Source organism: Lysinibacillus sp. CD3-6 (genome assembly GCF_006351725.2).
In the GTDB taxonomy this organism is placed as follows: domain Bacteria; phylum Bacillota; class Bacilli; order Bacillales_A; family Planococcaceae; genus Lysinibacillus.
The window spans coordinates 2767738-2998423 of the sequence record NZ_CP085880.1 but is presented as its reverse complement, the minus strand read 5'-3'; the positions used below and the strand labels follow the sequence as shown (position 1 = coordinate 2998423).

At 37.6% G+C, this 230686-nt stretch carries 232 protein-coding genes, 2 pseudogenes and 3 riboswitches (1 of these 237 cut by a window edge); of the genes and pseudogenes, 176 read left to right on the top strand and 58 right to left on the bottom strand.

Annotated features, from left to right (window positions below; genetic code table 11):
* From FH508_RS14885 to FH508_RS14840, 10 genes are all read left to right on the top strand, one after another.
* Positions 1-468: the final stretch of an SU10 major capsid protein gene (locus tag FH508_RS14885; RefSeq protein ID WP_173479049.1), read on the top strand. Its footprint begins 627 nt before the window's first position; the window shows 468 of its 1095 coding nt (coding positions 628-1095); its start codon lies off the left edge, out of view; it ends in the stop codon at positions 466-468.
* Between the two features lie 347 nt (positions 469-815).
* Positions 816-1079, top strand: coding sequence for a hypothetical protein (locus tag FH508_RS14880; RefSeq protein WP_173479048.1), 264 nt, complete (start codon positions 816-818; stop codon positions 1077-1079).
* Between the two features lie 64 nt (positions 1080-1143).
* Positions 1144-1458 (top strand): hypothetical protein, encoded by a 315-nt coding sequence (locus FH508_RS14875; protein ID WP_173479047.1) that lies wholly within the window; start codon positions 1144-1146, stop codon positions 1456-1458.
* A 75-nt stretch (positions 1459-1533) separates the two neighbouring features.
* Complete coding sequence (locus FH508_RS14870; protein ID WP_228134083.1) at positions 1534-3687, top strand: phage tail protein; 2154 nt, start codon at positions 1534-1536, stop codon at positions 3685-3687.
* On the top strand, positions 3684-4025 hold the full coding sequence (locus tag FH508_RS14865; RefSeq protein WP_139860714.1) for a hypothetical protein: 342 nt from the start codon (positions 3684-3686) through the stop codon (positions 4023-4025). Before FH508_RS14870 ends, FH508_RS14865 begins: the two co-directional genes overlap by 4 nt.
* Positions 4026-4091: 66 nt before the next feature.
* Positions 4092-4445: a phBC6A51 family helix-turn-helix protein gene (locus FH508_RS14860; protein WP_139860711.1), complete on the top strand. Its 354-nt coding sequence runs from the start codon at positions 4092-4094 to the stop codon at positions 4443-4445.
* 360 nt (positions 4446-4805) lie between these two features.
* Complete coding sequence (locus FH508_RS14855) at positions 4806-5381, top strand: recombinase family protein (protein WP_173479045.1); 576 nt, start codon at positions 4806-4808, stop codon at positions 5379-5381.
* 266 nt (positions 5382-5647) lie between these two features.
* Positions 5648-6241 carry a hypothetical protein gene (locus FH508_RS14850; RefSeq protein WP_173479044.1) on the top strand — a complete coding sequence of 198 codons (594 nt, stop codon included), beginning with the start codon at positions 5648-5650 and terminating at the stop codon, positions 6239-6241.
* A gap of 459 nt (positions 6242-6700) precedes the next feature.
* On the top strand, positions 6701-7015 hold the full coding sequence (locus FH508_RS14845; protein WP_173479043.1) for a hypothetical protein: 315 nt from the start codon (positions 6701-6703) through the stop codon (positions 7013-7015).
* Between the two features lie 391 nt (positions 7016-7406).
* Complete coding sequence (locus tag FH508_RS14840; protein ID WP_173479042.1) at positions 7407-8180, top strand: class I SAM-dependent methyltransferase; 774 nt, start codon at positions 7407-7409, stop codon at positions 8178-8180.
* A 120-nt stretch (positions 8181-8300) separates the two neighbouring features.
* Here the strand turns inward: FH508_RS14840 and FH508_RS14835 are convergent, their stop codons facing one another.
* A complete protein-coding gene (locus FH508_RS14835) occupies positions 8301-8519 on the bottom strand; it encodes a hypothetical protein (RefSeq protein ID WP_173479041.1) in 219 nt (72 codons plus the stop codon).
* 325 nt (positions 8520-8844) lie between these two features.
* Here FH508_RS14835 and FH508_RS14830 point away from each other — a divergent pair, with 325 nt between their 5' ends.
* The 6 genes from FH508_RS14830 (at position 8845) to FH508_RS14805 (ending at position 15080) form a co-directional block, all read left to right on the top strand.
* Complete coding sequence (locus FH508_RS14830; protein WP_173479040.1) at positions 8845-9114, top strand: HPr family phosphocarrier protein; 270 nt, start codon at positions 8845-8847, stop codon at positions 9112-9114.
* Positions 9108-10829: a phosphoenolpyruvate--protein phosphotransferase gene (gene ptsP, locus FH508_RS14825; protein WP_173479039.1), complete on the top strand. Its 1722-nt coding sequence runs from the start codon at positions 9108-9110 to the stop codon at positions 10827-10829. Before FH508_RS14830 ends, ptsP begins: the two co-directional genes overlap by 7 nt.
* 89 nt (positions 10830-10918) lie before the next feature.
* Positions 10919-11671: a DeoR/GlpR family DNA-binding transcription regulator gene (locus FH508_RS14820; RefSeq protein WP_173479119.1), complete on the top strand. Its 753-nt coding sequence runs from the start codon at positions 10919-10921 to the stop codon at positions 11669-11671.
* Complete coding sequence (gene pfkB / locus FH508_RS14815) at positions 11668-12579, top strand: 1-phosphofructokinase (RefSeq protein WP_173479038.1); 912 nt, start codon at positions 11668-11670, stop codon at positions 12577-12579. The genes FH508_RS14820 and pfkB overlap by 4 nt, the downstream gene beginning before the upstream one ends.
* 20 nt (positions 12580-12599) lie before the next feature.
* Positions 12600-14471: a PTS fructose transporter subunit IIABC gene (locus tag FH508_RS14810; RefSeq protein WP_173479037.1), complete on the top strand. Its 1872-nt coding sequence runs from the start codon at positions 12600-12602 to the stop codon at positions 14469-14471.
* Between the two features lie 201 nt (positions 14472-14672).
* Positions 14673-15080 carry an Asp23/Gls24 family envelope stress response protein gene (locus FH508_RS14805; protein WP_173479036.1) on the top strand — a complete coding sequence of 136 codons (408 nt, stop codon included), beginning with the start codon at positions 14673-14675 and terminating at the stop codon, positions 15078-15080.
* An 88-nt stretch (positions 15081-15168) separates the two neighbouring features.
* Here FH508_RS14805 and FH508_RS14800 read toward each other — a convergent pair whose 3' ends face one another.
* The gene (locus tag FH508_RS14800; protein ID WP_173479035.1) at positions 15169-16338 is read right to left on the bottom strand and encodes an MFS transporter; all 1170 of its coding nucleotides are present in this window, start codon (positions 16336-16338) and stop codon (positions 15169-15171) included.
* Positions 16339-16557: 219 nt separating this feature from the next.
* A complete protein-coding gene (locus tag FH508_RS14795) occupies positions 16558-17397 on the bottom strand; it encodes a MerR family transcriptional regulator (protein WP_173479034.1) in 840 nt (279 codons plus the stop codon).
* A gap of 515 nt (positions 17398-17912) precedes the next feature.
* On the opposite strand from FH508_RS14795, the gene nusB reads away from it, so the two are divergent.
* From nusB to FH508_RS14720, 15 genes are all read left to right on the top strand, one after another.
* Entirely contained in the window at positions 17913-18293 is a 381-nt protein-coding gene (gene nusB / locus FH508_RS14790; RefSeq protein ID WP_173479033.1) for a transcription antitermination factor NusB, read from the top strand.
* Positions 18294-18327: 34 nt separating this feature from the next.
* The gene (folD, locus tag FH508_RS14785) at positions 18328-19188 is read left to right on the top strand and encodes a bifunctional methylenetetrahydrofolate dehydrogenase/methenyltetrahydrofolate cyclohydrolase FolD (RefSeq protein WP_173479032.1); all 861 of its coding nucleotides are present in this window, start codon (positions 18328-18330) and stop codon (positions 19186-19188) included.
* Between the two features lie 404 nt (positions 19189-19592).
* Positions 19593-20948, top strand: a complete 1356-nt coding sequence (gene xseA / locus FH508_RS14780; RefSeq protein WP_173479031.1) for an exodeoxyribonuclease VII large subunit — start codon at positions 19593-19595, stop codon at positions 20946-20948.
* A 2-nt stretch (positions 20949-20950) separates the two neighbouring features.
* Positions 20951-21184 carry an exodeoxyribonuclease VII small subunit gene (xseB, locus tag FH508_RS14775; RefSeq protein ID WP_173479030.1) on the top strand — a complete coding sequence of 78 codons (234 nt, stop codon included), beginning with the start codon at positions 20951-20953 and terminating at the stop codon, positions 21182-21184.
* A 5-nt stretch (positions 21185-21189) separates the two neighbouring features.
* A complete protein-coding gene (locus FH508_RS14770; RefSeq protein WP_173479029.1) occupies positions 21190-22071 on the top strand; it encodes a polyprenyl synthetase family protein in 882 nt (293 codons plus the stop codon).
* Positions 22072-22235: 164 nt separating this feature from the next.
* Positions 22236-24137 (top strand): 1-deoxy-D-xylulose-5-phosphate synthase, encoded by a 1902-nt coding sequence (gene dxs, locus FH508_RS14765; protein WP_173479028.1) that lies wholly within the window; start codon positions 22236-22238, stop codon positions 24135-24137.
* Complete coding sequence (locus FH508_RS14760) at positions 24137-24955, top strand: TlyA family RNA methyltransferase (RefSeq protein WP_173479027.1); 819 nt, start codon at positions 24137-24139, stop codon at positions 24953-24955. Before dxs ends, FH508_RS14760 begins: the two co-directional genes overlap by 1 nt.
* Before the next feature lie 101 nt (positions 24956-25056).
* The gene (gene ahrC, locus FH508_RS14755; protein WP_173479026.1) at positions 25057-25506 is read left to right on the top strand and encodes a transcriptional regulator AhrC/ArgR; all 450 of its coding nucleotides are present in this window, start codon (positions 25057-25059) and stop codon (positions 25504-25506) included.
* A gap of 147 nt (positions 25507-25653) precedes the next feature.
* Complete coding sequence (gene recN, locus FH508_RS14750; protein WP_173479025.1) at positions 25654-27345, top strand: DNA repair protein RecN; 1692 nt, start codon at positions 25654-25656, stop codon at positions 27343-27345.
* A 127-nt stretch (positions 27346-27472) separates the two neighbouring features.
* Positions 27473-28420 carry a SpoIVB peptidase S55 domain-containing protein gene (locus FH508_RS14745; RefSeq protein ID WP_173479024.1) on the top strand — a complete coding sequence of 316 codons (948 nt, stop codon included), beginning with the start codon at positions 27473-27475 and terminating at the stop codon, positions 28418-28420.
* A 361-nt stretch (positions 28421-28781) separates the two neighbouring features.
* Positions 28782-29573: a sporulation transcription factor Spo0A gene (spo0A, locus tag FH508_RS14740; RefSeq protein WP_173479023.1), complete on the top strand. Its 792-nt coding sequence runs from the start codon at positions 28782-28784 to the stop codon at positions 29571-29573.
* 342 nt (positions 29574-29915) lie between these two features.
* Positions 29916-30293 carry a PH domain-containing protein gene (locus FH508_RS14735; protein WP_173479022.1) on the top strand — a complete coding sequence of 126 codons (378 nt, stop codon included), beginning with the start codon at positions 29916-29918 and terminating at the stop codon, positions 30291-30293.
* Positions 30294-30491: 198 nt separating this feature from the next.
* Entirely contained in the window at positions 30492-30692 is a 201-nt protein-coding gene (locus tag FH508_RS14730; RefSeq protein ID WP_173479021.1) for a hypothetical protein, read from the top strand.
* Between the two features lie 364 nt (positions 30693-31056).
* Positions 31057-32628, top strand: a complete 1572-nt coding sequence (locus FH508_RS14725) for a flagellar assembly protein A (protein ID WP_173479020.1) — start codon at positions 31057-31059, stop codon at positions 32626-32628.
* Entirely contained in the window at positions 32621-33349 is a 729-nt protein-coding gene (locus FH508_RS14720; RefSeq protein ID WP_139860619.1) for a glycerophosphodiester phosphodiesterase, read from the top strand. Before FH508_RS14725 ends, FH508_RS14720 begins: the two co-directional genes overlap by 8 nt.
* Positions 33350-33399: 50 nt before the next feature.
* Here the strand turns inward: FH508_RS14720 and FH508_RS14715 are convergent, their stop codons facing one another.
* Positions 33400-33636: a DUF2627 domain-containing protein gene (locus FH508_RS14715; RefSeq protein ID WP_139860622.1), complete on the bottom strand. Its 237-nt coding sequence runs from the start codon at positions 33634-33636 to the stop codon at positions 33400-33402.
* 310 nt (positions 33637-33946) lie between these two features.
* Here FH508_RS14715 and FH508_RS14710 point away from each other — a divergent pair, with 310 nt between their 5' ends.
* The 10 genes from FH508_RS14710 (at position 33947) to FH508_RS14665 (ending at position 47353) form a co-directional block, all read left to right on the top strand.
* A complete protein-coding gene (locus FH508_RS14710) occupies positions 33947-35041 on the top strand; it encodes a Leu/Phe/Val dehydrogenase (RefSeq protein WP_173479019.1) in 1095 nt (364 codons plus the stop codon).
* 262 nt (positions 35042-35303) lie between these two features.
* A complete protein-coding gene (lpdA, locus tag FH508_RS14705) occupies positions 35304-36731 on the top strand; it encodes a dihydrolipoyl dehydrogenase (protein WP_173479018.1) in 1428 nt (475 codons plus the stop codon).
* A 259-nt stretch (positions 36732-36990) separates the two neighbouring features.
* Positions 36991-38007 (top strand): thiamine pyrophosphate-dependent dehydrogenase E1 component subunit alpha, encoded by a 1017-nt coding sequence (locus FH508_RS14700; protein WP_173479017.1) that lies wholly within the window; start codon positions 36991-36993, stop codon positions 38005-38007.
* The gene (locus FH508_RS14695) at positions 38007-38990 is read left to right on the top strand and encodes an alpha-ketoacid dehydrogenase subunit beta (RefSeq protein ID WP_173479016.1); all 984 of its coding nucleotides are present in this window, start codon (positions 38007-38009) and stop codon (positions 38988-38990) included. The genes FH508_RS14700 and FH508_RS14695 overlap by 1 nt, the downstream gene beginning before the upstream one ends.
* Before the next feature lie 197 nt (positions 38991-39187).
* Positions 39188-40522, top strand: a complete 1335-nt coding sequence (locus FH508_RS14690) for a dihydrolipoamide acetyltransferase family protein (protein ID WP_173479015.1) — start codon at positions 39188-39190, stop codon at positions 40520-40522.
* A 132-nt stretch (positions 40523-40654) separates the two neighbouring features.
* Complete coding sequence (locus FH508_RS14685) at positions 40655-42346, top strand: methylmalonyl-CoA mutase family protein (RefSeq protein ID WP_370635642.1); 1692 nt, start codon at positions 40655-40657, stop codon at positions 42344-42346.
* Positions 42343-44496, top strand: a complete 2154-nt coding sequence (scpA, locus tag FH508_RS14680; protein ID WP_173479013.1) for a methylmalonyl-CoA mutase — start codon at positions 42343-42345, stop codon at positions 44494-44496. Before FH508_RS14685 ends, scpA begins: the two co-directional genes overlap by 4 nt.
* Complete coding sequence (gene meaB, locus FH508_RS14675; RefSeq protein WP_173479012.1) at positions 44496-45593, top strand: methylmalonyl Co-A mutase-associated GTPase MeaB; 1098 nt, start codon at positions 44496-44498, stop codon at positions 45591-45593. The genes scpA and meaB overlap by 1 nt, the downstream gene beginning before the upstream one ends.
* Before the next feature lie 129 nt (positions 45594-45722).
* Complete coding sequence (locus tag FH508_RS14670; RefSeq protein WP_173479011.1) at positions 45723-46163, top strand: BrxA/BrxB family bacilliredoxin; 441 nt, start codon at positions 45723-45725, stop codon at positions 46161-46163.
* 182 nt (positions 46164-46345) lie between these two features.
* The gene (locus FH508_RS14665; protein WP_173479010.1) at positions 46346-47353 is read left to right on the top strand and encodes an aromatic acid exporter family protein; all 1008 of its coding nucleotides are present in this window, start codon (positions 46346-46348) and stop codon (positions 47351-47353) included.
* A gap of 20 nt (positions 47354-47373) precedes the next feature.
* Here FH508_RS14665 and prli42 read toward each other — a convergent pair whose 3' ends face one another.
* Positions 47374-47469: a stressosome-associated protein Prli42 gene (prli42, locus tag FH508_RS14660; protein ID WP_173479009.1), complete on the bottom strand. Its 96-nt coding sequence runs from the start codon at positions 47467-47469 to the stop codon at positions 47374-47376.
* 125 nt (positions 47470-47594) lie between these two features.
* Here prli42 and mce point away from each other — a divergent pair, with 125 nt between their 5' ends.
* The 5 genes from mce (at position 47595) to FH508_RS14635 (ending at position 52462) form a co-directional block, all read left to right on the top strand.
* Complete coding sequence (gene mce / locus FH508_RS14655; RefSeq protein WP_173479008.1) at positions 47595-48008, top strand: methylmalonyl-CoA epimerase; 414 nt, start codon at positions 47595-47597, stop codon at positions 48006-48008.
* Positions 48009-48013: 5 nt separating this feature from the next.
* On the top strand, positions 48014-49561 hold the full coding sequence (locus FH508_RS14650) for an acyl-CoA carboxylase subunit beta (protein ID WP_173479007.1): 1548 nt from the start codon (positions 48014-48016) through the stop codon (positions 49559-49561).
* 147 nt (positions 49562-49708) lie between these two features.
* Complete coding sequence (locus FH508_RS14645) at positions 49709-50662, top strand: hypothetical protein (RefSeq protein WP_173479006.1); 954 nt, start codon at positions 49709-49711, stop codon at positions 50660-50662.
* Positions 50663-50832: 170 nt separating this feature from the next.
* Positions 50833-51954: a M20/M25/M40 family metallo-hydrolase gene (locus FH508_RS14640; protein ID WP_173479005.1), complete on the top strand. Its 1122-nt coding sequence runs from the start codon at positions 50833-50835 to the stop codon at positions 51952-51954.
* A gap of 19 nt (positions 51955-51973) precedes the next feature.
* Positions 51974-52462 (top strand): chemotaxis protein CheW, encoded by a 489-nt coding sequence (locus tag FH508_RS14635; protein WP_139860559.1) that lies wholly within the window; start codon positions 51974-51976, stop codon positions 52460-52462.
* Between the two features lie 86 nt (positions 52463-52548).
* Here the strand turns inward: FH508_RS14635 and nspC are convergent, their stop codons facing one another.
* From nspC to FH508_RS14620, 3 genes are all read right to left on the bottom strand, one after another.
* Positions 52549-53688, bottom strand: coding sequence for a carboxynorspermidine decarboxylase (gene nspC / locus FH508_RS14630; RefSeq protein WP_139860561.1), 1140 nt, complete (start codon positions 53686-53688; stop codon positions 52549-52551).
* Positions 53685-54914, bottom strand: a complete 1230-nt coding sequence (locus tag FH508_RS14625; protein WP_139860563.1) for a saccharopine dehydrogenase family protein — start codon at positions 54912-54914, stop codon at positions 53685-53687. The genes nspC and FH508_RS14625 overlap by 4 nt, the downstream gene beginning before the upstream one ends.
* A 179-nt stretch (positions 54915-55093) precedes the next feature.
* Entirely contained in the window at positions 55094-55282 is a 189-nt protein-coding gene (locus FH508_RS14620) for a hypothetical protein (RefSeq protein ID WP_173479004.1), read from the bottom strand.
* A gap of 354 nt (positions 55283-55636) precedes the next feature.
* Here FH508_RS14620 and FH508_RS14615 point away from each other — a divergent pair, with 354 nt between their 5' ends.
* Positions 55637-56377 (top strand): tetratricopeptide repeat protein, encoded by a 741-nt coding sequence (locus FH508_RS14615; RefSeq protein WP_228134082.1) that lies wholly within the window; start codon positions 55637-55639, stop codon positions 56375-56377.
* 256 nt (positions 56378-56633) lie between these two features.
* Entirely contained in the window at positions 56634-57266 is a 633-nt protein-coding gene (locus FH508_RS14610) for a LysE family transporter (RefSeq protein ID WP_173479003.1), read from the top strand.
* A 140-nt stretch (positions 57267-57406) separates the two neighbouring features.
* On the opposite strand, the gene FH508_RS14605 is transcribed toward FH508_RS14610, so the two are convergent.
* Positions 57407-58453, bottom strand: coding sequence for a Cj0069 family protein (locus FH508_RS14605; RefSeq protein WP_173479002.1), 1047 nt, complete (start codon positions 58451-58453; stop codon positions 57407-57409).
* A 180-nt stretch (positions 58454-58633) separates the two neighbouring features.
* On the bottom strand, positions 58634-59560 hold the full coding sequence (locus tag FH508_RS14600; protein ID WP_173479117.1) for a DMT family transporter: 927 nt from the start codon (positions 59558-59560) through the stop codon (positions 58634-58636).
* A gap of 108 nt (positions 59561-59668) precedes the next feature.
* Between FH508_RS14600 and FH508_RS14595 the strand changes: the two genes are divergently transcribed.
* Both FH508_RS14595 and FH508_RS14590 read left to right on the top strand, forming a co-directional pair.
* Complete coding sequence (locus FH508_RS14595; RefSeq protein ID WP_173479001.1) at positions 59669-60553, top strand: AraC family transcriptional regulator; 885 nt, start codon at positions 59669-59671, stop codon at positions 60551-60553.
* 170 nt (positions 60554-60723) lie between these two features.
* On the top strand, positions 60724-61764 hold the full coding sequence (locus tag FH508_RS14590; protein ID WP_173479000.1) for a beta-carotene 15,15'-monooxygenase: 1041 nt from the start codon (positions 60724-60726) through the stop codon (positions 61762-61764).
* Between the two features lie 103 nt (positions 61765-61867).
* On the opposite strand, the gene FH508_RS14585 is transcribed toward FH508_RS14590, so the two are convergent.
* Both FH508_RS14585 and FH508_RS14580 read right to left on the bottom strand, forming a co-directional pair.
* Complete coding sequence (locus FH508_RS14585; protein WP_173478999.1) at positions 61868-62392, bottom strand: hypothetical protein; 525 nt, start codon at positions 62390-62392, stop codon at positions 61868-61870.
* Between the two features lie 89 nt (positions 62393-62481).
* Positions 62482-62946 carry a hypothetical protein gene (locus tag FH508_RS14580; RefSeq protein ID WP_173478998.1) on the bottom strand — a complete coding sequence of 155 codons (465 nt, stop codon included), beginning with the start codon at positions 62944-62946 and terminating at the stop codon, positions 62482-62484.
* 231 nt (positions 62947-63177) lie between these two features.
* Here FH508_RS14580 and bioD point away from each other — a divergent pair, with 231 nt between their 5' ends.
* The 5 genes from bioD (at position 63178) to FH508_RS23950 (ending at position 67297) form a co-directional block, all read left to right on the top strand.
* Entirely contained in the window at positions 63178-63882 is a 705-nt protein-coding gene (gene bioD, locus FH508_RS14575; RefSeq protein WP_173478997.1) for a dethiobiotin synthase, read from the top strand.
* Entirely contained in the window at positions 63863-65266 is a 1404-nt protein-coding gene (gene bioA / locus FH508_RS14570; protein WP_173478996.1) for an adenosylmethionine--8-amino-7-oxononanoate transaminase, read from the top strand. Before bioD ends, bioA begins: the two co-directional genes overlap by 20 nt.
* Positions 65233-65826, top strand: a complete 594-nt coding sequence (locus FH508_RS14565; protein WP_173478995.1) for a biotin transporter BioY — start codon at positions 65233-65235, stop codon at positions 65824-65826. The genes bioA and FH508_RS14565 overlap by 34 nt, the downstream gene beginning before the upstream one ends.
* Complete coding sequence (gene bioB / locus FH508_RS14560; RefSeq protein WP_173478994.1) at positions 65823-66818, top strand: biotin synthase BioB; 996 nt, start codon at positions 65823-65825, stop codon at positions 66816-66818. The genes FH508_RS14565 and bioB overlap by 4 nt, the downstream gene beginning before the upstream one ends.
* A 356-nt stretch (positions 66819-67174) precedes the next feature.
* Positions 67175-67297, top strand: a complete 123-nt coding sequence (locus tag FH508_RS23950; RefSeq protein ID WP_255639584.1) for a hypothetical protein — start codon at positions 67175-67177, stop codon at positions 67295-67297.
* A gap of 64 nt (positions 67298-67361) precedes the next feature.
* Here FH508_RS23950 and FH508_RS14555 read toward each other — a convergent pair whose 3' ends face one another.
* Entirely contained in the window at positions 67362-67958 is a 597-nt protein-coding gene (locus FH508_RS14555) for a LysE family translocator (RefSeq protein WP_173478993.1), read from the bottom strand.
* 113 nt (positions 67959-68071) lie between these two features.
* Between FH508_RS14555 and FH508_RS14550 the strand changes: the two genes are divergently transcribed.
* Positions 68072-68632, top strand: a complete 561-nt coding sequence (locus FH508_RS14550) for a helix-turn-helix domain-containing protein (RefSeq protein WP_173478992.1) — start codon at positions 68072-68074, stop codon at positions 68630-68632.
* Positions 68633-68682: 50 nt separating this feature from the next.
* Here the strand turns inward: FH508_RS14550 and FH508_RS14545 are convergent, their stop codons facing one another.
* A complete protein-coding gene (locus tag FH508_RS14545) occupies positions 68683-69846 on the bottom strand; it encodes an aminotransferase-like domain-containing protein (protein WP_173478991.1) in 1164 nt (387 codons plus the stop codon).
* A gap of 128 nt (positions 69847-69974) precedes the next feature.
* Here FH508_RS14545 and FH508_RS14540 point away from each other — a divergent pair, with 128 nt between their 5' ends.
* Both FH508_RS14540 and FH508_RS14535 read left to right on the top strand, forming a co-directional pair.
* A complete protein-coding gene (locus FH508_RS14540; RefSeq protein ID WP_173478990.1) occupies positions 69975-71378 on the top strand; it encodes an aminotransferase-like domain-containing protein in 1404 nt (467 codons plus the stop codon).
* 39 nt (positions 71379-71417) lie between these two features.
* On the top strand, positions 71418-72656 hold the full coding sequence (locus tag FH508_RS14535; RefSeq protein ID WP_173479116.1) for a DNA polymerase IV: 1239 nt from the start codon (positions 71418-71420) through the stop codon (positions 72654-72656).
* Positions 72657-72717: 61 nt separating this feature from the next.
* Here FH508_RS14535 and FH508_RS14530 read toward each other — a convergent pair whose 3' ends face one another.
* The gene (locus FH508_RS14530; protein WP_173478989.1) at positions 72718-73266 is read right to left on the bottom strand and encodes a GNAT family N-acetyltransferase; all 549 of its coding nucleotides are present in this window, start codon (positions 73264-73266) and stop codon (positions 72718-72720) included.
* A gap of 221 nt (positions 73267-73487) precedes the next feature.
* Here FH508_RS14530 and FH508_RS14525 point away from each other — a divergent pair, with 221 nt between their 5' ends.
* The 4 genes from FH508_RS14525 (at position 73488) to FH508_RS14510 (ending at position 75876) form a co-directional block, all read left to right on the top strand.
* On the top strand, positions 73488-73733 hold the full coding sequence (locus FH508_RS14525; RefSeq protein ID WP_173478988.1) for a YkuS family protein: 246 nt from the start codon (positions 73488-73490) through the stop codon (positions 73731-73733).
* A 189-nt stretch (positions 73734-73922) separates the two neighbouring features.
* Positions 73923-74363: a GNAT family N-acetyltransferase gene (locus FH508_RS14520; RefSeq protein WP_173478987.1), complete on the top strand. Its 441-nt coding sequence runs from the start codon at positions 73923-73925 to the stop codon at positions 74361-74363.
* A 251-nt stretch (positions 74364-74614) separates the two neighbouring features.
* Positions 74615-75262: an HAD family hydrolase gene (locus tag FH508_RS14515; RefSeq protein WP_173479115.1), complete on the top strand. Its 648-nt coding sequence runs from the start codon at positions 74615-74617 to the stop codon at positions 75260-75262.
* A complete protein-coding gene (locus FH508_RS14510) occupies positions 75259-75876 on the top strand; it encodes an NUDIX hydrolase (RefSeq protein WP_173478986.1) in 618 nt (205 codons plus the stop codon). Before FH508_RS14515 ends, FH508_RS14510 begins: the two co-directional genes overlap by 4 nt.
* Before the next feature lie 94 nt (positions 75877-75970).
* On the opposite strand, the gene FH508_RS14505 is transcribed toward FH508_RS14510, so the two are convergent.
* From FH508_RS14505 to FH508_RS14485, 5 genes are all read right to left on the bottom strand, one after another.
* Positions 75971-79489: a S8 family peptidase gene (locus FH508_RS14505; protein ID WP_173478985.1), complete on the bottom strand. Its 3519-nt coding sequence runs from the start codon at positions 79487-79489 to the stop codon at positions 75971-75973.
* Between the two features lie 87 nt (positions 79490-79576).
* On the bottom strand, positions 79577-80449 hold the full coding sequence (locus tag FH508_RS14500) for an energy-coupling factor ABC transporter ATP-binding protein (RefSeq protein WP_173478984.1): 873 nt from the start codon (positions 80447-80449) through the stop codon (positions 79577-79579).
* The gene (gene cbiQ, locus FH508_RS14495; RefSeq protein ID WP_173478983.1) at positions 80446-81219 is read right to left on the bottom strand and encodes a cobalt ECF transporter T component CbiQ; all 774 of its coding nucleotides are present in this window, start codon (positions 81217-81219) and stop codon (positions 80446-80448) included. Before cbiQ ends, FH508_RS14500 begins: the two co-directional genes overlap by 4 nt.
* 3 nt (positions 81220-81222) lie before the next feature.
* On the bottom strand, positions 81223-81495 hold the full coding sequence (locus FH508_RS14490) for an energy-coupling factor ABC transporter substrate-binding protein (RefSeq protein WP_173478982.1): 273 nt from the start codon (positions 81493-81495) through the stop codon (positions 81223-81225).
* A gap of 1 nt (position 81496) precedes the next feature.
* Positions 81497-82243 (bottom strand): energy-coupling factor ABC transporter permease, encoded by a 747-nt coding sequence (locus tag FH508_RS14485; protein WP_173478981.1) that lies wholly within the window; start codon positions 82241-82243, stop codon positions 81497-81499.
* Between the two features lie 140 nt (positions 82244-82383).
* Positions 82384-82568: riboswitch (cobalamin riboswitch) on the bottom strand.
* Positions 82569-82824: 256 nt separating this feature from the next.
* A riboswitch (cobalamin riboswitch) is annotated at positions 82825-83005 on the top strand.
* Positions 83006-83141: 136 nt separating this feature from the next.
* Between FH508_RS14485 and FH508_RS14480 the strand changes: the two genes are divergently transcribed.
* From FH508_RS14480 to FH508_RS14360, 25 genes are all read left to right on the top strand, one after another.
* The gene (locus FH508_RS14480; RefSeq protein ID WP_173478980.1) at positions 83142-83513 is read left to right on the top strand and encodes a (2Fe-2S) ferredoxin domain-containing protein; all 372 of its coding nucleotides are present in this window, start codon (positions 83142-83144) and stop codon (positions 83511-83513) included.
* A gap of 3 nt (positions 83514-83516) precedes the next feature.
* Positions 83517-85193: a precorrin-3B C(17)-methyltransferase gene (gene cobJ, locus FH508_RS14475; RefSeq protein ID WP_173478979.1), complete on the top strand. Its 1677-nt coding sequence runs from the start codon at positions 83517-83519 to the stop codon at positions 85191-85193.
* A gap of 15 nt (positions 85194-85208) precedes the next feature.
* Positions 85209-86123 (top strand): sirohydrochlorin chelatase, encoded by a 915-nt coding sequence (locus FH508_RS14470; RefSeq protein WP_173478978.1) that lies wholly within the window; start codon positions 85209-85211, stop codon positions 86121-86123.
* Positions 86120-86881 carry a precorrin-6A reductase gene (gene cobK / locus FH508_RS14465; protein ID WP_173478977.1) on the top strand — a complete coding sequence of 254 codons (762 nt, stop codon included), beginning with the start codon at positions 86120-86122 and terminating at the stop codon, positions 86879-86881. The genes FH508_RS14470 and cobK overlap by 4 nt, the downstream gene beginning before the upstream one ends.
* A gap of 12 nt (positions 86882-86893) precedes the next feature.
* On the top strand, positions 86894-87553 hold the full coding sequence (locus FH508_RS14460; protein WP_173478976.1) for a precorrin-8X methylmutase: 660 nt from the start codon (positions 86894-86896) through the stop codon (positions 87551-87553).
* The gene (locus FH508_RS14455) at positions 87553-88686 is read left to right on the top strand and encodes a cobalt-precorrin-5B (C(1))-methyltransferase (RefSeq protein ID WP_173478975.1); all 1134 of its coding nucleotides are present in this window, start codon (positions 87553-87555) and stop codon (positions 88684-88686) included. The genes FH508_RS14460 and FH508_RS14455 overlap by 1 nt, the downstream gene beginning before the upstream one ends.
* Positions 88643-89863 carry a precorrin-6y C5,15-methyltransferase (decarboxylating) subunit CbiE gene (gene cbiE, locus FH508_RS14450; protein WP_173478974.1) on the top strand — a complete coding sequence of 407 codons (1221 nt, stop codon included), beginning with the start codon at positions 88643-88645 and terminating at the stop codon, positions 89861-89863. Before FH508_RS14455 ends, cbiE begins: the two co-directional genes overlap by 44 nt.
* Positions 89856-90563, top strand: a complete 708-nt coding sequence (cobI, locus tag FH508_RS14445; RefSeq protein WP_173478973.1) for a precorrin-2 C(20)-methyltransferase — start codon at positions 89856-89858, stop codon at positions 90561-90563. Before cbiE ends, cobI begins: the two co-directional genes overlap by 8 nt.
* The gene (gene cobM / locus FH508_RS14440) at positions 90563-91348 is read left to right on the top strand and encodes a precorrin-4 C(11)-methyltransferase (RefSeq protein WP_173478972.1); all 786 of its coding nucleotides are present in this window, start codon (positions 90563-90565) and stop codon (positions 91346-91348) included. Before cobI ends, cobM begins: the two co-directional genes overlap by 1 nt.
* Complete coding sequence (locus FH508_RS14435; RefSeq protein ID WP_173478971.1) at positions 91341-92462, top strand: cobalt-precorrin 5A hydrolase; 1122 nt, start codon at positions 91341-91343, stop codon at positions 92460-92462. The genes cobM and FH508_RS14435 overlap by 8 nt, the downstream gene beginning before the upstream one ends.
* Positions 92463-92473: 11 nt before the next feature.
* Positions 92474-93841 carry a cobyrinic acid a,c-diamide synthase CobB gene (locus FH508_RS14430; protein ID WP_173478970.1) on the top strand — a complete coding sequence of 456 codons (1368 nt, stop codon included), beginning with the start codon at positions 92474-92476 and terminating at the stop codon, positions 93839-93841.
* Positions 93834-94472, top strand: a complete 639-nt coding sequence (locus tag FH508_RS14425; protein WP_173478969.1) for a precorrin-2 dehydrogenase/sirohydrochlorin ferrochelatase family protein — start codon at positions 93834-93836, stop codon at positions 94470-94472. Before FH508_RS14430 ends, FH508_RS14425 begins: the two co-directional genes overlap by 8 nt.
* The gene (gene cobA / locus FH508_RS14420; RefSeq protein WP_173478968.1) at positions 94469-95236 is read left to right on the top strand and encodes a uroporphyrinogen-III C-methyltransferase; all 768 of its coding nucleotides are present in this window, start codon (positions 94469-94471) and stop codon (positions 95234-95236) included. Before FH508_RS14425 ends, cobA begins: the two co-directional genes overlap by 4 nt.
* A 70-nt stretch (positions 95237-95306) precedes the next feature.
* Positions 95307-95867, top strand: a complete 561-nt coding sequence (locus FH508_RS14415) for a nitroreductase family protein (protein WP_173478967.1) — start codon at positions 95307-95309, stop codon at positions 95865-95867.
* A 14-nt stretch (positions 95868-95881) separates the two neighbouring features.
* Positions 95882-96418, top strand: coding sequence for a cob(I)yrinic acid a,c-diamide adenosyltransferase (locus FH508_RS14410; protein ID WP_173478966.1), 537 nt, complete (start codon positions 95882-95884; stop codon positions 96416-96418).
* A 107-nt stretch (positions 96419-96525) separates the two neighbouring features.
* Positions 96526-98025: a cobyric acid synthase gene (locus tag FH508_RS14405; RefSeq protein WP_173478965.1), complete on the top strand. Its 1500-nt coding sequence runs from the start codon at positions 96526-96528 to the stop codon at positions 98023-98025.
* A complete protein-coding gene (locus tag FH508_RS14400) occupies positions 98022-98858 on the top strand; it encodes a class I SAM-dependent methyltransferase (RefSeq protein ID WP_173478964.1) in 837 nt (278 codons plus the stop codon). Before FH508_RS14405 ends, FH508_RS14400 begins: the two co-directional genes overlap by 4 nt.
* A 96-nt stretch (positions 98859-98954) precedes the next feature.
* Positions 98955-99887, top strand: coding sequence for a ribonuclease Z (rnz, locus tag FH508_RS14395; RefSeq protein WP_173478963.1), 933 nt, complete (start codon positions 98955-98957; stop codon positions 99885-99887).
* 204 nt (positions 99888-100091) lie between these two features.
* Positions 100092-100322 (top strand): acyl-phosphate glycerol 3-phosphate acyltransferase, encoded by a 231-nt coding sequence (locus FH508_RS14390; protein WP_173478962.1) that lies wholly within the window; start codon positions 100092-100094, stop codon positions 100320-100322.
* A 155-nt stretch (positions 100323-100477) separates the two neighbouring features.
* Positions 100478-101098 (top strand): sporulation-specific diadenylate cyclase CdaS, encoded by a 621-nt coding sequence (gene cdaS / locus FH508_RS14385; protein ID WP_173478961.1) that lies wholly within the window; start codon positions 100478-100480, stop codon positions 101096-101098.
* A gap of 108 nt (positions 101099-101206) precedes the next feature.
* Positions 101207-101644, top strand: a complete 438-nt coding sequence (locus tag FH508_RS14380; protein ID WP_173478960.1) for a MarR family winged helix-turn-helix transcriptional regulator — start codon at positions 101207-101209, stop codon at positions 101642-101644.
* 59 nt (positions 101645-101703) lie between these two features.
* On the top strand, positions 101704-102645 hold the full coding sequence (locus tag FH508_RS14375) for a ring-cleaving dioxygenase (RefSeq protein WP_173478959.1): 942 nt from the start codon (positions 101704-101706) through the stop codon (positions 102643-102645).
* A 14-nt stretch (positions 102646-102659) separates the two neighbouring features.
* Positions 102660-103715 (top strand): LLM class flavin-dependent oxidoreductase, encoded by a 1056-nt coding sequence (locus FH508_RS14370; RefSeq protein ID WP_173478958.1) that lies wholly within the window; start codon positions 102660-102662, stop codon positions 103713-103715.
* A gap of 11 nt (positions 103716-103726) precedes the next feature.
* A complete protein-coding gene (locus FH508_RS14365; protein ID WP_173478957.1) occupies positions 103727-104293 on the top strand; it encodes an NADPH-dependent FMN reductase in 567 nt (188 codons plus the stop codon).
* 700 nt (positions 104294-104993) lie between these two features.
* A complete protein-coding gene (locus FH508_RS14360) occupies positions 104994-105272 on the top strand; it encodes a YuzB family protein (RefSeq protein WP_173478956.1) in 279 nt (92 codons plus the stop codon).
* Between the two features lie 237 nt (positions 105273-105509).
* Here FH508_RS14360 and namA read toward each other — a convergent pair whose 3' ends face one another.
* The gene (gene namA, locus FH508_RS14355) at positions 105510-106520 is read right to left on the bottom strand and encodes an NADPH dehydrogenase NamA (protein ID WP_173478955.1); all 1011 of its coding nucleotides are present in this window, start codon (positions 106518-106520) and stop codon (positions 105510-105512) included.
* 46 nt (positions 106521-106566) lie between these two features.
* Positions 106567-107373 (bottom strand): pyrroline-5-carboxylate reductase, encoded by an 807-nt coding sequence (proC, locus tag FH508_RS14350; protein ID WP_173478954.1) that lies wholly within the window; start codon positions 107371-107373, stop codon positions 106567-106569.
* A gap of 388 nt (positions 107374-107761) precedes the next feature.
* Between proC and FH508_RS14345 the strand changes: the two genes are divergently transcribed.
* From FH508_RS14345 to FH508_RS14315, 7 genes are all read left to right on the top strand, one after another.
* Positions 107762-108709: an MBL fold metallo-hydrolase gene (locus tag FH508_RS14345; RefSeq protein ID WP_173478953.1), complete on the top strand. Its 948-nt coding sequence runs from the start codon at positions 107762-107764 to the stop codon at positions 108707-108709.
* 8 nt (positions 108710-108717) lie between these two features.
* Positions 108718-109473, top strand: coding sequence for an SDR family NAD(P)-dependent oxidoreductase (locus FH508_RS14340; RefSeq protein WP_173478952.1), 756 nt, complete (start codon positions 108718-108720; stop codon positions 109471-109473).
* A gap of 415 nt (positions 109474-109888) precedes the next feature.
* Entirely contained in the window at positions 109889-111082 is a 1194-nt protein-coding gene (locus tag FH508_RS14335) for an argininosuccinate synthase (protein ID WP_173478951.1), read from the top strand.
* A gap of 79 nt (positions 111083-111161) precedes the next feature.
* Complete coding sequence (gene argH, locus FH508_RS14330; RefSeq protein ID WP_173478950.1) at positions 111162-112535, top strand: argininosuccinate lyase; 1374 nt, start codon at positions 111162-111164, stop codon at positions 112533-112535.
* 207 nt (positions 112536-112742) lie between these two features.
* The gene (locus FH508_RS14325; RefSeq protein ID WP_173478949.1) at positions 112743-113141 is read left to right on the top strand and encodes a carboxymuconolactone decarboxylase family protein; all 399 of its coding nucleotides are present in this window, start codon (positions 112743-112745) and stop codon (positions 113139-113141) included.
* 522 nt (positions 113142-113663) lie between these two features.
* The gene (locus FH508_RS14320; RefSeq protein ID WP_173478948.1) at positions 113664-114953 is read left to right on the top strand and encodes an alpha/beta hydrolase; all 1290 of its coding nucleotides are present in this window, start codon (positions 113664-113666) and stop codon (positions 114951-114953) included.
* A 107-nt stretch (positions 114954-115060) separates the two neighbouring features.
* Positions 115061-115366, top strand: a complete 306-nt coding sequence (locus FH508_RS14315) for a DUF3784 domain-containing protein (protein WP_217270316.1) — start codon at positions 115061-115063, stop codon at positions 115364-115366.
* An 82-nt stretch (positions 115367-115448) separates the two neighbouring features.
* On the opposite strand, the pseudogene FH508_RS14310 reads toward FH508_RS14315, so the two are convergent.
* Positions 115449-115802 (bottom strand): annotated as a pseudogene (locus FH508_RS14310) (GNAT family N-acetyltransferase).
* Positions 115803-116010: 208 nt separating this feature from the next.
* Between FH508_RS14310 and FH508_RS14305 the strand changes: the two are divergent.
* The 4 genes from FH508_RS14305 to FH508_RS14290 all read left to right on the top strand — a co-directional run bounded on the left by FH508_RS14305 (position 116011) and on the right by FH508_RS14290 (position 119660).
* On the top strand, positions 116011-117678 hold the full coding sequence (locus tag FH508_RS14305; RefSeq protein ID WP_173478946.1) for a sensor domain-containing diguanylate cyclase: 1668 nt from the start codon (positions 116011-116013) through the stop codon (positions 117676-117678).
* Positions 117679-117791: 113 nt separating this feature from the next.
* Positions 117792-117944, top strand: a complete 153-nt coding sequence (locus tag FH508_RS14300) for a YpzG family protein (RefSeq protein ID WP_069513162.1) — start codon at positions 117792-117794, stop codon at positions 117942-117944.
* A gap of 811 nt (positions 117945-118755) precedes the next feature.
* On the top strand, positions 118756-119271 hold the full coding sequence (locus FH508_RS14295; protein ID WP_173478945.1) for a GNAT family N-acetyltransferase: 516 nt from the start codon (positions 118756-118758) through the stop codon (positions 119269-119271).
* Positions 119272-119318: 47 nt separating this feature from the next.
* Positions 119319-119660: a cupin domain-containing protein gene (locus FH508_RS14290; RefSeq protein ID WP_173478944.1), complete on the top strand. Its 342-nt coding sequence runs from the start codon at positions 119319-119321 to the stop codon at positions 119658-119660.
* A 34-nt stretch (positions 119661-119694) separates the two neighbouring features.
* Here the strand turns inward: FH508_RS14290 and FH508_RS14285 are convergent, their stop codons facing one another.
* Positions 119695-120192: a GNAT family N-acetyltransferase gene (locus FH508_RS14285; RefSeq protein WP_370635640.1), complete on the bottom strand. Its 498-nt coding sequence runs from the start codon at positions 120190-120192 to the stop codon at positions 119695-119697.
* 67 nt (positions 120193-120259) lie between these two features.
* On the opposite strand from FH508_RS14285, the gene FH508_RS14280 reads away from it, so the two are divergent.
* Positions 120260-120688: an NUDIX hydrolase gene (locus FH508_RS14280; RefSeq protein WP_173478942.1), complete on the top strand. Its 429-nt coding sequence runs from the start codon at positions 120260-120262 to the stop codon at positions 120686-120688.
* A 62-nt stretch (positions 120689-120750) separates the two neighbouring features.
* Complete coding sequence (locus tag FH508_RS14275) at positions 120751-121536, top strand: alpha/beta fold hydrolase (RefSeq protein ID WP_173478941.1); 786 nt, start codon at positions 120751-120753, stop codon at positions 121534-121536.
* Between the two features lie 109 nt (positions 121537-121645).
* On the opposite strand, the gene FH508_RS14270 is transcribed toward FH508_RS14275, so the two are convergent.
* The 3 genes from FH508_RS14270 to mscL form a co-directional block, all read right to left on the bottom strand.
* The gene (locus FH508_RS14270; protein WP_173478940.1) at positions 121646-122806 is read right to left on the bottom strand and encodes an aminotransferase class I/II-fold pyridoxal phosphate-dependent enzyme; all 1161 of its coding nucleotides are present in this window, start codon (positions 122804-122806) and stop codon (positions 121646-121648) included.
* Between the two features lie 3 nt (positions 122807-122809).
* Positions 122810-123925: a methionine biosynthesis PLP-dependent protein gene (locus FH508_RS14265; protein WP_173478939.1), complete on the bottom strand. Its 1116-nt coding sequence runs from the start codon at positions 123923-123925 to the stop codon at positions 122810-122812.
* A 280-nt stretch (positions 123926-124205) separates the two neighbouring features.
* Positions 124206-124595 carry a large conductance mechanosensitive channel protein MscL gene (gene mscL / locus FH508_RS14260; protein ID WP_173478938.1) on the bottom strand — a complete coding sequence of 130 codons (390 nt, stop codon included), beginning with the start codon at positions 124593-124595 and terminating at the stop codon, positions 124206-124208.
* 160 nt (positions 124596-124755) lie between these two features.
* Between mscL and FH508_RS14255 the strand changes: the two genes are divergently transcribed.
* The 6 genes from FH508_RS14255 (at position 124756) to FH508_RS14230 (ending at position 130689) form a co-directional block, all read left to right on the top strand.
* Entirely contained in the window at positions 124756-125454 is a 699-nt protein-coding gene (locus FH508_RS14255) for a lytic transglycosylase domain-containing protein (RefSeq protein WP_173478937.1), read from the top strand.
* Between the two features lie 430 nt (positions 125455-125884).
* Positions 125885-126661: an ABC transporter ATP-binding protein gene (locus FH508_RS14250; protein ID WP_173478936.1), complete on the top strand. Its 777-nt coding sequence runs from the start codon at positions 125885-125887 to the stop codon at positions 126659-126661.
* Positions 126662-126677: 16 nt separating this feature from the next.
* Positions 126678-127670, top strand: coding sequence for an aliphatic sulfonate ABC transporter substrate-binding protein (locus tag FH508_RS14245; RefSeq protein ID WP_173478935.1), 993 nt, complete (start codon positions 126678-126680; stop codon positions 127668-127670).
* Between the two features lie 18 nt (positions 127671-127688).
* Complete coding sequence (locus FH508_RS14240; protein WP_173478934.1) at positions 127689-128516, top strand: ABC transporter permease; 828 nt, start codon at positions 127689-127691, stop codon at positions 128514-128516.
* Positions 128517-128520: 4 nt separating this feature from the next.
* Entirely contained in the window at positions 128521-129333 is an 813-nt protein-coding gene (locus tag FH508_RS14235; protein WP_173478933.1) for an ABC transporter permease, read from the top strand.
* 12 nt (positions 129334-129345) lie between these two features.
* Positions 129346-130689 (top strand): LLM class flavin-dependent oxidoreductase, encoded by a 1344-nt coding sequence (locus FH508_RS14230; protein WP_173478932.1) that lies wholly within the window; start codon positions 129346-129348, stop codon positions 130687-130689.
* Positions 130690-130774: 85 nt separating this feature from the next.
* Here the strand turns inward: FH508_RS14230 and FH508_RS14225 are convergent, their stop codons facing one another.
* Both FH508_RS14225 and FH508_RS14220 read right to left on the bottom strand, forming a co-directional pair.
* Positions 130775-131032, bottom strand: coding sequence for a GlsB/YeaQ/YmgE family stress response membrane protein (locus FH508_RS14225; RefSeq protein ID WP_173478931.1), 258 nt, complete (start codon positions 131030-131032; stop codon positions 130775-130777).
* Between the two features lie 104 nt (positions 131033-131136).
* Entirely contained in the window at positions 131137-131682 is a 546-nt protein-coding gene (locus tag FH508_RS14220; protein ID WP_173478930.1) for a cysteine hydrolase family protein, read from the bottom strand.
* A 494-nt stretch (positions 131683-132176) separates the two neighbouring features.
* Here FH508_RS14220 and FH508_RS14215 point away from each other — a divergent pair, with 494 nt between their 5' ends.
* The 16 genes from FH508_RS14215 to FH508_RS14140 all read left to right on the top strand — a co-directional run bounded on the left by FH508_RS14215 (position 132177) and on the right by FH508_RS14140 (position 153426).
* Positions 132177-133352, top strand: a complete 1176-nt coding sequence (locus FH508_RS14215) for an amino acid deaminase/aldolase (protein ID WP_173478929.1) — start codon at positions 132177-132179, stop codon at positions 133350-133352.
* Complete coding sequence (locus tag FH508_RS14210; protein ID WP_173478928.1) at positions 133340-134662, top strand: D-arabinono-1,4-lactone oxidase; 1323 nt, start codon at positions 133340-133342, stop codon at positions 134660-134662. Before FH508_RS14215 ends, FH508_RS14210 begins: the two co-directional genes overlap by 13 nt.
* A gap of 376 nt (positions 134663-135038) precedes the next feature.
* Complete coding sequence (ilvD, locus tag FH508_RS14205; protein WP_173478927.1) at positions 135039-136709, top strand: dihydroxy-acid dehydratase; 1671 nt, start codon at positions 135039-135041, stop codon at positions 136707-136709.
* A 501-nt stretch (positions 136710-137210) separates the two neighbouring features.
* Positions 137211-138974: a biosynthetic-type acetolactate synthase large subunit gene (gene ilvB, locus FH508_RS14200; RefSeq protein WP_173478926.1), complete on the top strand. Its 1764-nt coding sequence runs from the start codon at positions 137211-137213 to the stop codon at positions 138972-138974.
* Positions 138971-139486 (top strand): acetolactate synthase small subunit, encoded by a 516-nt coding sequence (gene ilvN, locus FH508_RS14195; RefSeq protein WP_173478925.1) that lies wholly within the window; start codon positions 138971-138973, stop codon positions 139484-139486. Before ilvB ends, ilvN begins: the two co-directional genes overlap by 4 nt.
* Before the next feature lie 96 nt (positions 139487-139582).
* Positions 139583-140617: a ketol-acid reductoisomerase gene (gene ilvC / locus FH508_RS14190; RefSeq protein WP_173478924.1), complete on the top strand. Its 1035-nt coding sequence runs from the start codon at positions 139583-139585 to the stop codon at positions 140615-140617.
* Complete coding sequence (locus FH508_RS14185; protein WP_173478923.1) at positions 140604-142145, top strand: 2-isopropylmalate synthase; 1542 nt, start codon at positions 140604-140606, stop codon at positions 142143-142145. Before ilvC ends, FH508_RS14185 begins: the two co-directional genes overlap by 14 nt.
* A gap of 88 nt (positions 142146-142233) precedes the next feature.
* Complete coding sequence (gene leuB / locus FH508_RS14180; protein ID WP_173478922.1) at positions 142234-143334, top strand: 3-isopropylmalate dehydrogenase; 1101 nt, start codon at positions 142234-142236, stop codon at positions 143332-143334.
* A gap of 16 nt (positions 143335-143350) precedes the next feature.
* On the top strand, positions 143351-144760 hold the full coding sequence (leuC, locus tag FH508_RS14175; protein WP_173478921.1) for a 3-isopropylmalate dehydratase large subunit: 1410 nt from the start codon (positions 143351-143353) through the stop codon (positions 144758-144760).
* A 31-nt stretch (positions 144761-144791) separates the two neighbouring features.
* Positions 144792-145382, top strand: a complete 591-nt coding sequence (gene leuD / locus FH508_RS14170; RefSeq protein ID WP_173478920.1) for a 3-isopropylmalate dehydratase small subunit — start codon at positions 144792-144794, stop codon at positions 145380-145382.
* Positions 145383-145678: 296 nt separating this feature from the next.
* Entirely contained in the window at positions 145679-146560 is an 882-nt protein-coding gene (gene rbsK / locus FH508_RS14165; RefSeq protein ID WP_173479114.1) for a ribokinase, read from the top strand.
* A gap of 246 nt (positions 146561-146806) precedes the next feature.
* Positions 146807-148657, top strand: coding sequence for a dynamin family protein (locus FH508_RS14160; protein ID WP_173478918.1), 1851 nt, complete (start codon positions 146807-146809; stop codon positions 148655-148657).
* Between the two features lie 185 nt (positions 148658-148842).
* On the top strand, positions 148843-149832 hold the full coding sequence (locus FH508_RS14155; RefSeq protein ID WP_173478917.1) for a LacI family DNA-binding transcriptional regulator: 990 nt from the start codon (positions 148843-148845) through the stop codon (positions 149830-149832).
* Between the two features lie 103 nt (positions 149833-149935).
* On the top strand, positions 149936-151357 hold the full coding sequence (locus FH508_RS14150; protein WP_173478916.1) for an aldehyde dehydrogenase family protein: 1422 nt from the start codon (positions 149936-149938) through the stop codon (positions 151355-151357).
* A 23-nt stretch (positions 151358-151380) separates the two neighbouring features.
* Positions 151381-152226, top strand: a complete 846-nt coding sequence (locus FH508_RS14145; RefSeq protein WP_173478915.1) for an AhlS family quorum-quenching N-acyl homoserine lactonase — start codon at positions 151381-151383, stop codon at positions 152224-152226.
* Positions 152227-152241: 15 nt separating this feature from the next.
* Positions 152242-153426, top strand: a complete 1185-nt coding sequence (locus FH508_RS14140; protein WP_173478914.1) for an iron-containing alcohol dehydrogenase — start codon at positions 152242-152244, stop codon at positions 153424-153426.
* A 60-nt stretch (positions 153427-153486) separates the two neighbouring features.
* Here FH508_RS14140 and FH508_RS14135 read toward each other — a convergent pair whose 3' ends face one another.
* The 3 genes from FH508_RS14135 to FH508_RS14125 form a co-directional block, all read right to left on the bottom strand.
* Positions 153487-153999: a ferritin gene (locus tag FH508_RS14135; protein WP_173478913.1), complete on the bottom strand. Its 513-nt coding sequence runs from the start codon at positions 153997-153999 to the stop codon at positions 153487-153489.
* 135 nt (positions 154000-154134) lie between these two features.
* Positions 154135-154770: a Bax inhibitor-1/YccA family protein gene (locus FH508_RS14130; protein WP_173478912.1), complete on the bottom strand. Its 636-nt coding sequence runs from the start codon at positions 154768-154770 to the stop codon at positions 154135-154137.
* Positions 154771-154955: 185 nt separating this feature from the next.
* Positions 154956-155714, bottom strand: coding sequence for a TerC family protein (locus FH508_RS14125; protein WP_173478911.1), 759 nt, complete (start codon positions 155712-155714; stop codon positions 154956-154958).
* Positions 155715-156157: 443 nt separating this feature from the next.
* Here FH508_RS14125 and FH508_RS14120 point away from each other — a divergent pair, with 443 nt between their 5' ends.
* On the top strand, positions 156158-157912 hold the full coding sequence (locus FH508_RS14120; protein WP_173478910.1) for an ABC transporter ATP-binding protein: 1755 nt from the start codon (positions 156158-156160) through the stop codon (positions 157910-157912).
* A 52-nt stretch (positions 157913-157964) separates the two neighbouring features.
* Here FH508_RS14120 and FH508_RS14115 read toward each other — a convergent pair whose 3' ends face one another.
* From FH508_RS14115 to FH508_RS14090, 6 genes are all read right to left on the bottom strand, one after another.
* Positions 157965-159119, bottom strand: a complete 1155-nt coding sequence (locus tag FH508_RS14115; RefSeq protein ID WP_173478909.1) for a Ger(x)C family spore germination protein — start codon at positions 159117-159119, stop codon at positions 157965-157967.
* Positions 159112-160569: a spore germination protein gene (locus FH508_RS14110; RefSeq protein ID WP_173478908.1), complete on the bottom strand. Its 1458-nt coding sequence runs from the start codon at positions 160567-160569 to the stop codon at positions 159112-159114. Before FH508_RS14110 ends, FH508_RS14115 begins: the two co-directional genes overlap by 8 nt.
* Positions 160569-161702 carry an endospore germination permease gene (locus FH508_RS14105; protein WP_173478907.1) on the bottom strand — a complete coding sequence of 378 codons (1134 nt, stop codon included), beginning with the start codon at positions 161700-161702 and terminating at the stop codon, positions 160569-160571. Before FH508_RS14105 ends, FH508_RS14110 begins: the two co-directional genes overlap by 1 nt.
* Before the next feature lie 107 nt (positions 161703-161809).
* Entirely contained in the window at positions 161810-162700 is an 891-nt protein-coding gene (locus tag FH508_RS14100) for an anti-sigma-V factor RsiV (RefSeq protein WP_173478906.1), read from the bottom strand.
* A complete protein-coding gene (locus FH508_RS14095) occupies positions 162693-163211 on the bottom strand; it encodes an RNA polymerase sigma factor SigV (protein WP_173478905.1) in 519 nt (172 codons plus the stop codon). Before FH508_RS14095 ends, FH508_RS14100 begins: the two co-directional genes overlap by 8 nt.
* A 119-nt stretch (positions 163212-163330) precedes the next feature.
* Positions 163331-164098, bottom strand: coding sequence for a TSUP family transporter (locus FH508_RS14090; protein WP_173478904.1), 768 nt, complete (start codon positions 164096-164098; stop codon positions 163331-163333).
* A 214-nt stretch (positions 164099-164312) separates the two neighbouring features.
* Between FH508_RS14090 and FH508_RS14085 the strand changes: the two genes are divergently transcribed.
* Both FH508_RS14085 and FH508_RS14080 read left to right on the top strand, forming a co-directional pair.
* On the top strand, positions 164313-164738 hold the full coding sequence (locus FH508_RS14085) for a hypothetical protein (protein ID WP_228134081.1): 426 nt from the start codon (positions 164313-164315) through the stop codon (positions 164736-164738).
* Between the two features lie 75 nt (positions 164739-164813).
* Positions 164814-165806 (top strand): LLM class flavin-dependent oxidoreductase, encoded by a 993-nt coding sequence (locus FH508_RS14080; RefSeq protein ID WP_173478903.1) that lies wholly within the window; start codon positions 164814-164816, stop codon positions 165804-165806.
* Between the two features lie 219 nt (positions 165807-166025).
* On the opposite strand, the gene yfkAB is transcribed toward FH508_RS14080, so the two are convergent.
* Positions 166026-167138 carry a radical SAM/CxCxxxxC motif protein YfkAB gene (gene yfkAB, locus FH508_RS14075; RefSeq protein ID WP_173478902.1) on the bottom strand — a complete coding sequence of 371 codons (1113 nt, stop codon included), beginning with the start codon at positions 167136-167138 and terminating at the stop codon, positions 166026-166028.
* 322 nt (positions 167139-167460) lie between these two features.
* Between yfkAB and FH508_RS14070 the strand changes: the two genes are divergently transcribed.
* The 3 genes from FH508_RS14070 to FH508_RS14060 all read left to right on the top strand — a co-directional run bounded on the left by FH508_RS14070 (position 167461) and on the right by FH508_RS14060 (position 170078).
* Entirely contained in the window at positions 167461-168150 is a 690-nt protein-coding gene (locus FH508_RS14070) for a YjjG family noncanonical pyrimidine nucleotidase (RefSeq protein WP_173478901.1), read from the top strand.
* Positions 168151-168306: 156 nt separating this feature from the next.
* On the top strand, positions 168307-169227 hold the full coding sequence (locus tag FH508_RS14065; RefSeq protein WP_173478900.1) for an S-layer homology domain-containing protein: 921 nt from the start codon (positions 168307-168309) through the stop codon (positions 169225-169227).
* 215 nt (positions 169228-169442) lie between these two features.
* Positions 169443-170078, top strand: a complete 636-nt coding sequence (locus FH508_RS14060; protein ID WP_173478899.1) for a 50S ribosomal protein L25/general stress protein Ctc — start codon at positions 169443-169445, stop codon at positions 170076-170078.
* Positions 170079-170161: 83 nt separating this feature from the next.
* Here the strand turns inward: FH508_RS14060 and FH508_RS14055 are convergent, their stop codons facing one another.
* Positions 170162-170788, bottom strand: coding sequence for a YczE/YyaS/YitT family protein (locus tag FH508_RS14055; RefSeq protein ID WP_173478898.1), 627 nt, complete (start codon positions 170786-170788; stop codon positions 170162-170164).
* Positions 170789-170950: 162 nt separating this feature from the next.
* Here FH508_RS14055 and FH508_RS14050 point away from each other — a divergent pair, with 162 nt between their 5' ends.
* The 5 genes and pseudogenes from FH508_RS14050 to FH508_RS14030 all read left to right on the top strand — a co-directional run.
* Positions 170951-171376 (top strand): pyridoxamine 5'-phosphate oxidase family protein, encoded by a 426-nt coding sequence (locus FH508_RS14050; RefSeq protein ID WP_173479112.1) that lies wholly within the window; start codon positions 170951-170953, stop codon positions 171374-171376.
* A 123-nt stretch (positions 171377-171499) separates the two neighbouring features.
* Positions 171500-173245, top strand: a complete 1746-nt coding sequence (gene ade / locus FH508_RS14045; protein WP_173478897.1) for an adenine deaminase — start codon at positions 171500-171502, stop codon at positions 173243-173245.
* Positions 173246-173486: 241 nt separating this feature from the next.
* Positions 173487-174125 carry a GntR family transcriptional regulator gene (locus FH508_RS14040; protein ID WP_173478896.1) on the top strand — a complete coding sequence of 213 codons (639 nt, stop codon included), beginning with the start codon at positions 173487-173489 and terminating at the stop codon, positions 174123-174125.
* 21 nt (positions 174126-174146) lie between these two features.
* Positions 174147-175196, top strand: coding sequence for a 2,3-butanediol dehydrogenase (locus FH508_RS14035; RefSeq protein WP_173478895.1), 1050 nt, complete (start codon positions 174147-174149; stop codon positions 175194-175196).
* A gap of 355 nt (positions 175197-175551) precedes the next feature.
* Positions 175552-175692, top strand: a pseudogene (locus FH508_RS14030) (IS5/IS1182 family transposase); the annotation flags it as partial.
* 123 nt (positions 175693-175815) lie between these two features.
* Here FH508_RS14030 and FH508_RS14025 read toward each other — a convergent pair.
* On the bottom strand, positions 175816-176841 hold the full coding sequence (locus FH508_RS14025) for an S-layer homology domain-containing protein (RefSeq protein ID WP_172771907.1): 1026 nt from the start codon (positions 176839-176841) through the stop codon (positions 175816-175818).
* 353 nt (positions 176842-177194) lie between these two features.
* Here FH508_RS14025 and FH508_RS14020 point away from each other — a divergent pair, with 353 nt between their 5' ends.
* The 8 genes from FH508_RS14020 (at position 177195) to FH508_RS13985 (ending at position 184427) form a co-directional block, all read left to right on the top strand.
* Positions 177195-177359, top strand: coding sequence for a hypothetical protein (locus FH508_RS14020; protein ID WP_172771906.1), 165 nt, complete (start codon positions 177195-177197; stop codon positions 177357-177359).
* A 620-nt stretch (positions 177360-177979) separates the two neighbouring features.
* Positions 177980-178894, top strand: coding sequence for a metal ABC transporter solute-binding protein, Zn/Mn family (locus FH508_RS14015; RefSeq protein ID WP_172771905.1), 915 nt, complete (start codon positions 177980-177982; stop codon positions 178892-178894).
* Between the two features lie 8 nt (positions 178895-178902).
* Positions 178903-179652, top strand: coding sequence for a metal ABC transporter ATP-binding protein (locus FH508_RS14010; RefSeq protein ID WP_172771904.1), 750 nt, complete (start codon positions 178903-178905; stop codon positions 179650-179652).
* Positions 179646-180518, top strand: coding sequence for a metal ABC transporter permease (locus FH508_RS14005; protein ID WP_172771903.1), 873 nt, complete (start codon positions 179646-179648; stop codon positions 180516-180518). Before FH508_RS14010 ends, FH508_RS14005 begins: the two co-directional genes overlap by 7 nt.
* On the top strand, positions 180515-181384 hold the full coding sequence (locus FH508_RS14000; RefSeq protein WP_172771902.1) for a metal ABC transporter permease: 870 nt from the start codon (positions 180515-180517) through the stop codon (positions 181382-181384). The genes FH508_RS14005 and FH508_RS14000 overlap by 4 nt, the downstream gene beginning before the upstream one ends.
* A gap of 222 nt (positions 181385-181606) precedes the next feature.
* Entirely contained in the window at positions 181607-182080 is a 474-nt protein-coding gene (locus tag FH508_RS13995) for a VOC family protein (protein ID WP_172771901.1), read from the top strand.
* A 124-nt stretch (positions 182081-182204) separates the two neighbouring features.
* On the top strand, positions 182205-183392 hold the full coding sequence (locus tag FH508_RS13990; protein ID WP_172771900.1) for an MFS transporter: 1188 nt from the start codon (positions 182205-182207) through the stop codon (positions 183390-183392).
* A 159-nt stretch (positions 183393-183551) separates the two neighbouring features.
* Complete coding sequence (locus tag FH508_RS13985; RefSeq protein WP_172771899.1) at positions 183552-184427, top strand: DMT family transporter; 876 nt, start codon at positions 183552-183554, stop codon at positions 184425-184427.
* Positions 184428-184568: 141 nt separating this feature from the next.
* Here FH508_RS13985 and FH508_RS13980 read toward each other — a convergent pair whose 3' ends face one another.
* Positions 184569-185255 carry an ArsR/SmtB family transcription factor gene (locus FH508_RS13980; protein WP_172771898.1) on the bottom strand — a complete coding sequence of 229 codons (687 nt, stop codon included), beginning with the start codon at positions 185253-185255 and terminating at the stop codon, positions 184569-184571.
* Between the two features lie 88 nt (positions 185256-185343).
* On the opposite strand from FH508_RS13980, the gene FH508_RS13975 reads away from it, so the two are divergent.
* On the top strand, positions 185344-185655 hold the full coding sequence (locus tag FH508_RS13975; RefSeq protein ID WP_172771897.1) for an antibiotic biosynthesis monooxygenase family protein: 312 nt from the start codon (positions 185344-185346) through the stop codon (positions 185653-185655).
* A gap of 105 nt (positions 185656-185760) precedes the next feature.
* Here FH508_RS13975 and thiD read toward each other — a convergent pair whose 3' ends face one another.
* The 5 genes from thiD to crcB all read right to left on the bottom strand — a co-directional run bounded on the left by thiD (position 185761) and on the right by crcB (position 189203).
* Positions 185761-186579 carry a bifunctional hydroxymethylpyrimidine kinase/phosphomethylpyrimidine kinase gene (gene thiD / locus FH508_RS13970; RefSeq protein WP_228134080.1) on the bottom strand — a complete coding sequence of 273 codons (819 nt, stop codon included), beginning with the start codon at positions 186577-186579 and terminating at the stop codon, positions 185761-185763.
* 156 nt (positions 186580-186735) lie between these two features.
* A complete protein-coding gene (locus tag FH508_RS13965; RefSeq protein WP_172771895.1) occupies positions 186736-187947 on the bottom strand; it encodes a DUF418 domain-containing protein in 1212 nt (403 codons plus the stop codon).
* A gap of 186 nt (positions 187948-188133) precedes the next feature.
* A complete protein-coding gene (locus tag FH508_RS13960) occupies positions 188134-188484 on the bottom strand; it encodes a hypothetical protein (RefSeq protein ID WP_172771894.1) in 351 nt (116 codons plus the stop codon).
* 27 nt (positions 188485-188511) lie between these two features.
* Complete coding sequence (locus tag FH508_RS13955; RefSeq protein WP_172771893.1) at positions 188512-188844, bottom strand: fluoride efflux transporter FluC; 333 nt, start codon at positions 188842-188844, stop codon at positions 188512-188514.
* Positions 188841-189203 carry a fluoride efflux transporter CrcB gene (gene crcB / locus FH508_RS13950; RefSeq protein WP_172771892.1) on the bottom strand — a complete coding sequence of 121 codons (363 nt, stop codon included), beginning with the start codon at positions 189201-189203 and terminating at the stop codon, positions 188841-188843. The genes FH508_RS13955 and crcB overlap by 4 nt, the downstream gene beginning before the upstream one ends.
* 584 nt (positions 189204-189787) lie before the next feature.
* Here crcB and FH508_RS13945 point away from each other — a divergent pair.
* Both FH508_RS13945 and FH508_RS13940 read left to right on the top strand, forming a co-directional pair.
* Positions 189788-191530, top strand: coding sequence for an ABC transporter ATP-binding protein (locus tag FH508_RS13945; protein WP_172771891.1), 1743 nt, complete (start codon positions 189788-189790; stop codon positions 191528-191530).
* On the top strand, positions 191527-193260 hold the full coding sequence (locus FH508_RS13940) for an ABC transporter ATP-binding protein (protein WP_172771890.1): 1734 nt from the start codon (positions 191527-191529) through the stop codon (positions 193258-193260). The genes FH508_RS13945 and FH508_RS13940 overlap by 4 nt, the downstream gene beginning before the upstream one ends.
* A 223-nt stretch (positions 193261-193483) precedes the next feature.
* Here the strand turns inward: FH508_RS13940 and FH508_RS13935 are convergent, their stop codons facing one another.
* On the bottom strand, positions 193484-193861 hold the full coding sequence (locus tag FH508_RS13935; protein WP_172771889.1) for a hypothetical protein: 378 nt from the start codon (positions 193859-193861) through the stop codon (positions 193484-193486).
* A 178-nt stretch (positions 193862-194039) separates the two neighbouring features.
* Here FH508_RS13935 and dacB point away from each other — a divergent pair, with 178 nt between their 5' ends.
* The 7 genes from dacB to lepB all read left to right on the top strand — a co-directional run bounded on the left by dacB (position 194040) and on the right by lepB (position 201072).
* Positions 194040-195476, top strand: a complete 1437-nt coding sequence (dacB, locus tag FH508_RS13930; RefSeq protein WP_172771888.1) for a D-alanyl-D-alanine carboxypeptidase/D-alanyl-D-alanine endopeptidase — start codon at positions 194040-194042, stop codon at positions 195474-195476.
* Positions 195477-195566: 90 nt separating this feature from the next.
* Positions 195567-196322: an SDR family NAD(P)-dependent oxidoreductase gene (locus FH508_RS13925; protein ID WP_172771887.1), complete on the top strand. Its 756-nt coding sequence runs from the start codon at positions 195567-195569 to the stop codon at positions 196320-196322.
* Positions 196323-196351: 29 nt separating this feature from the next.
* Positions 196352-196783: a MarR family winged helix-turn-helix transcriptional regulator gene (locus FH508_RS13920; protein WP_228134079.1), complete on the top strand. Its 432-nt coding sequence runs from the start codon at positions 196352-196354 to the stop codon at positions 196781-196783.
* A gap of 373 nt (positions 196784-197156) precedes the next feature.
* Complete coding sequence (locus tag FH508_RS13915; RefSeq protein ID WP_172771886.1) at positions 197157-198842, top strand: methyl-accepting chemotaxis protein; 1686 nt, start codon at positions 197157-197159, stop codon at positions 198840-198842.
* A 146-nt stretch (positions 198843-198988) separates the two neighbouring features.
* Positions 198989-199921, top strand: a complete 933-nt coding sequence (locus FH508_RS13910) for an LCP family glycopolymer transferase (protein WP_172771885.1) — start codon at positions 198989-198991, stop codon at positions 199919-199921.
* 344 nt (positions 199922-200265) lie between these two features.
* Entirely contained in the window at positions 200266-200361 is a 96-nt protein-coding gene (locus FH508_RS13905) for a transcriptional regulator (RefSeq protein ID WP_172771884.1), read from the top strand.
* 153 nt (positions 200362-200514) lie between these two features.
* Complete coding sequence (gene lepB, locus FH508_RS13900) at positions 200515-201072, top strand: signal peptidase I (protein WP_172771972.1); 558 nt, start codon at positions 200515-200517, stop codon at positions 201070-201072.
* Between the two features lie 62 nt (positions 201073-201134).
* On the opposite strand, the gene FH508_RS13895 is transcribed toward lepB, so the two are convergent.
* Positions 201135-201335: a hypothetical protein gene (locus FH508_RS13895; RefSeq protein ID WP_172771883.1), complete on the bottom strand. Its 201-nt coding sequence runs from the start codon at positions 201333-201335 to the stop codon at positions 201135-201137.
* A 183-nt stretch (positions 201336-201518) separates the two neighbouring features.
* A riboswitch (purine riboswitch) is annotated at positions 201519-201618 on the top strand.
* A 62-nt stretch (positions 201619-201680) separates the two neighbouring features.
* Between FH508_RS13895 and FH508_RS13890 the strand changes: the two genes are divergently transcribed.
* Together FH508_RS13890 and FH508_RS13885 are read left to right on the top strand one after the other, a co-directional pair.
* Positions 201681-202868 (top strand): MFS transporter, encoded by a 1188-nt coding sequence (locus FH508_RS13890; protein WP_172771882.1) that lies wholly within the window; start codon positions 201681-201683, stop codon positions 202866-202868.
* Positions 202869-202951: 83 nt separating this feature from the next.
* Positions 202952-203236: a hypothetical protein gene (locus tag FH508_RS13885; RefSeq protein WP_172771881.1), complete on the top strand. Its 285-nt coding sequence runs from the start codon at positions 202952-202954 to the stop codon at positions 203234-203236.
* Positions 203237-203303: 67 nt separating this feature from the next.
* Here the strand turns inward: FH508_RS13885 and FH508_RS13880 are convergent, their stop codons facing one another.
* The 5 genes from FH508_RS13880 to FH508_RS13860 all read right to left on the bottom strand — a co-directional run bounded on the left by FH508_RS13880 (position 203304) and on the right by FH508_RS13860 (position 207339).
* Positions 203304-203789: a DUF3231 family protein gene (locus FH508_RS13880; protein WP_228134078.1), complete on the bottom strand. Its 486-nt coding sequence runs from the start codon at positions 203787-203789 to the stop codon at positions 203304-203306.
* A gap of 189 nt (positions 203790-203978) precedes the next feature.
* Complete coding sequence (locus FH508_RS13875) at positions 203979-204269, bottom strand: hypothetical protein (protein ID WP_172771880.1); 291 nt, start codon at positions 204267-204269, stop codon at positions 203979-203981.
* A gap of 155 nt (positions 204270-204424) precedes the next feature.
* On the bottom strand, positions 204425-205051 hold the full coding sequence (locus tag FH508_RS13870) for a cupin domain-containing protein (protein WP_172771879.1): 627 nt from the start codon (positions 205049-205051) through the stop codon (positions 204425-204427).
* Positions 205052-205279: 228 nt separating this feature from the next.
* The gene (locus FH508_RS13865) at positions 205280-206308 is read right to left on the bottom strand and encodes a FecCD family ABC transporter permease (RefSeq protein ID WP_172771878.1); all 1029 of its coding nucleotides are present in this window, start codon (positions 206306-206308) and stop codon (positions 205280-205282) included.
* The gene (locus tag FH508_RS13860) at positions 206308-207339 is read right to left on the bottom strand and encodes a FecCD family ABC transporter permease (protein ID WP_172771877.1); all 1032 of its coding nucleotides are present in this window, start codon (positions 207337-207339) and stop codon (positions 206308-206310) included. Before FH508_RS13860 ends, FH508_RS13865 begins: the two co-directional genes overlap by 1 nt.
* A 114-nt stretch (positions 207340-207453) precedes the next feature.
* Between FH508_RS13860 and FH508_RS13855 the strand changes: the two genes are divergently transcribed.
* From FH508_RS13855 to FH508_RS13820, 8 genes are all read left to right on the top strand, one after another.
* The gene (locus tag FH508_RS13855) at positions 207454-208434 is read left to right on the top strand and encodes an ABC transporter substrate-binding protein (protein WP_172771876.1); all 981 of its coding nucleotides are present in this window, start codon (positions 207454-207456) and stop codon (positions 208432-208434) included.
* Positions 208435-209261: 827 nt separating this feature from the next.
* The gene (locus tag FH508_RS13850; protein WP_172771875.1) at positions 209262-209810 is read left to right on the top strand and encodes a hypothetical protein; all 549 of its coding nucleotides are present in this window, start codon (positions 209262-209264) and stop codon (positions 209808-209810) included.
* Between the two features lie 72 nt (positions 209811-209882).
* Positions 209883-210317: a GNAT family N-acetyltransferase gene (locus FH508_RS13845; RefSeq protein ID WP_228134077.1), complete on the top strand. Its 435-nt coding sequence runs from the start codon at positions 209883-209885 to the stop codon at positions 210315-210317.
* 10 nt (positions 210318-210327) lie between these two features.
* Positions 210328-210807 (top strand): nucleoside 2-deoxyribosyltransferase, encoded by a 480-nt coding sequence (locus tag FH508_RS13840; RefSeq protein WP_172771874.1) that lies wholly within the window; start codon positions 210328-210330, stop codon positions 210805-210807.
* 12 nt (positions 210808-210819) lie between these two features.
* Positions 210820-211143 carry a YbjQ family protein gene (locus FH508_RS13835; RefSeq protein WP_172771873.1) on the top strand — a complete coding sequence of 108 codons (324 nt, stop codon included), beginning with the start codon at positions 210820-210822 and terminating at the stop codon, positions 211141-211143.
* Between the two features lie 218 nt (positions 211144-211361).
* A complete protein-coding gene (locus tag FH508_RS13830) occupies positions 211362-212339 on the top strand; it encodes a helix-turn-helix transcriptional regulator (protein WP_172771872.1) in 978 nt (325 codons plus the stop codon).
* 60 nt (positions 212340-212399) lie between these two features.
* Entirely contained in the window at positions 212400-212915 is a 516-nt protein-coding gene (locus FH508_RS13825; RefSeq protein WP_172771871.1) for a hypothetical protein, read from the top strand.
* Between the two features lie 179 nt (positions 212916-213094).
* Positions 213095-213619 (top strand): GNAT family N-acetyltransferase, encoded by a 525-nt coding sequence (locus FH508_RS13820; RefSeq protein ID WP_172771870.1) that lies wholly within the window; start codon positions 213095-213097, stop codon positions 213617-213619.
* Positions 213620-213692: 73 nt separating this feature from the next.
* Here the strand turns inward: FH508_RS13820 and FH508_RS13815 are convergent, their stop codons facing one another.
* On the bottom strand, positions 213693-214091 hold the full coding sequence (locus FH508_RS13815; protein ID WP_172771869.1) for a glucosamine 6-phosphate synthetase: 399 nt from the start codon (positions 214089-214091) through the stop codon (positions 213693-213695).
* 197 nt (positions 214092-214288) lie between these two features.
* On the opposite strand from FH508_RS13815, the gene FH508_RS13810 reads away from it, so the two are divergent.
* Positions 214289-215056 (top strand): DUF2935 domain-containing protein, encoded by a 768-nt coding sequence (locus FH508_RS13810; RefSeq protein WP_172771868.1) that lies wholly within the window; start codon positions 214289-214291, stop codon positions 215054-215056.
* Between the two features lie 79 nt (positions 215057-215135).
* Here FH508_RS13810 and FH508_RS13805 read toward each other — a convergent pair whose 3' ends face one another.
* On the bottom strand, positions 215136-215402 hold the full coding sequence (locus FH508_RS13805) for a hypothetical protein (protein WP_172771867.1): 267 nt from the start codon (positions 215400-215402) through the stop codon (positions 215136-215138).
* A 225-nt stretch (positions 215403-215627) separates the two neighbouring features.
* On the opposite strand from FH508_RS13805, the gene topB reads away from it, so the two are divergent.
* The 14 genes from topB to FH508_RS13735 all read left to right on the top strand — a co-directional run bounded on the left by topB (position 215628) and on the right by FH508_RS13735 (position 228458).
* A complete protein-coding gene (gene topB, locus FH508_RS13800; protein ID WP_172771866.1) occupies positions 215628-217769 on the top strand; it encodes a type IA DNA topoisomerase in 2142 nt (713 codons plus the stop codon).
* A 145-nt stretch (positions 217770-217914) separates the two neighbouring features.
* Positions 217915-218829, top strand: coding sequence for a class I SAM-dependent methyltransferase (locus FH508_RS13795; RefSeq protein ID WP_172771865.1), 915 nt, complete (start codon positions 217915-217917; stop codon positions 218827-218829).
* A gap of 661 nt (positions 218830-219490) precedes the next feature.
* The gene (locus FH508_RS13790; RefSeq protein WP_172771864.1) at positions 219491-220849 is read left to right on the top strand and encodes an aspartate kinase; all 1359 of its coding nucleotides are present in this window, start codon (positions 219491-219493) and stop codon (positions 220847-220849) included.
* A gap of 228 nt (positions 220850-221077) precedes the next feature.
* A complete protein-coding gene (locus tag FH508_RS13785) occupies positions 221078-221260 on the top strand; it encodes a hypothetical protein (protein WP_172771863.1) in 183 nt (60 codons plus the stop codon).
* A 270-nt stretch (positions 221261-221530) separates the two neighbouring features.
* Entirely contained in the window at positions 221531-222214 is a 684-nt protein-coding gene (locus tag FH508_RS13780; RefSeq protein ID WP_172771862.1) for an adenosylcobinamide amidohydrolase, read from the top strand.
* Positions 222211-223167, top strand: a complete 957-nt coding sequence (gene cbiB, locus FH508_RS13775) for an adenosylcobinamide-phosphate synthase CbiB (RefSeq protein ID WP_172771861.1) — start codon at positions 222211-222213, stop codon at positions 223165-223167. The genes FH508_RS13780 and cbiB overlap by 4 nt, the downstream gene beginning before the upstream one ends.
* Complete coding sequence (locus FH508_RS13770; protein ID WP_172771860.1) at positions 223154-224239, top strand: pyridoxal phosphate-dependent aminotransferase; 1086 nt, start codon at positions 223154-223156, stop codon at positions 224237-224239. The genes cbiB and FH508_RS13770 overlap by 14 nt, the downstream gene beginning before the upstream one ends.
* A 5-nt stretch (positions 224240-224244) precedes the next feature.
* Positions 224245-224853 (top strand): histidine phosphatase family protein, encoded by a 609-nt coding sequence (locus FH508_RS13765; protein ID WP_172771859.1) that lies wholly within the window; start codon positions 224245-224247, stop codon positions 224851-224853.
* A gap of 13 nt (positions 224854-224866) precedes the next feature.
* On the top strand, positions 224867-225442 hold the full coding sequence (locus FH508_RS13760; RefSeq protein ID WP_172771969.1) for a bifunctional adenosylcobinamide kinase/adenosylcobinamide-phosphate guanylyltransferase: 576 nt from the start codon (positions 224867-224869) through the stop codon (positions 225440-225442).
* Positions 225443-225528: 86 nt separating this feature from the next.
* Positions 225529-226305 (top strand): adenosylcobinamide-GDP ribazoletransferase, encoded by a 777-nt coding sequence (gene cobS, locus FH508_RS13755; RefSeq protein WP_172771858.1) that lies wholly within the window; start codon positions 225529-225531, stop codon positions 226303-226305.
* Positions 226278-226874 carry a histidine phosphatase family protein gene (locus FH508_RS13750; RefSeq protein WP_172771857.1) on the top strand — a complete coding sequence of 199 codons (597 nt, stop codon included), beginning with the start codon at positions 226278-226280 and terminating at the stop codon, positions 226872-226874. Before cobS ends, FH508_RS13750 begins: the two co-directional genes overlap by 28 nt.
* Positions 226826-227218, top strand: coding sequence for a bifunctional adenosylcobinamide kinase/adenosylcobinamide-phosphate guanylyltransferase (locus FH508_RS13745; RefSeq protein ID WP_172771856.1), 393 nt, complete (start codon positions 226826-226828; stop codon positions 227216-227218). Before FH508_RS13750 ends, FH508_RS13745 begins: the two co-directional genes overlap by 49 nt.
* Before the next feature lie 62 nt (positions 227219-227280).
* Positions 227281-227775, top strand: coding sequence for an ECF transporter S component (locus FH508_RS13740; protein ID WP_172771855.1), 495 nt, complete (start codon positions 227281-227283; stop codon positions 227773-227775).
* The gene (locus tag FH508_RS13735) at positions 227772-228458 is read left to right on the top strand and encodes a hypothetical protein (RefSeq protein ID WP_172771854.1); all 687 of its coding nucleotides are present in this window, start codon (positions 227772-227774) and stop codon (positions 228456-228458) included. The genes FH508_RS13740 and FH508_RS13735 overlap by 4 nt, the downstream gene beginning before the upstream one ends.
* 127 nt (positions 228459-228585) lie before the next feature.
* Here FH508_RS13735 and FH508_RS13730 read toward each other — a convergent pair whose 3' ends face one another.
* Positions 228586-229401, bottom strand: coding sequence for an ABC transporter permease (locus tag FH508_RS13730; protein ID WP_172771853.1), 816 nt, complete (start codon positions 229399-229401; stop codon positions 228586-228588).
* Positions 229398-230411 (bottom strand): ATP-binding cassette domain-containing protein, encoded by a 1014-nt coding sequence (locus tag FH508_RS13725; protein WP_172771968.1) that lies wholly within the window; start codon positions 230409-230411, stop codon positions 229398-229400. The genes FH508_RS13730 and FH508_RS13725 overlap by 4 nt, the downstream gene beginning before the upstream one ends.
* Positions 230412-230686: the final 275 nt, after the last annotated feature.

The following is a 230686-nucleotide window of genomic DNA, read 5'->3' as shown; positions in this document are numbered from 1 at the left end:
ATGGCCGGCTTACGTCAGTTAATTAAGGCGAATGTCATTGACGCTGCTGGAACAAAAGTTACCGATAAAATGCTAACTGATTTAGCGCAGACAGTATTTGAAAGTGGCGGTTTAGCTGGTGGTGGTAACCATGCGTTTATTGTATCAGCGCATCAAAAGCGTGCAATCAGTGAATTACAAAACGATAAAATCCGTATCACACAATCTGAAAATATTCGAGGACAAGTAGTTGATCATCTAATTACCGACTTTGGGAAATTCCCGATTGTAATGAACGCTAACGTCAAGACGAATGAGATTTTCTTAATTGACATTAGCCGCACGAAAATCAAACCGTTAGGTGGACGTGGATTCTTCCATAAAGAGTTGCCGGAACAAGGCGACCGAAAAGCCGGAATGATAATCGGGGAATACACACTCGAGTTCAAACAAGAGGCGGCACATGGTCGTATTAAAAATTTAGCGTAACAATTTCCGGGAGGCTTGCGATTAATTTCGCAGTCTCTCTTTCTATTACGCCGGAGTCGTTACCGGCATCATAAGTGGGGCTTGCGTTTAGCTGTTTTAGGCGCGGGCTTTACCTCCGTGTTTTAGCATGGCGCACTTTAATTAGTGCGTTGTGCCTTTTTTATTATGTGAGATATTCCCCGCACCTACGAATTGTTTTGTTGTCATAAATAAATCCTTTTTGGCGGTTACGGCTTAACTGCGTTATATTTTTCTGTTTACAATACATGGAAAAAGTTTTATTTTTAAATTTAAGGAGGCGATTAAGTCTGATTAATAAAGAACTCATAGTAGGAATTGTAAGGATAATGAAAGAACTGCATATAAATGATCCTGCTATTTCCGAATGTTGGGATCGACTGGTTATAGAATTCACCAACGAATTTGATACAATCGAATTTTTAAATTCTTGTTCAGAAGAAGAAGTTTATTGGATATCATCAGTTTTTGATGATCTAGCGTACAAATTCCCCAGTAGAAAATATTTAGATTGTATTAAACAGTTGGCGAAAAAGTACCCGGAGATAGACATGGCACATGATATTGAACTCGCAGAATCATATATTTTGTAAAACCGCGCTCAGTTTTAAAGAGTTGCGGTTTTTTATTTTTAAGAAACGGAAGGGGATACGAGAAATGAATAGCGCAGATAAAGAAGCAGAAATTTTAACAAATGCAACGTTATTGGCAGGAGTTTTATTAAAGACAGATGCAAGTGAGCGTGAGGCGATGTTACCGAAGTTAAAAGCATTCGAAACAGAAGTAAAAGCAACTCAACTAGAGGTTCATAAAAATTTAAAGAGATTAGTAATTCTGACTGTAAATGCTGCGATTAGATACGTTACTAGTGGAAAGCAATCAGACGCAAAACTAACGCGCAGGCACGGGAACGAAGTCGCTAAAGAGTTTAGTCGATTAAAAAGACTTGCACAGCGTAGGGGACGTGATTAATCTATGGCAGTAAATTTAACCGCAATATTTCGTGTTCGAGATCAAGGCACTTCAAGACTTCGGCAGATAACGCAAATGATGGACCGTATGAATCGAACAAGCCGCACTACAAGCGACAGTATGGCGCGATCACAAGTGGCCGTAAATAGATTGGGTGGCGCTGTATCTAACACGTCAAATCGTATGAACGGCTTTTCTACAAGTATTAGCCGATTGCACGTAGGTTCAAATGGATTGAGTGCTTCGTTCGGAGGGCTTCAAAGCACACTCGTTGGGTTGGCCAGCGCATATATAGGTGCGAATGGTGCTGCGAAATTACTGAATGCTACAATCGGACAAGCTGCTCAATTCGAGCAAAGTAAAGCGATTATTCAAGCAGCATTCCAGGACAATGGTGCAACTAAGCAGTATATGAAGATGGTCGATAAAATTGCGATTGATAGCCCGTTACTCAACTCTGGAGAGATGTTTGCTGGATCTAAAGGTCTACTAACTTTAACTAAAGATATGGGACAACTTGAAAAATCTTGGAAACTTGTTGAGCGTCTTATTGCCAGTGATCCGACGAAATCAATCGATGATGCTGTGAGGGGGCTTCGCGAACTTGCATCTGGAGATACGATTTCCTTACGTGATGTATTTAACCTCGATAAAAACATTTTAAACGATGTTAAAGGTGGTTCATTCGAGGAGCAACTGGCGGGAATAGATAAAGCGTTAAATAAGATGAACATAACACAAAAAACCGTTGAGGCAATGGGATCGACTACACTTGGTAGATGGAATAGCCTTAAGGAACGAGTCGGTACGTTATTCCGTGACGCGGGCGATAAATCAAATACAAAACTAGGTGACTTTTTAAAACGTATAAATGATTCAATTGATAAATTAGATGTAAAAAGCATCAGCGATAAATTGGGTGATTATTTAGGAAAAGCAACAGATAAAGCGATCACACTGTACGACGCATTCATGAAATGGCGCAAACCAATAGCGTATGCAGCCGGAGCAATCGGAATGTTTGTAGCTGCGTTAGCTGTAGTAGGTGTTATCGCAGCACTCGCGAATCCAGTCGGATTAATCGCTGCAGGAATTGCCGCCGCAGCAGTCGGAGTAAAGGCGCTCTACGACAATAGCGAAACGTTCCGAGGCATTATCGGCAGCATTGTCGGAAAGGTCAAGTCGTTAGTGGGCGCGTTTAAAACTGGCGGCACTGGTGGATTAATTGACGCTATCTTCCCCCCAGACATTGCTAAAAAAGTGAACGCAGTAGTAGGCGGCATTAAGGCGAAAATATCCGAATTGATGGCAGCATTTAAATCTGGTGGAGTTAAAGGAGTATTCGACGAGATATTCGGAGCTGGATCGTTCGCCAAGGTTAAGGCGAAATTCGAGGAAGTAAAAGCGTATGTTACCGAAAAAGTAACGCAATTATCCTCAGTATTCGGACGGTTGAAGGGAGCTTTTACGCAAGTATGGACGACAATTTCTAGCATAATTTCGAACCTTTGGACGGTCATTCAACCGTATTTAAGCGGACTTTGGAACCTACTGCAAATTCTCGGTGATGTTGCGGTACTAGTTTTCAATAACGTTATTGCTCCAGCTCTTTCGTTTGTTGCGCAGCTATTTTCGACTTTATGGACGATTGCCCAGCCGATTATTAACGCTATTGCACAAGGATTCGAGTTGCTGTCTAAAGTAATTAAATGGCTGTGGGATAACGTACTAGCGCCACTTGTCGAATTTATCTTAACTGGCGTTAAAAATGCGTTCGACATATTCTCTGATGCGTTATCTGGCGTACAGGGATGGTTCGAGTCATTAAGCGGATGGATTTCGACTGTGTCCGGACATATAAAGGATTTTGTCGGGTTTGTAAGTTCCGTTAAGATGCCTGACTGGTTGTCCGAGGGAATTAATTCTACCGTATCATTTGTCGGAAATATGATTGGCGGAGACAAAGGCGGTAAACCGGATGGCTCGCATTATCACGGCCTGGACAACGTAAGGTATGACGGGTATCGAGCAGTTTTGCATAAGGGCGAACGTGTGCTTACTGCGAGCGAAAATAGACAATACTCACAAAACGGCGGAGGATCGTCTCCCGGAACTATTTCTATCGCTAAACTTGCAGATAGTATTATAGTACGTGAAGAAGCTGATATTCGTAAAATTGCAGATGCGCTTGTAAGTGGAATACTAGAGAAACGTGGGGTGACGGCATGAGTGCATTTAAACCGGAAATAATAAAGGAAGGCGATGGAGTTACTCGTTTATTAAATGTTATAGAATATGTCGGCTATAATCCTGATGGTCGTATTCGCACGGCAACGGTGACTAGTGAGTATCCGAATTTTAGAATACGAGTAACTGGAGATACCGTTGATACTCCTTCACAGGGTATTACTAGCAATCCTGACCTGTTCAATCGAACGGAGACCGTAAAAATTGATGGTGTTACCCGAACAATTGAGTATCCTAACCGATTAGTTGTGGGTGCTAGGGTGTTGGTTTTTGAGCCTGCGCATCAACAGCTGCTTTACCTATTAACGATGGGAGTATAACTATAAAAAGGGCAGGCATCGGCTACTACAGCGGTGCTTGCCTATTTTTTTATGAGGAGTGATTAGATGGTACGAATCAACATTAAACCTTTCGAGATAAAAGATACGGAAATGGCACGCTTGGAACGTGAAATGAAAGGAAATTTGACGAAAGTATTGGCGATAAAAATTGACGTAGAGTATTACGGAAAACTGACTCAACAACAGATCGCGGATATGCTTGGAATTGCTCGTATGACGCTTTATAGATGGAAGCGATATGACTATATTTTTGAGTACGAGTTAGAGCGACAGCACGAATTAAGGTCGGAGCATTACCGTAAAGAATCTCGCAAACTTTCGGATAGACGACGTATTAGTGCATCCGCAATTTTAGGAGATGAAGCCTATTTACGAATGGCGTTAGGACTTAGCAATTAGCGTGAGGTGTAATATTAAAATCGGCATAAACGTTCATATTAACGCATTTTAATGTTACATTTCTCCCCTTTCTGCAACGTTTTGGACGATAGATTTATCGGGGAGACGTCGTTTTTGGACGCGCAGGTCAAACATTTTGAAGGCGAGAAAGTGACGATTTAGCGCGGTTTACATAGGTTAGATAACGTAATGTTAACGCAGATTACAGCGGGCAGGCAGTTGCGATGGACGGGGCGGTCTGAAACTCACGGGGTAGTTATTGGTATCACAACTTAAAAGAATTGACACCGTTATGCCGATGTAGTAGTATCAAGGTATCGAACGGTATCATAATAAGGTATCATTTAAGGGGCGGAAATAATGGCTAAATACGGATATGCACGTGTATCAACCGCGGGCCAAGAGTTAGAGGCGCAAATTCAAGCGTTAAAAGAGGCTGGCTGCGATACTATTTACGAGGAGCATTTTACAGGTACTAAGACGGACAGACCGGCATTGAATGAAGTATTGGGCGTCTTGCGAGAGGGAGATACGCTTATGGTGACGAAGCTAGACCGACTTGCACGTAGTGCTACGCAAGGGAGCGAGTTAGTGAAGCGTCTCATTGACGATGGTATAACGGTTCACATACTGAATATGGGTGCGATGGATAACAAGCCAACGTCTAAGTTAGTGAGAAATATATTCTTCGCCTTTGCCGAGTTTGAGCGCGATATGATTGTTGAACGAACACAAGAAGGCAAAGCAATCGCACGTCAACGTGAGGGCTATCGAGAAGGACGTAAGCCAACGTACACAAAAGCGCAGCTTGACCATGCTATGAAGCTAAAAGAAACGAATAGTTTTACGCAAGTTGCGAATTTAACTGGAATTTCAATTGCGACATTGAAAAGAGAAAGTGCAAAACGGAAAGCAAATGCGATCAATAACGACTAAACATCGTTGTTGGTCGCTTCTTTTTTTGCGTTGAAATTGCGTTACCCCAAGCACTCGATTCTGACTGGCGCTTTCTGCTGTTCGGACCTCACATACAACTTTTTTTATTTTGGAAAAATAATGGATAATTTTCTGAAAGATTGTTACTATTCAACTAACGGGGCAGGTTAGTTGAAGAAAAGAATTGGGCTTTTTCCATGGTAAAATGTAAATAATTAATAGATGATTTCAAGTATAAGGATTTTCAATCACAGGGGGGCAGAATAATGAAGCTAATAAAATTAGCATTTACAGGATTATTGGTAAGTGGATTATTAACAGGGTGTACGAATGAAGGAACGAAGGTTGCACAAGATAAAACAGAAGAAACGAAAGTTGAACAAGTAAAAAAAGAAGCCGAAGTAAACGACCCGAAGACCTGGAAAGACGTTTCAACGCCTGAAGGCTTCAACAGCTATGGAATTGAACCAACATTGGAAGCTTGGATTGCCTATCACGCTGAAGATATAACCAAAACAACCGACGTGAAAGAATATTACCCGAGGGCATATCGTCTCAGAAACGAAATGAAATATTTTCGGATTCAAGGTGACGACCTTCAAAAAGACTTTGATAATTTGGAGGTTCTTCAAACTTTGATGGGTAATCTTGTTTATTCTATTTCGGTAGCAGAAAAGCAAGGAATTGAAACGGCAGAATCCTATGACGAATTAAAAAAATCTTTTAAGTATTTCACCGAACTAGTTCACGATATCGATATTGTAATAAATCACGACGGAAAGGGTGAAACATTCGGGTTCACGCACCAATTAGACGGGAAAAAAGTTGAGGAAATTGAAACGTTTATCTATATAGACTAACTAGTTTTGAGGTCACTTCAAGAAGGATTACAGCTTTTTTTGAACCTATTACTAACGGATGCTTTAGTTTAGTATTCCGTCTATTATTTTGACCCCGGAAATTTTTGCTATAATTTTTTAAACTCGGGCGGTTAATAGAAAACTGTAATATTCGGCGCTGTCAGACGCATCGAGAAACGAATAGTCGAATAGTTGGTCGGGTGGATCCGTCTGAATGGCGCTTATATTTATATTAAATATGTTAATTATGTAAAATTATGTAATTAAATAAATGCGATTTGACTTGCGTCAGTTTTGCGTCATAGCAAATTCTCCGTAATATAACAATATCGCAAAGTACTGCTAATTTATATCCGTCAAGATTCCTTTGTTTTGCCGTGACAATTTCGAATAATTTAGCGGATATTTAGAACAATCTATTTACGCTAGAATATCGGAATGAGAGTGAGGTAATTAAAAATGTGGGAAAAAGATTCGTTTACTATCGGAGAAATTATGGAGGAGTTGAATCTAACCGATGCTCAAATTCGCATAATTCTTAGTAAAATGCAGGACCGAGTAGATAACTTTAGCGAGAAATTAAGAAATGGAGAACGCCGATTAAATAATCTAGAGGTAACAGTAATTGAATTTGTGCACGCACGTACTAATAAAGAGAGAATCCAAGATGACGCGTGTGATCTAGCAGTATCTATTTTTTACCGAGATAATAAACCCCGAATAATAAAAGAGTATTTAGAAACGGAACTGCAACGTATAGGGGAGACGGAATGAAATACGACTTGCTATTCGCATAGAATATCGGTAATATTGTCGTTAAGAGGGTGTAATAGTACGTTAAACCCGTTTTTGTTTTATTCTACCGATTCATTGAACGTTGAAGGTTACGCAATCATAAGCGTTTATATAAATCGATAGGACGACAATTCCATTCCACCAAGCACTAATGAACAATGACGTTTTCAAATCTGCGCAATTCAACACGAAATTCTTGGAAGAGAACGACGTATTAGGAACAAACAAATAATTGATTTGTTAATACCCTTCTGACTTTTACTAGTCAGGAGGTTTTTTTGCGTCTAAAGAGAAATGGGGGGGATTATTTGTTTCTATTTTATGTTAAAATTATTAATTAATAGAAATAGCGAATTGATAGGGGGCTAACATGGTTTTTTATAATTTTGAAGAATACGATGACCCGACTTTATATGATAAAGAAAATGAACAATACATGCCCGAATTGCCATTTTTGCAAAAATGGGCATCAAATACGCAAGGTACTATTATTGATTTAGCTTGTGGCACGGGGAGAATAACTATTCCATTGGCTACAAACGGTTGCAAATTGATAGGAGTAGACATACATGAAGGCATGTTAAATGAGGCAAAGAAAAAGGCAGCTAATCTTGATTTGCCAATCAAATGGGTGGAACAAGATTGTACGAAATTGAATTTAACAACTAAAAGTAATTTCATCTATTCAGTAGGTAATACATTTCAACATTTCCTTACAAACCAATTGCAAGATGAATTCCTTTCCTCTGTGCACAAGCATTTAGAAATTAGTGGCATTTTCATTTTTGGTACAAGGTTCCCGAGTGTTGAGGAATTGCTGCAACCGAGCACAGAAGAATATTGGAGAACTTATACTGATAGTGAAACGCTTCAAATTGTAGACCTTTATACGATTAGTCATTATGATTCATTAAATCAAATTCAACACTATACGACGAATAGAAAGTATAAAAACAATGATGGTCAAATTGTAGATGAAAAGAGCACTAAAATTAGCTTAAGATATGTCTTTCCAAAAGAAATGGAAAGATTGTTGTTTTACAATGGCTTTGAAATCGTTGCAGTTTATCAGGATTGGAACGAAACGCCAGCCACAAATGATAGTTATGAGTTAGTATATGTTTGTAAAAAAATAAGCAAATGAAAAATTGAAATGATTTTCTTTTCCTTCAACTTTAAGTAGATTGAAGGTTTTTTTATGTAAGCATCCTAAAGAACTTACGTATAAGCATATATCTTATCCCAGAAGTTCATGATGTAAAAATTAATATAGTTTATTCATTAAGAAAAAATTTAGCCCCCAACCAATAATTGAAACAACAATAATACTCCAAGCATGTTTCTTGCGCTGTTTTACACCGACAATTCCCATAATCAATCCTAATAATGGAAATATAATTAAACCGATAATATATGCAAAAATATTGTAGGTTTGATAACTGTATATTTCGCTTTCTTCATTTTCAATTGTTTCAGTTTCCATCTTCATTCCCCTATCTACTGCTGTCTGAATAATCTTTATGTATTATAGCATTTAGGAAAAGAGAATGGTAGATAAATGGAAAAGGGGGCGTGAAGACCAAATAAGCAAATTCCTTTAGCTAGAAAAATGCTGCTTGTTTTTGGGCGTTTTTGGATGGAAATGATTGAATGTAGTTTTTTGATGTTCTATAATAAAACCGTAAAACGAATGGCTGGTGGATGGATTGATTGAACTTAAAACTGTAACATAAACATCCAAAAACAATCACGAAAACCACTTAAACTTCTTGATAAATCATAGGAAAAATTTCTAGGGGGATATCAAAATGAAAAAAACATTCAAAATTACAGTACTAGAAGGTTTACATGCAAGACCATCGACATTATTAGTAACAACTGTGTCCTCATTTAAATCGGACGTTACCATTACATACAAAGATAGATCTGCAAATTTAAAATCAATTATGGGCGTTATGTCACTGGCGATTTCACTGGGTTCAGTTATAGAAATTTCAGCTGAAGGTGCAGACGCACAACAATTAATGGATAAAGTAACAAAAGTAATCATCTCTCAAGGGATTGGTGAAGAATGCTAGAAATAAAAGGGATTGCTGTTTCCGATGGTATCGCTGTAGCGAAAGCTTATTGTTTAGTTGAACCCGACTTGTCGTTTAAAAAAGAAAGGATTGAGGATATCGATGCAGAAAAGGATAGATTGCAAGAGGCGATTATCAAAGCAAAATTGGAATTAGAAGATATCCGCGCTATTGCCAATCGAAAATTCGGCGCTGAAAAGGCAGCTATTTTTTCCGCGCATTTATTGCTGTTAGCTGATCCAGAAATTATGGTAGCAATTGAAACAATAATTAATGATGGCTGGAATGCAGAATTTGCTGTCCAAAAAACCGCCAATACATATATTGAAATGTTTGAAGCAATGGAAAATGGATATATGCAAGAACGTGCGGCAGATATTCGCGATATTTCAACTCGCTTACTAGCTCATTTGATAGGTATAGAAATAGCGGATTATAGCCGTATATCTACAGATGTCATTATTGTTGCGGAAGATTTAACTCCATCTATAACGGCCCAATTAGATACATCCTATGTAAAAGGCTTTATTACTAATATAGGGGGCGAAACTTCACATTCTGCTATTTTAGCGAGAATGATGGAGATTCCCGCTATTGTGGGCACTAAAACAGCCACGCAAGATATTGTGCAAGGGGCTCCAGTTATTATTGATAGTGCGAGTGGCAAAGTAATTATAAATGCTACGGAGGAAATACTCGATAATTACTTGGAGAAACAGAAAGCTTACAATGAGAAGAAACAATTACTGAAGCAATACTGTTTTAGTGATAGCGTGAGCGCTGATGGTTATCGTGTAGAAATTGCAGGGAACATCGGGAAGCCAGAAGATGTGGAATCGATTATTGCAAATGGTGGGGATGGAATCGGACTATTTCGTACCGAATTTTTATATATGGATCGCCATGAATTGCCAACTGAAGAAGAGCAATTTATAGCGTACAAAACGGTTCTTGAAAAAATGCAAGGCAAACCTACTGTCGTTCGCACATTGGATATTGGTGGCGATAAAAACCTTCCTTATTTAAAACTAGAGCATGAGATGAATCCTTTTTTAGGTTATCGTGCAGTACGTCTCTGTTTAGACATGCGGGGCATTTTCCGTACGCAATTACGTGCCCTTTTAAGAGCAAGCATTTACGGTAATTTGAAAATAATGTTCCCAATGATTGCAACACTTGAAGAATTTAGAGAGGCAAAATCATTATTATTTGAGGAAAAACAAAAGCTTCTAAATGAAGGAATTGCAGTATCTAAAACGATTGAAGTAGGGATGATGGTTGAAATCCCATCTGCAGCAATTATTGCTGATGTATTCGCGCAAGAGGCTGATTTTCTATCAATTGGAACGAATGATTTAATACAATATACTTTAGCAGCAGACCGTATGAATGAAAAAGTTTCGTATTTGTATCAGCCTTATCATCCTGCCATTTTAAGGCTTGTGAAAACAGTCATTGAGGCTGCACATAAAAATGGTAAATGGGTAGGAATGTGTGGTGAAATGGCTAGAGACGAAATAGCTATTCCAATTTTGTTGGCGCTTGGATTAGATGAATTTTCAATGAGTGCTCCGTCTATATTAAAGGCACGTGCACAAATTGCGAAATTAGCTAAAACGGAACTAACTGAGCATCTTGAGCAAATATTTAAACTAACGACAGCGCTTGAAGTAGAAGGTTACGTTAAAAAGTATTTATTAAAATCGTGTCAATAAAATTTATAGTTAAATTAGGCTGTAGCTAAATTCGAAGTTTTCGAGTTTAACTGCAATTTTTTTATAACATAACAAGAGGGTGTAGGCTTATTATTACAGCGGAACGACATCATATTATTTTAGATTTATTAACTTCTAATGGTGTAGTGGAGTTGCAGAATTTAGTGCTAAGAACGAAAACATCCGAGTCAACGATTAGGAGAGATTTAGCACTTTTAGAAGAGCAAGGACTACTGAAGCGGATTCATGGAGGAGCAACGCATCCTTCTTCCAAAATTGATGAGCCAACAATCCATGATAAATCATCCATCAACCTTTATGATAAGCAAATCATTGCTAAAGCTGCCGCGAGCATGATTCGTGACGGAGATTGTGTTTATTTTGATGCAGGATCGACTGTTTCTGAAATGATTCCTTTTGTCAAAAATAAAAAAATCATCGTTGTAACGAATGGCTTGATGCATGTTGATGCATTAACGTCAGCCAATATCCCGACCTATATATTAGGCGGAAGAATAAAAATGAATACGAAAGCAATAGTTGGCACTGTAGCGCAAGAAAATTTAAAACAGTATCGATTTGATAAGTGCTTTTTAGGTATGAACGGCGTTGATGTAAAGTATGGATTTACAACGCCTGATCCTGAAGAAGCTGCGCTTAAGAAAACTGCAATGCAATTAGCTGAAGAAACGTTTGTTTTGGCTGATAAGAGTAAGTTCTCAGAAATATTTTTTGCAAAAGTAGCGGAGATAGAAAAGGCAAGCATTATGACAACGAATGTGGATAATGACACTATTAAAGAATACTTAGAAAAAACAAGCTTGAAGGTTGTGACATCATGATTTATACAGTAACACTTAATCCCTCTATTGACTTAGTTGTTGAGGTGGCAAATTTTCAAATCAATCAAATCAATCGTATTGAGCGTGAGCGTAAATTTCCAGGTGGAAAAGGAATCAATGTATCTCGTGTTTTAAACACGATTGGCGTCCCTTCTGTCGCATTAGGTTTTATTGGAGGCTTTACAGGAGCATTCATTCAAGGCGCGTTAGAAAGTGAAGGGATTCAAACAGATTTTGTAAAAATACAGGAAGATACTCGAATAAACATCAAGCTGAAAACAGGGAAAGAGACTGAAATGAATGCTCAAGGACCTGCTCTAACCGAACAAAATATACGGGAGTTATATAAAAAGTTAGAGAGCTTACAACAAGGCGATTTTTTAGTTTTAGCAGGCAGCATCCCTCCTTCACTGCCTAAAACCTTTTATTCAGATTTAACAAGGATGTATCGTACACGTGGAGTGAAAGTTGTAGTGGATGCGGGTGGAAATGTTTTGGCTGAAGTATTACAAAATAAGCCCTTTTTAGTAAAACCGAATCATCATGAGTTAAGCGATTTGTTCGGCGTTGCAATTAAGACGTTTGATGAAATCATTTCATACGGTAAAAAAGTTGTAGAAATGGGAGCTGAAAATGTGATTGTTTCAATGGCTGGCGATGGCGCACTGCTATTTACAAATGGTGAAGTTTACAAGGCTTCTATACCGAAAGGTGAAGTGGTGAATTCTGTAGGAGCAGGTGACTCGTTAGTAGCAGGCTTTATTGGCACTTATGCGAAAGAGCAAAACTTTAGTAAAGCATTCCAAATGGCTGTTGCAAGCGGAAGTGCTACTACTTTTAGCGAAGATTTAGCTTCAAAAGAAAAAATTGATTTTTTATTTGATCAAGTAACTATCAAAAAAATTTAATATAGGTGGTGTAGTCGACTATGAAAATTACGGATTTATTAAAAAAAGATACCGTTATTATCGATTTGGCTGCTACTAGCAAAGATGCAGCTATAGATGAAATGGCTAAAAAATTACATATAGCTGGATGTTTAAACAATTTTGATGGATTTAAAGAAGCGATCTTAAAGAGAGAATATCAGAGTACTACTGGTATCGGGGAAGGGATTGCGATTCCTCATGCAAAAACAGATGCAGTAAAAACACCATCCATTTTATTTGCAAAATCTGCGAAAGGTGTAGATTATGAATCGTTAGATGGACAACCAGCCCATCTATTATTTATGATTGCAGCAAGTGATGGTACTAATAATGAGCATCTTGAAACATTATCTCGTCTTTCTTCCTTATTGATGGATACAACGTTGCGCGAGAATTTATTAGCGGCGCAATCTCCAGAAGATGTGATTCGTATAATTGAAGCGAAAGAAAATGAAGAAGCCGACAATGAAGAAGAAACTGCAAAAAAGAAAGACAGAGAGCGACTAATTCTAGCTGTAACTGCATGTCCTACAGGTATTGCTCATACATATATGGCTGCTGATGCATTACAGGCAAAAGCAAAAGAAAGAGGAATTGCAATAAAAGTTGAAACAAATGGTTCAACTGGAATTAAGAACGCTTTAACTGCAAAGGAAATTGACAAAGCAACAGCGATTATCGTTGCAGCCGATAAGCAAGTTGAAATGAGCCGTTTTGACGGTAAACATGTCATTAAAGTACCTGTTGCAGCGGGTATTCGTAAACCAGATGAGTTGCTTGACCGTGCTTTAAATCAAGATGCACCAATTTTTAATGTAACACGTGAATCTAGTGGCAATACTGAAGAAGGCAAAACTGAAAATAGGTTCAAAGAATACTTCTATAAACCATTGATGAACGGTATCTCTAATATGTTACCGTTTGTTGTTGGTGGCGGTTTATTAATTGCTTTATCTTTCTTAATCGGAGGAATTAATGCTGAAGGACCTTTTGCTGAAGCTCTAAATTTAATAGGTGGTGGAAATGCCTTTGCATTACTTATACCCGTATTAGCTGGATTTATTGCAAAGGGGATTGCTGATCGTCCTGGTTTAGCGCCTGGTATGGTTGGTGGTTTCTTAGCTGCTTCAGGTGGTGCGGGATTTTTAGGGGGATTAGTGGCAGGGTTTTTAGCAGGTAATGTTGTTTTAGGCTTAATAAAACTATTTTCTCAATTACCTCAGTCATTCGAGGGAATCAAGCCTGTACTGCTATATCCATTTTTTAGCATGGTGATTGTCGGCTTCATTATGATATTTGTTGTGAATACCCCTGTGAAATGGATAATGGATGGATTAACTGCATGGTTAAATAGTTTAAGCGGAACAAATATCATATTTTTAGGTATTATCCTTGCGGGTATGATGGCAGTTGATATGGGGGGCCCAATTAATAAGGCGGCCTTCACATTCGGTATAGCGATGATCGATGCAGGTCATTATGCTCCTCAGGCAGCAGTCATGATTGGTGGTATGATTCCACCGCTTGGTTTAGCCCTCGCTACAACATTCTTTAAAAAGAAATTTACGCTAGCTCAACGTGATGCTGGTAAAACAAACTTTGTTATGGGTCTTTCCTTCATTACAGAAGGAGCAATTCCATTTGCAGCAGCAGATCCGATACGTGTTATCGTTAGTTCTGTTATCGGTGCAGCAATTGCTGGTGGTTTAGCTTTATATTTTGGCTGTACACTTCAAGCTCCACACGGTGGTATCTTTGTCATTTGGGCCGTGAAAAACCCACTTATGTACCTAGTGTCGTTAGTAGTTGGTGCAGTGGTTACGGCTGCTGTCGTTGGATTGTGGAAAAAGCCACTTGTAGAAAAAATGTAATGTATATAAAAACAAATCAAAACTGAAAAAATAAACTTAACAATTTGCTCGCTTCGTTTTGAAAAGAGGGATTATAATCAATGACCGAGCTGTATTCAAAAAATGAAAAGCGTCTTTCCTAAGCTAAACCTTCCTTTTTATAGTATAATAAGCATAACAACAGCATTTGCTTGCGATGCGTAGTGGAAAGGATGATATTGTATGGCAGAGAAAGTAGGACAATCTTTCGTACAACCAACTCCTTCTGGTAAAGAAGAGCTTGGGAAAATTGAAGTAGCTGCAGAAGTGATTGAAATTGTAGCTGGAATCGCGGTTAACGAGGTAGAGGGTATCGCAGCAACTCGTGGCAATATTGCAACTGGCGTCGTTGAACGTTTCGGTAAAAAAGTACACAATAAAGGCATTAAATCAGGTGTTACAGAAAATGGAGAAATCGCTATTGATGTATTTTGCTCTGTAAAATATGGCTATGCGATTCCGAAAGTGGCAAAGGATGTACAAACGCAAATTCGCCAAGCAATTTTAAATATGACTGCACTTGAAACAGCCGAGGTGAATGTACATATTACAGGTATTCACTTCGAAAAAGAGGAAGTAATGATACAATAATTAAAAAAAGAGGGGCTGCCAGCGTGGTGAATATTTCACCATAGCAGGCAACTCCTCTTTTTTATTTTGTGATTAACGACTTTAACAGTTATAAAGCAATATCTTTTGGTTTCCTCCAGAAAAATGCGAGGATAATACCGAAAACTAAGACGATTGTAGCGAAGTAATATGGATAGTTTAAATCAATGTCGAATAACATGCCTCCAATGATTGGTCCAAAAATATTTCCGAGACTTGTGAACATTGAGTTCATTCCTCCGACAAAGCCTTGCTCATTCCCCGCAATTTTAGATAAATAAGAAGTAACGGCAGGTCTGATTAAATCGAAGCCAACAAAAATAAAGAATGTAACAAATAATATGGCGAAATAATGATTAACCATTGTCATCGCAAATGTCAGTACAGCAGAAAGGATGAGTGAGTATCGAATTACGTTGATTTCGCCCATTTTCTTTGTAAGCCAATCAAATAATAACAACTGTGCAAGTGCGCCAATAATTCCACTTCCGGTAATAATAATGGCAATATCCGATGGTGTAAATGCAAATTTATGATCGACGAATAAACTAAAGAGTGATTCGAATGCTGCTAGACCAAAGGAAAGGACAAAAATAAGCACAAACGCGATAAAGTATAAAGGACTAAAAACACGCTTTGCACTGCTTAAAATAGATGGAGCAGCTTCTGTGTCATCCATTGCACGTGTAGGTTCTTTTAATAGTGTAAACGATAATATTGCCGCTATAAAACCGAGTACACCTGCAGCGTAAAAAGGTATACGTGTGCCGAATTCTGCTAAAAATCCTCCAAGTCCTGGTCCGATAATAAAACCAGTGCTAATCGCTGCACTCATATAGCCGAGTGCTTTTGGACGCTGTGCCATTGTTGTGATATCGGCGATAAATGCAGTTACTGCGGGCATGATAAAAGCAGCACTTACACCACCAAGCATGCGTGATATAAATAAAATTTCAATTGAGCGGCCCATCCCGAATAAAAGTTCTGAAAGTCCAAAAATAATTAGACCAACAACAATCATAACTTTTCGACCAACGCGATCGACTAGTCTCCCTGCGATAGGCGATACAATAAGTTGGGTAATGGCAAATGCTGCAACCATATAGCCAACGACAGAGCCTGTTATATTCAGTTCATTCATGATAGTTGGCAATACGGGAATAACCAATCCTATCCCTAAAAAGGCAATGAATAAATTGGATAACAAAATAGTTAAGGTTAAAGCTTGTTTCTTGTTCATTTTTCTCTCCTTCAACATTTCACAATACATGAGATTGATAATCTACTAGAAGATTTCCATCTAATACAATAAACCCTATAGTAACTATAGGGTCAAAAGATTTGTTTTAATTTTTGTTATTACTTTCTAGGCAGTATTAGTGTGCAAGTAAAACGCAATAGTTATACAGTATACATCCATTAAACTGTTAAAAGAGGGGTTAAAGCGCAAAAGAGAAGGCTAAATAGCATTTTGTCTAATTTTTAATTCAACAATAAATTTCTTTTCACGCTCAGATGAAATTGTTGTAGGCATATAAAATTCGTAAACGGTTGATTCAAATGATGCTTTCTGAGAATCTACATGTTTTTTAAGCTTTTCATAAAAAGAAAAATACGTATCGGGATGGTAAATAAAAGCGATGCAAGCATACTTACCTCCTGGTACAATCGTTTGCTTTACGTTAGCTGACAGTTTAGAAAAAGTCCGTTCCGTTAATAGTGGTGTGAATATTGCATCATAAATAATATCATCCACATCTTGATAATGCGCGAGCGGAAAAATACATCCATATCGACTATTTAAGACACTTCCTTCGTTTTCAATGATTTTTGTTAATGTTCCATAATACGTATTGGTGCTAGATGTAGGCGTAAGTTCAGTCGTAGTAACTTGTAATATAGGCATTTCTTCTTCAAAACGTGTATATACCTCTCCGAAGATTGGAATTTCAATTTGCTCTTGCATCTGTTTTTTCGTTTTTAATAAGGTATATTTCACTTCGTTGAGTCGTGAAATTTTCTCCTCCAAACGTTGCTCTTGGTGTTCTAAAAAGCCAAGTAGCTCCTCAGATGTCAGCATAAGTGCCTTTTTTATATCCTCTAGCGATGTGCCAATGTATTTGAGCGATTTAATGATATCTAAATAAAAAATCTGACTATCTTTATAATAGCGATAATTGCTAGCGGAATCTGTATAAGCAGGTTTAAACAAATCAATTTGGTCATAATATCGCAGTGTTTGCACAGATAGATTTGCTAATTTTGCGACCTCACCAATAGTATAATAATGTTCTTTCATAGTTGGCCTCCACTAGTGTTAATGTAGCATTTGCTTTTAGTTTATTTTTAGACATAAAGGTTTATTGAAAGTATTATAGAACATTTTAGACTTCTATCCATTACAAAATATAATGTAGCTCATAATAATAAGGAAGTTAATAATTATGTCAATAAAATGAAGACGGAGTTTTAAATAATTTCGGCTGAAAAAGAAAATGCTTTAGTCATGTTGTACAAGGTTTCTTAAGTTAAGCATTTTGCTTTCAATTACAGAAAAAATTTGAATCAGCTAGGATTGTCTACGATTTGGGGAACCTTAAATGGTGTTTTTCCGTATTAATAAATGAAAGATTTATTAAAGAAAAAACAAAGGTAGCATTTCTTTTTATTCATATCAACAAAGTTGAAGAGAAAAATAAGTAGAAAGTTGCTTGAAAAAGGTTTCAGATTATTGAAAACTTGCTTGAATTCGTGTTTCTCGTATGAATTTATGCTATTATAAACCTTAATGCCACTTAAGAAGGAGAGCTTTACATGAAACGACATGAAGCACGTGAAAAAGCGTTGCAAGTTTTGTTTCAGCTAGACAATACTGATCTTACAGTCGAAGAAGCAAAAGAACATATTAAAGGTCAACCTACAAATGCTTTCTACGAAAAGATTATTAATGGAACAGCTGAACATTTAGAGGAAATTGATGCGGCATTATCGCAGCATCTAGAAAAGTGGTCACTTGCCCGTCTACCGAAAATTGAGAGAACAGTTTTAAGACTAGCTGTATATGAACTTTTATACATGCAAGAAACACCAAAAAGAGTAGTACTTAATGAAGCAATCGAGTTATGCAAAACATTTGGAGACGATGGTTCGTCGAAATTTGTCAATGGCGTACTTTCTAAATTTACAGAACAATAAAAACGTGTTGAATTGGAAGGAGTAACTAAGGTTTATGTCAAGTGCAATTATTAATGGTAAAGAGATTGGTCAAGAAATTCGTAATTCAGTAGCAGAGCGCGTTGCTCGATTAAAAGAGCAAGGATTAACACCAGGCTTAGCAGTTGTTCTAGTAGGGGACAACCAAGCTTCGGCTACATATGTGAGAAATAAGCAAAAATCTTGTGAAGCGATTGGGATGTTTTCGGAGTTAATTAAACTACCTGAGGAAACGACACAAGACGAGCTTTTAGTGCAAATTGAATTATTAAATACTCGTGAAGATATTCATGGGATTTTAGTACAATTACCACTGCCAAAACATATTGATGAGAATATTGTTATAGCTACAATCGCTGTTGAAAAAGACGTTGATGGCTTCTCGCCTGTCAGCGTTGGGAAGATGATGCTTGGCCAAGAAACATTTTTACCATGTACACCGTTTGGCGTGATGAAACTTCTTGAATATTCAGGGATTGAAATCGCAGGTAAGCATGCAGTAATTGTTGGTAGAAGTCATATCGTAGGGAAACCGATGGGCCAACTATTATTACAAAAAGATGCAACAGTGACATATACACATTCAAAAACACCAGATTTACCTTCATTCACAAAACAAGCGGATATTTTAATTGCAGCGGTTGGTCGTGCGAATTTTATTACAAAAGAGCATGTCAAAGAAGGGGCTGTTGTTATTGATGTCGGTATTAACCGTGATGAAAACAACAAACTTTGCGGAGATGTAAACTTTACAGAGGTTGACGGTATTGCATCTCACATTACACCAGTACCAGGCGGTGTAGGACCGATGACAATCACAATGTTACTCTTCAACACAGTGCAGGCAGCAGAAATAAAACTTGCAAAAATAAAGTAATAATTTAAAATAGAATCTTTCGTTTGCTTAGAGAGCCATCTCAGTACTTTTGAGGTGGCTCTCTTTTTGCAAATTACAACGAGTAGACTTGGGACGAAAAATTTTGGTTAGAGTATAGTGAACGCCGATAGAATAGAGGAAATCACCACTAAAATAAAGCTAATCGCCGATAGAGCGAATCCAATCGCTGATTAACATAAGCAAAACTCGAAAAGACAGACAAAAAGAAGCGACTTTTACGAGCCAAGATGGGAATAAATATGTTACAGTATTGTTTTCAAGTAGTCTGAAAGACAGACGTTTTTTCTATTGAAACTGTATTTTCTCACGTCAGGCGCATTAAAAAATGTTATGATAAGTGTAGTTTTGTGAAAAACTTGATTTTAGTAAAGGAGCCGAAAATAATGTCATCAGCTTCTTCATATTTAACTGTAAAAGCGTTAACGAAATATATTAAACGAAAATTCGATGCTGATCCACATCTGCGTGAAGTGTATGTCAAAGGTGAACTATCAAATGTGAAAGTACACCAATCTGGACATATTTACTTTACTTTAAAAGATGATGGGGCACGTATTGCTGCAACGATGTTTAAAACCGCAGCAACAAAATTAGCTTTTGAGCCAAAAGATGGCATGCAAGTATTTATCCGAGGCGATGTAAACGTTTACGAGGGCTATGGTACATATCAATTATATGTGCAGGAAATGCAACCAGATGGTATCGGTAGCTTATTTGTTGCCTTTAACCAACTGAAAGAACAGCTTCAAAAAGAAGGTCTTTTTAAACCTGAATGGAAGCAGCCAATTCCGAAGTTTCCTGAAAAAATCGGTGTTTTAACGTCCACTACTGGTGCAGCAATTCGTGATATTTGTACAACATTAAAACGACGCTATCCACTTGCTGAAATAATCATTTATCCAACACTTGTACAAGGAGCACAAGCTGCGCCTAGTATCGTTCAAAATATCGAACGAGCTAATCAAGATGCAATATGTGATGTATTGTTAGTTGGACGTGGTGGGGGATCTATTGAAGATCTATGGGCGTTTAATGAAGAAGTAGTTGCACGCGCCATATTTGACAGTCGGATTCCAATTATTAGCGCAGTAGGGCATGAAACCGATACGACGATTGCCGATTTTGTGGCAGATTTGCGTGCGCCGACTCCTACTGCAGCAGCTGAAATGGCTGTTCCTGATCAGCAGGAGCTATATCAACGAGTATTGACGCAAAAATCACAGCTCCACCAAATTGTGAGGGCGCAACTTATAACAGAACGACAACGTCTAAATAAGCTACAGCAGTCTTATCCTTTAGCGATGCCAGATAGATTGTATCGACCATTTACAGAACGCTTAGCACAGCTTGAGACGACTTTACAAAAAGCAATGCAAGTTGATTTGATGAAAAAAGAAGCTAAGCTACAAAAATTGCATAGCGCTGTGGAGCAGCAATCACCGAAAAAGGCACTTGTTTTTCATCAAAGAGAGTTGGAACACCGTATTCAGCAGCTAACACGTTCAGCTTCACAATATGTGACAAAGCAGAAGCAACAATTTGAGGCATCTGTGCGAACACTTGAAGCTTTAAATCCACTTGCTATTTTAACGAGGGGATTTACTGTAGCCTACAAAGATGACAAAGTGTTGAAATCGTCTACTGACTTAAAGCGGCAGGACCAACTAACACTGTCCTTCCACGATGGGAAAGTAATTGCCGAAGTGACAAATGTCTTGCCAAATAATAAGGAGGAATAGAAATGGCGAAAAAGCAACAAACATTCGCAGAAGCAATGACGGCACTTGAAGAAATAGTCCGCCAATTAGAACAAGGTGATGTACCATTAGAGAATGCGATTGATTTATATAAACAGGGCATGGAGCTTTCTCAATTTTGCCATAGCAAACTACAGCATGCCGAAGAACAACTAATTTCAATTGTCCAAGAGACAGGTGAAACAACAGCATTTGATCCGCTAAAGGGAGAGAACTAGTTAAAATGAACGAACAATTAAAACATTTTATTCAAAGCAACACACCACAAGTAGAAGCTGAAATGTTTGCACTTGTTGAAAAAATTGACGCACCGACCAATTTAAAAGAGTCGATGCTATATTCATTAAAAGCAGGAGGCAAGCGTATTCGCCCACTGTTTGTATTAGCAGTTTTAGAACAATACGGGAAAGACAGTAAAGCAGGGCTGACAGTCGGTGCCGTTATTGAAATGATTCATACGTATTCTTTAATACACGATGATCTACCAAGCATGGACAACGATGATTTCCGTCGTGGTAAGCCAACTAACCATAAAGTATTTGGTGAGGCGCTAGCAACACTTGCAGGTGACGCATTAAATACATTAGCATTTGGCATTTTAGCGCGCATGGATATTGCGGCAGAGCAACGAATAGAACTAGTAAATCTTCTAAGCGTAGCAGCTGGTGCAGAAGGAATGGTTGGCGGTCAAGTATTGGATATGGAAGGTGAGCAACGCCAGCTTAACTTAACTGAACTAGAGCATGTCCATGTTAATAAAACTGGAGCTCTATTAAGATTTAGTATTGAATCAGGTGCAGTTCTAGCTAATGTTTCGCAAGAAGATCGAGCTACTTTAAAGGAATATGCACATCACATCGGCTTAGCCTTCCAAATTCAAGACGATATTTTAGATATTGAAGGAACAACAGAAGAATTAGGCAAAACTGCAGGAAAGGATGTTGCTAGTGATAAAAGCACATATCCTGCATTATTAACTTTAGCGGGTGCTAAAGAAAAACTTGCTGACCATTATCAGCTCGCAATAGCAGCGCTTGATAAGCTACAAGTAGATGTAAGCTTACTGCGTGAGTTTGCAGCCTATATTGTTCATCGTAAAAACTAAGAGAAAAAAAGGGCTTTACAGGTCAAGAATATGCTAGAATAGGTGGGGACGTTTGCCAATAGGCAAACAATAAAGTGTTCGTACTTTTAGCATATGGATAACACTGTTATAATGGTGGAAACACGATTGCGGTGAATAATTTATTGAAAAGGTGTGTGAGAAAGGTGGATTTAAACAACATTTCTAGTCCATCCTTTTTAAAAAACTTAGATAAGAAAGGCCTTGAACAGCTTGCAAAAGAGATTCGAACTTTCTTAATCGAAAAATGTTCTGTCACAGGTGGTCATATTGGACCAAACCTAGGTGTTGTGGAGCTTACAATTATGCTTCATAAAATGTTTGACAGTCCAAAAGATAAGTTTTTATGGGATGTTGGCCACCAAGCTTACGTGCATAAAATTTTGACAGGTCGTGCGAGTCAATTTGACACATTACGTCAGTTCAAAGGGCTTTGTGGTTTTCCGAAGCTTGTGGAGAGTGAACATGATGAATGGGAAACAGGTCATAGCTCGACATCGTTGTCAGCAGCCATGGGTATGGCAGCAGCACGTGATATAAAAAATGAGAAAAACTTCGTCGTACCGATTATTGGGGACGGTGCTTTAACAGGCGGTATGGCGCTTGAAGCTTTAAATCATATTGGGCATGCAAAAACAAACATGATTGTCATTTTAAATGATAATGAAATGTCCATCGCTCCGAACGTTGGAGCATTACACAATGTATTAGGACGTTTACGTACAGCTAAAGAATATTCAAAAGCAAAAGAAGAGCTAGAATCGTTAATCAATAAAATTCCTGTTCTAGGTGGTAAGCTTGCTTCCACTGCTGAACGTTTGAAAGACAGTTTGAAATATTTAGTAGTTTCTGGTGTCTTTTTTGAGGAATTAGGATTTAAATATTTAGGTCCTATTGATGGTCACGACTTCGAAGCGCTTGAAACAACATTATCTTATGCTAAAAAAGTAAAAGGCCCAGTTCTTGTTCATGTTATTACGAAAAAAGGGAAAGGCTATAAACCAGCGGAAGATGATACAATCGGTAACTGGCACGGAACAGGCCCATATAAAATGGAGACTGGTGCATTTGTAAAATCCGAGACAAAAGGTCCTGCTTGGAGTAGTTTAATCGCTGAAACTGTTCGTAAAATTGCCCATGAGGATGAACGTGTTGTTACAATCACACCTGCAATGCCTGTCGGCTCAAAATTACAGGGCATTCAAAAAGATTTTCCGAAACGCTTTTTTGACGTGGGGATCGCTGAGCAGCATGCTGCCACAATGGCGGCAGGTCTTGCTACTCAAAAGATGAAACCGTTTTTAGCTATTTACTCAACATTTTTACAACGTGCTTATGACCAAGTCCTTCATGACATTGCGCGTCCCAATTTAAATGTTTTTATCGGGATTGACCGTGCTGGTTTAGTTGGTGCAGATGGCGAAACACATCAAGGCGTCTTTGATATTGCATTCCTTCGTCATATTCCAAACATGGCGATTATGATGCCAAAGGATGAAAATGAAGGTCAGCATATGGTGAAAACAGCCATTGATTATAATGGCGGTCCGATTGCCCTTCGTTATCCACGCGGAAATGGGATAGGTGTCCCGCTTGATGATGAGCTGATGGCTTTACCAATTGGTAGCTGGGAAGTATTACGTGAGGGGAAAGATGCTACCATATTAACATTTGGTACAACTATTCCTATGGCCATGGAAGCGGCACTTATGCTAGCTCAACAGGGCATAGAAATCGAAGTAGTAAATGCACGTTTTATTAAGCCGATGGATGAGGATATGCTGCATCGCATATTTACTAGCAATAAGCCAGTGTTAACGATTGAAGAGGCAGTATTACGAGGTGGCTTTGGTAGTGGCGTATTAGAATTTGCCCATGACCATAGTTATTTAAATGCAATAATCGATCGTATGGGCATACCTGATCAATTTATTGAGCATGGAAATGTCGATCAACTGCTTGAAGAAATTCATATGACAGCAGAAGATACAGTGGCACGCATGCAAGTGTTACTACAACAAAAACAGCAAGTAGGTTTAAATAAATAATGACAAAACAACCGAAAGAACGTGTAGACATTTTACTTGTTGAGCGTGGACTATGTGAAACACGGGAGAAGGCAAAACGATCCATTATGGCAGGTCTTGTCTTTTCCAACGAGATACGCATCGACAAAGCAGGAGAAAAAATCACCATAGATGCTCCGCTACAAGTAAAAGGTTCGGATTTAAAATATGTGAGCCGTGGAGGCTTAAAGTTAGAAAAAGCTTTACAAATTTTTGATATGTCTGTAGAAGGAAAGCTGATGCTTGACATCGGCTCTTCTACAGGTGGATTTACCGACTGTGCCTTACAGAATGGTGCTAGACATTGTTATGCTCTAGACGTTGGTTCCAATCAGTTAGCGTGGAAAATTCGCTCGGATGAACGTGTAACCGTTATGGAAAAAACAAATTTCCGTTACACAACAGCTGCTGATTTAACTGAGGGCTTACCAGAGTTTGCCACTATAGATGTCAGCTTCATCTCTTTATCATTGATTTTACCAGTACTAAAAACGGTATTAATGCCTGGCGGCGATGTCATGGCTTTAGTAAAACCGCAATTTGAAGCAGGTAAAGAAAATGTAGGTAAAAAAGGCATTGTCCGTGATAAAAAGGTACATCTCGATGTTTTAGAGAAAACAGCTGCTATGGCAACAGAAGTTGGCTTTGTGGTAAAAGATGCTTCTTATTCTCCAATTACAGGTGGGGAAGGAAACATTGAATTTTTATTCCATCTAGTGAATCCAATTGCTGATGAGGTTATCCAGCCATATACAGCTTTTAATGCACTCGTCGAAGAAGCGCATAGTGCACTAAAATAACACGTGCTCAGTAAGTAGAGCCGTGTTTTTTCTTGTGCTTTTATGCTGGAGATGGTAGTGTAATTATACAAATATTTAACTATTTATAAGAGGTGAACGATATGAATAAAGGACAAAGACATATACGAATTCGAGATATTATTGCGAATCATGAAATCGAAACACAAGATGATTTAGTCGATTTTTTAAAGGATGCAGGCTATAATGTGACACAAGCAACCGTATCAAGAGATATTAAAGAATTGCATTTAGTGAAAGTGCCATTGCAGGATGGACGTTATAAATATAGCTTACCCGCAGACCAACGATTCAATCCTGTACAAAAATTACATCGTGCGCTAGCTGATGCTTTTGTGAGTATTGACGGTGCATCACATTTTCTAGTCATGAAAGCACTTCCTGGTAACGCGAATGCAATTGCTTCATTACTTGATCATTTAGATTGGCCAGAAATTTTAGGTACTATTTCTGGAGACGATACAATTTTGATTATTTGTCGTGATGAAGGTGAACGTGAAAATACAAAAAATCGCTTATTGGACATGCTATAAAATGTAACTTTAATCGGTGTTAATCTACCTTTTAATAGTAAAGAGAATTTCAATACTACAGATGCTTAATTTTTTCCATTAAAGGGTATATGCATCTGTTAGTACGAATTTCAATAGCAGTTGAATTTAATTCAGAGGTGACCTTTTGTGTTAAGAGAGCTTAGTATTCGAAATTTTGCCATTATTGAGGATTTAACAGTTAGTTTTTCAGATGGGCTAACTGTGTTAACAGGAGAAACCGGTGCTGGTAAGTCAATAATTATTGATGCGGTACATTTACTTGCTGGTGGTAGAGGTAATTCGGAATTTATACGTCATGGTGCAAAAAAAGCCGAATTAGGTGGGCTATTTCAAATTTCAAGTGCTGCACATCCTGTATATAAAAAACTGGAGGAGGCAGGCATTGAAATAGAAGAGGATTCCATTATTTTGCGTCGGGACTTAAATGACTCGGGCAAAAGTGTCTGTCGGGTTAATGGTAAATTAGTGCCATTATCGGTTTTGCGTGACATTGGTGCAAGTCTTATTGATATTCATGGTCAACATGAAAACCAAGAACTTATGGATGAAAAGCAACATATTTATTTACTCGATCACTTCGCGGAAGAGCAACTAGCACCAATTCTTGAAAAATACAGTAAACAATATAACGAATATCGTGCATTGAAAAAAGAATTAGCGACAATTTCTATAGATGAGCAGTTAATGGCTCAGCGTATTGATTTGTATCAGTTCCAAATGAAAGAACTTGAAGATGCAAATTTAAAGCTAGGTGAAGAAGATGAGCTTCTTGATGAACGTCGACGTCTGATGAATTTTAATAAAATATTTGAGCGCTCAAGTGCTGCTTATGAAGCGATTCAAGGTGAAACAAAAGGTCTTGACTGGATCGGCACAGCAATGGGAGCATTAGATGATGCAGCGACGATTGATGAACAGTTTAAAGAGGCATCTGAGTCAGTAACAACTGCCTTTTACGCACTGCAAGATGCAGCATATCAAGTGAAAAACGTTTTAGATGAGCTAGAATTTGATCCAGCGCGCTTAAATGAAGTTGAGCAACGCCTTGCGCTGTTCCAAAACTTAAAGCGTAAATATGGCTCAACAGTCGAAGAAATGATTGCCTATTATGAAAAAATTAAAACTGAGCTAGGTGAGCTTTTAAATCGCGATGAAATTTTACAAGTAAAAGAACGGAAAGTACTTGAGATGGAAGTCATATTAGGCGAACTTGCAGAAGAACTATCACATGTTCGAAAAGAAGCGGCAAATGACTTAAGTGAAGCCATTATGGCAGAGCTACGTGAATTACATATGGAAAAAGCAAAATTTATTGTAAATTTTGATGCTTTACCTTATTTTGATGTAAATGGTAAAGATCAAGTTGTATTTTATATTTCAACGAATGTCGGTGAACCACCTAAATCTTTACCGAAAATTGCTTCTGGTGGAGAACTATCACGTATGATGTTAGCACTAAAGACAATTTTCTCATCTTCAAACGGTGTGACGTCCATCATTTTCGATGAAGTAGATACTGGTGTAAGTGGTCGAGTGGCGCAAGCAATTGCTGAAAAAATTGCAGCCATTTCGGTTAATTCTCAAGTGCTGTGTATTTCACATCTTCCACAAGTGGCAGCGATGGCCGATCATCATTACTTTATTAAAAAAGAGGTTGAACATGATCGTACATTTACATCATTAGCTGAAATTGATACCCATGCACGTATTGAGGAAGTAAGCAGAATGATGTCAGGTGCAGAAATTACCGAATTAACTTTACAGCATGCGACAGAATTGTTAAAGATGGCTAACGAACGAAAAAAACATATGCGCTAACTTTTTGAAAAATCCAGAGGCAGGTCAACTGTTTCTGGGTTTTTTTCATTTTGCGCAAATATTTACCGCTTATAAGAACGGTACAACAACACATAGTATAAAGACAAAATTCAAAAGGAGGTGTCGTATGAATCGTCGTTGGCGTCAATTTGTCATTTTGCCTATGCTCATCGTTTTGTTATTTATGCCCATACAGGCTTTTGCGGCCAAAAAATTAATACCGATGGGCGAAGCAATTGGAATTCAACTTCAGTTATCACATGTCTTTGTTGCTCATGATGTGTTGTTAGCTTCCAATCAATGGATGAAAGGGGGCGCTGTTATTGAAAAAATAAATGATACAACAGTCAAAACACTTGCTGAGGCCAAGCAAGCAATTGCTCGTCAAGGGCAACAAAAATGGACGATAAAAAGTGAAGGTAAAGAAGTTACAGTTGACTTACAAAAACAAGAAGCAGAACATGTCATCTCTTTTTTAAAGGATGAAACAGATGGAGTAGGAACATTGACATACATTGATCCAGAGACATCAAATTACGGAGCGTTAGGCCATCAAATTGTCGATTCAACTCTTCAAGAAGCACCTGTCTTCAGAGCAGGCTCCATTTTTTTAGCATCCATTCAGCAAATCCGTAAAAGCCTACCTGGTCAACCCGGCTACAAAATATCCTCTATTGAAAAACATCAGGAAAGATTAGGTAGTATCGATAAAAATACGGTTTATGGAATATTTGGCCGTTGGGAAGATAGTTATCAACAAAGATTGCCAAAAGCCATCGAAATTATGCATGCAAAAGATATAAAAATGGGTCATGCTGAAATCTATACAGCCATTGAAGGCAGTAAAGTCGAAACATTTTCTATTGAAATTACCAAAGTGGAAAATGAAAGGCTTGAATTTATTGTCTCTGATGAGAAGCTCATTGAAAAAACAGGTGGAATTTTACAAGGTATGAGTGGTAGCCCAATCATACAGGACGGGCGTTTTGTTGGCGCTGTCACACATATGTTTGTAGAAGAACCGAAAAAAGGGGCAGCTATTACAGTGGCTGAAATGTTAAAAAAATCATCATGAATGGGATGGGGCTGCCTTTGGTAGCTCCGTTCGTTCTTTCTTGAAAAAATTAGGTTAAACTAGCTCTTTCCCTAAGTATTTCATGTTGTTTGCTGACCAGTTTCGCGATACTTAAAAAAAAGTGTAGTTTTATCTCAGTTTTTTCACTAAAATAAGGGGTAAGAGCATTCGACAATTTGCAGTTAAGTATCGTAACTTGTCGAGAAAAAAAGAAAGTATCGGACTACATACTCATTTTTGGAAATAGAAAAGGTTTTTAAAGCAAAAATGTCGAAAATTCCACAGTGTGTCAAAATAGACATTAGGGGTAAAAGGTTTGTGCTTTGAATAGTCAAAGCAAAGTCCAGAAGGAGGAATTGAAATGACAAAGGTAAAAGTGGCGATAGCAGATGATAATCGTGAATTATTAAAAACAATGGAGCAGTATTTTCAAGGTCATCCCGAAATTGAAATCATAGCAACTGCTTCAAACGGGAAAGTGTGTCTTCAAATGCTTGAAGAGTTTTCTCCTGATATTTTATTACTGGATATTATTATGCCTCATCTAGATGGATTAGCTGTTTTAGAGGCGATGTACCAAAATGATCGCATGTCTTCCATACAAGTCATCATGCTAACTGCATTTGGTCAAGAAGATGTCATGAAACAAGCAGTGGATTTAGGTGCATCATACTTTATGTTAAAACCGTTTGAATTTGATCAACTCGTTCAAAAAATATTGCATTGCGCTGGCCAAAAGGCAGCAATACCGAAAAAATCAAGTGTATTACAGCCGACAACTCCTCAAAAATTAAATCAGCATCAGCTTGATAGCACTATTACAGCGATTATTAAAGAAATCGGGGTTCCTGCACATATTAAAGGTTACTCTTATTTACGTGAAGCTATACAAATGGTGTTTGAAGATATCGAGTTATTAGGATCTGTGACGAAAATCCTTTATCCTGAAATTGCAAAAAAATTCAACACAACACCATCACGCGTAGAACGTGCCATTCGTCATGCCATTGAAGTCGCATGGAATCGTGGCAATTACGAGTCTATTTCGTCGATGTTTGGCTATACAGTGCACCATTTAAAGTCTAAACCAACAAATAGCGAATTCATCGCCATGATTGCGGACAAGATTCGTATAGATATGATGGCGAGCTAAGAGCCATCTCTATGTTTATGGACGGCAGGCTAGCGGGGAATAGCCAGTAAACTTATTTTATGTATTGATTATATAATGGTAATTTTAACGCCTTATTAAGCAGTTTACGCCGACTGTTTAGGGGGCGTATTTTTTTGTCTAAATGTATATTTATAGATAAAACGCTCGTAAATGGATGAACAGAAGGGCGAGAAATAGAAATTAGACGCGAAGTGCATTGAAATTCACAATATGGCAATTAGTGCGTTAGAAGTAATTGATTCTATGAATACTATAGTCTGTAATATTGTAGTGAAATGTAAGATATACTATATAAAGGTTGAACAATTGGAGGGAGCATAAATGGGGCTTTTTGATGGTTTGATGGGAAATGCAAGCGAAGTGAATTTAGATAAATTACAGGAAGAAATGAAAGAAATATTAATACCAAATGAGACAATTCAAAATGCATATAAAATTATTAGAGATACATTTATCTTTACGAATAAGCGACTAATCTTAATCGATAAACAAGGGGTAACAGGTAAGAAAACGGAATATCATTCGATTCCATATAAGAATATTCTTCATTTTTCTGTTGAGACGGCGGGGACATTTGATTTAGATGCTGAGTTGAAAATTTGGGTATCAGGTAGTCAGGTTCCCATTCAGAAAAATTTCAATAAATCCACTAATATCTACAAAGTTCAAAGTGTATTAGCAGAATACGTGTTAGTGTAGCAATTTTGACGGTTAACAGTTAGCTGTTAATCGTTTTTATATGCATTCTCCTATCAATTAGAGTTGAAATACCTGAAATAAAGGAAGCAGTCGCTGACATAGATATTTTAGCGAAACTTTTTGAGCAGTCTTGAAAAAATGAAGAAGCGCTTATGCCGTGGTATTATTGGTGCTATAGAATTAAACAGGGGGATACAAATGAAAAGTGTAAACTTTCAGCTTGACCATCACAATTCATTAGAATTAACACAAATAGATGAGCAATTATTTGAGGTCCGACTCGAAATGAATGGCCGTATTAGTCTTTTCTATATGACGCGAGAACAATTGGGTGCTGATGGTCGAATTGAAGCGCTTCAGAAGCGATTAGTTAGTGATTTTTTTCCAGATAGCAACTAAAGCGAAACATATTCGCCTTAATATGGTTAAACGCTCCTTTCTGAAAGGGCGTTTTTTAGTAGACAAGACCTAAATCAAAATTATCGTTAAGTGGATAGCGCTTTTTCTTTTTTCTTTCCTTTATTGCGGATTACCTAAAATATGACTGTATTTTTATACATTCCACACATTTGCACTTTTGCAATGAAGGAAAACTTGCTTTTTTATAGGATATATCGTCTATTTTTTAGAGGAAAATTGTATGAGCTATATGAAGTACTTACTGATAAAGTAGGGGTATTTTCTTTATGAGTAGTGACAATTGTCTCTAAACAAATGTAAATAGATTGTATATACTTACATATAGAGGGAAGGAGGAGGTAGCGTGATTCTAGTTCGAAATGATAACTTCGAAATATCGGAAGAAAACGGAAAGGTATTTATGCTTACATATAGTGCGGGATTTCCATTAAAAGAATTTGATGGTATCTTACGTAGTCATCCACGACTAAAGTTATCTAATTTTTCTATTTTAAAAACTGTACTAGCGACAGAAAGCACTAGTCCTGTTGAAATTGGACGCTGGCTTCCAAATGTTGAAGCTGAAATTGCACGAGATAAAATGTCTGCCTCTATATTTATATATGAAACACATGATTATATTCAAAAGAATAAAGAAAAGTTAACAGCACAAATTACTGATACACTAGCAAGCGAAGGCATAACCTATGGCATTTTAGATTTTGATATTTTAAAAATTGAGCCAGGAAAAGCGTTTTTAATTGCACAAGGCACACCACCTGTCGCAGGCATGGATGCGCAAATTACATACTTACCAAAACCAGAGAGAAAACCCGTTATTCGAGATGATGGAAAAGCTGATTACTATGACATGAATTTTATTTCAGAAATTTCTGAAGGATCTTGGCTTGGGGAAAAAATTCCTGCAACGTTGGGCGAGCCTGGTCAAAATGTACTCGGTGAAATGATTGCGGCAACACCAGGTCGTGATTTTCCCATCCGATATGATAAAAAGTCAGCCTATGAAGTAGAAGAGGATGATAAAATTGTCATTCGCTCAAAAATTGCTGGTGTGTTAGACGACGTTAAAGGAATGATTGGGGTTAACCGTCATTTACCTATACATGGAGATGTGGGCGTTGAGACAGGCAATTTAGAGTTCAATGGCTCTTTAAGTATTAAAGGCACCGTTACAACGGGCTATACAGTTATTGCGACTGGAGATATATCAATCGAAGGGGCAGAAGGTGTAAGTGGAGCTAAACTGATTAAATCGATCGAAGGTGATGTATACATTCGGGGAGGTATTTTTGGTTTGGGCTCAACGCTTGTAGAAGCGGGAGGGAATATTTTCGTTAAGCACGTAAATGAAGCTAATTTAGTAGCAGACGATAGTATTCATATCGGCTTTTATTCACTAGGGTCTCAGCTTACTGCTCATTCCATTTATGTTGATGAGCGAAAAGGTAAAATTATTGGCGGACGTGCTGTTGCCAAAAATACAATCGTCACAGCAATCTCTGGCAATCGACTAGAGAGAAGAACGGATTTAATTATCGAAAGTGTTAATAAACAGGAAAGTTATGCTTTGATGCAAAATAAAGCAACTCAGCTAAAGCAACAGCAAACTGAAATTTCAGAACTTGAAGCGAAGATTACGAGCTTATTACCACTTCTTAAGCAAATGTCAACACAACAAATTGCCTCATTTGAAGAAACAAAACAGCAATTATCAAAATTGAAGGCAGAAGCGGTGACAATGGACCGTGAAATAAAGTTAATGATGGACGAAATGCGTCATGCTGGGAAGGAAGAAATTATCGTAACAAAAGAAGCCTACCCAGGTACGTATATTCAAATTGGGAAGAAATCCTCGTTATTAAATAAAATGACAAATGGTAAATTTTTACTTGAGTTCGGTGAGTTAAATGTATAATGCATTGTTCATCCCTGTGTTTGCACATCGTGGGGCGTCTGCTTATGCTCTCGAAAACAGTTTCAAAGCTTTTGAAAAAGCATTAGAACTAGGCGCAGATGGGATTGAATTAGATATTCAGCTATCAAAAGAAGGAATTCCAGTTGTCTACCACGATCCGCAATTATCAAGATTAGTAGGCTCCAATAAATTGGTAAATGAATGTACGATAGCGGAACTACAAAACTTTAAATTAGGAAAACCATTGAGAAGATTGTTTTCAGCGTATCGGATTCCAACATTTGATGCAGTTTTAGCATGGGCAAATAAACAGCAGCTACCTCTTAATATCGAATTAAAATCGACCATTCTTGACAATAAGGATGCGCTCGTTCAATTGCTTCAAGGACTTATTTTACCTAAAGGTAGTCATTTTTCTTCATTCCATTATGAGCTTTTAGAGGTTGTGAAACACCATGCGCCACATTTTGAAACTGCACTTATCGCTACTAAAAAATTGAAATGGGATTTGCTATGTGATTATAAGGCAATTGATTGTGTCCATATGCATAAAAGATATTATAAGCCGCAATATTTAGAGGCTTGTGTAACCAGTTCAAAGACTTGTCGTGTTTATGCGATTGACGGTAGTGAAAAATACTTGACGAATCCGCATTCATCTGTAGTTGGTTGGATTACAGATTTTCCTGATAGGGTAATTACCGTTCAGCAACGTCAATAAAAATAGCTATCCAGTAAGTCACGTTGAGTGACTTATTTGGATAGCTATTTTTATTTTTTTTGGAAGCGCGGAGCCACTTTTCCGTTTTTTCGGTCGCGGTGTAGTAAAAAGCCTGCGAAAAAGCCAAAGCCTACAACAAAGAAAATGATGCCAATAACAAATTGCAGCCATAAAAATGGGAAAGGTGAGATGAGCTTACCGAATAATGTATCACGCATAAATTTAATGCCACCTGCAGCCATTAGACCTGGAATAAGCATTACAATAAACGCAGCAAATCGAGCCATGCATGTCCCTCCTCATACCTAAATATAATTGTACCTGTCGATATGGGAATGTCAAGAAAGCCTATGAATGTTAGCAGTCTAGGAAACGTGAAGGAAGAAGTTATAAAACTATTAATCGTAACTGAATTTTTAGAAAATTCTTACTTAGTAGGAAAAGTGTAATAATAGTTGCGAAATTGTGAATTTGTCAGTATTGTAAAATTAAATGGAGCGATATTATCCATTGCAAAACAGTTTTTAATATTATTTTTAAATTTGATTGGGATGGGCATTAGGGGTTGCGCTTTCCAAAGCAAAGGGGCGAGTTTTCATGGAAATCTTCAAGTATATGGAAAAGTATGATTATGAACAATTGGTATTTTGCCAAGACGAAGCATCTGGGTTAAAAGCGATTATCGCTATCCATGACACGACACTTGGACCAGCATTAGGTGGTGCTCGTATGTGGACCTACGCGACAGAAGAGAATGCGATAGAGGATGCATTGAGACTAGCACGTGGGATGACATATAAAAACGCGGCTGCTGGTTTAAACCTTGGCGGTGGAAAAACGGTCATTATTGGGGACCCATTTAAAGATAAAAATGAAGAAATGTTCAGAGCTTTAGGGCGTTTCATCCAAGGACTTAACGGTCGCTATATTACAGCTGAGGATGTTGGTACAACAGTAACAGATATGGATTTAATTCATGAAGAAACAAACTATGTTACTGGAATCTCACCAGCGTTCGGTTCATCAGGTAATCCGTCACCAGTAACTGCTTACGGTGTTTATCGTGGTATGAAAGCAGCTGCAAAAGAAGCATTTGGTACGGATTCGTTAGAAGGTCGTACAATTTCTGTTCAAGGACTAGGGAATGTTGCTTACAAGCTTTGCGAGTATTTACATAACGAAGGTGCAAAACTTGTTGTAACTGATATTAACCAAGCGGCAATTGATCGTGTAGTGAATGATTTTGGTGCTAGAGCAGTTGCGCCAGAAGAAATCTATTCACAGGAAGTTGATATTTTCTCACCTTGTGCATTAGGAGCTATTCTGAATGACGAAACAATCCCACAATTAAAAGCAAAAGTGATCGCTGGTTCTGCTAATAACCAATTGCAGGATTCTCGACATGGGGATTATTTACATGAGCTAGGTATTGTCTACGCTCCTGACTATGTGATTAATGCTGGTGGCGTAATTAACGTCGCTGATGAATTATACGGCTATAATCGTGAACGTGCGATGAAACGTGTAGATGGTATATACGATAGCATTGAAAAAATCTTTGATATTTCAAAACGAGATGGCATTCCTACTTATGTAGCGGCTAATCGTTTAGCAGAGGAACGCATTGCTCGTGTATCAAAATCGCGCAGTCAGTTTTTAAAAAATGAAAAAAATATTTTGAACGGTCGTTAACAGCTGTTCGTGAAAAGAAGTCGCATAGTCGACTTCTTCTCTTTAGATAATGGTAAATAAAGGATTCACAAATTATAAATAGTCACAAGAAAAGATTACGCAATAACTTCAAGTGAACGTAATAAGGTGCACCTTTCATTTCAATGTCTTGATGTATAGAGATAGTTGCTTGTGGCGATACAGCTATTTCCTCTATGGATTTCACTGTCACACATGTTTGGAAGAGGGGGTTTAGCACTTTTCTCATAAGGAGGAATAAAAAATGGCTCAAAATTATGATGTAGTTATTTTAGGGGGAGGGACAGGAGGCTACGTAGCAGCAATTCGGGCAGCACAATTAGGCTTGAAAACAGCTATAGTGGAACGTGAACAACTTGGTGGTACCTGTCTACATAAAGGCTGTATTCCTAGTAAGGCGTTACTTCGCAGTGCAGAAGTGTATCGTATGGCGAATAAAACGGCAAGTGAATTTGGTGTAGATATCTCTGGGGTTACATTGCAATTCAATAAAGTGCAAGCTCGCAAACAAGCAATTGTAGAGCAATTAAGCCAAGGTGTGAATACACTGATGAAAAAAGGCAAGATTGATGTATATGAAGGAACAGGGCGAATTTTAGGACCTTCTATTTTCTCACCGATGCCAGGTACGATTTCTGTTGAGATGCTAAATGGTGAAGAAAATGAAATGCTAGTTCCAACGAATGTTGTCATTGCAACAGGATCGAAACCGAGAGGAATGGCAGGGTTAACAGTGGATGGCAAATACATCATGAATTCTGACCATGCTTTGCAAATGGAGGAATTGCCATCGTCATTACTGATTGTCGGTGGTGGTGTAATTGGTATTGAATGGGCATCGATGCTATGTGATTTTGGAGTATCGGTAACGGTCGTGGAATATGGCCCATCAATTTTACCAGCAGAAGATGCAGATGTCGTAAAGGAAGTGACAAAGCAGCTTGAAAGTCGTGGCGTACGTATTGTAACAAATGCACGCTTAGATTTAGATAGCTACAAAACTGAAAATGATAACGTTTTCATTTCAGCGAAGCTTCAAGATAAAGAAGAACATTTCACGGCAGAGAAATTGTTGCTATGTGTTGGACGTGAAGCAAATATACATGGTATCGGATTAGAAAACACAGACATTGAAATAGACAACGGCTTTATTAAAGTAAGCGATTCTTATCAAACGAAAGAATCACATATGTATGCCATTGGGGATGTTATAGGTGGGTTACAGTTAGCACATGTTGCCTCCCATGAAGGATTGTCTGCGATTGAACATATTGCAAATGGAAAAAAAGCGCCGTTAGATGTATTGAAGGTACCAAAATGTGTATATTCCTTCCCAGAAGTAGCTAGTATTGGTTTAACGGAAAGTGCTGCCCGTGAACAGGGATATGCATTAAAGGTGGGCAAATTCCCATTTAAAGCAATAGGAAAAGCGCTTGTCAATGGAGATTCAGATGGCTTTGTTAAAATAATAGCAGATGAAGAAACGGATGACATTTTGGGTATTCATATGGTGGGGCCACATGTAACGGATTTAATAGGAGAGGCGTCATTAGCAAAATTATTGGACGCGACTCCTTGGGAAATTAGTCAAGCAATCCACCCACATCCATCACTAAATGAAGTGTTAGTAGAATCTGCCTTAGCTGTTGATAAGCGGGCTATCCATTTTTAACTTGGATTGAGCCTAAGTCGTCTACATCTAGGAAGCGGAATGGGAACGATAGCTCGTTAGGGGCTCTCACCCAAGTTAATCTAAGTTAACAGCCTTAGTAGATGACACAGATTTTATAAAGGGCTTTCTAGAAAACGCCAAAAATCTGAAGGCAATTACGCCAAGGTGTAAAAATACTGTCATAATTTAAATACTAGAGTAGCTTGTACATGGATTACAGGCACTTTAGCATTTTCTCTAATGCGAAAGGGGTGTTCATATGCAAGACGTTCAAATAAAACATGAAGATTTAGGTTTATCGACTGAAGATGTCGTTGCTATGTTCGAAACGATGTTAATGGCAAGAAGACTAGATGAGCGTATGTGGTTATTAAACCGCTCAGGTAAAATTCCATTTGTTATTTCTTGTCAAGGGCAGGAGGCAGCACAAGTAGGAGCAGCCTTTGCACTAAATAAGGATATAGACTATATTGCACCATATTACCGAGATATGGGTGTTGTATTGCATTTTGGAATGACGCCAAAAGAGTTAATGTTATCAGCTTTTGCAAAGGCTGAAGACCCGAATTCGGGCGGCCGCCAAATGCCAGGGCACTTTGGACAAAAGAAAAATCGCATTTTGACTGGTTCTTCGCCAGTGACAACACAAGTTCCACATGCAGTTGGTGTGGCGCTTGCAGGACGTTTGCAAAAAGAGGATTTTATTACCTTTGTCACATTAGGAGAAGGCTCTTCCAACCAAGGTGATTTTCATGAAGGTGCGAATTTTGCAGGAGTGCATAAGTTACCCGTCATCATAATGGTAGAAAATAATCAATATGCAATTTCAGTACCAGTAGAACGTCAATTAGGTTGTGCAAAGGTATCCGATCGTGGTATTGGCTATGGGATGCCTGGCGTTACAGTGGATGGTAAATGTCCATTACAGGTTTATAAGGTCGTTAAAGAGGCAGCAGAACGTGCACGTAGCGGTGCTGGTCCAAGTCTAATCGAAACGGTAACTTTCCGTTTAACTGCACACTCTTCAGATGACGATGATCGTCAATATCGAACAGCTGAAGATATTGCAGAAGGTAAAGCGAAGGATCCGATTGTATTATTCGAGAAGTATTTACAAGATGCTGGCATTATGACTGAATCTCTTCGAAAAGAAATAGAAGAGCGTATCATGGCTGAGGTGAATGAAGCAACGGATTATGCAGAAGCAGCACCGTATGCCCAACCAGAAGATGCCTTGAAATACGTATATGCACCAGTGGACGGAGGTGACGTGTAATGGCAGTTATGTCTTATATTGATGCGATTACATTAGCGATGAAGGAAGAAATGGAACGGGACGACCGCGTTTTCATCTTAGGGGAAGATGTTGGTCGCAAAGGTGGCGTTTTTAAAGCAACTACGGGTCTTTACGAGCAGTTTGGTGAGTATCGCGTATTAGATACACCACTTGCTGAAAGTGCCATTGCAGGGGTCGGGATTGGTGCGGCAATGTATGGGATGCGCCCAATTGCTGAAATGCAGTTTGCAGACTTTATTATGCCAGCTGTGAACCAAATAGTTTCCGAGGCTGCGAAAATTCGTTATCGTTCAAATAATGACTGGACTTGTCCGATTGTCGTACGTGCTCCTTTCGGTGGAGGAATTCATGGCGCGCTTTATCATTCACAATCGGTTGAGGCTCTTTTTGCTGGAACGCCTGGTTTGAAAATTGTCATTCCTTCTACACCATATGATGCAAAAGGTTTGTTAAAAGCAGCGATTCGCGATGAAGATCCTGTGTTATTTTTTGAGCATAAGCGAGCATATCGACTAATTAAAGGAGAAGTCCCATTAGATGATTATACAATACCAATTGGTAAAGCCGACGTTAAGCGTGAAGGTGAAGACGTGACAGTAATAACATATGGTTTAGCTGTTCATTTCGCTTTACAAGCAGCAGAGCGATTAGCAGCAGATGGTATTTCAACGCATATTTTAGATTTACGTACTGTGTATCCTCTAGATAAAGAAGCAATCATTGAAGCGGCAAGTAAAACAGGCAAAGTTTTACTAATTACTGAAGATAACAAAGAAGGTAGCATTATAAGTGAGGTCGCAGCTATTATTGCTGAGAATTGCTTGTTTGATCTTGATGCACCTATCCAACGATTAGCTGGTCCAGATGTCCCTGCGATGCCATATGCACCGACAATGGAAAAGTTTTTCATGATTAATCCAGAAAAAGTAGAACGTGCTTTGCGAGATTTAGCTGCATTTTAATTACTCAGATGATACTCCTGTATATTAGGAGAAAAATACTTAGTTGTAGTCTCTTTTTGAAGTAAGTGTTAGGGGCGCATACTCAAAATAGCAAAAGCCTCGGGCGGTCGTCATAGATTTTAAACTTGCTTGCTTTGTCAACGCAATATCTTGGCTAAGGTTACTACCGAGGCGTAATTGATGGGGGGAATAGGATAATGGCGATTCAAAACATTACGATGCCACAGCTCGGTGAAAGCGTAACAGAAGGTACAATCGAAAAATGGCTCGTGCAACCAGGTGATACAGTAAAAAAATATGATCCATTAGCAGAAGTTGTGACAGATAAAGTAAATGCAGAAATCCCATCCTCTTTTGAAGGGGTTATTACAGAGTTACTTGCTGAGGAAGGGCAAACGTTACCTGTGGGAGCCGTTGTTTGTTCAATCGAAATTGCAGGTGACGGTGAGTTACCTGAATCTCAACCTGCGAAAAAATCAACAGTAAGTTCAGCGATTAGGAACGCTGGTATTCAGAAAAAACAAGAGGCGCCAAAGGAAACGACGGTTGCCGTTTCGGCAGAAAAACCAGTAAGACAGCAAAAAGCGCGTTACTCACCAGCCGTACTTAGACTAGCGCAAGAACATGATATTGCACTTGAGCAAGTAGTTGGGACTGGAGAGGGTGGTCGTATTACACGAAAAGACCTTCAACAATTAATTGAAGCTGGCAATGTGCCAACGGCTAAAGATGCACCAACTTCTGAGCCAGTTGCCGCTGTTAGTAACCAACAAGTCACGCCATCCGAACAAGCTGCAAAACCAGTACCATCTGGCCAAGAAACACAAGCTGGTGATATTGAAATACCAGTTACAAACGTGCGTCGTGCCATTGCTAATAATATGGTGCGTAGTGCTCAAGAAGTACCACATGCTTGGATGATGATGGAAGTGGATGTAACGGATTTAGTTGCGTATCGAGATAGCATTAAGACAGAATTCAAACAAAAAGAGGGCTTTAATATTACTTACTTTGCATTCTTTGTTAAGGCTGTTGCACAAGCATTAAAAGAGTTCCCAATGATGAATTCAATGTGGGCAGGAGATAAAATTATTCAAAAACATGATATAAATATTTCCATTGCCGTAGCAACGGATGATGCACTCTTTGTCCCTGTTATAAAACACGCGGATGAAAAGTCCATTAAAGGGATTGCTAAAGAGATTCATGAGCTTGCTCAAAAAGTTCGCGCAGGCAAACTGACAATGGATAATATTAAAGGCGGTACGTTTACGGTTAATAATACAGGTGCTTTCGGCTCTATGCAGTCAATGGGCATCATTAATTACCCGCAGGCAGCTATTCTTCAAGTGGAAAGTATTGTAAAAAAACCTGTTGTTTTACCTGGCGGAATGTTTGCTGCACGCGATATCGTAAATTTATGTTTATCTTTAGATCATCGTATACTAGATGGATTAGTTTGTGGTAAATTCCTAAATAGAGTAAAAGAAATACTCGAAAATACAAATAAATCTTCGACGTCAGTCTACTGATGATTTGTCGGAAACCTGTTGTATAACGGTTTCCGATTTTTTTTTGCTTTTCGAGTAGCAGATTGTCATGTAGAATAACAAATAGAAACTACTAAGGGGGGAAGCTGATTAAGCGTCCGCATGTCAAACAACATGAAAAATATTGAATTTGAAAAGCCGTCCTATTCAGAATGGCAAGATGCAGCAATCAAAGCTTTAAAAGGGAAACCATTCGAGTCTCTTTTAACGAAAACAAGTGAGGGTGTTACGTTAGAACCGCTTTACACGCAAGAAAGTTTAGTAGCCAAACTAGGTGATGAGCTAGATCAACAAGTTGCCACAATCCGTTCCCTACAAAATGGCGAAGTATTTCGTGTGGCACAGCAAGTGTATGCTGAAACAAGTGAAGCATTCTTCGCGCAGCTTGATGATAGCTTAGCTCGTGGCAATGAGGTAGTGACAGTTGATAGTCGTGTAAGCTTTGAATGGACTGAAGAAATATTGGCACAACTAGCTACATATTTCTCTGAATATTCGTTTAAAATGACGGTAAAAAATGAAAATGACCCTTTACTGGCAGTATTCAACAACATACCAACTGAACAACGACAAGATGTAAACGGCTTCATTATTTCTAACAATCCAATTAAGCTTGTAGGATTGCCAAATGTACGTACGTTAAGTGCTGATACAGTGTCTTTCCATAATGAGGGTGCTAATGCTGTGCAAGAATTAGCATATGCACTTGCAATTGCGGCTAAATATGCAGAGCAAGAAGAAAGCTTTGAAGCTTTTGCACAAAAATTTTATGTTTCATTTGCCCTTGATACGCAATTCTTTACAGAAATCGCTAAACTACGTGCTTTTAAAGTACTTTGGAAAGCGTTCTCATCAGCTTATGGTGTGACAGAAAATGTAAAAGTTCCAACACTTGCTGAAACTTCGCTTCGAAGCTTCTCTAAATTGGATGTTTACGTAAATTTACTTCGCGCTGCAAATGAAGCGCTTTCTGGATTAATTGGCGGTGCGGATGTCTTTACAGTTCACCCACATGATGCATTAACGAAACCGACAGAGCAATCTGTACGTATAGCGCGCAATGTATCTCTAGTATTAAAAGAAGAAACAAATGTGTTAAAAATAACAGATCCTGCGGGTGGTTCATACTTCATTGAATCATTAACAGCTGACTTCGTAAAAGAAGCATGGGCATTATTTTTAGAAATTGAGGCTGCTGGTGGTATAGATGCTTATACAGCTTCGGGGAAATTAGCTGAAGCGTTAGAAGCATCATATCAAGCACGCATTAAAGCTGCACAAACACGCAAACAATCGGTTATCGGTACAAATATTTATGCAAATCCTGCAGATGTCCTTGATAGCGAAACAAACCCACTATTTGCAAATATTAAGCGAATTACGATACCGTTCGAGCAATTGCGTTTACAAATGACTGCTGCCAATGTGAAAACTGGCATCTTAGCATTAGGCTCACTAAAAAGTTCTAAACCTCGTGCTGATTTTGTGTCTGGTTTCTTAAACACTGTTGGTCTTGTACCAGAAAAAAGCGAACCAGCTGTAACAGCTGAGGAAGCGCTTGCTTGGTTAAAAGCAACAGACGCAAATTATGTTGTAATCGCAGGTAATGATGATGCTACAAAAGAAATGGTTCCCGCAATTTTAGCTGAAAAACCAGCACACGTGATTGTAGATATTGCAGGTAAATTTAAAGACGAAGAAGAAGCTTGGTTAGCAAATGGCTTAAACGGCTTTATTTTCGCAGGACAGAACATCATTGAAAAATTAAATTCGGTGTTCGCTAGCATGAAGGAGGTCCAACGATGAGCAAGCCAAATTTTAGTGCAATTGAAATCGAAAAAGTATTAACAGCAGAAGCTCCTGCGGCTTCAGACGACAAATTCATGACAAATGAAGGTATTGAAATTAAAGATATTTATACAAAAGATGATATTAAAGATGTAAAACACTTAGATGATGTTGCAGGGATTGCGCCAAATACACGCGGACCATACCCTACTATGTATGTCGCACGTCCTTGGACAGTCCGTCAATATGCAGGTTTCTCCACTGCAGAAGAATCCAATGCGTTTTACAAACGTAACCTTGCAATGGGGCAAAAAGGTCTTTCAGTAGCCTTTGACTTAGCAACACACCGTGGATATGATTCGGATCACCCACGTGTAACAGGTGATGTTGGTAAAGCAGGGGTAGCAATTGATTCAGTAGAAGATATGAAAATTTTATTCGATCAAATTCCTTTAGATCAAATGTCTGTGTCAATGACGATGAATGGTGCCGTACTTCCGATACTCGCATTCTATATCGTTGCTGCTGAAGAACAAGGTGTTACTCCAGAACAGCTTGCTGGGACAATCCAAAATGATATTTTAAAAGAATATATGGTACGTAACACGTATATTTACCCACCAGCAATGTCGATGAAAATTATTGCAGATATTTTTGAATTTACAGCTAAGTTTATGCCGAAATTTAACTCTATTTCGATCTCAGGCTATCATATTCAAGAAGCGGGTGCTACAAATGACATCGAGCTTGCGTATACATTAGCTGACGGTCTTGAATATGTTCGGACTGGTTTAAAAGCTGGTATTGATATTGATGCCTTTGCACCACGTTTATCATTCTTCTGGGCTATCGGGATGAACTATTATATGGAAGTTGCGAAAATGCGAGCTGCTCGTCGTATTTGGGCACAAATGATGTCTACGTTCAATCCAAAAAATCCAAAGACATTGGCATTACGTACACACTCACAAACATCTGGATGGTCTTTAACAGAGCAAGATCCATTCAATAATGTAACGCGTACATTAATTGAGGCGAATGCTTCTTCTATGGGCCATACACAATCTCTTCATACGAATGCACTAGACGAAGCAATTGCATTACCAACAGATTTCTCTGCACGTATTGCACGTAATACGCAACTATTCCTACAAGAAGAAACGGCTATGACAAAAGTGATTGACCCTTGGGGTGGCTCATATTATGTTGAGAAATTAACAGATGAAATCACAAAGTCTGCATGGGCGTTAATCGAAGAAATCGAAGAACTTGGTGGTATGGCAAAAGCAATTGAAACGGGCCTTCCAAAAATGAAGGTTGAAGAAGCTGCGGCTAAACGTCAGGCGAAAATCGATTCTAAATCTGAAACGATTGTAGGCGTGAACAAATATCGTCTAGAAAAAGAAGAACCAATCGATATTCTTGATATCGACAACACACTTGTGCGTCAAAAACAAATTGAGCGTTTAGATGCCATGAAAGCTTCTCGTGATGAGGCAGAGGTTCAAAAACATCTTGCTCGCTTAACGAAAGCAGCACAAGATGGAGAAGAAAACTTACTTGCAATAGCGGTAGATGCAGCACGTGCTCGTGCATCGCTTGGAGAAATCTCTGATGCAATCGAGATAGTTTCTGGTCGTCATAAAGCAATCATTCGCTCAATCTCAGGCGTTTATTCTGCAAACTTCTCGGATGAAGAGCAAATTACAGAAGTAAAAAATATGACAGATGAGTTCCTTGAAAATGAAGGTCGTCGCCCACGTATTTTAGTAGCTAAAATGGGACAAGACGGGCATGATCGCGGTGCTAAAGTAATTGCAACAGGCTACGCTGACTTAGGCTTCGATGTCGATATTTCACCACTATTCATGACACCAGAAGAAACGGCGCAAATGGCTGTTGAAAATGACGTACATTGTATTGGTGTATCATCACTCGCAGCAGGACACAAAACTCTTGTGCCAGCGTTAGTTTCTGAACTGACAAAGTTGGGCCGTGAAGATATTATCATTATCGTTGGCGGCGTTATTCCAGCACAAGATTATGAATTCCTTTATGAAGCAGGGGCAGTGGCAATCTTTGGACCTGGTACAGTTATACCAGTTTCTGCAATTAAAATTATTGAGGAAATTTATAAACGTTTAGGTTACGAGGAAGTGTCTAAATAATGGACAAAAACAAAGAGATGCAGGAAAGTGCTCTATTTGTCATGGATGGCGTGGAGGCATCTCACGATGGTATGCAATATGGTGTACCAAAAAAATTCCGAAAGAAAAAAGCTGACAAACTTGATATCCAAGAGCTTGCACGAAATGTCCGTGCAGGCTCACGTGTACAATTGTCTAAAGCTATTACACTCATTGAAAGCTCAAATATGACTCATAAAGTACAGGCGCAAGAGCTATTACAGGAGCTTTTACCGCATACAGGCAACAGCGTCCGTATTGGTATTACGGGAGTACCAGGCGCAGGGAAAAGCTCTTTCATTGAAGCTTTCGGAACGATGTTATGTGAGATGGGTAAAAAAGTAGCAGTCCTTGCAATAGACCCAAGTTCTTCGTTATCGGGGGGCAGTATTTTAGGCGATAAAACACGCATGGAAGAACTAGTGAAAAAGCCGAATGCGTTCGTTCGCCCGTCACCGTCTGCTGGTACCCTAGGGGGTGTTCATAAGAAGACGCGTGAAACGATGCTTGTCTGTGAAGCAGCTGGGTATGATGTGATTTTGATTGAGACGGTTGGTGTTGGTCAAAGTGAAACATATGTCCGAGGAATGGTTGATTTCTTCTTATTGTTAGTATTGACGGGTGCAGGAGATGAACTGCAGGGCATGAAAAAGGGCATTATGGAATTAGCAGATGCCATTGTTGTGCATAAGGCTGATGGTGATAATGTGCGACTAGCGAAAAAAACCGTTTCCGAATATAAGCAAATATTGCATTTCCTTCAACCCGCAACGCCAGGATGGATGTCTACTGCTATGCCAGTTAGTTCGTGGGAAAAAAAAGGACTCGATAAAGTATGGAATACGATCGGTGACTTTAGACAAACGGTGGAAGCGAATAATTACTGGTCCATTCGCCGTCAAAATCAAACAAAAGATTGGTTCCAATCCATGATTACAGATCATCTAATTGATGCATTTTATGGGGATCCAAACCGTAAAGAACAAGTACAGTTACTAGAGCGCCAAATTCTTAATGGACAATTGACAGTAACGCAAGGTGTAGATCGTTTATTTAGCGATGAGCAAACACAGAAATAATGTACGCTTTTATATGAGCATGTAGGTGCACAAAATCGTCACTTACTGCTATGATAGGAGATGTATGAGTGCTATCTAAAGCATCTAAAGCTTAAAGACAAGCGCGAAATTGAAAGGAGCTATCGCTTTATGAATATGGATTACGATTTATTTATGCAAGAAATTTTAAAAACAGCACGTGCTGAAATTGAAACTGCAGGTTATGAGCAATTACGCACACCTGAAGCTGTTGAAGAGGCGTTTGCTCGTCCTGGTACAACATTAGTCATGGTAAATTCAGTATGCGGCTGTGCGGGAGGTATTGCTCGACCAGCAGCAGCACAATGCGTGCATTACGATAAACGACCAGATCATTTAGTTACTGTATTTGCAGGTCAAGATAAAGAAGCAACAGCAGCTGCTCGTTATCACTTCGGTGAAGACCACCTACCATCTTCTCCATCATTTGTACTTTTAAAAGATGGACAAGTTGTAGCAGAAGTTGGCCGCTATGAAATTGAAGGGCATGATCCGATGTCGGTCGTGACAAACTTACAAGCAAATTTTGAAGAATATTGTGAAGAGCTTTAATATTTTTCAATATCTATGTAAGGCAAGATTAAATAGGGCTTAGCTATTATTCATTTGACTAGAGTGACATGTGCACTTTAGTCAAATCCTTTTGGAATTTTTGTAATATTGGCTAAATAAAAGTCTTGCTGATTAAAAAGTTTTACTAGATAAGAAAAGCTTCTAATGAATAATTATTCGTTATGAAAGTTGAAGGATGGGAGGCAGTCGACTTGAAGAAATTTTCAATCGGCTATCGTACATTAAAAACAGCAATCGGTGCAGCTATTGCCATAGCGATTGCGCAGTATTTTGAATTGGCTTCTTATGCTTCAGCTGGTATTCTAACGATCCTATGTGTGCAGCCAACAAAGAAAAAATCACTTCATGCTGCTTATACCCGCTTTGTCGCAAGCATAGTTGGTATGCTGTATGCATTTTTAAGCTTTGAGCTATTTTCTTATCACCCGCTAACATTGGCAGGTATGCTTGTATTGTTTATCCCGACAATTGTGTCGTTAAAGGTAGCAGATGGTTTCGTCTCTAGTGCGGTTATAATTATGCATATATACGCTGCAAAGGGCTTTACGTTAGCTCTTGTTTATAATGAATTTGCTTTAATGGCTATCGGGTATGGTACGGGAATAGCGATAAATATGTATATGCCAGATATTCAAAAGGAATTAAATTACTATAGAGTTAAAATAGAGGAGCTGTACAAAAAGATTTTTTTAGAAATTGCCAGCTATTTAAGACAAGGCGATACATTATGGGATGGGCAGGAAATTATTCAAGCTATTAAAACGTTGAATGATGCAAAATCATTAGCTTTTAAAGATGTTGAAAATCATTTTACACGAAGACAAAATGATTATTATCTTTACTTCGATATGCGTGAACAGCAGCTTGAAATAATTGAACGAGTACTCCCTAAAATAACTGCCCTACCTGTTATAGTACAAGAGGCGGAAATCGTTGCGGACTTCCTACAAGACCTTGGTGAGCATGTCCATTCAGGAAATACTGCGGGTCATTTTAGGGAGAAATTAGAGCTAGCAAAGAGAGATTTTGCCGAATTACCTTTACCGACAAATCATCAAGAGTTTATTGCTCAGGCTGCGCTTTATCAATTCATTGAAGAAATGGATCGTTATTTAGAGATAAAGCAATCATATAAGGGCTTAAAGGTCAAAGGAAAGCGCCCACAGTAATGTGGACGCTTCGCACTTTCTTAAACTAGCATCGATAAACCAAATGCAAGAGATGAGATTACCATAATGGCAATCATAGCATAAACTACGATTTTCTGAAATTTTTTATTACTCATATGCTCGTTCGCTCCTTCTTTTCTTATAAATAGTTTAGCAAATCTGAAAAATTTCTCAAGTAGTAGAGTTTTGACAAAAAAATCTGTAAAATAGGGTATGTACCATAACAGAAGGAGATGTCACCATGGAGAAAGTAGACCATATTGGGATTGCAGTGCGCGATCTTGATGAACGCATTACATATTATACAGAAACTTTAGGTTTAAAGTTACTGAAAGTAGAAGAGGTTGAATCTCAGCAAGTCCGTGTTGCATTTATCGACGCTGGCAACGTGAAACTAGAATTACTAGAACCGATGAGCGAAAAAAGTACGATTCACGGATTTATCGAGAAACGTGGCGAAGGCATTCACCATGTAGCATTCGGTGTAACAGGTATTCGTGAGCGTATGGCGGAACTTCGTGATAAAGGCGTGCGCCTCTTATCAGAAGAGCCAGGGCCAGGTGCTGGTGGTGCAGAGGTTGCTTTCTTGCATCCTAAATCATCTTTCGGTGTGCTATATGAATTATGTGATAAAAGCGGAAAAGGGGAAAAGTGATTAGTATGGATATGTTCGATAAAATTAATGACTTATATGATCGTAAGACGGTAATTGAACTTGGCGGTGGCTATGAACGCATCGAAAAGCAACATGAAAAAGGTAAGCTAACTGCGCGTGAGCGTATTGAATTATTACTCGATGAAGGTACGTTTTTCGAAATTAACCCATTCATTACACACCGTACAGTCGATTTCGGTATGGACAAACTAGAAGGACCTGGCGACGGCGTAGTAACAGGATTTGGTAAAATTAACGGACGTCCAGTTTACTTATTCTCTCAAGATTTCACTGTATTCGGTGGAGCACTTGGTGAAATGCACGCTAAAAAAATGGCGACAGTAATGGATCTTGCTGCTAAAAATGGCACACCATTCATCGGCATTAACGATTCAGGCGGCGCACGTATTCAAGAGGGTGTACTTTCTTTAGACGGTTACGGACATATTTTCTACCGTAATGCAATCTACTCTGGTGTTATTCCACAAATCTCAGTCATTATGGGACCTTGTGCAGGTGGAGCAGTGTATTCTCCAGCTATCACAGACTTTATCCTAATGGTCGATAAAACATCTCAAATGTTCATTACTGGACCAAAAGTTATTGAAACAGTAACAGGTGAAAAAATTTCTGCTGAAGACCTTGGTGGCTCTAAAGTAAATAATGCAGTAAGTGGTAACGCTCACTTCCGTGCACCGTCGGAAGAAGCTGCCATCGATCAAATTAAACAATTATTAAGTTATTTACCACAAAACAATAAAGAAAAAGCACCACGCCAGGCACGTCCTGAAGGGGACGATTACCGTCCTGAAATCGTAGACACTGTTCCAATCGAAACAACTCGCCCATACGATGTGCGTAAAGTAGTGGAACAAGTAGTAGACGAAGGTTCATTCATGGAAGTTCACTCTGAATTTGCGAAAAACGTAGTAGTAGGCTTTGCGCGTATTGCAGGTGAATCAGTAGGACTTGTATGTAACCAACCTAAAGTATTAGCTGGCGGTCTTGATATCGACTCTTCCGATAAGGCAGCCCGTTTCATTCGAACTTGTGATGCGTACAATGTCCCAATCATCACATTTGAAGACGTTTCTGGATTCTTCCCAGGCGTAAAACAAGAGCATGGTGGAATTATCCGTCATGGTGCGAAAATCCTTTATGCCTATTCAGAAGCAACTGTACCAAAAATTACAGTAATTTTACGTAAAGCATATGGTGGTGCATACGTTGCACTTAACTCTAAATCAATTGGCGCTGACCTAGTATTCTCTTGGCCAAATGCTGAAATCGCGGTTATGGGTGCAGCGGGTGCTGCAAATATCATCTTTGCGCGTGAAATTGCGAAGTCAGAAGATCCTGAAGCAACGCGTGCAGCGAAAATTGAAGAATACAAAGAGAAGTTTGCCAATCCTTACGTGGCGGCATCTCGTGGTATGGTAGATGATGTTATCGATCCACGTGATACACGTATTAAACTTATCCAAGCTTTAGACATGCTGTCAAATAAACACGAAACACGTCCTGAGAAAAAACACGGAAATATTCCGCTATAATAATATACAAACCCAGTAGCCATTTGGTTGCTGGGTTTTTGTATGAGAGATAACAGATTCGGAACAAAAAAGAATTTTATAAAATGGCAGATAATTGAAACATTTCTTTCGCTCATCCGTACAAATACAAAAGGGGAGTTGAGATGAATGGAATGGCAACAATTACAGACTGAGCAGGAAACACTTCAAGGACAACTAAGAAATGCTAATAGATTAAGAGAGCAGAGGTTTTTAATTGAAGGGCAAATCGAGCATGCACAGCAGGAAATTACTAAGCATTCTACTGAACACAATCAAATTCGTATGAAACTTGATAAACTAGAGGGCTTTTCGTTTATGAATATGATTCGTACATGGACTGGGCAACAAGACGATTTGCGCGCTGAGAAAATCGATAAGGCAGCCATTCTAGAATTAAAAATCAAGGAAGCGGAAAAAATGCTGAAAGACTTAACATTTGATTTTGAACAGGTTAATCAAAAGCTCAAGCAAATTAATGAAAAACAACTTCAAGAAGCATTAAACATTCTACATATAAAAAAGAAAAACTATCTCCAATTACATGAACCCGAAGTTGCTCAGAAAATAGAACAGCTTGCAAATGAAGAATTTATAACGAAACAGTTAATCTCAGAAATACAAGAAGCGGAAGATGCAGGTGACATTGCGCTTACTAAACTGGGGCAGGCGGCTGCATCACTACACTCAGCGAGCGGCTATTCGACATGGGATACATTTTTTGGCGGCGGCCTTATTGCCACACATTTAAAGCATGATGCGCTTGATAAAACGGAAAACTATCTCCATAGTGCACAAATTGCCTTGCAACGCTTTCATAACGAATTGCTGGATGTACAGGACATGTCGACAAAATCTTTGCAAATTGAAACAGATGGCTTTGTGAAATTTGCAGACTACTTCTTTGATGATATATTTTCGGCTTGGTCAGTCCATTCCAAAATATCTACAGCAAGAGAGCAAGTATCCAGAGTACAAGATGATGTACATAATACAGTTAGACGTTTGCAGGAAAAGCATAATAGAGCACTGGAATATTTGGAAACATTAAAAATGGAAAAGAAAGAGATTTTACAACTATAAAAAAGTCTGTGGAAAGAGCTTCTCATACTCTTTTCACAGGCTTTTATGCATTTTTGAATATAAAATAAAGAAGTTACTACTAGCGTATTATTCCAACTCTTCAGTCAATGTGCTAAACTAATACATATATTATGACGTGGAAAACACGTAAATCAAGGGAGTTTTACAACATGACAAGTCGTTTAGTAGAAGAGTTTTTTGAGCTCGTACAAATCGATTCAGAAACAAAACACGAACAGCTTATTGCACCAGTTCTAATTGAAAAATTAACAGCACTTGGTTTTTCAGTAGTGCAAGATGATGCACATACACGCAACGGTCACGGTGCTGGAAATATTATCGCGACATTAAAAGGTACATTAGATATTGAGCCAATCTATTTTACTTCACATATGGATACGGTTGTACCAGGAAAAGGTATTAAACCATCGCTTCGTGAAGATGGCTATATCGTTTCAGATGGCACAACAATTTTAGGTGCAGACGATAAAGCAGGTCTAGCAGCGATGTTTGAAATGGCAAAGCGATTAAAAGAACAACAAATTGAACATGGTGACATCCAGTTTATCATCACAGCAGGGGAAGAGAGTGGTTTAGTAGGAGCGAAAGAATTGGACCCTACTGCTATTATCGCAAAATACGGCTTTGCAGTTGACAGTGATGGCAAAGTTGGTGGAATCGTGACAGCAGCGCCATTCCAAGCGAAAATATTTACGAAAATCATCGGTAAAACTGCGCATGCAGGTGTTGCTCCTGAGAAAGGGATATCTGCCATTACGGTTGCTTCAAAATGTATTGCACAAATGAAGCTTGGAAGATTAGATGAAGAAACAACTGCGAATATTGGCCGCTTTGAAGGTGGACAAGCTACAAACATTGTGTGCGATGAAGTGAACATTTTAGCAGAAGCACGTTCAATTGATAAAACAAAGCTAGATGCCCAAACAAAACATATGCAAGATACGTTTGAGCAAGTTGCAGCTTCAATGGGCGCACGTGCTGAAGTAGAAGTAAAACTAATGTACCCTGGCTTCCGTGTAACAGAGTCAGATAAAGTCGTACAGGTAGCTATGGCGGCAGCACGTAATATTGACAGAACACCTCTATTAGGTATTTCTGGAGGTGGCTCTGACGCTAATATTATTGCAGGCTTTGGTATCCCTACGGTTAACCTATCAGTAGGGTATGAAGATATTCATACAACAAATGAAAAGATTCCTGTAGAAGAATTAGAGAAATTAGCCGATTTGCTTGTTGAAATCGTGAAAGAAACAGCAAAACACGAGCGCTAAAATAAAAGGAAGTGACCTGATGGAAAGTGTAAAGGCAGTAGTTTTTGCATGTGGTACAGAGGAATATGCAGTACCAGTGGAGCAAGCAATATCCATTGAAAAACTAGAGCAAGTAACCCCAATTCCGCATTTACCGAATTATTTACTAGGTTTTACAAGAAATCGAGGAGAGCTAATTCCAGTATTAGATTTTGAACGTATTCTCTATAATCGTTCGTCAAATGCACCGACAGCACGTGTGATTGTATTAAATACAGATGTAGTAAACTATGGGCTGCTCGTGACAGAAGCTAGGGAAATTCTCGATTTAGATGAATCTGTTTTAAAGCAAATGGGTCTTGTCAATTATGCTAAAACACGCTATTTTACGGCTGTGGCGAATTTAGAAAATCGTATGATTACGTATGTTGACCCAAAAATACTCGTAGATTCCTTAGAGGGCATTCGAGAAATTATAAACTATTTACACAAAATGCTTGAAAACGAAAAAGAAAACGTAGAGATTTAAGCTTTACATATTGATGTCAAAAGTCATTACACCAATAAAAAGAACCCCCTCCAACCGTAATAGATTGGAGGGGGTTCTCGTTTTCATTAAGAAAGTCGACCACTATAGTCTTCGAACTTAAATTCACGAATCACTTTAATGCCTTCTGAATCGTTATACGAAACGATAGATGGCAGGTTAACACCGTTAAACATATGATTTTTTACCATGGAGTAGTGCGCCATATCTGTGAAAACAAGGCGATCTCCAGGTTTCAACGGTTCTTCAAATGAGTAATCTCCAATCACATCACCAGCAAGACATGTAAGCCCACCTAAGCGATATGTGTGTGCTAGCTCATTTGCTTGTCCTGAACCGATGATCATTGGGCGGTAAGGCATTTCAAGCACATCAGGCATATGACAAGTTGCAGAAGTGTCCAAAATAGCTAAGTCCATCCCATTTTTCTGAACATCTAGAACAGTTGCTACAAGGTAACCTGTATTTAGCGCCACAGCTTCACCAGGCTCTAAATAAACAAGGAGATTGTATTTATCTTGAATATAATTGATGATATTCACTAGTTTTTCAACATCATAATCTTCACGAGTGATATGGTGACCACCGCCGAAGTTTAGCCATTTCATTTGATGTAAAACATCACCAAATTTTTCTTCGACAACTTCAATAATGCGCTCTAATGTATCAGAGTTTTGCTCACACATTGCATGGAAGTGTAAGCCATCTATACCATCAAGTTGAGATTTGTCAAAGTTAGCTAATGTTGTACCAAGACGAGAGTTCGTATAGCAAGGATCATAAAGTGCTGTTTCAATCTCAGAGTATTCAGGATTTACACGAATTCCACATTCAATTGATTTACCAGTAGCTTTGACTTTGTCTTTGTATTGAGCCCATTGGTTGAAAGAGTTAAAGACGATGTGATCCACATAGCCAAGAAGCTCGTCCATTTCATGCTCTACGTAAGCAGGTGCATAAACATGAACTTCTTTACCCATCTTTTCATAACCAAGACGGGCTTCAAATAGAGAGCTTGATGTAATGCCAGCTAAGTATTCACCAACTAAAGGGAATGTTGAATGCATTGAAAACCCTTTAAGTGCAAGTAAAATACGGCAGCCAGTACGATCTTGTATCGACTTTAAAAGCTCAAGGTTTTTTGTTAATAGACGTTCATCCACTACGTATGAAGGTGATGGAACTTTGGTGAAATCAATTGGTTTCATCGGCTATGTTCCTTCGCTTCAGTCTCTAGGTCTAGTAATTCTGGGTTATGGCTTTCTTGCCATGGAAGACCCCATTTGTTTAGCGCATCCATAAATGGATCTGGATCGAATTCTTCTACGTTCCAAACGCCAGGCTTTTGCCATTGACCGTTCATGACAAGCATTGCACCAATCATTGCTGGTACACCTGTTGTGTATGAAATCGCTTGTGAACCTACCTCGTTATAGCACTCTTCGTGGTCACATACGTTATATACGTAGTAAGTTTTTTCTTTGCCATCTTTTAAACCACGGATAATACAGCCGATATTTGTTTTCCCTTTTGTACGTGGTCCTAGTGATGCAGGATCTGGTAATACTGCTTTAAGGAAGTGGATTGGCTGAATCATTTGACCTTCGAATTCGATTGGTTCAATTGAAGTCATGCCTACATTTTCTAATACTTTTAAGTGTGTTAAGTATTTTTCAGAGAATGTCATCCAGAATCGAATTTGCTTTAGACCTTTAATGTTTTTAGCAATTGATTCTAATTCTTCATGATACAGTAGGTAAATATCTTTAGGACCGATTTCGGGTAAGTTGTAAACTTCTTTTTTCTCAAGTGGTGCTGTTTCAATCCACTTGCCATCTTTCCAGTAACGACCATTCGCTGTAATTTCACGAATGTTGATTTCTGGATTAAAGTTTGTTGCGAAATGATAACCGTGGTCACCAGCGTTGGCATCTACGATATCAATATAGTGGATTTCGTCGAATTCATGTTTTTGAGCATGCGCAGTGAAAACGCCTGTTACGCCTGGATCAAATCCACTACCAAGTAACGCAGTTAAGCCAGCTTTTTCGAACTTTTCTTTATAAGCCCATTGCCATTTATATTCAAATTTTGCCGTTTCAGGTGGCTCGTAGTTTGCAGTATCCACATAGTGCACACCTGTCGCTAAGCAAGCATCCATAATCGTTAAGTCTTGATAAGGTAACGCTACGTTAATGACAACATCTGGTCCGAAGCTTTTAATAAGCTCGATTAATTCTTCAGTATTGTCAGCGTCTACCTGTGCAGTATGAATCTTTGTTTTTCCGCCGTCTAGTTTTTCTTTTAGAGCGTCACATTTTGAAACAGTTCTGCTTGCGATACAAATTTCCTCAAATACGTCCGAATTCTGAACACACTTGTGTACCACAACACTGGCTACTCCGCCAGCTCCTATAATCAATGCTTTACCCAATTGTCTACCCCCAAGTTCATATAAAGTATTGTCAAACAAGCTGATTATACAGAAAATTGATATACTACTCAATCATTGTTTTTAAATTTCTACAAAAAAAATTTTTTTTCAACATTTATTAGGCGAACTTAAGAGGGAATAGCTAAATTGTGTGAGTGACTGGCACGTTAAGTGGGCACCTAAAGTTGATGCTCGACGTCCCCCCATAAATAAAAAATAAAGATTAGTAGCATACTTAATAATCCCATCACGAGGCCATAGGTGCTGAAGGCCACTTGCACTTGACTTTGCAAAGCATAAATGAAAATGGCTCCTAGTATAAGTAAATTGCCCATTAGTAGTATTAACAGATGAAAGTGTCGATTCATAGCAAGCCCTCCTAAATTGAAATTTACTAGCCCCAAAACAAGAAAGAAATTTTACTTCAATTATCTCATAATTCAGAAAATAATCCAAATAATAACTATTATGATGATGAAAAACTAGAATTAAGCATTATGGTTTTCGTCTTTACTTTCAAACGAGCATAATTCGTATTTTTTGCTCCAATTATTTGCAAATTGAGATTTGAATGGTTTTCGACAAGAACAATAGGGTGACCATATGTATATTAAAAAAATGGGCTTTTCATGCATTGCTTTTCATGATAATTGCTGTTTTTCTCTCTAAAGATGGTAAACTACCAATAAGACTTTTCTTTAGGTGAAGGTGAGGATTATATAGTGATAAATCAATTTAATGAACAAGTGCAACAAGTAAATGAATTTTTTGTAAATGGTCAAGTAAAAGAAAGCTATAATTTGGCAAAAGCATTATTAGTGGATGAATCATTTGGAGCTGACGCTTCATTTCCAACTATCCAACAGCATGTGGCACTTTTAGAGGCAAATGGATATGCCAATATGCCGATGCCAAGTGCGGAAAATATGCAACAAAGTGTTGAACGTGTAGATGGATCTTATCCTGAGCGTGATGTCCTCGCCGCATATATTGGAACTCAGGATGATGAGCAGTTTGGCAAAGTAGTTGATGAATTATTAGCAGGGTCAATAGAAGCACAGGCGAATGCTTACTATACAATGGCTGAATATTTTGTCCTTGCCAAAGAGCCAGATAAAGCAATGGTACAATATGCGGAGGCAATAAAACTCCAGCCTAATAAAGCTTTATACTGGGGAGCCTTTGCCCAATTTATTAATCGTTTGGAAGCGAGCCCATATTTGGCACTGCGCCTTATTGAAGAAGCGATTGAGTTAGATAGAATGAACCCTCGTTGGTACTATATTCAAGGGAATATTTTTTTCCAGCTAGTAGCTTCTACGAAAAATTTAAGTTACATACCTGCATTGGAGGAAGCTTGGCAAAAGGCGAAAAAACGTTGCTCTGCCAAGCAAGTTGAGTTAAAGGTTGAAATTGCGAAGTCTGAGGATTTACTAGCTCAATGGAAGAAACAAATGTTGTAAAACGAAAAAACACGTCGATTTCATACGTAGCATTCTTTGAATAATTATAAATTGTTTGGGTGACTGGCACGCAACATATTTGCGCTCCTGTAGCAGTTTATGTGGCTTTTTACATGAATAAATATAAATTGTATGAGTGTCAGGCACTTATAAATGAATAAATATAAAAAAATAAACAATTTCTGTATTTTTATGCTAGAATATTTATATAAACGGACGTAAGAAGCTTATTTTATAGCATGAAAGAAGTGTTTGTTTGAGTTTATATGTTGCGTATGTATTAGTTGGACTTGCTATCGCAATGCCTGTAGGCGCCATTACTGTTGAAATGACAAAGCAAGGGTTAAAAAATGGCTTTATGCATGGCTGGGCAGTAGGTCTTGGTGGTATGACGGTTGATGTAGTATTAGTTTTTGCCCTGTATATGGGACTTGCTACTATATTAGCCATGCCGATAATTCAACTGCCAATGTGGATTATTGGAGCTGGTTTTTTATTTTTACTAGGACTCGATTCGATTAAAAACGCCGATAAGGATATTACGCTAGCGGGTGAAAAGGTGACTAAATCATTTTTCACATCGTATCGAAATGGGCTGCTAGTGGCTATTTCGCCAGGCAACCTCGTTTTTTGGGTAAATGTATTCGGTGTCGTTCTAGCAAAATCGTATAATCAAGGGGAATCGGCTAGCTTCCTAGTAATAGCTGCTGGAATACTTAGCGGTATTTTACTGCACGACATTGGTTTAATGACCATTGTTTCGGTTACACGTAAGGCGATGAGTCGCAAGATGATTAAAACACTTACAATGATCTCAGGCGTCTTATTAATTTGTTTCGCAGGATATTTCATTTATGAGTTTATTCAAGGCATTAAAATGTATAGATAAAGATAAGCATCGACAAGGCATTGAGGAGATTCTCAATGCCTTTTTATATTGCAACAAAGAACTAACCATCAAATAAACAAAGACTATAAACAATTTGTTTATAGTCTAAAGTTGATGTGAAAATTTTTCGTCGTGAATAGTTATGCAGGAATTTCACGATGTTCATGAAGACAAGCTAAAATCTCTTCTGCAACTTGATGTGCCAAAGTTAGTTCCGAAGTAAAGCCTACACATGAACAATTCATTTCACCTAAAATGTAACAATCTTCTCCTGCTTCATTTGTATCCAACATGAAATCAGCTGTCCAAATAAGTGGTAGGTCGTAATTGCCTAATAAGTTCGTGACAAGAGGTAGCTGTGTTAAAAAGTTTTGTACAAGTTCTTCCCATTCCTCTGGTTTATCGTAGCGATATTGAGCACCAGAGAAAAGTGTTGCACTAAAGGCATCTTCAGTATCGGCTGGTTTTTTATGTACCACGTGAACTGGTTTGTCACGCAACATAAATAAGCGGATTTCGCCTTCAGTAATACGTGGAAGGAAGCGCATATCAATGAGCATCCCATTTGTGCCAGTGATATACTGCTCGCAAAATGTCATGAACTCGCCAAGCTTCCAATACTCTACATGATTGTCTTTTGCCTCAGTACATTTAATCTCGGCATCTAGCGGTACATCTGTAATGCCAGCAGCAAGCGGTTCGACTAATTTTACACGCCAAATACCCTCTCCAGTTGAGCCTCTATTTTGCTTTAATACGCGCTCAGTAATTGCAAGGGAGGTAGGGAATTGTGCCTTAAATGCTTCAATTGTGTAATAAGCAAACGTATCATCGGGTACTAAATTTGTAGAGACTAATTTCGATAATACATCTTTAGAACCGTAGCCAGTCATTGCATCGGGATGTGGCATGCCAATGACCCCCGCTGCACATAAATCACGCAGCATTTCGAAATATTCTTCCTCGTGTTCTAAATTACCAGGGTTAATGCGGGATACATAGGCAATGCCGTGTTCTTTAACGTACTCAAAGATGGCGTCTTTTTTTGCGATATCAAAGAACACTACTTCCGCATCTTGTCCGCGTTGTTTAAGTGCATTTACCATTGGCATCGTATCTTGTCTGAAGCCATCGGGTCCCTTATCAGTGCCTCCACGTACTTCGAAGAAAATTACTTTTCTATTCATATATATACCTCCTTATTGTCATGATATTTTTTAGTATACTGGACAAACAAGGAGAAAAGATATATGAAATATGTAAATTTTATATACAAAATCATAGTTGGAATTTTCAATCTAGTAGTTTGTGACTATTAATTTTTGGAATTATCTAATTTTGTCGCAATCTACTAATTATTTGGTTTTTTAGCCCAATTCAAGTTGTTTTTTCTGAAATACCGTAAGATATAAAATCATGCATAGGATAAGGAATGTTCCAAGCATTTGGAAGCCCCCAAACGGAATTTGTAGCCATAGCACACTTGTCAATACAGCTGTTAATGGCTCTAGGCTGCCTAGTAAACTTGTTTCTTTTGGTGATAAGTAATGCAAACTTGCAATGTAGAACCAAAAGGCAAGCATTGTCCCAAAAATAATGATAAACAAAAAGTAAGCGCTCGTAGCCATGGTCCATGTCGATAAGTCGATGTGCCATGGCTGATAAAAAATGCTCATAACAGAACCGCCAATTAGCATTGCCCAACCGACTACAAGTAATGAATGAAATTGCTGTAAAAGCGGTACTGCATATAATGTATAAAAAGCGACAGAAAGCCCCGATAGCACACCCCAAACTACGCTCATCGCTGGTACAGAAAGCGTAGAAAGAGATCCATTTGTCAGCAATAATGTCGTACCTGTAAGTGTGAGTGTAACTGCAATTCCATCCTGCTTCGTAAGTTTGCTTTGCCTTTTAATAATATAAAAAGCGATGATGAAGAGAGGAGCCAAATATTGCAGTAAAGTCGCTACAGCAGAATTGCCGATTGCAATGGACATCATGTAGGTGTATTGTACAGCAAGCATGCCGAGTATACTAAAAAGAATTTGTCTAAAAGCATCTTGCTTTGTTCGCCACATAACAAAAATGGATTGTTGACGGTGTGTAATCTTGTAGACGGCAATTAATAGCATACCAGCTAACAGAAGCCTGCTCGAAACAAGCCACCCAACTTCAATTTGTTCTTGTTGGAAAAGTTTTTGGGCGACTGTTCCACCAATTCCCCAAAAACTTGCGCCGAGAATGACAAGTATAAAACCAAAAATAGGATTTTTTTTATTTTGTTGATTCATCACTATAACATCTCCTAAACTATCAATATAGAGATATTATAAACACTTATTACTTGAAGAAATATCGAATTATACGGTTAGATATATCAATATATTGAGGTGGTTACAATGGCGCTAACACATATTAAAGTAGCGAAAGATTTACAGGAATTAACGTTACATGGCTCGAATGCTTTTCCTGTTGCGTTATATGAAACGTATTTGCGAATTGATCGGCGTGATTTTTTACCATTACATTGGCATAAGGAAATTCAATTTGTCTATGTCAAAAGTGGACGCATCAAATATCGTGTAGGTGCTGATGTGTTAATACTTGAGGAGGGGGAGGGCTTATTTGTCAATGCGGCTTGTTTACATGAAGCAAGACCTTACAATGTTGAGCAATCGCAGCTTTTTTGTATAAATGTAGATCCAAAATTTTTAGGAGGACATGAAGGGAGTATTGTCACAGCTAAATATGTCAGTCCATATGTAGAAAATAATAGACTCCCATATGTAAAGCTTTCAGGAGAGCTTGCGCAAGAAGTTGAAAGAACTGCTCACCTAATAAAAGAACGAACTGCGTATTTTGAAATTCAAGTGTTGAGGGCATTGCTATCGATTTGGGAATCGATATTAATGCAATCAAAGCTAACAGAGGAAACGATGCAGTCATCGATGATTGTCCAACATGAGCGTGCAAAAGAAATGCTCGATTATATCCATTGTCATTATCAAGAAAAAATAACACTTGAAATGTTAGCTGCACATGTTTTTATAAGTAGAGCTGAATGTAGTCGCTTCTTTAAAAAAATAGTGGGTATAACACCTTTTACGTATTTATTACAATATCGTTTACGAAAAAGTATCGAACTGTTGCGAGATAGTGAGCATTCCATCACTTTTATTGCCTCCATCACTGGCTTTAGTACGGTGAGCTACTATATTGAACGCTTTAAGGAGTATACGGGCTATTCCCCCCATGTGTATCGTAAAAAATTTCTAGCAAAATAACCTACTGCGGAATGACTGGACAAATCAGTGAACATTCGATGACAATTCTAGCATAATAAAAGTCGTTTGTTATGGAAAAGACTTTGAAAATTATACCAAATATTTTAAAGTTAACTATATAGATAACAATAGGAATGGAAGTAATGGCAATTTTAAAGGAGGGATACGTCATGATAGCCTTAAAAGAGAAGCGAAATATTTGGCTTGTATTTTTATTCGTTGTATTAATTAGTAACTACTCGCTATATAACACAGGAATTGGTGTGTCGATATTACCAGCCGAAACAGCAGGCGTTGTACTCGGTTCATTACTCGATTTTATAATCGTTATGCCAGTGTTAATGATGCTTTATAAACGAAAATTTTCTATTAAGCAAGCGATTATTTTAGCCGCTTCAGGCTGTATTGCTGCACGTTTTATTATTCCAATCGATCATTTACAGCCGTTCGTCGCGGTAACTTGGGCTGGATTTGCGATTGAGGGTGCACTAATTGTTATTGAAGTATTATTCGTCACAACGCTTGTCTACTATATGCCTAAAATATTTGCGGATGTAAGAGCAAGTGCACTGCCAGATATATTCTCTTTTCCGCAAGCTGTTGAAAAACATGCGCCGAAGTATCCGATCATTCAATTGCTCTGTACAGATTTACTCGTTCTTTATTACGGATTTGCAAGTTGGAAGAGGAAAGAACGAGCGGGAATTACTTTGCATAAAAACTCCAGCTACATTGCCTTTCAAATGATGATGATTCATGCGATCGTCATAGAAACAATCGGCATACATTGGTGGTTGCATGAGAAATCAATGTTATTATCTATCCTTTTATTAATACTTAATGTATATTCAGTGTTATTTTTCATAGCAGATATGCAGGCAGTTCGCCTAAATCCTATTTATGCAACAAATGATGCACTTTATTTATCTTTAGGTTTAATGAAACGAACGACTATTCGCTTTGCTAATATCGAAAAAATAGAAAAAGACCCAGAATTGTTAAAAGAGAAATTATCGAAAGATACCATTGATTTTATCGCACGTGATTTTGGAGAAGCCTATCCCCAAATTATATTGAAGATGAGAGAACCGCTGGAAGTAACGTTTATGTTAGGCATTAAAAAGCGCTATAATCATGTAGCAATTAAAGTCGATCAAATACAGGAATTAAAAGAAATACTTCAGCAAGGTATGGGAAATAATGAAGCGTGATTGTAATAAAGTTAGCGCCTCGCACATATTTGTGCGAGGCTTTTTTTATTAAACTATTTGAATAAGATAGCCAACTTTTTGTAGGGCAATATGAGGCGGGGGATTATTTTTTACTAGGGAAAATGATATACGAAAGACTAATAACAGCATCTACTAGTAAAACGATGCCCCAAATTTTCATGACTTGGAAGAGGGAAGATGTATCAGTCAGTTGACCGATAAAAATAATCATCGCATACAATAAGCTAGCACTAATTATGTAGGCAATGACATGAAGACCAAGCATTTTAATTTCATGAATACCTTTCGCTAGTCCTGTTAGTCGTTTCTTTTCTATCGGCAGTTTTAAAAACCATTGTTGAAACTTTTCATCTGCCCAAGCAATCATCGTTTTTCCATAGGCAATTGAAACACCAATATATACTGCGGCGATACCATGAGATATGGATGCTGGGGTACCAGCTCGTAAATCCATAACAGTTAGCCATACAAGTAATAAATCAATAATAGGTGTAAGTGCAAAAAAAATGATGCTTAGTTTTTGCTTTTTAAAATGGTATCTACTTATGAGACCTAGTAGGATGACAATCCAAAAGGCAATTTCAGCAGTAATAATCCAAGCAATCATAAAAATATTCTCCTTACTAAATACGGATGTATTTCATTAAATTTACCATATGTTTCAATGTATTACATGAGTAAATTGCCCATCTAGAGTTAATCTAGATGGGCAATTGCTTTTAGTATGTCTTCGCTAACAGCCTCCCAAAATTGTTGCTGTACTGAATCATTATATGTATATAGCTCTTTATTTTGCACGTGCTCGTAAATCTCTGCAATTGTTTCCTTATGAAAATGTAGGCGATGATTTAATGCTTGTCGGTCTTCTTCAATACAAAAATTCTTATAAATATCCGCTAGTCGTTCGAGCTTCGTACACTTTTGTTTTGTCGCCTCATACTGGATTTGATGAAAACGTCCTACTGCTGTATGCATTGAAATTTTTGCTCGATGCTCTGCTTGTAATGTTCGATATTCTTCCTGACGAATGGCCAAGCGGTACCAAAATTCATAACGCAGTGGTAAATCCCTAATCTCGTAAGTAAGTAATGAATTTAAAATTTTGCTCACTTGCTCATATGGTTCAATGATTTTCTCAGTTTCTTTAAACAATCCAAACATTTTGCCACCCCCTATCTTCTTAATACTACATAGTAGGACTAAAATCCTTTTTAAATTTTGAAACAACAAATTACTAATAAACCCAAATAAATCGCTAGTGGAACACGCTTTAATTAATATAAAAAAGCAGGATTTTTCGTAAAAAAACTAAAAAGAGCATTTACAAAATGAAAATATATGTGTTAACTTAAATTCTATAGTTAGTTAACTCAAAATGAAAGGGAGGTTAAGATGCAACATTTTTGGGTTGTTGGCACAGATACGGATGTTGGTAAAACCATTGTTACAACATTATTAGTGCGAAATTTGCAAAAACAGGGCTTCCATGTGACGCCTTACAAGCCAGTACAAACTGGTGAAGTCCATGATGGAGAGCAAACCTACTACTACGATACGTCCATGTATGAAAAATATTCTTTACAATTGCTCGACCGAGAAAATTTAAATGGCTATTCATTTAAAGAAGCAGCCTCGCCACATTTTGCTGCTCAACTGGAGGGGCAGCAAATAAATATACAGCGATTATTAAGTCAGATGCAGCAATTACAGCAAAAATGGGATGTTGTCATTTGTGAAGGCGCAGGAGGGATTTTTGTCCCACTGGACTCAGATGGCGAAACAACACTTATCGATGTCATTGTTCAAAGTAAACTACCAGTTGTCGTTGTCACTCGAACAACGCTTGGTACGATAAATCATACGCTTTTAACATTAGAGGCTTTAAACTCTCGGCAAATTGAAGTTCTTGGCATTGTTTTCAACGGTGACATGGGTAGTGAGATAGAGCAAGATAATATTAAAACGATTTTAAAACATTACCCATTACCGTTTGCGACGATTCCAATGCTGAAAGATATATCGCAGATGATTGAGTTTGCGATAACGGATACAACATTGTTTGAAAGGCTATTAAAACATGAAACAAGTAATAACTGAATTACAAAAAATGGATTTGCAACATGTATGGCATCCATGCTCTCAAATGAAGGATTATGAGGACTTCCCGCCAATTGTTATTAAAAAAGGACAAGGCGTATGGTTGTACGATGAAAAGAATAATCGTTATTTAGATGCTGTTTCTTCCTGGTGGGTGAACTTATTTGGACATGCTAACCCGCGAATAAGTCAGGCTTTAAGTGAGCAAGCATTTACGTTGGAGCATGTAATTTTTGCAAATTTCTCACATGTGCCAGCTATTAAGCTCGCGCAAAAATTAGTAGCTTTAACACCACGAAGCTTGCAAAAAGTATTTTTTGCCGATAATGGCTCATCCGCGATCGAAATTGCATTAAAAATGAGTTTTCAGTATCACATGCAAATAGGGAAAACGACGAAAAAACGATTTCTTGCATTAACAGATGCTTATCACGGAGAAACACTTGGTGCTTTATCAGTCGGTGGTGTCGATCTTTATAATGAAGTGTATCAGCCACTTTTACTGGATACAGTGCGAGCTCAGGGACCTGATTGTTTTCGTTGTCCCTTCAATAAAAATCCACAAAGTTGTGATGCCCAATGCATATCTTTTGTTGAAAAAGAGCTGAGTCAGCATCATATGGAAATTACAGCGGTCATTATTGAGCCACTGATTCAAGCGGCGGCAGGCATGAAAATGTATCCTTCTATTTATTTACGACGTTTACGGGAGCTATGTACAAACTATGATGTCCATCTAATAGCTGATGAAATTGCAGTTGGCTTTGGTCGAACAGGTACACTCTTTGCCTGCGAGCAAGCAGCTATTTCACCAGATTTTATGTGCTTATCAAAAGGCTTAACAGGTGGTTATTTACCGCTTTCTGTTGTGTTAACAACAAATGAAGTATACCAAGCATTTTATGATGATTATGCGACGATGAAAGCATTTTTACATTCGCATAGTTATACGGGCAATACACTTGCTTGCCGTGTTGCTCTAGAAGTATTGTCGATGTTTGAAGAAGAGCATTATATAAACATTGTGCAAGAAAAAGGTGAACGCATGCGTAAGCTAGCAGTTGAGGCTTTTAGTGATTTGCCTTTTGTTGGCGAATATCGACAAGTAGGCTTTGTCGGGGCAATCGAGTTAGTGGCGAATCGTGAAATGAAAGAGCCATTCTCGAGTGAGGAGCGTATTGGCTATCAAATATATAAAAGAGCATTAACAAAAGGATTACTTATTCGTCCATTAGGGAATGTTTTGTACTTTATGCCGCCTTATATAATAACGGACGAAGAGATGCAATTTATGATACAGACAACAAAAGAAACAATTGTTCAATTTTTTGAAGAACGGGGGAATAATGCATGTTTCAAAGACAATCAACGCTATCACTTGTGATGATCGCAATGTTTGCTGCTTTAACAGCCATTGGTGCTTTTATTAAAATACCACTTCCTGTAGTGCCGTTTACATTACAAATTGTCTTTGTTTTTTTGGCAGGTTGCTTACTTGGTGGACGCAATGGATTTCTAAGTCAACTCGTTTACATAGGAATTGGTTTAGCTGGCATGCCAGTTTTTACACAAGGTGGGGGCATTACATATGTATTGCAACCGACTTTTGGTTACTTAATAGGCTTCGCACTTGCTGCATTAGTGATCGGTTTTCTAATTAATCGAGTAGAAGCTCCAACAAAAAAACATTTCATTGGTGCCAATATTGTAGGGCTTATCATTATTTATGCAGTGGCGGTTCCATATTTATATTTGGCATTGAATGTATGGTTAAACATGCAATCAAGCTGGTCTCATGTTTTCTTAGTAGGGTTTCTAAATAGTATTGTTGCAGACTTTTGCTTAGCGATTGCCTCTGCCTTATTAGCAGAACGATTATATAAAGTATTTCGTTCGGCTAGAGCTATAAAACTTGTGCGAGTTGAAAAGGAGAATGTACAGTGAATTGGTTACAATTAGCAAATGAAGTGATTGAGGGTAAAATAATTAGTCATGACGAGGCACTTGCTATTTTAAATAGTCATGACGATGACATTTTAAAGCTAATGGACGGTGCCTTTGCTATCCGAAAGCATTATTACGGCAAAAAGGTAAAGTTGAATATGATCATGAATGCAAAGAGTGGCTATTGTCCAGAAGATTGTGGGTATTGCTCTCAGTCATCCAAGTCAACAGCTCCTATAGAGAAATACCCTTTCATAACAAAAGAGGAAATATTAGCTGGGGCAAAACGTGCGTTTGAAAATAAAATAGGTACCTACTGCATTGTAGCAAGCGGACGGGGACCAACTCGAAAAGACGTCAATATAGTGAGTGAAGCAGTTGAAGAAATTAAAGCACAATACGGTTTAAAAGTTTGTGCTTGTCTTGGATTACTAAAGGAAGAGCAAGCGCAGCAATTAAAAAAAGCTGGTGTTGATCGCTACAATCATAATTTAAATACATCTGCGCGACATCATTCTTTTATTACGACTACCCACACGTATGAAGATCGTGTCAATACGGTTGAAGTTGTGAAAAAACATGGTCTTTCGCCGTGCTCTGGGGCCATTATTGGCATGAAGGAAACGAAAGAAGATGTAGTGGAAATAGCACGTGCTCTGCACCAATTGGATGCAGATTCGATTCCTGTTAACTTTCTACATGCAATCGATGGGACGAAGCTAGAAGGAACTCAGGAGTTAAATCCTCGCTATTGTTTAAAAGTTTTAGCATTGTTCCGTTATATAAATCCAACGAAGGAAATTCGTATTTCTGGTGGCCGCGAAGTTAATTTAGGTTCTCTCCAACCATTCGGAATGTATGCAGCAAATAGTATCTTTGTCGGGGATTACTTAACGACGGAAGGGCAGGAAGTGAATAGCGATTTTCGTATGCTCGAAGATTTAGGCTTTGAAATAGAGCTTACACAAAAGCAAGAAGAAGTGTTTTGTTAAAATCATCATCCTTATAAAATAAAATCTACTACTACTTACTGATGATTGAAATTGGAAGACCGTTTATACGTCGTGGAAAAGGCGTACAGACGGTTTTTCTTATGTTCATGTAAAGTTATCGTAGGCAAGTATATGGTTCATCATTTATACCTAAAATATGAAGATTTTCACAAATTGTTCAATGTAAGCGTTTTGAAATTGAACAGTTTGTGAAGGGCTTCACATAAAGCTTTATTTTTTAAAAAAAGAGCGTAAAATAAGAATCAGCAAGAAGTTGTTATAAGACAGTTTGATTTTTACATCACATTTTCGATGATTGTTATATTACAAAAATAAAATAGAAAGGAGAGGTTAAGATGTGGGTTGTAACAGTATTTGAGAATAAAAATGTTCGTATTTTTGAATATACAAACAAAGATGAGGCAACAGCAGCGTTAGCGAAATATAAGAAAAATGCCGTTTTAACATATACAAAATAATGCTTATTCGTTTAAAGAAACCACATTGTACGCAATAACGTACAATGTGGTTTCTTTGTTTTCATTAGTGTATGAGTATTGAAAAGGCACTATAAACTAATAACAGTGCCATTACAATATTAAATGGTTGACGATATTTAATGAGTACTTTGCGAAAAGCTGAACCAAATAGCGCCCAACTAAATGTACTTATAATGCCCACAAACCCTAAAAATAGGGCGAAAAAAATGTAGCTCGTAAACGATGAATAATAAGGGAGAATATAGGTAGCAACTACTGTAATGCCAAATAATATCCCTTTTGGATTTATAAATTGCAAGAAAGCACCCAGCAACAAAAGGCTGCGTTTTTTTTCATTAGAATAGTGGCCATTATTATTATCATTCTCTTTTGAAGTTAATATTTTATAAGCTAAATATAACATATAGACTACCCCTAAAATGGTTAATGGGAGGTTAATAATAGGCATGACGCTGATGAGTGCAATATTAAAAAAACAACTTAGTGCAGTTATTGTACAAAAACCAATTCCAACACCTAGACAAAACTGAATGGTTTTGGTCAAACCGAATTGATTGGCAAATGCCATGGCCATAATGTTGTTCGGACCTGGCGTAAAGCTAGTAATAACCACGAATACTAAAAAAGATAGGTAGGGCATTTTCATCCTCCTTTTAACTTGTATGTTATAATGTCTGAAATAAACAATATAACGTCGTTCTTTTTATTATACAAAACGTACGTTATATTGTACATATGTAAAGAGGTGATCGTATGGAAGAAATTCATCTTATTTTTGCAAGAAATTTAAAAGCCATTCGAGAAAAAGAAAAATTAAGCTTAGAAAAAGTGTCTCAACTATGTGGTGTAAGTAAAACAATGATTGGACAAATTGAAAGAGGGGAGTCCAGTCCGACGCTTACAACAATATGGAAAATCGCAAATGGGCTAAAGGTTTCTTTTACTTCCCTTATCCATCAACCACAAACGGATACTGAAGTAATTTATAAAAAGGATATTCAAGTATTGTCAGAGGATAATGGAAAATATAGAGTATATCCGAATTTTCCATTTCAAGAGGACGGTCGCTTTGAAATATATACCATTGAGATTGATAAAGAGGGAAAATTAAGCGCTGAAGCGCATAAGGAAGGAACGGAAGAGTTTATTACCGTTTTTGAAGGCGAATTAATGATACGGGTTAATGACAACGAGTATAAATTAAAAAATGGTGACTCTATTCGATTTAAAGCTGACCGACCGCATTTCTATAGCAATACATGTAATACATTAACGAAGTTAGCGATGACAATCTATTATCCTAATGAAAAATAAAAAGCCGTATGGGCGCGTATTCATAGCGCCTTATACGGTTCTTTTTGTCTTTATAAAATACTGCCTAAACGTTTAATCCCTTCACGGATAATTTCAGGTGTGGCATTTGTATAGTTTAGACGCATTGTATTTACGCCTGTTTTAGATGTGTAGAATGGGTCACCAGGAACGAATGCGACTTTTTGTTCCATTGCCTTGTTGAAAACGTCCAATGCAGTTGCTCCGTTATGCATTGTAGCCCAGATAAACATTCCCCCATCTGGTCTTGTGTACGTAACGTGTGCAGGGAAGAATTCTTGCATCGCATCTAGCATTGCATCGGATTGATTTTTATATAATGAAACAATTTTTTTCACGTGTTCTGTATAGTCATTATTTGCTAAATAATCATAAATGACATATTGAGAGAAAATGTTTGTGTGTAGGTCAGTTGCTTGCTTTGCTGTTTCAATATGTTTCATTAACTCTTTGTTTTTTGTAATGACAAAGCCTAAGCGCATACCTGGTGTAACTGTTTTAGAGAAAGAACCTAATAAAATACTATTTTCGAGTTTTCCAGCACCGATATAAGGTAGTGGCTCACCATGGAAGCGTAATTCTCCATACGGATCATCTTCAATTAATGCTACGTCATATTTAGCAATGATGTCATAAATTTGTTGACGCTTTTCCTTTGAATACGTTAGTCCCGTTGGATTTTGAAAGTTTGGTACAGTATAGATGAATTTTACGTTAGGTTGCTGTAAAGCATTCTCTAACTCTTCTAAATTAAGACCATCATTTTCAAGTGTTACACCATAAAAAGTAGGCTCACTTAATGTGAAGGCTTGAATCGCTCCTAAATAGCCTGGCTCCTCAATGATGATGCCATCTCCTTTATTGATAAGTACCTTCCCAATCAGTTCAAGTGCTTGCTGTGAACCAGTTGTAATCAATATATCATCCGCATGGATATCTAACCCATGAACACGTCGATATTTTGCAGCGATGTATTCACGTAGAGGTGCATAACCTTGCGTTGATGAATATTGGAATAGTCGACTACCATTTTCACTAATGGCGTGATCAACAGATGCTTTTAATGCATCAATGGGGAAAGAGATTGGGTTTGGAAGCCCGCCAGCAAAGGAAATAACATCCTCGGCATCCGTTACTTTTAAAATATTACGGATAAATGAGGATGGTGTGTTTAAGATTCTTTCAGAATATTGCATAATTTTATCGGTCCTTTTTCTGATTTTTTAAAAATTATATCATTGTAATCATATGCATACAATATTATCATTGTATGCAAGACAATTTAAATATTGTATGCAAATTTGAGGAGAAAGGGGCATAAAATATGCCATTCAATTCATTTGATGAATACCCAATGAGCTGGAAGCCAAATATCCGTAATATTTCAGGACCAATATATATTGCAATTGCTGAACAGCTTGAACAGGATATTAAAGAAGGTATTTTATTGCCAGGAACAAAGTTACCTCCACAACGTGAGATTGCTGATTATTTAGATGTAAATTTAAGCACGATTACGCGTGCGTTTAAGCTTTGCGGACAAAAAGGGCTCATTTATGCTTCAATAGGGAGCGGTACGTTTGTTTCTTCTGATGCCGCAACGAATAAAATTTTATTACCTACAAGTCATTCTGCTCATATGATTGAGTTGGGTTCCGTGTTGCCTACGACATATGCCAATGAGGAAATAACACGCTATATGAAAAAAATGCTGAATGATTCGCATTTCAGCAATTTGTTTCAATATGGACGACCTGAGGCGAACGCCTGGCAAACAGAAGCAGCAGCAAAACTTTTGGAAAAAGTCGGCTTTCAAACAGATCAGCCTATCGTGTTGGGGGCAGGAGGACAAAATGCAATTGTCGCTACACTAGCAGCATTGTTCCATCCAGGAGATCGCATTGGAACAGATCCAATTACATATGCGGGGATAAAAACGGCGGCGAATATGCTCGGAATACAACTTGTGGCTATTCACCAAAAAGATGGAGAAATGACAAAAGAAGGGCTCTTATATGCTTGTAAAAATGAACATATTAAAGGTCTTTACGTCATTCCTGATTTTCATAATCCTACAACCCATACAATGTCAATCGATACGAGGAAAATGATTGCAGAAGTGGCAAGGCAAAAAGATTTAATTGTTATTGAGGATGCAATATATAGCTTTTTACAAGAACAGCCTCTTGCACCAATTGCACTTTATGCACCAGAAAAGGTAGTTTATATTGCTAGCGTGTCCAAAACGATTTCACCTGGGTTAAGACTTTCTTTTGTTGTGACACCTAGTGCTTTAAGAAAGAAAATTATTGAAACATTATATAATATGAATATATCTGTTTCACCAGTCATGGTGGAGCTTACAGCAAGATTAATCCAAGATGGAGTTGCTCAAACGATTTTAGAGAAACAACGATTATATGCTAAACAACAAAATGCCCTTGTTAATCAATATTTAGGTGAGTACAATATTTTAGGCAATGATGAATGCATTTTTAGATGGCTTCTATTGCCTGAAAAATTTACTGGTGTGCAGTTTGAATTGCTTGCATCGAAAGCGGGCGTACAAGTATATGCTGCAGAGCGTTTTGCAGTAGGAAATGCTAAACCTGTAAATGCAGTTCGATTGGCAATAACTGCACCCGAAAATAGCATGCAACTGGAGCAAGCCTTAACCGTATTAAAGGAATTGCTCGAAAGTGATGGTGACTATACTTTTATAGATTAAAAATAGATAGTACATAATAATGGTATGTGTGGTGAAATGATGGAACATAAAGGACGGATTATTTTTCATGTTGATATGAATAGTTTTTATGCATCTGTTGAGCAGGCGCATGATCCTAGCTTAAAAGGGAAACCAATCGCAATTGCAGGGAACCCAAAGGAAAGACGGGGCATATTAGTGACATGTTCATATGAGGCGAGGGCGCTTGGCGTTTATACGACAATGACGGTACATGAAGCAAAACGTAAATGTCCAGATTTATTGTTGCTACCACCAGATTTTCAAAAATACCGTGAGGCTTCCAAAGCGATGTTTGCTATTTTACGTAGCTATACGGCACTGGTGGAACCAGTATCAATTGATGAAGGCTATATGGATGTAACATTATTAAGTAAGGAGCGCCATGCGCTTCAAATTGCCCAGGAAATACAAAGTCGATTATTAGCTGAATTGGATTTGCCTTGCTCTATTGGTGTAGCCCCCAATAAGTTTTTAGCAAAAACTGCATCGGATATGAAAAAACCGATGGGTATTACAGTATTAAGACTACGAGATATTGAACAAGTACTTTGGCCACTTGAAGTAGTCGAAATGCATGGCATTGGTGAAAGTACAGCCAAAAAGTTAAATGACCAAGGCATTTTTACAATCGGTCATTTGGCTAAGGTGGATGAACATAAAATCAAACATATATTAGGGAAAAATGGGGTTAGACTCCGCGCAAGAGCCAATGGAATTGATACTAGAGAAGTTGATCCAGAAGCAATTTATGATACGAAAAGTGTCGGTAATTCTACGACATTACCACATGATGTAATCGATTTACGTGCCTTGCATAAAACGATTGAAGGATTGTGTAAAAAAGTAGCAGAACGGCTTGATGCAAAACGTTTAGCAGGTTCCACAGTCAGTATACAAATTCGTGATGCAGATTGGCACAATCATACACGCTCAAAATCGATGACGAATGTCATTTATCGCTTTGAGGATATTTATGAAATTGCCTGTGGACTATTTGATAAACATTGGGATGAATCGCCTGTTCGTTTGCTCGGGGTGACTGTTTCCAATGTGGTTGATCGGAAAGATTATAGCCAACAGTTGTCTATTTTCAATTTTGAAGAGCATGTAAAAGACGAGCCGATTTTAAAGGTAGTGGATGAGATTGAAGGGCGCTTTGGGAAAGGGATCATTAAACGAGGTGTGGATATCGGCAAACGATCATCTTACCAATCACAAACGAGCTTTAGCAAAGACTTTTTGGACGACCACGAGTAGGAGTTAACCTAAACATAAGTACAAAGGGGCATTACGTTCACGTAAGCCCCAACCTGCATCTTTATTTCATCGGATTAATAATTCCGTAAAAAACTATATCTTCAAACACGTCATTTTTGTAAATATGGTCTTTTAAAGTACCTTCATAATGCATACCACACTTTTCCATAATCTTACCAGAAGCGGGATTTGATTTAAAATAGCGAGCGTAAACACGATGATAGTTTTTCTCTGTAAACACAAAGTCGATAAGAGCCTTAGCTGCTTCTGTTGCATAGCCATTGCCCCAATGTTCTTCACCAATCCAATAGGCAATTTCGCCATTTTTGTATTGTTGATGATTGGAAATACCGATAGCCCCATATAACTGACCACTTTGTTTGTCTGTAATAGCAAATTCATATATTTGATCTAAGTCATAGTTTTTTTCATGATTTGCAATCCATGTCAGTGCACAATCAATCGAGTATGGATAAGGTAAATTCAACGTGCTTTTGTATAGATTGTAATTGTTGCAAAACTTACTGACTTCCTGTGCATCCGTTTCTTTAAAAAGGCGTAGCAGTAGCCGAGCTGTTTCGAGTGTTTTATCAGTTTTACTATAAATCATGTTCTTCCTCCTTCTTCTAGTTATTTCATGCCATGAAAACTTATTTTCATAGTATATCACATATAAATGGTTATTTTGTATAATTTTGGGTAATTCAAATGTTGAATACAGCTGGAAACATAATAACGATTTTAATAACATTTTGTTCTTAACAAAAAATGAAATAAGTGAATAATTAGCAATCCTATATGGCACATTAACATATAGGAGGTGGAAGAAAAATGTCTAAAATTATTGGTGTCGAACAATCATTATCAAATGTTGAAGATGCATTAAAAGCTAAAGGTTATGAAGTGATTCAGCTTCGCAATGAAGAAGATGCAAAAAAATGCGATGCTTGCGTAATTACAGGGCAGGATAGAGATGTTATGGGAATTAGTGATCCTATAATGGCAGGACCTGTTATTGATGCGGCTGGGCTTTCTGCTGATGAAGTAATACAGCGTGTAGATCATTATTTCCACTAAAAATGGCTTAGGTGCTGTTTTTGAAGTCTAAAGTGGCTTCGAAAGCGGCATCTTTTAATTTCCACCTGAAGCAAGCTAAGTTTATCTCTTAAGTACTATTCCTAATATCTTTATACCAGCATTTCCTTTATAATTAACACTAGCTACATATTTTAACAATCACGGGTAGACATAAGGGGAGAGACTGAAATGGAAATACTTCACGCGACTCTGGATGAATTAGAAGAAGTAACAGTGCTATTTGATGAATATCGCCAGTTTTATGGATTAGAATCAGATAGAAGTAGTGCTAAAGCATTTATCCAATTACGAATGGCTTTAAAAGAATCTATTATTTTTATTGCTAAAGTAAATGGGAAAACGATTGGCTTTGCGCAACTATATCCAACTTTTTCATCTATCGCATTACAGCGGGCATATATATTAAATGATATATATGTAACAGACGATGCTAGAGGCCAAGGGGTGGGCAAAGCATTGATGGAGAAAGTGTTTCAATATTGTGAGCAACAATATGCAAGATATGTTACACTTCAAACGGCTACAGATAATGTGCATGCACGAAAGCTCTATGAAAATCTCAATATGAAGCAAGATCAATATTGTAATTATGTTAAGTATTTTAATTAGGAAAAAGCATCTCATCCATTTTGGATGAAGATGCTTTTTTTATGTCTATCTACAATAGCGTGATAGGTTTCATTGTGAAAGAAGCATATCATAACAAATTAAAAGGATTTTAGAAACATTTGTAAAATATATATATTAATAACTTTAGGGAGGTCAAAAAGAGCCATTATTTATTGTAGAACTAGTCGAATTATAAAAATTTATTCAATGAGTGTTGGTGTTACTAGCTAATATAAACTAAAAGGAGCTAAATTATGAAAGCAATAGTATTTGATTTTGATGGAACCTTGGCGAATACTTTACCAATTTGTTATTATGCTTTTCAAAAAGTATTTAATAAATATGATAATAAAAATCTTACAACAAATGAGATTAAGGAAATGTTTGGTCCTTCTGAAACAGGTATTATTAGAAAGAATCTCTCAAATCCTAATAAGGAAGAAGCTATCGAATATTACTATGCTCAGTATTCCAAATTACATAATAGTTTGGTAGAAGTTAATTCAGAAATTCGTGGATTATTAACTTCTTTGAGAGAGGAAAATATAAAAATAGGGATTTTCACGGGAAAGGCAAAAAGAAGCTTGGATATCTCTCTAAAAGCATTAGATATGGAAGGATTGTTTGATGTCATGATAACTGGTGATGATGTATTAAAACCTAAACCTGATCCTGAGGGCTTATTAAAAGCATTGTCACTTTTAGCAGTAGAAAATTTTGAGGCGATTTATATTGGAGATAGTGATGCGGATATCGTTGCAGGTTTACAAGCGAATGTCTATACAATTGGCGTACAATGGTTATCTGATTACCAAACAGAGGAATTTAAAGAACAACCTAATTCAATCATAAAAAGTGTCATAGAATTTAAGCAGTCCTTAAAAGTAGGCATTTTATGAGTCACCAATGGTTGGAATGGGCAAAAAAAATACAAGCATTATCTCAGGCAGGCTTAACTTTTTCTAAGGATATTTATGATATAGAGCGTTATGAGGAATTACGTAACATTAGTGCAGAGATGATGTCACAGCAAACTGAACTAGAAATGACTAAAATTAAAGATTTATTTACAAATGAAACAGGTTATCAAACTCCAAAAGTTGATGTTCGTGGTGTAGTTTTTAAAAATAATGAAATATTAATGGTAAAAGAAAATATTGATCATAAATGGGCAATACCAGGAGGCTTTTGTGATATTGGCTTATCGCCTTCAGAGAATATAATAAAAGAAATTAAAGAGGAGTCTGGTTATGATGTAATGCCAGTTAGGTTACTTGCATTATTGGACAAAAATAAACACCCGCACCCTCCTGAACCTTATCATTACTATAAGATATTTATTTTGTGTGAGATTATTGGAGGAGAAGCTACAGTAGGTGTTGAGACGAATAACGTTCAATTTTTTTCGCAACATAATTTACCACCGCTTTCTACTAATAGAAATACGATGTCACAACTTAATCTTCTTTTTGAATTTTTGCATACACCAGAAAAGAAAACAATATTTGATTGAGATAAAAGTTAATTTTCGAATGAAGTCGTTGAGAATAAAGACAAAAGGCATCGAGGAACCTAACTCGATGCCTTGCTTTGTTTATAGTTGCTAGTTATTGTACTTCGAGCGTATATGGTTTTGTACTCGCTTTGCCGTTTACTTCACTAACTTCTATATAATATGTTCCTTTATCTAGTTCGACAGAACCTATTTCCGTATCTTTAGAACCGTAAAGATCTAATGTTTCAACCGTTTTTCCAAATGCATCAATAATTCGAATTACACCATCTAAACCTTTTTCAGTTTGTAAAGAGAAGAACACATCGCGTTTGCGGTCATTGTAAAATTCAAAATAGTCTTTATCGCCAAATGGCACACTGGCATTTAAATATTGATTAGCAACATATTTATCGCCACTTCTCGTTAGCTTTGTTGGTTCTGTTGGCAAACCATTCACTAATGTGGAATTTGCATCTTCATCAACATTTTTATGATTAAATACAGATAATGTGTATGGTTGCAGTGATACGAGCCCAAAGTCCGTACCGTTTATAGTAATAAAATAACCGTGATTTCTTTTTGCTAGGAAAGAGGTGTTGACCTCTGAAGTTCCCGAGAGACCAAGGAATATTTCAAATAAGCTTTCACCTTGTCCAAACGGAATTTCTGTTGCTAGTTCTTCGTCATCGATTTGCATATTGCCATTTGTATCCTCGATAATTGAACCAGAAAACTTCAAGTCAAATTGAAGTTCTTTTGGTAACTGATTGAGTTGTTTATTTGTATAAGGTACGGAAGATATCAGAAGACTTAAAACTGTATCCTCCCCTCGCTGTTTATAGTAGTAGTAATCTTTATCATCATTATAGAGAAGATGATTTTGATAGTCCTTACCTGGTACAATTGTTTGGGCATCGATGTCTGCATTTATATCATTGTTTTTGTCATCAGGTATAGCTACCATCTTACTTGTTGATAGTGTATATGGTTCGATGGAATGGCCACCAGTATTGATAATTTTCACAACGTATGTTTTATCTTTTTTCAGTGCTATTGCTTTTGCATCGTTTTCATCAATTGTTATGCCGTAAAGTAGACCAATTAGCCCTGGATCATTAGTTAATGAAGAAAATGGTAGCAACTCATTCGTTTCCTCATCATATTCCAATAATGTAGCGGCTGGCTTATGATTATATCCTTTTTTAATTTGGAAACCATAAATCGCATCTTCTGGAGCGGTAAATACGAAATAATCTTCATCATATTCCGTTTGGAAGTATGCTTTTTGACTTTCACCGATATTATAAGGAATCGCATTCTCCATAATAAGGTCAGCATCTATAGCATTTTCATCAAAATCTGAATCTAAACTTATATTTAAAAAATTATTTACTCGTTCCCGTTTCTTTCCTTTTAATGGAGCTGGCTCATTTTCACTGTATGGTAAATCGTCTTCAACAATTGGCTCATTCAAAGGAAGTCCGTCTTCATCTTCAGGAAGATGAACAATTTCTCCTTTTAACGTGTAAGGAATAATAGATTCATTAATGGACGATTTTTCCTCATTATCAATACCGCCGCTAAGGAGAATATCGATTGAGATTACGCCACTGTTGTCATTGGAAACGCTTAATACATACTCTTCCTCAGGGATTGCATCAAATACGATACTTGCATTTTCACCTTTTTCGGAGCTGAAATATGCTTGTATTGGGTAGGGGGCAATTTCATTTTCTTCAACATCTACTTGTTCTGTTGGGATGCTATCCAACTCACTTTTTAGATAGATTTCCATTGATGCTGTAACACCTGGTATACCTGATAAATCAAATTTTAATGTAGATGGTTCAGTTACTGAAAAAGTAAAGTAATCTTTGTCGATTTGTTGATTCTCTGAAAGTAACGTATAATTTTCCCCCGCTGTACTAAATGGGAACTGTTGAATATTATATGGACTGTCTATTGCTAATGAATCGATAGGTAATTCCTTCGTCGTTTCAGCTGTGAAAATGAAGTTAGATGCACCTTTTAGGCTATAGCTTCCATTATAATCTTTGACGCCAATAAGAAGCGTTCCTGCTTGTTCTGCTTTATAAAGGTAGCCTTCTTGTTTTCCTGCGCGAACATCATTTACATTAATCGTTTCTGACTCATCTTTTTGACCTGCAGGGTAGAAGTATAGGTCAAATGCATAGTCATAGTAGCTAGCTCCTTTTAATGACAGTTGTGCATATTCACCTGCATCTAATTCAATTTTATACCATTTCTTTTCATCAGGTAGCTTGAACTCGCCTTTTTCGGTATTTTTACTATTTTTATTTAGCACTTTGGCATTGTTTAGGCGCTCTTCATTTGTTTCAGAATAGCGCTTCGGTAGGTTGTTTAAATCGAAGTGTAATGCTTTAAAAGGGTCAACGAGGCCATGTCCATAGGTGAGATCGTAGCCTCTTTCACCTAAATCCTTTGCGGTCATTTCGAGTATTGCCTCTATTTCATGAGGCTTTAAAGTAGGATATTTTGATTTTAGTAGAGCAGCTACACCCGCCACAACAGGAGATGCCATTGAAGTCCCGCTAAATGTTGTGAATGAGGATCCCTTTTTTCCATCATAAACGGTACTATAAATTTCTTCTCCTGGCGCAACGATGTCCACTGATGGTCCATAGTTTGAATAGCTTGATAATTTATTGTGTTTATTTGTAGAACCAACGCTAATGACTCCTTCGAAAGAAGCGGGGAAGGAGTAATAATCTGTTGAATCATTCCCTGCAGCAGCTACAATTGTAATGCCTTTATCGATTGCTTTTTGTACGGCTTCCTGCATAAGAGGGGACTCGCCGTAGCCACCGAGACTCATATTAATAACGTCGGCATTTTGTTCAATGGCGTGCAGTATCCCTTGTGCTATAACGAAATCATTTGCACTTTGTTTGCCGTTAAAGACATCGATTGGAAGAATCTTTGCTGCTGGGAAAACACCGTATCCACCAAACCCGTTATCTTTAGTAGCTGCAATAATGCCTGCTACATGCGTCCCATGGGGGTCAGAAAAGGTAGTATTGGCAGGTGTTGCAGCATTATATGGTGGAAGTATTTGAGACTTCAAATCTGGATGTTTATAATCTACACCAGAATCGATAACTGCCACTTTAACCTCATGATTTCCTGCTAATGATAAAGCTCTATCAATTTGCAGTAAGTCTAAATGATACATATCTTTTTTCTTTGGATCTACAATCGTATTAAAGGAATAATACTTGTAGCTTGGAGATACACTTTTAACTCCGTTTTGCTTGCCATAATACGAAAAAGCCTCTTCTAATGTTACACCTTTTTGAAGTTGGACTACTTCGTAGCCTAATGCAGGAATCGATCGAATTACTTTTGAACCAATTTTACTATGTACGGTCTTAGCAAGGCCCGAATGTTTAACGATAATCGTATCGGGACTAATCCATTCGTTTCCTCCATTTTGATAGTTGAACTGCTTTAATGCTTGCTTTTTTTTGCTAGCGAGCATACTTGTCACCAATTCTGGGTTCTGTGGTGCTTCAGCAAAGGCAGAAGCAGCAGGAACCATTAGTGCAGAACATGCTACGACAGCGATTGATTTCATCACCCAGTTTTTCAATTGTTTTCCCTCCTTGAGTAAAATATGACATTTCACTATTTATAACGGATGGATAAAAGAAAAGTTTCATCATTCCTCAACAAATTTTTATAAAATTGTTTGTAAATTGTTTGAGTGCCTGTCACCCAAATGCTCGATTAGATTTTGTAAGTCTTCTTTTGAACGAGGCATCTGTATATTCTTATCAAAAAGATTTTTATTTTGCAGGGCGAGAGTTATGTCAAAAACCCAGGGTCGTTCAAGATGCGCTAGTTCAAGCAACTTCTCCTGATAGAACAATTCAACAGGATCCCCATTATAAATAACTTTACCTTCCTCCATCACAATTATTTGATCTGCCCATTCATAAGCCAAAGCAATATCATGGGTCGCCAATAAAAATGTTCGTTGCCCATTTTCTAATTTAGCTAAATAATGTAAAAGCTGTGCAGCATAATAATTGTCTAGTCCAGCAGTTGGTTCATCTAATAATAAAACAGACGGTTCCATTGCGAGCACACCTGCCATCGCCACACGTTTTTTCTGTCCGACACTTAAAAAATGAATCGGTTTCTCTAGTAATGATTCGACCTCTGTTTGTGCGACAGCCCAGGCGATTTTTTCCTCGATTTTTTCTTGTGACCAGCCAAGATTTAATGGACCGAAAGCGATGTCTTGCTTTACGGTACCTGAAAAAAGTTGATTGTCAGCATCTTGAAATACGATGCCTACTTGTTGGCGTAATGCTGATAATGCTTTTCTTGAATAGCTAAGTGCTTCGTTGCAAAAGGTAATATTGCCAGCGGTCGGTTTTAAAATCCCATTTAGATGCTGAAATAATGTTGATTTACCAGCACCATTATGACCGAGTATGGCGATTTTTTTCCCCTTTGGAATTTGTAATGTAATATCTGTTAGTGCTTCAGTACCGTCTGCATAGGCATACGATAACTGTTGAAGCTCAAAATAAAGTTCAGTCATGAGAAAAAACCTCCATATAAGATGAGGAATAAAAAAATAATAACCATTCCAAACCAATTTTTCTTGCTGTATCGTACACTATCTTGCCAATAGACCGATTCGCCACCACGTGCCTGCATCGCATTATTAAGTTCGCGACTACGTTGAAACATTTCGGCAAACAATGCTGCAATGAGCATGGAAATCGACCTAAGCCATTGCATTGGTGATTGATAGCCAAGGCGTGATTGTTGCGCAAGATGGATTTTTTGCATGCTATTTAAAAAAATAAAAATAAATCGATACGTAAGCTCTACTAACTCTACAAATAAAACAGGTAGATGCCATTGTCGTAACACGTGGCAAATAGATTGGACAGATGTTGTTAATATTAAAAAGTACAAACAACTAATGCTACCTAGTACACTGAACAATAACTGCTGTGCTGTAATCAAACTTGCATTACCGATGAAAATGGTCCAATGACTAAGCGAAAATGCAAAGCGATGTGCTGGTAGTATACTTGAATTTGGTGCAATTGAAATCAAAATAGATACTAAACTAGATAGTAGAAAAAAACCTGGTAACAATAGTAATTTTACATAATATGAAAAGGGAATTTTTGCGTATAAAATGATAAAAGCACTCATTACAATAAATGTAATGAGTGAAATAAGTTCATCTTTCACGATAAGCGATAATAGCAGTAACCCTAAGGAAAACGTCATTTTTTCTAACGGATGAACAGTCGCTAGTTTATTCATATAAGCATATTTATCAATGAGTAACATTGTTTAACCTTCCTTATGCTTGCCGCGCATATAGCCTACAAAATAGCCGATAAAGCCAGCACCAATCGCAGCCTGTAATACGAATAATAAGCTTTCAATTTCACCGCTTGGTGGCTCCCATAAGCTTTCAAACCATGGTTCATACTCTGCATTAATTTCACCGATTGCAGCTTCTGCTTCTCCGTCAGCACCACCAAATTCTGCACCCTTTTGTACGAAAAGGGGGATGATTGCTAAAAGTACAACGACAGCTAGTAGCAGTAAATTTTTCTTCATCCTAATGTGCCTCCTTTGCTGAGAAAACACGAAGAGCCTTTAATTCGCTCACATTGTATTTTTTTAAGAAATTCATGACGATAACAGTTAAAATCCCTTCACTAATTGCGAGAGGAATTTGTGTTAAAGCAAAAATCCCTGCAAATTTTGTGAATGAAGCCATAAAGCCCCCTACTTCAGAAGGGAAAGCTAGTGCTAATTGAACTGAAGTGACAACGTAAGTACCTAAGTCCCCAAGCATCGCGGCAAAAAAGACAGCGATAGAAAATGAAAGACCAATTTTTTGAGAACCTTTAAAGACATAATACGCAATAATTGGACCTACAATCGCCATTGAGAAAGCATTCGCACCTAAAGTAGTAATACCACCATGCGCTAAAAGTAAAGATTGAAATAATAAAACGATTGTTCCGATTACGCTCATTGCTAATGGCCCGAAAAGAACCGTACCAAGACCAACACCAGTAGGATGTGAGCAGCTTCCTGTTACTGATGGGATTTTCAGTGCTGATAAAACGAATGCAAACGCACCTGATAAGCCTAATATCATTTTTGTTTCAGGATTTTCATCAATTGTTTTACGAATAGAACGTAATCCTAAAATAATAAATGGAATCGAAACGACCCACCAAAAAATCGCCCATTCAATCGGCAAAAACCCTTCCATGATATGCATGGCAAACGCTCGATTTGGTACTAGTAAAAAAGCTAGTAAGAAATAACTAAGTTTCCAAAAAGAAAATTTCAAAACCATTCCTCCTTCACAGTCATTTTCGAATGTAGGATGCGCAATAAAAAAAGCACTTCTCCGTCTAGGAAAAGTGCATAGCTGAAAAAGCAAATACTAATGGTCATTTGCTAAGCCGCACACCTATCCTCGTAGGTTGAAACGATCACGATTTTTTCGGCAGGTCTCCTGGCTTAAGATCAACATTTTATAGGCCTTCCCGTCCTTTGGACAGTGACATTTTCTATAAAATTCCCTCATACAGTGGCGGGACCGCGCCGGACTTAAACCGGCTTCCCTTTTAAGCGAAATGTATACACTTCGCACCGAAAAAAGATGAAATTGTGAGTTTTCACGAAGAAGTGTAACATGTTTTTCCAATCATAAGCTATTCTTTTTTTGTAAAAAGATTTTTTAATAGAATTACATTCTAGAAAATTCAGATAAATACAAGAGAGAATCAATCAATTTTAACGGAATATTTGTTGAAATTTTATTAAAAATCTAATAAATAAAAAAGAAATGTTGAAAAGAGTAAAAATAATAGGCTATGATAGAAACAGTTTTATATTCGTTTTATTAACATTTCATTTCAAAATTTAAATATAAATCCATCATTAAGTGCTCGATATACTTCGAGATAATAGGGAAATCGGTGTAAATCCGATACAGCCCCCGCTACTGTAATAGCTGATGAAATCGCAATGCCACTGGAAACTTGGGAAGGCGCGAAAGTAAGAGGAAGCTTAAGTCAGGAAACCTGCTTAGTTGATGATATGCAAACTTTTCGGAGGGAGAAGTGAAGCGAGAGCGGATACGTGTATATTCGTTTTTATTTTGGCTTCTATAAAACCTTTACTCTTCGATGTTGAGTAAAGGTTTTTTCTTTTTCCTAAAAGTCAATGAGGGGAGAACAGCAATGACAACTTGGAACTTAGAGGGCATGAAAACACATCTTTTTATTTGTAATGGTAGTAGTTGCATGAAAAAAGAGGCTGAGGAAATTACGTTGGCCATACGAGATGAAATAGAGAAATTAGCACTCGATAAGGAAATACATACAACAAGAACGCGTTGTAATGGCAGATGCAAAGATGCATGTGTTGTAATCGCGTATCCACAGGGAAATTGGTATCGTGTGCCAACAGTAGAGCATGGTAGAACGCTTGTAAAAGATTTAAACGATGATTCTTTACATAGTGAGCATGTGTTTACTTTGACAGAAGGTACGTTGCAGCGTACCCCGCAAACAACAGCCATCAAAGGCATCGACAAGGTGAAAGAGGGGTAAAAAATGGCGCAAAAAGGAAAGATTTTTGTTGTAGGCTTTGGACCTGGGGATTTCAAGCATATTACAACCCGTGCTGTAGAGGCATTACAACAAAGTGAATTTATTATCGGTTATAAAACATATGTTGAGCTCATTCAAGATTTAGTAAGTGCAAAGTCGATTGTTAGTACTGGCATGACAGAAGAAGTGTCACGTGCACAAGAAGCAGTTCGTCAAGCCGAGGCTGGAAATATTGTTGCGGTTATTTCGAGTGGTGACTCGGGCGTATATGGAATGGCTGGACTTGTATATGAAGTCCTCATTGAGCTTGGTTGGACGGAAGCAACAGGGATTGAAGTTGAGATTGTGCCAGGAATTTCTGCTATTAATTCTTGTGCAAGTTTGCTAGGCGCACCAATTATGCATGATTCTTGCACGATTAGTTTAAGTGATCATTTAACGCCTTGGAATTTAATTGCAAAGCGTGTGGAAGCTGCGGCGATGGCGGATTTTGTCATTGCTCTATATAACCCTAAAAGTGGGCGCCGTACACGTCAAATTGTAGAAGCGCAACGGATTTTACTAGAATATCGATCACCTGATACGCCTGTAGGACTTGTGAAAAGTGCCTACCGAGATCGTCAGGAAATAACAATGACAACGTTAGCAGAGATGCTCGAGCATGATATCGGCATGTTAACTACAGTAATTATTGGCAATTCATCGACATTTTTCTATGACAATAAAATGATTACACCGCGTGGCTATCAGCGCAAATATACACTTGGAGAAGAAAAACAGCCTTTACGTCCACACCAGCGTTTAAGAGAAGAAAATGAACCGTGGGCAATGAACCAAGAAACAGGTACTGCACGCCAAGACTTTGCGGCAGATCCCAATGCAGGACGGATGAAAAGTAGTATTGCAATAGCACCTGCGCCTGTAACAGTACCAGAAAAATCATCATTGGAAATGGCAGCAACAGCACTTGCCATGGTGAAAGGAACAACTGTCACAAAGACAACAACAAAGTTAGTCCAGCAAAAAATGGAGTCGATTTTTGAACTTGCTGTTAGTCCAGGGGTAGCAAATAAATTTTTCACGCCACAGCAAATGATGACGTTAGCTGAAGTTGTGGGAGATGAAGGCACGATGGAATATACACCAGACCATCAGATTCATTTGAAAATTCCGACGACAGAGCCTGAAATGATTACTGAAAAGTTAAGAGCAGTAGGCTTTTTACTTGCACCAATAGGGGATGTGCTGTCACTAAAAGCCTGTGATTTCTGTTATGGAGAGAAGGCAGATTCAATTCCATATGCAGAGGAAATTCAAGATAAGCTTGGTGGATTATCCCTGCCTAAAACTTTAAATATTGGCTTTAATGGCTGTGGCATGGCGTGCTATCGAGCAGTGTTTGACGATATCGGTATCGTCTATCGAAAAAGTAAATTTGATGTTTTTATCGGCGCTAAGCCAGTAGGGCGTACAGCCCATGCGGCCCAGCCCGTTGTAGAGGGGCTAGAGCCAGAACAGCTTATTCCGCTTATTACAGACATTATTGAGGAATACAAGGCAAATGCACATCCAAATGAACGCTTGTTCAAATATTTCAAACGGGTGAAAAAAATATTGCATTTTACGTATCAAGATATGTCGTCAAAAATAAAAGTAGAGCCAGCTCCGTGCGGCGACTAGTGAGGAGATAAAAAAATGAAAGCAATTTTATTTGTTGGCCATGGTAGCCGTTTAGCAGCAGGAAACGACGAGGTGCGCACGTTTATTGAGCAAATGACACCTCGAGTTGATAAAAGTTTTTTAGTTGAAACATGTTTTTTGGAGTTTGCCTCTCCTAACATAGAAGAAGGTATTACAAATTGTATAAACAAGGGTGCTACAGAGGTCCATGTAATTCCGATTATTCTACTTCATGCAGGCCATTCAAAAATGCATATACCTGCAGAAATCGAACATGCACGTGAACATTATCCAAACATTACATTTACCTATGGGCAAACAATCGGTATTCATGATGAAATATTTGCTATTTTAGAAGACCGCTTAGCAGAAATCGGCTTTAATACTGAAGAAGAACATAAGGATACTGCCATTTTATTAATTGCACGAGGTGGTAGTGACCCAGCTGCAAATGGTGATTTTTATAAAATTACTCGTTTGTTATGGGAAAAACTGAACGTTCCTTATGTGGAAAGTGCTTTTATGGGCGTGACAGATCCTCGTGTTGAAGAAGGCATTGAACGCTGCGTTAAACTAGGGGCGAAAAAAATTATTATGCTACCGTACTTTTTATTCACAGGTATTTTAATGGAACGTATGAATGGTATGTGCGAGCAATTTAATAAGCAATATCCTGACTGTGATATTCAAATTGCTAACTATTTTGGCTACCATGAACGTTTGCAAAATGTCCTTTTAAACCGTATTGAGCAAGCAGTAAATGGTACATCAACAGGTATGCAAGATTTAGAAAATTATCGTGCTTATGCGGCGGTACATGGACATGCGCATCATCATCACAATCATGACCACGATCACGACCATCATGACCATAACCACCATCATGACCACCATCATGACCATCATCATAACGAGGAGCTAGTAAAATGATTTTCATGTTAGCAGGTACGAGTGACGCAAGGAATCTTGCACTTGAATTGCAGTCAGTGGGCTATGCTGTGACGGCGACAGTTGTGACAGATTCAGCCGCTTCAAGCCTTGCAGAGGTAGGTCTACCACATCTAGTTGGTAGACTAACGGCTGAGGAAATGGCAGCAATACTTACAGAACGCGGATATCGTCTAGTTGTCGATGCTTCACATCCATTTGCAGAGGAAGCATCTAAAAATGCGATGGCAGCAGCAAAGAGTGCTGGTGTTCCATATATTCGATATGAACGTGCGAATGAGCATTATGACCACCCGTTGATTACAGTTGTCAAAGACTATGAGGAAGCAGCACAATTAGCCGCAACAAAACGTGGTGTCATTATGCTGACAACTGGTAGTAAAACGCTTGCAACGTTTACAAAAGTATTACAGGGCCTAGAAAATACACGTGTTATCGCACGTATGCTTCCGCGCCTTGATAATATGGAAAAATGTGAGGCACTTGGTGTGGCACAAAGAGACATTGTTGCTATTCAAGGTCCTTTTTCAAAAGAATTAAACGAAGCGTTATTTCGTCAATATGACGTGACATTGATGATTACGAAAGAAAGTGGCAAGGTCGGCTCAGTCGATGAAAAGCTTGACGCAGCGCTGGCTTGTGGTATTGAAACAATATTAATCGCACGACCAAATATAAAATACGGCCAGCAATATTCCTCATTTGAGGAAGTAGTACAGGCGGTACAACACATACTTTAGGAGGCATTTCATATGGATTTCAAAACAGATTTCAAACCATTAACAGTAGACCCAGACAAAATTTATGACTATAGTTTCTCGATAATTGCAGAGGAAATGGGCGAACATGATTTTACAGAAGATGAGTGGAAAATTGTACGTCGTATTATCCATGCTTCTGCTGACTTTGAATTAGGACGTAGCGTTATTATTACACCAGGAGCGATTGAAGCGGGCATTAAGTCAATCCTTGCAGGTCGTCATGTCATTGCTGATGTACAAATGATTGAAAGTGGTTCAGGAAAAAAACGTTTCCAAAAGCATGGTGGGGATTTACACTGCTATATCGCAGATGAAGACGTTTCTATTGAAGCAAAAAAACAAAATACAACGCGTGCGATTATCTCTATGCAAAAGGCTTCAAAATTACATGAAGGTGGCATTTATGCAATCGGAAATGCACCGACAGCCTTACTAGAGTTAATTCGCTTAATTAAAGAAGGGTTAGCCAAACCAGACTTAATTATTGGTATGCCAGTAGGCTTTGTATCAGCAGCAGAGTCAAAAGAAGAGCTGTTAAAGCTAGAGGGAATTCCTTATATTACAAATGTTGGGCGTAAAGGCGGTAGTACAGTGACGGTTGCTGCTTTAAATGCCGTTTCATTATTAGCGGACGAACAGGCGAAAAAATAATGGAGCGGAAGCCAAAAAAGGATCCTAAAGACATGCGTCACGGTTATACAACAGGAGCCTGTGCAACTGCAGTTACAAAAGCAGCATTACTAGCACTCATTACAAATGAAGAGCAAGAAACGAGTACTATTCATTTGCCTATTGGACGAGACGCAACATTTACGATTGAAAAATGTACGATTAGCAGCAATGAAGTAAGCTGTGAAACGATTAAGGATGCTGGTGATGATCCAGATGCGACACACAAAGCCCTTATTATTGGCACAGTAAGCTGGGCTAATACACCTGGGATACATTTAGATGGAGGTATTGGCGTCGGGCGCGTAACAAAGCCCGGCTTGCCTGTTGCTGTTGGGGAAGCAGCAATTAACCCTGTACCACGTAAAATGATACATAGTACCGTACAAGACGTGCTAGACGAGTTTCAAATTAATCGCGGCGTAAATGTTGTTATTTCTGTACCAGAAGGTGAGGAAATTGCAAAAAAAACATTAAATGGTCGTCTTGGCATTATTGGGGGCATTTCCATTTTAGGCACAAGGGGAACCGTCGTGCCTTTTTCGAGTTCTGCATATATGGCAAGTATTGTTCAAGCTATTAGTGTCGCAAGGGCAGCTGGTTGTGAACATGTTGTTGTCACAACAGGTGGGCGAAGTGAAAAGTTTGGGATGGCCCAATATCCTACATTACCTGAGGAAGCATTTATTGAAATGGGTGATTTTGTCGGCTTTACATTAAAGCATTGTAAACGACTTGGCATTAAGCAAGTATCGCTCGTTGGAATGATGGGGAAATTTTCGAAAGTAGCACAAGGTGTAATGATGGTGCACTCCAAAAGCGCAGCCATTGATTTTAATTTTTTAGCGCAGCTAGCCATTGATATTGGGGCAGATGAAGAAACAGTAGCGCAAGTAAGAGAGGCAAATACCGCATCACAGGTTGGTGAAATCATGGCTGAAAAAGGCTACGATGCTTTCTTTCATCACCTATGCGAGGCGTGCTGTTATTCATCTTTACATCATATTAGAGGGGGCATGACGCTCTCCACATCGATTTATTCGATGCAGGGACAATTATTAGGAAGGGCTGATGACATTGCATCAATCGATGAAATTGATTGGGATCGGGGATAACGGACAGGAAAGTTTGCTACCACAGTATAGACAGTGGATTGAAGACTGCGAGGTGCTCGTAGGTGGTGAGCGTATCCTTGATTTTTTCCCAAGCTTTACAGGAGAAAAAATAGTCATTAAAGGCGGACTTTCAACGCTTGTTGAAAAACTATCCGAAGAAACGAGACATACAGTTATTTTAGCTTCGGGTGATCCTTTGTTTTATGGCATAGGGGGCTATTTAGCCAAAAAGCTGAATATCGAAGTATATCCGTATATGAGCTCCGTGCAGCTTGCATTTTCAAAAATGGGCGAAAGCTGGCAGGATGCCTATATAACGAGTATTCACGGGCGACCAATGAAAGGCTTAGCGCAACGTATTGATGGCAAAAAGAAAGTAGCATTACTAACAGATGCAGACAATAATCCAAATGCACTGGCACGTTATTTAAAGCATTTTGGTATAACCGAATACCGAGCTTTTGTGGCAGAAAATTTACAAGGCATTGATGAAAAATATGGCTGGTATACTCTTGATGAATTAGAAAAAGCGGAATTTTCACCTTTAAATGTTGTTATTCTACAGCAAACATCAGCTCCTAAGCATTATACACTTGGTATTGAAGATGAAGAGTTTTCGCAACGTAAACCAGATAAAGGACTGATTACGAAAAAAGAAATTCGTGTATTAAGTTTACAAGCTATGCAAATTCAAAAGGATAGTACGATTTGGGATGTTGGTACATGCACAGGATCGATGGCAATTGAAGCTGGTAAACTGGCACCTGAAGGTCAAGTGTATGCAGTGGAAAAAAATGCACCTGATTTAGAAAACTGTCTACAAAATCAACAGAAATTCCGCGTGGATATTACCGCTATTCATAGTAAAGCGCCAGCTGGACTGGAACATTTTCCAGACCCAGATGCGATTTTTATCGGCGGAACAGGGGGGGAAATGGTGGAATTATTACAGCTGTGCTGTGCACGCCTAAAGCCCAATGGTCGCATTGTCTTAAATGCGGCTACAATTGAAAATTTATATAAGGCAGTTGAGGCGTTTAAAGCTTGTGGCTTTGCAGTAGAAATTTTACAGGCGCAACTTGCACGTAGTAAACCGATTTTAGATATGACTCGCTTTGTCCCATTAAACCCGATCTATATTATTTCGGCATATCGAAAGGAAGAAAATCATGAGTAATCTTGGTATTTTATATGGCTTAGGCGTAGGCCCTGGCGACCCAGAGTTAATTACAGTAAAGGCATTCCGAGTTATCCAAGAGTCACCCGTTATTGCCTACCCGAAAAAATTAAAGGGTAGTAAAAGCTATGCACATCGTATTGTGGATGTTTACATTAATCCTGAGGAAAAAGATATGCTTGGTCTTGTTTTCCCGATGACGAAGGATGAAGCAGTTTTAGAACGTGAATGGACGAAATCTGTTGAACTTGTTTATGGTAAATTGAAAGAAGGTAAGGATGTTGCCTTTGTGACAGAAGGTGATCCTCTTTTATATAGTACTTTTATTCATATGATGAAGTTAATGCAGGACACGCATCCAGATGTAGAAATTCGTACTGTACCTGGTATTTCATCATTCAATGGTTCTGCATCACGACTAGGCATAGCCCTTGCGGATGGAGATGATCGTGTCGCAATTATTCCAGCTCATGATAATTATGAGGCAATGCGTGAGGCCATTGAAAGTCATGATGCAGTCGTATTTATAAAAGTAGCAAAGGTTATTGATTTAATGTTAGAAGTGCTACGTGATTTAGACTTGCTTGATAAGGCTTCCGTTGTGACAAAGGTTACGTCCGATGAGGAAATTATTTGGGATGTGCGTGAACTAGACGGTGTAGATTTAGAATATTTAACGTTAATGGTGGTGCGTAAATAATGAAGAAAATTTATATTGTTGGTGCAGGCCCAGGAGACCCAGATTTAATTACAGTTAAAGGTTTACATATGCTACAAACAGCGGATGTTGTCATGTATACGGATTCACTAGTCAATGAAGATCTTATTGCAAAGGCAAAGCCAGGTGCGGAAGTTATTCGTACAGCTGGTATGCATTTAGAAGAAATGGTGGCGGTCATGGTTGAACGTGTCAATGCAGGGAAAGTAGTAGCACGTATGCATACGGGCGACCCTGCGATGTATGGAGCTATCATGGAACAGATTGCATTGTTGAAGAAGGAAGGGATTGGCTACGAAGTTATTCCTGGAGTAAGCTCGGTATTTGCTTCAGCGGCGGCAATTGGTGCGGAATTAACCATTCCTGATTTAACACAAACGCTTATTTTAACACGTGCAGAAGGTCGTACACCTGTACCTGAGTTTGAAAAGCTACGTGATCTTGCTAGCCATCATTGTACGATTGCGCTGTTTTTAAGTGCAACACTAACAAAGAAAATTGTCAAAGAATTGCAAAGTGCGGGATGGTCTGATGATACACCAGTTGCGGTCATTCAGCGTGCTACTTGGCCCGATCAAAAAATTGTTCGTACGACTTTAGTTGAGCTTGATGAAGCGATGCGTGTCAATGGTATTCGTAAGCATGCGATGATTTTAGCTGGTTGGGCATTAGACCCAAATATCCATGATAAAGACGAGTACCGCTCAAAACTATATGATGCGACCTTTACACATGGCTTCCGAAAAGGTGTGAAGACAAGTGATTGAATTACAAGAGGGGGTATTGCCTGCAGTTGATCAGCGCAATCCGTATGCTGTTGTGGCCATTACAAAGCATGGTGTTCAAATCGGTCGCAAGCTACAGCAAACATTTGCTGCAAGTGACCTATATTATATGAGTAAATTTGAACAGGGCGACGAAGATGAAAAGCATATTCAGCTTTTTTCTGGTACTGTTCGTTTATTACTACCGACGCTTTTTAAGCAGTATAAAGGCTTAATCTTAATTATTTCACTTGGTGCAGTGGTGCGCATGATTGCACCAATTTTACAGGATAAGAAGACTGATCCTGGTGTTGTTGTTATTGATGATCGGGGAGAGAATGTAATTAGTGTACTCTCGGGGCATTTAGGTGGAGCGAATGAGCTAACGCATGAAGTTGCAGCGGCACTTGGAGCAAACCCTATTATTACAACAGCTTCTGACGTTCAAAAAACAATTCCTGTTGACTTATTTGGTGCTCGCTTTGGCTGGGTTTGGGACAGTGCAGATAAGCTAACACCTGTTAGCGCCTCTGTTGTTAATGAAGAACACGTTGCAATTGTGCAGGAAGCTGGGGAACGTGATTGGTGGATGCGTGATACACCAATGCCTGAGCAAATAAAAATTTACCCATCAGCACACGAAGCGATTGAAGCAAATCCACACGCTACGCTGTTCATTACCGACCGTCTCATTGAACCTGAGGAAGAAGTGCTTCTTGAAAATGGCGTCATTTATCGACCAAAAACGATTGTACTTGGTATGGGCTGTAATCGTGGGACGGCAGTTGAAGAGATTGAACAAGTGATTGATGAAACGCTAGCAGAGCTGAAGCTTTCGAAAAAAAGTGTCAAAGCACTTTGTACAATTGATTTGAAAAAAGATGAATCATGCTTTATTGAAATAACAAAAAAATATGATTGGGCGTTTGTAACATATACTCCCGAACAATTAAATGAAATCAATTTCCCATCGCCATCTGAAACAGTATTTAAATATACAGGGGCATATGGGGTAAGTGAACCAGCTGCTATGCGCTATGCACAGGTTGATTCCCTGCTATTACCAAAGAAAAAATCAGGCAATGCTACGATTTCTGTAGCAAGATTAGTATATTAAGGAGGAATCCTATGCAAACAAATCGCTTTGTACTTGCAGGGACAGGCAGTGGTGTTGGCAAGACAACATTTACAATTGGCCTTATGAAAGCTTTGCAAGAAAAAGGTAAAGTCGTACAAGGCTTTAAATGTGGTCCTGATTATATAGACCCTAGTTACCATACAGCCGTAACTGGACGTGCATCACGTAATATTGATAGCTGGATGTTCTCGCATGATGCGGTACGTGATATTGTTGCACGTGCAAGCATGGATGCGGACGTTTCCATTATAGAAGGTGTTATGGGTTTTTATGATGGCAAAAGTCCGTTATCTGATGAAGGCTCTGCGGCGGACATAAGTGTTGTGACCGAAAGTCCAGTTATTTTAATCGTCAATTGTGCTAGTATGGCGCGCAGCGTAGCAGCTGTAGTTAAAGGCTTTCAGCTACTTTCTGATAAACCAAACATTGTCGGCGTTATTGCGAACCAAGTAGGCAGTGTTGGTCATTATGAAATTGCCAAAGCTGCGATTGAGCAGGAATGTGGTATTCCAGTTATCGGCTATTTAAAACGTGAAACAGGCATTGATATTCCAAGTCGCCATTTAGGGCTTATTCCTGCGATTGAACGTGGTGAGCTCGATTCATTTTTTGACAAGCTAGGAGCTTTAATGGCAGAGACGATTGATTTGGATTTACTATTGTCATTAACAAAGGCACCCGTTCTACAAGAGACGGGACAACTATTTGCCAAACAACCTACAAAAGATATTTGTATTGCTGTTGCAAAAGATGCTGCATTCAATTTCTATTACGAGGAAAATCTAGCACTTTTACGAGCTAAAGGTGCAACAGTGCAATTTTTCTCACCACTTGCAAATGAACCCGTACCAGCGGAAGCAGATGGTTTATATATCGGTGGGGGCTTCCCAGAGGAGTTTGCCGATACGCTAGCAAAAAATGCAATCGTAAAATCATCCATTCGTGAAGCCATCACGAAAGGTTTACCGACATTAGCGGAATGCGGTGGCTTTATGTATTTGACTGAAGCAATTACAAATAGTCAAGGGGAACGTCATGAAATGCTAGGAGTTATTCCTGGGGAAGTAGCGATGCAAACAAAGCTTGCGGCACTTGGCTATCGTGAAATTTTTGGAACAACGTCTAACTTTTTAATCGGTCAGGACGAACAAGCAAAGGGCCATGAATTCCATTATTCTTCATACAGTGGTACCCATGAAACGCCTGCCTACGAAACAAAAGGGCGTTTTGGCAATAAACAAGAAGGTTACCAAAACGGAAATTTAGTAGCAGGCTATACGCATTTTCATTTTGTTTCCAATCCAAAGCTAGTTGATAACTGGTTAACTGCATGTAAGAAGGTGAAAACACATGACTAATTACTTTCCTATCCATTTAAATATTGAATATAAAACAGTTGTTATTGTTGGTGGTGGTCATGTTGCAACGCAAAAGGTTACTTCATTGCTACCTGCTAAAGCAAATATTGTAGTAGTTAGTCCAACTTTACACAACTCATTAGTGCCACTTGCAGAATCAGGGCAAATAACTTGGCGCGAAAAAGAATTTGAGCCACGTGATTTAGATGATGCAATATTAATAATTGCCGCAACGAATCAAACGAACGTCAACAATGCGGTCCAAGAAGCGGCGCAACATTGGCAACTCTTAAATCGCGCAGATGTACAAGGAGAGAGCGACTTTATAACTCCTGCAACCATTCGTCGTGGCCCTTTAGTGTTGACAGTTTCCACGTCTGGTGCAAGCCCAGCACTCGCACGCAAGATTAAAGAAGATTTAGCGGAGCAGTTTGATAACGTCTATGAGGATTACGTATGCTTTTTACAACAAGCGCGTCTAATGGTTACTGCTACATTTTATAAGGGTGACCAAAGACGTGCCGCGTTACAAGCATTACTTGAGCCAAAGTTATTAGAATGGACACGAAGTGGAGAGATTGACCGACGAGAGGCCTATTTACAACAACTATTGACAGGAGAAACGCGATGAAAGAAGGAATTGTATATTTAGTAGGGGCTGGTCCAGGCGATCCGAAGCTCATTACGGTGTATGGGTTAGAATGTATTCAAAAGGCTGATGTCATTGCTTATGATCGTCTAGTGAATCCGAAATTATTGGATTTTGCGAAAAAAGATGCAGAGCTTGTGTACTGTGGTAAATTGCCTGGTAAACATCATCTTATTCAAGATGAAATTAATGCATTGCTTGTTGAGCGGGCACAAGAAGGTAAAGTTGTAACTCGTTTAAAGGGTGGAGATCCCTTTGTGTTTGGACGTGGCGCTGAAGAGGCTGAAATATTGAAAAATCACGATATACGTTATGAAGTGGTACCAGGTATTACTGCGGGAATTGCAGCTCCTGCCTATGCAGGCATTCCTGTTACACATAGAGATTTTGCTACAAGTTTTGCACTAGTTACAGGTCATGGTCGTGAGGAAAAAGGACAAGATTTTTTAAATTGGCCAGCACTTGCAACTGGTATTGATACTGTCGCATTTTATATGAGTGTAGGGAATATTGCATATATTGCGAAAAAACTCATTGACAATGGTCGCCCAGCGACTACGCCCGTTGCGGTCATTGAATGGGGGACAACTGAGCAACAACGTACAATAACAGGACCACTAAATGACATTGCTAGTATTATTGATCGAGAGGGTTATCATAATCCTTCTATGATTGTTGTAGGGGACGTAGTTAAGGTTCGTGAAAAAATTCAATGGTTTGAAGAGCAAGGGCTCGCTTTTAGCTAATTGCTATTTTCTTATTTAAATAAAAAGACGAGCAAATGACAAAAGAGATAGATCAAAGGAGGACCACTACATGAAAGTAATGGAAGCATTAAAAAATCGCCGAGCAATTCGTAACTATACAAACCAGCCTATTGAAAAAGAAAAAATAGAGCAAATTTTACAAGCCGCGACGTATGCACCTAATGACCGAATGCGAGAACCTTGGCATTTTTATGTTATAGAAGGTGACGCAATGAACCGTTATGAAGCAATGGCTAGTACATATTTGCAAGAACGATTTCCAACGAAGCCTCATTTAGTGGAAAGTTCATTAAAGGTTGTCCAAACAACACCTGTGGCAATAGTGGTGACAGCCGATATTGTGGAAGATGATAAAGACGCAACAGAAGATAATATTTTTGCTGTATGCAGTGCGATTATGTCTATGTGGCTAGCTGCCGAGGAGCTAGGGTTAGGATTTGTTTGGCGTACGAGAGGTGTTGGACTTGTGCATGATTCTCGCATGCATACATTCATCGGTGCAGGTGACAATCAAAAGGTCGTAGGTACTATTTTCATAGGTTATCCCGAAGAGCAAGAGCTTAAAGACAAAAAACGTACATCATTTGAAGAAAAAACAACTTGGCTCTAAAGGAGGTAGGAGAAATGGCTAGAAAAGGTTTATTTTTAGTATACACAGGTGATGGCAAAGGAAAAACGACAGCTTCCCTTGGTGTAACATTACGCGCAGTAGGGCGTGGTTTAAATGTGCGTTATATGCAGTTTATAAAATCGCCAGAGCGTACGTACGGTGAAAAAATTGCCCTGTCAAAACTTGGAGTAGAAATGGAGCAAATGGGAATAGGGTTTACTTGGACAAAAACACCCGAGGAACATCGTGCCGCATTAGCAAAAGCTTGGCAAAAAACAAAGCAAGCTTTACAAGATGACAGCATTGATTTACTCGTTCTAGATGAGCTTAACAATGCGCTCGCAATTACAAAATTTCCAATCGATGACGTACTGCCATTAGCTGAAGTGCTCGAAGCCATTGCCCAGCGTCCTTCCACAATGCACCTTGTCGTAACAGGACGCAGTGCGAACCCCGCCCTTGTTGCTATGGCAGACTTAGTATCAACAATAGATGCAACGAAACATTATTATGAAGAAGGAATTCCAGCAGTCAAAGGACTAGAATTCTAAATCTATCTGTTCAAATTACGATATTACATTCTATGGGGGGATATTCAGTAGTGATTTAAGTCACTGAATATAAGCGACCCTCCTAATTATCAAGGAGGGAAATCAAAATGCCAGCAAAATCAATTATGATTCAAGGAACAGCCTCTGACGTTGGGAAAAGTATGATATGTACGGCATTATGTCGTATTTTTTCAGATGATGGGCTAAAAGTGGTACCTTTTAAGTCGCAAAATATGGCGCTAAATTCATTTGTAACCGAGGATGGCGGGGAAATTGGCCGCGCACAAGGGGTACAGGCTGAAGCAGCTCGTGTTGTAGCGACAACACATATGAATCCGATTTTATTAAAGCCAAAACAGGATATGGTATCTGAGGTAATTGTTCATGGCAAGCATTTCTTAAATATGGATGCCAAGAGCTATCGCAATCAATTTGTACAGCAAGCTATGCCGATTGTTGAGGAGTCAGTACGTACGTTACAAAATACATATGATGTCATTGTGCTTGAAGGTGCGGGAAGCCCAGCTGAAATTAATTTAAAAGATCGTGATATCGCGAATATGCGCATGGCACATTTAGCAGATGCAGCAGTTGTGTTAGTGGCAGATATTGACCGCGGTGGTGTGTTTGCTTCTATTATTGGGACACTCGCTTTACTTGATGATGCAGAGCGTGCACGTGTAAAGGGGCTTATCATTAATAAATTTCGAGGTATGCGCGAGCTATTAGACGATGGCATTGAATGGGTTGAACGTGAAACAGGCATCCCTGTTCTAGGCGTTGTGCCTTATGTAGATGTCAATATCGAAGCGGAGGATTCATTAGCGTTGTCTGCACTGCGATTTAAAAAACCAAAGCCTGGAGAGTTTTCAGTTGATGTGGCGATGATTCGTTTACCTCGCATATCGAATTTTACAGATGTAGATCCATTTTTTGATGAGCCAGAGGTCGGTGTGCGATTAATCGGCAACGTTGCAGAGCTAGGGACACCAGATTTACTTATAGTACCAGGCACCAAAAGTACAATGGATGATTTAGCATGGCTTAAAGCACAAGGCTTTGCACAGGCGATTGCAAGCTTACGTGCACGTGGCACTAAAATTATTGGCATATGTGGTGGCTTTCAAATGCTAGGTGAAGTATTACTCGATCCTGAGGCAGTTGAAGGAAATGGTGATTCAGCACATGGACTTGGTCTATTACCAATAGAAACAGTATTTGTAGGAGATAAAAAAACTGTGCAAATGTCGGGAGTGCGAGGAAATGACACACTGACAGGCTATGAAATCCATCTTGGTCGCACAAACATTTTACGAGATGAAGTATCACCATTTTTACAGTTAGCAGATGGACGTGTTGATGGAGCTGTAAGTGCAGATGAACAAGTTATCGGTACATATTTCCATGGTTTATTCCATAATCGTACCTTTACACGACAGCTTGTTAACGAGATTCGCATATCAAAAGGGATAACACCATTGCCGACAGATGTCAAAAGTGATGCTGAGCGTAGGGAAGATGCCTATAATATGCTAGCATCGCATGTGCGTGCTAATTTAAATATGGAAAAAATATACGAGATGTTAAAAATTGAGGTACATGGATGACAAGAAAAGGACCGTTAGCTATTAACTATGAAGCATTATGGCAAGAAGGAATGAAGGATTGGCAAGGACAAATGCCAGAGCGAATGGTCAACGATCAATTAGAAGAACAGTTTTGGTCTCAGTCGATTGCGCGCAAAAAAATGGGTCAAACTGATCCTTATGCAGCTCAAATTTTTGAAGAAATGAAGAAACATATTCAGCCACAACATTCGGTAGTTGAGATTGGTCCAGGATGGGGCAATTATACGTTCCCTCTTGCTAATTATGTTAGCAACCTTACGTGTGTCGATAGCTCAGACAGCATACTTGCCTACTTGCAACATTGTTTGCAACATAAGAACCATGTATCCTATGTGCATGCGAAATGGGAAAGGCTTGCTGAAACTGAGTTAGCAGCACATGATATTGTAATTGGCGTGAATTGTTTTTACCGCATGTATGAAATTAAAGCAGCACTATATCACATGAACCGACTTGCTAAAAAACGTGCGATTATCGGCATGACAACAGGACCAATTCAACCGCATTACGAAATATTACATGACAAATACGGTTACGATATTAAATTTCCACGAAGAGATTATATTGAGTTTTTGAATTTACTTTATGAAATGGATATATATGCAGATTGCGACATTATTCCATTAAAGCGAACGTATGAATATGAATCATATGAACAGCTTGTGACTACACAAAGCAAAAAAATATTAAGTGCGGACTTTAATCGATCACATGTTGAAGAGTCGCTTGCCCCGTATATTGAGGAAAAAAACGGTCGTTTTTACTATCGTCATGACTTCCACGCTGCACTCGTATCGTGGCAACCGAAATAATAGAAAAACCTTTGGTGATAGCTTTCACCAAAGGTTTTTCTTCTGTTTAGCAATAGGGTACAATAGAACGACAGAAAAAGAATTGAGGTGGCAGTTGTGCAACTGCATTTTTTAGGAACAGGCGCAGGCATGCCTTCAAAGGAACGCAATACGAGCGCATTAATGGTAAAGCTACTAGATGAAAACGGTGAAATGTGGCTATTTGATTGTGGAGAGGCGACACAACACCAAATTTTGCATACATCATTAAAGCCACGTAAAGTGTCAAAAATATTTATCACGCATTTACATGGGGACCATATTTTTGGTTTACCAGGATTTTTGAGCTCGCGGTCTTTTCAAGGTGGAGATGAGCCGCTGACTATTTTTGGACCAGCAGGCTTACAGCAATGGGTAGAGCAAACATTTGCATTATCAAAAACACATTTAACGTACCCATTACAATTTGTAGAAGTACACGATGGTATTATTTACGAGGATGAAAAGTTTACAGTGCATGCTAGTGAATTACGTCATGTTGTTCCATGCTTTGGCTACCGAATAGAGCAAAAGGACTTACCTGGTGAATTACTGATGGAGAAAGTACAAACTTTCGGTGTACCAAAAGGACCTTTACTTGGCAAGTTGAAAAGAGGACAAGACATTGAACTAGAAAATGGAACAATCATTAGAGCAAAGGATGTTGTTGCACCTCCCAAAAAAGGCTTTATACTTACAGTTTTAGGGGATACGAAATACTGCGAAGAAGCAATTTCATTGGCGGATCATGCAGATATCCTTGTACATGAGGCAACATTTGATGGGAGCACAACCGATTTAGCAGCTAGCTATGGGCATTCAACAAATGTGGAGGCAGCTATGGTAGCTAGTAGAGCAGGTGCAAAATACTTACTTCTTAATCATTTAAGTGCACGTTTTTTGCCACATGATTTGCCAGTATTTTTAGCAGAAGCTCAAGCAATCTTTCCACAAACTTTCCTCACATCAGACCAATCGGTATTTAATTGGAGTCAGGAGAAATTATTATAGTTTCCGATGAGTGTTTAATACTATGGAAGTCGATAAATATTAGTAAAGCACATAACAACTAGAATAGACGTTTTCCCAAAAGGCTAAAGCTAGAGCAAACGGCTGGTAAGTATAAAGTAAAGTTGTTAAAAGCTAGGTAAATTGTAGAAATATAGTGCGTTTAATAGATGATTTCCGTATAATTAAGTAAAGGGGAGTGGTTGTATGGATCAACAAAAGATGCCACCAGCTGTTTTACGTTTACTCGTTATCTTTCCAAACGTGTTAAGCTATTTACTATTAGGCGGACTCATTATTTATGTTACTTCAAATTATGATTTATTAAAATCAACAGAGAGCTTGAAGGTATGGCTCATTTTTATCGCAGTACTTGCACCAGCAGCAGCTTTTACAACCTTTCGCATCGTCAAAAAAATCCGCGCTGGTCATATGTAATAAACTATAACGTTCAAAGCAACACGTTGTATCTTGTAAAAGATGCAACGTGTTTTTTAATAGAAAGTGAATGATAAAGCGAATAAAAAATTATCATATAGGAAAACTAAAAATACAAAGTATGAATCGTTATTATAAAGAACTGAGGTGTACTCATGAATCAACCAAATTGTGATTCTGCTCCATTAAAACAAACCATTAAAGAAGAACTTAGTGAACTGATATTGTCTTTACAGCAAAGTTTAAGCGCAATGGATACAATAGAAGAATGCCTACTAGCAGATTTAAATAACATTAAGGAACAATTTATAACGATAGAAATGCAGGCAGCTACGTTTTATTTAAATTGCTATTTGTCTCCATTTACAGAAAAATATCCCGAGCTATCGATTTGCGTGCAAAATATGTCCAAAAGACGCCATGGCGGATTAATAGTATTTGAAAGAGAGAATCCTATTGAGCATATTATAAAGCCAGGAATTCATATTGGGGCAGAATTAACACATTCTTTATTAGAGTCCATTTTTTACCCAGGCAATCCTCTGCATGATGGCGCTGTCTTAGTTAAGAGTAATCGAATTATTTCAGCAGCAAATGTACTACCACTTTCAGACATTAATACAGGCGATAAAAAACTTGGAACGAGACATCGTGCTGCGATAGGTTTAAGTGAGCGCAGTGATGCTTTAATCATGGTAATTTCAGAAGAAACGGGAAGAATTTCTTTTGCTTTTAATGGTAGCTTACATCCCATTACATCAGAAGGAATTTTATAGTGAAAATAGGCTCTTTAAATAATATCTCAAATTCGAGATATTTTCCTTGCAACTGGCTCACTTGCGTGGTAAAGTGATGATACAGTTCGAAGAAGGGAGGGCAAAGTGATGGAAAAACATACACTAGGCTCACTAACATGGTTGCGAATGATGCGCTTTACCAATCAAAGTAATCAACTATCGAATGAATTTTTAAAGCGTTTTAATTTAACAACAGCTCAGTTTGATGTACTAATTCAAATTAAGACGTATGCACCTTTAACACAGTCGCAGCTCGCGGAAAAAGTTACAGTTACGCAAGGTGGTATATCACGAATGCTTGCCCGTCTTGAAAAAGAGGGACTAATTGAGCGTAAACAAAATTGGAAAACAAAAACAATATCATTAACAAAAAAAGGTGAGCATTTAATTGATGCGGCTACACCAAGTCAGCTTCACTTTCAATCCTCGTTTTTTGAGGACGTTCTATCAGAGGAAGAAATGAAATCTTTATATACACTTATGTCGAAATTAGAAAAGCATAGCCGTGAAAAAAAATTACCTTAGGTGTAGTTTTTTTTACAACATCACTTGCTTAGTCAAGTGAAAATTAGGAGGACTCTACTTTGAATAAATTAAGCGGACATCATCATATTTCAATGTTAACAAAAAATGGAAAAAGTAATAATGCGTTTTATACAAAAATCCTTGGTTTACGTCGTGTGAAAAAAACAGTCAATCAAGATTCGCCTTCGATGTACCATTTATTTTATGGTGATCGTACAGGATCAGCTGGAACAGAATTAACATTTTTTGAAATGCCTGTAGCAGGACGAACAGTACGTGGAACAAATGCTATTACGCGTATAGGGTTATTAGTGCAAAGTTATGATAGTTTAATATACTGGAAAAATCGATTTGAGCTTTTACAAGTGGAACATAGTGACATTGTGACATATGCGGGTAAAGATGCATTGTTTTTTGAAGATCATGAAGGGCTACGTCTGGTGCTTATTAATCATAATGGACAGCCGATTCCAGCCGAATGGCAAGTATGGGATGGGACTGATATTGTACCAGAACATCGGATTTTAGGGATGGGCACTGTTGAAATTACGGTTCGTTATTTACAGCGTACAGTGAATTTATTACAAGAACTTTTTGACTATACAGTTGTCACTGAAGATGACAAAGAAGTACGACTTCAATCGATTGCGGGAGAAACATTTGGTGAAATCCTTGTTAAGGAATTGGAGGGACCAAGTGAAAAACCAGGGCGAGGCAGTATCCATCACCTTGCAATACGAGTAGCAACGCTAGAAGAACTGAATAAATGGGATGAATTAATTAAAGCACGTGGTTTAGACAGCTCGGGCGTTGTGGACCGTTATTACTTCCAAAGTCTCTATTTTAGAGATCGTAACGGCATTCTCTTTGAAATGGCGACAGATGGACCTGGTTTTACTGTAGATTCCGCTATAGAAGATTTAGGGAATAAACTTGATCTGCCACCATTTTTAGAAGGAAAACGTGCAGAAATTGAAGCGATTTTAGAACCACTTGATTAAAAGGAGAGAGCACAATGGAAAACTATCGTATCGATCAATCAGCAGGCTTAGAATTTGGACTTTATTCATTGGGAGATCATATTCCAAACCCTTTAACAGGTGAGCGGTTATCTGCTCAGCAACGTATACAGGAGCTAATTGAAATGAGCCAATTAGCAGAGCAAGCAGGGATAGATGTATTTGGCGTAGGTGAAAGTCATCAATCGTATTTTACAACACAAGCACATACAGTCGTTTTAGGCGCGATTGCACAAGCAACGAAAAAAATTAAAATTTCAAGCTCTGCAACTGTATTGAGTGTCTCAGATCCTGTAAGAGTCTATGAGGATTTTGCGACAATTGATTTAATATCTGATGGACGTGCAGAAATAGTAGCAGGGCGAGGTTCACGGGTTGGGGCATATCATTTACTTGGCGTCAATTTACAGGACTACGAAGAAATTTTTGAGGAAAAATTAGAGCTATTAAAAAAAATTAATGATGAACAGCTCGTGACATGGGAAGGGAAGTATAGAGCTCCTCTTCACAATGCACAAATTTTGCCACAGCCTAAAAATGGTTCACTACCAATTTGGCGCGCTGTTGGCGGTCCGCCCGCAAGTGCGATAAAAGCTGGTTACATGGGTATTCCGATGATGTTAACAACATTAGGCGGACCTGCAATAAACTTTAAACCATCTGTCGATGCATATCGTGAGGCAGCCGAAAGAAGCGGTTTTGATGCAGAGCAGCTACCCATTGCCACAACAAGTTTATTTTATGTTGCGGATACATCGAAAGAAGCGTTGCAAAATATGTACCCACACCTAAATGGGGGCTTTCAAGCCATTCGTGGCGGTGGCTATCCAAAACAACAATTTGCTCAAGCAGTCGATCCACGTGATGCATTAATGGTCGGTAGTAAAGAACAGATTATTGAAAAGTTGCTTTATCAATATGAACTTTATGGCATGCAACGTTTTATGGCACAAATTGATTTTGGTGGAGTACCTTTCGATAAATTGATGAAAAATATTGAAATTATCGGTAATGATATCATACCAGCAATAAAAAAATATACAGCGAAATAGGGGCGAACAACATGAAAATCGTAGCACTAGCAGGTTCAATCGTAGGCTCAAAAACAAAAATAGCCATTCATAAAATCGTTGATATACTACATGAAAAATACCCAGAGCATGAAGTGACAATTCTAGACCTAGCTCAGTATAATATTGCATTCAGTGATGGTCGAAATTATGTAGATTACGAGGGTGATACGAAGTATGTAGCAGAAACTATTATGGCTGCGGATGCATTGGTAATTGGTACACCGACATTTCAAGCATCCATACCAGCAACTTTAAAAAATATTTTCGATTTGCTCCCCGTCAATGCCTTTCGAGACAAAACAGTGAGCGCAATAGTGACAGCAGGGACATCGAAACATTATTTAATGGTTGAGCAACAGCTAAAGCCAATACTTGCTTATATGAAAGCACATATTGTACCGACCTACGTTTTTATAGAAGAAAAGGATTTTTTACGTCAAGAAATTGTCAATGACGATGTCCTCTTCCGCTTAGAGCGTTTAGCCGAAGATACGATTATGGTAGCAGATGCTTTCGCTGAAATCCGTGCTAAAAAAGATGCGGAATATGATTTTTAACGCAACTTTAAGGGGAAGACTACTAATTTAAAAGAATAATAAACACCACTGTATGGTAGTCATGCAGTGGTGTTTTACATTGCGGGCGGACGCTTTTTGCGGGCACTCACGTAAGCCGCAACTCTCGAACGTACGGGTAGTTGCGTCTTACGTTCTGTGCTGTTCTCACAGGAGTCACCGCCCGTCACTCCAATTAACTAGTGTAAATACTTTAGCACCAGGCACTTCGCATAGGACCTAGCATAATATCGGCTCCTAAATCGTAAAAATCCACTTCGCTTTCCGCGGGCACTCACGTAAGCCGCAACCCTCGCTACGCGCGGATTGTTGCGTCTTACATTGCGTGCGTTCCCGCAGGAGTCTACGTGGATTTTTACTTGGTTATTCAAAATTGTTTGGGTGCCTGACACTTCGCATAACACTTTCGCATTACCTAGTGTCCCCGTTTACCTTTTTTACAAAGATTCCGTTCAAGTTCCACAAGATTTATTGCAATTATTTTTAACTAGGGACTACTTATGAAAGGGAGCATATTTAATGAAATTTGCCGTTGTGGCGTATATTCACGAAAAGGTTTGCTCAATACACATTCGTTACTAAATTGTCACGAAGACATCAACACTAGTAAAAGAAATGGACATTTAGATTGGACCTGTGCATTAGAAACTGGGAGAATGTAGTTAAAAGGAGTGGAGATTTTATGGTATTTTCATTGTTTAAGAAAAATAAAAAGCCTCAGCAAATGACGAATAGAGTCGAGTTTTGTATAACAAACTTATCCCTTGGTGCAGCTGATGCCTACGACGTATTAGCTGAACGCTCAGATATAGAGATAGAAGAATCTGGTTGTACTTCACACTGTGAAATTTGTGAGCAAGGTCTCTTTGCCATTGTTAATGGAGAGATTATTACGGCACCTGACGCACCGTCACTTGTACAAGCAATTGATGAAGAAATCAAGCAGAACCCACTTTTTTAAAATGATAGGTTTTTGTAGTAGGAAAATCGCCTGTAAACATGGAGAAATCGCCGATAAAATTAGTTGAATCGCCGATAAGCACAATGGAATCGCCGATAAATCTAGTTGAATCGCCGCTAGACTGCGGGAAATCGCCGCTAAAGTTTTATGATCAACGAAATCGCGAATAAACAAAACGCTGATAGCATCAACGTTAACATGCTATCAGCGTGACTAGGTATGAATTAAGAGGTCAAGTTACCAACCTCGAACATATTGCACAGGTGGTTCAATATTTGCGCCAAGTTCTTTTGCAGCATGGAGCGGCCAATAAGGATCTCGTAATAAAACACGACCTAAGAAAATTAAATCAGCGCGATTATTTTGCAAAATTTCTTCCGCATGCTGCGCGTGTGTGATGAGACCAACCGCACCAGTAGGAATATTTGCCCCAAGCTTTATCGCTTCGGCATGTGGAACTTGGTAGCCAGGGAACGCATGAATATGTGCTTGAACGACTCCACCAGTGGAGACATCGACTAAATCTACGCCCTGTGATTGCATCCATCGACTAAAGACGATAAAGTCTTCCATTGTTGTGCCATCTTGTGCATAGTCTTCCGCAGAAACACGAACGAGAAGAGGGCCTTCCCAAACGCTTCGAATTGCATCAATTACTTGACGTAGCAAACGATAGCGATTTTCTTGTGAACCACCGTATTGATCACTTCGTTTATTCGTTGCTGGTGATAAAAATTCACTAATTAAATAGCCATGTGCACCATGAATCTCAAGCACATCAAATCCTGCTTGACGGGCGCGAATGGCAGCTTTTTTAAAGGCTTCAACGACATAGTCAATATCGTCAAGTGTCATTTCAGATGGTGTTTTATACTCATCGCTAAAAGCAATGGCTGAGGGAGCGAAAATTTCACCATCTACTGTTGCTTTACGTCCTGCATGGGCAAGCTGAATACCTGTTTTAGCACCGTAAGCTTGCATATTTGTTACTACTTGCTGTAACCCTTCGATATGCGCATCATCCCAAATACCGAGGTCATTACTAGAGATTCGACCTTCAGGTACTACAGCAGTAGCCTCTAATACTATTAATCCAATTTGTCCAGCGGCACGCGTTGCATAATGCACAAGGTGGAAAGGTGTAACAAAACCATCCTCTTTAGCAGAATACATACACATTGGGGCCATGACAATGCGGTTTTTTAACTTAATCGATTGTAATTGGTATGGTTCAAATAATTTAATCAAAGCAGAGCCCTCCTAATTCCTAGTTAATACCTCTATTTTGCATGGGTTACTTACTTTTTGCAAGTAAGCGAGATCGAGCTTCTGCTTCTTTTATACATGCTTCAATCGCTTCATTAAACTGATATTGTTCGAGCGCTTTAATTCCAGCTTCTGTTGTACCCCCTGGACTAGTAACTTTTTTCCGCAGTACATTAGGCTCATCAACGGATTGTTTTAGCATTTCAGCTGTTCCAGCAAGTGTTTGCGTCATCAGCAATCTTACAGTGTCTTTTGACAGTCCAACTTCAATTCCTACACGTTCGAATGCTTCCATTAAATAATAAATATAAGCAGGGCCGCTGCCAGATAGCGCTGTAACGGCATGGAGCTGATCTTCCTCCACCTCAATTACCGATCCAACAGCTTCTAATAATTGTAAAAACATTGTACGCTGTGTAGCTGTTACCTGATCATTAAATGCAATACCACTTGCTGACATACCAATTGTTGCAGAAGTATTCGGCATCACTCGAGCTACAGGGCGTAATCCTAACTGCTCAGTTATTGTGCTAATGGCAATACCTGCTAATATGGAAAGAATTGCAGTATGCGCTGTTATTTTTGATTGCAAATCAAGCATAGCCTTTATGGCATCCTTTGGTTTCATAGCTAAAATAATAAGATCTGCTTGCTGATAAATCGATTCTTCAAAGTTACAATGAATGCCGTACGTGTCATGTAAAAATTGTAAACGATCCTTATCTGAGCGATTGGTGACATAAATTTCTTGTGCTTTAAATACATTTTGTTTAATCCAGCCTTGCATTAATGCTTCAGCCATCGAACCTGCACCAATAAAAAGTATTTTTTTCATAGGAAAAACCTCCGATTCAAAATAAAAAAGCGCTCTCGTCCTTATATTGAAGGACGAAAACGCTCTCGTTTCCGCGGTACCACCTTTGTTTGCCAATTGGCACAACTCTTAGCCCTTTTATCGCAAGGGGACGGTTATGTTGTCATAACTGCTCAGAAGTAGGTTCTGTAATGGGAGTGGGTGATGTTACTTGCAGCAAACGTAACACTCTCTTGACACCTTCACCAACTACATACTTGGCTTCCTCAACGCACATAAATAATTTGATTATTCAAAATTATATTGATAATATGTCAAGCTGTCAACTGGAGGGGTGACTTAAGAAAGAAAAACTTGTAGAATAGATGAATCGGTATTCATTAGTAGCGTAAAAAAGGGGGAGACAGCTTTGTCGATACATAAAATAGAAATTCCAACACCCTATGCAGTAGGAGACGTCAATGCATTTGTAGTCAAAGGAGATGCATTAACCATATTTGATGTTGGTCCAAAAACAATGGAAGCTTATGATGCCCTAAAATGGGGAATTCGAGCAGCTGGCTTTGATTTACGAGATATAGAACAGGTTGTATTAACCCATCACCATCCCGATCATGCAGGTTGGGTGGATGCTTTTCCTTATGCGGAAATTTTAGGCCATGCCTATAACGATAAATGGCTGCGCCATGACGAAGAGTTTTTACGTTATCATGAGATGTTTTACAGTGAGCGTTTGTTCGAACATGGCGTCCCACGAGAATATATTCAACAGAGCGTCCATGTTCGTCGAGAATTAGAGCTTGTGGGGGAACGCCCATTGACACAAATTTTACATGATGGAGATGAAGTACCAGGGCATCCTGGTTTAAAGGCAATCGAAACATTAGGACATGCACAAAGTCATTTTATTTTTTGGGATGAAAACACGCATAATGTTATCGGTGGTGATTTATTATTAGAAAAAATTACACCTAATCCATTAATCGAGCCACCTTTAGATCGCACATTAGGCCGTCCGAAATCATTATTGCAATATAATGAATCGCTTGAAATATTGCGTCAATTGCCTGTCAACATTATGTATACAGGGCATGGAGCAAATTTAGAAGATATCCCATATTTAATTGAGAAGCGTCTCGAACGTCAACATCATCAATCAATGAAGGTGTATGATTTATTTGGAAGCGATGAACTAACAGTCGTACAAATGACAAAACGTTTATATCCATCGATTTTTCAGCATCAGCTTGGCTTAACATTATCAAAAACGCTTGGACATTTAGACTATTTAGAGGCAAATAACCTAGTGGTTTCTGAGAAGAATAATGAAGGTGTCTATTTGTTTAAACGAAAGTAGGTTTATACATGGAAATGAATAAAAAGACAATCTTTGTAACAGGTGCAACGAGTGGAGTTGGCTTGAAAATTACTGAATTATTAGTTGCACAAGGGCATATCGTATATGCAACAGGGCGTAATGAAGTAGCTTTAAAAACATTACAACGTTTAGGCGCTAATGTAATACAAGCGGACTTAACTTCTCTAACTGCCATTGATAAAGTATGTGCGCAACTACCTATGCTCGATGTAGCCATTTTTTCAGCTGGTGTAGGGAAGTTTGCTATTGCACCGATGTTATCTGATGAAGATATTACTCAAATGGTAGAGCTCAATATTCGTGTTCCAATCTATTTAGCAAATCGTATAGCGACTAAAATGATTGCGCGTGAGCAAGGTCAATTAATATTTATTGGTTCACAGGCTGGTAAGGTAGCGACACCTAAAGCAAGTGTTTATGCGGCGACAAAACACGCCATTGTAGGCTTTACTAATGGCTTGCGTATGGAGCTAGCTCCGTACAATATTAAAGTAACAGCCATTCATCCTGGACCAATTGACACACCTTTTTTAGATAAAGTCAATGATGAAAGTGGTTATCGAGAGTCGTTAGGTAGATTATTATTAACGCCAGAAGAGGTGGCACAAGCGACAGTAAAAACAATTGAACGGCCAGTACGAGAAGTGAACTTGCCTCGAATGATGGGGTGGACAAGTAAACTTTATGCATTAGCGCCCGCTACCATCGAATTTTTAGCAAAACCGTTATTCAACAAGAAATAAAGTGCCTGTCACTCAAACAATTTATAAATATTCAAGCTAATAACCCTACGAAGACCTTGCAGTAATGCACATTTATTTAGTGTCAGGCACCCAAACAATTATAAATATTCAAGTGAAAACCCACGTTGTTTCCTGAGGGAAGCGATGTGGGTTTTTGCGCATTACATGCTTACCTTTTTAATATTGTATACACTTCTATATAGGAATAAGTCGTATTTTCGAGTGAAAATAATCACTGTTCGAATACTAGCGATAGTTATTGGTATTGTAGACTTTTAACATTCTTCGCAAAAGTGCATTTTTTTATAAAAATGCACTTGTATTTATTTTTATAACATGATACTATTCGTGTATAAACTTTTAAGTGATTGTATAAACATACATATCATATAGAGCAATTGGAGGCGCATTTCGTATGGCAAATAAAAAAGTAGTATTAGCATACTCAGGCGGTCTTGATACATCTGTAGCAATTCCGTGGTTAAAAGAACAAGGTTGGGACGTAATTGCAGTTTGTCTAGACGTTGGTGAAGGTAAAGATCTTGAATTTGTAAAAAATAAAGCACTTCAAGTAGGTGCAATTGAATCGTATATGGTTGATGCAAAGGATGAATTCGCTGAACAATATGCACTTATTTCGTTACAGGCGCATACTTGGTACGAACAAAAATACCCATTAGTATCAGCACTATCACGTCCTTTAATTTCTAAAAAATTAGTGGAGATTGCTAACCAAGTGGGTGCGGACGCAGTAGCTCACGGTTGCACAGGTAAAGGTAATGACCAAGTTCGTTTCGAAGTTTCTATTAAAGCATTAAATCCAGATTTAGAGGTTTTAGCACCTGTACGTGAGTGGGGCTGGAGCCGAGATGAAGAAATCGAATATGCAATGCAACATAATGTACCGATTCCTGCAACATTAGATTCACCATTCTCAATTGACCAAAATTTATGGGGCCGTGCAAACGAAGCGGGTGTAATGGAAGATCCTTGGGTATCACCACCCGAAGAAGCTTATGGCTTAACAGTTTCTGTTGAAAATGCACCAAATGAAGCAGAATATGTGGAAATCGAATTCATTGCGGGTAAACCAGTTTCATTAAATGGCAAAGAAATGAAGCTTGCTGATTTAATTCAAGAACTGAACGCAATAGCTGGTGCTCACGGTGTTGGCCGTATCGACCATGTTGAAAACCGTTTAGTTGGTATTAAATCTCGTGAAGTATATGAAATTCCAGGTGCAAAAGTACTTTTAACTGCGCATAAGGAGCTAGAAGACTTAACACTAGTGAAAGAATTAGCACACTTCAAACCAGTTATTGAGAAAAAATTATCTGAACTAATTTACGATGGTTTATGGTTCTCTCCTTTACGTGATGCATTACAAGCATTCCTTGCAGAATCACAACAATACGTAAATGGTACTGTTCGTGTGAAACTTTATAAAGGTCATGCGATTGTCGAAGGACGTAAATCACCAAATTCACTATACAATGAAAAATTAGCAACTTACTCTAAAGAAGACCAATTTAACCACGCATCAGCTGTAGGCTTCATCGAACTATGGGGTCTGCCAACAGTGGTTAACTCTTCAGTTAATAAAAAATAATTATTACATTAGGGTGTAGTGTAGCATGAACGCTGTACTGCACCTTTTCGATAAGAAATGTAGAAAAAGGTGAGCTGTTATGACAAAACTTTGGGGCGGACGTTTCCAAAAATCAGCAGAAGCTTGGGTTGATGAGTTTGGTGCATCAATCGGCTTTGACCAACAACTTGTATTGGAAGACCTAGAAGGTAGTGTCGCACATGTGACGATGCTTGGTGCTACAGGAATTTTACCAGCAGCCGATGTAGAAGCGATTCTTAGCGGTCTTGCACAACTTCAGGAAAAAGCAATCGCTGGTGAACTAGAATTTACTGTTGCGAATGAAGATATACATCTAAACCTTGAAAAAATGCTTATTGATTGCATCGGGCCAGTTGGTGGTAAACTTCATACAGGACGTAGCCGTAATGACCAAGTAGCAACAGATATGCATATTTTCTTAAAGAAACGTGTAAAGGAAGCAATCGATTTAATCGAGACATTCCAAAAAACGTTATTAGAAAAAGCAGAGGAGCATGTTGAAACCATTGCGCCAGGCTATACGCATTTACAACGTGCGCAACCGATTTCTTTTGCCCATCATTTAATGGCCTATTTTTGGATGCTTGAACGCGATAAACAACGTTTGACAGAATCCATGAAACGTATTGATATTTTACCACTAGGTGCTGGAGCAATGGCTGGGACAACTTTCCCAATTGATCGTTTAAAATCAGCAGAGCTACTTGGCTTTAGTGAAGTATACGCAAATTCCATGGATGCGGTAAGTGACCGTGATTTTATCGTCGAATTTTTAAGTAATTCATCGTTATTAATGGCGCATTTATCTCGTTTTGCTGAAGAAATTATTTTATGGTCAACAGATGAATTTAAATTTATTGAATTGGATGATGCCTTCTCTACAGGCTCTTCCATCATGCCACAGAAGAAAAATCCCGATATGGCAGAGCTAATTCGAGGAAAAACTGGTCGTGTCTACGGTAACCTTATGGGCTTACTAACTGTATTAAAAGGGACACCGTTAACTTACAACAAAGATATGCAAGAAGACAAAGAAGGTATGTTCGATACCGTGCATACGATTCTAGGATCTTTAAAAATCTTTGAAGGTATGGTGCGCACGATGACAGTAAATACAGAGCGTCTGCACAAGGCAGTACACTCTGACTTCTCCAATGCAACGGAATTGGCGGATTATCTTGCAACAAAAGGGATGCCGTTCCGTGAAGCACATGAAGTAACAGGTAAATTAGTCTTTACATGTATTCAAAAGGGCATTTATTTATTAGATTTACCAATTGAAGACATGCAAAAAGAAAGTGAGCTTATCGAAGCAGATATTTATGAAGTATTAGCACCAGAAGCTGCTGTCCGCCGTCGACATTCATTAGGCGGTACAGGTTTCGACCAAGTTACTATTCAAATCGAGAAAGCAAAAGCCTGTCTTTCTTAACTATTTTGCGTGCAAGTCCTAAGCGACATTTGCATAGATATTCATTAAAGCTGTCCAGTGAGGCACTATGAAAACCTTATTATTCCTTTTTCTGTGGAGCCAGAGGGTGAAACAAAAAAGAGCACCTGACATAAGTGAAGGACAATCCCCAATTTTCGGAGAAGCGAAATTGGGGTTTTTGTATAAGATCAATGGGAGGAGTAGTATGTGATGGATCGTTTTACAAAGGGGTTAGAAACGATAAAACAATATGTCAATGAAGAAGAAGTAGCTCGTATGGTCGATTCAGATGCACTAGCTGATATAGCGCCCGATTTACGTAAAATGATTATTGAGTTCGCCTATGGAGATGTTTATTCACGGCAGGGTCTTGACGCAAAAAGTCGAGCACTTGTCGTAATCACAGCAGTTGTTACACAAGGTGCCATCCAACAAACAAAAACGCATATTACCCGCGGTTTGTATGTAGGGTTAACACCTACAGAAATTGTAGAAGCTCTTTTGCAATTAGTGCCTTATATAGGGTTTCCACGCGTGCAAAACGCATTAACGGTTGCTCAGCAAGTTTTTCAGGAAAAACAGCTAAGTGTAAAATTAGATGTGTAATTTGGTGGTGACATAGTATGACTATCCCTTTAAACATGTAGTCCAACAAAAAAATAAAAAAATTTAAAACTACATGTATAGATTTTTGGAATGTGTCCCATACTGTTAAAGGATACACTTAATCATCGAAATTGATGAGGAGGATGCAGAATGAGTAGTTCAAGTTCAACACCAGTAGACAATGAATCTCAGGAAAGTCCGCCACAGCTGAATAAGGTGAATACTTCACATATCTTATGAAGTAGGTAATGAGAGAATACTCTGTGTTACTGAATCTTAGGATGAAGTAGAAACCGCAACTGTACAATCAAATAGAAGGTATAAGTGTCCAAAAGACCCGGAATTTTTCTGGGTCTTTTTCTATTTTTAGTTGATTTTGTAAATGCAACTGTTATACTCTGAGTATGACAGTTTCACGCTATGGTTTTTTAAGGAATGCGAATTTAGCAAATATATAGTGCAAAGACCTCATCTAACATATAAGCCGTTTGTAACACTTTTTATTGCTAAGGAGGGACTTTTATGAAAAAGCTATTTGTTTTATGCTGTATCGCACTATTATTAGTTGCCTGTTCACAAAAAGAAGAGGAAACAAAGGCGGACAAGAAGAAGGAGGGGCAAGTGATGAATGAACAACTAATCGGGAAATGGGCAGGCGACATTGAAATTCCAAATGCATCGCTACCAGTTATTGTAGATTTACAAAAAGAGGGTGGAACTTTATCTGTTCCAGCACAAGGTTTAAGCAACTACCCATTTAAAAGTGTAACGTATGATGGGAATGAAGTACAAATTATCATTAACTTAAATGGTTCGTTTATTGAAGTGAAGGGATTATTAAAAGACGACCAAATTGAAGCAACATTTAATCAAAATGGTGGGAAATTCCGCCTGCTATTAAAACCTTACGAAGAACAGCCTTCTGAGCCAGTTTCCTATGAAACATTTTCAGTTCCTGTAAAGGATGGCGATTTAACTGTCGCACTGCAAAAAAGTAATAAGGAGCCATCACCTGTCGTTCTCATTATTGCAGGCTCTGGACCGACCGATAAAGATGGAAATTCTGCAATTGCTGGGAAAAATAATAGCTTGAAAATGCTTGCTGAAGGATTGGCGCAAGAGGGCATTGCAAGTGTGCGATATGATAAAAGAGGCATAGGAGATAATACGAATTTGTTAACAAAAGAAGATGATATCTCCGTCGATTTATATGTTGATGATGCTGTTCAAGTCCTCAATGCACTGACTGCAAATAAAGCTTTCTCAAGCGTCCATATTATTGGTCACAGTGAAGGCTCGTTAATAGGCATGCTTGCTGCACAAAAAGCGAGCGTGGAATCATTTGTGTCAATAGCAGGTGCAGGCAGAGCTGCAGATGAATTGTTGCTAGAGCAAATAACTGGTCAATTAACACCTACTCTAACTGCTGAAGCAACAACTATTCTTGCAGCACTCAAAAAAGGTGAGCAAGTAAAAAATATCTCTCCTGAGCTACAACCATTATTTAGGGCTTCAGTGCAGCCATATATGATTTCCTGGCTAAAATATAATCCAGCTATGGAGCTACAAAAATTAACAAGTCGCGCATTAATTGTTCAAGGTACGAATGATATTCAAGTAAAGGCTACTGATGCAGAAGCGTTAAAGCATGGAAATAAAAAAGCAGAGCTAATTTATATGGATGGCATGAATCATATTTTAAAAAACGCACCAGAAAATCGACAAGGGAATCTAGCTACATATGCAGACCCAACATTACCGTTACATCCAAACTTACTACCGACGATTCAAAAATTTATCGCAAATAACTAGTAGAAAATGCAAATTTGCAGAAGCTTAAATATGTTATTAGTCGTTACCGTTCACGCAAAAACGTCGTCGATCGCAACCATATTGGGGGAATTTTTATAGTGGATACCATGATCTGTTTGATTATTATGATTCCATTTTTAATCTTTGCAATTGTTTTATCGCGAGGCAAAGGTGCATTTTTAATAGCAGGTTATAACACGATGAAAGAAAGTAAAAAAGAGATCTATAATGAAAAAGCGCTGGCTAAATTTATGGGAAAGATTATGTATGGTTACTCTTTCTGTATACTATTATGGGCACTCGATGGGGTATTCAAAACGGAATGGCTCTTTATTGTTAGTGTCGTTCTATTTATAGGGCTCACTGTTTTTACGCTTCTATATGCGAACTCGGCGAATCGCTTTAAAAAGTAAAGCATGGGAAACGGTACAACGTAAGTCGGAACTTTTATTACCTAATAGTTCGACTTACGTTGAGTATTGTTTTAGTATTTATTTACAACAACTGTTTCTCAAAACAAATGCATTCATGTACTCTTGCATAGCGAACTCTTATCATCTCTTTTTCCTCCCTACATAGTGCGCAAAGGCTTGAACAGGATAGAGCTCAGGTGTTTCGGATATAAATGTCTGCTCAATTTCATTTTCACCTTCTTGTAATAATTGATGGCCAACACCCATTTTTTGATAGTCAGGATGAACAGCAATATGCCCAATCATTCCTCCTAATCCTTCACCTCTCGAACAAACAGTTTGCGGTTGCAACTCGTATTCAATATCTAATAGTCCTGTGCTGAAGAACATAGTCAAAATAAGCAGTATTTAAAAAGGATAATACCCTACATCGAATCTACCCTATTTTGTCTTCTATTTGAAAATGTCTTATTTCCATAAGGTATGATCCTAAATATTTTTTGGGAATTTGTAACAAAAACATAATTATTTCTTTTAATTTACCTTTCAACTATTAAATTTCTCACTGCTACAATCATTTTCTTATGGTATTTTGGATAAGAAAAATAAAAATTTTCCATTTAATTTTTGTGGAGGGAAAGGTTTTGGACATAATTAAAAAGGTTTTATGGCAAAATACGATAAGGAACCAGCTTCGAAGAGGGCATATCGTGATTATTTTTATCATGAGTTTATGTATTTTTATTCCGACAATCTTTAATGAATATCAGCAAACGATTAACCATCAAAAAGAAGAAATGACCAATTACTTAGATGCTCAAACGTACTTTGTTGAAAGCTGGTTAATGGAGCGTTCTGAAGATATACATACAATAACAAATTTAACTTTTGTCAAAGACTATCAATATGAACAAACGCAGGCATTTTTTCAAGAATATAAAAAACAAACAGTTTTTACTGATTTAGTCTTTGTAAACAAAGAAGGAATAGTACAATTCGATACAGTGAACGAAAATCAACAGAATGGGATTGGCATCGATGTGAAAAATCGTGCATATTTTCAAATAGCTAAAAGAACGAAACAGCAATATATTACAGATGTATTAATTAGTAAAGTAACAAAAGAGCCAATCATTGCTTTCGCATCTCCAATATTAGATGAGCAGCAACAATTTAATGGTGTAGTTTTTGGTACTGTAAATTTTAAAACAGTTGATTTGCTCTTAAATGAATCAAGAGTGGGCTTTCAGGGTCATGCTTATATAGTCAATCAGGATGGGACATTATTGACTGAATTAGGTCCCAATAAGAAAGAAGCTGCTGCAATTATTCCAAATATATTGTCACAAAACAATAACATTGAAGAACGAATATTAACGATAGCTCAAGCCAATCAAGCTCAATCACCTATCAATTTCTATAAGGATGCAAAAGGAGAATGGGTGTTGGCAAAAAGTAAGCCAATTAATCAAGGGAAATGGTACTTTATTTCTGAAGTCAATCTGTTGGAAGCATATACACCTTTAATCAAACGCTTTGGCTTATTAGCAATTTGTATTTTATTTGGTACATTTTTAACTATTAAAGTTATGTTAATGATAACGAAAAAAATAGAAGAGCCGATTCAACAATTACTTAAAGGTGTTGATAAGGTTGAACAAGGATACTATGATTATCAAATTAATGAAAAACAGTTAGCACCGTATGCCAAAGAGTTTCAAGAGCTTTGTACATCCTTTAATGAGATGAGCGCGAAAGTGAAAGAAGATACAATATTACTTAGAGAGTTATCGGTTACTTGCCAACTAACGAAACTATATAATCGGCGTTATTTAATTGAGCAAGGTGAGCTTGTTTTTCAAGAATGTAAAAGCCATAAGCATCATTGTTCCTGTATAGCGATTGATATCGATTTCTTCAAAAATGTTAATGATACATATGGGCATCTAGTTGGGGATGAGGTATTAAAGCATGTAGCAAAGATTATTAAAGAATCCGTACGAATAAAAGATATTACAACGAGATATGGTGGAGAGGAATTTGTAATATTATCTCCAGCAACGACATTGGATAGTGCTGTAAAAATAGCTGAACGAATAAGAAAGAATGTTGAAGAATGTCCTTTTACTATAGGTGAGCAGTTTATTCCGATGACAGTGAGTGTGGGCATTGCAGAATTTGCAAATGATAAGGACATTTCGACTTTTTACGATTTAATTGATAAGGCAGACCAGGCGCTTTACATTGCTAAGGAAAGTGGTCGGAATATGTTAAGAGCGTATGATGGTATAAATAACTTTGTGATACGGTAACATTTTAAATCTTATTTTTTCACAATAGTGAATATGAACGTGTAGTAATTGTAAAAATGGTCATACTAACATGGATTCACTTATGAAGTCTATATTGATGAGGAGGATGTAAAATGAGTAGGCCTGAACAACTAGACCCGAAATCTCAAAAAATCCACCGTAACTGGACAAGGATTAAGCGTTCAAAATCTCAAGTAAATGGTGAAACGGAGATAACTCTTCATAACCGTATCTTGAGAAGTGAAGCGAAAGCCCGACAGTTCTAATCATGCTAGAAGCAATAAGTGTTATCAAGCTCAGATAGTATATCTGAGCTTTTAGCTTGTCGACAAAAGGGATTAAGAATAGAAATCTTAATCCCTTTTGTAATTTTTTTTGTAAAAAGGGGTTCTTACTTTCCTCTTGCCATACTCTTCGGCATCCCTTCCCAATGAAGCTGTTCGCCTTAATTATAGTAGACGGCTAGTAATACATATAAAGTTGCTTGGAGTGGAGGGCGGGCGACTCCTGCTCAGAACGCACAGAACGTAAGACGCAACAAGCCGCACGTTAGCGAGGGTTGCTGCTTACGGTGTGCCCGCGGAAAGCGCCCGCCTGGAGTGGAAATCAACGATCTAAAACGCAAAACCTTGTTAAAAAAGGTTTTGCGTTTTTAGTGTCAGCTATGAGCTTTCCCACTGTCGATACATTTTAGCTTTTTCCCCTTTTGAAGGTTGTAACATAAAATTTCTCTGTCAGTATGCTTGCTCAGTTGATTGGAGCGAAAGGCGGGCGACTCCTGCTCAGAACGCACAATACGTAAGACGCAACAAGCCGCGCGCTAGCGAGGGTTGCGGCTTACGATGTGCCCGCGGAAAGCGCCCGCCTGTAGCGAATTATCCGCAGTAGTCCTCACCTAGATTAGTTTTAAATAAAAAAAGACTATAGACAAATTCGAAAAACTTCGAGTTTGTCTACAGTCTGCAAGCTCAGATAGTATATCTGGGCTTATTTGCATGTTATTAATTAAAACAAATAATATCCAAGTAACAATTTATAGTAAAATATAATAAATAAGGGAATAGGAGGGAGAAGGAAATGAACAATCCAATTACCATTCGTGTGGCACATTTTGCTGATGCACAAAAAATGCTTGAAATACAACGTGAAGTTTTAGCAGAAGATTTATTTTTAATAACAACAACTGAGGAATTTCAACAAACTATTGAAGGACAGCAATCGTGGATCCAGACGAAATTAGCAAATGACCATGAAATAATTTTCGTAGCAGAACATCATAATGAGGTCATAGGGTGGCTTGCATTTCAATCACCGAATCGAAAATGTCTAGCTCATACTGGCAGTTTTGGCATGATGATACAAAAAAATCACAGAGGGCAGGGAATTGGTAAACGGCTAATAGAGGCATTACTGACATGGGCAGTTGCCAATCCAGCAATTGAAAAAGTATGCTTAGGCGTGTTTTCAACAAATGTAGGCGCCATTGCGCTTTATCAAAAAATGGGTTTTATTGAAGAAGGTAGGAAGATTAACGAAATTAAAGTAAGGGACGGTGAGTATGTTGATGATGTGTTAATGTATAAAATGGTTTAAGTTGTAGGCGCAATTCTATAAAAAGATTAAGTAAAGAGAGGGAGTTTATGAAAATATATCATTTCTCAAAGGATTGTGGCAATGCAATTGTCAATTACGACTCTTTTCATTCATCTTATACTAAAATATTGAAAACTGTAGAGCCAACGAATATTGGTTTTATATACATAGAAGCGGGTGGTGAAGTTGGATTACATGAAGCACCAGTTCCACAGCTATTCATTGTTACTCAGGGAGAAGGATGGGTTTATGGTAAAGAGAGGAAAAAATTACTTGTAAAACAAGGAGATGGGGTTTATTGGAAAGAGGGGCAGGAGCATGCATCGGGAAGTGACACAGGGTTAACAGCCCTCGTTATTCAATCTATACAAATTGATTTGCCTGTATAAAGGAAGGGCAAATAACGGGGTGCAAGTGACTCCGTTATTTTTTTGCTAACGCAAGCTCTAATCTTATTGTTCTTAAAATATGCCCATCAAACAAATCATCGAATTCTTCTACTTGCTGAAAGCCTTTTGCCTTGTAGAAGTGTCCTCCAATTGTATTGTCCTTCTCCACGCATACAGTCAATGAAGTGATATCCTGTATTTTTTCAATTCCACATTCTAATAGAGCTGAGCCAATACCATTGTTTTGGGCTTCAGGAAGTAAATAAATAGCGAAAAGCTCTGCTTGTCCATTGTTATTAACAGCTGAAAAGTTCGCAAAGCCAACAAGTGATTCACCGAATTCAGCAACTAAAAATAGGCTATTTTGAAGACGTGTGAATAAACGTTTTCCGCTATAGGCAACTTCGAGAAAGCGCTCCTGAATTTGCATCGGTATGATTCCATCATATGTTGCAAACCAACTTGTCTTGGCAATTTCCTGCACAAAAGAGATGTCATCTTCCGTCATTTGTCGTATAATGAGTGTCAACACTTATCACCTACAATTTCAATAATTTCTAATTATTGTAACATTTTAATTGATAAAAGGGGATGGATGAATGGAAGTTTTGGAAAAAGCATTTGGTTATATTACGAGGGAATGGGAGGGGCGAATCCAAGTGCTTGTATTTGAACAAAATACCCTCGGAGCTGGTATCCAAATTCCAAAAGGGACAGTTGAAGACGGAGAAACGCCTTTAGAAGCAGTACTACGAGAAATGGTAGAGGAAACGGGTTTAACAAATTTGAAAGTAAAAGGCTTAATTGCTCAAGATTATGCCGAACATTATTCTGGAGCCATACATAAACGTTATTTTTACCATTTACTATCAAATGAGTCACGTCCTACATGGCAACACAACCCGACAGGATTAAATGAAGGTAACTTACGATTTACATTTTACTGGATTGAAGAAAACGATAATGTTGTATTAGCAAAAGGACATGGCGATTATTTATATCGGGTATTAAAAAATCCTTTATGTTAAATAAAGGGTGATTATCATAAAGACAAGGAAGCTACTCATTTGAGATGGAAGGAGTAAAAACTTTGACGATTTATTATGAAGAGTTTGGAAACAAAAATGCGCCACTTATCGTGTTTTTACATGGGGGAGGTGTCAGTGGATGGATGTGGGAAAAACAAATAGAATACTTTGCACAACACTATCATTGTTTAGTCCCTGATTTACCTGGACATGGGAAAAATAGCGAAAATACATATTTTTCAATGAAACAAGCTGCAGAGCAAGTAATTGACCTAATAGAAAAGGTATCTAATAATCGAAACATAACAATTATCGGTTTTTCCTTAGGGGCGCAAATAATTGTGCAATTGCTAAGTATGAGACCAAATTTAGTTGATCGTGCAATTATATATAGTGCTTTAGTAAGGCCTATGCCTAGTTTAAAAAAATGGATTGCTCCAGCGATAAAACTCACTTCTCCTCTTATTTCAAATCGAACATTTTCAAAAATTCAAGCTAAGTCACTTTATATTCCTCAAGAAAACTTTACGCAATATTATGAAGATAGTTGCCGTATGTCTCAACAGACGTTGATATCTGTCCTAACAGAAAATATGTCATTCTTAATACCAGAAAATTTTAAATACGTAAAAACGTCCATGCTTGTGTTGGTTGGGGATAAAGAAAAATCAATGATGAAAAAATCCGCGAACGACTTAGTGAAAAGCAACGCTAACTGTAAAGGAATGGTCGTAGCCGATATTGGACATGGTATTTCCTTTGCGAATCCAGCACTGTTTAATGAAATTATTGATAATTGGCTTAGTGCCAGTCACTCAAACAATTCTGAATTTTTTTCAGGCTGTTAAATTTTGAATAACAAATTAAAAACCCACTTCATTCCTACGGCATATACTGTGGCCGCAGAAGCGAAGTGGGTTTGTTTGAAGTGCCAGTCACCCGAACAATTCTGAATATTTATGCTTTAGCAGCAAATTCTAATGCTTGGGCAAAGTCGGCAATTAGATCATCAACATGCTCTAATCCTACTGAAAATCGTAATAGGCCATCTGTAATTCCACGTTTTGAACGTTCTTCAGGCTCCATCGCTGCATGGCTCATTTTAGCTGGGTAGGAGAGAATGGATTCTACACCACCGAGAGATACTGCAAAAACAGGGATTTTCATAGCTTCCACTAATGCTTTTGCTGCGGCATAGTTTGGTAGGCGGAAAGACAATACTGCACCTGGACTTGTACATTGGCTATGATGGATATCGTAACCAGGATGTGAAGCAAGACCTGGATAATACACTTGTTCCACAACTGGGTTCGATTCTAAAAACTGTGCAATCTTTTGTGCGGATGCCGTAGAACGACTAAAGCGCACATCCGTAGTTTTCATGTTTTGCAGTAATGTGAAGCAATCTTGCACACCTAATATATTGCCAAAAGAATTTTGGATAAAGTAAAGGTCGTTTCCTAATTGCTCATCGGCTGTAACTGTTAGACCAGCAATAATATCAGAGTGACCAGATAAAAATTTCGTAGCACTATGAATGACTACGTCTACCCCTAAATCAAGAGGACGTTGGTGTAAAGGCGTCATAAACGTATTATCTAAAAATGTTAAACATTGATATTGTTTAGCTAACGCAACTACCCCACGAATGTCAGTAATCCCGAGTGTTGGATTTGATGGTGTTTCCATATAAAGAAGCTTAGTTGCAGGTGTAATCGCTGCTTCAATCGCCGCTAAATCAGAGAAATCAACGAATGTATGAGAAATCCCAAAACGAGGTAATACTTTCGAAACAAAGCGATATGTGCCACCATAGACATCTTCAGTAATAACGATGTGGTCACCTTGAGATAATAACATTAATGCTGCGGAAACAGCCGCAATTCCTGAAGAGAAGGCGTGTGCTCGAACGCCACCTTCAAGCTCTGCAACAGCTTTTTCTAATGCATCGCGCGTCGGGTTACCAGAACGTGCATAGTCATACTCCCCGAACTCATCGATGCTCTCTTGATGAAACGTAGAGGATACATACATTGGCACATTTACTGCACCTTTTTTATTTTCATAGCCATCACGCACACCAGCGTGGATCAGCGCTGTTTCAATATGTTGCTTCATGTTTTATGCCTCTTTTCTCAGCGTATCAAAAACTTGTTTTAAATCTGCAATTAAATCTTCAACTTCTTCAATACCAACAGAGAAGCGTAATAAACGATCGCAAACGCCGCGTTCTACACGCTCTTCGTAAGGCATATCTGCATGTGTTTGTGTCGCAGGATATGTGATAAAGCTCTCAACGCCACCAAGGCTTTCTGCAAAAATTATTAACTTTAAGTTACGAAGGAATGGATCAACCCATTCAGGCTTTTGCAGTCGGAATGACAGCATACCACCTTTGCCCGTATAAAGTACGTCTGTTACAAGTTCTTCTTCTTCTAAATAAGCAGCGATTGCTTTCGCATTTGCATCATGCTGTTTTAAGCGAAGATGCAATGTTTTTAAACCACGAATTAATAACCACGAATCCATCGCACCTAATACCATTCCGCTACCATTATGAATATAGCCGATACGTTCTGATAGCTCAGCGCCTTTAGCGACAACTAAACCAGCTAAAACGTCATTATGGCCCCCAATATACTTAGTAGCAGAATGGAACACAATATCTGCACCTAGTTCGATTGGTCGCTGGAAATATGGCGTGTAAAAAGTATTATCAACGATTAACAAAGCACCGTGTTTATGTGCAAGTTCAGCGTATACTTTGAGATCGAATTCCTGCATAAGTGGATTTGTTGGTGTTTCGATAAAGAGGGCACGAGTATTTTCGTTGATTAAGGCCTCTACTTGCTCAACAGTCTCAAATTTCGAATAGATTGGTTTAATATTGTATGTTTCTTTAAAAAAGTTAAAAAGTCGATATGTACCACCATACAAATCATCTGGTACGATTAATTCATCTCCTGGCTTGAACAGAGACATAATGAGTTGAATCGCAGCCATACCTGAACTACAGGCAAAGCCAGCGTCGCCACCTTCTAAATCCGCAATGCCTTCCTCTAAAATGGCACGTGTTGGATTTTTTGTACGTGCATAGTCAAAGCCAGTAGATTCACCGATGCCTGCATGTTTATATGCGGTCGATAAATGAATGGGAGGGCTGACAGCGCCAGTTGTTGGATCACTTAAATTTCCTAGCTGTACAAGTTTTGTTTCAATCGTTCTATTGTTTGTCATGTCGTCACTCTTTTCTTCATCATTGATATAGAAAGAGCCCCCTAAGGCCTCAATTTCTTCATAGAATAATTTGATTAGTATCTTCAAGATTCTCTATAATTGTTACCAATTTAACATGTATAGTACAGAAGGACAAGATGATTTCAGAAAATTACATAGATTATTGAAATTAAAGCATGTAGGAATAGTAGGGGATTAATTTCCGAGCGTGGAACGGTAAGCACATTCAAAAAGGCTATAGAGTATTCGTATTGAACGAATTGCTCTATAGCCTTGTCCATTATGCTTGTTGTTTTTTTAATAAATCTCGAATTTCTTTAAGAAGTTCCTCTTTTGGATCAAGCTCTGGAGTCGGCTCCTCCACAGCAGCTTCCTCTTTTTTTCTTGTGAATTTGGTCATCAGACGCAATGCTAAGAAAATAGCGAAAGCAATAATTAAAAAGTCAATGATAGACTGTAAAAATACACCTAGCTTGACTTGGGCTGTACCTGAGCCAAACATAAAGCTTTTTGTTAAATCAATGCCACCCGTTAAAACACCGACTAATGGCATAATAATATTTTCTACTAAAGAGGTAACAATTTTACCGAAAGCACCACCAATTACGACTGCAATCGCTAAATCAATTATGTTACCTTTCATCGCAAATTCCTTAAAGTCTTTCCACATAAAATAAATCCTCCTACTATTATCCAATAAAACAATCGCTTTGTATTTTACTATATTGGCCTCATTATAACAAAGTAAAAATATAAAAAGAAAAAATCCACAACATAAAACGGTAAATTTGGTAATATGGAAGTAGACAAAGAATGATTAGGTGTGACATATGGCGAAAAAAAAACAAAAGAAACCACTGCTATCACCAACTGTAAAGATGGGGATGATAGCATTATTAATTCCCGTAGCGATTACTGTCTATGTACTCGCCTTTTTTGCGTGGAAGGAACTTCAAACATTACCTATCTTTGAAAAACTCGCACAACAACAAGAAATTGAAGAAATACAGCAAAATTTTGATATGAATATTCCCGAACAATATATCCCCGTATACGTTGCTGCTGAAGAAAAATATGGGGTGCCTTGGACATTGTTAGCTGCCCATCATCGCATTGAAACGCGATTTTCCACTATGAAATCGCTTGTATCGCCAGCTGGCGCTATAGGTCATATGCAATTTATGCCTTGCACGTTTGTTGGCTGGAAGCACCCAACTTGCTCTGGACTGGGCAAGGGCAATATTTCAAAGACAGAGTTAATGGATCCAGCTATTATAAAAAAATACGGTGGCTATGGAGTAGACGGAAACGGTGATGGAGTTGCCGATCCATATGATATAGAAGATGCAGTGTTTAGTGCAGCCAATTATTTATCAAAATATGGCGCGGCTAAAGGCGATGTAAAACGGGCAGTTTTTAATTATAATCATAGTGAAGAATACGTCAGCAATGTGTTATATTACTATAATTTATATAATGATTACCATGATGAATTAAAAACAGCAGTTCTTTTGAACGCAAAAAAATAGCGGAGTAAATTTACATACTAAAGAAAACATCTGCCATAGCGGATGTCTGAAAACGAAAGTGTTAGATTGAACGTAGTCAATCTAACACTTTTTTCTTTATTATTGCATTAAAGTTTCGATAGGATAAAGCGTAAACAGCTCAAGCAAGGAACAATGCAGCGTACGAAAAGGCATCGCATGATTTCACATGAGAATAGAACAAAACAAAAAATAAAAAACTATTGACATTTTTCTGAATAATTAATATCATCTTTATAAGTTTACTTGGTATTAAAGTAAAGATGTACTTAGTTAGTAAATCCACGTAAATTAATAAACCAATAACAATAGAACTTTTCGTTACGAAAAGCTGACTAGTAAAAACTAGAGGCCCTTAAGTATTTATTTACTTAAGGGTTTTATTTTGTTCAAAAGTAAAGGAGGCAAGCAAGTGAGTGAACGAGCACTCGTAATTGAACATTTGAATAAAATTTTTACAACGCAGAGTGAGCAGATTGCGGCATTACAAGACGTCGATTTGCATGTGAAGCAAGGAGAATTTATGACTGTCATTGGGCCAAGTGGCTGTGGAAAAAGCACGCTGCTGAAAATTATAGCTGGGCTTGATGTAGACTACGTCGGGAAAGTTGAACTAAATGGTCAGCCTATAAAAGGACCAACTTTAGAAAAAGGCTTTATTTTTCAAGAGCCGCGATTATTTCCTTGGTTAACGGTAGAAAAAAATATTGCGGGCGACCAATCTTTAAAAGACCCTCAAGTGCGTGAACGTGTAAATAGGCTTATTCAGTTAGTAAAGCTTGAAGGATTTGAAAAAGCTTACCCTAAAGAGCTTTCAGGTGGCATGGCACAGCGTGTATCAATTGCGCGAGCATTACTACGAAATCCTGCCATTTTATTACTAGATGAACCTTTTGGCGCTTTGGATGCATTTACACGTTCACATATGCAAGAAGTATTGTTAAATATTTGGGAAACAAATAAAACGACAATGATTTTTGTGACACATGATTTAGATGAAGCTGTGTTTTTAGGACAACGAGTAGTAGTAATGAATCCAAGACCAGGTCACATTAAATCTGTATTACCGATTGAGTTAGCTTTTCCAAGAAAGCGTTCATCACACGGATTCCAGGAGATGCGGCGAGCAGTGTTAAATGAATTTGAAAAGGTCGAAGAAGAATCTTACACGGTAGGTGCTGGAATTTAAAAGGGGATGAATGAAGATGAGAAAACAAGTGACAATATTGGCGTTATTTTTAGCGCTCATTGTTTTTATTATAGGTTGTGCACAGGATGAAACAACTTCAAAAGATTCGCAAGCTTCAGAAGATGTAGTAGTCAAAATTGGTGTTCAAGGAAGTGGTGGCCTATTCGGTAAGGCACAAGAAGAGAAGTTATTTGAAAAGGCATTTGCAAAATACGGAGCAACAGTTGAATGGGTCGAGTTTCAAAGTGGTCCTCCTATGACTGAGGCAATTGCGTCGAATAAATTAGACTTTGCTGGGCTTGGCAATATGCCAATTATTGCTGCCCAGGCTGCTGGTATTCCATTTACTGTGATTTCACAAGTGCTAGAAGGTAAGAAAAATGTTGGTGTTGTGGTGAACTCAGCAAGTGGCATTACAAGCTTGCATGATTTAGTTGGCAAAAAGGTTGCAGTTGGCAAAGGGACGAACGCATATGACTTTTTATTACGCGGGCTCTTTAAAGAGGGGATTGATCCAGAAAAACTTGAAATAATTAATCTAAATCCAGACGAGGCACAGGCTGCGTTTGATGCAAAAAGTGTGGATGCGTGGGCAGTTTGGGAACCGTATTTAACGATCAATACTTTATCTGGGAAAGGCACAATTATCGCAGATGGGGAAAAGCTTAATCTTTTGTCACCATCCTATCAAATTGTTCGTACTTCATTTGCCGAGAAACACCCAGATTTAGTAGTTGCTTTTTTACAGACATATGATGAGCTGTTGCAATGGGAGTTAGAGCATGAAGAAGAAGCAGTGAATCGTTATGCTAAAGAACGGAATTTGCCAGTTGCATTAATGGAAGAGACGCGAAAACGTGCACGTGGCATCAGTATTCCAGTTAGTGAGGAAGTTATTGCAGAGCACCAAAGAACGGCAGATTTCCAATTTAAAATAGGAACCATTCGAAAAGAAATTAATGTCAGTGATGTATTCGATAATCAATATATTGAAAAAGCATTAAAGTAATGATTAGGGGTTGACGGGATGGAATCGATAATTGAAAAAAATATGCAAGTACGACGTAAAAAACAACGATTGAAATCGCACGTACAGCTTCGAACACTACTATTGGGATCGATTTTACCCATTGGACTTCTCATTATATGGGAAGTTGCTGGTCGCAACGCGTATTTAAATCCGTTGTTACTATCGATGCCATCTGACATTTTACTTGAATTCATCTATTTAGTGCAGCATGGGCACTTGTTAGGGCATTTACAAATTTCAACTTGGCGTGCATTAAGTGGATTTGTTTTAGGAGGAGGGCTAGGGTTGCTAGCTGGAATTGTAGTAGGCTTTTCATATTTGTCCGAAAAGCTACTTAATCCATCCATTCAAATGCTACGAATGTTACCACATTTAGCGATTGCCCCATTATTTATATTGTGGTTTGGTTTTGGGGAAACATCGAAGCTGTTGTTAATAGCGAAAGGATCTTTTTTCCCGCTTTACGTAAATACGTTTCTAGGTCTTCGTTCGATGGATCGGAAGTTATTTGAAGTGGCACATGTACTGCAATTTAATAAATGGCATTTATTGACGAAGGTTATTATTCCATCAGCCCTTCCGAACATCTTTTTAGGACTTCGATTATCGCTAGGTATTGCATGGCTTGGATTGGTTGTAGCTGAGATGATGGGCTCGACGTCGGGGATTGGGTTTCTCATTAATGATGCACGTGCAATGGCGATGATTTCAACAGTGTTCGTAGGAATTATTATTTTTGCTGCACTTGGGAAAATATCAGATTCACTTATTCTATGGATTGAACGTAAATGTTTACGTTGGCAGCAAAATTTTAAAGGAGGTTGAATGGATGGCAGTTGTAAACAACGAACAAATCTATGTAAAGAAACAGAAGCGTCCATTGAATTGGATGGATTTAATTTATCCATGGATTGTCCCTTTACTCGTCATCCTTCTATGGCAAGCCATTGGAAGTTTCGGTTTTGTCGAAGAACAAATCCTCCCAACGCCCATAAAAATTATAGCAACTTTTGTAACATTACTTGGAAATGGAGAACTTTTCTATCACTTCATTATCAGTGGGCAGCGTGTGTTAGGAGGATTTATTGTTGGGGCTGGAACAGGTATTTTACTTGGTATTTTGACGGGCTTTAGTCGTTTCGCGCAAGAGGTGATTGATCCAAGTTTGCAAATGCTTCGGACAGTACCGTTACTTGCATTAATTCCATTATTTATATTGTGGTTTGGTTTGGGTGAATTTGGGAAAGTGCTAATGATTGCACTCGGGGCATTTTTTCCCGTTTATGTAAATTTCTTTTTAGGGATTCGGTCAGTCGATCAAAAGTTGATTGAGGTTTCAAAAATATTGCAGTTTTCGTTTTGGAAAACTATAACGAAGGTTGTTATGCCATCAGCACTTCCAAATATTTTACTAGGTTTACGATTAGCACTAGGCACTTCATGGTTAGTACTTGTTGTTAGCGAAATGATGGGAACAAGTGCAGGGCTTGGCTATATGATTCAAGATGCACGCGCATACGCGCAAACAGACATCGTATTTGTTGGACTTTTGATGTTTGCAATGTTAGGGAAATGTTCAGATTCACTCGTCTATGCGATAGAACGCAAATGTTTAAGATGGCGAGATACTTTTAAAGGATAAGAGGGATAAATTATGGTGAAAAGAAATGGACAATTGCGATTAGGGGCTTTTATTTATTATAGTGGCCATCATAGTGCAAGCTGGAGACACCCTGAAGCACGCAGTAGCGAAATATTTTCAGTAGATTTATATAAGGATTTAGCACAGACAGCAGAGCGTGGGAAATTTGATATGATGTTTTTAGCAGACTTATTATATGCAATCAATGTTGAGAAGGCAGCCTCTGGTATGCTTGATCCTGTTACACTTCTGTCAGCCATTTCAACTTCTACAACAAAATTGGGACTAACAGCGACTGTTTCTACGACGTATAATCAGCCTTATAATGTAGCGCGACGCTATGCAACTTTAGACCATATAAGTAAAGGTCGAGCTGCTTGGAACATTGTAACTTCTCAACTGGATATGGAAGCACATAATTACGGCAAAGAGAAGCATCCTGAACATGCGCTCCGTTATGAGATGGCTGAAGAATTTGTAGATCTAGTTACAGCGTTATGGGATAGCTGGGATGATGATGCCATTGCATTAGATAAAGAGAATGGAATATTTGCACATGCGCAGAAAGTAAAAGAAATTAATTACCAAGGTCGGTGGTATAGCTCGAAAGGACCGTTAAATGTACCCCGTCCCCCTCAAGGTTATCCAGTACTGGTAGTAGCAGGTTCATCTGAAGCGGGCAAAGAGTTTGCTGCGAAAACAGGTGAAGTAGTGTTTACTGCACAGCAGTCTCTTGAAGCAGCTAAACAATTTTATCGTAGTATTCATGAAAAATTAGCTGCACATGGACGACATGAAAATAGTATAAAAATTATGCCAGGGATTTCGCCAATTGTTGCACTAACAGAAGAAGAGGCTTGGGCAAAACATGAGAGCTTGCAAAAACTAATTACAGTAGAAGATGCGGTTACAGCGGTTGCTGGCTTTATTGGCTTTGACCTATCCAGCTACGATCCACATGGACCTTTACCAGAAAACTTACCCGATGTAGCGGCAGCTTCGAATGGAATGAAAAGTCGTGTCCAATTATTTATCGATACTGCAAGGGCAGGGAACTTATCAATTGTAGAATTAGGTCGTAAAATGCTTGGAGCACGTGGACATTTGCAATTTGTCGGCACACCTGAGCAGTTGGCAGATTTATTGGAGCTTTGGTTTAATGAGTATGCCTGTGATGGTTTTAATATTATGCCGCCTGTATTGCCAGTTGGGTTGGATGATTTTGTAAATTTAGTCATTCCAGTGCTGCAGCAGAGGGGGCTATTTCGTAAAGAATATGAAGGGAACACGTTGCGTGAGCATTTAGGTTTAGAGCGACCATCTTATCATCATTTTAAAAAGCTCCAATCAATTTAACCATTGCTAACTTTTTCAATGGGCATAAAAAGTTGCTTATAAGTACAAAAAGAGCTATCTAAAAAGATAGCTCTTTTGTACATATTTAGGCGGCTTTACGCATACCCTTTAAAATAAGACTGACAATGAAGATAAGTACGATTGCACCTATTAATGCTGGGAATACATAAAAATCACTGACTCTCCAACCCCAATTTCCTAAAACCATACTACCTATCCAAGAACCGACAATCCCGGCAATAATATTACCAATAATGCCTCCAGGAACATCTTTTCCTAATATGACGCCAGCTAACCAGCCTAAAATTCCTCCGATGATTAAATACCAAATGAAACTGATCATAATTATTCATCTCCTCAAAGTTAAGATATAATGGCATTACTTAGTTATATCCTTTTTGAGTTTAATTAAACCTAAATCAGCTCCATTTTTTATTAATTCACAAGTTATTTCACAACGGTTGCACCTAGCGTATTTTCAAAATGACGTAAAGCCCATTGATGACCAGCTGCGTCAAAGCTAGCGACAGCATTTGCATAAATAACTGTAGAAATGCCCAAATTATAAGCATCTACAGCAGTATGCAAAATGCAAATATCCGTGCAAACACCAACTAAATGAATTTCCTCTATGCCACGTTCTTTTAGTAAGATGGCTAAATTTGTTCCTGCAAATGCACTATAGCGTGTTTTATCGAGCCAAATTACTTCTTCTTTGTGCAAGTCATAAACTTTACCAACATGACCATATAGATTGCGCCCAAGCGTGCCCCTTATATTATGAGGAGGAAAAAGCTTCGTTTCGGGATGGAACGGATCATTTTCTTCATGTAAGTCATTAGCAAAGACCACTAAATTTTTGTCAGCAAGAAATTGCTCAATTAATGTCGCAATAGGCGTATCTAGTAATTGTCCTGGTTCTCCACATGTTAGTTTGCCTTCTGTCGCTACAAAATCATTTGTATAATCAATGACGAGTAATGCTTTTTTCAAAATTTTTCTCCACTCCTTTAGGCATGATTTCACTCTTTATCATGCCATATTTGGTTTTGGTTGTCAGAAAAATAGTTATATTTTAATATTAAGAATAATTTGAAAATTGATGAATGAGCGCGTATAATGTGAAAAAAGGAGAGGTGATAGATTATGAATATGACTGCTATGAAACGTTTAGATCGCCAAGGATTCTTAATCGCTGCGTTACATTTAGTGGTGGTGTTAAACTTAGCTGCGGAGTTTTTATTTGCCTCGTAATTAAAAATACAATAGAAAGGTGAGAACAATGCTTGACCTATACTAAAACAACCGTGAAGGCAATTTCGTCGTAGTCCACGGTTGTTTTTTGTTGTCTATATTTTGTAATGCTAGAATGCAAGAACATTTAAAAGCCCCTAGTAAATTTAAATATGAAAGAGAAAAGGGATTTATCTTAAAAAGGTGAATTTTTCTTTCTACTGTCAAATATATAAAGCATATGGAGGGATTTAATGACGACAAGATTTCAACAAGCTTTCAATGGACTAGAGCGACCATTTGCCTGGCTTGACTTTGATGCACTAGATGAAAATATTAAATATGTTCAACAAGCATGTGGGCAAAAAAAAATACGCATTGCCACAAAATCAATTCGTTCGGTGGAGGTACTGCAATATGTACAGCAAAACCTTTCGAATGTAGTAGGCCTCATGACTTTTACTGCAGCAGAAACATTATTTTTACTTGAACAGCATTTTGATGATGTGCTACTTGGCTATCCCGTTATGGAAGAAATAGCAGTTCGACAGCTTTTACAGTTTGTAAAAGAAGGAAGAACGGTCACATTTATGGTTGATAGACACGAACATATAGCGTTTCTACAGAAAATTGGGTCGGAGCTAGATATTAAAGTATCCATATGTATCGATATCAATTTGTCGACCGATTTTAAAGTGCTCTATTTTGGAACAAAACGTTCTTCTCTTCATTCACTTGAGTTAATAACACCTTTCTTATTATATATAAAAGAGCAATCGCATATAGAAGTGGTAGGTGTCATGGGCTATGAAGCGCAAATTGCTGGTGTAGGCAATCGACCTGAAAATGCTATAAAAGGTAGATTAATAGATTTAATGCAATCACAAGCAAAAAAGCAAGTCACACAGTTTCGTAGATTAGCTATTGCGCATATTAAGGCATATTTTCCGAAATTACGTTTTGTTAATGGTGGTGGGACAGGCAGTATGACGTATACGGCTAAGCAAAAGGAAGTTACGGAAATCACAGTTGGTTCAGCATTTTATGCACCTGCACTGTTTGATCAGTTTTCTCATTTACAGCTTGGCAAAGCAGCAGGCTTTGCACTTCGTGTTACGCGAAAACCAGCACAGCATATTGTGGTTTGCCATGGTGGGGGCTATCCAGCATCGGGAGCGATAGCTACAGATCGATATCCAGCATTTTATGAGCCTGCTTATTATTCGTTTCTCGGTTTAGAAGGAGCAGGAGAGGTGCAAACCCCTATTAAGGTGGAGGGCAAAACAATCTCAATTGGTGACACGATTTATTTTCGTCATGCAAAAGCAGGTGAGCTGTGTGAAAGATTTCAAGCACTCCATGTAATAAGGGGAGATAAATACGTAGGTAGCTTTGCAACATATAGGGGGGACGGTCAATGTTTTCTATAGAGAAGTGGAAAAGTGGAGAAAAATGGACGAATTGGGCGGGTAATATTATTTCGTATCCAAGTGAGAAGTATTTGCCTCGTTCTATAGAAGAAGTAGTCAACGTAGTGAAGCATGCACGAGATGCTAAGAAAACGATTCGAGTAACTGGTGCGGCTCATTCTTTTAGTGCTGTTGCCATGCCTGAGCATATTGCACTTTCATTACATAATATGCGGGGGCTTATTTCAATTGATGCGGACAAACAAGAGGCAACATTATGGGCAGGAACATATTTATATGAAATCGGTCCACAGCTTGCCTCACATGGTTTTGGTCTAATCAATATGGGTGATATTCAAGAGCAAACAATCGCAGGTGCAGTATCAACAGGTACACATGGGACAGGTGTTACGTTAGGCTCGCTCTCATCGGCAGTGACACGCTGGTGCTTTGTCGATGGCAATGGAACATATCACGAACATAATAGAGGTGCTGATGATTTATCGGAAACGCTCCATGTCTCACTCGGCATGCTTGGTGTTCTTGTAAAAGTAACAATAAAAGTGGTACCGCTATATAGCTTACATTATATTGGGGCTAGGGACACATTAACAAATGGGCTTGAGACATTCGCAAAAGATATTCGACAGCATCGTCATGTGGAATGGTTTTACTTTCCTGGCAGTGAGACGATTCAAATTAAACGAATGAATGCACTGGCTCCTGTGTATCAGAGTCAATGGAGTAAATACGTAGAAAATATAAAACTACAAATAGTAGAAAATGGTGCGTTTTTTGCTATTTCTGAACTATGTAAATGGAAGCCATCCTTAAGCAGTACGATGAGCAAATTAGCAGCTGCAAATGTAGTGGAGGCTGAGAAGATTGGTATAAGCTATGAAATTTTTCCTTCTCCTCGAAGTGTAAAATTTCAAGAGAGTGAGTACGCAATAGCATTACCACAATTTGAAGCATGTATGGAAGAGATTCATGCAACGTTTAAAAAAGGACATTTGAATGTGCACTTTCCATTGGAATGTCGAACAACAGCTGGTGAATCTGGTTATTTAAGCCCTACTCAGGGACAGGAATCAGCTTTTATTGCATTTCATATGTATAAAGGCATGTCGGAAGAGCCTTATTTTAAATGGGTGCATATGCTTATGCAAAAATATCAAGGACGGCCACATTGGGGAAAACAAAGTCATTTGACTGCCTCACATGTTCATGCATTGTATCCAAATGTAGATAAATTTTTAGCAATCCGTGCACAATACGATCCTGAAAAAGTATTTTTCACACATTACCTAGAGCAATTATTCGTATTGTAAAATTCTGAATTTCGGAAATTTAGGTGCCAAACATAATGGAAAACAATAAGTACTTTTACAAATAATTCATTCTGAATGTTGTTTATAATAAAAAAATTAAAATTTGAACGAAATGTCAAAATATTTATCAATTCGAGATAAAAGTGATGCTTAATCAGCATGTAAACGATTTCATATTTCGCAGAGTATTTGAATTTTTTAAACAATTCAAAAAACACTGTTGACTTAGCCTAGTTATTCGTACTATGATAACAACAATTTAATACGTTCGTTACAACAATTAGCTGCCGAAAAGGCGTGATGCTAGGTAAAAACAAAATAGACAGAACATTTTGTATATAACAACGAACATAGCAATAAATGAGGGGCGTTTAATATGAGAAGTGACATGATTAAAGTAGGCGTAGATCGTGCGCCACATCGAAGTCTTTTATATGCAACAGGCAAAGTAAAAGCAAAAGATTTAGGAAAACCATTTATTGGGGTTTGTAACTCTTATATTGACATTATTCCAGGTCATGTTCATTTACGTACATTTGCTGATGTAGTGAAAGAAGCAATAATTGAAGCGGGTGGTATTCCATTCGAATTTAATACAATCGGTGTTGATGATGGTATTGCAATGGGGCATATTGGTATGCGCTACTCCTTACCTAGCCGTGAAATTATTGCAGATTCAGCAGAAACAGTTATTAATGCACACTGGTTTGATGGAGTATTTTACATTCCAAACTGTGACAAAATCACACCAGGGATGTTAATGGCAGCGGTCCGTACAAACGTACCATCGATTTTTGTATCTGGTGGTCCAATGGAGGCGGGAACATCTGCTACAGGAAAACAGCTTTCTTTAACTTCAGTATTTGAAGGTGTAGGGGCTCATAAATCAGGTAACATGTCAGCTGAAGAGCTGTTAGATATTGAAAATAATGCATGTCCAACATGTGGCTCATGTTCAGGGATGTTCACAGCGAACTCTATGAACTGTTTAATGGAAATGCTAGGTGTAGCACTTCCAGGCAACGGTACGATTGTAGCCACTTCTGAGGAGCGTCATAAACTTATTAAGGAAGCGGCTAAACAGTTAGTGCGAATGGTTAAAGAAGACATTAAGCCGCGTGACATTATTACGAAAGAAGCAATTGACGATGCATTTGCACTAGATATGGCTATGGGTGGTTCTACAAATACGGTGCTTCATACATTAGCAATTGCAAATGAAGCAGAAATTGACTATAACATCGAAGATATTAATAAAGTTGCAGAGCGTGTACCTTATTTAGCGAAAATTATGCCAGCTTCAGATGTTTCAATGGATGATATTAATAAAGCTGGTGGCGTAAGTGCCATTATTAATGAATTAACATCTATTCCAGGTGCAATTCATCCGAATCGTCCTACTGTTGCAGGTGTAACAATGGGTGAACTAGTAAAAGATTATCAGATTACGAATGATCAAGTTATTCGTACAAAAGACAATCCATATAGTCCTGTCGGTGGTTTATCAGTATTATTTGGCAATATCGCACCCGATGGCTCTGTTATTAAAGTTGGTGCTGTAGATCCTTCTATTAAAGTATTTACAGGAGAAGCCATTGTCTTTGAATCACAAGAAGCAGCGCAAGAAAATATTGATAACGGTACTGTTAAGGAAGGCCATGTAGTCGTCATTCGTTATGAAGGACCAAAAGGTGGCCCAGGGATGCCAGAAATGTTAGCACCAACATCAGCGATTCAAGGTCGTGGTCTTGGTACCAAGGTGGCGTTAATTACTGATGGTCGTTTCTCAGGTGCATCTCGCGGTATTTCAATAGGCCATATTTCACCAGAAGCAGCAGAAGGCGGTCCTATCGCTTTAGTTGAAAATGGTGACATTATTACAATTGATTTACCGAATCGTACAATCAATTTAGAAGTTTCCGATGAAGTATTAGCAGAACGCCGAGCGAAACTGCCCGTTTTTGAACCGAAAATTAAACGTGGCTGGTTAGCAAGGTATTCAAAATTAGTAACAAGCGCCTCAACTGGCGGCGTAATGAAAATTTAGTACTAAAAAAATAAGTTAAAACGTTGATGAGGTTAAAGGTTCTAGAGCCTTGTATCTACCAGAGAGCCGGTCGTGCTGGAAGCCGGCGATACAACTAGATCCGACATCCCCTCGGAGTGAACTATTAAACGCGTAATCGCCATTAGATAGTTCCGGGCATAATCGAAGTGCTCGTTATTAATGAATAAATGATTTATGACACCGTATTGAATGTGAGGTTACTTGCATGGTCCATAAATGCTTTCATTTATTCGCGAGGTAGCAATTTTTATTGCTATAAACAAGGGTGGTACCATGAAAAGTCTTTTTCATCCCTACGCAAGGTAGTTATTTGCGTTCGGAGAAAAAGGCTTTTTATTTTTTTTCAAAAAGAACAATAAATTACGTTTTCCAGCATCAATTTCTCAACCTTTTCAACGTTAAATCATTAAAGTGTTCATTAACTAGAACAGGTAGTCGTATGCTGTTGTGAATCGAAAGACAAGAAGGAGGCATATTTTGATGAGTGTGAATATTTCAATTAATGAAAAAGAACAATTGGCGTCAGAGGAAGTAGAACAAACTTTTCAAGCGAAAGACGGTGCAGACGTTTTAGTCCAAGCGCTACATGATCAAGGTGTAGAGATAATTTTTGGATATCCAGGTGGGGCAGTACTTCAAATTTACGATGCAATGTACAAAAACCCAATTCGTCATATTTTAACTCGTCACGAGCAAGGTGCCATTCACGCAGCTGAAGGCTATGCACGTGTATCGAATAAACCAGGAGTTGTTATTGCAACAAGTGGGCCAGGTGCAACGAACTTAGTAACAGGCATTGCAGATGCAATGATTGATTCGATTCCACTAGTTGTTTTTACAGGACAGGTAGCGACATCTGTTATTGGGACAGATGCATTCCAAGAGGCAGATATTATGGGCATTACAACACCTATTACAAAGCATAACTATCAAGTACAGGATGTTAATGACATTCCACGCATCGTGAAAGAAGCTTTCCATATTGCCAATACTGGCCGTAAAGGACCAGTTGTTGTGGATTTCCCGAAAAACGTCTCTCAAATGCTGTTTGATGTCGATAATCCACCGAAAGAACCAGAAGAAATCTATTTACCAGGCTATCAGCCAACATATAAGCCGAACTATTTACAAATTCAAAAGGCGATTCAAGCCATTTCATTAGCAAAAAATCCAGTAATTTTAGCAGGCGCAGGTGTTCTATTTGCTGATGCACGTGAAGAATTAACAACATTCGCAGAGAAGTATCGAATTCCAGTGGCCAATACTTTATTAGGGCTAGGCTCGATCCATGGTGACCACGAATTATTCATTGGTATGGCAGGGATGCATGGGACGGTCACAGCGAATATCGCGATTACAAAATCTGATTTACTTCTAAATATCGGTGCTCGCTTTGATGACCGTTTGACAGGGAATTTAGCAACATTTGCACCGAACGCGACAATTGTCCATATCGATATTGATCCCGCTGAAATCGGTAAAAACGTACCAACGGATATTCCAATCGTTGCGGATGCGAAAGAGGCGTTAAAGTCATTATTGAAAAAAGACTTTGATGGTCCAGATACTGCGCAATGGCTAGAATTTTTGAACAATCATGCAAATGAATATCCGCTTTGGTATACAAAAGAGGCTGGTGACTCAGAAGTTTTACCGCAGGAAGCGCTAGAGCTTGTGCATAAAATTACTGAAGGGGATGCCATTGTAACGACGGATGTCGGTCAGCATCAAATGTGGGCTGCACAATATTACCGCTTGAACAATGATCATGGATGGGTAACGTCTGGTGGACTTGGTACGATGGGCTTCGGCTTCCCAGCCGCAATTGGAGCCCAGTTTGCGAAGCCAGACAAAAAAGTTGTTTCGATTGTAGGCGATGCAGGATTCCAAATGACTGCACAAGAGCTTTCCTTATTACAAGAATTCAACTTACCAGTAAAAATTGTGATTTTAAATAACAGCTGTTTAGGAATGGTTCGCCAATGGCAACAAACTTTCTATGAAGAGCGTTATTCATCTTCACTTATGCCGATCCAGCCAGACTTTGTTAAATTAGCGGATGCATACGGCATTAAAGGCTATCGCATTAACACAATTGATGAAGCGGAAAGTATTTTCCGTGAGGCCCTTCTTAATGACGAGCCAGCGTTAATCGATTGCCGTGTAAAACAGCTTGAATGTGTATATCCAATGGTTGCACCAGGTAAAGGGTTACATGAAATGATTGGGGTGAAAAAGAATTGAAACGAGTAATTACCGTAACAGTGATTAATCAAAGTGGTGTACTAAACCGTGTAACAGGTTTACTTATGAAGCGTCAATTCAATATCGAATCGATCACAGTTGGTCATACAGAACAGCCAAACTTCTCTAAAATGACGTTTGTTGTAAACGTAGAAGATGAGCGGAAAATTGAACAACTTGTGAAGCAACTATCGAAGCAAATTGATGTGTTAAAGGTCAATGACATTACAGATAAATCTATCGTGCTTCGTGAGCTAGCGCTTGTGAAGGTTATTTCACCACCAAATTTACGTCTGGAAATGAACTCAATAGTTGAACCGTTCCGTCCACAAATTATTGATACAGCGAAAAACGTTGTGACATATCAAGTAGTAGGACATCCAGAAAAAATTGATGCCTTTATTGAGCTTATTCGCCCATATGGCATTAAAGAATTAACACGTACGGGTGCAACAGCATCTGTTCGTGAAACACAAAAAATCATGAATACACAGCTCTCTATTTTAAAATAGTTTGCATATAAAATGGAAACTTGTGATTTGAAATACTGAAAAAGTAGTAATCATCACAAGCAAAAAAATAAACCCACTATTAGGAGGAAACAAACAATGGCTACTATGTACTATGAACAAAACATCAACGAGGACGTATTAAAAGGGAAAAAAATCGCAATTATCGGTTACGGATCACAAGGTCACGCACATGCATTAAACTTAAAAGAATCAGGTTTCGATGTAGTAGTAGGTGTTCGTCCAGGCGGATCTTTCGACGCAGCTAAGGCGGATGGCTTAGATGTGAAAACAGTTGCTGAAGCAGCTCAACAAGCAGATGTAATCCAAATCTTACTTCCAGATGAGCGCCAAAAAGCAGTTTATGAAGCTGAAATCGCTCCATATTTAGAAGCTGGTAAAGCACTTATGTTTGCGCATGGCTTCAATATTCACTTCGGTCAAATTACACCACCTGCAGATGTGGATGTATTTTTAGTAGCACCTAAAGGTCCAGGGCATCTAGTTCGTCGTCAATTCCAACAAGGTGCAGGTGTACCAGGTTTATTTGCAATCCATCAAGATGCTACTGGTCAAGCAAAAGATTTAGCACTTGCTTACGGTAAAGGTATTGGTGCAGCACGTGGCGGCTTACTAGAAACGACATTCAAAGAAGAAACAGAAACAGATCTATTCGGTGAGCAAGCAGTACTTTGTGGTGGGGCAACACAATTAGTAAAAGCAGGCTTCGAAACATTAGTAGAGGCTGGTTACCAACCAGAACTTGCTTACTTCGAAACATTACACGAATTAAAATTAATCGTGGACTTAATGTTTGAAGGTGGTATGGCAACAATGCGTTACTCAGTATCAGATACAGCTGAGTGGGGTGATTATGTTGCGGGTCCACGTATCATTGATGAATCTGTAAAAGGTCGTATGAAGGAAGTACTAACAGATATCCAAGATGGTACATTTGCTCGTCGTTGGATTCAAGAAAATGAAAACGGTCGTCCTGACTATACAAAATTCAAAGAAGCTGGGGCTAACCACCAAATCGAAGAAGTTGGTGCTAAATTACGCGAAATGATGCCATTCATCAATGAAGGTAAGGAAAAAGTTGTGAGAGAAGTGGCTACAAGTGCGAAAAATTGATATTTTCGATACAACACTTCGCGATGGCGAACAATCTGCAGGTATTAACTTAAATACGGCAGAGAAAATTGAAATTGCTAAGCAACTTGAACGACTAGGTGTAACGATTATTGAAGCAGGTTTTCCTGCTTCATCACCTGGTGACTTTGAGGCGGTTAATCGGATTGCTGGTACTGTGAAAAACTCAATCGTTACAGGGCTAGCACGTTGTGTCCAAAAAGATATTGATACAACTTGGGATGCCATTAAAGTTGCAGAGCAACCACATATTCATATTTTTTTAGCAACCTCTCCAATTCATATGGAATACAAGCTAAAAAAATCACCAGATCAAGTAGTAGAACAAGCAATTGAAGCAGTGAAATATGCGAAAAAATACTTCCCTCTTGTGCAATGGTCAGCAGAGGATGCTTTCCGCTCGGATCGCGCATTTTTAGTCCGTATTATGAATGAAGTCATTGCAGCAGGTGCGACGACGATTAATGTGCCTGATACTGTTGGCTATGCATCACCACAAGAATATGGGGCATTATTTAAATTTTTACTAGAAAATGTGAAGGGTGCTGAAAAAGTTAAATTCTCAGCACATTGCCATGATGACTTAGGGATGGCGACAGCGAACACAATCGCGGCTATCGAGAATGGTGCTTCACAAATAGAAGGAACAATTAATGGTATTGGAGAGCGTGCGGGGAATGTTGCCTTAGAAGAAATTGCCGTTGCGCTTCATATTCGTAAAGATATTTACCCAGTTGAAACAGGCATTAATCTACAAGAGATTAAGCGTACATCTCAATTAGTAAGTAAACTAACGAATGTCGTTATTCAGCCGAACAAAGCAATCGTTGGTAAAAATGCATTTGCACATGAGTCTGGTATTCACCAAGATGGCGTGCTAAAAAACCCTGAAACTTACGAAATTATATCGCCTGCATTAATAGGCGAAGGGGAAGTGCCACTTGTCCTTGGAAAACATTCTGGGCGTGCTGCCTTCCGTGATCGTGCCGTAACAATGGGCTTTACACTATCAGATGAAAAGCTAAACAAAGCCTTTACTGAGTTTAAACAGTTAGCAGATCGTAAAAAGGAAATTACGGAAGAAGATTTACTAACGCTACTTACGGAGCAACAAGTTCAAATTGAAGATGTGCCATTATTTGAACTGAAAATGGTCCAAGTGCAGTATGGTACTGAAAATATTCCGACTGCTACTGCAACTGTTGTGACACCAGAAGGACATATGAAAAATGTAGTGGCAACGGGCTCAGGCTCAGTGGAAGCTATTTTTAATACATTAGAACAACTTGTTCCTGGTGACATCCATGTTATTGATTATCGTGTAAAATCTGTTGGCAAAGGACGAGATGCCCTTGGTGAGGCTGTCATTAATATTCGATATGACGGTGTATCCACAACGGGACGAAACTCATCTCAAGATGTATTAGAAGCATCTGCGAAAGCGTATTTAAATGCGATTAATCGACATTTAATTCAAGTAAGTCTTCGAGCGGAAGGTCAATTAGTTTAATTGGAATTGGCTCTCATCTATATAAATAGGTGAGAGTTTTTCCTAAAATAGCGTAACCATACTCTATAAAAAGAAAGGTGTTTTATGAATGGAGAAAAAAATTACAGTACTACCTGGCGACGGAATTGGGCCAGAAGTGGTTGCGTCAGCTATACGTGTATTACAAGTAATCGGCAAACGATTTAACCATACCTTCCATTTAGGCTATGGAACGATTGGAGGCGCTGCTATCGATCAACACAATAATCCACTACCCGATGAAACAATTGAAATGTGTGAGGGCAGTGATGCTATTTTATTAGGAGCAGTAGGGGGTCCGAAATGGGACAATAACCCTCCAGAACTACGTCCAGAAAAAGGATTGCTACGTATCCGCAAGCACTTTGACTTATTCGCAAATTTACGTCCAGTAAAGGCGTTCCCGAGTTTACTAGATGCTTCACCTTTAAAACGTGAAGTAGCCGAAAACGTCGATTTAATGATCGTACGTGAACTTACAGGCGGCGTATACTTCGGGGAACCACGTATGCGTACTGAAAATGGCGCAATTGATACTACAGTATACTCAACAGCAGAAGTAGAGCGTATCGTTGAAAATGCCTTTGAATTAGCACGTTTACGTGGAGGCAAATTATGTTCTGTCGATAAAGCAAACGTACTTGAAACAAGCCGATTATGGCGTGAAGTTGTAGAAGCGAAGAAAAAGGATTATCCAGATGTGCAAGTTGAGCACAACTTAGTAGATTCAGTAGCAATGAAGTTAATAACAAACCCAGCTCACTATGATGTAGTTGTGACGGAAAACATGTTTGGAGATATTTTAAGTGATGAAGCATCCGTTATCACAGGGTCTCTAGGTGTTTTACCATCTGCATCTATCCGTGGTGATAATTTTGGGCTTTATGAACCCGTACACGGTTCAGCACCAGAAATTGCAGGGCAAGGTGTTGCTAATCCAGCAGCAACAATTCTTTCAGTTGCTATGATGTTACAATACTCATTTGGCCTAGCAGAAGAAGCGGCTGAAATTGAACGTGCAGTTAGCGCTGTCTTTGATGATGGATACTTTACAGCCGATCTTGCCCGTGATGGAGGACGTACGCTATCAACAAATGAATGGACAGATAAAGTAATTAACGAAATTGATACTAGCTTTGTATCGGAAAGTATTATGACAACATACATTTAAGAAATAGGTGAAGACAATGGGAAAAAATATAATTGAAAAGATTTGGGATAAACATGTTGTTTATCAGGAAGAGGGCAAACCGGACCTGTTATATATTGATCTTCATTTAATTCATGAAGTAACTTCTCCGCAAGCATTTGAAGGCTTACGCATAAACGGACGTAAAGTGCGTCGTCCTGATTTAAGCTTTGCAACGATGGATCATAACGTTCCAACGAAAAATTTACCGACGATTAATGACCCTATCGCACGCAATCAAATCGAAACACTTGCGAAAAATGCGGCTGAATTCGGCATTGAACTTGCTGGTATGGGTCACCCTGATCAAGGTATTGTCCACGTTATTGGACCAGAATTAGGTTTAACACAACCTGGTAAAACAATCGTTTGTGGTGATTCGCATACATCTACACACGGTGCATTTGGAGCGATTGCATTTGGTATCGGTACATCTGAAGTAGAACATGTCATGTCCACACAAACGTTATGGCAAAACAAGCCTAAAACAATGGAAATCCGTGTTGAAGGAGAACTACCAGTTGGTGTTGCGGCAAAGGATATTATTTTAGCAATCATCTCAAAATTCGGCATTGGCGTTGGTACAGGGCATATTGTGGAATTCACTGGAGAGGCAATCCACAAACTGACAATGGAAGAACGAATGACAATCTGTAATATGTCAATCGAAGCAGGAGCAAAGGCTGGTCTTGTATCACCAGACCAAATTACAGTAGATTATATTCGTGGCCGTAAATATGCACCACAAGGTGAAAAATTTGAAGAAGCGACAGCATATTGGCTAAGTTTAGCATCAGATGAGGATGCTACATATGATGAAGTCCGCATTATTAAAGCTGAAGAAATTGAGCCAATAATTACTTGGGGAACGAATCCTTCAATGGGTTCAGGCGTATCGCAAAATGTCCCGACGCAGGCAGATTATAAGGATGAGTCTGACAAAGCGGCACTTCGTAAAGCACTTGAATATATGGGCTTAGAAGAAGGGCAGCCATTAACTTCAATCGATATCCAATACGTATTTATCGGCTCATGCACGAACTCACGCTTAAGCGATTTACGTGCTGCGGCAAATGTTATCCAAGGCCGCAAAGTTCATGATAATGTTACAGCAATCGTTGTGCCAGGTTCCCATTCAACGAAAAAACAAGCTGAGGATGAAGGGTTGGATAAAATTTTCATTGATGCTGGTTTTGAATGGCGCGAATCAGGTTGCTCGATGTGCTTGGCAATGAATGATGATGTTGTACCTGCTGGCAAACGCTGTGCATCAACATCAAACCGTAATTTCGAAGGTCGACAAGGTGCAGGCGCACGCACGCATTTAGTATCACCGCCAATGGCAGCGGCTGCAGCGATTGCAGGACATTTCGTTGATGTACGGGAATTCGTGAAGGAAACTGTGTAAAAGCTAAATTTACACGGAAGGGATGATTGAAATGGAACCAATTAATATTGTAAATAGTGTTATTACACCACTTGATCGTAAAAATGTTGATACAGATCAAATTATATCGAAAGAATTTTTAAAACGAATTGAACGTACAGGCTTTGGTCAATACTTGTTTTATCACTGGCGCTTTGATGCACAAGGAAATGAAGTGCAAGACTTTGTCTTAAATAAAGCTGAATTTAAAAACTCTAAAATTTTAGTTGCTCAAGATAATTTTGGTTGTGGCTCTTCTCGTGAGCATGCACCATGGGCCATTTTAGATTATGGCTTTAATGTAATCATTGCACCATCGTTTGCAGACATTTTCCATAATAACTGCTTTAAAAATGGTATTTTACCTATTAAGCTAACAGAAGCAGAGTGCGACGAAATTTTAGAAAAAGGATTAACAAAGCCTTATCATGTTGAAGTAAATTTAGAAGCACAAACTGTAACGGGCGAAGATGGTAAAGTTTATACATTTACTATCGACTCATATTATAAAGAAACATTATTAAATGGCTGGGATGAAATTGCCCTAACAATTAAGTATGAAGATCAAATTGCTGCATATGAAGCGCAGCGTGTAGCCTACTAATTAAATGATACAGATAAAAAGTGTTAGATTGACTGCGAGCAATCTAACACTTTTTTTGCTGAAAACATTGCTGTCAGTTATAACGAATATTTGCCATCACCGATAAAATTGGTGGAATCGCCGATACATGGCGAGAAAGAGCCGATAAAGCGAGTAGAATCGCCGATACATGGCAACAAATCGCCGATAAAACGTGTGAAATCGCCGCTACAACGTAACATTGCTAACAAGTAAGTCTTTGTCTTTCTATTGTTGACTCTGTAAAATGGTAAGGAAGATTAGAAAGGATGATGCAGATGATAACCGTAATTGGTAGTTTAAATATGGATTTAGTAATACAAATGACTAATTTTCCTCAGCAAGGAGAAACAGTACTTGGTAAAGCATTTCGAACGAGCCCAGGTGGAAAAGGTGCGAATCAGGCAATAGCCGCTGCACGTTTAGGCAGTGAAGTAACAATGGTTGGTTGCGTAGGCAATGATGACTTTGGTAATACATTACGAACAGTTTTAGAGCAGGAGCATGTAAATACGAATACGCTTATGTCAGCTTCAGAGCCTACGGGTGTAGCTAATATTTTAGTTCATGATCATGATAATCGCATTATTGTTGTACCAGGTGCAAATTATAAGTTGAATCCGTCCCATTTAGATGCAGTTAAAGACGTGATAGAGCAGAGCAAAATCGTAATTTTACAGCTAGAAATTCCAAAAGAAACGACGGCATATGCATTGGAATTATGTAAAGATGCTAATGTGCCAGTATTATTAAACCCAGCACCAGCAGCGAATTTTGATATGCAATGGATGGAGGATATCACATATATTACACCGAATGAAATAGAGTGTGCCCAGTTATTTGGAGACAATATTGATAGCATACTAGAAAAATATCCGAATAAGATGATTGTTACATTAGGAAGTGATGGCGCGCGTTACTTTGATGGAGAATATCCTATACATGTGCCTGGCTATATGACAAAAGCAGTAGATACAACAGGAGCAGGCGACACATTTAACGGTGCACTTGCTTATGCATTAACAGCGGGGCAATCTTTGGATGAAGCTGTTTATTTTGCAAATATAGCGGCATCACTTTCTGTGGAGAAATTAGGCGCACAAGGCGGTATGCCAACACTTAGCCAAGTGTATGCGCGAATGGCGGGTTTTGACGAATAGAAAAGATGGCACTTAAAATTAAGCTTTTAATGCATTAGTTGTTAGCGAGAAAATTCTCATTGCAATTACCTATTTGTGCAATAAATAAAGAAAATAAAGAAAAAATAACTAAGAATTAAATCCTATTTGTGACAACACGAACTAAGTAGTTTGTCCTTTTTTGTTATTAATTTTCAACTATGTATAAGAATTAGAATAGTTTCATTTATAATGAAACTATAGATACATAGGAAAGAGGTTTTGAGGATGACGAATATTGACACTACGCCAATCGACTATACAGCCTCAGCGAATAATATTTTGCCACAGTTTGTGGATCGTTTACGTCAACTGCACAGCATTATTGTACAAAATACATATGTAAAAGATACAGCTAAGCACTTAAACCGTATAATCCAAGATGCAAACAATGAAACAATGGTACTTATAGTCGGGAAACAGCGGGTAGGAAAAACAACACTTGTGAACGGACTTCTTGGTCGTTCTATTTTACCTGTTAGCGATCAAAATCCGACAGGGGTTAATACGTTTTTACGTTACGGTGAAAATGAGGAAGTAAAAGCGTATTTCTTAGACGGTATGGTGGCAATATTTGATATGAGTAAGCTAGAATTACTCACTACTGGAGATACTTTTGCATCACAAATTTTACGTGAACATTTAGATTATCTAGAAGTATATATAAAACATGATTTATTGAAATCTGTTACAATTATTGACTCTGTGTCTTTAGAAGCAGGTGGGGGAGAAATGGCCTATTTCTCTGAATCTTTAATAAATCGTGTGGATGAAATTTTCTGGGTGCTACGCTCGCAGTCAATGGCAATCGATGCTGAAATTTTATTAATGGAAGCTTTAAAAAATAAAGGGGTAGTCCCTCTTTGTATTGTAAATGCAATCGATAAAGATAATAATACAGAGGCGTTTATAAGTGCTGAAAAAGAACGAATTGGTCATTTAATTAGCGACTTTGTTCCTGTTTCGGCAGTAGATGCACTTGAAGCACAACGAACTGAAAATAAAGAGTTATGGCATCAAAGTCAATATGATCATTTAATTGCGCAAATTCAACGGGTTGCGATGAATAGTGATAAAAAAACGTACGCTATTATTATTCGTTTTTTACAATGGCTAGAACGTTTCCGTTTCGAATTAACAGTTATACCACAACGTGATCCATTCCAATCAGCCGTTGAAAATATAGAAAAGGTCGCTGGTGATTCACAATATGAATTTTCACGTTATCAGCGTGATTTGGCAATTGTACAAGAATACGAACAAGAATATGGACAAGTAGCAAATGTATTCAAAAATGTACAAACGTTGTATCAGCTCTTACAAACGATTTCTCAAAATGATTATTTACAAGATGATTACGTAGAACAGTTTACTGAAAAGGCAATAGTCTACCAACAAGCTTTACGTGAATATCGAAATATGCACAACGAATATATGCGAGAATATGAGCGCTTAGATGCGCAACATAAAAAAATTCATGGCAAAGGACTTATGAAAGCCATCTTTGGCCAACATACCCAAAATGAATTTTTCAAAGAGCGTGTTTTGCGCTTAAATGAACAGCAAGAAGAATGTGTTTCTCAATATGCGAAAGTACGTGAAGCGGAAGCCTCAATTATGGACGAAATGCAAACAGTTCAAAGCTATTTGATTGGGTTATCGAAACAGCGTCTAGCTCGAATAGAAAAAAGAGTTAAAGAGCTTAACCAACAACGTGCCAAAGAAAAAAAGCAACTAAAATTATATGCAGCTAAATTAAATGAGTTTTCATGTTTAATTGAAGCACAAGGATTTATTAAAGATAATATCCAACCATTTTTAATGGAGGATAGTATGCCACTTCGCATAAAAGATCAACAAATGCTGAAAGAAACAATCGACAGTATTATTGATATAGATTTATCAAAAAATGGCCTACTTGCTAGAAGTCAGATGAACAATAAAATGGAAAGTATAGAGATTCCTTTTGAGGTTCACAGTAAATACCCTCTACAAGAATTACGCCTTGCAGAGACAGATGTTAAATCCAACGATATTCCAGCAATACCAAATAAATTAGAAATTCAATATGAAGCATAGTATTTGTTAAGTCAAAGTCCTAAAAGTGATGGATTCTTTTAGGGCTTTGTTTTATTTACCTATGATTAATTTGAGTATGAAAGGAAACAACTTTAATTTAGCTTGCAGCTTAACTAGATACATCCTATTAACATTCTTCTAATGATGATATAAAATAGGCATACAAAGATGAAGTGGGTGGTTTTTTGGTTTCTTCTAAAGATGTAGCAAGGTTTGCGGGTGTCTCACAGACAACTGTTTCTCGAGTATTAAATACTCCTGAACTAGTTAAACCGAAAACAATAAAAAAAGTGATGGAGGCAATTGAAGAATTAAACTATATACCAAATGATATTGCAAGATCACTTGTACAACAAAAGACAGGGATTATTACGTTAATTTCTGGTCCTTTGCATAATCCCTTTTTTGTTGATACAACAACAGCAATAGTTAATTTTGCTAATGCGAGGGGTTATAAGGTAAATGTACATTTTGGAACGGAAGAAAATTTACATACAATTTATAATTCCGTATTAGAAACGAAAGTTGATGCGATTATATTATCTTCTATCGGATATACAGATCCATTATTTTATAAGCTCGAAAAATTGGATATCCCTTTTATTATGTTTAACCGTAAACATAAAGAAAATAAGCATTTTGTTGAAATTGATAATGAGGAGGCTGGTTATTTAGCGACTAACCATATGTTGTCTTTGGGGCATAGGGATCTTTGCTGGATTGGTGGACCACATGAAATGAGCACTTTTTATGGAAGGTATGAGGGCTTCAAAAGAGCGTTAGCAGAAGCAGAAATAGATGCAAATATCGTGCCAGCATTTTTTACAAATACGAGCAAAGATGATATAAAACGAGTATTTGAAGAACTATTGCTTCTTAACCCAAGACCGTCAGCGATTTGTGCTGCTACAGATGCAATTGCTATTGAAATTCTTAACCAATGTTTGGAGCAGGGATTCACTATTCCTAACGATTTTAATGTGATTGGTATTGATAATGTGGAGTTAAGTAAACACCATTCAATATCCTTAACTACAGTGGGCATCGAATCGGAAATAAATCTAGGATTTCTAGCGATTGAAAAATTATTTGATGTAATGGAGAAAAAAAGTGCTTGCATCCAGCAAACTGAATCTGTTAAACTTTTCCCAAGAAACACCACAGGTAAAAAATGAACTGATATATGTCAGTTTATTTTTTACCTCATAAATGGTTACGTATTCATTTCTTTATTTTCTGAAATGAATACGTAACCATAAAGAAATGGAAGGTGAAGAGTTGAAGAAAGAATTATTGATAAACGGCGAATGGCGTATGACTGAGGCGTATACGGATGTGTATGCCCCTTATTCAAAAGAATTAATTGCTAAATTCGCTATGGCAAGTAAAGATGACGTGCAAAATGCAATAGAATCTGCACAGCAAGCAACTTCAAAAATGGCAACTTTAACAGCATTCCAGAGAGCACAAATTTTAGAACAATTATCGAATTTATTTGCAGATCATCGAGAAGAAGCCGCATCAATCATTGCCTTAGAATCAGCGAAACCACTAAAGTATGCAATTGCAGAAATAGACCGAACAATTGAAACATATAAGTTTGCTGCAGAAGAAGCAAAGCGCTTGGCAGGAGAGTTGATTCCGATGGACGCTTCAAAAGGTGGAGAAGGACGGTTTGGTTATACTCTCCGAGAACCAATTGGGGTTATAGCGGCCATTACACCGTTTAATTTTCCTCAAAATCTTGTCGCACATAAAGTAGGACCTGCATTAGCAGCAGGAAATACAATTGTTTTAAAACCAGCAACACAAACGGCCCTATCCGCACATTTTTTAGCGAAACTACTAGCTAAAACAGATTTGCCAGCAGGTGCTTTTAATTTAGTTACGGGGCAAGGAAAACTCATTGGAGATACGTTTTTAGCCCATCCACAGGTAAAAATGATTACATTTACAGGCAGTCCTGCAGTAGGAATATCACTTCGTAATCGAGCTGGTTTGAAAAAGGTGACGTTAGAACTTGGCTCCAATGCAGGCGTTATTGTTGATGAAGGTGTTCAATTAGATAAAATTATGGACCGCATTGTTATGGGAGCGTTTTCAAACCAAGGTCAAGTATGTATTTCACTACAACGAATCTATGTCATGGAAAATGTAATTGACCCATTTTTAGAACAATTAACAGCAAAAATTAATCAACTAACCTTAGGAAATCCGCTTCATCCAACGACAGATCTTACAACGATGATTTCAGAAACGGAGCAACAACGAGCACTTACATGGATTCAAGAAGCCGTGAGGAATGGAGCACAAATCATTACTGGAGGTCGAATTGAAAACAATATTTTATTGCCTACAGTGCTTTATAATGTATCATCTAATAGCCGTGTGTCATGTGAAGAAATTTTTGCTCCAGTAGTAATCGTCAACACCGTGTCCACAATAGATGAAGCAATTGAAGCCATAAATGATTCTCATTACGGGTTACAAGCTGGTATTTTTACACCAACTATTGAAACGGCATTTAGAGCATCAAAAAAATTACAAGTAGGTGGTGTCATGATTAATGATGTTCCTACATATCGTGTAGATCATATGCCATATGGTGGAGTAAAAGAAAGCGGAACAGGAAGAGAAGGAATTAAATATGCAATAGAAGAAATGACTGAGATGAAATTAGTTATTTGGAATAACAACTAATCATGAAATGGGGATGTTTGTAAATGAAGATGATAAATCAGCACGCTAAGCTTTTTGTTATGGATAATGGCACGATGCGGATGGATAAAAACTATATGATTGCGATGCATAATCCAGCAACAATCGATCATCCAAATCAACCTAATGAGTTTGTTGAATTTCCTGTTTATACAGTTTTAATTGATCATCCAGAAGGGAAAATTTTATTTGATACGGCATGTAATCCAAACTCAATGGGGCCTGAGGGACGCTGGGGTGAATTTACTCAAAAAGCATTTCCTATTAATATGCCAGAAGAGTGCTATTTACACCATCGTCTTGAAGAATTAAATGTTCGCCCAGAAGATATTAAATATGTTGTAGCTTCACATCTTCATTTAGATCATGCTGGTTGTTTAGAATTATTTACGAATGCCACGATTATTGTGCAGGAAGATGAATTCAATGGCACATTACAAACATACGCGAGAAATGTTAAGGACGGCGCATATGTTTGGGGGGATATTGATATGTGGATCAAGAACAACTTACAATGGCGACTAATCAAACGTGGTGAAGATAATGTAAAACTTGCAGAAGGCATAAATATATTGAATTTTGGTAGCGGCCACGCTTGGGGTATGCTTGGCTTGCATATTAATATGCCTGACACTGGGGGAATAATTTTAGCGTCAGATGCCATATACACAGCAGAAAGCTTTGGTCCTCCTGTTAAGCCACCTGGTATTATTTATGATTCAGTCGGCTATAATTCAACAGTTGAACGAATTCGACGATTAGCAAATGAGACGAATTCACAAGTTTGGTTTGGTCATGATCCTGTGCAATTTAAATCATTTAGAAAATCAACAGAGGGCTATTATGAATAGATAGGAGTAGATTAAATGAATAAATTAACCTTTACTCCTACAAGTTATACAGGTTGGGGTTGTCTACAACAACTACTTGTAGAAGTAAACAAATTTCAAGCAAATAATATATTAATAGTAACAGACCCATTTTTAAAAGACTTAGGCTTAGTGGAGCAGGTTAATAAGCCATTGCAGGACAATGGATATCAGACGACGATTTATACCGACATTGCACCTGAGCCACCTCTTGCAATTGGCGAACGACTAGTTGACTATACACGAAAACATCAATTTGATTTAGTAATTGGGTTAGGTGGAGGAAGTGCATTAGATTTAGCAAAGTTGGCAGCTGTATTAGCTACTCATGAGGGGCAGGTGGCAGACTATTTAAATTTAACAGGCACGAAAGCACTTGAAAATAAAGGACTTCCGAAAATTTTAATTCCAACAACGTCGGGGACGGGATCAGAGGTTACCAATATTTCTGTATTATCATTAGAAACAACTAAGGATGTTGTGACCCATGATTATTTGCTTGCTGATGTAGCAATTGTAGATCCTGAATTAACAATTTCATTGCCTTCAAAAGTTACTGCTGCTACGGGTGTAGACGCTTTAACACATGCAATTGAAGCCTATGTTTCTATTAATGCAAATGAAGTGACAGATGGTCTTGCACTGCAAGCAATTAGATTAATTAGTAATTCAATTCGTACAGCTGTACATGATGGTAAAAACAAGCAGGCACGCTCGGATATGAGTTATGGTAGTTATTTAGCAGGCTTGGCATTTTTTAATGCAGGTGTAGCAGGGGTACATGCCTTGGCTTATCCGCTTGGTGGTCAGTACCATATTGCACATGGTGATTCAAACGCAGTATTATTGCCATACGTAATGGGCTATATCCGCAAAAGCTGCGAAAAACGCATGAAAGATATTTTAGATGCAATGGGAATATCATCGATGTACTTATCACAAGAAGAAGCTTCCTACAAATGTGTTGATGCATTACAAGAACTAGTAAACGATGTAAATATTCCTTCTACTTTGAAAGGCTTTAACATATCAGAATCTGCACTTGAACAATTAACAGATGATGCAACAAAGCAAACGAGAATTTTAGCTCGCAGCCCGATGGCATTAAATCGAGATGATATTTTTGCTATTTATCGTGCGGCATTTGATGGACAAATTCGAGAGCCACACTGGCCGTTGTAGGGAGTAAATATTGAATACAAAAAGGGATGTATCAAACGTAGTTGATACATCCCTTTATTTTTATTTAGCTTCAGTATCTGGCGTGAAAGAGCGATTCGCTAATTCTGCATCAAGCATAAAAATAGCATTAGAATCATTCTCAATCCGTTCGATTTTACGAATTAGCGTATCAAATGTAGATTCTTCTTCCACTTGCTCATCGATAAACCATTTTAAAAATGCCATCGTTGCGTGCTCACGCTCATCTAATGCAATATCAGATAAGTTATAAATACGACGAGTCACTTCTTTTTCATGAGACATAGCTGTTTTAAAGGCATGTAAAATAGAGTCGAAATGATTTTCAGGACTGTCAAATCCATGTATTGATGCACGATAGCCCATATCACTTAAGAAATTATAAAATTTCATTGCATGGAAACGTTCTTCTTCAGCTTGCACTAAAAAGAAATTTGCAAAGCCATCGTAATCTTGATCTGTGCAAAATGCAGCCATTGCCATATAAGCATGAGCGGAGTAAAATTCAAAATTCATTTGTTCGTTTAGCGCTGTGTGTAGTTTTTCAGATAACATAAATGTTCCTCCCTTTGCAGTAAATACCTACTACTTCTTCTAGTATATAGCGAAAAATGGTCATCATACAGAAAAATATATTTTTCGCCATAAATGGTGCAAAAGTGAATTGATATTCGTTCTCAATTAGAAAATTTAATCAAATTCATTTTTTAATCGCCATATCACTTCTAATAGATTTGTAAATAGATTAATGAAATCTAAATATAGATTTAATGCCATCCCAATGACTTCATCGTCAGACACATGATTATGTCGAATACGGTTAAAATCATATACTGTAAAAAGACTAAACAGTAAGACAGAAACTGCTGCAATAATAAGCCCAATAACATTATTTATTGGAATAAACATAAAAAGAAGAGAAAACACAAGCACGACGATAAGCACAGTGAATAAATAGCTTCCCCAATTTGAAATATCCTTATTCATCACCATACCTACTAGAGCGAGTATGATGAAAATGATTAGGGTTGCTCCGAAGACTAATAAAACTAATTGCGGTCCGAGCTGGTCAATAAAAAATTGTGTTGTCCAAAAGAGTAAAATACCCATTAAAAAGGGGATTGCATACATAATCGAGTTGGCTAGTTTTAAGCTACGAACAAAGCAGGCAATGATTAGGAGTATAATACATATAAGCGAAAGCGGCATGATCACAGTCGATGGTAACAAAGTGGCAACAAATATTCCTATCGCGGTTAATACCCACATAAAGGTAAAGTGTTTTAAAATTTTATTTAAGTTTTGATTACGGTTAGCATAAGCCATTTAAAAATTCCTTTCTTTTTAAGCTTTCTTAGTCCAATACCCGATTTTACAGTAGCAAACATTGATAGAGTAGGGGATTCGCCATTAAATCAAGTGAAATAACCCCTAAACTTTGACGAACCGCCATTAACTATTATAAAAAATTCGCCAAGACATTATGTCTAGGCGAATTTTATTATAAGCGTTTATGCTTCTTTCTTTTGGTTTTTGACACCTACTAAATAGCCACTTAGAGCGATTGCAACTAATACAATCCAGAATGTCGCTTTCCAAAGCGTTGAGTGTGGGAAATCATGTGGAATAACTCCTAATTTTTCATGTGCTAAAGTTAAGACAGCTAATTTCACACCAACCCAACCAACAATTAGGAAAGCAGCCGTTTCAAGTGATGGGAATTTTTCTAGTACTCGTACGAACCAACGTGCTGCAAATCGCATCATTACGACCCCAATAATACCACCAAGGAACATAACACCGAATTGTCCTGCGTTAATGCCACCAACATCGAAATTTCCTAAATGTGGTAGTGTAACCGCAATGGCAACTGCTGCTAAAATGGAATCTACTGCAAAGGCAATATCAGCAAGTTCAACTTTTACAACGGTCATCCAGAAACCAGATTGTTTTTTAGGCTCTTTAATTTCATCGGAGTCTCCAGCAGCTTTCCGTGAATCGTAAATATGCTTAATTGACATAAATAATAAGTAAGCAGCGCCTAGAGCTTGTATTTGCCAAAAATTCACGAGTGTTGTAATTAAGAATAAAGCGGCAAAACGGAAAATGAACGCACCTACTAATCCGTATAATAATGCCTTTTGTTGTTGAGCTTTCGGTAAATGTTTAACCATAACTGCCATAACGACTGCATTGTCCGCTGCTAAAAGTCCTTCTAGTACTATTAATACAACTAGTACCCATGCGTATTCTAATAAAATGGCTTCCAAATGTGTTTCCTCCTTTATTTTGGACAGAAATGAATATGATGCTCTTTCCTATTTTTATTTTTAGGCAAAAGAAAAAGACCCATGCCTAAAAAATAGGCAAAGGTCTTGCTAAGCACAACTATTTGGAAGCTCCAAATAATAAATTGTACCGAAAACTTTCGGTACAGCACTCATCTATTAGATGAGTTTGCTATCACACCCGATGGCGTAAGCCATGTAATGACGAATGTGAAATCAGATGTATCGCTCACATCTGCTAGCTACTCCCCTTTGACAAAAATGTCAAAAGCTATTCAATTCTTCTTACAAAGATTATAGCATGTAGTGGACTAAAAGCAAATCAAAAGTAATCCTATATTTAAAAATTATTTTCCGAATTATTATCACAAGTGGTACTATTGGTGATAAGTGAAATTTTTTAGCAACTTAGAAGGGAGTCATATATGTATAAAAAATTTTTTTCTTACTACAAACCACATAAACGATTATTCGTAGTCGATTTTTCTAGTGCGATTGTTGTAGCAATATTAGAGCTCGCCTTTCCATTAGCTGTACAATGGTTTATTGACAAACTGCTACCTACTGGTGAGTGGAGTATGATTGTCAAAGTAAGTATTTTATTATTACTAGTGTATGCACTTAGCACTGTATTAAACTTTATTGTCAATTATTTAGGGCATAAATTAGGCATCAATATAGAGACCGATATGCGACAAGAACTGTTTAATCATGTACAGCGCCAATCATTCCGTTTCTTCGATAATACGAAAACTGGTCATATTATGAGCAGAATAACGAATGACTTATTTGATATTGGCGAATTTGCCCATCACGGGCCAGAAGATTTATTTATTGCGATTATGACGTTTTTGGGTGCGTTCGTCATTATGTTCAATGTCAATCCAACACTTGCATTAATTGCAGCTATTATGGTGCCGTTTTTAATGTGGCTTGTGACAGTTAGTAACATTAAGATGAACAATGCATGGAAAACGTTATACGTTAAAATTGCAGATGTAAATGGCCGTGTGGAGGATAGCGTTTCTGGCGTTCGCGTTGTGAAATCATTTACGAATGAAGCATTTGAAATGGAGCGTTTTAAAGAGCAAAATGGTTTTTTCCGTTCAGCAAAATTATACGCTTATAAGATTATGGCAGGGGCTCATTCCAGTATTTATATGATGACCCGTTTGTTAACGTTAGTTGTCCTTGTAGTAGGTGCTTGGTTAAGCTTTAATGGAAAATTATCGTATGGAGGTCTTGTAAGCTTTGTATTATATACAAATGTTCTTATTAAACCAATCGATAAAATTAGTGCTTTGTTAGAACTATACCCTAAAGGGATGGCAGGTTTTAAACGTTTCCGTGAGTTAATAGAGCAGGAGCCAGAAGTTCAGGATCGTGAGGGAGCAAAGCAAGTAACGCATTTATGTGGTGATATTTCGTTTCAACATGTTGACTTTAATTATGATACATCTAAAACTGTTTTACAGGGTATTTCATTTGATGTTCATGCAGGACAAACAATTGCCTTTGTTGGCCCATCTGGTGCAGGGAAGACGACAATCTGTTCCTTAATTCCAAGATTTTACGATGTCACTAAAGGGGCAATTACGATTGATGGCTTAGATGTGCGGAATATGACACAAGCCTCTCTACGTTCACAAATTGGCATAGTACAACAAGATGTCTTTTTATTTACGGGAACTATTCGAGAAAATATTGCTTATGGTCGTTTAGGTGCAAGTGATGAAGACATTGAAGAAGCAGCTAGAAGAGCGCATTTAGAATCATTTATTGCAGAGCTTCCAGATGGTTATGAGACACAGATTGGTGAACGTGGCTTAAAGTTGTCTGGGGGGCAAAAGCAGCGTATCGCGATTGCTCGTATGTTTTTGAAAAATCCACCGATTTTAATTTTGGATGAGGCAACATCTGCGCTCGATACAGAAACAGAAATGATTATTCAACAATCGTTAGCTGAGCTTGCAGAAAATCGAACAACACTCATAATTGCACATCGTCTAGCGACAATACGTAATGCAGATCGTGTGCTTGTCGTTACTCAAAATGGTATTGAAGAAGATGGTACGTATGCGGAATTAGTAGAGCAAGACGGTATTTTCGCGAAATTACATCATATTCAATTTAGAAAAACTGAACATGAAAAAGTTATGCAACAACAGCTTGACTATTAAGCAAGCATTATCAAAGGGCATTGAGTAAATTTTTACTCAATGCCCTTACATATTATTTTTCAATTGTTTCGATAAAAGATTCCCGTCCTGGATTCACTTTAATCGTTTTTACTTTTATTTTGCGAATAGAATCTTCTGTTAACTCGATTTTCCCATCCTTCTCTAGTTTTTTCCATGTTTTAACGTCTTTTCGGTATAGCTGTTCTGATAAACGATAAATATCGGTGTTCAGTGCCAGTGCTTCTTTAAATGTGTTCCTTATTTCTTGTTCTACCTGCTTTGTTACTTCTTGTCGAATTTCTTCTGTCGTAATTTTTTCTGTAATGCCGAGAACATTTGCCTCCATTTTCACTTCTATGTCAAATTGCACATTATCATTTTTTACAACAGGAAAAATTTCAACTTTTATATGTTCTAATGTAACAGTGACGAAAGTGTCTTCTTCACCAATTTGTCCTGTTATTTCACTGCGAATTGTTTCGTTGGTCATCCATTTGATTCCGCTTGTTTTTTCTTCGGTAAGAAACCCTTTTAATCCGTCTTTGGAGAGTAACGTCACACCTTTCATTTCAATAGATTCCGACTCTCCTTTCGACGATACCCATCCCTTATTTATTGATACTAACGGAAGATAAACTTCATGACTCGGCTCATTTAACCCTATCACTAATTTGCGAATATTTATCGGTTTAACAAATGATTCTTGTTTAAAAGAATTTAAAGGATCGCCAAGCTTTGATAATGTAAGCGCCTTATTATTTATCGGTGTAATTTCAAGTATTTTATCGAGTGGTTCTTTTGTGCCGTATACCCATATTTGGTAACGCGTTTCACGAAAACGTGTTAAAAAGTCTAGCACCTGATTAACCTTGTTACTCTTCATTACTTCTTCTGAAAGGACGATGTAAGTAATATGTCCCCAAAACACCTTTTGATCAATGGAATGATACAAATCGAAAAGAGAATCTTCTACGGTTTTTCCTTTACCATTTCCGATTTCTGCTTGTTGAGCTTGCGGATTATTAGGCTGTTCTGATTTAGCTATATTGGCAAAATCAATAATCTGCATATACGTTACATAATTATCATCTTTAAAATCTATACCGAGTGCATGAACATAAAACATTCTTTGTGGTTCAGTAACATCCCAACATCCTGATAGCAGTGTCGTAAATACTAATAATAGACAGAGTATTTTTTTATTCATTTTTATCCTCACTCGTACGTGTTTGGTCCTGTGGAGCTATATAATTTGGACGTTTCGTGTAACCTTTAGGCGATAATCGAAATAGTGTTTTCTTAATGGTAGACCATTCTAAATCACCGCCAATTTGCATATAGGAATGACCAAATATTCGAATATTGCATAAGTAAAGAAGGGTTAAATAAAATGATAAGAAAAAGCCAAATAGCCCAAAAAAGCCGCTTAATAAAATGAAGCCAACACGAAAAATACTGACGGCTGTTACGAGCGATTGGTTAACAAGTGTAAAGGATGCAATTGTAGAAACAGCAATAATAACAATCATTTCTGGACTTGTCACACCTGCCCGTATTGCCGCATCTCCAATAATTAAGCCACCAACGACACTGATTGTTCCACCGATTACAGATGGAAGACGTAACCCAGCTTCTCTAAATAGCTCAAACATTAATAGCATTAATAACATTTCAAGTGAAGATGGAAGGGGTAGACCTGTGCGCCCTTGCACAACCGTTGCTAATAGTAATAAAGGCAATTGATTTTGGTGATAAGTTGTCAAAGCGAGCCAAAAAGCAGGTAACAGTAGTCCGATAAAAATACCTGATATACGTAGTAAACGTTCCAGTGAACTAAAAATAATAGGGTATTCATTATCCTCACCTGTCTTTAACAGTAAAAATAAATTTACAGGCGTAATAACTGCATAGGCTACACCATCAATTAAAATTATAAAACGTCCTCGAATTAATGCTTGAAGGGCGTAATCAGGACGTCCTGTATAATCAGATTTCGGGAAAAACCTTGTGTTTTTGTTAACGTACTCCATTAGTAAATTTCCACTAATAACAATATCTGTATCAACTGATTGTAATTGTACTTTTATACTATTTAAAATATCTAAGTTCGCAATATCACCAAAATAAAGTATGGCGACCGTTGTCTTTGAACGTCTTCCCAATTCCATTTTTTCAACACATAAAGAATTTGTCGGAAGGCGTTTTCTAATTAGAGCAATATTAACTGAGACATCTTCAATAAAATTATCTCTTGGTCCTTTTACAAGTACTTCCATCCTTGTTTCTTCAGGATTTCGGTTAGGCTTATGGGCAATATTAGTGGCATATAGTAAGTTATCTGTTTCAAAAAACAGAAGTAAATGGCCATTATAAACAAGTGATATGGCTTCAGATTCATCTGTTACTTGTTGTAAGTCAGGGATGTGTAGCTTTGTATTAATAGCATCTTGAAGGGATGCTTCATGTAAATTATCGAAAAGGGCATGAATACGGCTTACAATAACGTCATTGAGAAGTTGTTGATCAATCATTGCCTCACAGATGACAAATTGTACGCGGTGTTGCTGAAACAAATATTCTTGAAAATAAACGTCTGCTGATTTTCCAAATAACTGCTTTAAGGCCGATAAATCTAAGGGCTTTTCTGTTGAAGGCATCAAGTGTCACCACTTTCCGTGTCTTGGTAATCGGATGTAGAGTTTTTGGCTTTTTTTCCTTTTTTTCCTGTCATGAAAGCTACAATCATTAAAAAAATGGATAGTAAGAAAAAGAAAATAAATGTAGCTGTTAATATATAATTTCCTTTGAGTCGTAGAAATATGTGTTCATTTAATAACATTAACGGTAGACAAATGATAAAGAACGGAAATGCTAGCATCTTCCAAATGCGAGGTTTATCTCCAACCATACCTAATAAGTCGGTTACGATATATAAAATAAAACCGACGCGTATAAATGTGCCTGTCAACCATTGATAAATAGAAAGAAAGTCTAAATGTTCAATATAGCGCCCTATTGTTACTAAACCCCATTCTTCGTAGGCAGGATAGCGCTGCTTAGCGGCTTCAGCAGGTCCAAATTCTGTTATGGCCCCGATGAGTGGTCCCATCGTTAGCCCTGTTAAAATCAAAAGCATAATGGCGAAGTGATACCACCGCAGACGGTCTTTAATTTTATGTTGTATAAGTAAAAATAAGATTAATTCCGAAAACCCAGAGGCGGGGTAGACGAGCCCTTGTAAAACAGGTTGGAATCCATGTTCAAAAAAGGGACGCAGTAAGTCATAGTCCTTAACTTGTAAATTTGTAAAGGCTACAAAAAAACCAAAAACGACGACGGCCAATAAAACGAATACATTGACGATAACAATCGTCTGTAAACTAGTTGTAACAAGGAGGATACAAAGAACGACATAAATAGCAAGTAAAATTAACTTTGGTGTTTTCGGTAAGAAGGTTGTATTAATCCACTGCAATGTTTCAATCATTGTAAATGCTACAATAATCATTAGAACGATAGCGATAGTATAAATGACGATAGTAGATCCGACTTTTCCAATTTTTTGTGGTAACCAATCTCTCAAAGGTTCTTGATTTGATTTTCTATGAATATAAACTAAAAGAAAGAGCCAAGGAAACATAATAATTGTTGTTATGATAACAGATAGCCAGCTATCTCTTTTTGCAATTTCCAATAATGGCGGCATAATTGTAACGTGATTTTTTAAACCAATCACGGTCATTGCTAGGAAGACAACATGTAAAATACTAATTGATCCTATACCTTTCATTTGAAAACCCTCTAACATGTTTGATACATATAAGTTTTGACAAAAAGTTATAGGATTATAAGTCTTAAAAAAGCACTATCTCACGATTCATGAGATAGTGCTTACGTTTAATGAATATATTTATTACTTACAAGACTGTTTTGTAGAACATCTGTCGGAATTTCAAATTCCACTACACCCATATAGCCAGGTGCTACTTCATATTTATCAAATGAAATAACAAGTTTACCTTTATCAGAAATATAGAATTGTTGTTCCTTGTTAATCGTTGAGAACTCTTCAATTAAATCTTCATCTGGCAAGCCTGCTCCTTTCACCCAATATACTTTTTCTTCATTTGTTGCAGCGATTTGTGCACGCATTTGATCTTTAATGTTTTCACTAATAGCATCAATATAGCTGTCATCTTTAAATAGACTTGGCAGCGTAATTAAAATTTCATTTTGTTTATCAATCGTATCATAGTGCATGACTGTTGATGAGGACCCAACTGTATTGACGATATAACGTCCAATTGATAAAATCTGGTCATTATCCGTTTTGATGTCATAGCCACTATCGATTCCATAATGTCCTCCGCCATTTGCCTTTAAATCACCAACTTCTGCAATAAAGTCATCGTAAAGTGCTTTTCCCTCTGAACGATATTTTTCATTTAATGCATTTGCAAGATCAGCATTATCTAAATTCTCAATAGAAGGTACTTTAATATTTGCGTCATATGTGTCATCGGCCACTTCGTATTCAGTCCATGTTAATACTTTTACGACACTACCAACAACTGGTATATCTGAAAGCGAACGTGCCATTGCAGGGCTAATATTTAAACTAGCTGTAAGCAGCATAGCAGCTGCCGCAGTTCCAAGTAACCATTGAGGCCCTCGTTTTTTTTTCTTTCTTTTTCCTTGTTTAATTGCACTTTCCACTATAAAGTCAAGCTCCTTTGGAATTGGTACGTCATTATATTGTTTTTGTAATTCTTCTAATTTTTTATCCATGTGCTGTTTCTCCCTTCCCATCTTGGAGTTGTATTTTTAACAATTTTAAAGCTTTATATAGGCGCGATTTAGCAGTGCTTAGCTTTATGTCCAGTATGTTGGCCACATCAGCTAGCTTTAAATCTTCGAAATAATGTAAAATCACAACTTCACGGTACATTTGAGGTAATTCCTCTAAAGCATGCTCTAAGTCGAGGTTCTCATAACTATCTTCTTGAGCAGGTGTTAAATATTGTAGTGTGTTATCGTCCGTTACTTGTAAACGGTTATGCTTGCGCAAAAAATCAATGGCCGTTCTTACAACAATTTTGTAAAACCAGCTTTTCATATAGTCCACATGCTCTAATCGATCGAGAGAAAGCATCGCTTTTTGAATACTGTCTTGTACGATATCAAGTGCATCCTGTTCATTTTTCGTATAGCTATAGGCAAGCAAATAAAATCGTTCTTTCTGTTCACGAATTAACTGGACAAACACCTCTTCATGTTGAAATGCATTTCTTGTTTTCATGTCCAAAGAAGCTCCTTTTTAACATTTTCAATTTGTATACAACTACTAGACGTATGAAAGTGGGGAAAAAGTTGATGGAATGAAAAAAAACTTACCTTATATTCAAGGTAAGAATTGTTTCACGAAAAATAGTCATATGTATTTTTCAGAAGTAATAGGACTGTTACAACGATAAATAGTTTACGCACGTAACTACTTCCGCGTTTAATGGCAAATTTCGAACCGACGATCGCTCCTGCAATTTGGGCAAGACCCATAGCAAAACCGTATGTGTAATGTATCTGACCTAAGTAAATAAACATTAGAAGCGCTGCGATATTGCTTCCGAAGTTTAAAAACTTGGCATTGCCAGCTGATTTTAAAAAATCAAAGCCAACAATTAAAAAGGCAAACAAGAAAAATGATCCTGTCCCTGGTCCTAAGAAACCATCATAGGAGCCAATTAAAGTAATAACAAGTACAAAAAAAGCATATCGTTTAGGTGTTAGCTTTTTATAGTTGGAAATACTACCCCAGTCTTTTTTGAAAATCGTATATATAGCTACAGCGGCTAGCATAATTAACATTAATGGCTTTAAAACGCTTGGATCGATTAAATGGACAATCCATGCGCCAACCATGGAGCCGAAAAAGACAAAAGGAAATAGCTTATAAACGGATTTTATATCTAGCTTCCCAGAGCGGTAAAACGTAATCGTACTAGTTAGAGATCCCATTGTACCAGCCAGTTTATTTGTTGCAACCGCGGCAGATGGTGGTAAACCTACAAATAAGAGAGCAGGCAATGATATAAGTCCGCCACCACCAACTACAGAATCGATAAATGCGGCCAAAAAGCCAAAAATAATAAGAATTAACAATATATTTAGATCTAAATCAAAAGGCACTAACGTCATCTCTTTTCTGTAATAATAATCTGATATTAGCGGAACATCGAGTGACTGTAAATAGCCTCTAATAATTTCTAGTTTACGCGTTTAGTATGTACGGATTGTTTTAAATATATAAAATCTACAAAATACAAAAATATTCTACTTTATGTAATAATTTTAATGTATTATGAAGAAAAGGTGTTTTTGCGTAAAGGGGACGTGATGACATTTGTCTTTAGGAAATCATTTTCGTGTGTTTATTTGTGTAGTGTTTATGGGAGTGCTCGTTGGCTATGTGTTTAATGCAAAAAAAGATATTACGGATAATGTCTATATCGATACAGTCAAGGAAGGTTATTTGGTTGATTTTACTGACGTTAAAGTTCGTGATGCCTTTAATTACGCTTTTACAGAGCCTTATTGGCGTTACTATAAGGCGAAAACTGGTCAACATGTAGTAGAACTTTCAGGGGATATAATATTTTTAGAGGAAAAAGGACATGCCATATTGCAATTCATAGTAAATGAGGAAGCGAATGAATTTAAGCTTTATGCCATGAAATTTAACGATGTTGTACTTGATTCCCAACAAAAAGGCTCGCTTGTAGGGATGGTTTATGAAACTTGGGAAATGAAACAGCTCGCTTATCAGTAAGTGCTTTTACTTTGTAAAAAGGGATGACTATATTACAGTAGAAAGGAGAGCATACAGACAGAGAGGGTGTTTTCATTGAAATTAAGTATTTTAGATCAAATTCCTGTACCGAAAGGTCATACTGCTGAACAGGCCTTTTTGCGTACAGAACAATTAGCGCTTTTAGGAGAAGAACTTGGCTTCCATCGTATGTGGCTAGCAGAGCATCACAATAGTGAATCATTAGCAAGCTCAGCACCTGAAATTACAGCAGCCTTTTTAGCTGCGAAAACAAAGCGTATGCGCATTGGCACGGGAGGCGTCATGATGATGCATTATTCTCCGTACAAGCTAGCGGAAGTATTTAAAACATTAAGTGCGCTTGCGCCAAATCGCATTGACTTTGGTGTTGGTCGCGCTCCTGGTGGAGACCATGCATCCATTTACGCATTAGCAGAGGGACGCAGACAGCATTTTAATGAACAATATGATAAGCTCGATACCATATTAAAATTGATGAATAATCAAAAAACGGGTGAATCTGTTTATGATCAAGTTATTGCTTCACCTACAAACATACAATTACCAGAAGCGTGGTTGCTCGGCTCAAGTGGTCAAAGTGCCGTGCAGGCAGGACAACGTGGTGTAGGTTATTCATATGCTCAGTTCTTTACTGGTAATATGTCTAAGGATATATTTGATACGTATAAGTCTTACTTTACACCTTCATATTATATGGAAAAACCGCAAATTATCGTTACCTATGCGACTACAGTTGCCGATACGTTAGAGGAAGCGGAATACTTAGCTAAGCCAATCGATATTACACGCCTACAGCTGATGAAGGGGCAAATTATTCAGGCGATGTCACCAGAAGAGGCAAAGGATTATCCATTGACAGAGATGGATAAAATGATGATTGCTAACAACCGTAAAGCAAATATTGTCGGCACACCAAAGGAAGTTGCTGCCTTTTTAGTAGCAGAGCAGGAACAATATGGCTTTGATGAAGTAATGCTAAACTGCAATCAATACGCGCAGGAAAGTCGCTTAAATTGCTATAAACTACTGGCAAAAGAATTGATTTAAGCTTGGACAAAAGAGAAAAAGAGTTAGATTGACTAATCATCAATCTAACTCTTTTTGCTGTTATCATTGTTAACTGCTACGCTACAGTAGGTATGAGTAGTGCATCCTTCCGTTCTGTGCATCCAAGCAGAGTGGGAGCGTGTGGAAATCAACGGTTTATTAAAGGGAATCACCCACAAAAATGTCCAATGCATGCAGGTGAATTGGACATTTTTGTTGTTATAGTTTCGCTGAGCCACTTGTAAAAGTAGTGTCTTGATAATACATATTTTTAACTAAGACGTTTGGTCCTAAGCATTTCACAGCAGGACAGTGGCAGTTTAAAGATTTTGCTAAATCGGTATCCATCCATTTGTCAAAAACTGCTGGTAGTTTATCATGAACGATATTACCAAGTGCAGATGCATCGCCAAAGTCTGTAACGATGACATCACCTGTAAAAATATTGATATTTAATCGAGAACGACCGTCAGGATCATTACGCATCGTGACATTTTTTGCTTCTCGTAATCGTTTTAATAGTTTTTGATCTTCTGTATCGGTGCTACAAGGATAGAATGGCAATGTACCAAAGAGCATCCAAGTATTTTCATCGCGTACATCAAGTAAATGATGAATTGCTTCACGTGTTTCTGCTAGTGAAAGTGATGTTAGCGAACTTGCGAAATCAGATGGATACATCGGATGTACCTCGTGACGTGCACATTGCATTTCGTTGATAATTTGGTTATGGATATGCTCCAAGTACGGTAAAGTTTTTTTGTTGAGCATTGTTTCCGCCGATACCATGACACCATGTTCTGCAAGCATTTTTGAGTTATCAATCATGCGTTGGAAAAGGGCTGCACGCTGTTCGTAAGTTGGTTTTCGCTCCATCATGGCAAAGCCTGTTTCAACAAATTCATCAACTGTACCCCAGTTATGTGAAATATGTAAAACATCTAAATAAGGAGCAATCAGTAAATACCGTTCAGGTTCAATCGTTAAGTTCGAGTTAATTTGTGTACGAACCCCACGTGCATGTGCATATTTTAAAAGGGGCAGGACATAATTTTGAACTGATTTTTTAGACATCATTGGCTCGCCACCAGTAATGCTAAGTGTTTTTAAGTGAGGTATTTCATCCAGTCGCTTAGTAATCAATTCCATAGGCAATGCTTGCGGGTCTTTATTTTGTAATGTATAGCCGACTGCACAGTGAGCACAGCGCATATTACAAAGGGTTGTAGTTGTAAATTCAATATTTGATAGGGTCATATGACCATGTTGTTCGACATCTAAATACGCTTCCCATGGATCATAGCTGGGCGTCATTTTTTGTAAGGTCGTCATAATTCGTACATCTTCCTTTCTAGCATTCTATTGTCTCATATTCAGTGATAATTTCAAATATGAAATTATTGAAAGAGCTTTTTTACGTCCTTTTTAGAAATTTTATTCTTGAAAGGATAGAAAAAATGCTTTTACAAGTTCTCCATTCTGGTTCGATTTTCAGAAAGAACTATAAAATGTCAAATTAGGTAAGCAAAAAGCTGTTTTTTTCATACACGATGCAAAGAAAAGAATGAGTGTATACACTGCTTTTTTTCAGATAAAACGTTATGATAGAGTTAGCAAGGCGGCAAGACCGTGACGAAGAAAGTAGGAAATAGTTTTGAGTAAGTATGAAATACTATTATTTGATGTAGATGACACATTATTAGATTTTAATTTAGCTGAAGATGCTGCACTAAACCGTTTATTTGAACAAGAAAAAATTGCAACTACACCGACGATGATTTCCCGCTATAAAGAGATTAATGAATCAATGTGGCGTGCTTTTGAACGAGGCGAAGTAACAAAAACTTCATTACATAATACTCGATTTTCAATCGCTTTAAAGGAATTTGGCATTGATGTTGACGGTGAATATTTTGAAACGGTTTTCCAAAAGTATTTGCAGGAAGCGCACCATTACGTAGATGGGGCATATGAGCTTATTGCACAACTTGCAGACAATTACGATTTATATGTCGTTTCAAACGGTGTGACTAAAACACAAAATAAACGATTAGCAGATGCAGATTTGGCAAAATACTTTAAAGGTATTTTTATTTCAGAGCAAACGGGTTTCCAGAAACCGATGCCAGCCTTTTTTGATTATGTTTTTGACCGTATCGACGGATTAAATAAAGAAAAGACACTTATTGTCGGTGATTCACTGACATCTGATGTGAAAGGCGGCTTGCTAGCGGGAATTGATACATGCTGGTTTAATTTTCGCGACATCCCCAATATAACGGAGATACAGCCTCATTATGAAATTAAAAAATTGCATGAGTTGCATACGTTATTAAATAAATAATTCAAGAAGGTAAAAAACTTCGCCTACTATAATTAGTAGAGCGAAGTTTTTCCTTTTTAGATTTGGTAACTTATAAGAGCATATGCTAAAAATACTATTTTTTTACACAATTAAATCTATTATGATAGAAATAGGAAATAAAAAGGGAGGAGCATTATGAAAAAACTATTTCAAACAACGATTATAGTTGCGGTGTGGGGGACATTGATCTCTTTCCCGATAGAAGCATCCGCCTATGAAGAACCAACGCACTATGTACATATGAAAACAGAAAATATGACGGTCTATTCCGCCTATGGTGCTACAATTAATGCAACTGAAAAAAATGGAATCTATAGCATTAAAGCGAATATCGTCAATAATCGTCAGCCACTAGAGGTTGTCATTTTTAAAAATGGTCAATCTGGTGTGCTACAGCAAGTGCTGAAAAAAGGAATGGAACCTGTAGCCTATCGAGACGAGGGGGATCGCGTAGTTGCGATTATCCATAACAATGCAGAGTTGAAGTTTGTACAACCTGAGCAACTATATTTCCGAGATTTAGCAAAGACAACAACTAGCTTCTATATTCAAACTTTGGCGGAGCGGGGAATAATTCGAGGACGCACACCTGATAATTTTGGTGTGAACGACTCTTTAACACGTGCACAGTTTAGTGCTTTGCTCGTCCGTGCCTTTAGCTTTCAGCAGGAGCCAACGAAACAGTTTTCAGACATCAATCAAAAAACATCGTGGTATGGTGGACATGTAGGTGCTTTACATGCTTTAGGCATTATTCATGGCAAAACGCCAACGATTTTTGATCCGAACGGCAAAATTACACGTCAGCAGGCAATTTTAATGCTTGGACGCACATTGGATGCGGTTGATTTTGTGCAAGAAGATAAAGAAGATAAATCCATTTTACCTTTTGAAGATAGTCATACTTTCCAAGGAGAGCTATTACGTCACATAGAAACACTGTATACAATCGGCGCTTTAGACGATAATACAAATTTAAACCCAAATCAGTATATTACACGTGGTCAATTCGCTAAAATGTTAGCTGTCACTTTACAAGCTACTGGCAGATTATAAGTTGCCTTTTTTAAGTGCCTGGCACTCTATCGGCGATTCAGCACCTTTTCATTCTTACATGGATGGAAAGGTGTTTTTATTATGAAATCAGTCGATTATAAAGAACACATAATATCTGTGAAAATACGCACATTAAAACTGTAAATAGGTATAAAAAGCAAACTATCGGGCAAAACCATTTATGAGACCAGTTTTCACGAGAGGGGAAAATGCTGATGAGTACTATATTAAATGCGACAAAACGTCATAAAGGACAACGCTCAACATTAACAAAACTAAGACAAAGTGGTGCCATTCCTGGTGTAGTTTACGGTTATCAAATGGAACCCACGTCCATATCACTTGATGCGAGAACATTCGCTAAAGTATTAAGCGAAATTGGTACTAAAAGTGTCTTTCAATTAGATGTCGAAGGAAAAAAAGTAAATGCAGTGTTAACAGAAGTCCAACGTTGTGCGCTTAAAGGTTTTGTAAAGCATGTAGACTTTAAATCAATCAATATGTCAGAAGAGCTAGAAGTCGATATCCCAATTACTGTAGTAGGAGATGCGATCGGCGTTAAAGATGGAGGATTTTTGTTACAACCAAATCGTGAAATTCGCATTAAAGTGAAACCTTCGGCAATACCCGAAACGGTAGAAATCGATGTTACAAATGTTGCAATTGGTACATCACTTTATGTGGGTGATATTCGTCAAAATTTACAATTTGAAATTTTAAATGAAGACGACTATACATTAGTGACAGTCACGCCTCCAGCAGCAGAAAATGTACAAGAAGATGAAACAGTAGATGGCACACCAGAAGTAATAGAAGCAACAGGGCAAAATACAGAAGAACCGAGAGAATAACATCGTTTTCTAACAACCTACATTGATCATAAAAAAGCTTGTGAAAGTTTTCATTTCACAAGCTTTTTAAATTATATATATTTTTAAACGACAGCGCTCTTAACACCAGTCCATTTTGTAAATAATTTCTCATTGGAGGTTAAGGCAAATTGAACAATAGGGCCAAGTCCGAAAGCCATAAGGACAGTCCCTACTCCAATAGGTCCGCCTAGTAAAAAACCAATAATAGCAACGGTTACTTCCATGAAAGTACGAGCGCGTGTAACACTCCAGCCGAGCTTATGAACCATTAAGAGCATTAATGTATCACGTGGGCCAATACCTAAATTTGCTACCATATACATACCACAGCCCCAACCTAGTAATAGCAATCCAGTTAAGTAAGCTAATAGCTGCATCCAAAAGCCTTCAATATCTGGAAGCCAAAAGTTGAATATATCAATAAAAATGCCAGCTAAAAACATATCTGCAAATGTACCTGGTAAAGGAAATTTCTTTGTCACGAGCATATCAAATGCTAAAATAGCTAAACCAATTAGTATAGACCATGTGCCAATTGTAAGACCAAATGTTTTGGCTAATCCTATATGTAAGACATCCCACGAACCAACGCCAAAAAATTGCCCTTTAATCGTTAAAGTGATGCCAAAGGATAAAACTAAGATGCCCGCAATGAAAAATAGACATCGTGTAAAAAAAGCTTGTTTCATATTTAAAACCTCATTCTGAAAAATTCATGTTGCCCAACAAGTTATTATAGCAATTGTTTTTAATAATCCCCGAAAATAGTCATTTCATATTTTTCAAAAAAAGGCGGTTTAGCTTATGAAACAAGGGGTAAAATAACAATGACTATGAAAGGATGGGATGAAGTGACTTCAGTACGTGATGAAATTTTAGAAGTATTAAACAGAGAAAAAATAGGAACGATGGCAACAGTAGAAAATGGCAAACCATATTCACGTTATATGACATTTCAAAATGAAGACTTTGTATTATATACCGTGACAAATAAGCACTCTGAGAAAATTGATGAGCTATTAAAAAATCCTTATACACATATTTTATACGGCTACGATAATGGTGGCTTTGGAGATACGTTCGTAGAGATAGAAGGAAAGCTTACGGAAATTGAAGAGGAAGGCTTGAAAAATAAATTAGCGGAATTTTTTACTGGAATCTTCATTGGCAATAAGGATGAAATGGTAACATTGAAAATTGAACCGATTCGTATGCGACTGATGAATAAAAAAGGTGAGCCACCTAAAGAGTTAGAATTTACAAACGACCATTTATAAATGGTCGTTTTTTCATCTTGTTAGTAAAGTAACAAGAAAAATTAAGTCGAACCTTTCTACATGACTTGAAACTCCTGCGTCATTCATGCATGATAGTTCATAAAAGAAAAGGGAGTGCTCAAAATGGTTGAAAAAGTACAGCAGCTAACAGAAAATATATTGGCATCACAGGGGAAATTAAAGGCAGATTTTATTTTGCGGAATGCACAAGTGGCAGATGTTTTTACTTTAACGTGGAAAAAGGCTGATATTGTTGTGAAAAATGGGCAAATTGTAGCACTCGATACACAAAATCGTTTTATTGCTCACAATGAAGAAGATGCAAAAGGGCATTATGTTATCCCTGGGTTAATAGATGGGCATATACATATTGAATCATCTATGCTTACGCCTGCTGAATTTAGTCGTGTGCTTGTTCCTCACGGCGTGACGACGGTTATTACAGATCCACATGAAATAGCAAATGTTGCGGGTGCAGAAGGCATTCAGTTTATGCTAGATGATGCGAAAAAAGCAGAAATGGATATTTTCGTCATGTTGCCTTCGAGTGTGCCAGGCACTCGTTTTGAACATGCAGGAGCAACACTTACTGCTGCCGATTTAGCACCTTTTATGACAAATGCACATGTACTCGGATTAGCTGAGGTGATGGATTTTCCTGCAGTATTAAACGGTGACAAGAGCATGCTTGAAAAAATTAGATTAGCACAACAAGCCAATCTTGTTGTTGATGGACATTGTGCAGGTTTAAATAGTTCTCAAATTACAGGTTACCGAGCGGCAGGTATTCAAACAGATCATGAGTGTGTGACAGCAGAAGAGGCGTTAGACCGTATTGAGCAAGGAATGTATGTTTTAATACGTGAAGGCTCAGCGGCTAAAAATTTACGTGATTTATTACCTGCTGTCAATACAATCAATGCGCGTCGTTTTGGTTTTTGTACAGATGATAAGTATGTCGATGAATTAATGGAAGAGGGCAGCATTAACTTTGATGTCAAAATGGCGATTGAAGAAGGCATGGAGCCATTACAAGCAATTCAAATAGCTACCATTAACGTAGCAGAGTGCTATCGTTTATATGATAGAGGGGCAATTGCACCAGGCTATAAAGCAGATTTTGTATTAATTGAAGATGTGGCGAAAATGCAAGCGAAAGCGGTTTGGAAAAATGGAGTTAAAGTTGCTGAAAAAGGAACAATGCTAACTGGGCGTGTAAAACCAGATGTTCCTGCCCATATCCATTGCTCTGTTCATTTGCCAACTATTACAACGGACATGCTTGCCATTCCATTTACAAAAGGATCAAAAGCGAATGTTATGGAAATTGTGCCTAATCAGCTTATTACCAACCATTTAGTAGCAGATGTACCGCTAAGCGCTGGGGAATTTATTCCGTCCGTAGAGCAGGATTTACTGAAGCTAGCAGTAATCGAGCGCCACCATCATTTACACACAACGGGTCTTGGAATAGTGAAAGGCTTTGGCTTGCAAAAAGGTGCGGTGGCAACAACGGTAGCACACGACTCTCATAACGCTCTCGTCGTAGGAACGAATGATGCAGATATGGTCCTGGCACTCAATCGTATTCAAGAAATTCAAGGGGGATTTGTCATCGTAGCAGATGGCAAAATATTAGCAGAAATGCCTTTAACAATAGGTGGATTAATGACCGATGCACCAGCACCTGATGCCAAAATGCAATTAGCAAATCTTCACGCTGCATTAAATGAATTAAACCCTAATTTAGATTTTCATTTTCTTTTAACATTTTCTTTTGTAGCATTACCTGTTATTCCAGCTTTAAAGTTAACGGATTCAGGATTATTTGATGTTACAACATTCCAACATATTTCGGTAGAAGCCTAAAAATAAAAACGACCTGACAGCATCGTGCTATCAGGTCGTTTTTATTAGTTGTAATTCGCGTTTTAACCTGAGTGAATGCAAATACAATGGCTTTTGATTCAAAATTATTGAAATCGAAGCGTTTTCATATTAAAATAACTTTTATAGATTATCGATAATCTATAATGGATAACATTTTTACTAGCCACTTTATACACAGAACTATTAGAATAAAAGGATATAAATTTATTGGAGTGGTTAGATGGGGTTTAATGGAAATTCAATTTCAAAGAAAACAATTGCAGAACAAATAGCCGAGCAATTATTATTTCGCATATTTTCAGGTCAATATGAACAAGGCCAGCGTTTGATAGAGTCTGAAATTGCAAAAGAGTTACAAGTAAGTCATGCGCCTGTCCGAGAGGCGCTGTATCTTTTACAAAAAGATGGTGTAGTGGAAAAAATACAACATAAAGGCGTAAGCGTAAAAATTATTTCAGATCAGGAATTGAAGGATTATTTGGAAACCCTTTATTACCTATTGGATCTTGCGCTTAAAAAATGTGAACCAAAATGGACTGCCGAGTTTCAACATGAACTTTTACTTCGTTTTGAAACGATGGAACAAAGAAAGTCTGCTAATAATATTTACGAATATGTTGTAGCGTTTGCGCACTTGTTAGAATTCTTTTTTGATATTACTGGAAATATTGCAATGTTACGTTTCTTTAAAGAAACGATATTTGTTACAAATGTAGCTGCACAAACAAAATGGAAAATGAATCTCGTTGAATCCTATCATATGTCCATTCATACGTTCATCAAGTGTATAGAAATATCGGATTTTGAAAATGCCCGAAATGCTATTAAAGATGTTATTTTATGGCATCATTTTAATTAAATTTTAAAGGGGAAATTTATTATGAAAGCAGCAGTTTGGCACGGTGTAAAAGATATTAGAGTAGAAGAGGTTGAATTAAGAGGTTTACGAGAAGATGAAGTGAAAGTAAAAGTAGCTTGGGCAGGTATTTGTGGAAGTGACTTACATGAATATCAAGAAGGTCCAGTATTCATACCAGTAGATGCAAAAGCAGATTTAACTAGTGAAATTGCTCCGCTGACAATGGGACATGAATTTGCTGGTGTAATCGAAGAAGTTGGCTCAAACGTTTCAAACTTTAAAGTAGGAGACCGTGTAGTAATAAATCCTACTTTAACATATAGAAATAAACATGAAGATGTCGATCGCTATGATGGATTTAATTTTATCGGGTTACATGGAAACGGTGGTTTTGCAAAATATGCGAACGTGCCAGAAACAAATGTACATCATTTAGCTGATAATTTAACTTTACAAGATGGTGCATTAGTAGAACCAATGGCTGTTGCTGTACAAGCTGTAAAAGATGCTGGTGTCACTTTAGGAGATGCAGTTGCAGTGTTCGGTGCTGGACCAATCGGATTATTAACAGTTATTGCTGCTAAAGCATCTGGTGCAAGCAAAGTGATCGTATTAGATCTATCCGATAACCGTCTAGAAAAAGCGAAAGAATTAGGGGCTACGCATGTTATTAACTCTGGAAAAGCAGACCCTGTACAAGCAGTGAGAGCGATTGTAGCGGATGGGGTAGATGTGTCCTTTGAAGTTGCTGGGGTTGCTCCTACATTTAAACAAGCTATCGATGTAACAAAAGCGCGTGGTAATATGATGATTGTTTCTATTTTTGCAAGACCGATCGAGTGGAATCCAATTCATCTTACAAACACTGGTGTAAATCTTTTATCTTCAATTGTGTATACACCGACAATTTTCCAAAGAACAATTGATGCAATGGCAGCTGGTCAGCTAAATCCACAAGGTATTATCACAAGTCAAATAAAATTAGACGAAATTGTTGATAAAGGATTTGAAGCGTTAACAAACGACAAAACGCAATCTAAAATTTTAGTCGAGTTAAGTGGAGAAAAATAATAGCGCTTAAAAAACATATTTTAGACTAGTTTATACTCCTTTTCTTCTAATCCAAAAAGAGAGAACTAATTAAGTTCTCTCTTCAGACTGTAGACAAACTCGAAAAATTTCGAGTTTGCCTACAGTCTTTTTTCATTTTAAAATAAAAATAGATGTCTACTGCCGTTGATTTCCGCTACGTTCGGGCGCTTTCCGCGGGCACACACGTAAGCCGCAACCCTCGCTAACGCGCGGTTTGTTGCGTCTTACGTGCTGTGCTTTCCCGCAGGAGTCGCTCGCCCTTCGCTCCAATCAACTTGATATGAATTGCTATCAATCAACTATAAATAAAATAATCTATTTGAGGTGATGGAAAATGATGTCGAAAAATCAAATCAATGAACGTGAACAATTAGAAATGCTGACAATTGACCAATTGGTGCCACAAGACCATTTAGTTCGAAAACTAGAGGCAGCGATTGATTTTTCGTTTATCTATCCATTAGTCGAAAACCTCAAGAGAGGACTAATTAAGTTCTCTCTTTTTTTTATTCCCTTAATAAAACAGTACTTTTAAAAAAATAATAAACTTCTTTTACAATCCAGTTTGCTGATGCTGCACATTTCGCAGGAATGGGCTTTATTGTTTTTTTAATGTACCCGAAAAATTCGTTCCTTCATCATGCTCTGCACTACAATCTACCTCAATTATTTTAAGGGCATTTTTAAGTTGCTCGAATTCCAAAACACAGCGGTTTCCATTTGCAGATTTGTTCATTACAGCCTTCGTGCTAGAAGTAATAGTAGCTGTCCCATCTACACTACCAAACTGTTGACCATCATTTGCTGTCAAAGAAATATTGAAGGTTTTGCTTGTAGCATTAGAAATAACGGCATCGCGGCGATTAAACTCATTTGCTCCTTTACCCCATTTATAGTAGTACGTATAAGTTCCTTCCCATGCACTTTTTGACGGTACCACTTGCTGTAGTGTTTTATCTAGCTGATACTGCCCATTCATCGCACGTGTATTTAATGAAGCGTTGCTTGCGCTATCATGAATGTTTTGTGCATCATCTGAAATAGTATAAAAATTTCTCGAGTCCATGCGGTGAAGCAATGTCACAACTTGTGCGCGTGTCATATTGTTTGTAACGCCAAAAAACTTTCGTAAGTCACGATTTTCATATTGCTCATTTTGACCAGTAGAGATGTAGGAATCGAGTAAAAATTGAATGGATTCATTGAGGCCACGCTTACCTTCAGCTAGGTGAGTGATAGCCTGTGCTACAACGCCACGCTTTACAGCAGACGCACGGATATTGTTATGAAAATAGCCATTAAGAGGTACTCCATAACTTGCGAGTCGATTATAATACTCATCTGACCAGTTTGCTCCAGCTGTCTGCTTTTTTAATTCATCATAAGGGCTCTCCAGTTCATAATAATTTGCAAGTAATTTTGCAAATTGTTGTTCGGTAATGGTCGCATTTGGCTTAAAGGTACCATCCGCATAGCCATCAATAATGTCATATTCCTCTGCCCAGATGACTGCCTCATAGGCAAAATGCTCTTCGGTCACATCTGTAAAACCAGCTGCCTCAACCTTGTGGTTTCCACTAACGATAAGTAATGAAAGCAATACTATACACAATAATTGTTTCATTATCATTCTCCCTTTCTAGCAATTCTCCTTTTTAGTTTGCAGGATATAGATGGAAACTGCAAATGTTTCAATTGATTTTTTTCAAGAGCAGTCCTTTTTATGATTAATAAAATAGTTAGGAGTCTATCAGTAATTCTAGTTAGTACATAAGGAGAACAGTGTGCGTTTCTTCGCTTCTTAGGCACCGCTTATTTTTGACAAAAATTAGAAGTTTTTCGTAGAGGAAATATAAAAGAGGTGCAGAAAAAAACTTTTTTAAAAAATTTTTGTTAAAACAGTTGAAATTTCTTCTCTTTAAGCATATATTTTTCCTAAGGGAAACAAAATATCGTAAACGAAAGAAGAGTGAGTCTATGAAAGAGTTAGATGATTTAAAACTAACGATTCTTCCACTAGGGGTCCTAGTGTTTCTAACAATAGTGTGGAAAATGACCCAATCTGTCGGTGTAGCGATTTCAATAGTTGTATTTTGGATGGGCTGGAAACAGTTTATGAAAAAATTTATGATAAATAATTAATTTGATTGAAAAGAGCTATCAACATGAATGTGGAAATAAGAGAAATGTTTACGCAAGTTGCAGCGAAGCATATCTCGTAAATTATAAAAAAGATTTAAGGAGGGAAGCCGTTCGTCAAAATAAGCAACACTATAAAACAGGAAAAAGTAATACGTTAACCTCGTCATTAATAAACGAATAACCGTAACATCATCTTCATCAAGCGACGACTAACAATAAAGAAAAGCTTTTGAGAGCCGATTAGGAGAAGTAATCCTACGTCAGAATAATAAACATTTTTTGCGAGTTCATTTGGCAACACAGCTATAAGAGTTTGCTTCGCTTTATTTAATAGAACAGTTAAAATGTTGTCCTTCTTCTGAAATCTATCGTGCATAAAGTTTTAACGAAGCTTTCACTATCTAATTGTGATGGGTGTACATCTTATGATGAAACCTATGCCCATCTCTGTAGTTACTATTAGTCGTCCAAGTGCAAGATGGTGCGGCTAAATTGTACAAATCGCTGTCTTCAACTATCAGCTTATGATTGAGCGGGTACAAATGAAAGATGCACGAGGAAACATGAAGCAAACGTAATCTATAGAACGTTTTATATGGTTTTGACAACGGTAAAAGTAAATGAAACGTTTATTAGGTGTAATTGTGTTAATGATGCTACTTTTCGGTTGTAGCGCAGAAAAAAATGAAACTGGAAAAAGAGAAGGAAATGTTGTTGCAACGACAGGGCATATTGCTGATGTTATAAAAGAAATTGGTGGTGACCATTTAACTGTGACCTCGTTGATGGGACCAGGTGTTGACCCACATTTATACAAAGCAACACAAAGTGATCTATCAAAGTTAGAAAACGCTGAAGTAATCTTTTATAACGGTTTACAGTTGGAAGGGCAAATGCTTGATATTTTTGATCAAATGTCAAAAGACAAAACGGTGCTAGCCGTTGGTGATAAGTTAGATAAAGATAAGCTACTTGATAGTGAAGATGAAGGGTTATTACACGATCCACATATATGGTTTAACATTGACCTATGGAAACAAGTTGTAGAAACGGTAACAGAAACACTTGTAAAAGAATACCCAGAGTATAAGGATGACTTTCAAGCAAATGAAACAGCCTTCTTAAAAAAATTAGATGAGTTAAAAACTTACGCGCAAGAGCGTATTAAGGAAATTCCAGAAAAACAACGGATATTAGTAACGGCGCACGATGCGTTTAATTATTTTGGTGAGAGCCAAGGGTTTGAAGTTCGTGGCTTACAGGGCTTGAGTACAGAAGCTGAATATGGCGTGAAAGACGTACAAGAGATGGTAGATTTCTTAGTAGAGCATAAAATTAAAGCCATTTTTGTAGAGTCAAGCGTTTCGGATAAAGCAATGAAAGCCGTAATTGAAGGAGCAAAACAAAAAGGGCATGATATTGTTGTAGGAGGAGAGTTATTTTCAGATGCTATGGGTGCTGAAGGTACAAAAGAAGGCACATACGTTGGGATGTATGAACATAACATCGACACAATTGTCGATGCACTAAAGTAGGTGGAAAAATGAATGCATTAACAGTTGAAAATTTATCGGTTGCTTATGATAAGAAAACCGTATTAGAAAATGCCAACGTTACAGTGCCAACAGGCAGACTTTCGGCAATTATTGGACCGAATGGAGCTGGCAAATCAACGTTTTTAAAAGCGATTTTAAATCAGTTACCAAATAAGGTTGGAAAAGTAGAAATACTCGGAAAGAATTTTGATCCAAAAAGTTTAGTTGTTGGCTACGTACCTCAACGCAATGCAGTCGATTGGGATTTCCCAACCAATGCACTTGATATTGTGTTAATGGGACGATACGGACATACAGGTTTATTTAAACGTCCTTCCAAACGGGATAAGATGCTTGCTAATCAAGCTTTGGAAAGTGTAGGAATGCTAGATTTCGCAGAGCGCTCCATTGGACAATTATCTGGAGGGCAGCAGCAACGTGTGTTTTTAGCAAGAGCTCTAGCGCAAAATGCGGATATTTATTTCTTAGACGAACCATTTGCTGGTGTAGATGCCGCAACAGAAAAAACAATTATCGATATTTTAAAAAGCTTAAAGGCACAAGGAAAAAGTATTTTTGTTGTGCATCATGATTTACAAACAGTAAAAGAATATTTTGATTACACAATTTTATTAAATAAAACAATTTTAGCATCAGGGGCTACAGAAGATGTCTTTACACCAGAGCAATTACAAAAAACATACGGTGGTAAACTTTTTATGATGCAAGACACGTTAGGAGCGAACAGTGTATGTTAAGCGGTAACTTACTTTGGGTTTTGCTTGGTACGATGCTACTGGGAATCGCGGCAGGAATAACGGGGACCTTTTCCTTTCTTCAAAAACAAAGTTTAGTGGGAGATGCTGCAGCTCATGCAGCATTGCCTGGTATTGCAATAGCCTTTTTATTAACGGGTCAAAAAGACTTACCAATCTTAATTTTAGGAGCTGCCATTACATCAGCATTATCTGTGTATTGTATCCAATGGATTGTTTCCTTTTCTAAAATGAAAGCAGATGCGGCTATCGGTTTAGTATTAACAGTGTTTTTTGGGATAGGTGTTGTATTTTTGACTGTTGTAAATCATAGCCCACTTGGAAATCAAAGCGGTCTCAATGATTTCATTTTTGGCAAAGCTGCAACAATGACGAAAGTCGACTTAACATGGCTATTTGTATGTGCGACATTCATTATTTTAGTTAGTCTATTATTTTATAAGGAATGGAAGCTTCTAATCTTCGATCCTGTTTATGCAAAGGGCATTGGCTTGCCAGTTGAAGCATTAAAAGCTGTCTTGACGGTACTGATTGTCTTGACGATCGTAACAGGCATACAATCCGTTGGTGTTATTTTAATGTCGGCGCTATTAATCATCCCTGCAGTAAGTGCTCGACTATGGACGACAAAACTAAGTTCTATGATTGTCCTAAGTGCTGCCATTGGAGGGTTATCAGGTATGATTGGAACTTTTATAAGTTCATTGCGTACAGGATTATCAACAGGGCCCATTATTGTCTTAGTAGCAGCTAGTATTTTCTTTATTTCTTATTTAATAAGTCCAGCGGGGCAAATTAATAAATTCCTCAGAAAAAAACAGTTTCGAAAGCAAGGTGAAGTAGGATGATTGAGTTTTGGGTCATTTTTACGGGACTATTAGTAGGAATTACATGCGGTATGGCTGGCGTTTTTCTAATATTACGTAAAATGTCAATGATAGCGGATGCCATCAGTCATACTGTGCTGTTCGGAATTGTTATGGCTTTTATTGTTACGCAAACATTAAACGGCTTTTGGATGCTTGTAGGAGCGGCAGTCGCAGGAATTTTAACTGCCTATTTAGTACAATTACTTCATTCATCAGGCATACAGGAAGATGCCGCAATTGGCGTTGTCTTTACGTCTTTATTTGCTGCAGGCGTCTTGCTGATTACATTGTTTGCTAGCAATGTTCATTTAGATGTGGAGCATGTGTTAATGGGGGAAATTGCTTTTGTCCCATGGGATAAATGGACATTATTTTCAATCACAATGCCAAAAGCAGTCTGGATGCTGTTGCTCGTTTTATTGATAAATATCGGGTTTTTAGTATTATTCTTTAAAGAAATGAAGCTAGCAACCTTTGATGCAGTGTATGCTGCCTCGATAGGGGTACCAATTATTTTTCTGCATTATGGTTTTATGACTTCTATATCCTTTACAACTGTAGCTGCGTTTGATAGTGTAGGGGCAATTTTGGTAGTCGCCATGCTAATTGGTCCTGCTGTAACGGCAAACTTAATTAGTAAATCGATTAAACAGATGTTTTTATTCAGTATGTTATATGGTGGGGCGTCGTCGATTATCGGTTACTATTTGGCTAAATTTTGGGACACGTCCATTGCAGGCATGATGGCCGCAGCAGTCGGCCTATTATTTATTGTCACGTTATGCGCTCAAAAAATTGTCGATAGGAGAAGAAAATCCCTTATTGGTAAATTTGAAGGGTTATAAATAGGAACAATGGTAGGATAACTATGACATAGTACGTACCTCGCTATACTAAGTAATATAGATGAAGAGATGGGGCTTAAAATAGGCTGCATCTCTTCATTTTTTTTGCAGTATTAAAGAATACTGACAAAGCTGAATGAAGTAAACATTTCATCCTTTAGCATGATTTTTACTTTCTATAAAAATAGTATACTTTTGACAGCAATCAAAAGGAGTGAGTGTATGATAAAGGGACTGTATGAAGCACATCTGCCAGTAAGTGATCTACAAAAGTCTATTATCTTTTATGAAAAACTAGGGCTTGAATTAGCTTATGTGCAAAATAAATTAGCATTTTTTTGGATTGTCAAAGGGGAAAGCTGGCTTGGACTTTGGGAAAGCGAGGAGGCGAAATTAGATTATCATCCTTCTATTCGGCATATAGCTTTCAAAATTGATGAAGAAGATTTAGCAAGTGTGAAAGAGTGGTTGCAATCCATTGATATTGAAATAAAAACAGCATTTGGCTATTCTCCTGCACAACAACCGCTTGTTTTACCAAATAATCCACATGCACATGCTGCAATTTATTTTGCTGATCCAGATGGCAATTCCATTGAGCTGATTACGCCGTTGAGACTAGATGTCGAGGAAGACTTTCCTATGATGTCTATAAATGACTGGTACAAAAAAATGATGGATACTCGATTGGCATAAAGAAACCATCATTACGAGTAGGAGAGATAAAATGCAAGAATTGTAATTTTGTATGTACGAATATTCCTAATTTTGTTACGATTGATGGTATTAATTTTAATTTAGGACAACAAGGAGATGCAGCATGTGGAAAAATCACAACGTATGGATTATTTTATTAGGTGAGTTTGTAGTAGGACTTGGCTTATGGGCAGGAATTATTGGAAATCTAGCTTTTATGCAAGAGGTCGTTCCTTCGGATTTCCATAAATCATTAATTATTTCAATAGGTATTCTTGCTGGTTTAGTCGTAGCGCCGCTGGCAGGACGTCTAATTGACCAATCAAAGAAAAAAACGGTCATTCAGTTTGCAAGTTTAGGTCGCATAATTAGCGTATTTTTTATGTTTATTGCTCTTTATACAAATTCTGTCATTTGGATGATACTGTTTTTAATTACATTGCAAATTGCAGCAGCATTTTATATGCCCGCATTACAATCAATTATTCCAATGGTTGTTAAGGATAAAGATTTAATTACATTAAATGCATGGCAAATGAATGCTCGAACGATTTCTCGAATCGTTGGTACTGCGGCAGCTGGTTTAATGTTAAGCTATTTTGAGTTGAAATGGTTGTATATTATATCGCTAATTGTATACATACTCATGTATTTCATTACTAACGGATTAAAGCTAGATGAAACGATGAATCTGTCTATTCAAGGTAAGGAAAAAGGTGGATTTAAGGAAGTTTTACCTATGCTCAAAGAGCAACCAGTCGTTTTAATGACACTTGTTCTAATGTTAATCCCAACACTATTTTTAGGCTCATTTAATTTAGTCATTATGAAAATATCTGAAATTCACCAATCTACAACTATTTCTGGTTTATTGTATACAGTTGAAGGCATCGGCTTTATGTTAGGCGCAGCAGGGCTCAAGTATATTGCTGACCGAGTGAATTTAGGTACACTATTATTCGGGCTTGCATTTATCATTGGATTCATGGAGCTCTTATTACTGCTTGCAGATAATACTTTCTTTGCTTTACTGACATTTGGACTTTTTGGCTTTTCTGTAGGTTGTTTTTTCCCAACAACAATGGTGATTTTTCAAAAGCAGGTGCCGAAAGCGTTCCATGGTCGATTCTTTTCATTCCGCAATATGATTGATTCTGTTGTCTTTCAAATCGTTCTATTGTCAACAGGAATGATGCTAGATTTAATTGGTTTAAATGGAATGGGTCTCGTTTTTGGAATCATTAGTTTAAGCTTAACGATCTCTTTTTTACTTTTCTCAAAGAAAAAGAATGTCATTATGCATGCACAATAACTTAGGTAATGGCAATTCTAAAAAATAGTGACTACAAGCTATTTCCACTGTATGTGGAGATAGCTTTTTTCATTGAATTCCATAGTTCGATGAGCGTTGAACTATTCATCATTTATAATTTCCACAGAATGGTTATTACTAATAGTTAGGGGAAATTATATGAATAATTTTAAATTTATCACTTTATTACTAATTACAACTTTTTTAATGGGCTCATCGTTTGCCATTGTGAAATTAGGTTTACCTTACGCATCTCCATTATTATTAGCGGCATTGCGTTTTATTGTAGCTGGAGTTTTAATGGCTGTAATCGTTCGTTTTTTAAAAAGACCTCACCCAACGACAAAAGCAAATTGGTTGAAAATCCTTTTGATTGGGACATTCCAAACTGCTGGTGTAATGGGGTGTATATTTTTAAGCTTACGTACTATTACAGCTAGTGAATCTTCTATCCTTACATTTACAAATCCACTATTGGTCGTTGTGTTGGCTACTATTTTTACAAAAGCACGATACCGATTGTATCAATGGGGTGGAGTTATTCTCGGTTTAATAGGTGTTATGATTACAATGGGTGCACAAATCGAGTGGAAAATCGGACTGATTTTCGGTTTTCTATCTGCTGTTTTTTGGGCAATTGCCACACTATTAGCAAAAAAATGGGGCGTCCTATTTGATACATGGGTACTATCAGCATATCAAATGCTCTTTGGGGGATTGCTCCTCTTACTAGGTAGCTTAGTACTGGAGCAGCCATATTTTATCGTTAACGGACATTCATTGGTTATTTTACTATGGTTAAGCATCTTCTCATCAATTATTCAATTTGCAGGATGGTACTATCTTTTACAAAATAGTGATCCAGGAAAAACGAGTGCTTATTTATTTTTAGCCCCTTTCTTTGGTGTATTAACAGGCTGGATATTATTAGATGAACCATTACAATCGTCCTTCATGGTAGGGGGGCTATTTATTTTAGTGGGTATATTTCTTGTCAATCGAAATTTTACGTCTGCAAGAAAAGCCGATGACTAAATTAGGTGCTATCCCACATATTTTTTTAACTTCGATAGCGTCAAAACCACGGCGCATTCCGCGGGAAAAATATAAGCCGCAGGACTGTCGCCGTGGTTAGTATAGTAAATTGTTCGAGAATTGTTTGAGTGCCTGGCACTATTACACATCAATATGAAAAACTTGTTTAAAGCCTTTTCGTCCTTTTTCAGTAACCTTAATTGCACGAATTGTAGGTACTCGTGTAATCCATTCTAATTCTAAAAAATGTATCAGCAGTCCGTGGCCAAGTGCTCCAGCTAAATGATGACGCCGTTCACTCCAATCCAAACATGCGTGACAAAAAGAGCGGCGCTTTCTTTTTAAATTTTTTAAATCCAAACCAAATTGTGTGAAAAAAGCTACACCCTCAGATGTAACTACATATTCATTTTGTTCCTTTTGCAAATATCCAGAATCGACCATTGATTCAGTTAAGTGAACACCTAATTTACCTGCTAAATGGTCATAGCAAGTTCGGGCTTCTTGTAGTAATTTCATTTGACTAGATTGTTTTAATGATCGTATTTCGGGTGGCGGTGAAATCGCCAGAAAAGTTTCTAAAAACTGTGCAATGTCTTCATTGGCAAGCTGAAAATAACGATGACGTCCTTGCTTTTCAACTATTAGAAGGTTACCTTCAACAAGCTTTGCTAGGTGAAAGCTAGCTGTTTGAGGCTTAATGTTGGCCATATATGCTAATTCACTAGCAGTATGATAGCGTCCATCCATTAAGCTAGCAAGCATTGTCGCTCTTGATGTCTCTCCGAGCAGAGAAGCGACTTCAGCCATATTTGGATTAATACTCATTCTTTCAGCTCCTTTGCATTCCATATTTCGATTATATTAAAAGTATTTATCTTGTACAATAGAGTGGAAGGAAGAGGGGGACTAAAAAATGGATAGTTATTATGCAGTAATTTTCACATCACAGCGGACAAATGGGGATAATGAAGGCTATTCGAAAATGGCAGATACGATTGAGGGATTAGCAAAACAACAGCCTGGTTTTCTTCGTGTTGAGAGCGCTAGAAATAATGAAGGGCAAGGAATTACGATATCGTACTGGGAATCGCTAGAATCAATTCAACATTGGAAAGAAAACGCCAAACATACTGTAGCGCAACAATTAGGAAAAGAAAAATGGTACAGTCATTACCAAGTAGAAATATGCCAAGTTATGCGGGCCTATTCTTTTCAAGGAGAATGAGCAACTCGGAAGTTAATTAACAATAGAAACATTCTAAAAAAGTGAAAATCCGCCATAACGTATAAGTTAAGCGGATTTTTTCGTAGTCTACATTTAAATATACTACTAATATCTAGTAATCAAAATGTTCTTTTCCCCAACCTCTTTATAAGCCCGATGGTCGATTGCACCAGCAACAGCTTCAAAAGGAATCGCTCGTCGTATTCCTGCTGTAACAAATTTTTTCGCTTGAATGACCGCATCCTCAACACTAAGTTCTTGTGCTAATCCTGCAGTAATCGCTGCAGAGTATGAACAACCTGCACCATTTGTATGGATTGTATCTATACGTGGCGCTTCTAATGTTAGCATGCGAATGCCATCATATAAAACATCTGTTGCGGGACCTTTAAGGCGACCGCCTTTCACAAGTACGTATTGGGTACCAAGTTTATGTAAATCACGGGCAGCATCCTGTAAATCGCTAATAGTAGAAAGGTTTCTACCCCCTAGTAAATATTCGGCCTCAGGCATATTTGGTGTCATAATCGTAGCAAGGGGTAATAGTTTGTCTTTTAAGGAGTTCATGGCACCTTCCTCCATAAGAGCTGTTCCTACTTTACCAAACATAACAGGATCAATGACGATATGTTTGACATGAGCAGTAGGGAGCCAGTCCGCAACAAGCTCAATTATCTCTTTGGTAAATAACATGCCTGTTTTTAAAGCATCAATGCCAATTTGTGACGCTATCGTATGAAGCTGTGCCTCAATTACCTCTAACGACTGTGTATAAACTCCTTGGTTTGTAACAGGGTGTGTTGCCACAAAAGCGGTTATGGCAGAAGTGCCGTACACTCCTAGTTCTTGAAAAGTTTTTAAATCAGCTTGAATACCAGCCCCACCGCGGGCAGCTGAACCTGCGATTGTACATGCTTTTTTCATAATGAGCATACTCCTCTTCTTGTTGTGTAATAGCTTGTTGATTTACGTTACTTTAATAAATATTTGAATATTATTTTATTTTAATAATAAATGTCGTTGATTTGAAATAGCCAGAAAGTAGAGTTTTTATAATGTCAGTTTAATCTAGTAGTAGCTTTATGACAGATTTTGTTGATAGCGTTTCACAGGGATATTCCCAAGTTTACGCCAGATTGTTTCAACAGGGCCTTGTTTATATTTCCTTAACCATAATGTAGAAAAGCCAATCATAAATAACGTTATGCCTAGCCAGGATGCATGGATTATTAGCTGGCTAGCGTATTTGGAAAGACCGAGTCCCCAATTATAGAACAAAAAGGATGCGACGATGTTTTGAGCGATATAGCATGTCAGGGCCATTTTACCAACATTACTTATATATTGTTGAATTTTTACGAACTTTTGATGGCGAGCCACTAAAAAGACAAGGCCGAGATAACCTAGGGATAGGATAGGGGCAAAAACATAACGGTCATATAATGCAAATTGGTCGATGAAAAGCGAGAGAGCATTTAATGGGATGCCAATGCCTAGACCAATCCATAGTAAGCGGTTCTGAAGCCGAATTCCGCTTGCATCCATTTTTAATAAACCTTTTCTTACGAGGAAGACCCCAAGTAAAAATAAGAAAACATTCATTGGTAAAATCATAATGGCTTCTGAGCGTAAGACCCAAAAATGTTCTAGACGGTAGACGACTTGCTCCCACCATGTAAATACGGATATTTCAGTTAATTGATTTTCATGGCGAATTAATAAAGCTTGTTCAGCGAGACTTTGACGATCAGCACCAAAATTGGCATACGGACTATTTGGAAATAACGTTCGTCCAAGTTGAGAAGTCATAAACTTGTCTAATAGAAAGCCTTCCACAACTTGATGGAAAAGGTGGATAGCTGCAGCACTGTACATACAGAGTTTCATAATTCGTTCAGAGCGTTGAATAATAAACGCTACGACAATAGCTGTAAGCGAATAACTCATCAGTACATCAAATTCAAAAACAAAAATAAAATGAAGAAATCCATCTATAAAGAGTAAAATCATAGACCATAGATAAAGGCGAAACCATGGCAGACCTCTATCTTGGAAACTAGCATATTTCAATTGCATGCCAATACCAAACATGATCGTTAAAAGTCCAAGAAATTTCCCATTTGTCAAATAATCAGAAAACTTAGATATGTATGAACTGATAGTAGAATATTCGGCTTCATCTACTACTCTCTCAAATGAATAGTCCGTAAATCCAAAAATCCAAATATTCGTGCCAAGTGTGCCGATAATGGCAAGTCCTCTAGCAACATCAAGTAATTTTATTCTTTCCATAAAAACACCTCACGTAATGATTGTAGAGCGTAATCATTATCATTTAGCTCTCGTTAATAAAAAACGAGTAAAAGGAAGGAAGGTTTCGTAAAAAAAGAACATTTTTGTGTATTGAAATAGAAAAAATATGATTTTGTTAGTATGAAAAAGGATTTTATCATAAAAAAAAGCACCTTAGAGAGGTGCTTAAAACATTTGTGGTAATAAGTCATTTAGAAAGTGCCGATTTTTTCGCAACCAAATTTTTAAAATAATACGATGCGTTAATAGCTGATGTCTTTTGTTCGGTCTATTTTTTGCTTCGAGTAAACTTTCTAATAATATACACGTTTCGGTCCCATAAGCTTGAGGATCCACTAACACATTAAGTTTATAATCAATTAAGTGCGCTGCTTGTACTTTTGCTAGAAGTTTCGCAAAATGGGCAGTCATTTCTTGATAGGATTCGTTTAGTTCTAAGTCAATTAAAGTATATAAAGTATGTTTTATTTCAGCCTCCAAAGCCTGAAGTTGTTCTATAGTAGTCTGTGTCGTCAAAAAATCACCTCTCGAATGGTAAGAAAATTATGCCAAAATGTAAAGACCAAGGGCAGCAAACAGTAACCCTATTATTAATGTACTACATCCATAGGCCAAAGCTAGTCCCCATTTTTTCTTTTCCACAAGTTGTAGCATTTCAAAACCGAACGTCGAAAACGTTGTGTAAGCACCTAGAAAACCGATACCTAAGAAATGCCATAATGCTTCACTTGGGTGGCTGCCAAATAAAAGACCAAGAGCAAAAGAACCTGTAATATTGATAAAAAATGTTACCCATGGATACGTGCTGACAATCCATTTTCCTAAGTAAAATCTCGTTAACGACCCTAAAAAACCACCTATGCCTACAAGAATCATTGCACTCGCCCCCTTGAAAGGAATGCACCAAGCCATGCGCAAATTAAACCACCAATTACACTAATGAAACAATAGGAAAGGGCTTGTCCCCATTGATTATTTTCAATGAGTAAAAGTGTCTCTACTGAAAAGGTAGAAAAGGTTGTGAAGGCACCTAAAAATCCTGTACCAAGGCAAAGTACAAATGGCGTACGGTTAGTAAATGTCGTAAAAAGAAAGGCTAAACAAAAGCATCCAACTAAATTAATGACAAGTGTTGTAGTTGGAAAGTTAGCGTTATTTGGAAGTAATACGCTAAGGTAATAGCGGGATATAGCGCCAAAAAATCCACCTATACCTATTGCAAAAAACGTTTTCAATTTTAAAGACTCCTTTATCTATTAAGGTCATCCATTGGTTGTTATCGATTTGGAAGTTATGAGTGAATGTCCGTTAATTCCATTCACTACTACTTTGTATTGTATCAAGGACGTAGAGAGTATGGTAGCCATTCGAAAGTAAGTTTGTTCTTTTACAGCTTGTAGCAATTCACCACTTTAAAGCGTTAATTATTTCCTGTGAAATATAAAAAATAACAGTTAGAATGTTGACAATTATTTCAATAATATGATAATCTTCAATAACACTATAACAAAACAAACAAAGGAGGGCATGACAATGATGATTTTAACAGCACAACACAAATGCACAGCTTCATACATTGTCCATGTCTAACGTTGTTATTTTCTATGCAATGAAAGGTATGGATGCACCTTACCTTTTATAAGAGACACATGCTCTTTTGAGGGGATGTGTCTTTTTTTATTGCAAAAAAGTTGTAGTAAACAAAAAAAAGGAGTGTATGTCGTATGCATAACATCACAAGGAAATTAATTTTCAATAAAGAATTGCTAGATAGTGGGTAGCGAAGATTTAACGTATTTGAGAAAGAAGGTTATAAAAAATGTTTGATGTATTAAGCAAATTAAGCTGGTTTTTTAAGCAATATTGGAAGCAATACACTGTAGCAATTGTGCTATTAATCATTGCTAGTGTGTTAGAGGTTATTCCTCCATATTTACTGGGAAATATCATTGATATTTTAACAGCAGGAACTATGACAACAGCTATTTTAACGAAGTATATTTTGATATTTATCGGCATTATTGTTGGTGGTTATGTACTAAATTTTGTATGGCAGTTTCGTCTTTTTGAAGGTGCCATAAACCTTGAGAAAATTTTGCGTCGCAATTTGATGCAACATTTTTTACGGATGACACCGACTTTTTATGAAAAAAACCGCACGGGTGATTTAATGGCGCGTGCTACAAACGATTTAAATGCGGTGTCACTAACAGCGGGCTTTGGGATTATGACACTTATTGATTCAACCATTTATATGGGATGTATTATTTTTGCAATGGGCTTTATGATTTCATGGAAATTAACTTTTTTTGCTATGTTACCAGTGCCCATTATGGCCATCCTTATCCAATATTTAGGTAAAATTGTCCATGAGCGTTATATGAAGGCACAGGATGCTTTTGGTGAATTAAATGATAGTGTTCTTGAGTCTGTAGCAGGTGTTCGTGTTGTACGGGCATATGTTCAAGAAAAAAAAGACGAAGCCGCATTTGCGGAAATGAGTGAAATCGTTTATGAAAAAAATATGCATACTACAAAAATAAATGCCTTATTCGGACCAATTACAAAGGTCGGTACTGGAATTAGTTATGTTGTGGCGCTCGGTTACGGTGCTCACCTAGTATCTACGGAGGCGATGTCGTTAGGGCAACTCGTAACGTTTACTGTCTATTTAGGATTAGCGGTTTGGCCAATTTTTGCAATCGGGGAACTTATTAATGTCATGCAGCAAGGGAATGCCTCACTAGACCGTGTACAGGAGACATTGCGCTATGAGGCAGATGTGCAAAATATTGCTACACCTCAAACAGTGGCAGCTCCGCATGCCATTGGATTCGAAAATTTGACCTTCCAGTATCCAATGAGTCAGGTGAAAAATCTACAACAAATTTCGTTGTCACTAAAAAAGGGGCAAACACTTGGGATAGTAGGAAAGACAGGTTCAGGAAAGACGACCTTCTTGCGCCAATTACTTCGTGAATATCCGATTGAAGCGGGGCAGCTATCGATTGATGGGATAGATATTACATCACAAACAAAGGAGCAACTACTCGATTGGATTGGATATGTACCACAGGACCATGTGTTATTCTCTCGAACAATTAGAGAAAATATTTTATTTGGGAAAGAAGATGCAACGGAAGAAGAGCTGAAACAAGCGATTTATGCAGCATATTTTGAAAAAGATTTAGCCCATCTGCCAATGGGACTTGAAACACTTGTTGGCGAAAAAGGCGTATCACTTTCTGGTGGTCAAAAACAGCGTGTGTCAATTGCACGTGCGCTTATTAAAGACCCGGAAATTTTAATACTGGATGACTCGCTTTCTGCGGTAGACGCTAAAACAGAGGCGAAAATTATAGAAAACATACAGCGAGAACGACAGGATCGAACAACTATTATAACAACCCATCGATTGTCGGGAATTCAACATGCCAATATGATTATTGTGCTAGATGAAGGGCAAATCGTAGAACAAGGAACACATGAACAGCTCCTTTCACAACAAGGCTGGTATAAAGAGCAATTTGACCGTCAACAGCTAGAAGGGGGTGCCTCATGAGTACAAGTCAACGACTAACTCGCTATGCGATGTATTTTAAAAAACCGATATTACTAGGATTATTTTTCTTAACAATTGCCGTATTTACCGAGCTTGTAGGGCCCTTTATTGCGAAGCATATAATCGATAATTATATGACGATTGGTAAACTAGAAATAAAACCAATTACCTGGCTACTACTACTGTATTTAATATTGGCGATTGCAACGGCCGTATTACGTTACTTTATGTATATTTATTTACAAATGGGCGCAAATCGCGTTGTTCAAAAACTACGTAAGGACGTTTTTGAGCATATTCAAACATTGCCGATACAATACTTTGATAACTTACCAGCAGGGAAAATTGTGGCACGTGTGACGAATGATACGGAGGCAGTCCGTAATTTATATGTACAGGTGCTTTCGAATTTCGTGACAAGTTTAATTTCAATTTTGGGCGTGTATGTTGCACTGTTTATTTTAAATTGGCAAATGGCACTTTTAGCATTAATTATGGTGCCAATCATTTATATTTGGATGATTTTATATCGAAAATTTGCTTCAAAATATAATGATGTAATTCGAACTAAAATTGCCGATATCAATGCGATGATTAACGAATCAATACAGGGTATGACCATTATTCAAGCATTCCGTCGTGAGCAGCAAATGACGAAGGAGTTTGACGATATGAATAATGAGCATTATGCCTATGAGCGTAAATTATTAGTGCTAGATTCAGCAACTTCCTTCAATTTAGTAAATACATTAAGGCTATTAATGTTTACCATTTTTATTTTCTACTTTGGAACACAGTCGATGACGACAACACAAATGATTTCTGCAGGGACTTTGTATGCATTTGTTGATTATTTAACGAAACTATTTAATCCAATAACAAACATTGTCAATCAATTTTCTCAGCTTGAACGCTCGCTCGTTGCAGGGAAGCGTGTGTTTGAGGTGTTAGATATAGAGGGTGAACCTGTATCGGAAGTTAGTCTTCCTAGATATAAAGGGAATGTAGTATTTAACGATGTTTCCTTTGCATATAAAAACGACGATTATGTATTGAAAAACTTATCTTTTGAAGCGCATCAAGGGGAAACAATTGCGCTTGTTGGTCATACGGGGTCTGGTAAAAGTTCCATTATGAATTTATTATTCCGCTTCTATGATCCTTCTAAAGGGGAAATTTCAATTGATGGTATTGATATTACAACCGTCGCACGTCAATCAATGCGTGAGCATATGGGTATTGTATTACAAGATCCTTATTTATTTACAGGAACGATTGCTTCAAACGTGAGCTTAAATAATCCGAAAATTTCACGTGAAAAAGTGGAGGAATCTTTAAAAGCAGTTGGTGGTGATCGTGTTTTAGCAAACTTGCCTAATGGCTACGATGAACCAGTTATTGAAAAAGGAAGTACATTATCTTCAGGTCAGCGACAACTCATTTCCTTTGCCCGCGCACTTGCCTTTGATCCAGCAATATTAATATTAGATGAAGCGACGTCTAATATTGATACAGAGACAGAAGAAATTATTCAACATGCGATGGACGTTTTGAAAAAAGGTCGGACAACATTTATCATTGCCCATCGTTTATCAACAATTAAAAATGCGGATCGTATTCTTGTATTAGACCGTGGGGAAATTGTTGAGCGTGGTACGCACGAGGAGCTATTAGAGCTTGGCGGAATTTATGAAAAAATGTATCAAATGCAGGCTAACTCATTGCAATAATAAGGACGACACACAACTGGCAAGTTGATTGCCGCTGCGGGCATATGCTTTCCGCGGGCACACCGCAACTCTCGTTAACGCAATACTTGTTGCGTTATTATGGGTGCGTACCTGCAGGAGTCGCCGCCCTCCGCTACAATCAACTAAAAAAGACATCAAGAGGTAAATTCTTGATGCCTTGTTTAACACTCTAAGCCGCACTTAGCTAAGTGCGGCTTTTTATTTATGAAGTACTTTTCACATTTTGATAGATATTGATGAAAAATAGAAGGACAGAAAGGGCGACGGCGATACCGCCACCAGATACGAAGAGCTCCAATAACCAACGTGGAACATTTAAATAAACCATCATCATACCAATTAAAAGGAACGGTAAACCGATATTGTAAAGCCAAAACTGAGCCTTGGCGAGCCCTGTTTCTGCTGCATCTTTAAAAATAGAATAAACTAAACCTATGAATCCAGTAGTCAGCCAACCTACTACACCAATATGCGCATGTGTCGCCTTCCATTGAAGTTGAATTGTATAATGCATAAACAGACCAAAAGCAAAAACAAGTAATAAATAGAAGATAGAAATTTTTATCCATTTTGCGCCCATCGTCAAACAACTCCTTTCCTGAAAGTGTTTTTAGCTAGCTAATACAGTCTATTCTTGTCGAAAGAAAAAGATGACTGTCCATTTTCAAGAATTCGCAATGAATACGGAATTGAAAAAATAACTAATTTTACTTAAAATAAAGGGTAAAATAGAGAATATTTTTCCAATAGGAGGGTCTATGAAAAAGAAATTTATTATTTATGCAATGTTATTTATGTTGTTCAATAGTTTTTCATTAATAAACTTGGAACAAGCTTGGGCATCTGAGCAAACAATGACGACTAAAATCAATACGATTATCACGAAAAACTGGAAAAATAATGAGTATAGTATTACTGTACGCGATATGGAAAGAGGGGACGTCATTTACAGTAACGATGGTGATAAAATGATACGACCTGCATCAACACATAAATTACTTGTGAGTGCTGCCGTATTAGATTTACTTGGCCCTGATTACCGTTTTGCAACGAAGGCATATATCGATGGACCAGTAAAAGATGGTGTTTTACAAGGAAATATTTATTTACAAGGTGGAGGGGATCCCACGCTGCTACCTGTCCATTTAGAATCATTCGCTAATGGGATAAAAAAATTAGGCATTACTAAAATTACAGGGAAGTTGATTGCAGACGATACATGGTTTGATGATGACCGTTTAGCAAAAGGAATTGTACCAGAGGAGGAAGCCTTCTCTTATGCATCCCGTATTTCGGCTCTGACGCTTTCACCTAATGATCAGTATGATGTCGGCAATATCCAAGTTAAAGTGACTGGCACAAAAATTGGGCAAGCTGCAAGTGTTCAACTTTTTCCACATGCAAGTACAATACCGATTGTGAACAAAACGAAGATTATCAAAAAGGGTGGGAAATCGACTATCAATATTACGAGAGAATATGGAACAGATCGTATTATTGTAACAGGCAATTTACCAGCAGGTTCGGAGAAGAATACATATGTGACCGTTTATAATCCTACATTGTATACACTAGATGTATTACGAGAAAAATTAGTAGCAAAAGGTATTCAAAAAATGCCTATGGACATAGGAGAAGTGCCAGATAATGCGCAACGAATAGGAATATCCAATTCAATGCAATTAAAAGATATTAATTTTCGATTTTTAAAGTTAAGCATTAACGGTATGGGAGAAATGCTGACGAAGCAGTTAGGGAAAGAGCTGCTTGGAGAAGGAAGCTGGTCTGCAGGTATACAGGCAATACGTACATATGGAATAGAGTCAGGACTGAATATGGATCAATGGTATTTTGAAGATGGCTCGGGCTTAAATCATCAAAATCGAGTAAGTAGTATGCAAGAAAGTTTATTACTATATAAAGTCCGCAATAAGTCCTGGTACTTTTCGTATTTAGATGCCTTACCACATGCAGGACGAAAAGGAAAATTGGTTGGGGCGACATTAGAAAACCGTTTGAAAGGTTATAGTGTTTCTGCTAAAACAGGTTATATAACGGGAACTTATGCGTTAAGTGGTTATGTTCAAGGAAAAAGTGGAAAGTGGTATATTTTTAGTATTTTAACACAAGCCAATAAAAGTTCAGCAATATCCACTATTGATGAAATTGTAAAACAAGTTGCAAATGAAATGTAAAGGTTTTCAAAAAGTTGAGCAAACTAGTTTATTTAAAAATTATTTAGTGATAAACTACTTTATGGATTTAAGAAAAGGAGATGTTTATCCATGGGTAAATTACAAGACAAAGTCGTAATTATTACTGGCGGTGCAGGTGGTATCGGTAGTGGTATGGCAAAAGCAATGGTAAAAGAAGGCGCAATCGTAGCGATTGTTGATTTAAATGAAGAAACAGGAAAAGCAATGGAAAAAGAATTGCAACAAATTTCTCCAAAATCAATGTTTTTACAAGCAAATTTAATGGATCGTGCTAATTTGCATAAAATAATCGATACAGTTGTTGAAAAATACGGTAAACTAGATGTATTAGTTAATAATGCACATGCATCTAAGCAAGCAACTCTTGAAGATACAACACAAGCTGATTTAGATTTATCATTTGATACTGGTTTCTATCCAACATTTTATTTAATGCAAGCAGCATTACCTCACTTGAAAGAAACAAAAGGTAATGTAATTAACTTCGCTTCTGGCGCGGGTCTTGCTGGACATGAAACACAAGGTGCTTATGCGGCTGCAAAAGAAGCAATTCGCGGTATTTCACGTGTAGCAGCAAATGAATGGGGACGTTTTGGTATTAATGTAAACTTAATTAGCCCAATTGCAAATTCACCAGGTGTACAAGCATGGGCAAAAGCACAACCAGAATATTATGAAGCTGTTAAAAGTAAAATCCCTATGGGACGCTTCGGTGATGTTGAAGATGACATTGGCCGCGTAGCAGTATTTTTAGCATCTGAGGATTCACAATATATCACAGGTCAAACACTTATGGTTGACGGTGGTTCTATCATGCTTCACTAATATTCTCGGATGTTCGAGGAGGATTAGTTTTGGGACAGACAAGTATTTTTAAACTCATTCATATGATTGATCAGATGAATAACGCCAATATTATACGTTTTACGAAGGATTATCCATATCCATTAGGTATTTCTCCAATTTTAGTATTAAGCGAGCTAAAAATAAAAGGACCGCAAAGACAAGCCGAATTAGCGGAAACGATTGGGTATACGAAAGGTGCTATGACAAGTATTGCTGAGAAATTAGTAAAACTGGGCTTAGCAGAAAGACTATACGATGAAAATGACCGCCGTACAATTCGATTGCAAATAACTGAAGAGGGTATAAATGCTTTTGTTAAAGCGCAAGAGGTTGGGAAGGATGTTTTTATTCAGCTTTTTGAAGTATTGAATGATGAAGAAATTGCACAGTACTTGTTGATTCTAGAAAAGCTAGTGCAAGGAATAAAAGATAGAGGTTAATAGCGCTTCTTTTAAGAAGTGGCTTAAACTGTAGACAAAATATCTTGAGTATTTACTGCTCGAGATATTTTGTCTTTTTTTGTCCAAATGGCTTTGTAAAGGCTCTTTGTGATACAAAACTTAAATACTAAAAATCTATATAATAGTATATTTACAGGATAATAACCATGTGTAAAAAGAAGTTTGTTAATTAAATATACCTATATTATTATGAATCTTTTGGTGTAATATTTTGGTCCTTTTTTGGAAAAATTCATAAAATCGACAAAAATAGCTTTAGAGTTTACAGAAAATTTGCTATTCTAAACGATACACAAGGGATTTTTCACAAATACATAAAGAATTATCACACTAAAGGGGAATATTGAAAGAGATGTCAATTAAATTAAAACTTTATTTTGCTTTTGCATTATTATTTATCAGTATTATTGGAATATCTATCAACGGATATTTTGATTTAACGAATATGAAAAATGAATATAACCACATTCTTGATTCCCAAGTCGAGCAAATTTATATTGCATCAGATTTACAAAGTAATACAAAGCAACAAAGCATCTATATTCAACAGTATATTGAAAATGGCAATGGGGATACATTACAAAATTTCCGTAGTGCGCAGCTAAAAATCCAAACAGGCATCGGTCAATTAAATGACATCATTGATGATGATCAATTGCTAGAAGTTAATAATAAAATGCTAGAAGGCAAAAAATCGTTCGATAAAGTAGCGGAAACAATTATTACGGCTGTAGAAGCAGGTGATTCATCGACTGCTAGAGAAATATATGATCAGCAATTGTGGCGACTCAATAGTTTAATGGGGAGTGTTGCCAATGAAATGCTTGCATTTAATAAAATGAAATTTACACAGGTTGCCAACGATGCAGAGCAAAAGGTACATAAAAGTGCAATAACAGCCGTTGTCATTGGATTAATTACAATAGGTATTTGTATATTTTTCAGTATGCTAACGGCAGTAAAAATAGCAAATCCACTAAAAAGGATGGCTACTGCAGTCAAGCAAATTGCTAAAGGAGATTTGACAATACAAAATTTACAAGTCACTTCTAATGATGAAATCGGTACATTAGCAAGTGCTTTTAATGAAATGAAGCAATCTATTCAATCGTTAATTCGCGCGTCTGGTGAAACTGCTAACGATTTGTCTGGTGTTGCAGAGGAATTGACGGCTAGTACAACGCAAGTTGCATCGACGTCAAATATCGTAGCTGCTTCTGTCGAAAATATCGCTTCAAGTTCAAAGATTTCTTCAACCGTTTCCAATGAAGCTTCACATGCAATAAACGAAACGACAGAAGGTATTCAGCAAATTGCTAATGCTACATATTCTGTGCTTGGCAAGGCAAAACAGACGAAGGAAACAGCGGATGCAGGACAATTGACGATTGAACATGCAAAGCAACAGATGAATACGATTTATCATTCCACTAAAGAGACAACAGCGCTTATTTCAAGACTGTCAAAACAGTCGGAAGAAATTCAAAATATAACGAATGTAATTACGGCAATTACAGAACAAACAAATTTACTTGCACTTAATGCCGCTATTGAGGCTGCTCGAGCAGGAGAGCATGGAAAAGGTTTTGCTGTTGTAGCAGATGAAGTACGTAAGTTAGCTAGCCAATCAAAAGAGTCGGCACATATTATCGTCCAGCTCACATCAGATATTTTGCAGGAAACAAAAAATGTAGAAGCTGCAGTTTTAGGTGATCAAAAAACCGTTGAGCAAGGGGTAGAAGTCATTGCACAGGCAGGAACTGCATTTAGTAATATTGTCGATGCTATCGAGGAAATGACAGAGGATATTACAACCGTAACAGCAATTACACAAGAGATGACAGCTTCTTCAGAAGAAATAGCCGCATCGATACAAGAATTAGATGGGCATGTGCGTAATAATGCTGAAGGCACTGAGGAAATGGCACAACAAATTGTTAAACAAGTAGCGACTCTTCAAGAAATTAACAATATTTCAGAAAGCTTAAATTCCAAAGCTTTGGAATTAACAAACAGTATTTCTAATTTTAAGTATTAATGAATATAAAGATGTATATTTAGTAAATACTAGTGTACGTCTTTTTTTCGTCCAATATGCATATAAGTAGACTATATAAACTTTTTTCCAACCTAAAACGTCAAATAGATGGGCAAATTTTTTATAAAGCTAGAGAGGACATAAGTATGGAAAAAAACATGAAACGCTCTAAAGAAAAAAAGAGCAAAAAGAAAATTTGGCTATGGATAATAGGAAGCCTATTAACAATATTTTTAATTTTTTTAGGTACAGCTTATTATACTATCCAAAAGACGATGAATAAAATAAATACACCACTCGTAGAAACTAACGATACTCCAGACAAAACACAAAAAACCATTACGAAAAAAGAGCCTTTTTCTGTACTAATGCTTGGTGTTGATGAACGTAAGGACGATAGTGGGCGTTCAGACACAATGATAGTTATTACAGTAAATCCTGAAAAGCAAACAATGAAAATGTTAAGTATTCCGAGAGATACACGTACAGAAATTATTGGGCATGACACAGTGGATAAGATTAACCATGCTTATGCATTTGGAGGAGTACCAATGGCAATGGATACGGTTGAAAATCTATTAGATATCCCACTCGATTATTATGTCTTTATTAATATGGAGGGGTTCCTACAAATTATTGACACACTTGGTGGTGTAACCATTCAAAATGATATGGATTTAACCTATGATTCGTACCATTATCCTGAGGGTGAAATTTCATTAAGTGGAGATGAAGCACTTATTTTCTCTCGTATACGATACGAAGATCCACGTGGTGATTTCGGCCGCCAAATTCGACAACGACAAATAATTGAAGCAGTTATGAAAAAAGCTTCTACACCATCAATGTTGTTGAAGGCAACTGATATGCTTGATGTTGTCGGGGATAATGTTCGCATGAATTTTACGGTGAAAGATCTAATCCAACTACAAAGTATATATAAAAAAATGGATAATAATATTGATCAGTTATCATTTGAGGCAGGAGAGGGTCAAATGATGAATCATATTTGGTACTATATTCCCGATGAAACAGAGCTACAACAAATAAAAACAGAGTTAAAAATGCATTTAGAATAAAGGGTTGTTTGGCTACAATAGTTGTGAATTTTGTAGAAGAAGGGAGAGAGATGAATGAATGGGAGGACCCAGGTGCTTAGGTATACAGCATTAAATAATTGCATGCAAAGCTATGTACCTAAACGGAAAGTGCATAAAAGTCCAGTCAAATTCATGATGAAACAGTTACAACTATTATGTTTTAAAATCTTTATGTAAGGCTAAAAAAGTCATTCAGGTAGGATGCATGCCTAGTTGAATGACTTTTTTAGTTATCTAAGGGCAATTCAATTTTTTATTTCGTTTGAAATATCAGAAAATTAAGTGTATAATAGATTTATGAAATGGTTAAGGGAGTGATTGTGATGATGATTGGTACAATTTTATTAGCTATCGCATTGCCGGTAGGTATTGTATTAGCAGTAGATTTATTTAACGAGCAGCATCACTCTGCTTCATAAGAAGCCATTCTTACAATGAAAAATAAAATCAACTTCCTAGACAGAGGCTATTGAGCTTGTGTCTTTTTTTTGCCGTCGAAACATTTTGTAATATTATTCGTCAATATACAATAGAAAATGCTATACTATAAAAAAAAGTATCGGGGTATGAGTATGCAAGCAGAAAAAACAAATATGAAAAAAGAAATTCTATCCTACATTAAAATTATTGTCATTACAGCAATCGTCGTCTTAGGCTGTAAACAATTTTTATTCGCACCGATAAAAGTACAAGGTGCTTCAATGTATCCGACATATGAGGATAAAGACATTATTATTGTAAGTAAAACGAGTAAAATTGAACGCTTTGACCAAATTGTCTTTCAATCACCTACTGAGGATGAATTATATATTAAACGTGTTATAGGTCTTCCAGGCGATACTGTAGAAATGATAGATGATGTTTTATATGTAAATGGCAAAGCCTATAAAGAGGATTATGTAAATCGTCAAACGGATGATCCAAGCCAATTACGTATTACAGAGAATTTCACACTTGAAGGTTTAACAAATGAGAAAAAGGTACCAGAAGGTAAGTATTTCGTAATGGGAGATAACCGTCTAAAAAGCTATGATAGTCGTCATTACGGATTAATTGCTAAAGATGCTATTTATGGTGAAGCTAAAATCACCGTTTATCCGTTTAAGCATTTTCACATTGGCCGCGAATAAATAAATAACGATGAAAACTGAAAGAGGCAGCTCCTATTTTTATGAGCATGCCTCTTTATTTTTCAATTATTTTCAGTCAATGCTTTACAAATTTTATAAGTTGGATAATAGACGCAAACTGTTGAATTTTCCACAGTTTCTTTTAATGGGTTTTGCTGTATGTCCAATCTAGATGATGGTTGTTCGAATGTAAGCTTTTCTACTACTAGTTCGGCGCCATAAAATAGCATTAAAAAATAGCATACTAAACCAAATATACGCAAACAATCACCCCATAACATTATGTGTCCTATTATTATTTATGGTCGAAATGCAAAAAATATAAGCAAAATTTCAAAAAAAATATATAATTACTAAAATCAAAGCTTATATACAGGCAATTAAATTAAAGTTGGGAAATTTGCAAGGAAGAAAAATGTTGTAACGTAAAAATCAATATGCTAATATAGCTAAAGTAAATAATGATCTGTATAACCTCAATAATATGGATTGAGGGTCTCTACCAGGAACCATAAAATCCTGACTACAAAAATTTTCTTTCATTTTGTAGTCAGGATTTTTTTATTGTTGCCCACTATAAGATGGAAGTACAACAGAAGGGTGATTAAATGAATTGGAGAGTTTTTATACTGGCTGCTACTACTTTTGCAGTTGGATTGGTAGAGCTAATTGTTGGAGGTATATTGCCATACATTGCTAAGGATTTGAACGTATCTGTAGCAACGGCTGGACAATTAATTACGATATTTGCTCTAGTATACGCAATTTCTGCCCCTGTCCTTTTATCGTTAACAGCTAAAGTGGAGCGGAAAAAACTATACCTTATTTCATTACTTTTATTTACATTAGGGAATATCATGACCTATTTTAGTCCTACCTTTGTCATTGTCATGATTGCGAGAATCATAACAGCGATGAGTACAGCTCTAGTTATAGTTTTGTCTCTGACAATTACAACTAAAATAGTGGAACCAAGACATCGTGCTAAAGCATTAGGGCTTATATTTGTAGGTGTAAGTTCAGCACTAGTAATTGGTGTACCGATGGGTATTTTTATTACCGAGGCTTTTGGGTGGCGTGCTGTTTTTTTAGGGATTGCATTACTTTCTAGCATATCTATGATTCTAATTTTTATGCTCCTGGAAAAAATGCCAGTTGTTGAGGTTGTCCCATTAAAAACACAAATTAAGTCATTAGCTAATTTAAAAATTGCAAGTGCGCATTTAACAACATTATTTATGCTTGCTGGTCATTATATGCTTTATGCTTACTTCACACCGTTTTTAGTAGAGGCATTTCATTTAAACTCTTCTTGGGTTAGTATTTGCTACTTAGTATTCGGTCTTGCATCTGTAAGTGGTAATACGTTTGGTGGTTGGTTAAGTGACAAGATTGGTACTGGCAAATCAATCGTACTAATCATTGCGACGTTTGCTATCGTATTATTTGCGATACCATATACAGTCGTAGCATTCCCGTTATTTTTAGTAGTAACTGTGTTATGGGGAGCACTTAGCTGGTCACTTACGCCACCATTACAAAACTATTTGATTCAAACCGATCCTAAAACATCTGATATTCAACAAAGTTTAAATACTGCCGCGCTACAAATTGGTATTTCAATAGGGTCTGCAGTAGGGGGAGCGGTGTTTACCGTTACAGGCTCTGTAATGCATTTATCAACTTTTGGGGCAGTTTTAGTATTATGTGCATTAGGCTGTGCTATTTTTTCTATTAAAAGAGCACCCCTTTCAAATAGTAATCAATTAGATGGACATATCCAAAAAGTCCATTAATGATAAACGCAAATTACTAAAAAAAGAAGGACTCTGATTGTTGAAGCTAGAATGTAAGAATAGAGAGGGAGGCTGGTAAATAAATGCAGGTAGATTTAACGGAATTTGAAGGATCAAATGTGAAAGTTGTCGCGACGATTGATCATACGCTTTATCGAAACGTTGGTGCAATCATTTTATACGAAGAGGATTCACACATTTTATCTGTACGAAAACTGAAACGAAAAATCGCTGATCAATATATACCAACAGACGAACTCGAAAACTTTATGTTTGACTCACAAGCAGACGCAATTAAATTTACACACAAGCTTACTAGAATGAGTGCACTTGATTATTTATTAGTGACAAATAGAGAAAACAACTAAATGAATAATAAAATAGCCTTTCATGGTCGTCTCGTATTGAAGCGAGACGACTAAAAGCTATAGGGCTCTATGGTGAGGAGGGAGAAAGTAGCCATCCTTTTTTATTACTAAGCTCAATTAACTTGGCACCAAGAATGGCATATTTCATATGAAAAACACTGTATTTTGTCGTAAGACTGCTCTCGATAGACATGTCCATTGCTTGACTAACAGAAATTAAGGAAGACGCAATATTCATGGAAAGGATGGCACTAATTTCAGAATCATTTATAGTTGCTTTTCCGCGGATCTTAGCAATTTGTAAATTCCCTTGGTCAATTGATAATGGCGGTGCTAGAACACCATTTTCTTTCAAAAGCTTCTCAAGCTGTTTGTTTTCCTCTTTTAAACATTGAATAAATTCCAAAATAATGACTTTTAAGTCTCGATGAACTGCATATTTGAAAAAGAAATGATTCGTTGCAATATAACCATTGTTTACGCCAAGTTGTTTCCAGATTGTAAAAACTTCCTTAAAGCGTAAAGAATCTATATTTCGTTTTGACATTTTCATTGTTGCACGTCCTAACTCATTTTATAGTTGATGTTTGTGAGATTAGGATGGGACAAAAAAAGTATTTTTATACATATTTATACAAAAATACAATGATAGATTTGACTAAACTGAAATATGTATGTTTGATATTCGATAAGCTCCACCATCCGCCTTTTCTATGACAGAACAGGGCATAGGAAGCTTACCTTATAAAGCATCATGTTTTTTCTTATTTTTAAAACTTTTAATAGTTGTCTTTAAAGAAGCGTAATTTCCGATGGCAGCGTAACCGTAAAAAAAGCCCATAAATACACCCGCTAAAAAATTATGTTTATGGCTAATAAAAATAGAAATGATTAAACCTAATGTTAGCGCAATTGCTGGAACATATTTAGGCTGAATGGGAAAAAATATTTTCAATAATTGTGTAATAATCATGACAACTGGAACGGCAATTACAGCATCCCAAAAATTTGTATGAACAATTGGAAAGCCCATAAATACACCTCGTTTTGATAGTAGAATGAAATTAAAGTTAGATTTCCCAAATCTAATAATTTTATGCACGCACAATTTGGTCGTTACAATGTCAGCAATTTAAAAAAATCAAAAAAGGAAACACGAAAAGGTGCTTCCTTTTGTAGCTCTGTATTTTAATAATAGGAACTGTTTTGATACATATATGGATAATGGTATGGATGAAAGTTGTAATGTGGATGTGTTTGCATTGAATTTGGTGAAGTAACGGAAGGTTGATTGCAATTATTTGCGGGTCCGATATAGGTTGAAGGGACAACAGGGGCGATAGTTTGCTTCCATAAATTTTCATCTAAACAATAGGTATGGGCCATTATATTCGATGGCGTAAACTTTAAAATATCGGAACCTAAAATGACTTCTGGTGTAGGTGCATCAAAAATCGCTAATATATGTGTATTATCTGCACTCGCAACGATGTAATGCCACCATCCCTGTGGAATATTTGCTACCTGTCCTGGTTTTAGTGGGTAGTTCTGAATTTGTTTAGTGAATGGATTTAAAATGGAAACGGTAGCAGCTCCAGAAATACAATAAACAAGCTCTGCTGCATTTTGATGATAATGAGGCTCTACCACGTTATTGGTGCTTAAAAAAATATCAAGTAGAGAGACATTTTCTAGACTATTCAATTGAGCAATACCAAGAATATTTATGTAGTTCTGATTATCCTTTTTAAAAAGTGGACTTGTATTTACATCAAACGTAAATTGTGTGGGTGGAGATGTGTACTCATTTGGCAAATCAGTACATCCTTTCTTGTTGTAGTTGTATGTTCTTCAATATCACAGTTTATGACTAAGGTCGTTTGTGCATTAAACCAATGCCTATTAGAGTTAGTTAAATAAACTAAAACCTCTCACTTTTATGTGTGAGAGGTTTTTATATTAGTTGTTAGCGGAGGTTAATCCATCCTCCATTTTTGTAACAAAACGAATAGTTCTACGATAGTGGTAGAGATTACGATGAAACTATCCTCTTGTTTGTAATAGCAAATAGATAAAGTAAGGTGTACCTAATATGGCTAAAACGATACCAACGGGTAATTCAGCAGGAGCGATAATGATTCGACTAATAGTATCAGACATTAACAAAAGCAAAGCACCTATTAATGCACTAAATGGAATTACCCGATAATGTAAGCTGCCTACTAATTTTTTTGCAATATGAGGTGCAATTAACCCTAAAAATGTAAGTCCTCCCCCAACTGCAACACAGGCGCCTGCTAGAAGCACAGCCAATACTAGAAGTCTTTTACGTTCTTTTGTTACGTTAATACCTAATCCAATAGCGGTCATTTCATTCAAAGCTAAAATATCTAGTACGCGAGCTTTATAAAAAGCGAAGGGTATTAACATCACAATCCAAGGAAGTAACGCGAGCACAAATGTCCAAGTAGTGCCCCAAATAGATCCCGAAAGCCAGACGAGTGTTCTAGAAAAATCGATAGGTTCCATGCGAAGTTGGAAAATGGTGATTCCTGCACTAAACGCAGCATTAATGCCAACTCCAACTAAGAGCATGCGTGACGGAGACACCTGTCCTCTTTTATAAGCAAATAAATAAATGAGGGATGCTGCAAAAAGTGCACCAAACAAGGCAATTATGGGCATAAAAAAGACAGACATCCATGAGCTAGAAAATAACAATCCTTGAATAAAGAATGTATACAACACAATAGCAAACCCTGCACCTGCGTTAATGCCAAGTATGCCTGGGTCTGCTAGCGGGTTTTTTGAAATACTTTGTAGGATGACACCTGACACAGCAACACCAAACCCAACAAGGATGGCCATGCAAATACGGGGAAAGCGGAAGCTAAAAATTGTTAAAGCATTATCAGGGGAGCCATTCCCTAGTAAAGTTTGAAGAAAACTTAAAATCGAAATATTCATATACCCTGTATTCACACTAATGAATGCCACTACAAATATCAGTAGCAAACATATCACGATATATATAGAAAAACGATGTGTATGTTTACGGATTAAATTATGCATTATAAACCTCTTCCATCTTTACGAGCTAAGTATAAAAAAAAGGGCACACCGATAATGGCAGTAACAGCACCTACTGGGGATTCAAAAGGACTCATGATGATGCGAGCTACAATATCCGCAAATACCAATAAACAGCCACCTATAATAGCTGAAATAGGTAATATCCAACGATAATCAACTCCAACGATTGCACGTACGATATGTGGTACAACTAAACCAACAAAACCGATAATACCTGCAATGGAAACGGCTGAACCTGTTAATAAAAGCACAGTAACGGTACAAAGCACCCGTATAACTGTTGTCCGTTGACCAAGCCCTGTTGCTACTTCTTCACCTAAACTCATAACAGAAATTGATTTTGCTAATATCATTGCCAGCAGTAAGCCAATGATGACAAATGGAATGGCGACCTTTATATGTATTGGCTGTATAGAAGAAAGACTACCTGCATACCAATAGCTTAAATCTTTAGCAATATCGTATTTTAGACCAATTGCTGTTGATAGTGCGCTTAGAAAAGCAGAGATACCTGCGCCAGCTAATGCTAGTTTTACAGGTGTAATGCCACCTTTTGCAAACGCAGTTAACGTAAATACTAGTGCTGCTCCAGCACCTGCACCAATAAATGAAAAAAGTATCAGCATCGGGAAACTAGGTGTATGAAACAGCGTGTATGCAATGGATAACATAAAACCTGCACCTGAAGTAACCCCTAATATGGAAGGGGAGGCAAGAGCATTACGCGTAACCCCTTGCATAATCGCGCCTGAAACAGCGAGGGCACTACCAACGAGAAGTCCAGCAATTGCACGTGGGATACGCAACTCATGTAAAATAACATGTTCATTATTAGTTTCATCGTAATGTAAAAGGCTATTCCATATTGTTTTATAAGTTAGTTCATTGGCGCCAAATCGAATCGAAATGAAAATTACCAAACAACTTAAACAAATGAATAGAAATAGAGTGAGAATATTATAAGTTATACGGTAATGATGTCTAACAAAAGTTAATGAGTTTCTCTTCATCCATGTAAAAGCTCCTAGCGTTGACATAATAAATTTTTTATTTTATTTTTTTAAATGAGAATGATTTTCAATATCATTTAAATTATAACATAATCATAGTTAGGAGGCATTAACATGATTTTAAAAACGAAGAAATGGGGATTAACAAGTGCTAGCGTCTTAGCTTTTATGCTAATGGGATGCGGAAATATCGAGACAAATACTGCTTCACAAGATAATTCAAAATCGGAGCACAAGATAGACAATGTTATTGAAATTCGAACATTAACAGATGCGATAGGCAATAAAGTAGAAGTTCCCGCTCACCCTAAGCGGGTAATTGCTTCTTACTTAGAGGATCACCTTGTCGCACTTGGAATAACGCCAATTGCGCAATGGAGTGTTCGAGATGGTGCAAGCGTTCAAGATTACTTACAAGATACATTAAAAGATGTTCCAACAATACCATTTGATTTACCATTTGAAGCAGTGCAAAGCTTTACACCAGATTTAATTATAATGGACTCTGCCGCTATGGTGGAAGGAGATAAATATGCGCAATATAGCAAAATTGCACCAACTTATGTGATTGGAGCAGAAGTAAACAATAACTGGCGTGATGAACTGCTACGTGTTGGTGAAGTGTTTGAAAAAAAAGAAAAAGCACAACAAGTGTTAGATGACTATAATGCCAAGGTGAGAGAAGCAAAACAACAAATTCAGCAAAAGGTTGGTAATATTTCAGTCGCAGCCATCTGGGTTGTTGGCGGGAAGTTTTTCATCGTTTCACAAAATCTTTCGAGTGGAGATGTGATGTACAATGATCTTGGGTTAGCTGTGCCATCTGTTGTACAAGAAATCTCAGCAAACGCAACAGCCAATTGGAACGAAATATCACTTGAAAAGCTTGTTACATTAGATGCAGATCATCTGTTTATTATCGATAGCGGTGATGATGCAAGTGTCAAAGTATTAAGTGAAAAATTATGGAGAACGATTCCAGCCGTCCAAGCAGGTAATGTACATACTTTGCCAAAAGACTCAAGTTGGTTATACACTGGTGCAATTGCCAATACGAAAATCGTTGATGATATTGTCAATGCTTTAACAAAATAAAATTTAGTAGAATTCCGCGACAGGGGAGTTGATTTCCGCGAAGTGAGGAGTGAATTCCGCGAAGTGAGGAGGGAATTCCGCGGAAGGAGAGCAGAATTCCGCGAAGTGAGAGGAGAATTCCGCGGAAGGAGATCACGATTCCGCGAAGTGAGGACGGAATTCCGCGGAAGGAGAGCACAATTCCGCGAAGTGAGAACGGATTCCCGCGGAAGGAGAGTTATTTCCGCGAAGTGAGGACGGAATTCCGCGGAAGGAGAGCACGATTCCGCGAAGTGAGGGAGGAATTCCGCGAAAGGAGAGTACAATTCCGCGAAACCAAACAAGACATAGATATGTATAGATTATCACCTCGCTTTCATCTTCAGGATTTACTTGAGAGTTTAGAATTAACCATAACTAAGTTTATTGCAGTAACGATTATTACGATGACATTTTTATTGTGATATAAATTTAAATTAGTACTTTTTGGAAAAAATATAATATAATTGACAAGATTGTTCAAATCTAGAGCTGGTCTGTAAATATTTTCACGTTCATTCCTCAAATAAAAATTTTTTGAACGACGGTTGTATCCCACATAAGAATCCAAGTATAGACATATAAATAAAGGTAGCGGAAAACTACGAGCTTATAAACATTGATAGAATCGTATTTAGTAGTTTCTATTAACCGATAAATAATTATAAAAATTTAAGAAATTCTTAAGTTTCAGCTAAGGTAAAAATTAAGATTTATTTTCTATAATATAAAAAAAAGGAAATTACGAAACCATTTGAACAATTAAAACGTATTGGTATTAATAGAACATTATTGAAGTAGGTGAGGATATGGCATATACCATTTACATAGTATTAACTAAAACAGGTACTTTATTATCGAAGGCAATAGGTATGTACACTGGCAAAGAGATGAATCATGCATCAATTGCCTTTGACGAGGGACTCTTTGATATGTATAGTTTTGGTCGAAGACAGCTTAATAATCCTTTGAGTGGTGGATTTTTACGTGAAAATGCAGAATCTGGACTGTTTGAGTATGCGGATTGTGTTATTTATCGCTGTCGTGTTTCGTCATATCAGTATTTAGAAATGATGAGAATTGTCCGTTATATGTATTGCAATCGTGATCGTTATAAATATAATTTTATCGGGTTATTTGGGGTAATGATGCAAAAAGAAGTGCGCAGAGAACGTGCTTATTTTTGTTCACAGTTTGTGGCGACACTGTTAAAAATAGGTGGTCTAAAAGTTTATCAAAATCCAGCATTGATGACACCCGACTGTATTGCACAGTTGCCTTATTTAGAACAAATCTTTGCAGGGAAGCTGTCTGATTATTTACAAGATGTACGTCAACCTGCCATGTTGTATGGTTAAGCTTTCTAATCGTACGTGCTTGACGTTTTTCTGATATAATAATTGATTAGTATACGAGATGAGATGATAAAAGTGCAACTAGTTGTGGTTGAGGGTGTACCATATGCTTGGCTACATCAGTTACAAGCAATTCATGCACAAGTATTTGATGGTGCGCGCCTTAAGCTTGAAAAACTTGAAGACAAGAAAGAACTTCTATGTATATTAGCAGTGGAAAAAGATGAATTGGTAGGGTTTAAACTAGGTTATCCACACCCTGATGGCGTTTTTTATAGCTGGTTAGGGGGTGTCGATGAAAAGATGCGAGGTCAAGGAATTGCAAGTCAGTTGATGAGACACCAACATGAAAAAGTGCAAGCGCTTGGCTTTAAGAAAGTACGTACATACGGTAGAAACGAGCGGAAAGCAATGCTCATCACAAATATAAAACATGGTTTTGACATTATTTCCACCTTTATAGATGATAAAGGACGTCATAAAATAGTGTTTGAAAAATTATTGAATTAAGGGGTTTATTATGAAGGCATATTTAGCAAATGGATTATTTTCTCTAGGGGATCGTTTAGTCAATGAACGATTAGCGTCGGCAATTCGACAAGCGATACCAGAGATTGAATTATATGTACCGCAGGAGAATGATGCGATTAACGATAAGACAGCGTATGCGGATAGTTTAGCAATTGCAGAAGCTGATTTAGCAATGTTACAAAAGAGCGATGTATTAGTTGCTGTATTAGATGGTGTTGAAATTGACTCTGGTGTTGCAGCTGAAATAGGAGCGTTTGCTATGCTCAACCGTCCAATCGTAGGAGTATTTACAGACGTGCGTCAACAAGGGCGAGAAAATATGATGAAAATAGAAGCACTTATTCGTGATGGGATTGAAAATCAATTTGTCTACCGTAATTTATTTGTCATCGGTTTAATAAAACGTAACGGTGTCATTACTTCCTCTATTAACGATGCCGTATTAGCGGTTCAGGAATTACATCAATAAGGAGGATTGCGAATGCTTTTATCAACAACAGATGTTGTTGCTGGAAAAGTGATTAAAGAAACATTAGGTTTAGTCAAGGGTAATTCTGTTCAATCAAGAAATATTGGTCGCGATATGATAGCGGGGCTCCGTAATATTGTTGGTGGCGAAATGAAAGAATATGCGGAAATGCTCGTTCGCTCAAGAGAAATTGCTACGCATGCTATGGAAGAAGAGGCTAAACGACTAGGTGCAGATGCGATAGTAGCCATTAGATTTTCGACATCATCCGTAATGGATGGCACTTCCGAGGTGTTAGCCTATGGTACTGCAGTAAAATTGAAAATATCATTTTAACAGAGGACTTCAGTCTAAGTGGATTGAAGTCCTTTTAGTTTTAAATATTGATAATAATAACAGATAACTGGTATGTCCGTCTGTGAAGTATATGTTAGAGTGAAATTATTATGGAACTAATTATCCCAGATATATAGAAAATTTGTAGTTAAAAGGACTAATAATGTCCATCTCGTTTTGTATAATAAGAGGGTAACTATGTAGAAAGAGTGGGATATATGGTGGATTCACAACAAAATAAAGGCTATCGTGTCATTTCCATGTTTGACAGATTGATGGATGGCCAAGGGATAAGCAAAAAGCAAGAAGCATTTACACATCAAGTTGGTGAAAAAACCATTCAACGGGATTTAGATCAAATTAGAGCTTATATTGAAAAAGCTAAATTAGATTGTCATTTAGAATATGTGCGAACAGAAAAACTTTATAAGCTGACCAAAACAGGCGAAAATGTTTTATCGAAAGAGCAAGTGCTGGCAATTGTTAAAATACTTATCGAATCACGAGCTCTTTTGAAATCGGAAATGAGCGACATTATCGATAAGCTAATATCAATTGTTGCGGCGGATAAACAAGAATTTATTCATAATATCATTTTAAATGAAAAGCATTTATACGTTGACTTAAATCATAAAAAATCCCTTTTACATTTAATTTGGGTAATTTCAGAAGCAATTCAGAAGAAAAAAATAATTAAAATTGATTATTTACATGAAGGTGAATCAATTCCTTCACAAAAAATATTAAAACCTCTCGGTGTTATTTTCTCAGAATACTATTTTTATTTAATTGCTTATGATAGCAAACATGAGAAGGATTTACCGATTGTCTATCGCATCGACCGTATCCAACATTTTCTGGAGTTAGATAAGAAATTTCAAATTCCTTATTCGGAACGCTTTCAGGAAGGTGAATTTCGCAAAAGAATTCAATTTATGGATGCTGGAGAGCTGATACATATTAAATTTCTGTTTATAGGGCGCTCACCACAGGCGGTTTTAGATCGTTTGCCAACAGCTAAAATAGTATCAAACAAAGCTGGAGAATGCTTATTTGAAGCGGAAGTTTTTGGCCGTGGAATTAAAATGTGGCTGCTTAGTCAGGGTGCGAATATTGAAGTACTAGAGCCACTTGAGCTAAGAGAAGAAATGATTGAAACAATCCAATCTATGCAACAAAATTATCTTTACATGTAAGAAGGAAAACATGATTAAAAAATTATTCCCTTGCCGACTATAGTAAAAAGGGGGAATTACATGTTTTCACTTTCCAATTTTAAATTACTAGTAGAAAAACAGGAAGAAATAGATGCAATATATCAAAATTGTGAAGAATTAAAAAAAACAACGGTTGCACCTAAAATCTCCTCTGAAGTTGATCATTTTTTTGACTGTATTAAAAATCATTTAGAAAGCCAGGGCTTTATGGTAACTGTGACAACCTCAAAGCTAAAAGCTCAATATAAGCAAGCGTTTATTACTATCGACAAGCATTCAAAAGACTTAGAAGAATGCATTTTTATTAATTTAAATAATTATGTAGAAGATCAAGTATCTATTATGCTAGACAATGAAAATGATACGCAACAATCCCAACAAATCAGTACAAATAACCAAGATGACTTTTCATCGGTTATAAATCAAGTAAATGACAAGTTACACCGTGCGAAAAATCTTCAAAATGCTTGTCGAGCCGCGAAGCTTATTTATAAAAATAAACAAAATAAAATTTTTCTATCTGCTCACGAGGCAATCAACTTTTATTTTCACTAATAAAGACAAAAAAATAATAAGAGAATTTATAGCATACGAGAAATACTTAGTATGCTATTTTTATTCCTTTAATTTTTTGTGTATGCTCGGTTATCGTATGTATTTTAAAATTCAAAATAACGGAAGAAGGATTTTTTGCGAATTTTGAAGAATTAAAAGGAGAATAAAGGAGGAGTTACATGTTTCCGAATATAGAGACAGATAGATTACGATTAAGAGAAATAACGTATGAAGATGCAGCAGATCTTTTTCGCTGTTTTTCTAATCATCATGTTACACAACATTATGGAATAGATACATTTACAACAATAGAACAAGCTGAAAAACTAATCGATTCGTTTTCTAAAAGCTTCAAGGAAAAGAGGGGCATTCGATGGGGAATAGAAAGAAAAGAAGCGAAAGGTTTGATTGGAACAATTGGCTTTAATGCTTGGTCACCGAATCATAAGCGGGCAGAAGTTGGTTATGAATTGCATCCTGATTACTGGAGAAAGGGCTATACAAAAGAGGCGATTAACGAAATTTTGTCTTATGGATTTGACGAGATGAAGCTCAATAGGATTGGAGCAATCGTTTTTGTCGAAAATGTGGCATCAAACCAATTGTTAACGACAATGGGCTTTCACAATGAAGGGATTTTAAAAGGATATATGTATCAAGATGGAAAACCACATGATACCTATGTTTACGCAATTTTTAAATAACAGGAAATATTTTGAGTTGAAAAAAGAGCCCAAATTACCACCTTCAAGGATAGCTTGGGCTCTAGTCATCTAATTAGTTTTTTGTTAACGCTAATAGATAGTTGTCTCGAACTGATTCTTCTTGCATTTTGCTATCGACTAACATGGCACCGTACTTCACAGTCGTCATATTGGGATCGACTAAAAATTGAACATTTACTTTAGCATCCTTGTTATTAATAAGACAATCTCCTTTAAATTCCACAACATCTTGTCCCTTTTGTGTTTCAAAATAGAGCCAATAAGGATTTTGGCAAGCGGATACGAAAGCTGCTTCTAAAGTTTGATTACTATTTTCGATTGAATAGTTTTTGACATATGTAATATATTCATTATCTGTTACATCTTTTTGAGGACCGTAAAAATACCAAAACACCCCTAATATGCCGATTGGTATAATCCACAAAATATTACGCTTACTTAATTTCCCCATTTCCCATCCCCCTTTATATCCATATTTTATCATCTCAACACGCTTATTTGCTAGCTCAATATAATTTTTTCTAGGTTAGCCATTTTTCTTGTTGTCCTTACTCAAGTACTTTGCTTTTGCTTGGACTGTAAAATTAATATTAAATAATAAAGAGGAATAGAATGGAAGGACGTAATGAATAAAGGGGATGAAAGCGATTGTCAAATTATGTGCAACATGCTGTATTTGAGCATAGTTTTTGGTTAGAAATATTGAAGGATCACAGTAATTTTATTCATGATTCTTTGTATCCTTCAGAAACTGAGGATATTAATAAAGCAGCTTCTTTTATGCAACAATTTTCTCAGCTACTTGCCTTTGCTAAATCCATCAATTCACCAGACGTATCAATATCTTTTTCAGTCAGTATTGCTGAGACCGTTGAGCAATTTAAACAGTTTAAATTTTCTATACTTAGACGACAGTTATCAGGCGATATTGGTATTCATCTAGCACCTACATTTGTAAATCATATGGTCAATGAATTAGAAGAATATCAAAATGTTCTTAGCTATCTAAAAAAAGGTGAAGTCCCTCCAATCTTTCATGAACTACATCATCACTTGCTCTGGCTTTTAGATGCATCAGGCCATGCTGGTACTATCAATGATGAGTTAGATGGGGTTGAAAAAAGGCTAAAAGAAAAGAGTCATATGTTCACCAAACATTTTGAACATTTTTATTTAAAGGCTGTGGAATTAACGGGCTATTTGCGTTCTAACGTAACTTCATTCCCAGCTTTAACACGTTTTAATAGAGATGTAGAAATAGAAATGACGTTATTTAAAACATTTTTACGAGAGTTAGAGGAAATGGAGATAGGTGCTGAAGTATTAGGAACATTTACAGCATTAATGGCTGATCATATGTGGAGGGAAGAACAATATTATTTAGCAAAGTTAGCACAATCAGTGAAGGATGAATAAAACATATAGCAAGTAATGAAAAAAACCATCTCAAATGAGATGGAGAGCTTTTCTATATAGCAACCTATAAAAGTATAACTCATGCATTCAAAGCACGATGAACAAAATATTTCGCATGCTCTGCGTCTTTTTTCTTAACAGAAACAATATAGTGTTTTTCATATTTACTGTTCATTCCGAAACTACCGAAGTTCCCTCTCCTTGTACCAGATCCTATCCACTGTGTTGAAGAATCAATGACTTTATAGGTAAATTTGATGCCTTCGCTGTTTAAAATGGCTCTTATCTTCGATAATTCTTCCATGGAGTATCCAATATATACTTCTTCTTTAGTAAAGAAAAACATATCCATCCCTCCTTTTATAATACTACCATATGTTGCCGCTACCAGATAAGTTGACATTTAGTATTTAACTGAATGGTATTTCTAGTATGAAGACATTAGATATTTCAATTTGTTTAAAGTAAAATAGTGGTATGGTATTTTATTGACTCAACTAATTTAATTAGTTGAGTTTTCCGTTTTTATAAAAACGCTATTCAAATATTTAAAAGAAGATGTGATCACTTAATGGGTAAAATTGCTATATTAGCTGAAAAGCCATCGCAGGCAAGAGCATATGCAGAAGCATTTAAAATTAAACATAAAGAGAAAACGTATATTGAGTTGGAGCCATGTGCTACATTTCCCGAGGGAGCAGTAATTAGTTGGGGAATTGGACATCTCGTCGAATTAAAGGAACCTAAAGAATATAAAAAGGAATGGGAGAAGTGGTCATTAGATTCGCTGCCGATTATTCTTGAAAAATATGAAGATAAAGTTGTTAGTAATATGTATGCACAGTTTAATGCGATTAAAAAAATCTTCCACGATCCTCAAGTGACAATGATTTATAATGGTTGCGATGCGGAACGTGAAGGTTCAAATATTTTTTATTCCATTTATAAAATGACGAAAGTAAAAAAGCCTGTCAAGCGTTTATGGATTAACTCTTTAGAGGTCGATGAAATTCGAAAAGGTTTTCAAAATATGCAAACGAATGAACGAGATTTGCTCATGTACCAAGAAGCGAAAACACGTCAAATTAGCGATTGGCTTGTTGGGATGAACTGTAGTCGTTTATATACACTATTGCTGCAAAAGAAAGGGTTTAATGGCAGCATTTCAATTGGGCGCGTGCAATCGCCTACAGTATATTTAATTTATAAAAGATTACAAGAAATCGAGAATTTTAAACCTGAGAACTTTTATGAAGTTGAAGGTCTATTTAAAGCCCAAAATGGCATGTATAAAGGGAAAGCAAAAATTAAATCAAAAGCGAGAGAAGAAGTAGAGCAATTATTGATGCATCACGGAATTCAGCCAATGGATAGTGGTCAAATTACGAATGTCTCCAATAAGACAAAGCGAATCCAGCCACCTAAATTGCATGCGTTATCCACTTTGCAAGCAACAGCAAATAAACGTTGGAAATATAGTCCTGCGCACGTGCTGAAGCTCACACAGTCGCTGTATGAGAAGAAGCTAGTTTCTTATCCTCGTACAGATTCGCAACTTATTACGCATAATGAATACGATTATTTAAAAGATTCCTTACAAAAATACCAACAACTTATTCAACAGTCATTTGCACCTGTTGTCAGAGCCCAAAATAAACGCTATGTTGACAGTTCTAATGTAGGGGAACACTATGCCATAATTCCAACAAAAAAGATCCCAACAGAAAAAGCGTTGCAATCGATGGGGGTCGATGAAAGAAATATTTATTTTGAAATTTTAAATACGACGCTTGCGATGTTTCATCAAGATTATGAATATGATGAAAAAACGATTTTAACAAATGTGAAAAATTTAGAATTTAAATCGGTAGGGAAAACGGAGCTTGTGAAAGGCTGGAAAACGCTTTTTTCTGCGGATAAGGAGCCTCAAAACCGTGAGGAGGCACTACCTGTTGTGACCCAAGGCGAAATAGTACAAAGCAAAGTCGATATTATTGAAGGCACGACAACGCCACCAAAGCCCTATACGGAAGGGCAGTTAATTACCATGATGAAAACATGTGGTAAATCGGTTGAAGATGAGACAGAAATTGAAATTTTAAATTCTGTTGAAGGTATTGGAACAGAGGCAACTCGAAGTGGTATTATCGAGACGATTAAAAAGCATGGATTTATCGAGGTAAAGAAAAATATTGTAAGCATCACACCTAAAGGAGAATTGCTATGCAGAGCGATTGAAGGAACTTTGCTTTCTAGTCCTTCGATGACAGCTAAATGGGAGATTTATTTGAAAAAAATAGGGCGTGGTGAAGGGTCAGCGAAACATTTTATCGATAACATTGGCAAATTTATTCATCAACTAATCGCTGAAGTGCCGAATAAAATTAACACGTTAACGATTGAAGCGGAGCAATTTGTAAAGCCAGTTGCGAAAGATATCGTTACATGTCCAACATGCAAAGTCGGCAAAATCGGTTTACGAAAAAAATTTTATGGCTGCTCAGCGTATAAAAATGGTTGTAAACAAACATTCCCAGAAAGATTATTAGGAAAAAAACTTACGGAAAAAACGATTAGAGATTTATGTACTAGTGGGAAAACTGCCGAAATTAAGGGGTTTAAAGCGAAGAGTGGAAAACAGTTTAGTGCTGCATTGCGTTTTGTTGATGGCAAAATTGAATTTGACTTTAATGCAAAAAATAATGAAAACTAGTTGCACAAAGTCATCAATTCGGCACAAAATAAGTTTAAATATTTGACAAAAAAATCTTTTTATGCTATAATTTACATTTATAAATCAAGGTGATAGAATAAGATTCTCCTGGCCAGGGGAATCTTTTTTTATTGGAGTGTTTACTGTGAAAAATAATGAATCAAGTCTAACTTCTCTAGTTGCTGCATTTAGTCGAGCGTATCATGCAAAAGAAGATCGTCCAATTATTTTCAATGATTACATCGCGCAAGATTTCCTATTAGCGGAAGAATATAAAGCTATATCAACCAATATGGCGAATGGCATTGCTTTTTTTAGTTCAGATATGGCCGAAAAGCTAAAAAATCAACATGAAGCAATATTAAAATGGGTCACACAAATTCAACTATCACCAACACCACTTGCGAGAGCCGCATACGCAGAAAATGTTGTGTTGCATGAATGCCAACTTGGGGCGGAGCAATATATCATTTTAGGTGCAGGTTTAGATACGTTTGCTTGGCGGCACGATACACTGACAAATATAACTATATTTGAAGTAGATCACCCATCTACTCAACGTTTTAAAATAGAACGTTTACAACAAGCAGGGCATACGATCCCTCCACATTTGAATTTTGTAGCAATGGATTTCATGAAGGAATTATCACTCGATAAGTTAGTTGCAGCAGGGTTTGAGTTATCGAAGAAAACGGTTATTACGCTGCTTGGCGTTTCGTACTATTTAACAAAAGAAGTGTTTCAGCAATTGCTAAGATTGTTTTTTAAAGACTTGCCTAAAGGTAGTTCCATTATTTTTGATTTTGCCGATGAGCGATTGTTTACAGAGGCTGGTATTTTTAATCGTGTACAAAACATGCTACAGATGGCTAAAGCCTCAGGAGAACAAATGAGTTACGCATCATCCCTAGTAGATTTAGAGCGATTACTGTCAAATGAACAATTGTTAGTTTATGAACACTTATCACCTCAAGAAATTCAAAATCAATATTTTGCTAATCGAAATGATAACTTACAAGCGTTTGAAACGATTCACTATTTACATGCAGTAAAAAACTAATTTCCACTTTATCGTTCCAATAATAGAGAAACAATTACAAGTAAGGACTCATAAAAGAAAGCGTTTCCTTCTTTAATAGAAGAAAGACTGGGACGAATTTTCTAATGCTGTGAAAGATAAATAGAAGACTACTCATAAGAAGAATAAAAGCTAACGCGCACCGTTAAAAATGCCATCCTTAGTAAGGGTGGCATTTTGCGATTTTTACAGCCCATTCTTTATCAAAAAACACAGACATAATGATTTTTGCCGCATATCATAATGGGGATAAGTATTTCTCCATTGCATACAAGGAATTAGGTGCAGTTAGCTAATTAAAGGGAGCAAGCTGTGGCATGCTATTCGAAGAAGATGACGAGTAGAAGTTTGCAGAGGCTTATACAACATTGATCGTTTTGAACATATAGCTGAATTAAGCTAGTTCAAACGAAATTTTTTATGATTATGTAATATATACGAAAAAAATTAATAAAAACCTTAACTATTTCATATGAAATCCGTATAATAAATCAAACAGTGCGAAAATTGTCCATTTTTCTATTGATAAATTGCGTGAATTTTTTAAATTGTATTGACGTAGAGAACGATAATTTGTACACTGTGTACATTCAATTGTTTTTTGGAGGAATACATTATTTTAAAAGGTTAGGATTTGATAGATATGATCGTATGTAAATTTGGTGGAACATCTGTAGCAAGTGCAGAACAAATTCAAAAAGTAGCAAACATTGTAAAATCTAATCCGGCGCGCAAAATCGTAGCCGTTTCAGCACCAGGAAAACGTTCTGGTGATGATATAAAAGTAACTGATTTATTAATTGATTTAGCAAATGCGGCACTAAAAAATGAAAATACAGAAGAAAAAGTTCAAACAGTAGTGAACCGTTTCAAGTCTATAACTGATGGATTGCAGCTGGATAATACAATTTGTGACGTAATTGCTGAAGACCTACGTGAACGTGTGCTTGGTGATACTTCAAATGAAGAATTATTTATTGATAGCTTAAAAGCAGCTGGAGAAGATAACAACGCCAAGCTTATCGCTGCATATTTTAACTCTATCGGTATGCCTGCACGTTATGTAAGTCCAAAAGAAGGTTTGGTTGTCAATGATCTACCTGAGCGTACGTTCGCATTACCTGAAGCATATTCAAATTTAGCGCCTTTAAAAGATACAAAAGAAATTATTGTTTTCCCAGGTTTCTTCGGTTACACTAAAGCGGGCATATTGCGTACGTTTGATCGCGGTGGCTCGGATATTACAGGCTCTATTTTAGCAGCAGCTGTTGAAGCGGAGCTTTATGAAAACTTTACGGATGTAGATTGTGTATTTTCTGCGAATCCGAAAGTCGTGAATGATCCAGTTGAAATTAAAGAAATTACGTATCGCGAAATGCGCGAATTATCCTATGCAGGCTTTTCTGTTTTCCATGATGAAGCACTAATGCCTGTTTATAAGATTGGGGTGCCAGTTAACATAAAAAATACAAATAATCCATCAGCCCCAGGTACTCGAATTGTACCGAGTCGTCCTGCTACAGGTCGCCCGGTAACAGGTATCTCGGCAGACAGTGGCTTTTCAACGTTATATGTGTCTAAATATTTAATGAACCGTGAAGTAGGGTTCGGTCGTAAGCTTCTACAAATTTTAGAAGATGAGAATATTTCTTATGAGCATACGCCATCTGGTTTAGATGATATTTCAGTAATTATGCGATCTAATCAACTAACACCAGAAAATGAAGCGCGTATACTGACGCGTGTGAAAAATGAATTGCAAGCGGATGATGTTCAAATGCGTCATGGTTTCTCTATGATTGTTATTGTTGGAGAAGGTATGCGTAATAACACAGGTCTTGCAGCACGGGCTGCAACAGCCATTTCAAAAACTGGAGCAAATATTGAAATGATTAACCAAGGTTCGTCTGAAGTTAGTCTTGTATTCGGTGTGCTTCAAGAATTTGAAAACCGTATTTTACAAGCGCTATATGGAGAATTTTTTGCACAAGTGCAAGCATGAGTGGATAATATACGATAGTTTTATTAAAAACCATTTTTAAAATTATCTAACATAAAAAGGAGCTGTCTCCCTTAGCTATGAGTTTATAGCTTAGGAGGCAGCTTTTTCATTTTTTTATTGTAATTTTCACGATGGATGATTTTTCTAACAATACTATAAGGAATAGAGTTTTCTTTTATGCAGTAATGCTGTAAAATCGATTGCGTACATAGATAGGAGGGCATAGATTTGAAAAGTTTTTCAATGGGAATGATATTATCTGTAATTGGGATTTTATTTGTTTGTTTAACAATTATGGACATATTACCAGCATCGACGAAATCGATGAAAGTTGTTTTTGTTGGTATTGGTTGGGTCTTTATTATTGCAGGATCAATTATTCGATTTAAAAATTTAAAACAAAAGCAATAAGAAAAATATCATGAAAATGAATGTTGTAAACGACAAAGTTATGATACAATTTTTAAGAAAATAAATATATTCAGTACGATGAAGTTGCGCTTCTGTACTATACGAAAAATTCAGAAGGTTCAAATTTGCAGTGTATTCATAATTTAAGAATGAACAGTACAAATTCTTCTTAGTAAGAATTTGTTTTTTTATTTGTAGTAAGGTTTTTACATGCGAGCTCCATAAAAAGATAAATGAGTGATTCTAGTAAAGATTATAGGAGGTGAGTAGATGACAATCGTTCGTAAAGAGGATATAAAAATAATGGATCAGTATGTTGCTTTTCAAACAGCGACGCCGATGAAAGTTGTATCATCAGCAATGCATAATCCTGGTTTTGGTTATTATACACATCTGCTAAATCGTTCTGTGCCTAAAACATATGATGAACGTAAACCACACCAGGAGTTACGTTCTTTTTTGCAATTAGAGGGCTACCCTATTAGCAATACGGTTGCCATGATGACAGCAGTTAATGCATGTTTTGCAATTATTCGTGAATTTACATATGAAGGTATTCATCTTGTCGTAATGATTACAGCGGGATTAGGAAATGCAGTCGATATTACACGTGCATTCCATCGTCAAGAGCAGTATCACGCAGGAACTATTAATACATGGGTACTGATCAATGGAAAACTATCGGATGAGGCATTATTTCAAGCGATGATTTCAACAACAGAGGCAAAAGTGAAGGCACTTATAGATGAAAATATAGTAGACCCTACAACGGGTACACAAGCAACTGGCACATCGACGGATAGTTTACTCATTGCATCAACAGAAGAGGGCGATTTCCATCAATACGCAGGTCCTATAACAATGTTAGGGAAAATAATTGGCCATGGTGTTTATGAAACGATGCGAGAGGCCATTCAAAAATATCAACAAGATAAGGAGGCGAATCCTCAATGATTTTATTAATGATTGCCTGTATTATTGGCTTACTATTTGATCTAGTTGTCGGGGACCCTCCTAAAATGCCACATCCTGTACGCTGGATTGGTAAACTAATTCAAGCACAAACCACGTTATGGAACAAGGGTAAAATGCGCAAAGTGCGTGGCATGGTAATGGCGCTTGCTGTTGTTGGTACGACGATGTTTGTAGTAACGATTATTTTAATAGTCAGTTATCAAGTAAGCATCGTGTTTGGTATTCTAGTAGAAGGAATACTAATAGGTATTGGATTGGCTCAACGCAGCTTAAAGGAAGCAGCTTTAGCTGTTTATGACCCTCTCGTAAAAGGGGATTTTGCAGAAGCGCGTGTAAAGTTATCGTGGATTGTCGGACGAGATACCGAACGACTTGATGAGGATGAAATTGTTCGTGGCGTTGTTGAAACGGTGTCTGAAAATACAAGTGATGGTGTAACTGCACCACTTTTTTATGCGTTTTTATTTGGTGCCATTGGCTTATGGGGTTATAAGGCAGTCAATACGTTGGACTCGATGATTGGCTATAAAAATGAAAAATATAAAGACTTTGGAATGTTCGCAGCGAAGCTTGATGATGTCCTGAATTTTATTCCAAGTCGTTTAACGGGATTATTAATGGTACTTGGAACAAAAAATGAAACTTCTGTAACGCTTGGCAAACGTTTAAAACGTTGGGCACAGGATGCGAAAAAACATCCAAGTCCAAACAGTGGTTATTTGGAAGCAGCAACAGCCGTTCAGCTAGGTGTTCAACTAGGTGGGAAAAATACATATCAAGGAGTTGCTTCATACAGGGCGACTATGGGTGAAAAGTACGTACCGTTAACGAAGGAGCATATTGCAACTTCTATTATTCATATGCGTGTAGCTACAGTGCTCTTTACGCTCGTTATGTTAGCAATGGAGGTGTTCATTTTTGCAATTACCTAATCATGGAGCAAATCCGCAAAATGTCTATCATCAGCTTGGGCTAACGATGCCTACAGAGGTTTATGATTATAGTGAAAATGTAAATGCTGCAGGGCCTCCTGCATTTGTTGAGGCACGTTGGCGAACTTTTTATCCATTAATTCAGCGTTATCCAGATCCAGATGGAGAGCCCTTTTTAACAAAGGTGGCACAATTCCATCACATTGAAAAAGATTTTATCGTCTTAGGAAATGGGGCGTCCGAATTATTTAGCGTTTTAGCAAGACGTTATGCCAACAAACGTGTGATAGTTGTGCATCCAACATTTTCTGAATACGAACGAACATTAAAGGCAGCGGGAGCAGACGTTGTGTCGGTTGTAGTCGATGATTTTATTCACTATACATTACCGATGGAGCTTCTTTATCAAGAAATGGTTATTGCAGATGCATTATATATTTGTACGCCTAATAATCCAACAGGTGTATTACCGAAGAAAGAGGACCTGCTGCGCTTAATAGCATATGGAGCGGAAGTAGATTGTGAGCTCGTTTTTGATGAGGCATTTATCGACTGGGTCAATGAAGCCTATTCGTTGATTGGCTTTGTTGCTAATAATGGACATGTAATTGTCGTTCGGTCGATGACGAAAATGTATGCGATTCCTGGATTAAGACTAGGTTATTTAATAGCGAGCAAGACCATTGTTTGTGAGTTAAAAGCCATGCTGTCTCACTGGAATCTCAATGCATTTGCACTCGTTATTGGTGCAGGTTGTCTGGACGAGCATGAATACTGTCAGCAAGCCATTAGCTATGCAACGAAACAAAGGGAAAGGTTACAGCAGTTTTTAATAGAAAATGGGTGTTTGGTAACGAATAGTGTTACGAATTATGTTTGCTTTTCATTGCCCGAAAGTATGCAAGCTGATACATTTTTCAGCTATTGTTTAGCTGAAGGGGTAGTCCTGCGACATACAAAAAATTTTAAGGGCTTAAACGGGGAATGGTTCCGAATTGGAATAAAGGATGTAACAGCGATGACCTATTTACAAAACTGTTTACAAGCGTGGTTTAAAGCAAATAAGGGGTGAGAAAAGTGACGACTTTTTATATAGTTCGACATGGGGAAACAGTATGGAATAAGGAGCAACGATTACAAGGGTGGTTAGATTCACCTTTGTCAGAAATGGGCATTTTACATGCCCAAAAACTTGCAGAACATTTAATCGATATTCCGTTTACAGTTGCTTATAGTAGCACTAGTGAACGTGCAAGAGAAACAGCTCGCTATTTAACAGCTGGTCGAGAACTTGCAATGCACTATGAGGACGATTTACGTGAAATTTTTTTAGGGGATTGGCAAGGGAAAACTGTTGAGGACATTATGGCAACAAATCGATTTGACTACGAGCTCTATACAAATTATCCAGCACAATTCGTCGCAACGCATACGGAAAGCTTTGGTGCAGTGACAGAACGCGCCATGTATACGTTAAAAAATATTGCAAAAATTTATCCACATGAACATATTTTAATTGTGTCCCATGCAGTTACAATTAAATGCATTATTAATGCAATATTAGGGCGTGGTATTGATCAGCTATGGTCAGCACCATACATCGAAGGAACTAGCGTAACAATCATAGATCGATTAGAAGAAAGTTGGCACATCGAGGAAATAGGCAGTACACAACATTTACAATAGAGAGGTGAGAACAGTGCCGCTAATTTTTATTTCAGGTGGTGTCCGCAGTGGCAAGTCTCACTTTGCCGAGAAAGCAGCTGTTTTGCACTATCAACATAATAACTCAATCCATAAACGACTTATTTATATAGCTTCAGGTGTGGCAATGGACGTTGAAATGGAAAAACGCATAGTTCGCCACCAGTCTGATCGGCTAAAACAAGCGATTGCGTGGCATACGATTGAAGCACCTTATCAAATACAGAATGTTTTCGATAACTTAGTTGAGGACGATGTCGTACTATGGGACTGTGTAACGACTTGGCTGACAAATGCCTTTTATGAGGGGTTTGATCGAGGCACACCTTGTGTGGAGAAGCCTGGTTGTTTAGAGGAAAAGCTGAGGAATATGAAAAGTTCAGTGCAAACGTTACTTGACAAAAAGGTGACGCTTTTTGTCGTTTCTAATGAGCTTTTTGATGAACCGCCATATGAAAACGAAGAGGTCGAATTGTACAGGCAAATGCTCGGTACATTACATCAATGGTTCGTTTCTGTCGCGTACGAGGCATATGAGATTAATTATGGTATCGTTAAGAAATGGAAATAAGTGAGCAATGAATTAGATGTTTAGCAACTAACTTAGTGTTGTGTGCAAGAAAATTGAAGATAACTTACAAGAAAGAAGGCAAGGCAATGAAAACTATTTGGCATAGCATATTGCTCGCATTTCAATTTTTTACGGTTTTGCCTGTACATAAAGAGATTCCTCTATCTAAAAAAACAATTATGGGGATGTTCGCCTTTTTACCGTGGATTGGTGCACTTATGGGTGCTGTCGTTGCAGCGATAATCTTTAGTTTATCAGAATGGACATCGAGCAGTGAACTTTTATTAACATTTATGATTGTTGGGCTGTTCGCGTTTTTTACAGGCGGCTTGCATTTAGATGGCTTTATCGATATGGGAGATGCTTATTTTTCGTATCGAGATCGCGAGAAGCGTCTTGAAATTTTAGATGATCCTCGTGTTGGAGCATTCGGTGTTTTATCTGTCTTATTTTTAGTACTAGGGAAATTTGTTGTGCTTCATGAACTTTTTGTACAGAACAAACTAGCCTTGTGGATGCTTGTTTTTATTCCTTTATTGACACGGGTAGGGATGAGCTTTTATTTTCTATCTTTACAATGCTCGAAGGAAAAAGGACTTGCCTATTTTTTTAAAACACAACTAAACCATCGTGTTTTAGCTTGTTTTATGATAATGACACTATTACTTGCTAGTTGTGGCGTATTTTATGTAATAGGCTTTTCAAGCTTGCCATTCGTGCTTATTACAGTACTTGTCGCTGCCTTTTTATTATTTCGTCAGTTTACAGTACGCAATTTCGGTGGGGTATCAGGAGATTTACTGGGAGCATCCATTGAAGGAATGGAGGTAGTATTATGGGTGACATTGTTACTGTTCGCTTAATGAGACATGCGCCAACTAAAGAAAATCTAGAGAAGCGATATATTGGCTGGACAGATTCCCCATTAGCAAATGCTACGACGCTTCCTATACTCAATGATGGTGTAAAAAAGGTATATGGCAGTGACTTACGTCGGTGTCAAGAAACGGCATCTTGTTATTTTCCAAACGCTCGCTATATTGCAGATGCGAGATTTCGGGAGTCTAATTTCGGTGATTTTGAATGTAAAACATATGATGAATTAAAGTCGGACATACGTTACTGTACATGGCTAGATAACCCGACTGTTATATCACCACCAAACGGAGAACCGTTTGATTTATTTTGTAATCGGGTGATTGCGGGGTTTTTGGCATTACCAAAAGATAATGACGATTATTATCTCGTCGTGCACGGTGGAGTTGTACGAGCGTTACTTGTAGCATTTGCACCACAACAAAAGCCTTTCTGGTCATATCAAGTACCACATGATCGAATGTATACATTAACGTTTTCTAGAGCGGCTTGGAAGGAGGGCGCGAGATGCATATCTTTATCGGAGGAGCCTATAATGGAAAAACCGCCTATGTAACACAGTTGCTTAAGGAGCAAAAAATAGCAGTGATAGATGGTTTTATACCAGAGGTTGCACCTACTTGTGATGCACTGATTATTAAAAATCTTGAACAATGGCTCATTAAGCAAAATCTTGAGGAGGATGAGGTGATTGTCGAAAATATTTTGGCAAACCTTAAAACTCTTGAAGAAAGCTGTCCTTTGTATATTATTGTTACCGATATGGGGCGTGGCGTTGTGCCAATGGAAAAACAGGTACGACTATTGCGAGACACTTGTGGTCGTTTGTATCAGGCGTTATTTGCAGAAGCAAGTCAAGTTAACCGTATTTGGTATGGCATTGCAGAACGTATAAAATAATTAAAAGATTAGATACAATTCCCGAGAGGGGCATTCACTATTTTTAGAAAAGAGGAAATGGAATGGATCGACAAAAATTAATGAGTATAACACTCACAGCGATGGTAGCGGCGATTTGTGCTGTTGGTGCAGTCATTAAAATCCCATCAATCGTATCATCGGCTGCATTAGACTCAGCGCCAGCATTTTTGAGTGTAGTGTTTTTGTCACCTGCTCTAGCAGGGACAGCGGGGTTCATCGGACATATTATTACAGCGATGACTTCTGGGTTTCCATATGGACCTTTGCATATTATTATTGCCGCTGAAATGTTTCTTGTCGTTTGGATATTTGGTGTTATGCACAAACGAGGCATGCATTTTTGGAAATGGCCAGTAGCACTTTTTCTAAATGGTGTCATTGCGCCAATTCCTTTTTATTTCATTATTAGCCCAGCATTTTTCTGGGGTTCGTTAGCTAGTATTTTCATGGCAACAGTCATTAATCTTGTTATTGTCGCTGTTGTCATGCCTATTCTCTCGAAAGTGTTTGTCCGTAAGGAGGGGCGAGTGAATTGAGAAATGCAGTAAAAGTAGGGGAACTTATTGCCACAACGGACAATGCAGCAGCAATTGGTGAAAAATCACAAGATATCGTCTTTGCATCTGACAAGTTAACAGCTTATTTAACAGCGCGTGTTACATTTTTAGAGCAACTTGCAGCAGGAGCGATACCTATGCATATAATTCTTGCTAACTTTTCGGGCGATGCATCATGGACACGCTATGTCGCGGGAATCGAACAAGTTTTTGAAGAAGTAGGGCTACTTTGTCCTCCGATAGCTGGTAGTTCAGAATCGAACATGCCAACATTGCAATCGGGATTATCGATCACAATGCTAGGTCAGGTACATCAAAAAATACCTGTTCAATGTGAAAAACTGATGTGGTACACGTATGGACTACCACTTGTCGGTAAAGAAGTGCTTGAACAACCTGAAGATGTTGCGCAGCTCCAGCCAATATTTCATGCATGGCGGGAAGAAATTGTACAGCAAGTTTGGCCAGTAGGCTCGCAAGGACTACAAGCAGAATTTTCACGACTTTTCGGTCATTCCGAAGTAAAAACTTCGTTGGATATTGAGAAATCAGCTGGACCTTGTGCTGTAATATTATTAGGCATACATCCAGAAAAAGAGCATTTGGCACAAAAATTGTTTACTCGAAATTTCGAAAAGTGCCAGTCACTAAAACGATTCTGAAAATTCGTAAATTGTAAAGCCGCAACCCGCAGAAGAAGCGAGGGTTGCGGCATAATTTTATGCGTACAGTAAGTAGGTCTTCACGCTACAATAAGCCAATTTGAGTTACTATGATACAAAAAATTTTTTAAGTTCTACGCATATAAGCACGGACCGTAATTGGTGCGAAAATTGCTACAATAACTGCAGCTCCGATAAGAGACGCACTTAAATCCCAACCGACAGTGCCACCATTAGTTAGTTCTCTGACAGCAGTGACTAGATGAGAAATAGGATTGATCTTCACAAACCATTGCAAGAAGTTTGGTAATGTTTCAGCTGGTACAAAAGCGTTGGACAAAAACGTCAGCGGAAACAATACGAGCATTGAAATTCCCTGTACACTTGAAGCAGTTCGTGCAATGACACCAAAGAAGGCAAAAATCCAACTCATAGCCCAAGCACAAACGATGACAAGAAGACCTGCTAGCACAACAAAACCTAAACCACCTTCTGGGCGATATCCCATGATATAACCCATCGAAAACGTTAAGACAGTTGCAATTGTATATCGAATCGTATCAGCTAGTAACGCACCAGCCAATGGGGCAATACGTGCAATCGGTAAAGATTTAAACCTGTCAAAAACCCCTTTATCCATATCTTCACGTAATTGAACACCAGTAACGATTGAGGTCGTAATAACTGTTTGCACTAAAATGCCAGGAATAATAACTGGTAAATAACTTTGAACGTCACCAGAGATGGCACCACCAAAAATATACGTAAACATTAAAGTGAAAATAATCGGCTGTAATGTTACATCAAATAATTGTTCAGGTGTGCGTCTAATTTTCAAAATGCCGCGATAAGCCATTGTTAATGAATTATTTAGTGATTGACGTAAGCTCGTTCTGTTAAGCAGCTGGCGTACGCCATGTTGTTTTATCATTGAATTTTTCATCGTTTTGCACCACCTACCTCATTAGCCTCTGAAAAAGTATTGTCCTGTACACCATGACCAGTAATCGTTAGAAATACCTCATCTAATGTTGGCTTTTGCACACTCATCTCGTCTAATAAGATTCCTTTTTGTCTAAGGGCAATAAGTAAATCTGTAATGAGGTCCGCGTTCGTCATTGGGGCGGTTATCTTTCCTATACTAGAAGTCATCGTTGAAGGAACTTTAAGTACATGTTCAATTATTTGACGAGCATCACTAATATCGTTTGGATTTTGAATGCTTAAATGCAGTGTTGAAGTACCGACTGATGCTTTTAGTTCATCGACTGTTCCTTCAGCAACTACTCGACCATGATCAATAACAGCTATTCTGTCTGCCAATTCATCGGCTTCTTGAAGGTACTGGGTTGTTAAAAGTACGGTTGAGCCCATATCTACCAATCGACGAATAGTATCCCACATTTGATTACGTGTTCGTGGATCTAATCCCGTTGTCGGTTCATCTAAGAAAATTAATGGAGGCTGAGCGATGAGACTTGCTGCTAAATCTAATCTTCGTCGCATACCTCCAGAGAAATTTTTCAATGGACGTTTTGCAGCATCTGTTAAACCAAATTCTTCTAACAGTTCAGCAGCTTTCCTCCGTGCATCAGCACGCCCTAGTCCGAGTAGTCGAGAGAAAATAATTAAATTTTCTGTAGCACTAAGCGACTCATCTACTGAAGCATATTGACCTGTCACCCCGATCAATTGACGAACAATATGTGGTTCCTTCACCACATCATAGCCGAAGATGCGTGTTGTACCAGCATCCGCGCGTAAAAGGGTTGCCAGCATTCTAATTGTTGTTGTTTTGCCTGCGCCATTTGGACCAAGCACACCGTATATACTGCCAGCACGGACGTTTAAATCTACACTGTCAACAGCCCGATGATCGCCAAAATTTTTAACTAAACCTTTTGCTTCGATGGCCCATTCTGGGTTGCGCAATATTCCTGCTCTGTTGTTCATTTCTTCCAAAATTATTCCTCCTTCATAAAGTCACAGTAAGTTTTGCATAGTAATGAACTTTCATAGAAATGCCCTTCTTTTTTCTTCAAAAAATTATTCATAAACGGATAATACACTAAGTTTATGAACTGAATATTAACTGAAAAAGGATATTGAAGATGATTATTTTTTGTCATTTTGTTAATTCAGGAAACGATGTAAAAAAGGGGGTAACGTTTATTAAGCAGAGGTATATATTACGTGACTCGAAAAATTATGTGCCAATTGGGAATGAT

Coding starts and splice junctions, on each gene's coding strand:
- FH508_RS14880 (WP_173479048.1), top strand. CDS start 816: ATGAAAGAACTGCATATAAATGATCCTGCTATTTCCGAATGTTGGGAT.
- FH508_RS14875 (WP_173479047.1), top strand. CDS start 1,144: ATGAATAGCGCAGATAAAGAAGCAGAAATTTTAACAAATGCAACGTTA.
- FH508_RS14870 (WP_228134083.1), top strand. CDS start 1,534: ATGATGGACCGTATGAATCGAACAAGCCGCACTACAAGCGACAGTATG.
- FH508_RS14865 (WP_139860714.1), top strand. CDS start 3,684: ATGAGTGCATTTAAACCGGAAATAATAAAGGAAGGCGATGGAGTTACT.
- FH508_RS14860 (WP_139860711.1), top strand. CDS start 4,092: ATGGTACGAATCAACATTAAACCTTTCGAGATAAAAGATACGGAAATG.
- FH508_RS14855 (WP_173479045.1), top strand. CDS start 4,806: ATGGCTAAATACGGATATGCACGTGTATCAACCGCGGGCCAAGAGTTA.
- FH508_RS14850 (WP_173479044.1), top strand. CDS start 5,648: ATGAAGCTAATAAAATTAGCATTTACAGGATTATTGGTAAGTGGATTA.
- FH508_RS14845 (WP_173479043.1), top strand. CDS start 6,701: ATGTGGGAAAAAGATTCGTTTACTATCGGAGAAATTATGGAGGAGTTG.
- FH508_RS14840 (WP_173479042.1), top strand. CDS start 7,407: ATGGTTTTTTATAATTTTGAAGAATACGATGACCCGACTTTATATGAT.
- FH508_RS14835 (WP_173479041.1), bottom strand. CDS start 8,519: ATGGAAACTGAAACAATTGAAAATGAAGAAAGCGAAATATACAGTTAT.
- FH508_RS14830 (WP_173479040.1), top strand. CDS start 8,845: ATGAAAAAAACATTCAAAATTACAGTACTAGAAGGTTTACATGCAAGA.
- ptsP (WP_173479039.1), top strand. CDS start 9,108: ATGCTAGAAATAAAAGGGATTGCTGTTTCCGATGGTATCGCTGTAGCG.
- pfkB (WP_173479038.1), top strand. CDS start 11,668: ATGATTTATACAGTAACACTTAATCCCTCTATTGACTTAGTTGTTGAG.
- FH508_RS14810 (WP_173479037.1), top strand. CDS start 12,600: ATGAAAATTACGGATTTATTAAAAAAAGATACCGTTATTATCGATTTG.
- FH508_RS14805 (WP_173479036.1), top strand. CDS start 14,673: ATGGCAGAGAAAGTAGGACAATCTTTCGTACAACCAACTCCTTCTGGT.
- FH508_RS14800 (WP_173479035.1), bottom strand. CDS start 16,338: ATGAACAAGAAACAAGCTTTAACCTTAACTATTTTGTTATCCAATTTA.
- FH508_RS14795 (WP_173479034.1), bottom strand. CDS start 17,397: ATGAAAGAACATTATTATACTATTGGTGAGGTCGCAAAATTAGCAAAT.
- nusB (WP_173479033.1), top strand. CDS start 17,913: ATGAAACGACATGAAGCACGTGAAAAAGCGTTGCAAGTTTTGTTTCAG.
- folD (WP_173479032.1), top strand. CDS start 18,328: ATGTCAAGTGCAATTATTAATGGTAAAGAGATTGGTCAAGAAATTCGT.
- xseA (WP_173479031.1), top strand. CDS start 19,593: ATGTCATCAGCTTCTTCATATTTAACTGTAAAAGCGTTAACGAAATAT.
- xseB (WP_173479030.1), top strand. CDS start 20,951: ATGGCGAAAAAGCAACAAACATTCGCAGAAGCAATGACGGCACTTGAA.
- FH508_RS14770 (WP_173479029.1), top strand. CDS start 21,190: ATGAACGAACAATTAAAACATTTTATTCAAAGCAACACACCACAAGTA.
- FH508_RS14760 (WP_173479027.1), top strand. CDS start 24,137: ATGACAAAACAACCGAAAGAACGTGTAGACATTTTACTTGTTGAGCGT.
- ahrC (WP_173479026.1), top strand. CDS start 25,057: ATGAATAAAGGACAAAGACATATACGAATTCGAGATATTATTGCGAAT.
- FH508_RS14745 (WP_173479024.1), top strand. CDS start 27,473: ATGAATCGTCGTTGGCGTCAATTTGTCATTTTGCCTATGCTCATCGTT.
- spo0A (WP_173479023.1), top strand. CDS start 28,782: ATGACAAAGGTAAAAGTGGCGATAGCAGATGATAATCGTGAATTATTA.
- FH508_RS14735 (WP_173479022.1), top strand. CDS start 29,916: ATGGGGCTTTTTGATGGTTTGATGGGAAATGCAAGCGAAGTGAATTTA.
- FH508_RS14730 (WP_173479021.1), top strand. CDS start 30,492: ATGAAAAGTGTAAACTTTCAGCTTGACCATCACAATTCATTAGAATTA.
- FH508_RS14720 (WP_139860619.1), top strand. CDS start 32,621: ATGTATAATGCATTGTTCATCCCTGTGTTTGCACATCGTGGGGCGTCT.
- FH508_RS14715 (WP_139860622.1), bottom strand. CDS start 33,636: ATGGCTCGATTTGCTGCGTTTATTGTAATGCTTATTCCAGGTCTAATG.
- FH508_RS14710 (WP_173479019.1), top strand. CDS start 33,947: ATGGAAATCTTCAAGTATATGGAAAAGTATGATTATGAACAATTGGTA.
- lpdA (WP_173479018.1), top strand. CDS start 35,304: ATGGCTCAAAATTATGATGTAGTTATTTTAGGGGGAGGGACAGGAGGC.
- FH508_RS14700 (WP_173479017.1), top strand. CDS start 36,991: ATGCAAGACGTTCAAATAAAACATGAAGATTTAGGTTTATCGACTGAA.
- FH508_RS14695 (WP_173479016.1), top strand. CDS start 38,007: ATGGCAGTTATGTCTTATATTGATGCGATTACATTAGCGATGAAGGAA.
- FH508_RS14690 (WP_173479015.1), top strand. CDS start 39,188: ATGGCGATTCAAAACATTACGATGCCACAGCTCGGTGAAAGCGTAACA.
- FH508_RS14685 (WP_370635642.1), top strand. CDS start 40,655: ATGAAAAATATTGAATTTGAAAAGCCGTCCTATTCAGAATGGCAAGAT.
- scpA (WP_173479013.1), top strand. CDS start 42,343: ATGAGCAAGCCAAATTTTAGTGCAATTGAAATCGAAAAAGTATTAACA.
- meaB (WP_173479012.1), top strand. CDS start 44,496: ATGGACAAAAACAAAGAGATGCAGGAAAGTGCTCTATTTGTCATGGAT.
- FH508_RS14670 (WP_173479011.1), top strand. CDS start 45,723: ATGAATATGGATTACGATTTATTTATGCAAGAAATTTTAAAAACAGCA.
- FH508_RS14665 (WP_173479010.1), top strand. CDS start 46,346: ATGAAAGTTGAAGGATGGGAGGCAGTCGACTTGAAGAAATTTTCAATC.
- prli42 (WP_173479009.1), bottom strand. CDS start 47,469: ATGAGTAATAAAAAATTTCAGAAAATCGTAGTTTATGCTATGATTGCC.
- mce (WP_173479008.1), top strand. CDS start 47,595: ATGGAGAAAGTAGACCATATTGGGATTGCAGTGCGCGATCTTGATGAA.
- FH508_RS14650 (WP_173479007.1), top strand. CDS start 48,014: ATGGATATGTTCGATAAAATTAATGACTTATATGATCGTAAGACGGTA.
- FH508_RS14645 (WP_173479006.1), top strand. CDS start 49,709: ATGGAATGGCAACAATTACAGACTGAGCAGGAAACACTTCAAGGACAA.
- FH508_RS14640 (WP_173479005.1), top strand. CDS start 50,833: ATGACAAGTCGTTTAGTAGAAGAGTTTTTTGAGCTCGTACAAATCGAT.
- FH508_RS14635 (WP_139860559.1), top strand. CDS start 51,974: ATGGAAAGTGTAAAGGCAGTAGTTTTTGCATGTGGTACAGAGGAATAT.
- nspC (WP_139860561.1), bottom strand. CDS start 53,688: ATGAAACCAATTGATTTCACCAAAGTTCCATCACCTTCATACGTAGTG.
- FH508_RS14620 (WP_173479004.1), bottom strand. CDS start 55,282: ATGAATCGACACTTTCATCTGTTAATACTACTAATGGGCAATTTACTT.
- FH508_RS14605 (WP_173479002.1), bottom strand. CDS start 58,453: ATGAATAGAAAAGTAATTTTCTTCGAAGTACGTGGAGGCACTGATAAG.
- FH508_RS14600 (WP_173479117.1), bottom strand. CDS start 59,560: ATGAATCAACAAAATAAAAAAAATCCTATTTTTGGTTTTATACTTGTC.
- FH508_RS14595 (WP_173479001.1), top strand. CDS start 59,669: ATGGCGCTAACACATATTAAAGTAGCGAAAGATTTACAGGAATTAACG.
- FH508_RS14590 (WP_173479000.1), top strand. CDS start 60,724: ATGATAGCCTTAAAAGAGAAGCGAAATATTTGGCTTGTATTTTTATTC.
- FH508_RS14585 (WP_173478999.1), bottom strand. CDS start 62,392: ATGATTGCTTGGATTATTACTGCTGAAATTGCCTTTTGGATTGTCATC.
- FH508_RS14580 (WP_173478998.1), bottom strand. CDS start 62,946: ATGTTTGGATTGTTTAAAGAAACTGAGAAAATCATTGAACCATATGAG.
- bioD (WP_173478997.1), top strand. CDS start 63,178: ATGCAACATTTTTGGGTTGTTGGCACAGATACGGATGTTGGTAAAACC.
- bioA (WP_173478996.1), top strand. CDS start 63,863: ATGAAACAAGTAATAACTGAATTACAAAAAATGGATTTGCAACATGTA.
- FH508_RS14565 (WP_173478995.1), top strand. CDS start 65,233: ATGTTTCAAAGACAATCAACGCTATCACTTGTGATGATCGCAATGTTT.
- FH508_RS23950 (WP_255639584.1), top strand. CDS start 67,175: ATGTGGGTTGTAACAGTATTTGAGAATAAAAATGTTCGTATTTTTGAA.
- FH508_RS14555 (WP_173478993.1), bottom strand. CDS start 67,958: ATGCCCTACCTATCTTTTTTAGTATTCGTGGTTATTACTAGCTTTACG.
- FH508_RS14550 (WP_173478992.1), top strand. CDS start 68,072: ATGGAAGAAATTCATCTTATTTTTGCAAGAAATTTAAAAGCCATTCGA.
- FH508_RS14545 (WP_173478991.1), bottom strand. CDS start 69,846: ATGCAATATTCTGAAAGAATCTTAAACACACCATCCTCATTTATCCGT.
- FH508_RS14540 (WP_173478990.1), top strand. CDS start 69,975: ATGCCATTCAATTCATTTGATGAATACCCAATGAGCTGGAAGCCAAAT.
- FH508_RS14535 (WP_173479116.1), top strand. CDS start 71,418: ATGGAACATAAAGGACGGATTATTTTTCATGTTGATATGAATAGTTTT.
- FH508_RS14530 (WP_173478989.1), bottom strand. CDS start 73,266: ATGATTTATAGTAAAACTGATAAAACACTCGAAACAGCTCGGCTACTG.
- FH508_RS14525 (WP_173478988.1), top strand. CDS start 73,488: ATGTCTAAAATTATTGGTGTCGAACAATCATTATCAAATGTTGAAGAT.
- FH508_RS14520 (WP_173478987.1), top strand. CDS start 73,923: ATGGAAATACTTCACGCGACTCTGGATGAATTAGAAGAAGTAACAGTG.
- FH508_RS14510 (WP_173478986.1), top strand. CDS start 75,259: ATGAGTCACCAATGGTTGGAATGGGCAAAAAAAATACAAGCATTATCT.
- FH508_RS14500 (WP_173478984.1), bottom strand. CDS start 80,449: ATGACTGAACTTTATTTTGAGCTTCAACAGTTATCGTATGCCTATGCA.
- cbiQ (WP_173478983.1), bottom strand. CDS start 81,219: ATGTTACTCATTGATAAATATGCTTATATGAATAAACTAGCGACTGTT.
- FH508_RS14490 (WP_173478982.1), bottom strand. CDS start 81,495: ATGAAGAAAAATTTACTGCTACTAGCTGTCGTTGTACTTTTAGCAATC.
- FH508_RS14480 (WP_173478980.1), top strand. CDS start 83,142: ATGACAACTTGGAACTTAGAGGGCATGAAAACACATCTTTTTATTTGT.
- cobJ (WP_173478979.1), top strand. CDS start 83,517: ATGGCGCAAAAAGGAAAGATTTTTGTTGTAGGCTTTGGACCTGGGGAT.
- FH508_RS14470 (WP_173478978.1), top strand. CDS start 85,209: ATGAAAGCAATTTTATTTGTTGGCCATGGTAGCCGTTTAGCAGCAGGA.
- cobK (WP_173478977.1), top strand. CDS start 86,120: ATGATTTTCATGTTAGCAGGTACGAGTGACGCAAGGAATCTTGCACTT.
- FH508_RS14460 (WP_173478976.1), top strand. CDS start 86,894: ATGGATTTCAAAACAGATTTCAAACCATTAACAGTAGACCCAGACAAA.
- FH508_RS14455 (WP_173478975.1), top strand. CDS start 87,553: ATGGAGCGGAAGCCAAAAAAGGATCCTAAAGACATGCGTCACGGTTAT.
- cbiE (WP_173478974.1), top strand. CDS start 88,643: ATGACATTGCATCAATCGATGAAATTGATTGGGATCGGGGATAACGGA.
- cobI (WP_173478973.1), top strand. CDS start 89,856: ATGAGTAATCTTGGTATTTTATATGGCTTAGGCGTAGGCCCTGGCGAC.
- cobM (WP_173478972.1), top strand. CDS start 90,563: ATGAAGAAAATTTATATTGTTGGTGCAGGCCCAGGAGACCCAGATTTA.
- FH508_RS14430 (WP_173478970.1), top strand. CDS start 92,474: ATGCAAACAAATCGCTTTGTACTTGCAGGGACAGGCAGTGGTGTTGGC.
- FH508_RS14425 (WP_173478969.1), top strand. CDS start 93,834: ATGACTAATTACTTTCCTATCCATTTAAATATTGAATATAAAACAGTT.
- cobA (WP_173478968.1), top strand. CDS start 94,469: ATGAAAGAAGGAATTGTATATTTAGTAGGGGCTGGTCCAGGCGATCCG.
- FH508_RS14415 (WP_173478967.1), top strand. CDS start 95,307: ATGAAAGTAATGGAAGCATTAAAAAATCGCCGAGCAATTCGTAACTAT.
- FH508_RS14410 (WP_173478966.1), top strand. CDS start 95,882: ATGGCTAGAAAAGGTTTATTTTTAGTATACACAGGTGATGGCAAAGGA.
- FH508_RS14405 (WP_173478965.1), top strand. CDS start 96,526: ATGCCAGCAAAATCAATTATGATTCAAGGAACAGCCTCTGACGTTGGG.
- FH508_RS14400 (WP_173478964.1), top strand. CDS start 98,022: ATGACAAGAAAAGGACCGTTAGCTATTAACTATGAAGCATTATGGCAA.
- FH508_RS14390 (WP_173478962.1), top strand. CDS start 100,092: ATGGATCAACAAAAGATGCCACCAGCTGTTTTACGTTTACTCGTTATC.
- cdaS (WP_173478961.1), top strand. CDS start 100,478: ATGAATCAACCAAATTGTGATTCTGCTCCATTAAAACAAACCATTAAA.
- FH508_RS14380 (WP_173478960.1), top strand. CDS start 101,207: ATGGAAAAACATACACTAGGCTCACTAACATGGTTGCGAATGATGCGC.
- FH508_RS14370 (WP_173478958.1), top strand. CDS start 102,660: ATGGAAAACTATCGTATCGATCAATCAGCAGGCTTAGAATTTGGACTT.
- FH508_RS14365 (WP_173478957.1), top strand. CDS start 103,727: ATGAAAATCGTAGCACTAGCAGGTTCAATCGTAGGCTCAAAAACAAAA.
- FH508_RS14360 (WP_173478956.1), top strand. CDS start 104,994: ATGGTATTTTCATTGTTTAAGAAAAATAAAAAGCCTCAGCAAATGACG.
- proC (WP_173478954.1), bottom strand. CDS start 107,373: ATGAAAAAAATACTTTTTATTGGTGCAGGTTCGATGGCTGAAGCATTA.
- FH508_RS14340 (WP_173478952.1), top strand. CDS start 108,718: ATGGAAATGAATAAAAAGACAATCTTTGTAACAGGTGCAACGAGTGGA.
- FH508_RS14335 (WP_173478951.1), top strand. CDS start 109,889: ATGGCAAATAAAAAAGTAGTATTAGCATACTCAGGCGGTCTTGATACA.
- argH (WP_173478950.1), top strand. CDS start 111,162: ATGACAAAACTTTGGGGCGGACGTTTCCAAAAATCAGCAGAAGCTTGG.
- FH508_RS14320 (WP_173478948.1), top strand. CDS start 113,664: ATGAAAAAGCTATTTGTTTTATGCTGTATCGCACTATTATTAGTTGCC.
- FH508_RS14315 (WP_217270316.1), top strand. CDS start 115,061: ATGATCTGTTTGATTATTATGATTCCATTTTTAATCTTTGCAATTGTT.
- FH508_RS14300 (WP_069513162.1), top strand. CDS start 117,792: ATGAGTAGGCCTGAACAACTAGACCCGAAATCTCAAAAAATCCACCGT.
- FH508_RS14295 (WP_173478945.1), top strand. CDS start 118,756: ATGAACAATCCAATTACCATTCGTGTGGCACATTTTGCTGATGCACAA.
- FH508_RS14290 (WP_173478944.1), top strand. CDS start 119,319: ATGAAAATATATCATTTCTCAAAGGATTGTGGCAATGCAATTGTCAAT.
- FH508_RS14280 (WP_173478942.1), top strand. CDS start 120,260: ATGGAAGTTTTGGAAAAAGCATTTGGTTATATTACGAGGGAATGGGAG.
- FH508_RS14270 (WP_173478940.1), bottom strand. CDS start 122,806: ATGAAGCAACATATTGAAACAGCGCTGATCCACGCTGGTGTGCGTGAT.
- FH508_RS14265 (WP_173478939.1), bottom strand. CDS start 123,925: ATGACAAACAATAGAACGATTGAAACAAAACTTGTACAGCTAGGAAAT.
- mscL (WP_173478938.1), bottom strand. CDS start 124,595: ATGTGGAAAGACTTTAAGGAATTTGCGATGAAAGGTAACATAATTGAT.
- FH508_RS14255 (WP_173478937.1), top strand. CDS start 124,756: ATGGCGAAAAAAAAACAAAAGAAACCACTGCTATCACCAACTGTAAAG.
- FH508_RS14245 (WP_173478935.1), top strand. CDS start 126,678: ATGAGAAAACAAGTGACAATATTGGCGTTATTTTTAGCGCTCATTGTT.
- FH508_RS14240 (WP_173478934.1), top strand. CDS start 127,689: ATGGAATCGATAATTGAAAAAAATATGCAAGTACGACGTAAAAAACAA.
- FH508_RS14235 (WP_173478933.1), top strand. CDS start 128,521: ATGGCAGTTGTAAACAACGAACAAATCTATGTAAAGAAACAGAAGCGT.
- FH508_RS14230 (WP_173478932.1), top strand. CDS start 129,346: ATGGTGAAAAGAAATGGACAATTGCGATTAGGGGCTTTTATTTATTAT.
- FH508_RS14225 (WP_173478931.1), bottom strand. CDS start 131,032: ATGATCAGTTTCATTTGGTATTTAATCATCGGAGGAATTTTAGGCTGG.
- FH508_RS14215 (WP_173478929.1), top strand. CDS start 132,177: ATGACGACAAGATTTCAACAAGCTTTCAATGGACTAGAGCGACCATTT.
- FH508_RS14210 (WP_173478928.1), top strand. CDS start 133,340: ATGTTTTCTATAGAGAAGTGGAAAAGTGGAGAAAAATGGACGAATTGG.
- ilvD (WP_173478927.1), top strand. CDS start 135,039: ATGAGAAGTGACATGATTAAAGTAGGCGTAGATCGTGCGCCACATCGA.
- ilvB (WP_173478926.1), top strand. CDS start 137,211: ATGAGTGTGAATATTTCAATTAATGAAAAAGAACAATTGGCGTCAGAG.
- ilvC (WP_173478924.1), top strand. CDS start 139,583: ATGGCTACTATGTACTATGAACAAAACATCAACGAGGACGTATTAAAA.
- leuB (WP_173478922.1), top strand. CDS start 142,234: ATGGAGAAAAAAATTACAGTACTACCTGGCGACGGAATTGGGCCAGAA.
- leuC (WP_173478921.1), top strand. CDS start 143,351: ATGGGAAAAAATATAATTGAAAAGATTTGGGATAAACATGTTGTTTAT.
- leuD (WP_173478920.1), top strand. CDS start 144,792: ATGGAACCAATTAATATTGTAAATAGTGTTATTACACCACTTGATCGT.
- rbsK (WP_173479114.1), top strand. CDS start 145,679: ATGATAACCGTAATTGGTAGTTTAAATATGGATTTAGTAATACAAATG.
- FH508_RS14160 (WP_173478918.1), top strand. CDS start 146,807: ATGACGAATATTGACACTACGCCAATCGACTATACAGCCTCAGCGAAT.
- FH508_RS14145 (WP_173478915.1), top strand. CDS start 151,381: ATGAAGATGATAAATCAGCACGCTAAGCTTTTTGTTATGGATAATGGC.
- FH508_RS14140 (WP_173478914.1), top strand. CDS start 152,242: ATGAATAAATTAACCTTTACTCCTACAAGTTATACAGGTTGGGGTTGT.
- FH508_RS14135 (WP_173478913.1), bottom strand. CDS start 153,999: ATGTTATCTGAAAAACTACACACAGCGCTAAACGAACAAATGAATTTT.
- FH508_RS14130 (WP_173478912.1), bottom strand. CDS start 154,770: ATGGCTTATGCTAACCGTAATCAAAACTTAAATAAAATTTTAAAACAC.
- FH508_RS14120 (WP_173478910.1), top strand. CDS start 156,158: ATGTATAAAAAATTTTTTTCTTACTACAAACCACATAAACGATTATTC.
- FH508_RS14115 (WP_173478909.1), bottom strand. CDS start 159,119: ATGAATAAAAAAATACTCTGTCTATTATTAGTATTTACGACACTGCTA.
- FH508_RS14110 (WP_173478908.1), bottom strand. CDS start 160,569: ATGCCTTCAACAGAAAAGCCCTTAGATTTATCGGCCTTAAAGCAGTTA.
- FH508_RS14105 (WP_173478907.1), bottom strand. CDS start 161,702: ATGAAAGGTATAGGATCAATTAGTATTTTACATGTTGTCTTCCTAGCA.
- FH508_RS14100 (WP_173478906.1), bottom strand. CDS start 162,700: ATGGATAAAAAATTAGAAGAATTACAAAAACAATATAATGACGTACCA.
- FH508_RS14095 (WP_173478905.1), bottom strand. CDS start 163,211: ATGAAAACAAGAAATGCATTTCAACATGAAGAGGTGTTTGTCCAGTTA.
- yfkAB (WP_173478902.1), bottom strand. CDS start 167,138: ATGACGACCTTACAAAAAATGACGCCCAGCTATGATCCATGGGAAGCG.
- FH508_RS14065 (WP_173478900.1), top strand. CDS start 168,307: ATGAAAAAACTATTTCAAACAACGATTATAGTTGCGGTGTGGGGGACA.
- FH508_RS14060 (WP_173478899.1), top strand. CDS start 169,443: ATGAGTACTATATTAAATGCGACAAAACGTCATAAAGGACAACGCTCA.
- FH508_RS14055 (WP_173478898.1), bottom strand. CDS start 170,788: ATGAAACAAGCTTTTTTTACACGATGTCTATTTTTCATTGCGGGCATC.
- ade (WP_173478897.1), top strand. CDS start 171,500: ATGGTTGAAAAAGTACAGCAGCTAACAGAAAATATATTGGCATCACAG.
- FH508_RS14040 (WP_173478896.1), top strand. CDS start 173,487: ATGGGGTTTAATGGAAATTCAATTTCAAAGAAAACAATTGCAGAACAA.
- FH508_RS14035 (WP_173478895.1), top strand. CDS start 174,147: ATGAAAGCAGCAGTTTGGCACGGTGTAAAAGATATTAGAGTAGAAGAG.
- FH508_RS14025 (WP_172771907.1), bottom strand. CDS start 176,841: ATGAAACAATTATTGTGTATAGTATTGCTTTCATTACTTATCGTTAGT.
- FH508_RS14020 (WP_172771906.1), top strand. CDS start 177,195: ATGAAAGAGTTAGATGATTTAAAACTAACGATTCTTCCACTAGGGGTC.
- FH508_RS14015 (WP_172771905.1), top strand. CDS start 177,980: ATGAAACGTTTATTAGGTGTAATTGTGTTAATGATGCTACTTTTCGGT.
- FH508_RS14010 (WP_172771904.1), top strand. CDS start 178,903: ATGAATGCATTAACAGTTGAAAATTTATCGGTTGCTTATGATAAGAAA.
- FH508_RS14005 (WP_172771903.1), top strand. CDS start 179,646: ATGTTAAGCGGTAACTTACTTTGGGTTTTGCTTGGTACGATGCTACTG.
- FH508_RS14000 (WP_172771902.1), top strand. CDS start 180,515: ATGATTGAGTTTTGGGTCATTTTTACGGGACTATTAGTAGGAATTACA.
- FH508_RS13995 (WP_172771901.1), top strand. CDS start 181,607: ATGATAAAGGGACTGTATGAAGCACATCTGCCAGTAAGTGATCTACAA.
- FH508_RS13990 (WP_172771900.1), top strand. CDS start 182,205: ATGTGGAAAAATCACAACGTATGGATTATTTTATTAGGTGAGTTTGTA.
- FH508_RS13985 (WP_172771899.1), top strand. CDS start 183,552: ATGAATAATTTTAAATTTATCACTTTATTACTAATTACAACTTTTTTA.
- FH508_RS13980 (WP_172771898.1), bottom strand. CDS start 185,255: ATGAGTATTAATCCAAATATGGCTGAAGTCGCTTCTCTGCTCGGAGAG.
- FH508_RS13975 (WP_172771897.1), top strand. CDS start 185,344: ATGGATAGTTATTATGCAGTAATTTTCACATCACAGCGGACAAATGGG.
- thiD (WP_228134080.1), bottom strand. CDS start 186,579: ATGAAAAAAGCATGTACAATCGCAGGTTCAGCTGCCCGCGGTGGGGCT.
- FH508_RS13965 (WP_172771895.1), bottom strand. CDS start 187,947: ATGGAAAGAATAAAATTACTTGATGTTGCTAGAGGACTTGCCATTATC.
- FH508_RS13955 (WP_172771893.1), bottom strand. CDS start 188,844: ATGATTCTTGTAGGCATAGGTGGTTTTTTAGGGTCGTTAACGAGATTT.
- FH508_RS13945 (WP_172771891.1), top strand. CDS start 189,788: ATGTTTGATGTATTAAGCAAATTAAGCTGGTTTTTTAAGCAATATTGG.
- FH508_RS13940 (WP_172771890.1), top strand. CDS start 191,527: ATGAGTACAAGTCAACGACTAACTCGCTATGCGATGTATTTTAAAAAA.
- FH508_RS13935 (WP_172771889.1), bottom strand. CDS start 193,861: ATGGGCGCAAAATGGATAAAAATTTCTATCTTCTATTTATTACTTGTT.
- dacB (WP_172771888.1), top strand. CDS start 194,040: ATGAAAAAGAAATTTATTATTTATGCAATGTTATTTATGTTGTTCAAT.
- FH508_RS13925 (WP_172771887.1), top strand. CDS start 195,567: ATGGGTAAATTACAAGACAAAGTCGTAATTATTACTGGCGGTGCAGGT.
- FH508_RS13915 (WP_172771886.1), top strand. CDS start 197,157: ATGTCAATTAAATTAAAACTTTATTTTGCTTTTGCATTATTATTTATC.
- FH508_RS13910 (WP_172771885.1), top strand. CDS start 198,989: ATGGAAAAAAACATGAAACGCTCTAAAGAAAAAAAGAGCAAAAAGAAA.
- FH508_RS13905 (WP_172771884.1), top strand. CDS start 200,266: ATGATGATTGGTACAATTTTATTAGCTATCGCATTGCCGGTAGGTATT.
- lepB (WP_172771972.1), top strand. CDS start 200,515: ATGCAAGCAGAAAAAACAAATATGAAAAAAGAAATTCTATCCTACATT.
- FH508_RS13890 (WP_172771882.1), top strand. CDS start 201,681: ATGAATTGGAGAGTTTTTATACTGGCTGCTACTACTTTTGCAGTTGGA.
- FH508_RS13885 (WP_172771881.1), top strand. CDS start 202,952: ATGCAGGTAGATTTAACGGAATTTGAAGGATCAAATGTGAAAGTTGTC.
- FH508_RS13880 (WP_228134078.1), bottom strand. CDS start 203,789: ATGAAAATGTCAAAACGAAATATAGATTCTTTACGCTTTAAGGAAGTT.
- FH508_RS13875 (WP_172771880.1), bottom strand. CDS start 204,269: ATGGGCTTTCCAATTGTTCATACAAATTTTTGGGATGCTGTAATTGCC.
- FH508_RS13865 (WP_172771878.1), bottom strand. CDS start 206,308: ATGCATAATTTAATCCGTAAACATACACATCGTTTTTCTATATATATC.
- FH508_RS13860 (WP_172771877.1), bottom strand. CDS start 207,339: ATGAAGAGAAACTCATTAACTTTTGTTAGACATCATTACCGTATAACT.
- FH508_RS13855 (WP_172771876.1), top strand. CDS start 207,454: ATGATTTTAAAAACGAAGAAATGGGGATTAACAAGTGCTAGCGTCTTA.
- FH508_RS13850 (WP_172771875.1), top strand. CDS start 209,262: ATGGCATATACCATTTACATAGTATTAACTAAAACAGGTACTTTATTA.
- FH508_RS13840 (WP_172771874.1), top strand. CDS start 210,328: ATGAAGGCATATTTAGCAAATGGATTATTTTCTCTAGGGGATCGTTTA.
- FH508_RS13835 (WP_172771873.1), top strand. CDS start 210,820: ATGCTTTTATCAACAACAGATGTTGTTGCTGGAAAAGTGATTAAAGAA.
- FH508_RS13830 (WP_172771872.1), top strand. CDS start 211,362: ATGGTGGATTCACAACAAAATAAAGGCTATCGTGTCATTTCCATGTTT.
- FH508_RS13825 (WP_172771871.1), top strand. CDS start 212,400: ATGTTTTCACTTTCCAATTTTAAATTACTAGTAGAAAAACAGGAAGAA.
- FH508_RS13820 (WP_172771870.1), top strand. CDS start 213,095: ATGTTTCCGAATATAGAGACAGATAGATTACGATTAAGAGAAATAACG.
- FH508_RS13815 (WP_172771869.1), bottom strand. CDS start 214,091: ATGGGGAAATTAAGTAAGCGTAATATTTTGTGGATTATACCAATCGGC.
- FH508_RS13805 (WP_172771867.1), bottom strand. CDS start 215,402: ATGTTTTTCTTTACTAAAGAAGAAGTATATATTGGATACTCCATGGAA.
- topB (WP_172771866.1), top strand. CDS start 215,628: ATGGGTAAAATTGCTATATTAGCTGAAAAGCCATCGCAGGCAAGAGCA.
- FH508_RS13790 (WP_172771864.1), top strand. CDS start 219,491: ATGATCGTATGTAAATTTGGTGGAACATCTGTAGCAAGTGCAGAACAA.
- FH508_RS13780 (WP_172771862.1), top strand. CDS start 221,531: ATGACAATCGTTCGTAAAGAGGATATAAAAATAATGGATCAGTATGTT.
- cbiB (WP_172771861.1), top strand. CDS start 222,211: ATGATTTTATTAATGATTGCCTGTATTATTGGCTTACTATTTGATCTA.
- cobS (WP_172771858.1), top strand. CDS start 225,529: ATGAAAACTATTTGGCATAGCATATTGCTCGCATTTCAATTTTTTACG.
- FH508_RS13750 (WP_172771857.1), top strand. CDS start 226,278: ATGGGTGACATTGTTACTGTTCGCTTAATGAGACATGCGCCAACTAAA.
- FH508_RS13745 (WP_172771856.1), top strand. CDS start 226,826: ATGCATATCTTTATCGGAGGAGCCTATAATGGAAAAACCGCCTATGTA.
- FH508_RS13740 (WP_172771855.1), top strand. CDS start 227,281: ATGGATCGACAAAAATTAATGAGTATAACACTCACAGCGATGGTAGCG.
- FH508_RS13730 (WP_172771853.1), bottom strand. CDS start 229,401: ATGAAAAATTCAATGATAAAACAACATGGCGTACGCCAGCTGCTTAAC.
- FH508_RS13725 (WP_172771968.1), bottom strand. CDS start 230,411: ATGAACAACAGAGCAGGAATATTGCGCAACCCAGAATGGGCCATCGAA.